Raw genomic sequence first — 230686 nt, 5'->3', positions numbered from 1 at the left:
ATTTCTATATGCTTGCCGATGGAGTTACAGCACAGCAGGCTTTTGTACAAAGAGCGGCAGGTGAGGCGTCTGGAATTGGAGTACGCTCAGGGTGGCTGGAGCAGTCAAATGTCGATATGACCACAGAAATGACAGAAATGATGCAGATTCAACGTACGTATCAACTCGCAGCTCGGGCGCTTTCTTCCAGTGATCAGATGCTAGGTCTGGCCAATAACATGCGCGGGTAGAGGTGAAGGAATGGAACGTCAGAAAAAGGTGAAGTCGGAAGACAAACCAGAAGACAAGAAAGAGCCGAAGCGGCGAGGATTATCAAAATGGACACTTATCCAGTGGATTCTTATTCCTTTGCTTCTCATAGCTGCACTTGGAGGCGGACTGGTTGTCGGTTACGTTGTCCTTGGCAAAAAAGAGTTTAGCGATGTTCTACAATGGAGCACATGGAAACATGTCTATGATTTGGTTTTTGCTCCATAATTTAAGATGATAACGACTCCCTTCTTGCTTAAGGGAGTTTTCTTTTTTATACGGATAAATGTATAATGGTGGGGGGCCTCGGGCAGCAAAAAGGGCCCTCTCCGCCATGCTATCGCATCCGGTGGAGAAAGCCCCTTATCTCAACCTCCACTTCTGCAGGTGGTGAAGGATATATATAGTTTTTACCGAAGCTGCCTAAATTTATGCAGTTCGGCGAAGAATAAATGAAGTAACATCCGAAAGGAGTTTTGTTAATAATGCTGGATATCAACCAAATTCAAGAAATCATCCCCCATCGGCCTCCATTTCTGCTGGTGGACAAGATCACTGAGATTGAAATGGGTAAACGGGCTGTTGGCATTAAAAATGTAACGATCAACGAACCTTTCTTCGTAGGTCATTTTCCAGGTTATCCGGTAATGCCGGGCGTACTGATTACAGAAGCTCTTGCACAAGTTGGTGCGGTTGCTATTTTAGGGGTAGAAGCGAATCGCGGTCGGATTGGCTTTTTAGCCGGGCTCGATGGATTCCGTTTCCGTGGTCAAGTCGTACCGGGAGATACGCTCACTCTTGAAGTGGAGATTACTCGCCTTAAGGGCAGTATTGGAAAAGGACAAGCTACTGCGTCGGTTGAGGGGAAAGTTGTTGCCTCTGGGGAAATTATGTTTGCGCTCAGCTAATATTAATTAGCGAATATATATTATACATGGAGAAGGAGAGATTCTAAATGACTCAATTAAGCCCAAAAGCGGCAGAAATCTTATCTCGCTGGCTGGAGAACGCATCTGTTGATGAGTCTACGAAGGCGGAGCTGCGCGCTCTGGAGAACGAGCCACAGGAGCTCGAGGAACGATTTTATAGAGATCTAGAATTCGGTACAGGTGGTCTACGCGGTGTAATTGGCGCAGGTAGTAATCGTATCAATCGTTATACGGTAGGTAGAGCTACACAAGGTTTCGCTAAATATATTCTGGAGACGCATACTGGAGAGGGAAGACCTTCTGTTGTTATCGCTCATGACTCCCGTCGTTTCTCGCCTGAATTCACACTTGAGGCTGCTCTTGTATTGGCTGCTAATGGCATTGAGGCTCATTTATTTACTTCTCTGCGCTCAACACCCCAATTGTCGTTCAGCGTGCGCCATTTGAAGGCAACGGGCGGGATTGTTATTACTGCAAGTCATAATCCGCCTGAATATAACGGGTATAAGGTTTATAATTCTGAAGGTGGACAGCTTGTCCCTGACGAAGCCGAAAAGGTCATTTCTTACATATTAGGGGTTGACACTTTTGATGGTGTGAAGCGGATTTCCCAAGAAGAAGCGGAGCGTCAAGGTCTGCTGCACTGGCTTGGTGAGAAGGATGACGAAGCGTTTACCGATACTGTCGCTGCGGTTAGTCTTGCAAGTGAAGAGATCGCCTCTACGCTTGGAAAAGACTTCAAAATCGTATACACCCCGCTACATGGTACTGGTAACCTGCCAGTCCGCCATGTGCTTGAGAAAATTGGTTTTACACAGGTGCATGTTGTACCTGAGCAGGAACAACCAGATTCCGAATTTTCCACTGTAAAATCACCGAACCCAGAAGAACGCGAAGCCTTTACACTGGCTATGAAGCTGGGCGAAGAGTTGAATGCAGACCTCTTAATTGGCACGGATCCCGATGCAGACCGTATGGGGGCAGTGGTTCGTGACAATGAAGGTAAATTTGTTGTTTTGTCGGGCAATCAATCTGGAGCTTTGATGATTCATTATTATTTGAGCCGTTTACAGGAACAAGGTAAGTTGCCTAGCAATGGTGCAGTTGTGAAGACTATCGTGACGAGCGAGATGGGGGCAGCTGTAGCCTCTCATTATGGTGCAACTGTATTTAATACGCTAACGGGATTCAAATATATTGGGGAAAAAATGACTCAATTCGAACAATCCGGAGATTACACATATCTTTTCGGTTATGAAGAAAGCTATGGTTATCTTGCAGGTAACTATGCTCGTGATAAGGACGCCGTTCTTGCGGCTATGTTGATCGCTGAAGCAGGTGCTTATTACAAAGCTCAAGGCAAAACATTATATGATGTTCTTCAGGAATTGTATGAGCAGTTCGGATACTTCTTGGAAAGCCTGGAGTCCCGTACACTGAAGGGTAAGGATGGCGTTGCGCAAATTCAAGGTATCATGAATGATTGGCGTACGAATGCTCCACAAGAAATTGCGGGATCTGCCGTTACAGAGGTGCTGGATTATTCGCTAGGCTTGAATGGTCTGCCGAAGGAAAATGTACTAAAGTATTTGCTGGCTGACGGTTCATGGTTCTGCCTGCGTCCTTCAGGTACCGAGCCAAAGATTAAAGTTTATTTTGCGGTTGTGGGTGAATCCTTGCAGAATGCTAAGGATAAGGTAGCTACACTATCCAAGCAGGTTATGGCTCGTGTTGACGGGGAACAATAAAATAAGAATATAGATCGCGCTCTATATTGTGAAATTATATTTTTTACGTAGAAACGGGTACCGTCTCTAAAAGGATGACGATCCGTTTCTACTTTTGTAAAAAGAGTTTTGAAGTGAAAGAGGAGGTACTTTTGGTGCAGCAAAAATGGCAACGTTGGAATATTTCTTCCCGAAAGTGGCTGTGGATCATAGTTGTGGTTGGCGTTTTAGCTGCCTTGCCAGTTGTCTATGACCGTCTGCAGACGGAGAAGTCTTCCAAGACAGTGGAATTTGTATTTGATTACCGTGATTTAGTTGAAGTAGCAAGCTATCGTGCAAATCCGCAGGATTATATTTCCGAACAGTTAGATCGTCTAAACGATGCTGGTGTTCAGAGTATGGCGATTTACGAAAGCACGCTGGAAGATTATCGGAAGGCGCGTCGTCTAATGATGTGGGGTGCGGCTGATATCGCTAATCTTACGGATACAATCATTCCGGTGAATGAGAACTATACTTATGTTCTTTTTACTAATCCTGATTACTACCAGGCCCTGGCGCCTGTCATTAAAGAGGCATTCGGTAATCTTGGGATTACTTCGAAGGAATGGAGTTTCCGCGGACAACAAGGTCTTATTATTGAGACTCCAATAGAAGATGCTACACTGAAGCCACTTCAGCCGGATCCATTTACACTGGAGATGCTGCATGACAAAGGGTTCACCATTGTACCGCGTCTTGTGGATTCTTTGACTTATAATAACGCGACAGTTAAGAAGCTGTTAGATCGTTATGAAGAATTGGGTGTAAAACGAATCCTATTCGAGGGAGAGTCCGTTAAAGGGTTTAATGATGATGCCGATACGGCTAGTATCACTGACTTTGCAAATCTCCTTAAGGAACGTGGAATCGGAATTGCAGCAATTGAAAATATTAAGAAGCAGCAGAAGGGCTTTAACAAGCTTGCTTATTTGCTGGACTATAACGTAACACGGTTATACTCCCTTAGCGAAGGGGACTCTGCCTTAGATCCAAAAGTGATCTCAGATCGTTTCGCGCTGGCAACAAAGGATCGCAATATCCGCATGATTTATTTAAATACGATTCCTTCACGGAATACAGCTAAGGCACAGATTACAGATACGCTAGACAACCTTGTCACGAGTCTGAGTGATCCTGGTGGTGCCGTTGAGCAGATCAAAGACAATGGGTTTAAGTTAGGACAAGCTACGGCTTTTGAGGTTGTAGATTCGTCTTATCAGCGTTACTTCAAGTTAGTTGCGGTAGTTGGCGCAGTCTCTTTAGTAGCGCTGCTGATTTCTTACTTTATTCCTTGGCTTACGATCCCAGCGTGGGTGCTAGGATTATTGGGAAGTGCAGGCCTGCTGGTCTTGAAACCAGAGCTGTTTGAGCAGGCACTGGCGCTAGCGGCTGCGATAAGTGCACCGACCCTTGCGGTTGTACTTGCCATTCGTAAGGTCAATGAAATGGGACCTCCTCTACGGAGCAATTCCCTTACCTATAAGGCTATGAGCCCGAAACGTCGGTTCACGCATAGTCTGGTGCTTTATTTGAAAACTTCATTAATTTCTTTGAGCGCTGTGCCATTCGTAATCGCACTGCTCAACAACATAACCTACAGTCTAGTGCTGGACCAGTTCCGCGGTGTCAGTCTGCTCCATATGGCACCTATCGGCCTTGTAGCGCTTTATGTACTCCTCTATCGTGGAGAGTTTGTCTTTAACAAGACAGGTAAGCTGCTGCGTACACCAATCACATTAGCTATGGTTCTTGCCGCTATGGTTCTTGGGGTCGTAGGTATGTATTATTTAAGCCGTACTGGAAATAGCGGTAACGTAACACCTCTGGAAATGGCCTTCCGTACATTCCTAGAAAATACGGTTGGTGTCCGGCCGCGTAATAAAGAGTTTTTGCTCGCACATCCGTTATTAATTCTTGGTGCATTCCTGGCCTTTAGATATCGGAATGCAGCGTTTATCATGATCATTGCCGTAATTGGTCAGCTCTCCATGGTGGATACCTTTGCACATATTCATTCACCTGTTCTAATCTCGCTGGTTCGCGGATTGCTCGGTCTTGGTCTCGGACTGATCATTGGTGTAATTGCTGTACTCGTATGGCAGATTGCAGAAGGGTGTTGGAAGCGATGGTCACCACTCCTAAAAAGATAGTTATCTCTGGTTACTATGGTTTCCGTAACAGTGGAGATGAGGCGGTGTTGCAGTCCATTCTAAATGCACTGCAGAAACAGTCTCAAGCTTTGGGTATATCCATTGAACCTATCGTGTTATCCATTGATCCTGAGTGGACCAGCGCCACATACGGAGTGAAATCCGTGCACCGGATGAAGCTTGTTGAAGTCCGTCAAGCGATTTATGAGAGCGCTGGTCTGATCAGCGGTGGGGGTAGCTTGCTGCAGGATGTAACAGGTAGCAAGACTATTCCTTACTATTTAGGTATTATCAAACTTGCGCAGTGGATGGGTAGACCAACCTTTATCTATGCTCAAGGCATTGGGCCAGTGAATCGTAAACTTTTTCACCCTTTAATCAAATCCGTGTTTCGTAAATGTACCTATATATCTGTGCGGGATGAACAATCCCGCGAGCTTCTTCTATCTATGGGGCTAGAACAGAAGAACGTAGAAGTTGTTCCCGATCCGGTAATGGGCTTGTCTTTGCCAGAGGACACGGATGTTGCTACACAATCTTCAGAGTTATCTGATTCACTTCCGGTGATTGGGATATCGGTACGTTTTTGGGAGCAAGACCGCAGAGAACTGGAGGCTCTTGCACAAGGCTTGATTAAGGCCAACCGTGAGGTTCCGTTACATTTGCGATTCCTCCCTTTTCACACCCCTTCGGACAATGAGGCTTCACGTTATCTGATGGATAAGCTGAAGGGAAGTATAACCGAGCATGGTGGGCAGGTCAGTATTTGTGAGGATGCCATTCACCCGCAGCATATGCTACGGGAAGTGGGACAATGCGATGTTCTGATTGGTATGCGACTTCATAGCTTGATCTACGCAGCTGGAAGACGTGTTCCACTGATTGGTATTTCTTATGATCCGAAGATCGATCATTTTCTGGACAGAATTCAGACCCATCCTGTTGGAGCAACGAACACACTTGATGCTGAACATGTTGCTGCCGAGATTGTTCATCTTTTGAACACAGGACAGGAATGGAGAGCGGCACGGGAAGATGTCATTTCCAAGTTGATTCAAGAAGCAGAGGCACCAGCTCGGCAAATCGTAGAATATTTTTACCATAAAGGATGATCTAAAGTGAAAGCAGAAAGCGCGGTACCTACAGTTCCTATTTTTGGAATTAGAGTCTCGAAAGTTGATATGGCAGCAACAGTTGCCTATTTGACGGAGGCTGTTCATACACGTATCCCGCATCAAGTGATTACAGCTAATCCAATTATGGTTATGGCTGCACTGGAAGATCCAGCTTATATGGATATTATGAAATCGGCTGAATTGGTTGTCCCCGATGGGACAGGCGTTGTATGGGCTGCTAATTATTGTAATGAGCCGGTATCAGAACGGGTAGCAGGTTATGATCTGTTACATGAATTGATGCGGCAGGGTGAAAGATATAGTTGGAAGGTATATCTCCTAGGTTCTACGCCTGAAGTGATTCGGGAAACCGCTGAAAGGTTACAATTGCAATATCCGGGTGTTATCATTGCAGGATATCACGACGGTTATTTTGGCCCGGATGCAGATGAAGAAATTGTTGCTGGAATTGTTAAAGCTAATCCTGACTTATTATTTGTTGCCAGAGGTGCAGATAGTCAGGAACCTTGGATTGCTAAATATAAGTCCAAACTGGGCGTTCCGATCATGATGGGGGTCGGCGGCAGCTTTGACGTGATCTCTGGGAAGAGCAAAAGAGCGCCAATAGCCTTCCAAAAAATGAGAATTGAATGGTTGTACCGTCTCCTAAAAGAACCTACACGGTACAAACGAATGCTTGCACTGCCGAAATTCGCATTAAAAGTGGTGCGTGAGAAAGATAAAGTAACAAAAGTCTAGCAAAATGCCGATATTCACCTAGAAAATGAGATAAATAGCCTAAATAAAGGATTGGAATTTGTTTTTGTAACAGCGTATAATTCAATGCGGTAGAGAAATGGGGGTCGACTGATCAAATGTTAATCATATACATCGCTGGATTTATCGTATGCATGGGACTCGCACTTGGCCTCACACCTTTGGTGAAGAAATTCGCCATTAAGATTGGTGCAACAGATGTGCCGAATGCTCGTAAAGTGCACACGAAAATTATGCCCCGCCTTGGCGGATTAGCTATTTTTCTAGCGTTTGTGTTAGGCCTGCTTGCCGTATTGCCGATTATTCCATACGAGTTCACTCCGCGGGAGGTCAACTTCATCAAAGCGCTGCTGTGTGGTGGCGGACTGATTGTACTTATCGGTGCACTTGATGACCGATTCGAATTATCAGCAAAAGTGAAGCTACTGGGCCAAATTATCGCAGCCTGTATCGTTGTTTTCGGCTTTGGTATTACTGTAGATTTTGTGAATATTCCATTTAACAATACGTATTCCTCACTGGAGAGCTGGATTGCTATCCCGCTTACGATTTTCTGGATTGTCGGTGTTACCAATGCCGTTAATCTGATCGACGGGCTGGACGGGCTTGCGGCTGGTGTATCAGGAATTGCAATTGCTACGATTGCGGCAATGGCTTTCGTGATGGGAAACACCATGGTGGCAATGCTGTGTCTGTTGCTTCTGGGTAGCATCATCGGATTCCTGTTCTTTAACTTCCATCCTGCTAAGATTTTCATGGGTGATACAGGTTCGCTGTTCTTAGGCTTTTGCTTGGCATTACTTGCTTTGCTAGGATTTAAACAGATTGCAGTGGTTTCGTTTATTACACCTTTGCTTATTATCGGTGTACCATTGTCGGACACGTTCTTTGCGATCGTGCGCCGTAAGCTGCAAAAGAAACCAATCTTCGCACCAGATAAAGGTCACTTGCATCACTGTTTACGCGAGCTTGGCTTTAGCCATCGCCAGACTGTACTCATTATTTATGGTATTGCTGCATTTTTCGGTATTCTAGCTGTCATTCAATCATCCGCAGCTCTTTATGAAGCGAACTGGGTTACGTTCGTGGTTATCTGTATCATGCTATTCTTCCTGCAAATCGGTGCTGAAATCACTGGTTTGATCGGTAAGACTAAACGGCCGCTGATTGATTTCTTTTTAAGAATGCGTATGAAGGCTAATCCGGAAAGAGGCTCTAAGTCTTAAGCGACTAAGCAATTATTCTAAAATTTTCTAAACTTAACAAAACTCATCCGATTTCGGATGAGTTTTTTGTTGTTTTCCCTAAAAATATCACTACTTATGACCGATAAAGAACAAAGTGAAGGTTTACGAGAACTTATACTCAAAGGAGAGATATAACACATGCAACGCTTTAAGAGACCGTTCGTTTGGCTGATGCTGGCGGCTTTGATCGTTTCTATGTTCCCAGGTAAATACACGCCGATAGCGGCAGCGGCTACCACGACATACTTCAGTCCGGATGATCTCACGCTGCGAAATACAATTGAGCTGAAACAGGAGATTGTGCCGGATACCGATCCGAATGCCGTATATAATATTTCAAGACAAACCGTTTATAAGACAAGCAATCCGAATTTTTCGATTACAGGTACGTATGCACAGGTAACAACTTCTACAATGAAAGTCACAGTACAGCAATTGACTCAAAGTGGTAGTAAATGGGTTACAGATGCTACCCACTCGACTACCGGCGCAGTAACCACTGATACTACAAATCCTACTAACCGTTTTATTGCTAGTGGGCTCACATTGTTTACAGGATACAATAAGATTACTTTTTCTGGGATGCAAGGTACTTTAGAGCGCTCAGAATCATTTTATGTTCTTTATGATAAGGTTCCTTATATCTCCTCTCTACAAGTTCTTGGAGGTGGACCTTCCGCGATTAATTTGAATGAGGGAACTAAGGTTGTTGTTCCTAATCAACAGATTACGCTACAAGGTAATGTGACCAATGCAACTCGAGTGGGCGTTTCATTGAATGGAGGATCATCACTGCAAACCTCGCTACTTGAGGATGGTACATTTTTCACTCCAGCATTAACGCTTAAATCAGGGGAAAACACTTTGGAGATCGTTGTGCAGAATGCAGCGGACTCGATTACAATAAAACGCTCAATTTATTACTTTAATACAAACAGACCTTTTACTGACTTACAAATTTATCATGGTGATGGAACGAATTATAGAGCTCATAACATTCTTGAAAATATTCCTACACTAACTGCTTCAGATACTACTGCAAATATCATAGGACAAGTTCTTTTACCTTATAGCGCAAGTGATAAATCCTTTGAAGATGATCATACAGTCAAGATTAATGATCAGGTTGTTCCGGTTAAAGTGTTGAAATCATACACGATTTCGGCAGATGGTGTTTATACACCTGTGGAGGGGATCGTTGGAGATCAGAAGGAAATAGTTATTCCGGGTCCAGATGGTGTTACACCTCAATACCGACTGGTTTCTTTCATAACTACATCGCCGTTTACCCTTACTTCGGGATCAGGCAACGTGGTACTGTCCATTAAATATGGTTCTTACGAGACTTCAACCAAAGAAAGTTATAAATATCTGAAAGATGAGACTGTGATTACAGATATGTTTTATCTTTCAGGATATAAAGAAGCTGCAAGTGTTGATATTTCTTCCGTTTCCAAACTAGCGTTGAATGGATCTCAGGTTGAAAAACCCGATTTCTATGTTTTGGTGAAAACAAATGTTGCCCCAAAAGCAGGAGCGACATTGCAGGGTTCTTACCTACCACTGGGGGCTTCGCTAGTCCTTACGGAACAGCCTAATGTCACAGGTTTAAAAGCTAATGAAAAGGTGTATAAAGTTGAAGGGTTCTCAAATGGCCAGCAAAAAGTAAAATTTCAATTTTCGGGGTCTCAATCTTTTTATAATGCCGATATCGCCTATGTTTCTAAGAACTATATCTATGTAGCTAATTTGAATGATGGACAGACCTATACTTTTAATTCTGCTACTAGCTCTAATAGTATGACTATTTCTGGTGAGTATATTGGATTTGAAAGCATCGGTAATCCTCAATTCTTTATTAATGGGATTTCGAACGATAAAATAAAAACAACTGCAAAACCAAATGGCTATGAATTTAATGTAACACTGACGAATCCAAAGTTTTCCTTTGATTTACCTATATCCTCAGCAGGTCCACTAGTTTATGGTGAGAACAAGATTGTGTTTGTTGGAACCTCGATGGATAAGGCAAATAATAAAAGGGAAATTCGAAAAGAACTGCGAATTTATATTATCGATACGAATGTCTCTAATTTGTCACAGTTCCATCCGGCTATATCTAAGGGACGGGTCGATTTTACCCATGATTTAGTGAAGGATTACACTGATAAAGAGCTTAATGACATTCTTGGATTGACTTCTGAGTTCATTTATAAGGATGAAAAATTTGTTACCAGTCAAACTAAATATGATTTGGTGTTAAGAGGCGGGGCGGCTACTAAGCTTAACTTGTACCAAGGATCAGACCTGTTCCTTTCTTTTGGTAGTGAAGTTTTGACTGGAAATGCTTCTGGACACAGGAAGCTAAATGAATTCACCTATAATAATCAAAAATACTATTATGATTTCTCCGGTAACAGCACGGAATTTATGCTTCGAATTCGTGATATCCCAGCAGAAACTGCTGGAAGCATTGTATATAATCTTGAATTAATCAATGACACAGGTGCACGGACGAATCAGCGTCTGGAAGTTGTTCGTGAAGTTTCTCCCTATCGCGTACTGTCCCCGGTGGCAACCGTAGGTGAACAGATCGTCGTTAACAAAAACTTTGTTCGTTTTGATATTGAGGCTGAAGGTGCTACAAAAGTCATTATTGATAAATATGAGGCCGAAAAGCGAACTGATCTGCCGAATCGTTTCACACTGGATTATGTAGGTTTAAAAGCAGATAAAGCCACAACAATTAAAATTCAAATTGTTCGCGCTGATTCTACTCTCAGTGATACGATAAGCGTGTATTATGCGAGTGCCGTTCAAGTAGATACGCAGTATATGGCTGAGAAAGTTGCAACGAAGTATAGTGCGTTTAATAAGGGACTAGAGCTGAGCTTCCCTAAAGGTACACTTATGAAAGGCTATACTACCTCAGGTGCAGCTAAGTACTATCCAGATACAAAACTATTGTTCGGTATTGCTGATCCATTGGATGGTGTTGTTGAACGTAAGAATGATTATGGCAATACTATTAACGTCGATGCTGATGCACGGACTCCAGGTGGCTTGAGTACGTTGTTGATCCCTTCAGATCTTGTATTACGATTTAACTCAACAGTAGAAACTAATAACTTCTCACGTGTATCCGATATTTATTGGCTTAGCGGAGGTTTGGGAGAAAGAGGTACAAAAGGTACTGCTCTTTATAAACCTGCTACTAACGGGATTGCTCCATACTCAATAGAAGGTAATTTCACACAAATTGAAGCTGAACGCAAAATTGTACCATCCCAGCGAGGTGATCTTACACTAACCTTTAATCCAAATATTGTTGATGAGGTTGGTTCCACAATCACTGTATTCCGTTACACGGACTCAGGACAATGGGAGAATATTGGTGGAGAAGTGGACACAAAGAAACACACCATCACGGTGCCATTTGATCAATTTGGGTATTACACTGTAATGAAGCTTCGTCGTGGATATAACGATATTACCAATCACCCATGGGCAAGAAATATCTTGAATGGTCTTTATTCTAAAGGCATTATGAAGAATTTGCGTTTTGACCAATTTGGTGCTGATAATACAACAACACGTGGAGAATTCGCTACGTTGTTAGTGAAGGGCTTGAGCCTTCCATTGAATTATAATAATAATCAGCAGACGTTCTTCGATATTGTACCTGAAGCAGTTTCTACAACTTGGGACTTCAAGCATATTGAGACAGCAGCAAGAGCTGGTATTATTACTGGATTAAGCGATGGTTTCTTTGGTCCGGATCAACCTGTTACGCGAGAACAGGCGGCTGTGATGATCGCTCGGGCACTTAAGCTGAAAATGTCTACAAATGACAATAAGTTGTTAACCAGTCTATCTAAATCTTTTGTAGACACCGGTAATATGGATTTTTACTCTAGGCCAGCTATTGAGGCAGTTTCCAAGGCTAAGATCATGGAAGGCAGTGCAGTGACGATTACAGGGCAAAAGAAGCCAGTATATAATTTTAATCCAAAAGGTAAGCTTACACGTGCAGAGGCTGGTAAGATTGCTGTAGAACTGCTCAAAAAGAGCACAAGTATTTTCCCGAAAACTTTTAATTAATGCGTTAGAATTAAAAAAACGGCCAATTTCGCAAGAAATATCTGCGGATTGGTCGTTCTTCATTCCATTTAATTGTTTAATCTCAACCAATTTTACAGTTGTATAATAGTCAACTCAGAGAAAAGTGTAAACTTACCAGAGACATATATTTTGTATTCTGCTTCGATTTACGTTACAATAACTTAGAAAATATTATTTTCTGAAAGGTGAAAGCCAACCATGAAACCGATTTTAGCAAAAGCACAGTTGGATTACATGAAAGCCAAGAATATGTTTGAGAATAGAGCAAAAGTGTTGGAGAAGGAAATCGCGGCTAAACGGGCACTACAGGAAATTACACAAGAGGTCATGGAGGAACTTGTGCAGGCTACAGGATTCCATGATTCATACAACGAGCTTGTTGTGGCTGAGAATGCCCTGATCGAATGGTCTCATACTACAATCAAACATGAGAAGAGCTACCGTGAGAATCGCGCAGCTATTGATGCAATGTATGACAATGTAAACTCAAGTCCTGAAAAGCGTCAGGAATTGATCCAATTATCTATGAAGATTCGTTAGACCCTACTGTAATAGAAGCAAGCGCCGGCAACGGCGCTTTTTTGTTGCGTTCAACATGGATGCTATCTATAGGGCGGATCTCCGAATGGTGACGGTAAGTAGTAGCCATTAGCTTACGAATCATCGATGCAAGAATGAAATAGGAACTAACTAAGAAAGAGCATGTTAGCTATAACCTAGAAACGAAAGCTTCTAGGTTATAGTTATAGCTTTAATACGGACTAAGAACGAATCTCAGGAGGGCAACCCCCATAAGATCGGCTTACTGTGTTGTGAGATATAAGGGCTTTTGGCCCCCTGCATACTCAAATTTTGTAGGAATGTTTAAATAAATAGCACTAGTGTTAATGATACTTAGTAAATATTGCATAATGACGTTTAGAAAACGATTATGGTATACTATTTTCCGTAGCAACCCAAGATTAACAATAGTTAGTAGAACATACATATGTATCTTCTATTGGGATTGTACCGGAAAACAAAAAAAGAAAAGAATTTTTTTGAGAAACCGCAACTTTTCCAAATCTTCTGCGTTTAAGGTGTAGAGTCATTTACACAGGCAGTTGAAATTAACCGGTGGTAAAGCGAATTTAACAAAATGGAAAAATTAGCTTTACGTGACTTGAGGCACATTGTATAATACTTAGGTATAATTAGGAATCTAGTATTGTCATGTCCTGATCATTGTTTACCAGTTTCTGTGATACCCGTCACAGACATTATTTATACTTAATTTGCTCAACTCTGGAAAGGGGGTGCAACGGCTAATGAGTGACACGAGCTACTCAACTAAAGAAAAATCTCAGTTTATGAACGTCCAAGGAGGAGAAAAAAAGGTTATGAAGAAAATTTTATCCGTAGCATTATCTACAGCAATGGCATTCTCGATGTTTGCCTCTGTAGCGTTTGGTGACGCAGCAACAACTCCGCAACAAAAATTTGATGCTTTGGCAGCGAAGGGTATTCTTAATGGGTACCCAGATGGTCAAGCTCATCTTGAAAAAGATCTTACTCGCGCTGAATTCGCGAAGATCGTTACTAAATTGTTCGATCTTACTGAAGTAACTAACAAATTGTCTTACAAAGACAAAGGTTACAACGCTAAGAACTGGGCAGTTCCTTACATCGAAGCTGTTACTGCAGCTAACTTGATGCAAGGTAAAGATACTGTTAAAGGTATCTTCGACTACAACGGTAAAGTAACAGTTGAAGAAGTAGCGGCTGTATTGTTCCGCGCTTTGAAACTTGAAACACCAGCTACAACTGACAACACTGCATCTGCATGGGCTAAAGGTTATGCTCAAGCGGTGATCAATGCTGGTCTGATTGCTAAAGACACTAACTTCAAAGCTAACGCTAGCCGTTCTTTGGTAGTTGAAACAGCTTATGCAGTTGATCAATTGAAAGCAGCTCCTACTGTAGCTTCTGCTGAAGCGGTAAGCCCAACTAAAGTAGTTGTAACTTTCTCTGACAAAACTACTACAACTGTTGAATTGACTACTGCTCTTGTAGCGGGCGTTGAAACTTCAATCAACTTCAAACACAACAACCATGACTACACTACGAAAGTAACTTTGCAAGCACCTAAAGTTGTTTCTGTAGAAGCTCCAAACGCTAAACAATTGGTTGTTAAATTTAATCGTGCTGTTGACGCAGATACTATTGCTGAAGATGGTAAATTGATCAATGGCGTGGTTCAAGTAACTGCATTGAGCGGTGCTCCAACTGTAACTGCAGCAGGTGCAGAAGTATCTTTCAATACTGATAATACTGAAGCAACTATTACTTTCCCAGGTCTTGAGTATTTGAAAGGCCAATACACTGTTGTTGTAGCTAATAAAGTGAAAACAACTAGTGCTGAAGCGATTCCGGCCTTTACTAACATTCTTTCTGTAGCTGATACTACAGCTCCTACAGTAGCTACTGTAAATGCTGTTGCTAAAGCGACTACTAACAAAGTCTATGTTAAATTTAGTGAGCCAGTTAAACCAGCGGGTATCATCGCTTATGTTAACGGTGCAGCTGCAACTGTACAAAGAGATACTTATGACACATTTGTGTTGACTACTGGAAACCTTAACAGCGGTACTACTTATGATGTATCTCTGACTAACGTTTCTGACTTCGCTGGCAATGTTGCTAACCCTAACCCAATCAAAACTAGTGTTACTGTAGTTTCCGATGTAGCAGCTCCTGTAGTTAAGAGTGTGACTCCTGTCGGCGACCGTTATGTTGAAGTTAAATTCGACAAGAAAGTAAACAGAGATTCCTTGGTTGGTAACGTTCGTTTGCTTGATGCTAACGGAGAAAGCAAAGGCGTGTTCTATGTAAGTACTTCTTCTGATAGCGACACAATCAAATTGAGATCCCCACTTAGTGCTTTGCCTACATCTGGCACATTCACAGGATCTATCGTATTTGGTCAATCTGTTCGTGATACTCTTGGTAATACTTTGAGTGCAGCTGCAACTCAAGCAATTACTTTCACTAAGGATACAAGCGCTCCTGGTGTAACTTCTGCTACTTATTCCAACAAAGGTTTGGTAATTAAGTTTAATGAAGAAGTAATTCTTGATAAAACTGCAACTAATAACAGAGAAATTCTTATCATTAACAACAAAACAGGCCAACAAGCTGGAGCATCACTCAAAGTTAAAGATGGTTCCTTGTCTTCTGACAAGAAAACATTGACTTATGCTGTTTCGTTGTCTGGTGCTGATTATACTGTGCGCTTGCCACAAGGTTTGGTTACAGATGATTCGTTCTCAACTAATCCTTTCGCATCCACAACAGTTGCTCTGACTATTGAAGCTGCAAATACTAGTGATACTACAAGACCAGAAGTAGTTAGCATTACTCCGCATGACAAAGATGCGGCTGGTACTGTAACTGCTGATGTGTACTATGATGTAGTTGTTAAAGATCCTGGTACTGATGCAAGTGGTCTGAATGTAGCTACTCTAACTGATGTTAACAGCTACACTTTGAATAGCAAAGCATTGCCACTTGGGTCTTATCCAGTAATTACTTCAATTGGTAAAGATAATGATGCAGCTGCTCCTAAAGAAGCAACTGTAAGAATCTACATCCCTGGAAGCACAATTACCAAAACAGAAGACCACACTTTCCAAGTGTTCGGTATTGCGGATAAGGCTGGAAACGGAATTCTTCCTGTTGAGAAGAAATCCGAACTTACAGACCGCGTGAAACCAACATTGACAACTGCAGCTGTTTCCTCTGGTGACAACACTGTATTGGTTATTGGATTCAGTGAAGATGTTAAGGCTTCTACAGTTAACCTAGCTGATTTCGAATTCTCAATTAACGGTGTTAGCCAAACTGCAAGTGGTTCCAATGTTAAACCTAGCAGTATCCTTCCTGGTGCTGGATCTGACGCTGGTAAGTTCTATGTAACATTCGACAAATTGGATGGAACTACTGGTAAGCAAAACCTCAATGCTAACGATGTGAACTCCATCGAAGTTAAGGTTGTTGCTGGTGCAAACATCACTGATACTTCCGGAAACTTGATTACAACTGGAACAGTAGTTACTGGTAAATAATCATTGCTTTTGGATTACCGAAGCACAGAATAGCCTCTTCGGAGGCTATTCTTTTTTTATAGGCATTTATCCCCACTCATGAGGAGGAACTTCATTGAAATCGGTATGGAAAATAACAACAGCTGCTGTATTGCTGGCTGGTGGTGTATGGGCTGGATCACTGTTGAATGTTACTGCTGAAGGTGCAGGTGTGGGTTCACAGCCTGGAACAGCAGATGACCCAGTGGTTACCAAAAGCTATGTTGATCAGCAAATTCAGAAAGCACTTACAGGTGGTACAGGTACAGCTCCAGTAGCTACAGCTACTCCGAGTCCAAGCTCAGCTCCAACAGCTACAACAAACCCGACTACTAGCAGTAATGAATCCGTAATTGTCGATGTTAAACCAGGTCAAACTCTAATTGCTTCCGCAGGTGCTGAATTTATTGTTCGTGCGGGTAAAGCGGTTATCTACTCTCAGGATGCAAATGGTGTTGCTGATTTAACGGATGGTAAAGATCTTGCCAATGGAGTAGCTGCACCGACTAACCATTTATTATCATTCCCTCGTGATGGTCGTGGTATTACTGTGCAATCAGGACAAACTCTTGGCCTTGTTGTCATGGTTCGTGGTGGATATACACTAAAATAATTTGTAATAACATATATTCATAATGCCCGTAAAAGTACTTAATCATACCTTCAAACTGATTTCCAAAGTTACAAATCATTGGCGCGATTGAAGAGTAGATGTTGGACGCACAATATTCCTGTAATCTTACAAATTCACAGGAGGTGCTGAAACATGGCACGTAACAATCGTACAGTGGTACCGGAAAGTCGGGCAATGCTGAAGCAAATGCAATATGAAATTGCAGCTGAATTCGGTTTATATGGAGCGCATTATGGAGGCGGAGCAGACACAGAGTTTGCTTCTGAATTAGGAGCAATCGGAGGTAGTGGTTCTGGCCGTAGCCAGTATCTTGGACATCTTAGCTCAAGAGATAATGGCTCTGTTGGCGGAGAAATCACGAAGAGACTCATTAAGCAAGCCGAACAGTCTCTTCTTTAATAATATCAGGGGTGAAAAAAATCTTATTAATCCTATCTGATATTACTTTTTAATACTGCGGAATCAATATTTATACTGTGATGGAGGGGCTTCGGAGTAATTGACACCACCTCCCAAATAAGATAATATGACTTTTGAGGAAAGCCTTAGACCTTTTCCATATGGGAAAGGTTCATTTTTTTGAAGAGTTTAGTGAATATAAACATGAAATACTGCAATCATCCTTCATAAAAAGAACAGGCCCCTGAGTTTCTTTGTTTATAGTTTTTATTGATTTGGCCTGTGATTATTAAGGAACTCCTTATACAGTGTCAGACTAACCATAAGGGAGGTTGTTATACTTGTCTATTAAAGGGCGTCATTTGTTTACTTCCGAGTCCGTGACGGAAGGGCATCCGGATAAAATCTGTGACCAGATTTCCGATGCGGTACTCGATGCATTTTTAGCTAATGATCCAAATGCTCGTGTAGCCTGCGAAGTAGCAGTAGCAACTGGTCTTGTTTTGGTGATCGGGGAAATCAGTACCAAATCTGAGTATGTAGATATTCCTGCCATCGTACGCAATACCATTAAAGAAATTGGCTACACACGTGCAAAATATGGTTTCGATTATAATACCTGTGCAGTGTTGAGCTCACTTAATGAGCAGTCAGCTGATATTGCTCAAGGCGTAAACTCTGCTCTCGAGCACCGTGATCCAGCACAATTGGCTGAAGAAACAGCAAATATTGGTGCGGGTGATCAAGGCTTAATGTTCGGTTTTGCTACGAATGAGACACCAGAACTGATGCCGTTGCCGATCGCTTTATCTCACCGTATTGCTCGTCGCTTATCTGAAGTTCGTAAGAACGGAACCTTGGAATATTTGCGTCCTGACGGGAAGACACAAGTTACGATCGAATATCAAGATGAGAAGCCTGTACGCGTGGATGCTATCGTAGTATCTACACAGCATGCAGAAGAAATTTCTCTTGAACAAATTCAAGCAGATATTAAAGAGCATGTAATTATGCCGGTTGTTCCTGCGGAACTGCTCGATGCTGAAACTAAATATTTTATTAACCCAACAGGACGATTTGTGATTGGTGGTCCTCAAGGGGATGCCGGTCTGACTGGACGGAAGATTATCGTTGATACGTATGGCGGATATGCTCGTCACGGCGGCGGTGCATTCTCTGGCAAGGATCCAACTAAAGTGGACCGTTCGGCGGCTTATGCTGCTCGTTATGTGGCGAAGAATCTTGTAGCTGCGGGTCTAGCTGATAAATGTGAGATCCAGCTTGCTTATGCCATTGGTGTGGCTACTCCTGTCTCGATTAATGTGGATACATACGGAACAGGTAAAATCAGTGAGGAAAAGATGGTTCAACTGATCAGCAACAACTTTGATCTTCGTCCTGCAGGCATTATCTCTATGCTTGATTTGCGTAAACCAATCTATAGACAGACTGCAGCATACGGCCATTTTGGACGGACTGATGTTGATCTTCCTTGGGAACGCGTAGATAAAGCGGAATTACTCAGAGGTCAAGCAGGATTGTAGTTAAGTATATGTTCTTATAATTCGTTAAGCCCGCAAGTTGGCACTTAGTGTCAGCTCTGCGGGCTATTTTTATGTAATGGACAGAATTAGGATTGATTCTAATCATAGAGAAGTAGACTACTAAACTTTGTAAGCCCTTTAACCGAAATATAAGAATATACATAAAGACGTTAGTATGGTTTGAGAGGAGTCTATCACGGCATGAAAAGAAAAATTTCAATATGGACGGCAATTTTTCTAGCAGGAGAACTGGTACTTGGAGCAGGGTATCCTTCTATCGGAATTGGAATATCGGCAGTACATGCTGCAGCGGAATTTGGCATTAGTGTGTCGCCAGCACCTGGAGCAACCTATGTAAATATCGGGTCATCTCTTAAATTAAGCTTTGATCGTCAAGTAAACCCACAGGCTGGTGAAATTACCATCACGGGTCAGGGTGATAGTACACCTTTTGTGACGATTCCTATTGGTAGTTATGGTTTAATTGGTAGTTCAAAAGACTACGAGCTTAAGTTAGGGCCAAACCAACAATTCACTCCGAATAAGGCATACACGGTCACAATTCCCAAAGGATTGTTCAAAGATAATGAGGGTAATGAATCAGGACTTACTTCATGGGCATTTACCACCGCTCCAGAGAGTAATACGGCTATCACGGCAGGCAACTTTTCACCGGCTAGTAATGCAAGAGTAGATGCCGGGAGTTTAAAGGAGCTTAGTCTGACACTAAATAAGCAGCTGTTAAAAGGTGGGGGCTCTATCCGAATCCTCTCCTCAGCAGATAATACAACAGTGCAAGAGTTCAGAATAAAGGATGATGACACTAGAGTTAACGTTCTGACTGATGCTAACTCTACTACAGTTAAATTAACGCTAGAGAAAGCATTGGCGGCCGGAGGGAATTACTATGTTCTTATTGATGCCTACGCTTTTAAGGATGTTGATAATAGAACGTTCTCTGGTATTTCTAGCGGCAATGTATGGAGTTTCTCTACAAAAGGTGTAGCTGAAATTTCAATGACTCCATCCCCGGCTAACGGTGCAGGCGGTGTATCTACCACAGGAGCGCTACAGCTCACTTTTGACCGTCCTATGATGCCTGCATCAGGTGTAATTACGGTGTCCCCAGGGGCAGCTAACGATGCTAGAACAAGATGGCTTAATGTGAACTCCCCAGCCGTTACTGGAGGAAGCAGCAGAACTATAACATTGAATCCAGCATCCACAGCCTCACCGCTGCTAAACGGCACACAATATACAGTTACGATCCCCCAGGGTGCTTTTTATGATCAAGATGGAAATGTATTTCCTGCCTCGGGCCCGTACACTTGGACCTTCACAACGGTATCTTTGACTGGACTTGGCGTAAGTGCTTTGAATCCATCTGATCGAAGTGAATCTATTGCTAACAACAGATTCTTTTCGATCGCGTTTAATCGGGATGTGAATTACAACAGTGCAGTGGCCAATGGTGTGGCTCTATATAAAAGCGGAGGATCTCAGGTGCCGGTTAACGTTACCCGGAGTACCACTACAGCTAAAGAATTTATAATCACACCTTCTGTAGCGTTAGATAGTGATTCAACTTATTACATTGATATCGCTAAAGGGGCTTTTGTAGACGCAAGTGATGCTAACGTTCTATATGACGGGTTAAGTGGTAAAAATTCATGGAGCTTCAAGACCTTGTCTCTGGATAAAACAGCTCCACAGCTCACATCAGCACAGCTTGAGAATAATCGAACCATTCGTCTGAAATATAATGAGTCTCTCAATTCATCCATAGCGCTGTTAACCTCAAGCTTTGGAGTTACGGTGAACGATGAGAATCGAGCGATTGAAAGTGTTTATATTCAGGGAGACAGTGCCTACTTGGTGCTGAGTACAGGAGTAGCCGTTGGGCAGATTGTAAAGGTCAGCTATAATGGCGGACTGCGGACGATTCAGGATCCAAGCGGAAATGCAGCGAGCACTTTTAGCTCTAAACAGATCACAAACTCTATTGAGTCCTCCATGCCGACACCTAAAGATGGGCGAATCACGGGGAGATCTGTAGTATTAAATTTTAACGACACACTAAAATCGGTTTCCTATTACGCTCATAACCAGTTCTCAGTGACTGCAGATGGAAGCTCACTTGGGGTCAACTCGATCAGTTCCAGTGGCAATACAGTATATTTAACATTGGGCAGTGAAGCATCGAATGGACAGAACGTTCGGGTGTCCTACTATGCAGGTTCGTATCCTTTGCTGAATTCTTATGGACAAAATATTGCGGACTTTACTGATTTTAATATCCGTAACAGTAACGATACGATTGCGCCAGTGTTTCAAAGTGCAACCGGAGGCGGCACTAAAATCATTTTGAATTATAATGAAGGCTTATCTACAACCAATCTCCCACTGAATAGCCAATTCTCTGTGTTAGTGGGCAGCACGCCTAATTATGTGACTAATGTATCGGTCAGCGGCACTCAGGTCACTTTGACGCTTCAGACAGCGCTCGCGGTTAATCAGAATGTGACTATATCTTATGTGCCGGGTTCTGCCGGGATAAGTGATTTGAATGGGAATCGGGCAGCGTATATTAACCTACAGCCTGTATCCATTTCAGAGAACAGTGGCACTACTATTCCAGAGATTAATTCAGCGACCGTTTCAGGTGACGAGTTAACAGTTACTTTTGCAAAGAATATGCAGGCATCCGGTTCCCTCTACGCGAATCAGTTTGGAGTTCGAGCAGATGGAAGCAGCTTGGGAGTGCAATCCTACTATATCTCAGGCAATATTCTGAAAATAACGTTATCCTCGGTTGTGAAGACCGGTCAAACAGTGGACCTGTCCTATATGTCTGGTACCGGAACGATTAAGGATTTGAGTGGGAATACACTATCCTCATTCTCAGCTTTATCAGTTCAGAATCTAACTGGCGTGACCACTGGATCTGGAAATCGTCCATCCTACCTAGGAACACTTGCAACGAGTGAGTTTGGAAAAGAGTATGCACTATTAAAGAGCGATTCCTCGCAAATTGTGGATGACCGTTCTGTATATAATCAATCTGTAAAAAGATATACTTTAAACGCAGATCGAATAGCTGCCAGTTATGAATATCTGTATAAGATGAATAATGATGTATTGGCTTTTGAGGTTCCTTCCACGGAGCAAGCAGCTTTTGTAACTGCTCCGCTAAAACCATTACTAGACGCGGTGAATCGTAATAAAAATACTAAGTTCATGATTCGTCATGGAGACAACCTATTTAGCGTAGGGCTCGATGATATTGATATGAATGGGCTGGCGAGCAGCCTAATCTCGGACAGTAAAAATATCTCGCTCGTGTTCCGCTTGGATAAAGTTCCAGCAGGTACATTTACACCTTTTGAGCAAAAGCTACAGACGATGGGTATGCGAACTATTACTAGTCTTATGGATGTCCGGGTGACGGCGATCGTTAGCGGTAATTATTCGAATGCCAAGGCACTGACTGTACCAGGAGAATATACCGTACGTACTACTTCTTCATTAAATAGTGCGCAGACATCTGCGGCCAGATTGGACCTTTCCTACTACGATGCGGCTTATCTACCTACAAAGGTCAGTACGGTCGGTAACTATACGGTTATCCGTGCTCGTACCGCTGGTAATCAGATTTTAGGGACTTTCTTGTCCACCAGAGCCTTCACGGATATGGGTAAGCATTGGAGTAATGCAATCGTAGCTGAGCTTAACGCAAAGAATATTATTGATAGCAGCTACGGTAGTGCGTTTAATCCGGAGAAAAAAATTACCCGTGCTGAGTTTGCTATAATGCTCAGTCGAGGTCTAGGCTTGCTAGGAGATCGTGAGACCGCACAACGTTTCCGGGATGTGCAGCCTTCTACACAAACTGGAGACTACATTGGCGCAGCGGCTAAAGCTGGAATTATTACAGGGAACACGGATGGTACTTTCCGTCCGAATGATAATATAACACGCGAGCAGATGGCGATCATGATGATCCGTGCGATGGAATATACCAATCATCCTATTACACTAAGCGGTACTTCTGCCTCAACACTTGCAAAATTCAAGGATAAGGCAAAGATTCAGAATCAAAGTGCGGAGTTCGTCGCAAAGGCAGTGCAATCAGGGATTATTTTGGGCATGACAGTAAGTGAATTTGGGCCCCAAGGCAATGCCACCCGTGCTCAAGCTGCCGTGATGTTACAACGGATGCTGAAACAGGCTGATTACTTGTAAACAACTCTTATAGATAACCAAACAATTGGTAAAGCCCGGCAATTATGCCGGGCTTTTTTTGTCGTCTAATTATGACAGTTTTGACTCTATAAAGCTTGAAATCTCTCAATTTCGCAACTTTTTGGCTTATTTTCAGTCTATTAAAAGAGTACTAGAAAAATAGGAACCAGTTTCCAGACATTGATATGGACTGATAGAGTACAAAAGAGATGGGAGAGTTACGTTGAAATGAATGAAGTTTTCATGGAGAAGAAGAGTAGCGAGGTTGTACGGGGAATAAGATTATCTTCCACTAAAAAGTGGATTGCTGCTTCATTGGCTGGTGTGTTATGGATTATGCCGGTAATCGGCAGTGAAGGTATGATGCTTTTTGGTCAGGGATCTGCACCAATTGCGGCTGCAGCTACAGCTCCTTTTAAGGTGAGTAAGCTGGGAGAAGAAGTAATTACTTCGGGCGCCATTATGATGAAATATAAATATACTACTACACGTTCTGGAGCGAGTGCTTCTGGGCTTGCTGATGTCATTCGTGTAGATCTTAACAATCCATATGTTTCTTTAGATGTAATGACTGGTAAAGGTGGAAACCTGACTACGCGGCAAAGTACTGGCGGGATGGCCAAGGAAACAGGAGCCGTGGCCGCAGTAAATGGCGATTATTTTAATACAGGTGGAGAGGGTGCTCCGATCGGTGGACAAGTATCAGGTGGAGTACTGGTGTCTACCCCTTCACAATTGGATGGAATGTATGCCTTTGCAGTGACAAAAGATCGCAAACCTATTATTGACGAGTACAGCTTTGAAGGGATGGTAACCGCGCCAGATGGCGCACAGTTTGAGATCTCCGGTATCAATAAAGGCGCTTATAGCCCTGAAGGCGGCAGCTCGACTTATAGTCATGCTAATGCTATGTATATCTACACAGATGTATGGACTGCACTCGACCGCCCTAAAAATAGCTCTACCACTCCAACAGAGGTACTTGTTGAGAATGGTGTAGTTACTCAAATCTCAGAAAATGCTGCACTCCCTATGGCGGTTCCAAAGGGAGCTTATATTTTGCGGGCACATGGCTTAGCCGCACGATATGTTACTGCCCATTTGACGGTAGGACAACCTGTAACAAGTGTGTATTCCCTGAAATCTAAGACTACACAGCAATCGCTAGATCCTGCGAGTCTACAAACAATGATTGGCGGACATACGATTCTAGTAAATAACGGAAAAGCAGCAACGTTCTCTCGTTCTACTAGCAGCATTGGAGGCTATCGTGCACGCACGGCTTTAGGATATTCTCAAGACGGACGTTATGTATATATCATAGCTACTGAGAAAAATGGCAATAGTTCAGGGATGTCTCTAACCGAATTGCAATCATTCATGACCAATATTGGAGTCTGGAAAGGTCTTAATCTCGATGGAGGCGGCTCTACAACGATGGTAGACCGGCCCCTCGGTGAAACCTCTACTACACTCACTTTTAATACAGAGTATGGCACAGAGCAACGCAGTATCGTTAACGGGCTTGGTGTCTACACTAACGCACCGCAAGGTGAAGTCAAAGGAATCAAAATTAGCGGAAGTTCCGCACTGCTGGTTGGACAAAAGGCAACATATTCTTTAAAGGGTTATGACACGTACTACAACCCTATTGATGTAGCAGCAGGTAATCCTACATGGGTATCAAGCGGCGGAAGCGCAACGGTAAGTGCAGGTGAAGTAACGGCAGTGAAGCCAGGTACCGTTACCTTAACGGCTAAAAGCGGTTCTGCAAGCGCCTCTACAACTGTTACAGTTCTGGGTGGTAATGATCTATCCAGTATGAGTGTAGGTACAGCTACAGCGCCACTGACAGCCGGAACTACTGTGTCTGTCCCTGTTACAGCGGCAACGAAGAGTGGAACAACTATCAATGTTCCGGATTCAGCACTGAAGTGGGAGTTTGTAGGCTTTAAGGGAGCCGTGAAAGATGGCAAGCTTACTGTAAACGCCGTTGATGCAGGGGTTACTACAGGTTATGCTATTGCCCGTTATGATGGATTTAGTGCAGTGGTTGTATTATCAACAGCAGCAGCTACAACATGGGAAGATTTCGAGAAGGTAAGCTATCCAATCGACTTTACTACCAATGTTCCAGCGGTACAGGGTACTGCAACGATAGTGGATGGAACGGCTGAAAGAGTAGGCTCCAAGGTGCTGTCACTCAGTTATGATATGACGGCTGGCAGCGGCAAAATGTATGCTTATGCTCAGCTTAATGGTACAAGCGGCAAAACAGTTCCAGCGCTTGCAACTTCGATGTCGGTTGATGTGATGGGCGATATGAGCTTGAATTGGCTGCGTGCTGAATTTGTAGACAACAGTGGAGCTACAGCTTATGTGGATCTTGCGAAGATCATCGATTGGAATGGTTGGAAGAACATTAACATTGACTTGTCAGGCTCAGGCATTAAATTCCCAGCAACGCTGAAGAGACTCTATGTTGTCAACGTAGAGGAAGGCCAAGATGAACGGGCGAAGACGGGTACAGTTGCCGTTGATAATATCAAGTTTACAATGCCATCGCTTTCTAGTGATGCAGGCTTACCGAAAGGTACGGCTTCCATGAGCATTGGTTCAAAAGCAATGACCGTAAACGGAACAAAGAAAGCTATTGATGTAGCTCCAATTGTAAAAGACGGCAGTACTTATGTGCCAATTCGGTATGTCCTTGATGCTTTCGGAGGCAGCGCTACTTGGGATCAGGTGAATAAGAAGATCATGGTATTACGCGGAGCCAAGGCACTGGATCTTACCGTAAATAAAAAAGAATATCTGCTGAACGGCAAACGTCAAAGTGCTGAAGTAGCACCAATCATTTTACAAGGTAGGACTTTAGTACCGTTAAGACTAGTTTCTGAACAGCTAGGATTAACTGTAAAATGGGAACAGAAAACGAAGACCGTAACTATCGAATCGTGATATGTTAATATAAAGGAAAACCTTTAAAACGATTCGATAGAAAAGGGGCAAGCATCCGTGGAATTTCAAGCCGATGCGATTGATCGCGTCATTAAAAATACCATCGACGTGATGGAGAGCAGCAAGTATCAGATTTTTGAAATATTGCAGGTTGCGCGTGATGAACTTGCTGCACTCAACAAAGAACTGCAGCGGGTCATGGACGAAACGGATGAGACATTGAAAAAAGTAGACAAGCTGGAGCTGCAGTATCATCGCTCCAGAATCCGGCTGACAGAGGTCAGCCGGGACTTTGTCCGCTACTCGGAGAAGGATATCCGTATTGCCTATGAGAAGGCTACGGAGCTACAGCTCGAACTCATGATGACGCGTGAGCGAGAGGTCTATCTTCGATCAAGACGTGATGAATTACAAATGCGAGTGCGCAGTGTCGAAAATTCTGTAGAGCGCGCAGAGTCAATTGGTTCGCAAATGAGCGTAGTGCTCGAATATTTGTCGGGAGAACTAGGTCAGGTGACGAGAATTGTCGAATCTGCGAAGAACAGACAAATGATAGGACTCAAGATAATCCTGGCTCAAGAGGAAGAACGGAAGAGAATTGCCCGGGAAATTCATGATGGTCCTGCTCAAATGCTGGCGAATCTAGTCCTTAGGACGGAAATTGTAGAAAGAATGCTGGTAAAGCAGGAATTTGGGTTGGTGCAGGACGAAGTAATAGATTTGAAAGGACAGGTTCGATACAGCCTGGAAGAAATGCGTAAGGTCATCTTTAATTTACGACCGATGGCTCTCGATGATTTGGGATTAATTCCGACTTTGCGGAAATATGTGCATGATTTTGAGGAGAAGACGAAGCTGAGGACGACCTTGGAAACCAGAGGTCAGGAACATCGACTATCTTCAGCCATGGAGGCAGCGGTATACCGATTGGTTCAGGAAGCTTTGTCTAATGCAGCTAAACATGCCTATCCAAGTTTCGTATTGGTAGAGATTACTTACCAAGCGCAGTTAATTAAGATTGTGATTAAGGATAATGGATTAGGTTTTAATGTGCAGAAATTAAAAAATCCGCAGGGCAATCGTGAAAGCTTCGGGCTAGTAGGTATGCGGGAACGTGTAGAGCTGCTTGAAGGCAGAATGGAAATCATATCAGCCGAGAATCAGGGGACAACAATCGTGATCCACATTCCGACGAACGTGGAGAAAGGGAAGGAGTAATGTGATGGAGAACTTAAACTCTACTAAAACGCCCATTAAAGTTCTTTTGGCGGATGATCATCAGCTTTTTCGTGAAGGGCTGAAACGTATTTTGAATATGGAGGAGGATATCGAAGTCATCGGTGAATGTGGTGACGGTATCCAGGTATTAGAGTTCTGTAACGGAACTAAACCAGACATCGTACTGATGGATATTAATATGCCTATTGAGAATGGCGTGGAGGCCACTCAAAAACTGCGGGAAATGTTCCCGGAGGTTAAGGTAATTATTTTATCGATTCATGATGATGAGAGTTATGTGTTTGAAACCCTTCGTAAGGGTGCCAATGGTTATTTATTAAAGGATATGGAGGCTGAATCCCTTATTAATGCGATCCGTTCGGTCTGTGAGGGACACGCTTTTATTCATCCAAAGGTTACCGGAAAGCTAATCAATCAATTGCGGCGCATGACTTACCTTAATGAGACTGGAGTAGCTGCTGATACGGTAGTGAAGGAAGCCGGTGTTAAGTTTGTGGCCGGTGACAACAATCCTCTAACACGTCGTGAAGCAGAAGTACTGCGGCTGATGGCGGAAGGTAAGAGTAACAAAATGATCGGTGAGTATTTGTTTATTAGTGAAAAAACGGTCAAAAACCATGTTAGCAGTATTTTGCAAAAAATGGAAGTGGATGATCGTACGCAAGCAGTAATCAACTCGATCAAGTATGGTTGGGTAACTTTATAAAAATTTTTACGGGTTTACGGTACATATAGGAATGGAATCAAGGAGAGCACAGCTTGTTCCTTTAAAATATAAGAAAGTATAAGTTTCACACCATACTTATGTCTTATATTTCTCACTTAAACGCTTACCGTCCTTGCAAGGACGCCGAAGGCGTTTATGCTTGATAGGAACTCTGGGCAGTCACCGACCTTTTAAAGCCGGCATATAGTGTTGGTATACAGAGGAGGTGCATCTCCATGGTAGCCCAGTTGATATGGATTGCGGCTGTTTATGTATCCGCTGCAGTGATTATTCATATGCTGCATAATCGGCAGAAGGTGCGGCAGACACCGCAGTCCGTGAAATGGATTCATTATATTTTGATTACTCGCAATCATGCATCTGTTGTGGAATGGTACATTCGGGCGCTGACATTTCAAGCATTTTTAACCGGAAAACGATTTCGAGTAACGTTCATGGATGATGGCTCGAGCGATGGAACCCTTGGAATTGTTTCCAGGCTGGCTGATAGTGGCTGCTCTATCGATCTTGCAACATCTATGTACACTTTTCAGGTGAGTGAAGAAGAGTTGCAGCAACAAGGGATTGTGGTAGACTTGCGGTTGTCAGGGCAGTCTGTTTCGTTGCCTTTTATGGGGATGGCAGGAAGTAGGGGATGCGAATCAAAGCGCGACAGATTTTAAGTAAATATGTGAGTAACGGGTGAAGCACACTCTCCAAGAAATGGAGGAGTGTGCTTTTTGCGTTTGGTGGTAAGGGGAGTGTTGCGGGGAAGAGTGATTAATGGTGAAAGTTAAGGAGGCGGATTTATGCGAGCGGCTGTGTATGCCTTGGAATGTAGAGGGATCTGGAGTATTTGGATTTCTTTAGATCTTACAGTAGATAGATGGTGGTGGTCTGGCGCTGGACCGGAGCGTCAAGGCAGAGGCTTAGTAACGGTGGACAAACTGGTCTTATTATCTCCTGTACTGCCGCTGGGGTGGGCGGTGAAGCTCCGCGATTATTTTAAACAAAGGGACGGAATGAGGAACTGGGGGGCTAAGGAGTGGGGGCAATACGTAAGCAGTGTTCTTGAGCCTGAGTTGAAGGAGGAAAGGGAAACAGGAGGAATGGGAAAGGAAGGGTGGCTTAGTGATGGGGTATCTCTATGGCAGGCTTCTGAAATAAGTGGGCGATTTATAGAACAGTCTAGAAAGAACAATGAATGCAGAGGAAATGACCTCGATTATGCTTTGCTTGAATCGGAGGTAGAACAATTCGTACATGCGGTGGCCGGCCGCTCTTTACTGCAGCCGGAAATAGAAGCGCTGCTGGCAGAGGGCTTTCCAGAGCTGACGGGTCGTTGGCGCCAGGCGGCACAACTGGCGCATTTGCAGGGGCGGCTGCAACTGACAGCTGCCGTTGGTAGTCACGCCCCGGCTGCGCTTGGGGCGTGGGCCCGCCAGCTCCCTGCGGGCGCTGGCGCTCTGGCGCGTGCGGCGGCTAAGTTGCCGCACGTATTGTGGCGCGGCGCTGTCGCCCGCCGCGCGGTCTCGCGCTGCCTGCGTTGCGGCAGTGCTCCCACCGGCCGCACGGCATGCGCCGCGTGCGGCCTTATGGGCTGCGCCTATTGCGAGGCCTGCCTCGCACTTGGGCGCAGCCGGGCTTGCGCGCTGCTCCTGCGCAGCGCAGCGCTTCCGGCCGTGCGGTGCACGGCCGCCCTTGACCCCACCGCGGCCGCAGGCCGGTGGGGGTTAAGCCCAGCGCAGGCGGGAGCCGCTGGCGCTGCGCTGGTTTTTTTGGCGGAACGGCGTGAGCGCTCCGCCAAACCGTGCCCAGAGCGGTTCCTGCTCTGGGCGGTGACGGGAGCCGGGAAGACAGAAATGATCTTCCCGCTCCTAGAGGCCGTGCTCGCCGCCGGTGGGCGGGCGCTCGTAGCGACGCCGCGACGCGACGTCGTACTCGAGCTCGCTCCGCGGCTCGCGAGGGCTTTCCCGGCGGAGATTCTCGCCGTGCTTTATGGCGGCAGCGCAGAACGCTGGGTGAGTGGTCGCTTAACGCTCGCGACTACCCATCAGCTGCTGCGCTTCCATCGAGCCTTTGATCTCGTTATCATAGACGAGCTGGACGCGTACCCCTATCACAATGATCCTATGTTGGCTTATGCCGCAGAACAAGCTTGTAAGGTAGAGGGTTCTTTTATCTACTTATCAGCCACTCCACCACAAGAAATGCAGCGGTTGGTCCGGTCAGGCAGACTTCCACATGCCAGAGTACCTGTCCGCTTCCATGGTCATCCTTTGCCTGTGCCGCAGCATCTGTCTATGACATCTGTTCAAACATGCCTAAAACGTGGGAACTTACCTAGATCGATCATACATACGCTTCGTAAGTCGCTCGAGCGCGAGGCGCAAATCTTTTGTTTTGTGTCGCGTATTGCACATATTGAAGGATTACTGGTTCTGCTTCGTCGGAGCTTTCCCCGCGTAGTTATCGAGGGTACTTCCTCCAAAGATTCCTTCCGGGCAGAGAAGGTAACTGCTTTTCGCGACCGGGCTATCTCCCTATTAGTAACGACTACGATTCTGGAACGAGGAGTTACAGTCCCACGCAGCGATGTATTTATTTTGGATGCGGATAGCGATCTTTTTGACGAAGCCTCCTTGGTTCAGATGGCTGGACGTGCCGGGCGATCTAAGGATGATCCTGCTGGGCGTGTTGTATTTGCCTCTCCCCAATGGACCCGATCACAGCGAGGAGCGATCTCCCAAATCCGTACTATGAACATCATCGCTCGCCGCAAAGGATACATTAGCAAGGAGGCGCCGAGATGAGCTCTCTGTTCTCATGGTTAACCAAATCTCGGGCACTCTTGTCCCCTTCCGTAAATCCATGCTTAACCTGCGGCAAGCGTAAACCTGGATCCTCACAATTTCCTGGAGTTTGCAGGAATTGCGTAGAATCCATTCCTTGGATACGTTCCCCACGCTGCTTGAAATGTGGTCGGCATGTGGGCTGTCCTGACTGTACCCGCAGTAGTGAACCGTCTCCAATTATTTGTAATCGAAGTGCAGTGGCTTACACTAGTGTTATGCGAGAATGGTTGGGTCAGTATAAATATCGCGGGAATGAACGGTATGCCCCTTTACTTGGCCTCATGCTGGATAGAGCCTATCTAACACTGAAAAAAGAGAAGCAGAGCGCTCTTTTATCCCGAAAACCATCCATCATCCATCGTTCTTGGTCTGCTGATTTGTTAGTGCCAGTGCCTGTCAGTGATTCCCGGCTTATGGAGCGAGGATTTAATCAAGCGGAAAGATTGGCTGATGTACTATCTAGATGTAGGAAGATTCCACAGCTTCCGCTGCTGATCCGTACACACCATACGGGAAAACAGAGCTTTAAGAGCCGAGCGGAACGACTGGCGGATATGAAGCACGCTTTTGCAGAAAATCCGGCAGTAACAACACAATTTGCGGATTGGTTAAATAGGGAGGTACCTCTAAATCGTCCTGTTCGGATTATTATTGTTGATGATATTTATACGACGGGCAGTACCATTCGTGCGTGCGCTGAGATCATACAACAAGTGGGTTCAGATTATGGTTATACGGTAGAGGTGTATAGCCTAACTTGGGCACGTTCCTGAGGAGAGCGAAATGCATGATTGTGAACAGCCCATTCACTTTTTGAAGAGATCCATGCCCGTAATAGCGTTTCTTCCGTCCCATAGACGAATTCTTTGCAATCATGTAATCTAGGAGCATAAGGATATTATGCGTTGTACAGAATGTACGGAGAGGAGCGGCTGCTTGTTATGAATCTAGACAATTGTCCAAGGTGCGGCCGGTTGTTTGTTAAGAATCTTATGGGGTTGTGCCAGCCCTGCATCAAAGAGCTGGAGCATGAATATGAGATCTGCGTGGATTATTTGCGGGAGAACAAAGGAACCAACATTCAAGAGTTGTCCGATGCTACAGGAATTTCGATTAAGGAGATCACCCGCTTTATTCGAGAGGGCCGGATATCTATAGCTAATGCTCCTAATATGATGTATCCCTGCGAGGTGTGTGGAACGCTGATTCGCGATGGGCATATGTGTGATAGCTGCCGTTCTCGGCTAAGGAAGGATCTCTCCAATGCCGCCAAGGAAAGTGCTGCTGAGGATTCTACCAAAAAGACAACAGACGGTGCATATCGTGCCATAGACAAGTTGCGTGACCTATAAAATCTGCAAAAAAACGTTTGCAGCTATAAAGAATGTTTCAGTCTACGCCGATAAACTTAGTAAAGATTATCGGCTTTTTTATATTAGAAGGAAGGTGAAGTTATGAAAATTAACGAGACCGGACGAATTAACGCGATGAATCCGTATCAACGCAGCGCGGATGCGCAAAGGCAGGAACAAATGAAGAAAAGTTCACGCAAGGATGAGGTTTCGATCTCTGATGAAGCGATTCAGCTCTTGCAAGCACAGAATTCTGGTAATGATGCTGAACGTGCACTTAAGATCGACAGTTTGAAGCAACAGGTCTCCGCAGGTACCTATCAAGTAGATGCAGCTAAGCTAGCAGAGAAACTCGCCCCTTACTTTAAGCAATCCTCCGAGAATTAGGTGAAACCATCCATGGCATTGACGACATTAATAGAACTATTGGAGCGGCTGGACGAAGTGCATAATCAAATGCTGGAGCTGGCCGCTGAGAAAAAACAGACAATTATGGACAACAAGGTGGATGCATTAATCGACATCCTGAACCGTGAGTCCAAGTTAATGAAACTGATTGGACAGCTCGAGGAACAGCGAATCGCGGCGGCATATACCGTTCTGCAAGGCGTAGGTATTCGTTCCAACCTGAACCTGAACCTAACTGAGCTGTCCAGACTTATATTTGACCCTGAAGACAAGGCACGACTGCTGCATATTCAGCAGAAGCTTTCTGGCACTTTGCACCGCTTGAAAGAAGCAAATGAGCTTAATCAGAAGCTGATAGAGCAGTCGCTTACTTTTATAGATTATTCTTTGGATTTGCTGGTCGGAAGACCGAATCAGGATATCACATATCATCGTCCGTCCGACAAAGGCAATGGCGTAAATCGGTCGGGGATTTTTGATGCACGAGGCTAGAATTGTACTGATGAAGTGTTCTGTCAGAGCAGAACATAAGGAGGAGTAAGCAGCATGACATCCACTTTTCACTCGATAGAGACGGCGAGACGCAGCCTTTTTACTCAGACCGCAGCTCTTAATACGACTGGACACAATATCGCAAATGCGAATACCGAGGGTTATACTCGTCAACGTGTAAATATGAAAGCTGCTTTACCTATTGAAGCGTACGGATTTAATAAATCTACCGTTCCTGGTCAAATGGGTACAGGGGTGGAATTCTCATCTATCGATCGGATTCGGGAAATGTTTCTGGATGATCAGTACCGTGGTGAGAATTCTGCATTTGGTAACTGGAAACTTCAAGCAGATACCCTCTCTAAACTAGAAGCGATTGTTAACGAACCATCGGATACAGGTATTCGTACCGTTCTAGATAACTTCTGGAAATCATGGTCTGACCTTAGTAAAAACCCTGAGGATCCTACTGCTCGTAAGATTGTAGTGCAAACTGCACAATCTCTGACCGATGCCATGAATTATATGAGCACGCAATTAGATAATCTTGATCGGGATCTAACTACTAATATTGACGTTAAAGCAAAAGAGGCTCAGGGTTACCTGACCGCTATCGCAGACTTGAATAAATCGATCTATAAGATCGAAGGTATGGGCGATCAAGCGAATGATTTACGCGATCAACGTGATCTGATGGCAGACAAGCTATCCAAAATTGCTAATATTACCGTTGTAGAGACGGAAGCTGGTTATAACGTTTCTCTGGGTGGACAGCCATTGGTAGAGGGTGGAGAAGTTACTGCAACCGTAGATAGTGCATTTCTTAATAATGCTTATGCCGCTGGAACTTTGAAGGGCGGCGAGGCCTACGGAATGATTTTCTCCAAAAATACTTATGTTACCGACTACAAGAAACAACTAAACGATATGGCTAGTACGATTGCTACTGGTGACGTTGAAATTACAATACCGGCAGGTTCTAATCTTCCTGAGGGTACGATGTTGACTAATGATGCTAAGATTACGCAAGCGGATGGCACCGTAGTTACTTTGGCCGCTGGTCAGGCAATGCCTAAGGGAGCAACGATGTATGAGGACGCTAAAACCATTGTCAAAGGCTTGAACGGACTCCACAAGTTAGGTTATGCGATGGATGGAAGCGCTGGTCGTGACTTCTTTGTAACCTCTGGTGATGCTGGAACGATCAAGTTGAATCCGGAAATTGCTGCAGATGTTAGCTTATTCGCAACCTCGCTACGTACAACTGTTGATGCTGATGGCAACACGCAGGTTGTTAAAGGAAATAACACCTTGGCTCTTTTATTGACGAACCTCAAGGATAGTAAATTCACTACGCCGGACGGTAAAGTTAGCAATACTGTGGGCGGGCTTCTAGGCTCCATGGTCGGCCAATTGGGTATTCAATCGCAGGAGGCAGCGCGTCAAACGGACAACTCAGATTATCTGGTAGAGCAGGTTAACTCCCGTCGGCAATCTGTTAGCGGAGTATCGCTAGATGAAGAAATGTCGAATATGCTCGTATTCCAGCATGCTTATAGTGCCGCAGCGCGTTTTATGACTACTTTTGATGAACTGCTCGACAAATTGATTAATTCCACCGGCACAGTCGGCAGATAAAAGGAGATATAGCGTATGTTGAGAGTAACCTCTAACATGATGAATTCACAGCTTTTGCTTAACCTAAACCGTAATGCACGTACAATGAACGACACACAGTTACAGCTTTCAAGCGGACAAAAAATCAACAAGCCTTCCGATGATCCGGTGGGGATTACGTATTCCCTGCGATATCGTGCGGAGCTTTCATCTAACGAGCAATATACCAAGAATGTAGATAGCGCTCTTTCATGGCTGGATTATAATGATACCGTCCTAGGTCAAGCGGGGGATGTTGTTCAAAAGATTCGAGAATTGACCGTACAAGCCTCAACAGGTAGTAATCCACAATCCGCACTCGATAGTATCAATTCAGAGGTTATGCAGCTGAAGGAACAGCTTGTGGATATTGCTAACAGTACGCTGAACGGTAAATATATTTTTAATGGTGAGCAATACAACACGAAACCTTATGATTTCGTTAAAGGTGCAGGTGGTACATACGATGTCTCTAAGCCGATTACTACGGATACTGGGCAGATTCAGTTTATCGTAGGTGAAGACGTGCGTATGCCTATCAGTACGACTGGTAATCAGATATTCGGTAATACGGGCGATACTGACAATCTGTTTGCAATTATTAATAATCTTTCTGCTGGGTTAAAGGCTGGTGATCTGAAGGTTGTATCGGGTCAACTGGATGTACTCGATACGCGCATGGAGACGATTTTGTCTGCACGTTCCGAGATAGGGGCAAAGACTAACCGCGTTGAACTGATGCAGGATCGGCTTAGTGATTTGAATGTAAACTTAACGGATCTCCAAGCGAAGACGGAAGATGCAGACTACGAAGGTTTGATTATGCAGTCGAAGATCCAAGAAAATATCTATAATGCCTCCTTGTCTGTGGGTGCAAAAATTATTTCCACAACACTCGTAGACTTTATCAGATAAACGGAGGTGGTTCTCGTTGATTCAGCCGATATTGCAAATCCGTCAGACACCTGCTGTAATTGGAATTGATGCTGATCCGGGCACATACTCAATAACCCAGCCAAAGGCTGAGGTCAATGTTACAACCACTCCGGGGCAATTAACGGTTCAATCCACTCGGCCTGAGCTTACTGTAGATCAATCTCGAGCATGGGAAGCTTATAATGGCGGGAAGATGCTCGATATGAATAGACGGATTTACTCTGGAATTCAGCAGTTGTATCTTCAGGGCATTGCTAGAAAGGTCGAGCAAGGGAATCGTATGGCTCAGTTTTTCAGACCTGGCAATACAATTGCAGAAGTTTACGGCACGGATACCCAGCCCAACTCGTTTCCTGAGATTCGCGGTCCAGCATCATATGACAATGTAGATATTCATATCGAAACGAGAGCCCCGCAAATCGAATTTCGAGCCGCGAAGGTGGATATTCAGGTGGAGAGACGTAATCCGCAAATTGAATATACCCGTGGAAAGTTAAACATATATATGCAGCAATACGCTTCGATTCAGTTTATTCCACCAGAATTGAATGTTCAATTGTAGCTTCATAAGCTATAGATGTGCCGGAAAGCGCCTCTATAGCTTTTGTGCTATATATAGTAGTAGAATTTCGTAAGAAGCTAGTTTTGCACAGCAAAACTTTTGAGGAGTGAACAACTTGATTATAGAAACACTATCTTGGGGCAAACTGGAAGTAGATAAGGAGCAGTTATATCATTTTCCTAAAGGAATCCCTGGCTTTGATGAAGAAACTGATTTTGCTTTGATCATGATGGCGGAGACACCTTTTTGGTATTTACAGTCAGTAAAAAGTAAGGGACTGTCCTTTCTTTTGGGTGATCCGTTTGCTTTTTATCCAACTTATGAATTTGAACTGCCGGACGATGAGGCTGAAGAGTTAGAGATTAAATCGGATGTGGTCGTCCGTTGTATTATTACTTTGAAAGAAAATGTTGAGCAGTCTACGATTAACCTCCTTGCTCCTATTGTATTGAATCCGGTAGGGAACTTTGGTAAACAAATCGTGCTGCATAAAGCGCCTTATCATACGAAACATAGCCTACTGCAAGAGCAGTCGGTTATCGATGGAAAGGATGGTGGGTGATATGCTCGTACTTTCCCGCAAAAAAGGGGAGTCCATCGTCATCCAAGATCAGATAGAGCTGACGATCTTAAGTGTGGATGGTGATACGGTAAAGGTTGGTATTTCCGCGCCGAAGCATGTCGATATTTTTCGAAAAGAGGTTTATCTATCGATTCAAGAAGCCAACCGTGAGTCCGTTGCTCCACAGCAGACAGATCTGAATGCATTGATCCATCGTCTTCGTGGTGTAAATAAGAGTGATTAATTGACATATCATGTATACAGAATCCAGAACCTGGGACTGCTTAACCGCGGACTCGGGTTTTTATTTGTGTTTTGGAGAATTTCTCCAAGAAATTTCAAAAAAAATTCGAAATGCTCTAAACAGTTGGGTGCATGCCGTCGATATATGTAGTAGACGCTGACCCGGCAGGGCGGCCGACCTTAATGGATCGGCGTTTACCACATGGATGTGGAACTAACTTAATTTCAGGGAGGAAATATCAAATGATTATCAACCACAATATCGCGGCGTTGAACACTCACCGCCAACTGACTACTAACACTGCAAACACTAACAAAAATATTGAGAAATTGTCTTCCGGTCTTCGCATCAACCGTGCAGGTGATGACGCAGCTGGTCTGGCTATCTCCGAAAAAATGCGCGGTCAAATCCGCGGTTTGGATCAAGCTTCCCGTAACGCTCAAGACGGTATCTCTTTGATTCAAACAGCTGAAGGTGCATTGAACGAAACTCACAGCATCCTTCAACGTCAACGCGAATTGGCTAACCAATCCGCAAACGGAACTAACACTGATTCTGACCGTCAAGCTCTGCAAGACGAAATGAACCAACTGACTTCCGAAATCAACCGTATCGGTAACACTACTGAGTTCAATACTCAAAAATTGCTTAAAGGTGACGGACAAACTAACCTTGCTGGTACTGGTGTAGCTAAAGATGGATTCGTTAGTAATGGTACTTCAACAAATGTTCAAGCAACTCAGACACTAACTCTAATCGAAGGTAAAACAAACGATGAAATCTCACTAACAATTAACGGTCAAGAAGTTAGTTATAAGCTTACTGCTGATGACCAAGCAGCTATCACAGCTGCTACTGGTAAAGCAGATGCAACTGCTGCAGCATTTAGAGCTGGACTGCAAAAAGCAATTGATTCTAACGATGTACTCAAAGGAAGCTTTACAGTTGGTGGAGCTACCGATAAAGTTAAGATTGATGCTGTTGCAGTTGGAAGCGGTGGGAAATTTGATGGTGCACAAGGCAATATGTCCGCAGCGAAATTTACTGGTACAGCATCTCTTATTGGTGCAGGTGCTGTAGCTTCGGTTGGAGCAACAAACCACGTTCAAGCTACGGGTTCACTTGACTTTTCAGGCATTACTACTCAGGCAGGTGTAGATAAGCTAGCTGGAACTGGAATTACGATTAATGGTGAGCAAATTGAGTTCTATGATGCAACTAAAGGTGAATATAAAGGTACTGCAAAAGGTGTGAACATTAGCGGTGCTGTTGATGGTGATGGTGTTGTACAAGCACTCGTTGATACTCTGGGAAGCAAAATCGATGGAGTTACATTAACAGCTGGTGCTACTGGCGTACTTACTGTAACTGCAACAGCTAAAGGCGTAGCTGGCAACGGCATCACTTTGAAAGACGGCGGAGTTCAAAAAGACTTTGAAACTTCTTTCCAAATCGGTGCTAACACTGGTCAATCTATGAGCTTGGCTATTGGCGACATGCGCGCTTCTGCTCTGGGTATCACTGGTAAAGCTGGCGATGCTGGCTTCACTAAGACTAGCACTGTAACTGATGGAACTAACAATGTGAACGCTGAAGCGGCTCTGAACATCTCTACTAAAGAAGATGCTTCTGCTGCTATCGCAATTCTGGATAAAGCTACTGCAACTGTATCCAGCTCCCGTTCTAAACTTGGTGCTGTTCAAAACCGTTTGGAGCACACAATCAACAACTTGGGAACAGCTTCTGAGAACTTGACTGCTGCTGAATCCCGTATCCGTGACGTTGACATGGCTAAAGAAATGATGCAACAAACTAAGAACAATATCCTTGCACAAGCTGCACAAGCTATGTTGGCTCAAGCTAACCAACAACCACAAGGCGTTCTTCAATTGCTTCGTTAATTTTAAAGCCAAACTCTATAGTTTCATAAAAAATGACCTTGGATTTTTTCCAAGGTCATTTTTTTATGGATATTTGTGATTCTTAAAAAAACTTCTGACTTCCGGGATTTTTTCGGGTTTATCTTTCTTAAGTCCTAAATTATCCCTAAATATAACCGATATAAAGAGTATAAAATGAGCGTTGGTGGAGGTCGGGGTTTATGAATGTACAGTTTTCTCTTTCTGCTAGTTCTATTAGTTCCGTAACAAATGCACAGGGTGTATCTGAGGTACCGTCCAGTACTGCTTCGGTGTCATCCACAATTCAAGAAACGCCTATCCGAAATGCAAAGGATATGAGCTTGAGAGAGAAGCAGGGTGTAAACGTGTCAGTTGCGGAGGGACAGCTCATTCGTACCATTGAACGGGCAGTGAAATCTTTACAGGGACCCCAGACTACGCTGGAGATCAGCATCCATGAGAAGACGCATGATATTATGGTCAAAGTGCTTAATAAGGATACCGGTGAGCTTATTCGCGAAGTCCCTCCAGAGAAGACTCTGGATCTCGTAGCTAGTATGATGGAAATTGCCGGAATACTTGTAGACGAGAAAATTTAGTATAGGAGGTGTTGTTTTGGTTACACGTGTAAATGGATTTTCAGGGATGGATATCGATAGTATGGTTAAGAGCATGATGGCCGCCAAGAGGGTGCCGCTGGACAAACTTAATCAAGACAAGCAGCTCCTGCAATGGCAAAGGGAAGGATACCGGGAATTGAACAGCAAGCTGTACGATTTCCGGACAAATAAATTAATCACCAAGTACGGAGGGAATGCTGCGCTCAACGCTCAGAAAGCTGTGGTTACTGGAAATACAACAGCTATTAAAGCTGAAGCTTTGGCAACAGCAAACGGAGTGGATATGAAGGTCAGTGTTACCCAACTGGCAACAAGAACGACGTACGAAACTCCTGGCTTGGGACAGGGGAAACCCGCTACAATGTCTCTGGCTTCACTAGATGGTGTTGATCTCTCCAATATGTCTGAAACTGATAGAACTGAATATTTGAAAAAGGGCTTTGATATCAGCATTAACGGTGAAACGTTCAAAGATAAGGATGGAAAGTCCATCTTTAACGGTCTGACCTCAATCTCAACTCTTGTGGCGACGATTAACTCCACTTCTAAAGCCAATGCCATTGCCAGCTATGATGAAATTACAGGCAAGCTGACAATTGCCTCCAAGACCAGCGGTAAAGATGGTATTGTAACGATGGGGACGCCTGCAAGCAGTAATACATTGCTGGGTCTGTTCTCGAAGAGTAATCTTAATGTGGTGGAATCCAATAAACTTACGGGCGTTACTACTGCAACTACAGTAACTGAGTTAATAAATAAAAGAGACGGTACCTCCCTAGTTGATGCTGATGTGAAAGACATCAAGTTTACTATCAATGGCAAGGAGTTAGTAGTTAAAGGTTCAGATTCTATTGCTACCATTATGAGTACAATTAATGGTGCGGGTGCCAAAGTAAACGCAAGCTTTACTACAGATGGAACCTTGAAGCTTGTTGGCGATTCTGGGGGCGACGTTAATCTCGGTGGAGATTCATATGGATTTATGAAGCTCTTTAATGGAAGGCAGTCAACTCCTGCAGATGATAATTCCATTAAAAAGACCATAGATGGGGTAAATGCTAAAGTATCTATCAACGATGTAGAAATTGATAATGTTAACAGTAATACGTTTACTATTAATGGTGTTCAGTTGACGTTGCAAGAGTTGACAAAAAAAGATGCAGCTTCTGCTGATATTCCAGTTATTATCAAGACGCAGACAGATCCCGATAAAGCTGTGGAGACCATCAAAGGGTTTATTGAGGATTACAACAGCTTGGTCGTATCTTTGAACGCGAAAATCGATGAAGCTAAATATCGCGATTTTAGACCTTTGACAGATGAACAAAAGTCTGCATTGAAAGATGATGATATTAAGACTTGGACAGAAAAGGCTAAGAGCGGTCTGCTTAAGAATGATGATATTATTAAATCTGTATTGTCCGAAATGCGCGCTATTATCACTGAGAAGCTGGGACCACTCAGTACACTAGGAATTACAACCGGAAATTATATGGAGAACGGTAAGCTTATAATAAAAGATGAGGCTAAGCTGAAGAGCGCAATCAGTGCTAATCCGCAGCTAGCCATGGATTTATTGCAAGGGCCAGCCAGTGCCCCTAAAGAAGGAATATTGGATAAAATGGCTGATAAAATATCGGTTGCTATTGATAAGATTTCTGAGCGAGCTGGCACAAATAGATTCTCTATGGACCTTACCAGTACCTTCAAAGAAGAAAGTGTAATGGGTAAGAAGATGAAGCTCTACAACACTCGTATAACTTCAATGCTGACTATGTTAAATAATGCCGAAACACGCTATTACAAGCAGTTCTCAGCCATGGAAACGGCAATGAACAAGTTACAGTCACAGTCTAACAGTCTTTTCTCCACATCCAGCTAAGATAATTATAAAATAGAGGGTGACATTATTGATAACATCTCCTTATGACAAGTATCGCCAATCTTCTGTCAAAACCTCAACGCCTGCACAGTTGGTAGTCATGCTTTACGATGGAGCCATTCGTTTTGTAAGAACAGCGATGGATGGTCTTAGCAAACAGGACTACGAGAAGACCAGTCTTAATTTTGGCAAAGCTCAAACGATTATAAGTGAATTAATGAGTACATTGGACTACTCTTATGAGGTCTCTAATAATCTTTATTCACTTTATGAATATACAAATTTCTTGTTAGTGGAAGCCAACATCCGCAAAAGCCCAGAAAAAGCGGAAGAGGCTATCGGCTACCTTACTGAACTTCGGGAAACTTGGCTCCAAGCATCCAAAATCGCTGCAGGCCAGGGACAGGCTGAAAGTGCTCATGGATGAGTTAATTCAGCACTTGAAGGAACTAACCTTGGACATTACGGACAGACTCGATGAGACTACCTATGAGGAGTTAGAGCTTTTTGTCGAGGATCGTCAGGAGCTTGTCGACTCCATTGCAGAACAAGCCGAAATTTGTAAGTCGACGTCCGCACAAAAACAAGAAATTAATCGAATTCTGGAATACGATAATGTGATTTTAGATAGAATGAACGCTCTTCGTTTGGAAGCCCAAGACTGGTTGCAGAAGCGCAATCAGGCCAAGGTACAGCGCAGCGCCTACGAGGCCGCTTATACCCCAGATAGTTTTCTAATGGATCGTAGAAAATAATTTATTTCGGTGTTTCACTATAGGAGTAGACGGGTATTAAATACCGTCTGCTCTTTTTTTTGATCCTTACGCCGCAGCTATTTCTTGATTATGGTAAATTAAACGTCCTATTTTACGTGGTAAATTATTGCATGTAAACATTTACTTTTCCAATTGACAATGAAGAAGTTACGGTGGTATAGTCGATTTGTGAGCAAGACTCACGTTCATCTGATGACGAAGGGAATGTTTAATCAATGGAAGGTAAAGTAAAATGGTTTAACGCAGAAAAAGGTTATGGTTTTATCGAGACTGCAGACGGTGGCGACGTATTCGTACACTTTTCCGCGATTCAAACAGATGGTTTCAAAACTTTGGATGAAGGCCAATCCGTAGAGTTCGATATCGTTGAAGGTGCACGCGGACCACAAGCAGCTAACGTAATCAAATTATAATCATACGGCTAAGCCGACCTACATATAAGTAGATGGTTAGCAATTTAGACAGCGCTAGCAAGGATCTTGGGATTTCTCCCAAGGTCCTTTTTTTGTGCTCTCATAAACCTCTATCAAGGCTGTTAATAGAAAGAAAATAGCGTACTTTGTAAATTTATAATATGGAAAATGTTAGAACTCTTCGAAATGTGGGTAATAGCTTTACGTTGAGCTGTTTATCTTACCTCGACGCACACTATGTTAGCCTAGGCCAATACTTCCAAGAAGAGATTCATATAGCCTACGCTATCAAAACTTTTAGGAGGATGATTAGCAGGATGAAAAAGAAGTTGCGCGGTCTTATGACCGGAGTTTTAGGAGTTAGTATGTTATTAGGATCTCTTGGCAGCGTATCCGCCGCCTCCGTACCTAAGGATATTCAAGGTCACTGGGCCCAAGCTCAGCTACAGGAATGGTTAGATAGTGGATACCTTGGAGGATACCCAGACGGTACAGTTAAACCAAACAAGGCAATTACACGTGGAGAGTATGTGACTCTGGTAAATCGCCTGTTCGGTTTTAAAGAAAAAGCAACTGTAAGCTTTAAAGATATGAAAAGTACAAACTGGAACTACAGTGAAGTGGCTAAAGCCGTGGAAGCTGGTTATATCGGAGGATACGAGGACAATACGTTCCGTCCTAATAGTCCGCTCACAAGACAAGAGGCAGCTGTAATGGCTGCGAAATTACTTAAATTGAGCACTAATACCACTACTAGCAAATTTAAAGACAATGCACAAATTGCAGCATGGGCAAAAGGTGCAGTAGCCGCTGCAGCAGATAAAAAGATTATTAACGGTTATCCGGATGGAACCTTCGGTCCTAAGAGATCGTTAACACGTGCAGAGGCTGTAGGTATCATCAATACCTCAGTCATCTATTATCCAGGTAGCGGTACAGGTGGTGGAGTAGTTCCTACCCCAACGCCAACGGCTACTCCGACTCCAACAGCTACTCCAACGCCAACAGCTACTCCAGGTGGTAGTACTGGCGGCGGAAGTGGTGGTGGATCTGGCGGCGGTAACGGTGATGGCGGAACTGTCACTACACCAACAGTAAGTGGAGCAACTTATGGTAACGTTGGTTCGGTAACAGCCGATGTATACCTGACATCTTCCGTAACGGGCTCAGTGTACTATGTTGTAGCTCCTTATACTGCTAACGTAAGTGCACCGAGTGCATTGCAGGTAGAAAAAGGACAGATCAGCGATGGAACTGCAAGCGAAATTCATGGTAGTGTTGCAACTGTGACCAACACAACGGTTACATTCTCGGTTTACGGATTGAATCCTGGAACAGAATATGCAACATATATCGTAGCAGCGGATGCATCTGGAAATCTGTCTACTGTAACAACAGTTCGATTAACTACTGCTCAAGCAACTGAAAAGTCGATTACGCTTTTTGAACCAGGACAAGTAGGTACTGTTACAGCAGATGTATATGTTAAATATGGTGTGACAGGTGACACTCCAACCCCAGTAAGATATGTAGTATTACCTGCTAATGAAAAAGCACCTAGCGCAGCACAAATTTCTTTAGGTCAGAATAGTGCGGGTACAGCATTGACTGCTCCATGGACGGACACGCTTACGTTCGCTCCTGGTGTAAAACATACGCATACTTTGACTGGATTAACAGCCAATACTGCCTATAAGGTATATGTTATTACAGGATCAGGTACGCAATTGTCACCTGTAGAAATCATCCAAATTCATACCAAGTAACATAATCTTATACTGTCTCAGTTTGGGAATATAAGAATGGAATTCGTACTATAATAACGACAGGTTTACAATTGGTCCGGTGAGGCGAATAGTTGCTCTTACCGGACTTGTTTTATTTGTGAACACAAGGACAATATTTGTTATCTAATTGTAAGGGCTGTAAGGAATTACTTTTTACTTAGCCTTAACAATTTGGTATAATGAAGGTGTAACTAAAGGAGGAGTGGCCATGCAATTCACCATTCGAGGTCAACAAATTGACGTGACCGACGCTTTGAGAGAGTATGTTGATAAGAAGCTCAGCAAACTTGAGAAGTATTTCGAAGCACCCCCTACCTCTGAAGGGTCTGTGACGCTTGGCGTAGTTCGCGGCCTTCATACGGTGGAAGTAACCATTCCGCTTGCTGGCGTGACGCTTCGTGCGGAAGACCGCAGCGATGACATGTATGCTTCCATAGATGCCGTTGTGGACAAGCTGGAACGTCAAATTCGCAAACACAAAACGAAGATCAATCGTAAGTTCCGTCAAGAGGGACTGAAGACGCTGTTTGTGGATGGAGCTAGTACCGCTGTTGCTGTAGAAGAACAAGATTATGATGATTTAGAAGTTGTGCGGAACAAACGCTTTACAATGAAACCGATGGATGTGGAAGAAGCGATTCTTCAAATGAACATGGTAGGACATAATTTCTTTGTTTTTTCCAATATCGACACCTCGGAAGTAAGCGTAGTTTACAAACGTGATGATGGTAAATATGGACTGATTGAACAGGGCTAAGATACAATGATGCCAGTTATGCTCTAAGTATAAAGGGCCTCGAGAGTTAGTCAGAACCTAAGAAATTTAAACCGAGCCCCTATTCGCTTGCAGCGAATAGGGCTCTTGTGCGTATAAGCGACTATATTTGAAAAATGTGGCTGATACACCTTGTATTGCGGCATCTCTTACAAACTGTTACAATTTATGAAGCAGCGGAATCGAATTTATAAATGGCCCTTTCAATTTTGTGAGGATGGGCTCGGTTCCACCATCTGTGTTGCATGAAAGGGGTTAACCATGCTAGGACTTGTAAAGAAAATATTCGGAGACACCAACGATCGTGACGTTAAACGTCTCATGAAGACAGTCGATGTAATTAATGGATTGGAACCGGAATTTGTAAAGCTATCTGATGAACAGTTACAAGCTAAGACAGCAGAATTCCGTGCCCGTATTGAGAAAGGCGAAACTCTGGAAGAAATTCTTCCTGAGGCATTTGCAACCGTACGTGAAGCTTCCAAGCGGACACTTGGTATGCGGCATTTTGATGTGCAGTTAATTGGTGGTATGGCTCTGCATGAAGGCCGAATCTCCGAGATGAAGACTGGTGAAGGTAAGACACTAGTAGGTACATTGCCAGTGTATTTGAATGCTTTGCTAGGTAAAGGCGTACACGTAGTAACGGTCAATGACTATTTGGCTCAGCGCGACAGCGCACAAATGGCACAAATCTATAACTTCCTGGGCATGACGGTTGGGGTTAACCTGAGCGGTATGGACCATGCTGATAAACAAGCTGCTTATGCCTGCGATATTACGTATGGCACAAACAACGAATTTGGTTTTGATTATTTGCGTGACAACATGGTGCTTTATAAAGAGCAAATGGTTCAGCGCCCTCTGTATTTCTGTATTATTGATGAAGTGGACTCTATTCTTATTGATGAAGCACGTACACCTCTTATTATTTCCGGACAAGCTGAGAAGTCTACAGAATTGTATTTTTCAGCAGACCGTTTCGTGAAAAAGCTTAAGGCTGAAGAAGACTACACAGTTGATATTAAGGTGAAGTCTGTAGCCTTGACTGAAAAAGGTGTGGCTACTGCTGAGCGCGCTTTTGGTATTGAGAACTTGTATGATCACAGTCATGTAACTTTGAATCACCATATCGTCCAAGCCCTAAAAGCAAATGTAATTATGCGTCGTGACGTAGATTACGTTGTAAACGAGGGTGAGGTCGTTATTGTTGATGAATTTACAGGACGTCTAATGTCAGGTCGTCGTTATAGCGATGGGCTGCACCAAGCGATTGAAGCGAAGGAAGAAATCGAAGTACAGAATGAGAGTATGACTCTTGCAACAATCACATTCCAGAACTACTTCCGTATGTATCGCAAACTGGGTGGTATGACAGGTACAGCGAAGACTGAGGAAGAGGAGTTCAAGAAGATTTATGGTCTTGAAGTTCTTCAAGTACCTACGAACAAACCAAATCAGCGCGTAGATATGCCAGATGTGGTCTACAAGAGTGAGAACGGTAAGTTCAAGGCTGTTGTGGAAGAAATTGTAGAACGTCACAAAAAGAACCAGCCGGTACTGGTTGGTACAGTTTCGATCGAGAATTCAGAGCTCGTATCTGAAATGCTGAAGCGCAAAGGCGTTAGACACCAAGTGCTTAACGCGAAGCATCACGCTGCGGAAGCAGAAATCATTACCCATGCAGGTCAGCCAGGTACAGTTACGATTGCTACCAACATGGCTGGACGTGGTACGGACATCGTTCTGGGTGAAGGTGTGACAGATCTTGGAGGTCTGCATATCATTGGTACAGAGCGTCATGAATCGCGCCGGATTGATAACCAGCTGCGCGGTCGTGCGGGTCGTCAAGGTGACCCTGGTTCTACACAATTCTACTTGTCGCTTGGCGATGAGCTTATGAAGCGTTTTGGCGCTGACAACGTTCTGACTATGATGGATCGTCTCGGATTCGAGGAAGATCAGCCGATTGAGAGCCGCATGATCACACGTGCGGTTGAATCTGCTCAGAAACGTGTTGAAGGTAATAACTTTGATATCCGTAAAGTCGTATTGCAATATGATGACGTGATGAATCAGCAGCGTGAAATTATTTATAAACAACGCCGTGAGATTCTGGAGTCTGATAATATTAAAGATGTCGTGCTTGAAATGATCAAGCCAGTAATTGAGCGTATCGTTCTAGCACACTGCAGCGATGATATTCCTGAGAACTGGGAACTGCAAGAAGTTGCTGATTACGTAAACAGCAAGCTGCTTGAAGAAGGTGCTTTGACCCGTGATATTCTATGGGGTAAGGAAGCTGAGGAGATCATCGAGTTTATTTTCGAACGTGTGCTTGAGAAATATGCTGCACGTGAAGAACGTCTGGGTTCAGAACTCGTACGTGAATTCGAGAAGGTAATCGTGCTTCGTTCCGTAGATAGCAAATGGATGGATCATATTGATGCAATGGATCAATTACGTCAAGGGATTCACTTGCGTGCTTACGGTGGTACGGATCCACTTCGTGAATATCAATTCGAAGGCTTTGAGATGTTTAATACTATGACTGCTACGATTCAAGAAGAAGTAGCTACTTATATTATGAAGGCTCACATCGAGGCGAATCAGGAACGTCAATCCGTTATTGATGAAGACAAGATCTCTACAAACAGCGAACCTGTTGAGAAACGTCCGGTTCATGTTGAGGCTGTGACTGGCCGTAATGATCTTTGCCCTTGCGGAAGCGGTAAGAAGTACAAGAATTGCCACGGTCAAAACGCATAAGACAAACGTTTAGTAGCGCTCATATTCAGGTGTTGAAGATGTAAGTCTTTAACCCTGATCTCTATGGGTATACTAACCATAAAGAGCGGCTGGGCCCGGGGGTATCCCCCGTTTACGGCCCAGTCGCTTTTTTGGATCTTTAGCACTTGAGTGAATTTGGAATGGAGAGAAGGTTTGGAACTGGAGAAGCGTAGCGCTCGCCTTTATCTTCAGATTCCAACCGCAAGTGCGGTTATCTAATCAAGGAATCTGAGGATAACAGCGATCGGAAGTCCAATCCTTCTCGGAATGGCTGAACATTCACTCATTACTAACTTTCCAATAGTGAAGACCGTAACAACCAATTTTGAAAGGTGAAGTGACCTATGATAGAACCAAATGTAAAGCAGGATCTGCGTGAAATAGGCAAGAAACTAACTGACCTTAGGGGGTCTCTTTGACTTAGATCTTAAGCAAGAGATGATTTCTAACTTTGAAGAGAAAATGGCGGCTCCAGGATTCTGGGATAATAGTGAGCAAGCGCAGAGTGTAATCGCTGAGATGAACGCTGTGAAATCTTCCGTAGATCAATACGAGAAGCTTCAACAGGAATACGATGATGCTGCGATGATGGCAGAGCTTGCGGATGAAGAGGGCGATGAGGATCTGGCAACAGAAATCGGAGAGACAATTCGCAGCCTAGGCAGTAAAGTGGATGAATTCGAGCTGCAATTGCTGCTTAACCAACCGTATGACAAGCTGAATGCGATCCTTGAGCTTCATCCGGGTGCAGGCGGAACGGAATCTCAAGACTGGGGTCAAATGTTGCTTCGTATGTACACGCGTTGGGCTGAAAAACGTGGATTTAAGGTTGAAGTGCTCGATTATTTACCGGGTGATGAAGCAGGAATTAAGAGTGTTACACTGCTTATCAAGGGCTTCAACGTGTATGGATATTTAAAAGCTGAGAAGGGTGTACACCGACTTGTGCGGATTTCTCCGTTTGACTCTTCTGGCAGACGGCACACCTCTTTTGTGTCCTGTGATGTTGTTCCGGAAATTACGGATGATGTAGAAGTTGAGATTCGGACTGAGGATCTTAAGATCGATACGTATCGAGCGAGTGGCGCCGGTGGACAGCATATTAATACCACGGACTCTGCGGTACGGATTACTCACTTGCCGTCGGGTGTGGTGGTAACCTGTCAGAACGAACGTTCACAGATCAAGAACCGGGAACAAGCGATGAAGATGCTGCGTTCCAAGCTGTATGAGCGTAAGCTGCAAGAGCAGCAGCAGCAATTGGATGAGATTCGCGGCGAGCAATCCGAAATCGCTTGGGGCAGTCAGATTCGTTCCTACGTATTCCATCCGTATAACATGGTCAAGGATCATCGTACATCCGTGGAAACAGGTAATGTGGGTGCAGTAATGGACGGAGACCTGGACGCATTCATTGATGGGTACTTGCGTAGCCAGATCAAGGTTGAGGCGGATTAAGGGATTTTTTCGGGAATATAGGAAAGTATAAGCTTACTCCATACTTTATCTTTATATTTTTTTAGGGGAAACGGATACCATTCTTTGATATGGATGGAATAGCCGTTTCTTCTTACGTAGAGCAAGATGACACTTTAAGGAGCGCCATGAAATGCAAAAAATCAATTCTCGCAATAAACCCCCGCTGATTCCACTGAATGGACCCATCCGTCATGTGGTGGATACAACGCTTATTCTGATCGGTTCGCTAATCACGGCACTGGGGTTTAATCTTTTTTTTCTGCCTAATCATATAGCTTCTGGTGGTGTATCGGGTCTTTCTGTATTGGCTGAAGCTTGGTTTGGGGCTGAACCGGCATTTACGCAATGGGCACTTAATATCCCGCTGTTTGTGCTCGGAGTAATCTTCCTGGGGAAACAATACGGCGTTCGCTCGTTGCTTGGGAGCTTTGTGTTGCCGCTATTTATCTTGTTGACAAAAGATTTGCCTACACCGACAACCAATCCACTTTTAGCCTCCATTTATGGCGGTATCTGTGTGGGGGTGGGACTTGGCGTTGTATTCCGCGGACGGGGCTCAACAGGTGGACTTACGATTTTGGCGCAAATCATTCAAAAGATATCTGGTCTCAGCTTCTCGGTTTCCGTTGTGTTGCTGGACGGGACGGTTATTGTGCTTGCTGCATTTATACTCGGCATGGAGCAGGCGCTGTATGCGCTGATCGGATTGTTTGTTACAGGTAAGGCCATTAATGCAATAGAGGTAGGCTTCCGTTATACGAAGGTTGCTTATATTATCTCGGACAAAACAGATGAAATATCTGCGGCGATATTAAATGATCTGGATCGTGGTCTGACAAAGCTGGACGCACATGGCGGGTACACTGGCGATGCACGTACCGTTCTGATGGTAGTGGTAGGTCAGAATGAAGTATCAAGGCTAAAGGCGATTGTCCAATCCGTAGATACAAGTGCATTTGTTATAATTACCGAAGCACATGAAGTGTTAGGCGAAGGATTTAAAAGAGAAGCGTAATCTCTCCTACAGGGGAGGTGACGCTTCTCTTTTTTTCTAAATGAGGTTATATTTAGGATGAATAAAGTTCACATATTATGTTGTATTTATATTAATAGGGATGTATAATAATACATATTTCTAAGACGGTATGCATTATATTAAATAATATATTCAGGATAAGCAGGAAGTGGGGATGACAGTGGAAGGCAAGCTGAGGGCGGCGATTGTTGGATCAACGGGTTATGGAGGCGTAGAGCTGATTCGGTTACTACAAAGTCATCCTAAAGTAGAGATTACTTCGGTAATTTCCTCATCTAGTGCAGGGGATGCGATAGAGGAAGGGTTTCCTCATTTGACGGGCATTATTGACCGAAGGCTGGATGGCGTTGATCCGGCGCAGATGGCTGAGCGGGCGGATGTGGTTTTTACGGCTACGCCGTCTGGTGTAAGTGCAAAGCTGGTGCCGCAGCTGCTGGAAGTTGGACTTAAGGTCGTAGATCTATCCGGTGATTTCCGATTGAAGGATGGCGCAGAGTATGAGCACTGGTACAAACATACAGCTCCTGCTGATGAGTACCTGGAACAAGCTGTGTACGGACTTTGCGAGGTGTTCGGAGAGCGTGTGGCTGGGGTTGATTTTATATCTAATCCAGGTTGTTATCCTACGGCTACACTTCTTGGACTAATTCCTGTGATTCAGGCAGGCTGGATTAAGCATGACAGTATTATTATTGATGCCAAATCCGGGGTTACCGGAGCAGGACGCGGAACGAGCCTGATGGTGCATTATGCAGAGATAAACGAGAACTTAAAAACTTATAAAATAAATAAACATCAACATATACCAGAAATCGAGCAGACGCTCACGGAGATTGCTGGAGAAAAGGTAACCGTAACGTTCACCACACATCTCGTGCCTATGAGCCGAGGTATTATGAGTACGATGTATGCAGGAATGACGGGCAATTATACGGAGCAGGATTTTGTGAATTTATATCGTGAATATTATGCGGGCAGACCTTATGTGCGGGTGCGCGATGTAGGTGTGATTCCAGCGACAAAAGAAGTTAGCGGCTCTAATTATTGTGATATCGGATTTGCGACAGATGCTCGTACAGGGCGGGTGACCATAGTCTCCGTCATTGATAACGTTGTAAAAGGTGCGGCAGGTCAGGCAATACAGAACCTTAATTTGATGATGGGATGGGAGGAAACCCTTGGCCTCGGCTACACACCTGTGTATCCATAAGGATCAGCGGTACAAATAACATGAGCGAGATTGAATTATTTACTACCTTGGAAGGTGGAAGCATTACTTCACCTAAAGGATTTAAGTCCGGAGGACTGCACTGTGGATTGAAAAAAACAGACCGCAACGATCTCGGAGTGATTCTTTGTGAGGTTCCAGCTACGGCTGCTGCCGTATATACGACAAATGTTTTTCAGGCGGCTCCTCTGAAGGTGACGCGAGAAAGTCTTGTGAACGGAACGTTGCGGGCGGTAGTCGTGAACAGCGGGAATGCTAATGCCTGCACAGGTGAACAAGGCGAGGCCGATGCTTATGAGATGCGCGCTGCAGCGGCTCAACATTTGGGTGTGGAGGTTAATGATGTTGCTGTCGCTTCGACTGGTGTGATCGGTGAGCTGCTGAAGATGGATTGCGTACGTAGCGGTATTGCTGCAATACCAGAAAAGCTGGACGGTGGGGCTGCTGGAGCGGAGGAATTCTGTCAGTCCATACTTACAACTGATTTAGTTAAAAAAGAGGTTGCCGTGAAGGTGCTTGTTGGCGGTGTAGAAGTTATTATTGCTGGAGCTGCGAAGGGCTCCGGGATGATTCATCCTAACATGGCTACCATGCTCGGTTTTATGACTACAGATGCTGATATTTCAGCGGAAGATTTACACAGTCTACTTCGTTCTGCTACGAACGTTACTTTTAATATGATTACAGTTGATGGAGATACAAGCACGAATGATATGCTAGTCTCGATGGCTAGTGGGCTTTCAGGTAATGAGAAGCTGACCCGATTGCATCCGGATTGGGACGCTTTTGCCGCTGGATTCACGTATGTCTGCCAGACGCTTGCCAAGGCGATTGCACGTGATGGAGAAGGTGCGACTCACCTGATTGAGGTTCAAGTGAATGGTGCTGTTCATGACGAAGCTGCTGCAGTGATTGCCAAGACAGTGGTGGGTTCTAGCCTAGTGAAATCTGCTATTTTTGGAGCGGATGCGAACTGGGGACGGATCATTGCTGCGGTTGGACGCGCGGGTGTTCCAGTATCTCCGGAGCGTGTGAACATTTCGTTAGGTGATATTGAGGTGCTACTGCACTCGAAGCCGGTTGCTTTTGATGAGGAGAAGGCTTTGGCCTATTTGCAAAAAAGTGAAACTGTGCTGATCACTGTAGATTTGCATGATGGAACCGGAAAGGCTACAGCTTGGGGCTGTGACCTAACTTACGATTATGTGCGTATTAACGCTGCATACCGTACCTAATTTGTGGCGGCTTAAGCCCACAAGGGAAGGATACCGAACTTATGACGCTAAATAGCGAGCTTGAACTTATAGATGCATTAGATGGTAGTGGATTGTTTGTGATGAAATGCGGCGGCAGTACGCTGGCTGCTCTTCCTGATTCTTTTTTCGAAGATTTACGAGATTTGCAGCAGGAAGGCATTCAGCCTGTAATTGTTCATGGCGGAGGGCCAGCCATTTCAGAGAATCTAGCAAAGCTGGGCATTGAAAGCAGCTTCGTGAACGGTCTGCGAGTAACCACCGAGGCAGTACTAGATGTCGTAGAGATGACGCTGGCAGGGAGTATCAACAAGGCGATTGTAAGGCGAATTCAAGGAAGTGGCGGTCTAGCTCTAGGGCTATCCGGCATCGATGGAAATATGATTACTGCTAGACCCGTAGCTAATAGCGCTGAAGTAGGTTTGGTAGGCGAAGTAACGGAAGTGAAAGCTGATATCGTAACAGGGATTATAGGTATGGGATATATTCCTGTCATTGCACCTATTGGTGTAGATGCTGAAGGTCAGCGCTACAATATTAACGCAGATACAGCAGCAGGGGCAGTCGCTTCTTATGTAGAGTCTCCCCAAATGATCGTAGTCACTGATGTGCCTGGCATTATGAGTACGGTGGAGGGTCGAAAGGTTGTGCTTCCATCCGTTACCGTACAGGAAATCGAAGCTTTAATTGAAAGTGGAGAAATCTACGGCGGCATGATCCCAAAAGTACGGGCAGCTATCGATTGCATTCAAGGCAGCGTTTCAGAGGTTATTATTGTGGATGGAAAAGAACCGCGGGTGCTTAGCCGAGTACTACAAGGTGAAGCGATAGGCACACGTATTATTCGTTCGTAGAATCATAGATGAATATCATTTAGAGGTGCAGCCTGGTACACAGGAGCACAAGGTGGGAGAGTGACTTAGAATGAGCAAGCTTACACAAGCGGAATTGGATTCGCAAGCAGGGGCACAGCAGACCGATACAGTAGGATCAGGTACACCGGATGTTGCAGCAGGCAAGCTTAGCGCGGTATTCCCTTCTTACGCCAGATATGATCTCAGCTTAGTTAAAGGCAAAGGCACCTGGGTATGGGATGATAAGGGCAATAAGTATCTTGATTTCACAAGTGGATTAGCTGTGACCAGTCTAGGTCATGCTCCTGAAAAAGTCGGTGCGAAGCTGAAGGATCAGATTGATACGCTCTGGCATGTCTCGAACCTGTTCCATATTCCTGGACAGGACAAAGTTGCAAACCTTTTGACAGAGAATAGCTGCGCTGATCAAGTGTTTTTCTGCAATAGTGGGGCAGAAGCGAATGAGGCTGCTATTAAGCTGGCTCGTCGTTACCACCAGAAGATTAAAGGTGTGGATCGTTATGAGGTCATCACATTTGAACAATCATTCCATGGACGTACATTAGCCACACTAACAGCTACAGGTCAGCAAAAGGTAAAAGAAGGATTCCTGCCGCTTCCAGCAGGCTTCAAGACTGTACCTTTGCATGATCTCCCAGCGTTAGAGACTGCTATCGGGGATCATACAGCTGCTATCATGCTGGAGATGGTACTTGCAGAGGGTGGCGTGCTTGAGGTAGAGCCTGAGTTCTTGAACGCTGTAGTGGCACTGTGTAAGAAACACGGATTGCTTCTGATTGTAGATGAGGTACAGACAGGTATGGGACGTACAGGCAAGTTGTTTGCTCATCAGCATTATGGAATTGAACCAGATATTTTCACTTTGGCTAAAGGGATTGCTAGTGGGTTCCCAGCGGGCTTAATGCTTGGCAAAGGGTATTTGCGTGAAGCGTTCTCACCTGGCAGCCATGCGTCCACCTTCGGAGGAACACCGCTTGCAACAGCGGTTATGGCAGCGACGATTGAAACGATGCTGGAGGATGAGCTTCCACAACGCGCTGAAGAAATGGGTAAGTACCTGACAGGTCTTTTGAAAGAGAAGCTGGCGGACTGTTCTTTTGTGAAGGATATCCGTGGTAAAGGACTGTTGATCGGGATTGAATGTCAATCACCAGTGGGTGATATTGTTTTGGCTGGACAAAAGAAAGGCCTGTTGTTCGTGACAGCGGGTCCTAATGTCCTTCGCTTACTGCCTAATCTATATGTAAGTAAAGAGGAGATCGACCAAGCGGTAGACATCGTCTCCGAACTCATTCATACTTATGCTAAACAAGCAAACGGGGAGGTAAGCTCATGAGTCAGGGCGTACAGAGTAACAAGCACACCATTGCGCAGCAACTGAAAGGCCGTGATTTACTGGAGCTGAACGATTACAGCCCGGAGGAAATTACGTATCTGATTGATTCGGCGATTGAACTGAAGAAGAAGCAGAACAATGGCGAAGAATTTCAGCCGCTGAAGGGGAAGACGATTGGTCTTATTTTTGAAAAATCCTCTACTCGTACGCGCGTGTCGTTTGAAGTTGGAATGTATCAGCTGGGAGGGCATGCCCTTTTCTTGAGCAAAAATGACATTCAGCTTGGACGCGGTGAAACGGTTGGCGATACAGCACAAGTAATGTCACGTTACCTCGACGGAATTATGATCCGTACCTTCGGTCATGACAAAGTAGAGGATCTGGCTCGTTATGCTTCTATTCCAGTAATCAACGGTCTGAGCGACCTGGCACATCCTTGCCAAGTGCTGGCGGATTACCAAACGATTTATGAGTACAAAGGAAAGCTCAAAGGCCTGAAGCTGGCTTACATCGGCGATGGCAACAATATGGCTCATTCCTTAATGATTGGCGGAGCTAAGCTGGGCGTGGACGTATCTATTGCCGGACCGGAAGGTTATGAGCCGGATGCAGCAGTTGTCGCAGAAGCTCGTGAGATCGCTAAAGAAACCGGAGCAAAGATTGTGGTCACTCGCAGCCCGCAAGAAGCTGTACAAGACGCTGACGTCATCTACACCGATGTGTGGGCGAGCATGGGCTTCGAAGAGGAGCAAAAGGCGCGTGAAGCGGCATTCAAGGACTATCAGGTCAATGAGGAGCTTGTAAAAGGCGCGAAGAGCGATTATCTCTTCCTGCACTGCCTGCCAGCCCACCGTGAGGAAGAGGTCAGCACAGGCGTGATTGACGGCCCTAACTCGGTGATCTTTGATCAGGCTGAGAACCGCCTGCATGCACAAAAAGCTTTGATGGCCGCCCTAATGAGTTAAGCAATCATAGATAATTAGGATTGAACTTATATTGGTCTAAGATTATATAAAATACTATATAAGATGAACTTAATAAGTAGCGTTGGAATTCCGGTGCGGAGCAATGAAGTGAAAGTTTGGAACTGTAGGAGCGTTAGCGTTCGCCTTTATAATCAGATTTCATCTGCGAAGGCAGACTACAATCATAGAAATCTGATTATAACAGCGACCGGAAGTCCAAACATTTCACGCAGTTGCGCCTTATCACCGGAGTTCTATAGGCGCATTTAAGCGAATCTTATACCCCCCACACGAAAGGAAGTTGCCACACCATGGCTAAAGAAAAAATTGTACTCGCCTATTCCGGCGGACTAGATACATCCGTTATTTTGAAATGGCTTAAAGAAACTTATGATGCTGAGATCATCGCCTTCACAGCCGATATCGGCCAAAAAGAAGAGCTCGACGGTTTGGAGGAAAAAGCACTAGCAACCGGCGCTTCGAAAGTATACATCGATGACCTGCGTGATGAGTTCGCTAGCGACTTCATCTACCCTATGTTCCAATCCGGCGCGCTTTACGAAGGCCAATACTTGCTCGGAACTAGTATTGCTCGTCCGCTAATCGCTAAGCGTATGGTGGATATCGCCATCGCTGAAGGCGCTACGGCTATCGCGCATGGCGCGACAGGTAAAGGTAACGACCAAGTGCGTTTTGAACTTGGCGTAGCTGCTCTTGCACCAAACATTAAGGTGATTGCACCTTGGCGTTTGGAAGAGTTCCGCAATCAATTCCCGGGTCGTGCGGAAATGATCGCTTATGCGGAAGCTAATGATATTCCGGTACAAGCCTCTGCGGCGAAGCCGTATTCGATGGACCGTAATCTGCTGCACATCAGCTATGAGAGCGGCGTATTGGAAGATCCTTGGTTCGATCCAAGTGCACCTGAGAACAAAGGAATGTTCCTACTGAGCAACGCTCCAGAGGATGCTCCGGATGAAGCGGAATATTTGGAACTCGATTTCGTTAAGGGAGACTGCGTAGCGCTGAATGGTGAGTCCTTAAACCCACTTCAAGTGATGGAGAAATTGAACGAGCTGGGCGGTAAACACGGTATCGGACGTGTGGATATGGTTGAGAACCGTTTTGTCGGCATGAAGAGCCGTGGTGTGTATGAGACTCCGGGTGGAACAATCCTGTTCGTCGCTCATCGCAAAATGGAGTCCATCACGATGGACCGTGAAGTGATGAACCTGCGTGACAGCCTGATCACTCGTTACAGCACTTTGGTGTATAACGGTTTCTGGTTCGCACCAGAGCGTATTGCACTGCAAGCTCTTGTAACACAGAGCCAGCAAAATGTAACGGGTACTGTTCGTCTTAAACTGTACAAAGGCAACATCATCGGCGCTGGAGTGAAGAGCCCAGTCAGCCTGTACAACCCTGAAATTGCAACGATGGAAGCTGATCCTACACAAGCTTATGATCAAGGGGATGCAACTGGTTTTATCCACTTGAACGCATTGCGCCTTAAAGTTTCTACAGGTGTAAATGGAGCTTCGAAATAGAAGGATAACATAAACTTAAACGGGCATTCCGAAGGCCGTTCCTCCCGTCAGGATAGGAGCGGCCCTCTGGCGTCCAAGAGGAGGAAACTACAGGTGAGCAAGCTTTGGGGCGGACGGTTTACTAAAGGAACAAACAAGCTGGTGGAGGAATATACGGCTTCCATTGGATTTGATAAGGCTTTGGCCAAAGAGGATGTGCAAGGCAGTCTGGCACATGTCACAATGCTGGGCAAATGCGGAATCCTTCCACAAGAAGATGTGGAGACGATTAAGCAAGGTCTGAACAAAGTATTGGACAAGGTTAACGCTGGAGAGGTTGTTTTCTCCGTAGCGGATGAAGATATCCATATGAATATTGAAAAACATCTGATTGAGGAAATTGGTCCGGTTGGTGGTAAACTGCACACAGGACGTAGTCGTAACGATCAGGTGGCAACGGACATGCACCTTTACTTACGTGGCCGTGTAGTTGAGCTAGTTAGCTTGCTGCATGAATTGCAGGAAGCTTTGATCGAGCAGGCCAAAGATAATGTGGAGACGATCATCCCTGGGTATACGCATTTGCAACGGGCACAACCGATCCTGTTTGCTCACCACTTGTTGGCTTACGTCTCCATGTTCCGCCGCGATGCAGAACGTCTGACGGACAGCTACAAACGGATCAACGTTCTGCCACTCGGAGCAGGAGCGCTTGCGGGAACGACCTTCCCGATCGATCGCCATTTTGTGGCCGAGCAATTGGGCTTTGACAGTGTTTACGAGAACAGTCTGGATGCTGTCAGCGACCGTGATTTCATCGTGGAGTTCTTGGCGAATGCAGCGCTTGTTATGACACATCTATCCAGACTCAGTGAGGAATTGGTACTGTGGAGTAGTACAGAGTTTAGTTTCGTGGAACTGGATGATGCTTTCTGCACAGGCAGCAGCATTATGCCACAGAAGAAGAACCCGGACGTACCAGAACTGGTACGGGGTAAAACTGGTCGCGTATACGGCAACCTGATTGGCTTGCTGACCGTGCTCAAATCTTTGCCACTCGCGTACAACAAGGATATGCAGGAAGACAAAGAAGGCATGTTCGATACCGTTACTACACTGACTGGTGCACTGCAATTGTTCGCGCCGATGATCTCCACCATGAAGGTGAACAAGGGACGTATGCGTGAAGCCGTGAACACGGACTTCTCAAATGCAACGGATATCGCCGACTTCTTGGTAGGTAAAGGTCTTCCTTTCCGCCAAGCACATGAAGTAATCGGAAAAACAGTGCTCTACTGCATTAACGAAGGCAAGTTCCTGCTGGATCTGACGCTGGAAGAGTTCAAGCAATTCTCACCGCTGTTTGACGAGAATATCTATGCTGTTCTTCAACCGGAAGCTGTGGTTAACGCACGTAACGTTTATGGCGGCACAGCCACCGTTCAGGTGAAAGCTGCAATCGAACGCGCGGAGCAGGCACTGCACGAAGCTAATGAATGGGTTGTAAAACACGGTGACGCTATATTGTAAACCGTATCAATACCGAATCTCGCCTCAGACTTTTATAGGTCGCAGGCGGGATTTTTTTTATCTAAAAGGGCTCTAAGTACAACATAACTGGATTCGCAGTGTTCTTTACGGTTATCCTTAGAGTAGGGATAGGAGGGTGCGTAAGTATGAGTAGAGAGCAAATCCTAGACGAGCTTAGATCCCAATTAGAGCTGGGGAATCATATTATTGGTGTAGCCACAGGTGCTGGAATTACTGCAAAGTATGCGAAGCAGGGTGGAGCTGACTTCCTTCTGATGTTAAACTCGGGTAAATTCCGTCAGATGGGGAGGAGCTCTCTCGCTGGTATTTTACCATTTTGTAATAGCAATGATATGGTGATGGACTTTGCATCTAGAGAGATCATACCGTTGGTCAGAGATATCCCTATTATTTTTGGCCTCAATGCAACCGATCCGACAAAAGATATGGAGACCTATATCAGTGAAATAAAGAATAAGGGATTTTCCGGAATTAATAACTACCCCACGGTTGGATTAATAGATGGTCAATTTGGAGAAGCGCTCGAAGAAGAAGGGAATGGTTATCTACTCGAAGTAGAAGCTATAAGAATAGCTCACGAAAAAGATTTGTTTACCATAGCCTTTGTATTTGACGAAATTCAAGCTGCTCAGATGATCGAGGCAGGAGCAGATATTATTTGTGCACATTTAGGCTTAACCGAAGGGGGATTATTAGGAGCCAAAAAAGTATTCTCTCTGGAAGCTGCCAAGGCTAAGGCAGACAAAATTTTTAATACATGCAATGCGCTAAAGCCAGATTTAATTAAATTGGTGTATGGTGGTCCCGTGAAAACGCCAATTGATGTGCAGTATATGTACAGTAATAATCAAAACTTGATGGGGTATATCGGGGGCTCTGCTTTTGAAAGAATTCCATCGGAGAAGTCCATTACGAATATAACCAAAGCTTTTAAAGTGTCGGGGACACTGGATGAAGATGATTTTATGGTCAAAATGTTAGACGGCATCACAAAGCACTATGATTATGTTGAATTTGTAAAAGAATACGTAGCTCAAAATTATATGAATGAGATCTTGTTTGCAGATTTAGCTAAGGTGGCCCATGTATCCCGAAGTTACTTAAGTAGCTTGTTTACCAAAAAAGTAGGCTGCAGCTTTCAAACGTATCTCGTACAATTTCGGATGGATAAGGCAGCGGAAATATTACATAGAGACCCTATCCAGTTATCTGAGCTAGCACCATTAGTTGGGTACCAAGACTATGCGCAGTTTAGCAAAATGTTTAAGAAGTATAAAGGGTTCTCTCCAAAACAATATAAATCTAACATAAACACAAAAACATAAGACATAAAAGCGTTTTCATTCATAAACCAAAGAAGTATGATTAACTCATAAGTTGATCATGCTTTTTTTTGTTGCAGATATTTGAAGAGGAGGTTGAAGAAATGAAGACGATTGCCATTGCCGGAACTTTTGACACCAAGGGTGAAGAATATCTCTACATTAAAAGTTTGCTGGAAAGCTTGGAACTGGGTACGTTCACGATTCATACGGGTGTGTTTGAACCCACCTTTACACCGGATATCTCTAACCGAGAAGTAGCAGCAGCCGCGGGTGTAAGTATAGATGAGCTCGTTGCCAAGAAAGATAGGGCACTAGCAACAGAATTATTAGCCAAAGGTATGGAAAAATTAGTACCTGAATTATATAAGCAAGGCAAATTTGATGGAATTATCTCCTTTGGGGGCACTGGAGGTACTTCACTTGTAACCCCTGGTATGCGGGCATTGCCTATTGGTGTACCAAAAGTGATGGTTTCGACCGTAGCTTCAGGGAATACTGCTCCATATGTAGGCACTAGTGATATTGTCATGATGCCATCCGTAGTGGATGTTGCTGGACTCAACTCCATTTCAACAAAGATTTTTACCAATGCGGCCTTCGCCATCGCCGGTATGCTTAAATTTGAGAATAAACAAGTGATAGAGAAAAAACCATTAGTAGCTACAACAATGTTTGGGGTAACAACCCCCTGTGTGACGGCAGCCCGTAACTATCTTGAAGCTAGAGGATATGAAGTGCTTGTATTCCATGCAACAGGTGTAGGTGGCCAGTCCATGGAAGCGCTAATCGAGGCTGGTTTTATTGAAGGTGTATTGGATCTGACCACAACAGAATGGGCGGACGAAATTATTGGTGGTGTGCTAAATGCCGGACCTCATCGGTTAGAAGCTGCTGGAAAACATCATATTCCACAGGTTGTATCGGTAGGCGCGCTTGATATGTGCAACTTTGGCCCTTATGATACGGTACCAGAGAAATTTGCTGGACATAAGTTCTATAAGCATAACCCTACAGTTACTTTGATGAGAACAACAGTAGAAGAGAATGCAGCCATCGGTAAAAAGCTTGTCGAGAAATTAAATATGGCCAAAGAAAAAACGGTATTAATGTTGCCTCTTAAAGGGATATCCGGCATTGATGTTGCAGGGGAAGCTTTTTATGGCGTAGAGGAAGATCAAATGTTATTTGATACCTTAAGAAATGGTGTGAACAGAAATGTTGTCGAGGTTATCGAGATGGATTGTGCCATTAATGATTTAGAGTTTGCAGAAGCAGCAGCTCAGAAGCTTATAGATCTCATGAGCAAATAAGGCTTTTATAAGATAAATAAATATTTAAATGGAGGCGTTACACATGAACAAAAATACAAGAACTGAAATCATGGCGAAGTTTAGAGAAGAAGTGGCAAATGGAAAGATTCTTTTAGGCGTGGGAGCCGGCACAGGAATTACTGCAAAAAGCAGTGAAGCTGGCGGAGCAGATATGCTGATTGTTTATAATTCAGGAAGATACAGAATGGCAGGTCGTGGATCACTGGCAGGGTTATTATCTTATGGCGATGCCAACCAAATCGTAGTCGAAATGGGTTCTGAGGTATTGCCAGTTGTGAAAAATACTCCCGTATTAGCAGGCGTATGTGGAACGGATCCTTTTAGAGTGATGGAGGTTTATTTAAAACAACTTAAGGAACAAGGTTTCAGTGGCGTGCAAAACTTCCCAACCGTTGGTTTGATAGATGGCGTATTCAGACAGAACCTGGAAGAGACAGGAATGGGATATGGTTTAGAAGTAGATATGATTAGAGCAGCACATGAATTGGATATGCTCACAACGCCTTATGTGTTTGATCCTGAACAAGCTAAAGCTATGGCAGAAGCAGGTGCAGATATTCTGGTGGCGCATATGGGCTTGACTACCAAAGGTACAATTGGAGCTAAGACCGCTCTGACATTGGATGATTGTGTAGAAAGAATTGAAGCGATTATTAAAGCAGGGAAAGCAGTAAATCCAGATATCATGGTAATTTGTCACGGTGGACCGATTGCAGAGCCAGAAGATGCGGCGTACGTAATTGAACGGACAGAAGGTATAGACGGATTCTTTGGTGCATCCAGTATTGAAAGATTTGCTGCTGAAAAAGGAATCACAGAACAGACTGGATTATTTAAAAAAATCACCAAATAAGCATAATTGCCTTCGGCATCCTTATAAGGACGGTAAGCAATTAAGCGAGAAATAAAATAACCCTCCGGAGAGGGCAATCTGAGTAGTATAGAATAAGGTGTAGCTTATAGCTGCACCTTTTTTGTTGTCTATTAGAAGAAGCTAATTATTACTCAACGGCAGCCAAGCCAATATATCGCGTATTTTGGCATCCCAATAGCCCCATTCATGTGTGCCTGGACCTTCTTCATAGGTTAAAGAAAGTGAGGTTGCTCGGCAGGCATCGCGGAAGCTCAAGTTATCGGTGTATAGGAAATCTTCTGTGCCACAGCATTGATACAACGCTGGTTTTGGTCCTGTAGAGCGGTTCACTTCCTCAAGCAGCCATAGCAGGTCTTCGGGCGTTCCGGCGATGTCGTCTGTTCCGAAAATCATTTCGTATTCTTTGCTTTTGACGGTAGGATTTTCCCCGTTCATAAAATTATGCGCCATATCAAGTGCTCCTGATAGACTTGCTGCAGCCGCAAAAGCTTCCGGTTTCCGTAGTCCTAGCTTGATGGCTCCGTAACCACCCATCGACAACCCGGCTACAAAGTTATCCTCGCGTTTATCTGACAATGGGAAGAATGAGCGCGCAAGCATAGGCAACTCCTCACTAATAAAGGTCCAATAACGACCGCCAACAGCCATATCCGTATAGAAACTGCGATGTACATTCGGCATAACTACAGCTATTCCCATCTCTGCTACATATCGTTCTATCGAAGTCCGGCGAAGCCAGATCGAATCATCGTCGGACAAACCATGTAGCAAATACAACGTAGGGTGTAGTTCTCCCCTGGTTACGTTGCTCATACCGATTTGTGTGGTTGTTTTTTGCGGCAAAATTACAGTCATTGAGGTATTCAATCCTAGTACTTCCGAATAAAATTTACACTCTATTAAAGCCATTTCATCCATCCCCTCTCTTTTCAAATGATAGCACAGAGCAAAAGTGAGAGATATTGTAGAAATATCTGAATTATAAGGGTTTTGAGGATTGCTGTAGCTGGATATGAGAGAATATAATGGAAGTAGAAAATTAAGGAAAAAACGTGCAAATATGAAAGCATTCTCGTAGGCGGGAGGAAGAAAGTAGGATGAAATCAGGCCTAAAGCAGGAAAAAGGATTTACATTGATCGAAGTGCTGGCCGCTATTGTGATCTTATCGATAGTTTCACTGGTACTTACGTCTTACTTTACAAACGCCATGAGTTACTCTAAATCGAACCAAAACAAGACGATTATGGTCAATCTGGCGCGAAACGCGCTGTTTTATGTGGAGAAGCAGGATTTTGACAAGATGAAGGAATACTTTAAATCAGAAGAGAACAATTCGCTAGAAGCATCCAAATGTCAAAAGGTTATCGATGCAGACGATTCTGTGGAATGTGACGACTATAGACAACTCGTTGAAGATACTACCATCTTAAATCAGGTTTTAAACCCTTCAATTAATGGGGTGAACTATCGAATCGATATTGAGTACCAGCGTGAGTTACATAAAGAAATTTTAAGTGATTTGGATAAAAAGGATATGGCAGCATATCTATTGCCGGTATTGGTAAAAGTCAGCAGAGTGGATTCTTCTAATGGACCTCAGACCCAATCTGTTGTGGAGGGATATATTACTGATGAGAAAATTCGTTAAGCTTTTCCGCAGAGAAGGTGGCTTTTCATTAGTAGAGTTGATTGTGGCGTTATCATTATTTACGGTGGCTGCTGGAATTATTTCAGGGATCACGATGTTAGGCTTACGCAGCTATCATAAAATATCAATTGAAAACTCTCTACGGGATGAAGGCGATTTGTTGATGTCATCCATTATTACGGAGTTATATACATTTGCACCCGAGAAAGTTACCTCGGCGATCACCCAAAATGGCGAAGAGACGGATAGCTACATTACATTAGAACGGCAAGACGGTATGAAGTCGCGAATTCAGATTGCCAATGGAGTTCTTACGATAGCTAACCCCGATGTAATTAATCCTCCAGAGGACGAAAGAACTACAATTCATTCCAAGTTAGCAGAAGGATCCAAAATTATTTTAGAGTGTCAGAACGCCGTTCCGTGTAAAAGTGGTCTGATTTCGATAGATTTATCTCTGGTACAGAGCTATGCGGGAAAAGATTACCCATTAGAATTAAAAAGTACATTCGGATTCTAGGAGGAGTAGAAGAGATGAGAAAACCTAATGAAAGAGGGTCGGCTCTGGTACTGGTTATGTTTGTTGCTCTTCTACTTACCATACTTGGACTAGCTGTACTTGGGGCAACGGTGGGTGGTGCACAGCGAACGGAGACAAGAGAGAATGATGTACAAAGCTTACACTTAGCGCAGAAAGGCTTGGATGAAACGGCTGCATATATACAGACGAAGCTGGATGGTCGGAAGGATATTGATCCTGATCATATGGAAGATGAGATTAAAGATATTGTCTTAGAGATCAAAAACAAAATGGTTGTGGATAGTTATGATGTAAGCACAGATTTATCAGGGGCAGGTGGAACGATCAAGAGTATTGCCTATGAGAAAAAAGATGGGCAAAAATATTATATTAATATAGCTGCCGAAGCCACCGTGAATGGTGTGACAAGACAATTAAAACAACAAGTTGTTATTGATACCTATCCTGATTTTCTGAAGTATGCTTTTGGTTCGGAGGGAACTTTGACGCTAAACGGAGCACCCGCAATTCATGGGAATATTTATGCGGGTGAGAAGCTAGTTATTAGTGATATAGCTAACTATAAATATAAGGGACTAGATTGGCTGTATAAACAGACTCAATACCCGAGAGTAGAGAAAAATCGCACTAGCGCTGCATCTACGGAACCTCTGCCTGAAGTGCATGTACAGTCGCTAGAAAGGATAGAGTATTCGGGGAACGGAGTAGTAAATGCGGCAGTAAATAAAACTAATGCTTCAACCATTCTTCCGAGTATTCTGGGAATTACTAAAGACCAAGTGTTCTTCAAATCGCAGAAAAAGTTCATTCAGATTAATGTGCAGGAATCGTTCGCAGATAAAGTGGTGGAAGCGACAGGCTTGGTAGGATCAAAGGCTGAAATTATGCGGGCTATTGAAAACGGCAGCCTGGGTAACTTCTTGGAAAGATTACCGGATGCTAATCCACCTTTTATTAAACCTACATTAGAAAGCAATCCAACAAAAGAACAAACAGATGCTTACAATCTTGCAATAGCTGATTACGAGATGAAGGTAAGGGAGTATCAGAATAAACTTTTGCTTAATCGGACGGAGTCCGCAATCTATAATAGTGATTTGCTCATTGATGGAATCGAATACAAGCAATTGACGTTTAGTGATGAAGCCAAGATGGGTACCTCTTCTGGCAAACCGAAATGGCTCATTGTGAATGGTAATCTGGAGATAAACAACTATAACTCAGAGCGTTCTAACTTTCTGAATATTCAAGCTAATATTCTGGTTACAGGGAATGTTACGATTAGAGGTCAAGTGAAATTCAATTCCACTATGTTTGTGTTAGGGACAACTACAGTAGAGGATGCTGTCATTCAAGGTCTTGGTGCCAAGGAATTGGTTCTAATTTCTCAAGGGAATGTACTCATTAACCGAATTGATGCTTTTAGTAATCCGCCTGAGGCATCTAAACAGGACGAGTTTTATATGAAAGCTTTTTTTTACACGGATAGTAATGCTGATCTTTACGGAGTAGGGTCAATCTTTTGGCTGAATGGAGGCTTCTTCGCTAAAAAGGATTTAACTGTAAATGCTGCGCTTGGTGAAGTGAAGGAACCTTTAACTCCAGCGGAGGGCTTCGAGGATCAAGAATCAGAACGATATCAAATGGGTCATCGCTTTCAAATCCAATATAACAAGGATGTTTTTACGCATCAGCAGTCCAGTCTCCCGCGTGTACAGCAGGTCAATGTAACGGTTGGACCTTTGGAGCTTGTAAGTCATTAAGCTGTGCTGACAAGATAATAAGGAACCCTTAAGCGAATGCTTAAGGGTTCCTTATTTTAGTATCGATCACCACTATTAGTAGAGTCCGTTACTTTGACTATAATTGTAGCAGTTATTGCTGCTTTACCGGGAATACCAGAATCATAGGTCACTGTAATGGTGGCTGATCCCTTTTTGACACCTGTAACAGTTCCACGGGTATCCTTTTTGGCTCCATTATCGACACTGGCGATTGCAGAATTGTCACTGTCCCAATTTAAGTTATCTTTGATCTGGCCGATCGAGATGGAGGTTGGGAATGCCCATAAAATATCGGTTAGCTGAAAATGATGACCTACCTCAATAGTAATGAACTCATCCCTGAAGCTTAATCCTGTCAGATCAACGATGTTAATAGTATGTGTTGTACTAATGTTACCGGAGTAGACCTTAATTTCCACACCTGCTCTAGCGGTATTCCCAGCCTTTACCGTAACTTTAAAACCATCCGCAGAAGGCGTGAGAGTAGCCAAATTGCGATCAATATCTTGTACAAAATCCCAGGTTAGCGTTGATTCATCTGCATTGGAAGGAGTCCTAATTGTTGCTTCTAAATCAATCTGTCCCCCTACCACAACCGTCGTTGGACCCGTAATCGACAGATCAACTAGTGGGTTAGTGATTGTGATTCGCTTCGTCGCAGTGATTGAATCACGATTACTAGAAGTAACCGTAAGGCTTACTTCGTAGATTCCTGATTGTGGAACACTGAAAATCTGCTTGCTAGGATCATTCGAATACTTTGGGTCGATTGTCATTGCATTAGCAACAATGTCTCCGGTATCAACTTTAGTGACGGTCCAGGCATACTGTGAAATTGCAGATTCTTGATTGTTAAGATTTCCTTGTGAATAGACTCCACTAAAGGGAATATCCTTATTTACTCTACCTGAGTCAGCTCCATCAATTATTAATGAACGATCACTTCGTTTGTCTTTTACAGTTATAGTTGCTGTAGCTGAAGCACTGCTGTTGCCCTCAGCCCTCACAGTAATTTTAGCAGTTCCAACGGCTAAGCCCACAATATCACCGCTGCTAGGATCTACAGACACAGTAGATGCGTTATCTGTTGTCCAAGAGAATGCAGAATTACTTAAATCAGAAGGCGTAACGATTGGGATTAGACGGTGGCTCTCATCTAAATAAATTGTTTTGTCATGCAATTCCAGAGACGTAATCCAATAGTCAGCTGTAAAGGTTAAGTTCTCAAATGAAAGCGTAGTACGCGCAACAGTAGGTGGTGATGGGACTGTTGGGACTGGAACAGCTAATGGATAGATTTCCGCTGGTAAATTGCCCGCAAACGGAAAATGGAATAAAGTCGCACTTCTCATAGTCATTGATGCGCTTATGATTGTCCCATATACTTGTCCTCCATCAAAGTTTATAGCAGATCTTGGTGCTAGAATGGTTCCGTATACATTGGCTTGTGAAATCCGTATAGGTTTAGAGCCTTGGAAATTAAATATTACACGAGTTCCGTCACTTCCAAGAGGGAAACGAAGGAATGGCTTTTCTGTACCGTCATCTATAACATTAACAATTATAGTTGATCCTTGCGGTACAGTAAGGTTTGAACTCGTAAGCTTACTTAACTTTGATGCAGTGATTTTAACAATATTGATTGGTGAGTTCCCTGACACAGTGAATGTTCCTGAATTTTCATCTGCATTTGATGAAGTATTAGGAACTAGTTTAGCGATGGCATCAGAGAGTCCACGGAGATAGCTTTCTTGCTTACTGAAATTGATCAGTTCACCGTATGAGATGGTACCATTTTGAATAGAGCCATTTCTTTGATCTCTGACTGCGCCCTTAACTAGTATGTTTCCATATACCGTACCTTCTGGGAGATGAACATCTCCGCCTGAGACTACACCATAGGGTACTGCATTTTTATATTGGCTATTTACATCAATACCAGCGTTGTTAAAGTTGATTGTCTCCCCCGAAGCAATTGGTCCCATAATACTTCCTCCATTAAGTGAAGTGCCCTGAAGGGCAAAAGAGTTATATTGATTTGTAATTGCTAGTGGTGATATCGCGTGGATATCGACATAACTAAGTTTGGAATTATTTAAGATGTAGGTTTGGGTCCTGATCGGTTTAACTGTGATTTGGAACGTTATAGGTTGCTCAGGCTCTGGTTTATAGACCTTAGCTCCGTTCTCTGTTTTTAATGAATAAGTAATATTATTTAGATTATGTGTCAGTGTATACCCGCTCGTAACATTCCCTGTGACAACCATGCCGGCAGGGAGTTCTTCTTTAACGATCTCTAGGTTAGGTGGAAGCGTCTCGGCAAATACAATATCTGATATAACCTGTGTGGTAGAGCTTTGGTTGGCCGTGCTTATTTTATCAAAAGGTATTCTCTTTGGAGTAATAGAGTAGCTTATCTTGAGCGGTTCTCCTTTTTTCACGATCCCAGTTGCATGGTCCCCTGTTGCATCATTTTTGGGAAGTGATCGTGTTACGCTCAAGTTAGGTTCCACTTTTTGGACATTTACTCTGATTGTTTTGCTTGAGAGCGCACCACTTGGGTCCCAAGCTTTAATTTCGATGTCGAGTATGCCCCCTTCTGGAAGCGGGTTGTTAACCTCTCTATACATTTTTTGTCCAGATTTGATGTTTGTTCTGCTTATTTCAATATTGGAGATGTAATTGCCTCCCGATTTGAATCGGACTTCGGTTGTCAGGTCACGATCATTAAAGTCCAAGTCAGTAACGGAATAGTCTACAAGTATTGTATTTTGATAAGAAGGAATGATTGATTCATTAGTTGGCGTATGCACAGTAATCTCAGGAGCATGATTGGCACCGATAAAAGCTCGATACATAGTATTAACGAATAGCTTTTGCTCCCATTCAGGGAATTTCTTTAGATTGCTCGGGATATCCGAAACTCCAAAAAAGTGACCGGTACCTGAGTACGTTATATTACCCTTGGAGTATGTGTAATATTGATTCCAGCTATCTTCGATATCACGTTGGTATTGATTGTATTCTCCATTCGGCTTAATTTTGGTGCCTTCAGGCATGCTCTCAATGTTATACCAGGAGACTACCTCAGAGTCTTCTAGATTAAGAGTAAAGTACTGGTTATGTGTGGGTGCAATTTGTGGTTGAATGATATCGATTTGCTTGTTATTTTCATCTCTCTTACTCAGATAAAAAGGGTATTGCATCAGAAGTCCGTCATTCACTGGTTTTACCTTGGTAGATAGGTTGATAGCATTATGACCTAAGTTGGTTTCAGGATCCATTTGGTCTGTGATGCTTTTGAAATTATTGACCCAATCCTTTTTCCCAGAATCTAGATTGATTACAGTATCATGTGTGAACAGAATGCTCTGTTTGAAGGTATCAGTAAATTGTTTTATGGCGTTGATCGCATTAGTGTTTAAATTAGATTTCTTGTAGTATTCGTCAACAAAACCAAAGATGAGCATGTCGTAGGTACCGTTAAGTCCGTAGCTTTGTTTGTTTGATGAATTATATTGAGCATTTACATATTCGTTGAATTCCTTCATTGTTTTGTACTTAATATCGAGCTTGTAATCAGGCTTATCCAAAAATGACTGATCCATATTGTTAGCATATGTGAGATTGCTTTCCGTTAAAGTATCAGGCATGACTTGAAGAATATTTACGATGGTCTTCTCGCCACGGTAACGAATGACGCCGCTGTCGAAGTCTTTTAGTTGCGTATTGTGATAATCATTGACCTCTAGCTTCCAGTACAGTAATCCAGAGTACGTTTTTGGCAAAGTATATTCTATACTCCCACTGGAGGCACTAATCTCAGTTTCAGCAACGAGCTGTTTGTCTCCCATTTTGATAGATTTATCGAGGCCAATATACAGCTTGACGGACAGCGGAGCGCTTTGTTGTGGAGTGGCTGTGAGATTAAAGTTAAAAGAAAGCTTTTCTCCAGGAACATAGATATGGCTATTAGCTGTATTAGAATCGTAGTTAGGAATTCTGTTTGTAATTTGCAGACGGGGGCGTTTTTTGAAGTCGTTTATGTAAGTAGAATTTTGTTTTTTTAAGTCGGCGAAAATATTCGAAAGTCCAGTATCATCAACGAATTTAACCTTTGGGTTAGAGGAGGAAGTACGGTAACTGTTAAAAGCTTGGTACAGAATGCCTTGTTCTGGCTGTGGTCTATTGCTCTTGTCTATAAAGGGCTGGCTATGAAAAATTACATAAAGACCCTTATTGATAAACTCCTTCGTAATTTCATCCGCTTTAAGCTGAGTGATATCATTCTTTACGCTCTTGGTATCCAGTGCCCTTGCTCGATTTTCTTCTGAGGCGGGTTGCTGATTACTCACTTGTGTTGGGCTATAGGTCCCCTTCCCAATATAAATCGCATCATATCTTCCATCCAAATCATCCCGCAGCGCCACAAAGCGCTTCATACTCATGGTATCCACTGTGAAGTTAGATAATCCTGCTTTTAGAGATGTTAACTCGCTGCTTCCACTATCCGTAATTTCAAGCATCCGTATTTGGTAATCATTTGAACTAGCTTCTACATTCGTGAAGTGGTTTTTGAGTGGCAGAACAAGCAGAAGGAGAAGCAAGATCGTTACTGTAAAAAGATAGATCCGTTTGTTACTGGCAAATTTCATGGTCATCTCTCCCTGATTGTTAACTATTGGTAGATATGGTCGAATTGTATGTTGTATATGCTAGATTCCGACAGCTTTCTCAGCTGAATTTGTTGTAAAATTATCCAATCTATGTTATATACATTCTAGGACATTTAGCATTGATAGACAACATAAATCTATTGAAATATACCTATAAATTTATTACTAAAGTCCCAATTCTATTGAAAATACGCTAGTTTGACAAAATTGATGAATCCGTAATTATGGAAAAAATAATTTTCATATTTTGCAGAAATAGAACTGGTAATTCATCTTTGGTTATTTCTAGTATTATCCATTATTCAGGTCAGTGCAAAAGTATAACCAATAACGGCATACGGAGCTGAACGGACATGGCCATCGCCAAAAAGAGACTTGGAGATTTGCTGGTAGAAAATAATATTATTTCGCAGGAACAGCTGCTTGAAGCACTTGCGGAACAGCGTAAAAGCAAGCGTAAGCTTGGCGATCTGCTAATCTCTCAAGGCTATATCACGGAGCAGCAGCTGATAGAAGTGCTTGAATTCCAGCTCGGCATTCCGCATGTCAGTTTATTTAAATACCAGATTGATCCTGCGATCACGCAGATTATTCCTGAAAGTATGGCTAAGCGTTATCAAGTACTTCCCTTCTTAAAAGAAGGCGGTAAGCTGATGGTTGCGATGGCCGATCCGCTGGATTATTTTGCGATAGAAGATTTACGAATGAGTACAGGATTCCGGATCGAACCCGCTATTTCCACTAGGGATGAGCTGCAGCGGGCGATTGCACGTCATTATGGCATGCGTGATTCTATGAATCAGATGCTAGTAGAGCTTCCGACACAGGAAGAAATAGAAGAAACGGAGATTACAGACGAGGACTCTCCAATTGTTCGTTTGGTCAATCAGATGATTCAGCAGGCTGTTGCTCTGCGGGCATCTGATATACATATGGATCCAGGTGAGAATAATCTAACGATCCGCTACCGTATTGACGGAACCTTACGAACAGAGCGGATTATTCCTAAGCAGATGCAGGGCTTTATCACCGCTCGTCTGAAAATAATGGCCCGACTGAATATCGCAGAACGGCGTTTGCCACAAGACGGCCGAATCAAAATGCAGTTTGATTACAAAATGGTAGATATTCGTGTGTCCTCATTACCTACGATGCACGGAGAGAAAATTGTACTGCGGTTGCTAGACTTAAGCACAGGTGTCAAATCTGTAGATGCTCTGGGATTCAGTGAGGGGAATGCGGAAGCTTTTAAGGAAATGATCGCTCGTCCTTATGGAATTCTACTAATCACTGGACCTACAGGTAGTGGAAAAACAACGACTTTATATTCAGCGCTGAATCAACTCAATGTAGAAAGTGCAAATATTATCACGGTTGAAGATCCAGTGGAATACCAGCTTGAGGGTGTAAACCAGGTACACGTAAACTCGGCTATTGGGTTAACCTTTGCGGCGGGATTACGTTCGATTCTCCGACAAGATCCGAATATTGTAATGGTCGGTGAGATACGCGATGCAGAAACTGCTGAAATTGCGGTTCGCGCCTCATTAACGGGTCATCTAGTGTTGTCTACTTTACATACAAACGATGCGATTAGCTCCGTCTCTCGATTGCGAGATATGGGAGTAGAGCCTTATTTAATTGCCTCCTCATTAATTGGTGTGGTAGCGCAGCGGCTCGTTCGCAAAATCTGCACCGACTGCAAAGAAACCTACAAACCGTCTGAGCAGGAAGCGATTATGCTACGTAGCTTAGGGTTGCCAGCGGATGAACTACATCGTGGTCGAGGTTGCGGTAGCTGTAGCAGTTCTGGTTATCGTGGTCGAATAGCGATTCATGAGGTACTCAGCATTGACGATCATTTGCGGCAGCTTATTACAAACACTGCTTCTGTAGAGGAAATGCGTGTCGCAGGTAAGGCGCGTGGACTTGTTCAACTGATGGATGATGGCTTACTCAAAGTTAGTCAAGGGATTACAACGCTTCAAGAAGTAATGCGCGAGACGGTCTCACATTAGGGTCTATTAGGTTCTTTTCATTTTAAAAATAGGGGGAGCAGCCGATGCCAACGTATACGCGGGATATTAGACAGCTTTTGCAGACGGCTTACTCCTCCAAAGCTTCCGACTTACATATCTCTGTAGGCTCGCCTCCGGTGATACGTATGGATGGAACGCTTCACCCACTTGAGGGTGCACCAGTAACAGCTGATGAAGCTGCAGAAATGGCAGAAGCGCTGCTTGGCAGTGAACGAAACGTAGCGTTTCGGAATGCAGGTGAGGTGGATTTCTCTTATCCGCTGGGTGGCGGCGTAAGATTTCGGGTGAATGTCTATCGTCAGCGGGGTGAGACTAGTATCGCTGCCCGGGCCATTCCTGCAGAGATTCCGAGTCTAGAACAGCTGTCGATGCCTCCGATTTTGTCTACTTTGTCACTCAAACCACAAGGTTTGATTCTAGTTACAGGGCCTACGGGCAGCGGTAAATCCTCTACGTTAGCAGCTATGCTGAATTACATTAACAAGACCGAAAGCAAGCATATTGTGACACTTGAAGATCCTATAGAATTTCTGCATAGTCATGGAACCTGTCTAGTGGATCAACGTGAAGTGGGCAGCGACACAGCTAGCTTTGCGAGCGGACTACGTGCCGCGTTACGTCAGGATCCGGATGTTATTCTCGTTGGAGAGATGCGGGATCTGGAGACCATTACAGCAGCAGTTACTGCCGCGGAGACAGGTCATCTTGTGATGGCAACCTTACATACAACAGACGCACCACAGACAATTGATCGAATTATTGACGCTTTTCCGGGTCATCAGCAGGGGCAGATCCGTTCACAGCTAGCCTCAGTATTACTGGCAGTTGTTAGTCAGCGGTTGTTTGCAAGAGCAGGGGGACGTGGGCGGATATGTGCAACAGAGATCTTAGTGAATACACCTGCCGTAGCTAACCTCATTCGTACCGAAAAGACACATCAAATTAAAAATGTGATGCAAACGGGACGCTCGCAAGGCATGCATACGTTGGACATGAGTATCCGCGACTATTTATCCCAGGGTTTAATTGAACCAGCAGCAGCTAAGTCGTTTATGGCGGAGGTGAGTAGCTGATGCCTCTTTTTGAATATCAAGTAAAGACAACCGCAGGCAAGTCCATTAAAGGAAAGCTAACCGCAACAGATAAGCCTACGGCAATGGAGGAGCTACGCAAGCGGGGCCTTACGGTATTCTCGCTGATCGAACGCAAAACAACGATTCTCTCGATGGATATTTATATCGGTAATCCGGTCAAACCGCTTCATTTCATCATTTATTGCAGGCAGTTTGCCACGCTAATGCGTGCTGGGGTGTCGATTGTGGATGCAACACGTATTTTGGCCGAGCAGACTGAGAGCAAACCGCTCCGTAAAGCACTTGTGGAAGTGAATTCAAGCCTGATGCGCGGGATCTCGTTCTCACAAGCTGTTCAGGATCATAAAAAAATCTTCCCGCAGCTATTCGTCAGCATGATCCGTGCCGGAGAGGAATCCGGTGATCTTGAGGGGACGCTCGACAGACTGGCCATGTTTTTTGAGAAGCAGCATTCCACGACGGAGAAAATCAAATCTGCGCTCACTTACCCGATTACTGTCGGGGTTATGGCGATTGGAGCGGTTGTATATCTTCTCTGGGCGATAGTTCCACAGTTTGTAACGATGTTCGAATCGATGAATGCAGAGCTTCCGGCGATTACAAAGATGGTATTGGCACTTAGTAAAAGCATTCAAGGTCAATGGTATTTCTGGATACTCGGAGTTCTCCTCCTAGTGATAGTTTTTCAGATTACAAAACGAACAGAAAAGGGTGCTTACGCACTTGATTATGCCAAGCTGAAAATTCCGGTGTTCGGCAAGTTGAATCAAAAAGGCTCGATTGCTCAGTTTACGCGTACTTTTTCATCTCTATATGCCAGTTCAGTTCCGATCCTGCAATCCTTGGTGATTGTAGAAGAGGTAGCAGGAAATAAGGTCATTGGGGGATTTATCCGTAGTGCAGGAGACTCGTTGAGACAAGGAAATCCACTATCCGAACCTCTGAAAAAAGCCTGGGTTTTCCCACCGCTTGTAACACAGATGATTGCGATTGGTGAAGAGACGGGAGCACTCGATACGATGTTATCTAAGGTTGCTGATTTTTATGAGATGGACGTAGAAAATACCGTTGATCGTTTGAAGTCACTGCTTGAACCATTGTTGATTGCTTTCCTAGCAGGTGTTGTAGGTGTGATTGTGGCCGCTATTATGCTGCCGATGTTCAGTCTGTATGGCAATATGTGAACCTTGCGGTTCCTTGAAGATATTGAGAGGGGTGACGCTGGGGAGGCGGGGCAGGGTTGCAGATCCTTTGCTAGCGTTAGACATGGTAGGATCAGTACTGTAGCGGGATTCATGGAAATAAAAGATATAGGCTGTACCATCACATACCACTTAGAGGGGGAAAAAAAATGTTAGCACAAGCCATTAAGAAAAGATTGAGTAAAGAAGAAAGCCAAAAGGGGTTTACGCTGATCGAGTTATTGGCGGTTATCGTTATTTTGGGAATTATTGCGGTTATTGCTATACCTTTGATTGGAAATGTAATTTCCGGTGCAAAAAAGGATTCTGATGTGGCAACGGCTCGTCAAGTCTATGATGCTGCTAGGTTATATGTAATGGGTGAGAATAATGGGGATTTTAAGACTGCAGGATCGGTAAAAGTTGAAGATATCATAACTAAAGGTTATTTAGATAAAATTTATCTTCCTAGTACCAAAGCTGAGATTATTAAGGGAACTGTTAATTTTAGTACTACTACAGGTCAGTTGGTGGATACTACAACTTCAAATGGTGACGCTGTTACGTTAGACGTTGGAACTAATACAACACCGGATCTAAAAAAATTCCCAGCTGTCAGTGTCTTAAGCGCTAAAAAATAAGAATTATTTCTATCCATAGAATATATTTTCCATCTTGGAATCGGACTTCCCGATTCCTTTTTTAAAATCCAGAAGTTAATAGAGGACATCCATGACGATATTCATCGCAAGTTACATCACATTACTTGGCCTGACTCTAGGCTCCTTCTATAACGTAGTGGCACTGCGGGTGCCAGCTAAGGAATCCTTGGTTAATCCACCGTCACATTGCCCGAACTGCAATACGCGGCTAAAGGGGCGGGATTTGTTTCCGGTGATAAGCTACATGCTGTCAGGTGGCAAGTGTCGTTATTGCGGTACAAGGGTGTCGGCTTTATACCCGCTAGGAGAAGCGGCGACCGGTTTGCTTTTTCTATGGGTGTACTTGCAATTTGGGCTGACGGGGAAGGGGATTCTCGGATTCATTCTGGTGAGTCTGGCGGTTATTGTGACGGTTGCAGATTTGAAGTACATGCTGATTCCGAACAAGGTGTTGCTGTTCTTTTTGCCGATCCTGCTCATTCTTGTATTGCTCTTTCCAGAGGGGCCGTTATGGCATCACTTGCTGGGAGCTTTACTTGGGGGAGGGGTTCTTATCCCCTTTGTTCTGTTAGGTGGAATGGGAGCTGGAGATGTGAAGTTATTTGCGCTGCTGGGCTTGGTGATTGGATTTCCGAATGTTATTTTGACTTTTCTGATGTCTTGTCTGCTTGGGAGCGTGGTCGGAGGACTGCTAATGCTGCTCGGAATCATCAAACGCAAACAACCGGTTCCCTTTGGTCCGTGGTTAGCAATAGGTGCTTTAATTAGTTACGGATATGGTTCAGACATCATTGGCGCGTATCTCTCGCTCATCGGATAGGAGGACATCGACATATGCTTGGATTAGGCCCTAAAGTGGCCGGGCTTTCAATTGAAGCTACCGGAATCCGTTATATTAGTTTTAAGAATAAACAGTCATGGGAAGTCCGCAAAAAACGATATCTCCCGCTCCTTCCAGGCATGATCATTGAGAATCAGGTGGCGGATAGCGAGGCGCTTTATGACCGGGTCAGGCAGTGGGTGAGGAAGGAAGGGTTAAGGGGCAGCAAGGTTTCCTTGTCGATTCCACCTTCGCAGATCATTATCCGCAAAATGAGTATCCCAAGTACCAACGATAAGCAGGTTGAACAGCTCGTAAAGCTCGAAGTGGAGACGGGGCTGCATTTGCCATTTGAAAATCCTGTTTACGACTATGTAACGCTCGAAGTGGATGAGGAGCATAGTCATTTACTCGTATTTGCCGCTCCGCGGAAATCGATACAGGATTATGTAGAGATTTTGGAGCGTGCGGGTCTTCGAATAAGCAGTGTTGAAATTTCGGCTACCGCCTTGGCGCGAAGTATAGCAACTGGACATGGGGAAAGCTTTGCGGAAACGATGCTGATTAATCTAGAGCCATCCGTCATGGACGTTTATATGTTCAGAAATGGTAATCCGGTGTTCATTCGTACGATTAACTTGCTTGATTTGCACAAGGATAGAAATGTTACGGCATTGGAGTTTATGGCAGACAGTGAAGTTTTGGCAGAAACAGCAGTTGCTGTGGAAGAGCAATTATCACCGGAGCAAATGGTGGAGATTACTGCGGAAATCTCGCGGATGCTCAGCTTCTACCAATATAGCTTGCACGATGGCTCGACTCGTATCAAAAACTTAGTTATAACAGGTGTCCCTTCCATTCGTAAACAGCTAGATCTAGAGCTTCAGCAGTCGCTGGCAGAACTCGACATTACACCGATAAGCCTAGACCAGATGGGTAAAGATGCTGTATCTGATCTTGAGTTAAATGATTACCGAGTAGCGGCCGGGACAGCTCTAAAAAGCACGATCAGCGTAGACACGATTGACCTACTGCCAAGAGAAGATCGGGAGACGTTATTATTCCCCTATGTGACCATGGGTCTTGTGGCGATCTGGCTGGTGGGAACGATTGGGACGGGGATTTATTTTTCGGCTAATAAGGGTCAAATCTCTAATGGTAAAGAGGAGCTGCAAGGCTTGCAGGATCGCAGTTTAATGCTGCAGGTAGAGCTTGGGAAGCTTAAAAACAGTGGACCTGGGCAGTTAGATCGGAAGACGGCAATCGCAGAGATTCAGAACAATAAGGTGATTGCTGTTCCCATACTAGATGAATTAGTCGAAGGGTTGCCACCGGGTTCTCTGCTCCGTGACATTAACTACACCTACCTGACATCGATTGACCTGACTGTAAATGTACCTACTATGGTAGATGCCTCTAATTATTTAAGACAACTGCGTCAGATGTCCTTTACAGTGGATGCTTCTATTTCGAAGCTGAACGAAGGAACTGTGGATCAGAGTGCGGGGCCAACGAATGCAGCCACTTCCTTAAATATGTATACAGCCATTTATAAAGTAAACTTATTAGCAAATAATCAACAGACAAATGGAACGGATGCAAGCCAAGAGGAGGTGAACAGCGATGGAACAGTTCAATAAGTATCGCTCTCCAATCGTACTGGGTGTATTGATTTTGTTCTTGATGCTGTTTGCCTTTTATATGCTGGGTGTTCAACCGACAAATAAAGAAATATCTGCACAGAACGCCGAGATCAGACAGCTGGAAAAAGAAGCAGAGATTCTTCAAACTAAAATTAATGAACTAAAAAGCAGCGCTACTTCTTTAGATTCCGAACAACAGGAACTTCTGGCAGCGCTCCCGAAAGGCGATGACAGCGAAGGCTTGATTGATGATCTACGAGCGGTTGGGATGTCCTCACAGGCACGCTTAAAGGATGTCAGCTTTATTTTGGATGAGGCTAATCCGATTCAGCAAATGACAGGGTCAGCAGAAGTATTGTTCCCTACCGTCAAACAGATCAAAATGACCGCAGTCATAGAAGGTACGTATACGGGGATACGACAATGGATGGAGGAGTTGCAGAAGCTGCCGCGTATCGTGAATATTGACTCGTTTAATTTCCAACAGTCCTATGAAGAGCGATCTAAGGATAGTCCTGAAAGTATCTTGACAGCTAACGTAGCGTTCACAGCTTATTATGAGGTTGTTACTCCTTCTTCGAATTAGATCTCTAACCGTTGTAATAACACTATTTCACGACTCCACTTTTCCTGTAAATCAGGAGGGTGGATTTTTTTCGTTACTATAAAATATAAATGCGTTTTCATTCCTCTGTTTATTGGGTATTTTAGCTTGCGGGGTGCATAAGCTGGAACAGTGGCTATCGCCTGTATTTTTCAGATAAAAAAGGAGGAATTCCGAATGAACAAAAAGTGGATGATTGGTTCGTTGGCCCTTTCCATAGGCCTGATCTCAGTAAGTGGGGGAGCTATGGCAGCTTCACCGTCAGCAGGAAGTACGGCAGTCAAGAAGGTGGCTGTGTCTGCGCCTGGGAAAGAGGGCCCTGCTACCATCAATAATTTGACGGTGAAGAGCATCATACCGCTCGTAGTCCATGCAAGAGCTCTTTATTTCTATAGTAATCGAGGCGGAAACATCTTCCCGATAGAAACCTTCACCTATAAAGCGCAGGAGTACCGTTATCTTTCCAGTGACATTGGCACAAAGACGAAGCTGATGAATTACATAAAAAAAGCCTACACTCACAATGCAGCGGCATATTATGTGCAGACTCAATTTTTGGAGTATAACGGAAGAATGTCGCAGGTTAATGCAGATGTGGGCAATTTATTAATGTATGAAAAAGCCACCGCCCGCATGCTCTCTAAAACTGCGACAACTGCTGAATTTGAACTGACCGTTCCTTATCCAGATGCGCAGGAAAGCAGTGAGTCGGTGTATGTGAAGCTGAAGAAAGTGGAGGGATACTGGAGAATCGACACGTCACCGGATATTCTTTTCTGAGGAAAGAGGAAGGTGTTAGAGGAAAGATGATGGTAGGGGCTATGAATTAACTGCGCTTCAGGTCAGAGATATAAACAACACCTGCGAATTTGCCTTTACGGGTAATAATGACACAATCATTCTTCATAGGATCTGGGCGGCTCATAGCATTAGCTAATACAGCTTCAAGTGGAGTGGAGATATCATAGATAAGTGGAGTTTTGTTCATAAGCTTCATGGCAGGTTCTCTGTAGAACAGATCTACCCCTGATCTTCCTGTGGCTTTTAAAAAGAATCGTTCGCTCATTAACAATCCAAGCGGCTCATTCGTGGCGTTACAGACGACGATACATTTAGATTCTGGATGCTGGAACATTACGCGAAGGGCTTCTCTGCAAGTACGTGAGGCAAAAATAGCAGGTGCACTGCGGACAATATTAGAGAGATCATTTACAAGAGCTGTTGACATGGTATTCATCCTTTCTGATTATAGGTCTATTTCTAATGTACCCCCGAATCGTAAATTTTAAAGGCGAGAAAGGTCATCTACAGGTAAAATAGATGCACAAGCAAAAACGGTCAGAACCTCACGAGGTTCTGACCGTTTTTTGTAGGTAATCTATTCACTTCGAACGCCATCCTCTACCAACTGCTTTCTAGGTGCTTCTGGAATAACAGATTTGCTTACGCCTCCACGATTGATGGCGATTAATCGTTTTTGTGCGTAATACACGTCACGGGATAATTTCTTTACCTCAGTGGATTTACCGTCAACAATTCGGGTGCTGTAAGTCTCAACAACATATCCGGTCTTCCCATTTTGTATAATGCGTGAGCCTCCACGGGGGAGGGAAGGGTCGTTTACGTACTTGTCGACTGGAGGCAGCACCTCTACGATTTGTGAGTGGACCTTATATGTAACATTTTTCGGAAAAGTACCGAAGAGCTTGATCGTTAGTGATCGACCTTGCACAGCCGCTTTAATGACTAGATATTTGCCAGTCGTATTGCGAAAACGGAAGTTGATATAGCCTTCAGCAAAGGTGGCATCCTGGCCTTTGGGTAGATAGTTGACCGGCAAGGAGTGATTGCGGCGCTCCACAATCTCCAGTCCGGTGCGCAAAGCGGCATTGTACAGCGTACTGGAAACTTGGCAGATTCCGCCGCCGACGCCGGCTTGTAGCTTACCGTTCACAATGACTGGCGCTTCGCGGAAGCCGTAATCTATTTTTGCTTTTTCAATAGCTTTGCCATAGTCAAAAACGGCTCCAGGTGGGAGCACGGTTCCGTTCACAGCTTTGGCTGCTGATTCGACGTTGTAGATTCGTCCAGGTCCACTTGCTCCGAGAGAGGTGCTGAATTGCATGATTTTTCGCTCAATGCCTTGCTCCTTTAGAGCGTTTAGAGTGATGTCCGGTTGTAATATGGTTAATGGAACTTCCAAAGTAATCCCCTTCTCTTGCAGCGAGAGTAGACGACTAAAACGGGTGGGGGCAGCGGCCCATAGTGAGGTCACCATTCCTGTCCAGTCCACCTCAAGGGAAGTCTTCTCAGGCGTATATACTACACGATCATCCCCGGTAATTCGCCGCGTAGCATCTACTGGATCTCCGAAGGATTCTCTCTCCCAAGCGGGACTTAGGATGGTCTGTAATTGAGCAATATCCAGATGGGCTTCAAGACTCCAATTCTGGGGGAAGCTGTAGCGGGATTTTACACGATCCCATAGCCGCCCTTCCGTAAGATCTTGTAGACCTTGCTCAAAAGCAGTGGCTTCATAGGCCATTCCAGCTTGTTTAAGCTTGAGGGTAAGCTCAGAATTCCCTTCGACCTGCAACACAAGGGGGATAGATTCAAGGGCCTGTAGCTTTTTCTCTAGTTCGGAACGTACCTCTGAGATATTCAGCCCGCCCACCTCCCATCCGGCAAGGGTTGTACCTTTTGGAAGCGTGTTTTTATGGCCATATAGTTGAAGTCCCCCATAGATTAATGAGCCGATAAGAATGAGTGCAATGACTATTATGAGGGTAAGATGGATTTTTTTCATGAATAATCTCCTTCCTGGATGGCTTCTGCAAGCGGCACATTAGGTGCTTTTTATATGTATATGTACAGACATTACAAAACTTTCGAATAGTGGGGCAGTTACGGGGTACTCAATCGGTTACAGATTTGTTACAATAGATACATTGCGGAAATATTGAAGTTTATGGAAACTTAAGCTGTACCCTGTCGATTCACACAAGTGGAAAATGTCATAATTGGGAAGTGAGAAAATGATTGAAATGCAAGATGTATGGAAGACGTACCCTAACGGAACTCACGCACTGCAAGGAGTTTCAGTAAAAATTGACCGCAATGAATTTGTGTATGTTGTCGGTCCATCCGGCGCGGGTAAATCTACTTTTATGAAATTGATTTATAGAGAAGAAGTGCCAACTAAAGGTCAAATTTCTGTGGGAGGCTTTAACATAGGGAAGCTTAAACAACGTAAAATCCCATATGTGCGTCGTAATATCGGCGTTGTGTTTCAAGACTTTCGGTTATTACCAAGGATGACAGCGTATGAGAATATTGCTTTTGCCATGGAAGTTATTGAAGCCCCGAAGAAGGTCATCAAGAAACGTGTGAATGAAGTTCTCGATCTGGTTGGACTCAAAAATAAAGCAAATCGTGAGCCCTCACAGCTCTCAGGTGGAGAACAGCAGCGTATTGCAATTGCTCGGGCTATCGTTAATAACCCATCTGTTATTATTGCGGACGAGCCTACAGGTAACTTGGACCCTGAGACTTCATGGGGCATTATGCAGCTGCTGGATGAAATTAATTTTCGTGGAACAACAATTGTAATGGCTACCCATAATAGAGATATCGTGAATAAAATGCGCAAGCGGGTGCTTGCGATAGAGAACGGAAACATTGTGAGAGACCAAGCGAGAGGGGAATATGGCTATGAGTTTTAAGACCTTCTTGCGACACTTGCGGGAAGGCTTCAAAAGCGTATTCCGTAATGGCTGGATGTCGATTGCTTCGATCACTTCCATCGTCGTCTCTCTTTTTGTTCTAGGTGTATTTATTCTTCTTGTTCTTAATGTGAATGCTGTAGCGGATGAGGCAGACAGCCAGGTACAGATTAATGTGCATTTGGCACTAAATGTAGATCAGAAGTTGCGTGAGACTTTGCAGACTGAAATTGGCAATATGCCGGAGGTCAGCAAGATTACGTTCATCTCCAAGGATCAAGGACTTAAAGATCTCCGTGCAGATATGGGTGAGGACGCGGCTGAGCTTCTGGAAGGGTTCGATGAAGACAATAACCCTCTCCCAGATACGCTTAAGGTAGAAGTTGTCGAACCTACTACAGTATCATTTGTGGCTGAGAAGATTGAAGCACTCAACAAGACACATACTGATCAGCCCATTTACAAAGTAAAATATGGCAAGGGCTCGATAGAAACCTTGTTCAAAATAACACGCGCTGTAAGAAACATTGGTTTTATTTTTGTAGCAGGTCTGGGGCTCATGTCTATGTTCCTCATCTCTAATACGATTCGGGTTACGATACTTGCTCGTCGTAAGGAGATTGGCATTATGAAGCTCGTAGGCGCGACAAATTATTTTATTCGCTGGCCTTTCTTTATAGAAGGGGCATTGATCGGTCTGATCGGATCGCTCATTACCTCCGTTGTCTTGTATTTGGGTTACAGCACTTTGGAATCAACCGTACAGGGAGATCCTATGCTCCAATTGCAGCTAATTCCGTTCGATAATATTTGGATGCTGGTCGTCGGTGTACTAGTTGGACTAGGCGTGCTGATCGGCGTCTGGGGAAGTACGGTTTCTATTCGTAGGTTCTTGAAAGTTTAATATTAAAAAGTGAAGGATGGGGAGTGCAAGTTGAAGAAGATTGCTGCCGGACTAGCCGTAATGTTACTAGCTGTCACTATATTCCAGCCCTCTGATGGATATGCCAAAAAAACAAGTGTTGCCGAAATCGATAAGCAGCTAAAGCAGCTGCAAAAAGAGGTGCAGGAAGCTAAGGCGCAGCAGGAGAAAGCGGCGTCCCAAACGCAGGAAGCACAGCATTATAAGAATAAGACGAATCTCAATCTGCAGTATGTCTTACAGCAAGTGGATCAAGTTAAGGGCAAAATGACCGAAATCTCTACCCAAATTTCCGATACAGAACAATCTCTGAATGTTACGGCAACGGAATTGGATAAAGCAGAAGCACGAGTCGCCTCTAGAGAGGAAGTCTTAGGATCCCGTGTTCGATTAATGTATACCGATGGAGCGGTTTCTTACTTGGATGTTTTGCTCTCCTCGACAAGCTTTGCTGATTTTCTGGATCGCGCGGATTCACTTAAGATGATTGTGGATCAGGATCAGGAGCTGTTAGTTCAACATAAGCTGGACAAGCAGACGGTGATAGAGAAGAAACAAGAGCTTGAAGGGCAATATGCCCAAGCCAAGCAGCTGTATACTTCTTTGGAACAACAGAGAAGTTTGCTGAAGGAGAAAGAAGCTGAGAAACAGGAGCTTATCGCATTCTATGATAAGCAAATTCAAGAAAGTGATGATTTAAGTGAAGAGCAGAATGAAAAGCTAGTCAAACTGGCAAGCGAACGCTCTGCGCTGGAAACGCAAAAGGATAAGATTAAGGCGGAGGAAGCCGCTCGCAGAGCAGCAGCGGCTAAGGCGGAAGCGGCTCGTAGAGCTGCGGCGGCTGCCAAGAAGGCTGCAGCTGCAGCTGCAGCTAGTAAGGGAAGCAGTAGTTCTAGCTCCAGTTCTAGTGATACGGGATATTCAGGTGGAGATGGACCGTTTCTACTTCCTGTAGGATCCGCAAGAATCTCATCCCCTTATGGACCACGGACACATCCAATCACGGGTGAGAAGGGGAAAGTACACACCGGCGTCGATTTTGCGGTTCCACAAGGAACCAATATTCATGCGGCGGATTCCGGAACGGTTATCTTGGCTGAATGGTGGAGCGGCTATGGATATTGTGTAATTATTGATCATGGAGGCGGAGTTTGGACGCTCTACGGACATATACGTAAAGGCGGTCTTAGAGTTAGTGCCGGGGATAAAGTCAATCGCGGAGATGTGGTTGCTGAATCAGGTTCCACAGGTAATTCAACGGGTCCCCACCTTCACTTCGAAGTACGGATTGACGGTAAGATTGTAAATCCTATGCCTTATCTCTAATTTTTAACGAACTTATAACTCATATTATTTGATTGTACGGCATATACTGGAAGAGATACCGTACCTTTCAGGACGGACTTAGGATGTTGGTTACAAGATGGACAAGAAGGGACGGTGGGAACATCATGTTAAAAAAAAGCACCGCGGCGTTTATGATTATCGCCGCCCTGCTATGCGGTAGTTTAGTAACCTTGGGCGTGACGGGTTATACTCATGTCTTTGGACAAGCTGCAGGACAAGGATTAGCCTCTGCGTTGCAGGTTGCAGGTCTACAGCAGAAGGAATCCCAGAAGCTTGGGACTGCGCTCAGTTTGATTGAGAGCAATTACTACGAGACGGTAGATCGGGAGAAGCTGATAGATGGTGCTGTCAACGGTATGATGGAAGCGCTAGGCGATCCCTATTCCAACTATATGGGTAAAGAAACTGCTGAGAAATTTGAAGAGAGCATTGAGGGTTCCTTTTCAGGTATCGGTGCAGAAGTCTCTTCGGATAACGGTAAAGTAGTCGTGGTCTCCCCAATCAAGGGTTCACCTGCTGAAAAAGCAGGAATTCAGGCTAAAGATGTCATTTTGTCCGTTAACGGAGAATCGCTAGAAGGCATGGATCTAAATGCTGCTGTTGCGAAGATACGCGGACCTAAAGGCAGTAAGGCTACTTTGAAAATACAACGTTCCGGCTCTGTAGAGCCTCTAGAGTTCGCTCTTACTCGGGATGATGTGAAGCTTGAGACGGTATACTCAACTATGGAAAAAGACGGTGTAGGGGTAATCGAGGTCACTCAGTTCTCCCTAAATACTGCAGAACGATTCAAGGAAGAGCTTGGAAAGCTAGAGAAGCAAGGCATGAAGGGATTGGTCATTGATGTCCGTAATGATCCAGGCGGTGTCCTCCCGATTGTTATTGAGATGGCTGAAGAGTTCATTCCAGCTGGTAAAAACATAGTTCAAATAGAATACAAAGATAAAAAACGCGAAGTTAGCACCTCCAAGGGATCTAGCAAGGCTTATCCAGTGGTAGTGCTAATGAATAAAGGTAGCGCGAGCGCCTCGGAAATATTGGCGGGTGCCTTGCAGCAGTCAGCGGGAGCCAAGCTAATAGGTGATAATTCATTTGGTAAAGGCACGGTGCAGACAAGCTTTGACAAACAGCTTGGAGATGGCAGCTTGCTGAAGGTTACCATTGCTAAATGGCTTACACCGGACGGCACATGGATCCACGGCAAGGGAATTAAACCGGATATCGCGGTAGCGCAGCCGGATTACTTCTCAGTGGCTCCGATTAACAAGAGCGTGACGCTGCAATATAACATGAACAACGGTGATGTAAAGAGTGCACAGACTATGCTGGATGGCTTAGGCTACAAGCCTGGTCGCAAAGATGGCTATTTCGATACTGGCACTAAGAATGCAGTGAAGAAATTCCAGAGTGAAGCGAAACTTCAAGTCACAGGCATGATTGATGCCAAGACTGCGGAGGCGCTGGAGGTGGCACTGATCAAAGTGATCCAGGACCCTGCCAACGACAACCAACGGAATAGAGGGATTGCTGAGATTCAGAAGGAAATTAAGGCGGCAGCGTCGAAAAAGTAAGAAGGCTGAATTCAGCCTTCTTTTTTTCTGTTAAGATTAGAAAAGGTAAACACTTAGGGCAGAAGGGTACAGTTCAATGCGCAGCAGAATCTTTTGTCGTCTCTAAAGGACGCCGAAGACGTCTCTGCTTGTTATAAACTTATCATTAACCGGAAGAAAAGGAGTGTGACGAACAGTTTGAATGTGATTCAGGAATGGTTAGGAAGCTTGGGCACTGCGTTCTTACACTTATTGATCCAGCCATATTACTATATTGCTATTATATTTATTGCGTTGTATTACCGTCGGCAGGTGGCATTAGAACGTAAGCTAATTCATGTGAAGTTACATAGCTGGGGTCAAGAAACGTGGCGAACGGTGTGGAGCGGGCTGGTGATGGGACTAGTAGTTTCTATTGCAGCCATATTGTTAGGGGTATCCTTATCAGGTACAGCTGTGGCCTGCATTTGGGTAGTTAGTATTCTGTTGTCGCTATTGCGAGTGCGGTATTTGTGCTTCGCTTATTCTATAGGTCTGCTAGGTGTGATTCAATTTATACTGTCTTTCTTTCCGGATGCCTTACATGGCGGAACGGTCGGGAATATTACAACAGCCATACGGGAGATGGATATTCCCGCTTTGCTAGTTCTAGCTGCGCTATTGCACATGGCAGAGGCGCTGCTGGCCCGCTGGCAAGGGGCGAAGCTTGCGACGCCCCTTTTCTTGAAGGGCAAGCGCGGCATGGTTGTCGGCGGCTATCAGCTGCAGGCTTTCTGGCCGCTGCCGCTGTTCCTGCTGATCCCTTCGGGCGCAGGAACGGAGCTGCCATGGCAGCCGCTGCTGGGCGGCGGGCTTGGCATTGTCTCTTTGCCCGTCATCATCGGCTTCAGCGAGATGACGCAGGGCATGCTGCCCGGGCGCAAGGCGGCCCGCACTTCAGGACGGCTGCTGATGTACAGCATCGTCCTGCTCGGCTTAAGCCTGCTTGCCGCTTGGTGGAGCCCGCTGACCCTGCTCGCGGCGCTCGCAGCGATGGCGCTGCACGAAGGGTTAAGCTGGTACAGCGCTCTGGAAGAGCGCAGCATCAGCCCCATCTTCGTGCATCCACCGCGCGGCCGCAAGGTGCTGGCCGTGCTGCCGGGCAGTCCCGGGCAGGAGCTGGGCATCCTGCCCGGCGAGATTTTACTGAAGGTCAACGGGGTCCTGTTGACCGATGCCGCGCAGCTACATGAGGCGCTGCGCATGAATCCAGCGTTCTGCAAGCTGGAGGTGCAGAACCGTGAAGGGGAGAGCAAATACCTTCAGAGCCCGATCTACGACGGGGACCATCATCAGCTCGGCATCATTCTGGTACCGGAGACAGATGGAGCGGTTACTGCGGAGGCGAAGCCATCCAGCATCTTTAGCATCATCGCAATGAAGACAGGTACTCGCAGCCGGCATCTTCCGAACGGCCGACTCAAACGGAACAAAGCTACTGAAGCCAAGAAGGAATCAGCGGAAGGATAACTAAAGTTAAGCCCGGACTCTGGAAATGGAGTCCGGGCTTTTTTAGTGAAACAGGAAGTTATCCCCGTCCACCCTTCAAATAGAAAATAGCGATTTGCGTACGATCTCGCAGCTCTAATTTACTTAGAATATCCGTTATGTAATTTTTGACCGTACCCTCGCTAAGAAATAGCTGTCCGGCGATTTCTTTGTTGGTATGCCCCTCAGCGATAGAAGCGACAACGGCCAATTCCATTTTGGTCAGTCCGAAAGATTCCAGTGGCTGTACCTGTGGAGATTCAGGACGGGCCGCGGGCTGTAGAAAGGTGGTTAGTTTACGCGCGATATCAGGGTGGATTAGCATGTTGCCTTCATTAACTGTTTTGACACCTTGTATGATACGGTCAGGCGGTATGTTTTTGAGCAAATATCCACTGGCTCCGTTCCGCAGCGCCTCAATGATATACTCATCGTCATCGAAGGTAGTTAGCATCAGTATCGAAACCTGAGGAAAAGCCTGCTTAATTTTTTCTGTCCCTTCAACACCACCGCAGCCTGTCATCCGAATATCCATCAGAATCACATCCGCCATATTTCCCGCTTGGAGCAAATTCAAGGCCTCATTTCCGTCACTGGCAGCTCCGATCACTTCAATATCGGGGTCCATCCCTATCAGTACTTGCAGACTTTGACGAATAAAAGGATCGTCATCTACAATCATCACCTTAATCATTAGCGTGGCTCCTTCTTCATAATATAGATTTCTTTTTTGCTTCAAGTCCTACGTTGCCTATACAATCTCTCCCTGCTTATAAATGGGCAACCGCGTAACAATGGTGAATTGAGGCTCCTGCCGCCATTCCAAGGTTCCGCCGATCAGATGTGTTCGTTCGAACATTCCTTTCATCCCGACCCCTCCACTTTCCGGCAGTTTGGTTAGTTTATTGCCTTCGGGAAGCGTCCCGTTGTTGCTGACCTCCATCGTAACTCCAGTATCACTAAAGTCGACTTTAATCGAAATCGCAGTTGCATTTCCGTGACGTAGGGCATTGGTTATGGCTTCTCGGGCGTTCTTATACAAGATCACCTGAATACTAGGATATAGCGGGTAAGGTATCCCATGCACTTGGTATGAGGTCTCAATTCCCGTATCGCGGCCGATCTCTTCTAGCAGACGGTCTAACGCATAAGCTCCCTCTAATTGTGGCGTATAGTTGATACGCTTCACTGCAGAGCGCATATCGTCCATGCTGGCTGACAATTGATCTCGAATGAGCTCCATCATCTGCATTCCGCTTTCAGGGGAGGTGGGTAAGGTGAGTAGCGCGGCTTCCATCATCATTTTAATGCGGATGAGGCGGTGGCCGATATCATCATGGAGCTGGCGGGAGATGCGAACCCGTTCTTTGGACTGGGCTGCATCTTCTATTTGGGCGTTAAACTCCAGCAGTCGGTTGCGGGCTTCATCCAGCTCGAAATGCTTTTTTCGCAGCTCATCGTAAAGATTGAGGGTGTTCTCACGGCCCCGACCCGCCCTCTGTAACAATTCGTTGAGATAGGCGATGAGCAGAAAAGTAATATTGATGAATGTGATTATAAGCTTTGGAGAATCCCAGAGCGCTATGTTCAAGGTAATCAGATGCACAACCGTAAACACGAGAGGTACTGCTTGGGGCTGAAGTCTAGAATAATAAAGTAATGCTGAAATGGCCGGGAAAATCATTATGCTGCCGTACTGGTAACATAACCAGGCAGTGAACAGTATTTCCACAATGCTTATTAAGGCATGAAAGGAACGGGGTAGCTTTGGCACCATGACCACAAGGAATAGAAGCATCAGAATATGCAGCGTGAAGATTCCATAGTCGGCATATGGGTAGATGTAAATGCTAATACAAGCAGGAATTATGATGAGTAGGTATCGCAATAGGGTCAGTTCTCTAGTCACACCTAAGACATCCTTTATAGAGTTTCTTCTAATCTTAGCATATTCGCCTACTTCTTCAGGAGATGACTTAAGTCACCTTCAAAAGATGACTTTTCGTACCTCCGTGGTCAATCCCTTTAAGCTAAAATTGTAAATATAGAAGCGCAAAGACAGGAGCGATGAAAAGATGGCAATCGCCGTATTGACCGATGTGGTGAAACGATATGAAGGTAAATTAACAGTAGATCATGTGAACATGACGATAGAAGAAGGAGAAATCTTTGGCTTGCTAGGCCCGAACGGAGCGGGTAAAAGTACAACGATCAGTATGATCTGCGGCTTGCTTAAGATTGACGGGGGAGACATTGTTATCGACGGTCTGCCCGTGTCCTCGAAATCACTTGAGGTGAAGAAAAGAATTGGTTTGGTTCCACAGGAATTAGCCTTATACGACACGATGACAGCGGCGGATAACGTTACCTTTTTCGGAAGATTGTATGGTTTGCGTGGCAAGCTCTTGAAGGAACGGGTAGATGAGGCTCTTGCGTTCACAGGCCTTAGCGATCGTGCAAAAGAGAAACCCTCAACCTTTTCCGGAGGGATGAAAAGACGTCTGAATATTGCCTGTGCTATTATGCATCGTCCCAAGCTGATTATTATGGATGAACCTACGGTGGGGATTGATCCGCAATCTCGTAATCATATTCTTGAATCGGTTAAGGAGCTCAATCGACTCGGTTCAACGATTATTTATACCAGTCACTATATGGAGGAGGTTGCGGCCATTTGCGATCGAGTAGCCATTATGGATAAAGGGCATATCATTGCTTGCGGCACGGAAAAAGAACTGCGAGAACGCGTTGCCAAGGAAGAAAAAATCGTCATTAAAGCTGCTAATATCACATCGGAGCTTGTTCAGGAGCTGACGCTTCACCCTAGAATTAGACGCGTAGAAGCAAAGGATGAAGTAGTCGAGCTATATCTGCCTTCTTCACAAGGGGAGCTACAGGACATCCTTTTTATTTTTGCCAAGCATAAGGGGATTATCGGCTCGCTAAATATTGAAGAACCTGATCTGGAGACGTTGTTTCTAAACTTGACCGGAAGGACCTTAAGAGATTAAAGGGGGGATTATTCTGATGAATACTTGGACGATTATGATCTATGAGCTGCGAAGACTATTTAGCTCACGTTCTATGATATTAAATATGTTTTTGCTGCCCCTGTTATTGATCTTTCTCTTAGGTGCTTCGCTCTCCGGTGTCGTTGGTGACAAAGGCTCCACTACTATTGATGTTGTGCGAGTGGCTGTTGTTAATCTTTCTGGTGAGGGCTATGAGAGCTCGGCGATGATGGATAGCTTTTTGAAGTCAACAGAGCTTAAGGATATCATTACTCCGGTTATGGTGGGTAGTCGAGAGGCGGCAGAAAGCGGTCTGCGAACAGGAAAATATGGTTATGCGGTTGTTGTTCCTCCAGGCTTTGATAGTAAGGTACAGAGCGGTGAAGCCGCACAGCTGGAATTTATACTGGGCCAAAAAAGTACAGATAACAGGGTGGCAGGGACGGTCTTCGATAATTTTCTGAGGAATCTTAATTATAAACAGTCTGTGGCGATGACACTGGGTCCAGAAGCTTTGAACGTTATGGCACCTAGTTCCACCAGTAATGAGCCTTCCGTAAAGCTTGGAGAACTGAGCGAGGGAGGATATTCATATACTTCTTCCCAGTTCTATGCGGTATCCATGATGCTGATGTTTTTGCTGTATAGCGGCTTGACGGTATGTACTTCTCTTTTTAATGAAAAAGAAAATCATACCCTTTTCCGGATAAATTCAATGCCAGTCAAAGGCTCAGAACTGTTTATTGGCAAAATGCTTGGTGTGGGTGTTGTAAGTATAGTACAGTGCGCAGCGATTATTATTCTGACGAATGTGCTGTTCGGTGTGAATTGGGGAAATCGCCCGGGCTTGTTACTCCTATTTTGCTTGCTGATGATTGTGGCTTCGATGACCTTATCTATCGTTATTTCTATGTTCAGCAAGACTGGAGCAAGCGCAAGAAGTGTGGTTACGGTACTCACTGTAAGCATGACCTTCATTAGCGGGGGAATGGCACCACTTCCAGAATCGTGGGTGAACTCTATAGGGGCGTTTACGATTAATCATTGGGCAATGCAGGCTATTCTGAAAATGATGTTACATGCCGATGTATCGCAAATTATGCCGAATTTGGGAGTGTTATCGCTGATCTGCCTAGTGTTGTTCAGTGCAGCGGCTATTTCGTACCGGAAGGTGGGTTATCATGGATAAAATCTTAACGATTGCCTGGAACATGGTGAAACGAACCATTGGTACTAGGAAGGGGGTGCTCATCTATATTCTGCTTCCTTGTATTGTACTTGCAGGTATTGTTTCCGTTACTGGAACGATGGGAGAGAACCCAGCTGTTGTGCTGTATTCGAATATGGATAACGGGGCAGCAGGTAAGCATTTGCTCACTGAACTAAAGAATTCCGGAGAATATAAATTTGTAGAAAAGACTGACGAGACTGCTTTAAGAGAAGGCGTAGTCGATCAGAATGGAGAAGCGGGGATTCTAATTCCAGCAGGCTTCACTTCGGCACTACTTGCTGGAGAAGAGCCACAAATTAGTGTGTATGAGCTGAAGACGAATGAAACTTCCGTTATGATTAAATTAAAAGCGAGCACAATTGCTGATGAAATGAGGAGTACGGCCGCGATCATAGGGGCAGTTAATAACGGATCTAAGGACGTTGACGCACAATTTACTACGGTTATGCAAAGAGCGGAACAGCACAGTATTGGCAGCATTCGAACTGATTATAATTTATATCCTCGGGAGGGACTGGGAGTCGTTACGGGCTTAACACTAATGTTTCTCATGAGCCTGGTCACGAGCTCTGTGTCTCTGATTATGGATGATCGGAAAGGCCGGACGATGATGCGAATGTTCAGTGCTCCGGTTCGTTCTTACGAGATTGCTATTGGTAATTTTCTGGGTAGCTTCATGGTCGGACTGATTCAGATCGTCGTAGTGCTCGCCTTAGGTCGCTGGGTGCTGCACTATGATTATGAAGTTCCAATCTATCTATATTTCCTTGTTCTTGCGGCATTTATGCTGGTGTCTATGGGGATCGCGAGTACAGTGGCAGGATTAATTCGTAATCCTAATAATGCTGGTATGCTGAATTCCCTTATTATCACACCGACTTGTATGCTTGGCGGCTGCTTTTGGCCTTTATCCATTATGCCGGACTATATGCAGAAGGCGGCTAACTTTGTTCCGCAAAAATGGGCCATCCAAGCGGTCGACATCGCTGCAACCGGTGGGGGCTGGAATGAGTTGTGGTTACCCTTTGCCATCTTAGGTCTTATGGCTGCTGTGCTACTGGCGATTGGTTCTGCCATTCTCCGCCCAAGTGAAGCGGGAATTAATGCTTAGAAAGCATAAGGCTAGATATTCATAGCTTGGGCTGTTACCTTCAGGTACAATAATAGGTATCAAATGTATTTGATTCTTATTATGTACAATAGAGGACATTTCTAGGAGGATGAACAGATGAGCAGCAATAAATTGGCTTGGACATGGCGGGTGAAGGAAGAATGTCTGGAAGAGTATGTAGCGATGCATTTAAATCCTTGGCCAGAAGTTTTGGAGGAGCACAGTAAAGCTGGTATTTCTAACTACTCCATCTTTCAGAAAGGTAATCAATTTTTTTATTGCTTTGAATGTGAGGATACGGAAGCGGCTTTCGATTACATTGCTAAAAGTGACGCCTGCAACCGATGGAATGCCATTACTTCAAAGATGGTTGAAGGGTCATTTGATTTCAATGATGAGGTGCCAATGTTGCCTTTACGTGAAGTGTTCTATCTAAAATAGTGAAGCTGATTCTTTATTAACTAAAATTTGCATAAGGTAAAATATCGGCGTATCTTGTTTACAGTCTTTTATATTACGGTTATAATATATTTAATATTGTTTAATTGAATAATTTTTTGTTTTTTGGAGGAGCCTGTCAACAAGGGCTCCTCTTTGTCTTTTTTTGGCTTGGAGATGTCCCTGGTTGGCAGTTCTTATATACAACAAGGGAGTGGATGAAACATGGAGTTTGTTCTATATCTTATGCTGATTATACTATTCACCAAGCTAGCTGGTGATTTATCTGTACGACTGGGACAACCGTCGGTACTGGGTAAGCTAATTGTCGGTATCATACTGGGTCCTGCGGTACTGGGTTGGATTCAAAATGGAGAGTTTATTCATTATTTTTCGGAGATCGGTGTTCTATTGTTAATGTTTATAGCAGGGCTTGAGACTGATCTGGATCAACTGCGCAAGAACTGGAAGTCAGCTTTCGCAGTAGCCGTCGGAGGTATTATTTTACCTTTTCTAGGTGGATTCGCCATCGGAGAAATGTTTGGTTTTGCTTATCATAATGCTATGTTTATGGGTGTCATTCTTAGTGCAACTTCAGTCAGCATATCGGTTCAGGTACTGAAGGATATGAATAAGTTGAATACACGTGAAGGTTCTACCATTCTGGGAGCCGCTGTAGTCGATGATATTCTGGTTGTTATTTTGCTCGCTGTATTAATGAGCTTTTTCGGCACAGGAGAATCAGTGTCCATTGGTCTTTTAATTACGAAAAAAGTGTTGTTCTTCGCTGTAGCGCTTGTTGTGGGTTGGTTCGTTGTGCCGCGGGTTATGAAATGGATGGCTCCGTTAAAGGTGACAGAGGCTGTTATCGCAGCGGCGCTAATGATTTGCTTTGCGTTCGCGTATTTTGCTGAAATTATGGGGATGGCAGGCATCATCGGTGCTTTTGCAGCTGGGATTGCTATTTCACAAACCTCCTTTAAGCACACTGTGGAATCTAAGCTTGAGCCTATCGCCTATTCGATTTTTGTTCCGGTCTTCTTTGTCAGTATCGGACTTAATGTTTCCTTTGAAGGGGTTGGCAGTCAACTAGGATTCGTCCTCTTGTTGACGGTGATTGCCATTCTGACCAAGTTGTTTGGTGGCGGTCTGGGGGCGCGTCTTACAGGATTTAATAACCATTCATCGCTTATTATTGGTTCAGGGATGATTTCGCGGGGTGAGGTTGCATTGATCATCGCGGCAACAGGTCTGCAAAGCGGATTGTTGCAGCAGCAGTATTTTACTTCCGTAATTATTGTTGTCATTGTAACTACACTTGTAACACCACCACTCTTAAAATATATGTTCCGCGATCCAGTGCGCGCTAAACAAAAATAATAATCATAGCAAAAGGGTGTCTCAAAAGCCATTTTACATGGCTTTTGGGGTGCTCTTTTTTTGTTTGCTCTAATTCCCTATCCTTCGGAAGGAGAAAGCCCCCCGTCTTAAGACTGAGTATAAAACCAGCCGTAGGGCTGTTTTGACTTCGACCAAAAATGTCTAAACTAAATCTCGGGATGGAAAATAATACATAATGGGGCAGTCATAAGAGGAGTACCAGAAATATACGGGGTGGAAGGGGAAACGATAATGAAATGGTTAACCAAATGGTCGTTCGGTAACAAGGCGGCGGTAGGGCTTTTAGTGGTAATGGCGCTTGTAGTGGGAGGGCTGAGCTACACTTCGCTACCGATGGAATTTATGCCAGAGGCAGATAATCCGCAAGTGACTGTAACGGTGCTCGGTCCGGGTCAGGATGCCCATGCGATGGAGACGAAGGTTACGAAGCCGATTGAGGCTGGGGCCGCATTTGTTAAGGGAAAGAAAGAAATACTGTCCACTTCCGGAGACGGATACGCACAGGTGAATATTTTTTATGACTCAAAAACAAATATGAAGGATGCAGCTGGGGAGGTGCAAAAGGTTGTAGATTCGTTGCAGTTCCCTGAAGGTGTGATGGCCCCTTTTGTACTTCAACTGAATACTTCCATGATTCCTGTGTCGCAGGTCACCCTTTCGTTTGACGAAGGTCTGACTAAAGAAAACCTTAAGCTTGCGGAAGAAACGATCATTCCAGAGATGCAACAAGCAGAAGGTGTAGCCAACGTCGCCTTATATGGGAAAGTAACTCCGCAAGTGCGGGTGAAGCTAGATCCAAAATTAATGGCTGAGAAAGGAATTACGACACCTCAAGTACTAGGGTTACTTCAGGGACGTAATGTATCGGCATCCCTTGGAGAGCAGACGATTGGTGGTCAGACAGGTAACGTAAATGTGGTTTCTACAATTGATAGTATCGATACTCTAAAAAAGCTACCCGTATCCTCGGGTGTTAAGCTACAGGATATTGCTGTCATCGAATTGAAGGAAGATCAAGAGAGCGTTAGCCGCTCGAATGGGAAAGATGTTCTTTTCGCCATAGTAACCAAAGAAGCTAATGCGAATGCAGTAAGTGTCGGAGATCATATACAGGATACCGTAGCACATATTAACAAAACCATTCCAAATGCAGAGGCAGCGGTCGTATTCAGCACATCAGATATGGTGGTTACCTCGGTCAATAGTATGATGCGTGAAGTATTGCTGGGCGCATTGTTCGCGACGATCGTAATTTTACTGTTCCTACGCAACCTGCGGGCAACCCTGATTACGGCGGTTTCTATCCCGCTTTCTCTAGCAGTTACCTTATATCTGCTTGATATATCCGGCATAAGTCTGAATATTATTACGCTCGGTGGCGTGGCTGTTGCGGTCGGTCGCTTGGTTGATGATAGTATCGTAGTGATTGAGAACATTTACCGTAGGCTGCAAAAAGAATCCTTCTCCCGTGAAATGATTATAAGCGCAACTGGGGAAGTGGCTAGAGCGATTACTTCATCTACGATTGCAACGGTAGCGGTATTTCTGCCGATGGGTCTTCTGCGTGGTAGTTTACAGGCGTTCCTACTTCCGTTTGCCTTAACGGTCACGTATTCACTGTTAACTTCACTCGTTGTAGCTTTGACGGTGGTTCCGCTGTTAAGCTCATGGCTGCTGAGAAGAACTTCAATGAAAGAACACGAGCCGTCTAAATGGTTCACCCGATTCCTCGATTGGAATTTGCGCCGGAAATGGATAACTTTATCGCTAGGTCTTCTCCTTCTGATTGGCTCCATCGCTGCTTACGTGACTATGCCAAAAGGCGCGCTTGATGCTTCAGATGCCAGCTATGTCTCTGTTCAGTTGAATTATCCGAAGGATGTTCCTGTCAAAGAGATTTTAGAAAAAGGAAAGCAGTTAGAGCAAGATTTGATGAAACAGCCTGAAGCGGAAACGGTGATCATGCAATCAGGGAACAGTGCAGATGCGGCCCAGTGGGGGTCTGTCAGCTCGGAGACCTTAGTGGACTATACCGTTGTGATGAAAAAAGGTGCGGATGCACAAGGCTTCATCGATCATGTCCGTGATGTGAAGGATTCCTACGCTGGGGCAACACTTGTTGCTAATCAAATGAGTATGATGGGTTCAAGCTCCACTAGCGAATATATTGATATCGTGGGTGATAATCTTACAGATATTACTGCTGTTGCAGCAGAAGTTACGAATAAGTTGAAGACTGTGGAGGGTATTCAGAAGGTCAGTAGCAATATGGAGGATACCAAGCCTGTCTTTACATTTAAGGTAGATCCAGCACAGACGAATGCACAAGAAATTACCATGCAATTGTCAGCTATGCTGAATCCGATCCCTATGGGGCAAATCGAATTGGATGGTACACCTGCAGGAGTAGTGTTAGATCCTATGGCTGAGCCGAAGTCGGAGCAAGATTTAAAAGCAATGACGCTCATGACTGCTGAAGGTCCAAAGCCGTTGTCTCAACTAGCAACCTATGAGGTTCGGAATGAACCAGCACTGTTGTTCCATAAAGATGGGAAGCCATATGCGAGAATTACAGCGGAAGTCGATCCGAAGAAGGTGTCTGAAATCGGAGCGGATATTAAAAAGCAAACCGATAGTCTTACCCTTCCAAAGGGTGTGACTCTATTTGCAGGCGGAGCCTCGGTTGATCAGTCAGAGGATTTCGCTGACCTTGGTATGACAGCGCTGATCTCCATCGGGTTGGTGTATCTGATCATGGTCCTCACCTTCAAAACCCTTCGTGCTCCGCTGGCAATCATGTTCTCCTTGCCTTTGGCTGCGATTGGGGCAATTGTTGGACTGATCGTATCCGGCGTAACACCTGATTTCACTGCCCTGTTCGGGGCTCTGATGCTAATTGGAATCGTCGTTACGAATGCGATTGTGCTTATCGACCGTATTAAGCAGAATGAAACGCATATGGGTATTCGCGAAGCCATTCTGGAAGCGGCCGGAACACGGATGCGCCCGATTCTGATGACGGCTATTGCTACCATTTGTGCCATGACTCCACTACTGTTCGGCCATGCCGAGATGGGCAGCATCGTCTCGCAAAGCTTGGCGATTGTGGTCATCGGTGGCTTGACCGCGGCAACGCTGCTTACGCTGGTTGTGGTTCCAGCGATTTACGAGCTGTTCTACTTCCGTAAATCGGCTAAGGAGCGCAAAGGCGTGGCGAAAGTAGAAACTCCGACGCATGGTGCGTAATATCAAAAAGTTATAGTGATAAACAACTGAAACAGGCCCTTCTCAGACATTTTTAATGATGCTGGGAAGGGCCTGATGATTTAGAGGATGAGAACTTTTCGTGTAGTTGGACAGTGCGAAAAGCAGGCCGACGATACTTGGTATCGTGGCCTGCTTTTTTAATACTACTCATTAGCTGTTAACCGCAAGAACAATTCAATACCGGCTTACGTGCGGCTTGGGTCTCATCCAAACGGCTAATCTCTGTGGTATGAGGTGCGTTGATTACGATTTCCGGTGTCTCCTGAGCTTCTTTTACGATCTGGATCATCGTATTAATGAAGCCGTCGAGCGTTTCTTTACTTTCCGTTTCCGTCGGCTCGATCATCATACATTCCTCAACAGTCAGAGGGAAGTACACGGTTGGCGGATGGTAGCCGAAGTCGAGTAATCGTTTAGCAACGTCTAAGGTGCGCACACCATACTGCTTGAGGTTTTTGCCGGACATTACGAATTCATGTTTACATACGCCCGGATATGGGATTTCAAAATACGGCGCCAGACGGTGCATCATATAGTTCGCATTCAGCACGGCATTTTCGGATACCTCACGCAGTCCGTCTGGACCATAGGTGCGGATATAGGCGTAGGCACGAACGAGAATACCAAAGTTGCCGTAAAAAGCTTTCACGCGTCCAATCGATTCAGGTCCGCCGAAGTCGAGTGAGAAGCTGCTATCTTCGTTTTTCACCACAGTTGGTTGTGGTAGGAACGGAATCAAGATGGATTTTACACCGACAGGTCCGGCTCCAGGGCCACCTCCGCCATGCGGGGTGCTCATTGTCTTATGCAAGTTCAGATGCACAACGTCAAAGCCCATGTCGCCAGGGCGGGTAATACCCATAATGGCATTGGAGTTGGCTCCATCGTAATAGAGTAAGCCGCCTGCTTCGTGCACGATCTCAGCAATTTCGACGATTTGGGTCTCAAACAAGCCGAGTGTGCTTGGATTGGTCAGCATCAATGCGGCTGTGTCACTGCCAACAGCTGCTTTGAGTGCTTCAAGATCAACCATCCCTTTATCTGTGGAAGGGATCGTAATCGTTTCAAGTCCTGCTGCTGAAGCACTAGCAGGATTGGTGCCGTGTGAGGAATCCGGCACGATAACCTTCGTGCGGGTCTCGCCGCGGCTTTCATGGTAGGCGCGGATCATCATGAGGCCGGTCCATTCACCATGAGCACCTGCGGCAGGCTGTAAAGATACAGCATCCATGCCGGTTAGTGCGGATAAGTCATTTTGCAGGGTATACATTAATTCCAGTGCACCTTGAATGCTTTCTTCTGGCTGGTAAGGGTGAATCTTAGCTAGGCCTACGATGCGGGCAACATCTTCGTTAATCTTCGGATTGTATTTCATCGTGCATGAACCGAGTGGATAGAAGCCGTTATCTACACCAAAGTTACGGCGTGACAAGGAAGTGTAGTGGCGAATGACATCCACTTCCGATACTTCTGGAAGCACGACGGGTTCGCTACGGAGTAAACCTGATGGAATCAGAGATTCTAAGCTTTCTTCCTGCGGCACATCGCATAGTGGCAAAGAATAGGCCGAACGGCCGGGACGGCTTAATTCAAAAATTAGACTTTGCTCCGGTTTCATAAACAGCCCTCCAGTGCGCTAGCGAATTGGTCGATTTCGTTTTTGCTTCTTTTTTCCGTAACGGCTACCAGCATATGTCCAGCAAGTTCAGGATAATCACGGCCCAGATCATAACCGCCTAGATAACCTTCCTTCAGCAGCTTCGAATTAATAGCGCTCACGCTGCTTCCTTCAGGAAGCTTCAAGACAAACTCGTTAAAGAAGGGGGAGGAAAAGGCAAGTTCAGCACCTGTTAGTTCGCTTAGTTTATTAGCGGCGTAATGGCTTTTACGAATGTTCAGCTCGCCTACTTCACGCATCCCTTCTTTACCCATTACGGACAGGTAGACGGATGCGCAGAGTGCGAGCAGCGCCTGATTGGAGCAAATATTCGATGTCGCTTTTTCACGACGAATATGCTGCTCACGAGCTTGGAGTGTCAGAACGAAGCCGCGTTTACCGTTACGGTCAACAGTTTGACCAACGATACGACCTGGCATGCGGCGCATTAAATGCTCTGCTACAGCGAAGAAGCCACAGGTTGGACCGCCGAGGGAAGCTGGAATACCGAGTGGCTGAGCGTCACCGACTACGATGTCGGCTCCGAGCTTACCTGGTGTTTCTAGAATGCCAAGAGCGATCGGATTTGCACTGACGACGAACAATCCTTTAACGGCATGGATCAGCGGCTCAACGGAGCTAAGATCTTCGATGCTGCCAAAGAAGTTAGGCGATTGCATCAGTACTGCAGCCGTATCACCATCAATGGCCTCAGCAAGCTTAGCCTGATCGGTAACACCGTCTCTATAGTCAATCTCCACTACCTCAAGACCCCAAGCATTAGCCGATGTGCGTAATACTTGGCGCGCTTCAGGATGAACGGTGCGGGAGACAATTAATTTTTTGCGTTTGGTGGCACCAGCTGCGAGGACTGCTGCTTCGGATAATGCGGTTGCGCCATCATACATACTGGCATTGGCAACTTTCATACCGGTTAGTTCGCAAATGTAGGATTGGAATTCGAAGATTGCTTGCAGTTCGCCTTGGCTGATCTCTGGTTGGTAAGGAGTATAAGCAGTGTAGAATTCCGAACGGGAAATGACATGGTTGATCACCACGGGGATGTGATGGTCGTATAATCCGGCGCCGAGGAAGCTGGCATGCGAATCGAAGTCAGCATTTCGGTCAGCGAGACCTTTCATGTGACGTAGCAGGGCGTACTCATCGAGCGGTTCAGACATCGGCATAGTGCCTTGATAACGGACGGCTTCAGGGATATCGGAGAACAGCTCATCTATGGACTGAATCCCGACGGTTTCCATCATCTCTACGCGGTCCTGTGCTGTCATGGGCAGATAACGGTGCTTCATTAAGGTTTCACTCCTTGGCTTTTCTAAAATATAAGAAAGTACAATTTTCACGTTATACTTTATCCTTTTATTTCTCGCTTAAAAGTTCACCGTCCTAATATGGATGCTAAAGGCGTTTATACTTGTAAAAAGGGGCCTTAATCACGACAGCTTTAAGCTGCTTGCCACGTATCTCTACGAAAACCTCTGTGCCTATTTCACTGTAAGCTGTATCAAGCAAAGCTAATCCCAGGTTGCGTTTCAGCGTTGGAGATTGGGTTCCGGTTGTGACCTCTCCGATTTTGATGCCGTCCGCATAGACTGGGTAATGGGAGCGTGGAATGCCTCGATCAATCATTTCTAGACCGACAAGACGGCGGGGAAGACCGGCTTCTTTTTGCTGTATCAACGCATCGCGTCCGATGAAGTCCGCTTTGTCCAGCTTCACGAAGAACTGTACTCCAGCTTCAAGAGGCGTGATGTCAGCCGACAGCTCCTGACCGTACAATGGCAATTTTGCCTCGAAACGAAGCGTATCCCGTGCGCCCAGTCCAGCAGGTGTTAATCCGTGAGGAGAGCCAGCTGCGAGAAGGCCGTTCCATAACGTTGCTGCCCCATCCAGCGGAGCGTAAATTTCGAAGCCATCTTCACCGGTATAACCCGTACGGGAGATCAGTACTTCTACACCGCAGACGGTTGCGCGTTCGATGAAGTGGAAAGGCTTGAGCGTTGAGATCGGTGCATCAGTAACTTCTGCGAGTATGGTCTCTGCCAGCGGACCTTGCAAGGCGAGCAAAAGCGTCTCGTCAGAGACATTAGTGAGTGTGACTTCACCGAATTCAGAGGTCAGATGTTCTTGCAGCCACTGGAAGTCCTTATCGATGTTGGAGGCATTTACGACAAGCATATAACGGCCTTCACTTAGTCGATACACGAGTAAATCGTCGACCACCCCGCCGTTTGGATAACAGAGCAGCGTATATTGTGCCGCACCATCGGTAAGGCGGCTGACATCGTTGGTCGTCATTTTTTGTAAGAAGGCTTCAGCGCCGCTTCCGATCACCATAAATTCACCCATATGCGATACATCGAACAGTCCAGCCTGCTGGCGAACAGCCTCATGCTCCTTCACGATACCTGTAAACTGTACTGGCAGCTCCCAGCCGCCAAAATCAATGCACCTGGACTCCGCATATGCGGAATAGAGATCATAAAAAGGCGTTCTTTTCAAAGCATCCATGTCGTCACTCCCCTAGTCTGATTACATACGAAAAAAAGGACAGGCAGAAGCAATCATGCATAAATGCACTAATCGCTTTCTGCTCTGTCCTTTGTACCTGAGAGTTACCCTGCGTAACTAACATGCAAGTTTCCCCGTTGGTGACCTGACGCACTCAGCCTCGCGTCTGATGCTCTCCAGAGGTACGTCCGACAAAGGTCCTTTTGCCTGAGAGATTCACCCCTGTTAGGGCTTACTCCTTCGGCGCCGTCTTCAAGTGAGACAGTCTCTCCCTATGCCATCATCCGCAACTGTATTTGTTTCTTATGTCTCCATTAAACGGGTATAGGAGGGCGCTGTCAACAAGAAAAAGTCAAAAAAACGACAAATTTATTTTACTTTTAGTAATATTGACATTATGCTCCGGGATCACTTAGGCTATAACTAAATTTAGAATTCCAATTTGGAAATGAGGCGGCTTGAAATGAGTGAAGTTTTAGATAACCTTCTTTACAGCGAAGAGCATGAGTGGGCACAGCAAGTGGAAGGACGCGTAGTACGTGTTGGGATTACGGATCATGCTCAGCATTTGTTAGGCGATATCGTATTTGTGGAATTTCCAGAAGTGGGTTCGGCCATTTCAGCTGGCGACAGCGTAGGTAGTATCGAATCCGTTAAGACCGTATCGGAACTCTATTCACCCGTCTCTGGGAAGGTTACCAAGATTAATGATGGTTTAGAAGCTAGTCCAGAGCTAATTAATGATAAGCCGTATGGTGAAGGTTGGATTTTTGAAATTGAAGTGGACGGAGAGTATGCTGATGCTGTAAAAGGACTGCTAGATGCAGCTGGATATCGTGCATTGGTAGGGGAGTAATTCTAATTTTTTTCTGAATATTAATTTCACCGAATGTGATATTTATAGCAGCAAGTTTCCGTTTTTGGGGACTTGCTGTTTGGTGTTTTTATATAGATAGTGGTGGTGATTTTCGAGTTAAATCCTGGGACTGTTTGGAATTATGGGATTTTATTTAAAATCGAATCTACTGATTGTGGAATTAGGGAAAACCTCCCTTATTTTAGACGAATATAGCGTGACACTAAGGGTTTTAGGGAATTCCTCCCTAAAATTTCAGTGAAAAGCGCTATTTCTGACTAAATAGGGTATTAATCAGGGAGGAATTCCCTAATTCTACGCCTGGACAAGGGAATAGGCAGATAATCAGGGAGTATTTCCGTAATAAATAGTGGCGAGCCCATTTTGGTATGTTGATAAGCAGATTCGCTCCCGCACAGGCCTAGCTATTGTAACTAGCTCTGAGTAAAACATTTTTTATGCACCCTCTTGAAGCTGCCGCAGCACAATGATCTCTACACGGCGGTTCTTTTGCTTACCTGCAGCTGATGTGTTCTCCGCGGTGGGCTGGGTATCAGCATACCCTGCATATTGAAAATTGTCGGGGTTCAACCCTTCATGATCTAAGAAAAAGCGAAGCACTGACAGCGCACGAGCACCAGATAGCTCCCAGTTGTCGTTATAGTGAGAAGCCGAAGATACTGGAGTATTGTCGGTATGTCCTTCAATGCTGATCTTTGCGCCGATATCGCTGAATAAGCCAGATAACTGCTGAAGAGCAGGAAAGGCTGGTGATTTCAGGTCTGCCTTACCTATATCGAAGAGAAAACGGTCACTGAGTGTGATTTCTATCCCCTGCGGTTTGTCGGCAACAAAAATTTGTTCTCCGAGATTATTTTCCTCTACATAGTTCGTAATCACACCCATTAATTCAGCAAGTTTAGCCTCTTGTTCTCGAAAAGCAAGTTCACGTGCCGAAGGTGCTTCATTAACGGCCTTATCGTCTGTGTTAGGACTTGGTTCCGCTGCTGGATTTGAGTTATTAACTGTACTTCCCGGTTTGCTCTCAGGGGTCTTCCCAGCATCTAATATGCCGTTCCCACCCTCAAGGACAGTGCTGCCAGATTTGAAGGTCTCGGATAACGAGCCTGTCACGATGTTATATTTGTCAGTATCCAGGCTGCTCATCGCATACAATATAACGAAAAAAATAAGTAAAAGTGTAATTAGATCAGCATAAGTAATCATCCAACGGTCGCGGCTTTCCCGAGTCTCTACACGCCGCTTGCGCCGGTCTCTTTGTCTCATAGAAGACCTCTAGTTTCCGCACGGTCATTCGTGTCCGTGTCTGAGATGAATGAGTTCAGTTTTTTACGCACCAGCAAGGGGTGATCCCCGTTCTGCAAAGAAAGAATGCCGACGAGCAGCATTTCCATACTATGTAGCTGGCTTTGACTGCGGGATTTGATTTTGGAAGCGATGGGTAAAAAAATTAAATTAGCGATGGCAACACCGTACAATGTTGCGGTAAATGCCACTGCGATAGATGTGCCCAGATTTGACGGATCTGTAAGGTTGCCAAGTACACGGATGAGCCCCATCACCGTCCCGATAATTCCCATCGTTGGTGCATATCCACCTGCAGCTTCAAAAATCTTAGCATAGTTCTCATGCTTCAATTCTTTAGCGTCCATTTCTAATTCAAGAATCTGTCTTACCTGCTCAGGATCAGTGCCGTCGACAATAAGAAGTAGACCTTCACGTGTAAAAGGGTCCGGATGTTCTTCAGCTTGTTTTTCTAACATTAGAACGCCGCCGCGACGGGCCACAGTTGCCATTGCAATGAGTTCTTCTGCTTTTTCTACATCACGATCAGGGTTGCTACCGAAAGCCATGCGTAATGCTGTTGGAATGGAGCGCAGCTTAGATGCCGGGAAACTGATCATAACGGCGGCAAACGTACCCCCGAACACAATCAAAGCTGCATTAAGCTGCAGCAGTCCTGAGAGGCTTCCGCCTTCCCAGAGATAGCCGCCGATTAACGCAGCCAGTCCAGCCAATAGGCCGATTATTGAGGTAATATCCATGCTTCAAGCTCCTAACATTTCTATGTATTATGGTTTGCAACGATCTAGGCAACACTGTATAATGAACGGGAACACATATTCTTATCTTCCATATTTTTTAATTATAAGAAAGTATAAGTTTCACGTTATACTTTAATCCTTATAATTCTCGCACAAACGCTTAACGTCTTTTAGAGACGCCAAAGGCGTTTTAGCTTGCCATCGTATGGAGAGAGAACATTCAGACAACAATTATAATATATTAATCTAGTTTAGACGATAGAGGGGAGACGGGCAAATGAGTGATATTGTCGTCAGTACAAAGACTTTTGAATTGGAGTCCGAGTATACACCCCAGGGCGATCAGCCTCATGCCATAGAGGAATTACTACAAGGCATCCGGCAGGGCAAGAAGCACCAGACGCTGCTGGGCGCGACGGGTACGGGTAAGACGTTTACCGTTGCACAAGTTATTTCCAAATTAAACCGCCCGACGTTAGTTATTGCGCACAACAAGACTTTGGCTGCCCAACTGGCGAGTGAGTTTAAGGAGTTTTTTCCGCATAATTCGGTAGACTATTTCGTCAGCTACTACGACTATTACCAACCAGAGGCGTATATTCCCTCCTCCGATACTTATATCGAGAAAGACTCCAGTATTAATGAAGAGATTGATAAATTGCGCCACTCCGCAACGAGCTCCTTGTTCGAACGGCGTGACGTTATTATTGTGGCGAGTGTGTCTTGTATTTACGGCCTCGGTTCGCCGATGGAATACGGAAGCTTGCTTTTGTCATTGCGGGTAGGGATGGAGAAGCCTCGAAATGAGATTTTGAGCAGGCTAGTGGATATCCAGTACCAGCGTAATGATATCAATTTTGTACGCGGAACCTTCCGTGTACGTGGTGATGTGGTTGAGATTTTCCCGGCATCTCAAGGAGAACATGCCATTCGGGTCGAATTGTTCGGTGACGAAATTGAGCGAATCACTGAGATTGATGTACTGACGGGTGAACTGATCGGGGAACGCGATCATGTCGCTATTTTTCCGGCGTCTCACTTTGTTACCAAGGAAGAAACGATGCGGGTGGCACTGGTCAACATTGAAAAAGAGCTGGAAGACCGCTTAACGGTTCTTCGTGACGCAGGAAAGCTTCTTGAAGCTCAGCGTTTGGAACAACGGACACGTTATGATATTGAGATGATGAAAGAAGTGGGCTTCTGTTCTGGGATTGAGAACTATTCCGGTCCGCTCACCTTCCGTGAACCAGGGGCAACTCCGTATACATTAATGGATTATTTTCCAGATGATATGTTGATCATTATTGACGAGTCCCATGTAACACTTCCACAGATTCGGGCGATGTATAATGGTGACCGGGCGCGTAAGACGGTACTGGTAGAGCATGGTTTCCGTTTGCCGTCTGCGCTGGATAACCGTCCACTCCAGTTCGAGGAATTCGAAGAAAAAGTGAAGCAGATCGTATATGTTTCAGCGACACCAGGACCCTATGAAATGGAGCACTGCGACACCATGGTGCAGCAGATTATCCGGCCTACAGGTCTTTTGGATCCGATCATTGAGGTTCGTCCTACAGAGGGACAAATCGATGACTTGATTAGTGAAATTCGTGATCGGGTGGAACGAGACGAACGCGTACTCGTCACAACGTTGACGAAGAAGATGTCAGAGGATCTGACGGATTACTTTAAGGAAATTGGGATTAAGGTTCGTTATATGCACTCTGATATCAAAACGCTGGAGCGGATGGCGATCTTACGTGATCTTCGACTTGGTACATTCCATGTTTTGGTAGGGATTAACCTGCTAAGAGAAGGTCTCGACCTCCCGGAAGTATCGCTGGTCGCTATTCTCGATGCGGATAAAGAGGGCTTCCTTCGTTCCGAACGCTCCCTAATTCAGACGATTGGTCGTGCGGCCCGTAACTCCGAGGGTCGTGTAATCATGTACGGTGATCGAATCACTGATTCGATGGAGAAGGCGATGAGCGAAACGTCGCGTCGTCGCGCCATCCAGATCGCCCATAATGAGAAACACGGCATTACCCCAACCACCATTAATAAAAAGGTGCGTGACATCATCGAGGCTACGAAGGTTGCCGAGTCCAAAGCGGATTACCTCACGGGTGTTGGTGGCAAGATGAATAAGAAAGAGAAACAAAGCCTAATCCAGCGTCTGGAAGCGGAGATGAAGGACGCTGCGAAGAACCTGCAATTCGAACGCGCGGCAGAACTGCGTGACGCATTGTTGGAGCTCCGGGCCGAGTAATAAACCTTAAATGCATCACCGATATTTAAAATAAGTAATTGAACGGTGCTGTCCTGGCCGTTCTTTTTGAATAAATAGATGGACGCGTATCCCATAGGGACAGCGCTCCACAACGCTTTTGGCGCTTACACGCATCCTGTAGGGACAGCGTTCCGCAACGCTATAGTAGTTGCGATAATCTCGCACTTCCCGCTCTTAGCTAGTATGCGCCTAACGTCCAAGCGGTCCCGTAGGGATAAGCGTTCCAAGCACCACTGTCACTAAGTCCCGTCCCACCAGCCTCCTTCGCCAAAAAATGCGGGTGTCCAGAGGGTGCAACCCTTGGGGCCCTCCCTTGGAAGGGAGGGTTTGGGAGGGATCGAAAACGCTTTTAATAAAGCTCTGAAATCGTTAAAGCTTTGATATTTGATTCATTAAGGAGAGGTTCCGTTGGCGAACGATAATATTGTAATTAAAGGCGCGAGAGCGCACAATCTCAAAAACATCGATGTGACGATTCCACGTGACCGTTTCGTCGTGCTGACGGGGCTGAGCGGCTCGGGTAAGTCTTCGCTTGCATTTGATACGATTTATGCTGAAGGACAGCGGCGTTATGTTGAATCTTTGTCAGCTTATGCTCGTCAGTTCTTGGGACAAATGGAGAAGCCGGATGTGGATTCGATAGACGGATTATCCCCGGCAATCTCTATTGATCAGAAGACAACAAGTCGCAACCCGCGTTCCACAGTTGGTACGGTTACTGAGATCTATGACTATCTCCGGTTGCTTTTTGCTCGGATCGGTCACCCTCATTGTCCAGAGCATGGAATTGAGATTACTTCCCAGACCGTTGAACAAATGGTAGACCGGATTATGCAGTATCCAGAGAAGACTCGTTTGCAAATCCTAGCGCCTATTATTTCAGGACGTAAAGGTGAACACAAAGGACTCTTCACAGATATTTCTAAGCAAGGGTTCGTACGTGTGCGTGTGGACGGTGAGCTAAGAGATCTGTCTGAGGATATTGAACTTGAGAAGAATAAAAAGCACACCATAGAAGTTGTTGTAGACCGGATCGTCGTTAAAGACGATGTGGAGACCCGGCTGACGGATTCACTGGAGACGGCACTTAAACTTTCGGGCGGTAAAATCCTTGTGGATATCATCGGTCAGGAAGAGCTTCTGTTCAGCTCTAATTTTGCTTGTCCGATTTGTGGTTTTAGTATTGAAGAGCTGGCACCACGTATGTTCTCCTTCAACAGTCCGTTTGGAGCCTGCACAGAGTGCGATGGACTTGGAATGAAGATGGTGGTCGATCCAGATCTGCTTATTCCTGATGCTGAGAAATCCATTGAAGAAGGTGCTTTTTTAGCTTGGACTGGAAGTACTTCTAATTACTATCCGCAATTTCTAAAGTCCGTGTGTGAGCATTTTAATATTCCACAGAACGTTCCAGTGAGCAGCTTAACACCTGATCATATGAATAAACTACTGCATGGTACAGGTAGTGAGAAGGTTCGCTTCAAATATGAGAATGATTTTGGACAAAAGAAAGATGCGATGGTTGCTTTTGAAGGGATTATTCCGAATCTGGAGCGTCGTTACCGGGAGACCGCATCTGACGGTATCCGTGAATTTATTGAAGGATTTATGAGTGCTAAGCCTTGTCATGTCTGTAAGGGCAAACGTCTGAAGAAAGAAATTTTGGCGGTGACGATCAACGAACAAAATATTTCGGATATTACCGATCTCTCGATTGGTGACTGTCAGCATTGGTTTGAAGAAATAAAGTTAAGTGAGAAAGAGACAGCTATCGCCAATCTCATTCTTAAGGAAATCTGCAATCGTCTGGGATTCCTGGTGAATGTCGGATTGGACTATTTGACACTTAGCCGCGCAGCAGGCTCGCTATCTGGTGGTGAAGCACAGCGTATCCGGTTGGCCACTCAGATCGGTTCCAGTTTGATGGGTGTACTGTACATTCTGGATGAGCCAAGTATTGGTCTGCATCAACGGGATAATGATCGCCTGATCTCTACGCTTGCTCATATGCGTGACCTAGGCAATACGTTGATTGTTGTAGAGCATGACGAAGATACGATGATGGCAGCGGACTATATTATTGATATCGGACCGGGTGCGGGTATTCATGGTGGACAAGTTATGGCGCAAGGAACACCGGAAGAGATTATGAAAGATCCGAATTCCTTAACCGGTGAATATTTAAGCGGTCGTAAGTTTATTCCAGTTACCGCTAAGCGTCGTGCTACCGATGATCGTTGGATAGAAATTCGTGGCGCTAAAGAGAATAACCTGAAAAATGTGAATGTGAAGATTCCATTGGGTGTATTTACGGCGGTGACTGGTGTGTCGGGCTCCGGTAAATCTTCACTTATTAACGAAATTCTGTACAAGAGCTTGGCACGGCAGCTGAATAAGGCTGTGAAGGTGCGTCCGGGTCAGCACAAAGAAATTCGTGGCTTGGAAAATCTCGATAAGGTTATTGAAATCGACCAATCGCCAATTGGGCGTACACCACGCTCTAACCCAGCAACCTATACTGGCGTATTTGACGACATTCGTGATCTGTTCTCGAAGACGAATGAGGCAAAGGTAAGGGGGTTCCAAAAGGGACGCTTTAGCTTTAACGTAAAAGGCGGACGCTGTGAAGCTTGCCGTGGGGACGGAATTATCAAGATTGAGATGCACTTCTTGCCTGACGTATACGTTCCTTGCGAGGTATGTAAAGGTAAACGTTATAACCGGGAAACACTAGAAGTGAAATATAAAGGGAAAAACATTTCCGACGTGCTGGAGATGACAGTAGAGGATGCTACAGAGTTCTTCGTGAATATCCCTCGTATTCATCGTAAAATGCAAACGCTGATGGATGTGGGTCTTGGCTACATTAAAATTGGTCAGCCAGGTACAACATTATCCGGTGGTGAAGCGCAGCGTGTGAAGTTGGCTTCTGAGCTATACCGTCGTAGTACAGGCAAGACACTCTATATTTTGGATGAGCCTACAACAGGTCTGCATGTGGACGACATTGGTCGTTTACTAGAAGTATTGCACCGCTTGGTGGATTCCGGAGAATCGGTTCTTGTCATTGAGCATAATCTGGACGTTATTAAGACTGCGGATTATATCATTGATATGGGACCAGAAGGCGGCAGTGGCGGCGGAACCGTACTGGCAACAGGAACACCAGAGAAGATCATTACTGTTACGGAGTCTTACACAGGTAAGTATCTGAAGCCAGTTCTGATTCGTGATACGGAGCGTACTGAAGCGCTTATGCTTGAGACGGCGGAAACTACCTAAGCTAATAATGCTGGATAGTATAACTAATAAATAATAAAGGTCGCGGCAATTTGCCGTGGCCTTTATTGTTTGTTGTCCAAAATTATTATTTTGGGAAAACAATTGATCGGTACAATTGCTGGTAGTCACCAGTAAATTATAGAAATTATCCGTTCTGATGTGAGTTTTCTAGTAAACGTTATATGACTCCTATAAAAAGAATACTAAATAATAGACGGGATAGGCATATGTAGGGCATGTCCGTCGTAAGATTTAATGAGGAACATGCTGTTGCTGTAAGTATACTTAATGGGTAATAGAATAACTGTAGGCTCGATGGTTCCTTGAAAAATAAATAACTAATTGTAATATACATTTTGTTCTATTAAAGGCTTCAGCTACTAGATTGGGGAAGCAGCCTTAGAACTAAAATCAAACCGATAATCGGCTAATTTGAGGGGGCTTAATCCATAACTGATACTTCATTCATCACCTTCAAAAAATAGAGCATTACTCGTTAGGTTGTATCGCTTTTGCCGGAAAACACCAAACGTCAATGAACAAAATCATTAATTTATCCGATTTTGCAGCAATAAAATATTTTTTTTGCGACAAATACATAATTTTTCTACAAAACCTATTGCATCGCCCAAATGGTAGCGATAACATAGAAGAGGATATGGGGAATACTGGATCTTGCTTGACAACATTTTTGAGGAGGTAAGGTAATGCTACTTGCAGAAGTTGCCGCGCAAGGACCGTCTAAATTTCATACCTTTGATGTTTTTATGATTTTATTCACTATCCTAATTTTGGTTGGAGTCGTTCGGTTACTGAGAGCTCCCCAAAAGAACAAGTTCGCCATTGCTTTCGGAGCGGTTAGTTTGTTGGTTTTTATAATCTCTGACTATGCCATGGTGATGCATTGGTTAAGTTAACGGAAGAATTAAATTGAACAGCTTTGCACCAAAAGACTCCTTTAACGCCGTGGGCGCATTGAAGGTGTCTTTTTTTCAAATTATATAATGTAAAATTAATCCATTCGCAGAGAGAGGGTCTGGTGAAGGTTGATGAGGATTGGGGAGAAGCTGGTGAAGAAAGGAATGGGCTTGCTGCTGTGCGGTGTGTTGCTGTCAGGAGTATGGAGTGAGTCGGTTTATGCGTTGGGTGATACGACTAAGACGGTTAGCGCGGCGACCACAACCCAGAGAGACAAAATCAAAAATTCAACAGCAGCGGAAGACCCCGTACCAGGGATTATTAAAAGTATCACCCCCTCCGTAGTGGGCATTATCGGCAAAGACGATAGTGGAGGCAATAGCGGACCGGATGATCGATACAATCTGACGCATGGTTCTGGGATTATTGTGAAATCGAATGGATGGATTGTAACCAATGCACATGTCATCAAGGATCTGCAGAATGCTTTGGTAGTGACGTCGGACTCCAAAACCTACAGCATTAAAGAAACATATCTAGATGAAGTTAGTGATCTGGCCCTGATCAAAATCAATGCAACCTCCCTTAAACCTGCAAAGTTTATTCCATCGACCGGCAAAACCGTTGTTGGCGAGAAGGTAGTGGCCGTCGGAACACCGATTAGCTTTTCTCTAAGGAATTCAGCGACCGTAGGGGTTATAAGTGGCCTTAACCGTGAAGTAGCTGCGGCTTATCGTCTGATCCAAAGTGACACAGCGATTAATCCCGGGAATAGCGGGGGCCCGCTAGTGAATATGAAGGGCGAAGTGCTTGGAATAAACAGCCTGAAATACTCAGCGGTGGGCGTGGAGAATATGGGCTTCTCAATACCGTCGGATACCGTGCAGTATATTATGAACCAGCTTTTTAAGTACGGTGAAGTAAAACACCCGAGTCTTGGACTAGAGCTAGAGCCGAGTTGGTCCTCGATTGTGGGCTTGCCAACGCTTGATCCCCTGACTGTAACCAAAGTGATTTCTGCTGAAGCACGCAAGGCAGGTGTTGCCGAAGACGACGTCTTGTACAGCATTGACGGCCACCGTGTGGTCTCACTTGTTGATATTAATGAATTGTTTAAAAGCTATTCTCCAGGTACAACGGTACGACTGGTTATGCAAAGTGATGGGGATATCATCATCCGTAAGCTGGTGCTCACTCAGGGTGATCCCCTATTAAGTGAAGAGGGTTCAGGAGCAGACGGAGACGAGCATACGGAAGAGTGATCAGGAAACTCGAGAGGGGGACGGTAAATGGGCTTTAAAGTTTTAAAACAAGGATTGTGTGCGATGCTGGCCTTATTATTGCTATTTTCTATATTACCGATACCAACCGTACGGGCAGCAGAAACAGACAAGCTGCAGCTGAGTCTTAAAGTGGGCAGTACTTCTGCTACGGTGAATGGCAAGAAGGTGACTATCGAGCGGCCTTATATGGAGAACGGAACGGTTATGGTACCGCTCGGGGTTTTTAAAAAGACATTTGGCAGCACGGTTTCCTTAGAAGGAAATGATGTAGTGAAAGTAACGTACGGCTCTCATACAGGGTTAATGACGATTGGTAGTATTAGTGCCTGGAAGGATGCGACTAAAGTTAAACTCACCTCCGCGCCTCGGATGGTATCAGATGTGTTGATGGTGCCGCTGCGTTTTGTGGCGAGTGTACTGGGTGCAACCCTCTCCCAGGGTAACGGTGGTGAGCTGATCATTACCTTAGCTCCAGCTGACAATGAAGGCGATGTGCCAGTGGATACTGGTATTGATAGCGATGTGGGGAAGACGCAAATTGGGAACAGCTATTATCGCTGGACACTAAATTATCCGTCTGGACTGATTGCTGGAAATAGCGGTGGTGATGAGAGTGTGGCTACCTTCTCCAGTGCGGACAATCTTTATTATTTGGAGATTCATGCAAGTGATCAGGCAGTTGCTGTTGATGCAGATGGGCTATTAGAACAACTAGTCCGGGAAGTCGAGTTAGGCAGTGAACTGATATTAGACCGGGAGTCGTTCCCGAAAGCCTCTGTACCCTATGCACGATTGGTCAGTAAAGATTCTAGCGGAGCACTCTGGGAAAACAGGCTGATCTATGCTGAAGGTAGACTTTACGAGATTTATTTGACGGATGAGAAAGCCACTAATTATAAGGATTTAGGCAAATATGCGGGGTTACTGAGCTCTTTTCAGCCCTCTTTTGACACTAAGGATAACAAAATCCGTGATCTCTCTACGGTAAAGAATGGCTTAAGTGAAGCCTATAATCAGGACTATGGTATCTCACTACAGGTTCCTGCCGCTTGGACTAAGGATGACCAGCATTTTTATTATGAAAGCAAACAAGGAAGTCATTTGAGTGTGGCGATTACATCGGCACCTGCTGGTTCTACACTAGAGAGCTGGGCTGAAGAGTTGAAGACAAAAACGCAGGAGAACTTTGTAGCGGACGCATATGTTGTTAAAGGTAGCATGAAGTCTGAAATCTCCGGCGTACATGCACAAATAAGTGAGACACAGCTGAATTTCGGCAACGGTTGGACGACAGAATATCAGGCAATCGTGCTCAAGAATGGGTACCGTTACTATTTTGAATATGTGACACCTCCTGGACAAGAAGACGATAAGGCCAAATTCAAAGCTATTATATCCTCTATTGATATTGATTTTGATCTGTTGAAGGAGAACTTCGGGCGACTCGCTAGCGATGACTATAAGACAATCAAGAATAAAACGATAACCAAAGTATCTAAAAGATACGGCTATGCCATCGACATTCCACGTTTATGGACACCCAATCAAGATGTATTCGAGACACAGTTGGTAGAGTATCGGTTCATCGGAGGACGTTTCCAGATTAACTCGAAACCTGAAAGCTCAGTCGATTATGCGGTGAATATGCTCAAAGATTCTTATCAGAATAAAAATAATGATCCTAAGGGTCCTCGCATTGAAAGTATAGTGGAGTCTACCTTTGCCGGTGTTCCTGCTACGATCCTTACTGTGCATCAAATCAAGAATGGTGTTCCTGTCCGCAGTAAGCACGTTGTTTTTGGTAAAAATGAGGTGGTCTACACGATTACTGTTACGCTGAATGATGCCAATGCTACTGCAGAACAGCAAGCTTTGTTGGATAAAACGCTGCAGTCGTTTCGGTTTACAGGGAATGAGTAGTTTAGAGGTGTTTGGAGTTCATGACTAACTAATAGTAGAGTGTAATTCAATTAGATGAGAACGTCCCTGTAGCCAAAATGGCGTGGGGCGTTCTTTTCTTTATATAAATGTTGGTAAACACATGGCGCTGAGATGTGATATTTGATACAATTATCAAGTTAATCAACTAGAAATGACCCGCCACATGGCGGTTTGGGAGGATATAAATGAAAGAGCAACAAATACGCAGAGAAGACGTGGAGCTATTGGCACCTGCAGGTGACTGGGATTGCATGCGTGCGGCGGTAGCGAACGGAGCGGATGCTATCTTTTTTGGCGTAGAGAAGTTTAATGCACGGGCGAGAGCGAATAACTTTCGCATGGACGAGCTGACGGAAATTATGGCGTTTTTGCATAGCTATGGTGTGAAGGGTTTCCTGACCTTTAATATACTGGTTTTTGAAAATGAATTGTCTGATGCGAAAGAACTGATTGACGCTTGTGTAGATGCTGGCGTGGACGCAGTGATTGTACAGGATTTAGGTTTGGTCAAAATGATTCGTGAAATCTCACCAGACTTCCCGATTCATGGATCGACACAGATGACGATTACTTCCCCGGAGGCGGTTGAGTTCACTAAGCCTTTCAGTTTGGAGCGTGTGGTACTCGGTCGTGAGAACAATCTGAAGCAAATTAAGACGATAGGGGAACAAGCCCGTCTGCCGATGGAAGTATTCGTGCACGGAGCCTTATGTGTCTCTTATTCGGGTCAATGTCTAACTTCGGAAATGTGGGGTGGACGCTCCGCCAACCGCGGAGAATGTGCTCAAGCTTGCCGTCTGCCTTATGATCTGATGGTGGATGGAGAAGTTAAACCAATGGGTGATGTGACTTATTTGCTCTCCCCTAAGGATTTGGCAGCTATTGATCTTATGCCTGAGCTGATCGAGGCGGGTGTAACTTCTTTCAAAATCGAAGGGCGCCTCAAGAGCCCGGAATACGTTGCGAATGTAGTTAGTAAGTACCGTAAGGCAATTGATCGGTATTTTGATGGCGATATGTCCAAACCATCGAAGGAAGAAGTTCGTGAACTGCAACAAAGCTTCTCCCGCGGTTTCACGCATGGTTTCCTAGATGGAACGAACAATAAAAAGCTCGTAGACGGCACTTTCCCGAAAAGCCGTGGTGTATATCTCGGAACGGTTGAACAAATTCTTCGTGATGGAGTTGTCTGCCGTATTCATGCACCGCTTAAGCGGGGAGACGGAATCGTGTTTGATGCAGGGGATCCGACGAAAAAAGAAGAAGGCGGACGCGTTTACGACCTTCGTCGTAAAGGTGTGAAGCTCGAAGGTGAAGCCGGAGAAGGCTGGATCATCGACATCGTAGCCGGTCGTAATGATGTGGATCTGCGTCGTCTAAATGTCGGTGACCGCATTTGGAAGACAAATGACCCTGCGTTAGACAAGGCGCTGCGCCAGACTTATGAGACAGAGAAGCCGTACCGGGTATTCCCGGTACATGTGCGAGTGCAGGGCTGCGTCGGCGAGAAGCTGACCACCTGGTGGACGGACGTTCAGAAGAACGTTACCGTCCGTGTGGACTCGGAGCTCGCGCTGGAAACAGCGCAAAAGCGTCCGATGGATGCCGCGCTGCTGGAAGAACAATTCGGCCGCCTGGGCGGAACCGTGTTCCAGCTTGACGCGCTAGAGTCGCATCTGCAAGGCGACGTCATCGTCCCTATGCGCGAGCTGAACAGCATCCGCCGCCAAGCGGTGGAGCTGCTTGCGGGCGAGCGCCCGAAACCGCCCGTGTACGTGAAACGGGCGATCGAGGTCTACGTCGACGCTACCCGCAGGGACGTCGCTCCGCAACGCGCCGGTGAAGCGGAGCTCACCGCGCTGTGCCGCAGCCTGCCGCAGGTGCAGGCTGCGCTCGAGGCCGGTGTGAGAAACATCTACGCCGACTTCGAGTTTATCAAGCAGTTCCCGGCAGCGGTAGATGCGGTACGGGCTGCAGGGGCCAGCATTGCGCTGGCCACGCCGCGCATTCATATGCCGGGTGAGAATGGCTACCACGCCAATATCTTGCGCTTGCAGCCGGATGCCGTGTTAGTACGCAACACCGGCGCGCTGTATTATTACCTGCGCCGCCGCCAAGAGCAGCCGGATGCCGTGCATCCACGCCTGATCGGCGATTTCTCATTGAATATCGCCAATCATAAGGCAGTGGACCTGTTCCTTGAGGCAGGCTGTGATATGGTAACACCATCCTATGACTTGAACATTCAGCAGATGGTTGACCTGCTTGAACACAGCGATACTTCTCGTATGGAGATCGTTATTCATCAGCATTTGCCGATGTTCCACACAGAGCATTGCGTATATTGTACCTTCATGAGTGAAGGCACAGACTTTACGAACTGTGGTCGTCCATGTGAAGAACATCGCGCTTCTTTGCAAGACCGTATTGGAATGTCACATCCAGTTCGTGTGGATGAAGGCTGCCGTAATACCGTCTATAATGCAGTTGAGCAGTCCGGTGCGGAGTATTTGAATAATTTCCGTGATCTAGGCGTATCCTCGTACCGCGTGGAGTTCCTGGAAGAGACACCAGAGCAAGTGGCTGAGGTAATTAGCCTATACAGCCGCGCACTGCGTGGTGAGATCTCTGGTACGCAGGTATGGAAGAGCTTGAAGGCTACCAACCAGTTGGGGGTTACACGGGGACAATTGGTTAACGCGAAGTAATAATGGATAAATGAATAGGGCTAGGTGACGCCGGGGGGATTCTGGTGTTGCTTGGCCCTTTTTTATAGATATTATCTCGTCCTCTTCGTAACTTGCATATACTAGATAGTATATAGCGAGGGTTAGAAATAGGTTCAACCTTGTATAAGGTTAATACTAAATCCTCACTCTCTGGTTTGATTGGAATAGATATACAAATATAACAAACGCTCTGACATAAATCTGCTATAACTGCTATAATTGAAGTAAATATGCCATTTTACTATACAGAGTATTTAAGTTGGAAGAGTAACCGACAGAAGGAGTTAATGTGATGAAGATCCGTAAAGCCATTATTCCCGCAGCAGGTCTGGGTACACGCTTTTTGCCTGCGACCAAAGCAATGCCTAAAGAAATGTTACCGATTGTAGATAAACCGACGATCCAATATATTGTCGAAGAAGCAGTTGCTTCCGGAATCGAGGATATTATTATCGTGACGGGGAAAGGTAAGCGGGCGATTGAAGACCACTTTGATAATTCTTTTGAACTGGAATTTAACTTAGCTGAGAAGCAGAAGTGGGAACTTCTTGAATCTGTTCGCAAATCCTCCGAAATGGCTGATATCCATTACATTCGCCAAAAAGAACCAAGAGGTCTCGGTCACGCGATTTGGTGTGCGCGTAAATTCATTGGGAATGAGCCGTTTGCTGTTCTGCTAGGTGATGATATTGTGGAAGCAAACAAACCATGTCTCAAACAAATGATAGATGTTTATGATGAATATAAATCTTCCATTGTCGGTGTCCAGCCTGTTCCTTGGGAAGAAGTGTCACGGTATGGTGTTGTGGATGCTTCGCCTTTGGCTGAGCGGGTCTATAAGGCTAACCGGCTAGTAGAGAAGCCGAAGAGAGAAGATGCTCCTTCTAATCTAGCGATTCTGGGACGGTACATCTTAACTCCACGTATCTTTGATATGCTCGGTGAGCAACAGGTGGGTGTAGGTGGAGAAATACAGCTTACCGATGCGATCTCCCGCTTAAGTGAAGTGGAGCGAATCATCGCTTATGACTTTGAAGGCAAACGCCATGATGTAGGAGAAAAGATGGGATTCATCCAGACCACTATACATTATGCACTTCAGCATGATGAACTTAAAGGTGATTTACTTCGTTATATGAAAGAACTTGTTGATAATGAAGTTGCTAAGGCTGGGCTTTAAGGGAACTCATATCGTCGAAGAATAGCATGCCACAGTATATGCTCAAGACGCGAATTTAAAGACACTGAAAAAAAGTTCTAGCCAATAAGCTACTTCCGGTACTGAGCGGGGGGTAGCTTTTTTAGTTCTTGTTGTGTCTATGTTGGTTATAAAATCGAGTGAAATCTTCAAGGCTCCTTATACAGTTGGAGGTGGATGTTCTAAACAAGGGTTGTAAATATTGAATCGGAAGGGCTGCAGGATAGATATGCCGTCATCGACAAACTGAAGTATAAGCAGAGCATAAAGGAGCTATTTTGTCATCAAGTTTTATCTGACTCACAAATAAAAACACGCCCCACGCTACTGGAGGTAGCGTAGGACGTATTTATAAGGTTAGTAAACAAAATTATGTGAAGAGTCCTTGAGCAGAGGTGCTTTTTCATCCTTTGGCGAAAGAACTGGTTGAATATACACCATAGGCCATTCAACGCCAATCTCGGGATCATTCCAGAGGATGCCACCATCGCATTCCGGCGAGTACAGCTCATCGCATTTATACTGAACCTCTACGCCATCCGTCAGGGTCATAAATCCATGTGCAAAGCCCTTCGGAATTAGTAATTGCTTCTTGTTGTCGGCGGTCAGTTCGATGCCAAACCATTTGCCGTACGACGGACTACCTCGGCGAATATCTACTGCCACATCGAAGATCGCTCCCATAGTGCAGCGAACGAGTTTGGTTTGTGATTTTGGATGAATTTGATAATGAAGCCCCCGCAGCGTACCCTTGTTAGCAGAAAAAGATTGATTATCCTGCACAAATTGCAGCTGTAGACCTTGTTCATGGAACTTAGATTCATTGTAGGTTTCCATAAACCAACCTCGGTGATCGCCGAAGATAGCCGGTTCTACAATAAGAACGCCTTCCAGCTTTGTTTGTGTAAATTTCATTGTTCACTCTCCGCTCTTTAATATTGAATTTTACCAGTGGCGACTTTGATTAGATATTGTCCATATTCGGTCTTACTTAGCTTTTGCCCACACTCCAGTAAATGCTCTTTCGTAATCCATCCATTAATATATGCAATTTCTTCCGGAGCGGAGATTTTTATGCCTTGATGGTCCTCGATCGTTCTAACGAAATTAGTCGCATCGACCAGACTCTGATGTGTACCGGTATCGAGCCAAGTGAAGCCTCGGCCCAGTAAGGCAACGTCCAATTTCCCCATTTTCAAGTAAGCCTCATTAATTGAAGTGATCTCAAGTTCCCCACGGCTGGAAGGCTTCACTTCTTTGGCCAGAGATATGACCTGATTATCATAAAAGTATAAACCAGTAACCGCATAGTTAGATTTGGGATGTTCAGGTTTTTCTTCTACGCTGAGAACTTTACCGGTATTATCGAATTCAAGTACGCCAAAACGCTCTGGATCAGGTACATGATATCCAAACACGGTTGCACCGTGTTCTTTTTCAGCTGCCTGCTTAAGGAGTTTGGTCATTCCGTTTCCATAATAAATATTATCCCCAAGTATCATAGCCACGGAATCATTTTTGATGAATTCTTCTCCTAGAATAAATGCCTGTGCTAACCCGTCGGGGTTAGGTTGAACAATGTACTGTAGCGAAATTCCAAATTGAGAACCATCGCCGAACAAACTTTGAAAACGTGGGGTATCTTCAATTGTAGAAATAATCAAAATATCCTTGATGCCAGCCAGCATCAGAGTGGATAAGGGATAGTAGATCATCGGTTTATCATAAATTGGCAACAACTGTTTACTTGTTACCATTGTGAGAGGATAGAGGCGCGTGCCGCTTCCACCCGCTAGAATAATGCCTTTCATAAATAGATTTAGATCCCCTTTACTATATAAATTGAAAATTATAGGATTTTTGAATGATTGTTATTTCCATTATATTTTACGCTTGATTACATTGCTTTGTCTATTGGAGCCATAAGAGAAGAAGATGAGACTCATCCAGATGGTAATTCATTATGCACTACTGCATGGGAAGCTTAAGGAAGAACTTCTGGAATGTTTGCGAAAAGTAATAAATATGGAACTAGAGTTGACCCAAAAGTAGACTTTTACACGTAATTCAAAAGGACCTCGCGCTTCACTATTAAGTGAAACGCGAGGTCCTTTTTTAACACTTCTAGAACTGTGTATTTACCAAAGTTTCAATCTGTGTTGCTTCTAAAGAATCAGCTGCGATCAGTGAGTCGTATATCGCCTGATCTTCGCCACCAGTTTTCATCAAAGCAGCAAGGTACCAACGAGCAATCTCGCGATTCGTTGCATCTGCGAAATCTTGGCTTAAGGCCGGTTTTAAGATGGAGATTGCTTTTTGAATCTGTCCAGACATATATTGCATTTTTCCTACCTTTAGTGTCACATCCGGAGCAAGGGTCTTAGAAGGATCATTATCCGTAAGTACATGATTATAAGCCAAAAGCCCAACGGCAAAGCCAGCTTTCATATTTTCTATTCTATCTTCATTATCTTGTTGTGCGTAAGCCGCTTGTCCTAAATCAAAAGAACGGCTGATGATTGAACTGTACCAATCAATATTCCACGGCGTTTCACTATTCATTATATCCGTGTAATTAGCATCTGAACTAAGCTTCAAAGTTGTCTTTGCTGCATCCTCTTGCCCAGATAAGAGCTGCATTTTTCCAACGTTCAAAGCTATTGCTGGTGTAACTGAGAAAGGACGTCCTTGCATTTGTTCTGGTGGAAGAGTTTTCAAATGTTCTACACCAGTGAGAACGTGATTATATGCTTCAAGCTCTTCTGTGAAGTACTTTTCTTTTTTCGCTTCATCTTTTTGATTAAGTGCTTGTTGACCTAATGCAAAGGAGCGGCTGATGAGAGTTTCATACCAATTAATATCCCAGTTGAACTTATCAGCATTGTCAAGGTAAACATTATAAGCAAGGTCACTTTGCCCCTTTAAATCGTAGTAGCTGACCATCTGAACCAATAGATATTTATTATAAGGCTCATCTTCTAGTGCTCGAGTCAATACATTATAAGCTTCGTTAAGAAATTGTTCATCTTGTGTTTGGTTGAAAACCGTCATATCCAAAGCAGATAAAGAGAGAGCCGATTCAGGGTGATTTGGGCGGGCTTTTAAGGCTTCACTTAATGGCGTTTTAATTTCTTCATATGAAGTACTCACTCTAATTAGATTTTTACCTTTTAGGGCAGCATTACTGGAACCAATATAGCTAATGGAGAGGAACAATAGGAATACAGTGCCTACTGTGAGTACAGCCAAATATCCAAGCCGTAAACCAGCTTTGTTCCAATTTCCCCGCATCTTCTTACTATCCATAACAACCGTCATACCAGCTAAACCAAGGAAGACGAGTATCCCCATGAAGGCATAACTCATATTGAAATCTAGCAGGCTGTGCACAAGAATAGATAGAGCAATGATTAGATAGAAGAAACCATTCTCAAAATCATTTTTATCCCGTTTCACATACCCACGAATATATTTATAGAAAATATACAAAATGAATCCCATAAATACGATGAAACCAAGGATCCCAACCTCGATCAAGAATTGTAAAAAGAAGTTATGCACTTGACGGCTAACATAAGGGTTGTTCTGATAGTGCTCATACAATGAGGACCATCCACCACCACCAGCACCAAGAATCGGATAATCCTTAACTACCTTCATGGCATCTTTATAAAAAGTAATCCGCTCAAGAACGCTATGTTGCTGAAAATTGATGTTTTCAAGACGAGTGGCCATATTGCTAGGTAAGATATTTTTTGCGCTTGTACCTATCAGTAAGAAAGCTACAATTCCGACGAGTGCAACAGAACCAAGTGGAATCCATAGACCTGTTAGTTTACGTGACGACCAATTGCTGAGCTTTTTCTCCAGCCAAGGAGCGACAAAACGCTGAATGACCCAAGATAGACCTGCCACAACTACCGAAGCTCCGAGCAGGTATCCCCAGCCTTTCAAGGCGCCGGATGAAGTGAAATTTGTATTTAGCTCTAGTCCAAGGTTAGTCACTGGAGTCGTAATGAGCAACGAAGCAATACCAGCAACACCAAGATGAAGAATCCAGAGAATTTGCTGTGCAGGTTTCAGGAATAGCAGCAGCAATATAAATACGACAGGTAGCAATACTAGACCACCACGAGATAATGTTAATAATATTGATACAATGATAGGAACTAACATAAAGCTGTGTGTTAACGTTCCATACCATTTTTTAGAGCGAATAAGCGCGAATATTGCTACAAAGAGAAAAGCCATTAAGAATGCAGCGTATGTATTCGCATACTGAAAGATCGAAGTCAGACGAAGTCCGTTAGAGTCAGTCATAACTGCATCTAAATAGATATCATTCCGTACGGTGTTTGAGAACCAACCCACAAGAGCGCCGGCTAATTTATTGCTGCCTAACCAATTTAAGAGCCCGAAACCAACTATGAAATAAGCGATTGCTAGTATGGCGTTTTGAATGACAACATTTACTTGCTTTTGCTTCAAGAGATAAAAGGCTATAATGAAGACTGCAACATACATGCTCTGAATAAACAGCATATTCATTGCCATATAATGCGAAACTGCGACAAACAATGATAGAGCGTAAGTCAGAGGAAGTAATATAGATGCTAGAGCTACTAAGTCCCTCTGTTCATCTAGTTTGAATTTTTTGAAGTATAAGCCAAGGCAGACTAGCAGCAAAAGGCCACTTAATAGTGCAGATACATAGATTGGCTTTTCGAAATCTAACTGCTGTCCGTTAAATAATCCCACTTGAAATGGGGCCCAACACAAAAATAGAATAAAACCAACAACTAATGCCCATATCGGACTTGCTATCTTTTCAACATTTCTCGACTGAGCGGCGTTTTTACCGTATACTGGTTTCGACACGTTATAATCTCCTTTTCCTGTAGGTACGACAATATTTTAGCATATTAGATAATCATTGAGCTACTTTAATCAGATTCTATGATGTTAAACTACTATAAGTAAATGAATTATATTATTCAGACAATGTATGGAGGACTCATTAAATGAAACGAAACGGGAAGATAGATTGAATATGACTAATGCCAAATCTTTTATTTATAAAAAAATTTATAAATTAGCTGTAAAATTAAAGCCTATGGCAGTCAAATTGCTTTCTTTTGAAACTAGACAGAAGATAAAAAAAAGGCTACTTAAAACGGCTTTCCCAATCCATAAAAATGGCACCTCTGAGAATAATAAGGGTGTATTAACAGGTGTGAATTTAGTTGGATATTCTAGAGCGGAGATGGGGATTGGGGAATCTTGCAGAATAGCTGCTAAAAGCATGAGCGCTGTAGAGATTCCATTTGGAATTATCAATTTTACAGGTACTAATTCTGCAAGAATGAATGATAATACCTGGGTACATAAGGAAATGTCAGGCCCTGAGTATAATTTAAATGTGTTTCATATTAATGCTGAGCAAATGATTGAAATCTATGCGCATTACGGAAACTCTATTTTTAAAGATCGTTATAATATTGGATTCTGGCACTGGGAACTGCCTGATTTCCCAGATGATTGGAAAGAAAGCTTTAATTTAGTAGATGAGATTTGGGCGCCTTCTACGTTTGTAGTTGACTCTATTGGTATGAAAAGTCCGGTTCCTGTTGTTAAGATTCCTCATAGTATTGAAGTTAGTATTACTGATGTTAGGGATAGGTCGTATTTTAATTTACCTGAACAAACATTTCTCTTTCTTTCTATGTATGATCTGAAAAGTTATCAGGCAAGAAAAAATCCACAAGCATCGATCAAAGCATTTCAGTTAGCTTTCCAGCCTGATGATGATGCCGTTGGTTTGGTTATTAAGGTGAACAGTGTAGAGAAAGAATCGAAAGAGTTGGATGAACTGCATGAGCTTATTGGAAATTATAACAATATTTTCTTGATAGATAGAACTCTGTCTAGGAATGATACCAATGCATTAATTTCTGTAACTGATAGTTACGTATCTCTTCATCGAAGCGAAGGTTTCGGTCTTGGATTAGCAGAGGCTATGTATCTAGGTAAACCGGTTATTGGGACAAACTGGTCATCTAATGTGGATTTTATGGACTTTAACAATTCGTGCTTAGTGGATTATAGATTAGTACAGCTAGATCATGATCATGGACCTTATAAGTCATATCAATTCTGGGCCGATCCTGATATAAAGCATGCGAGCCAGTATATGCGTAAACTTTGTGACGATAAGAACTTTTATGAAGTAATTTCGTCTAAAGGTGAGGAACATATAAAAAAGAACTACTCTCCACAAGCTGTAGGCGAATTGATTAAAAAAAGATTAGAATATATCTCTTTTTGGAAATTTGGAGGATGAAATGACAATTACTTGTGTGATCATGGCGGGTGGAAAGGGAGAACGTTTCTGGCCTAAAAGTCGAACGAATCTCCCAAAACAATTTTTAAACATCTCAGGGAACAAATCAATGATTCAACAGTCGATAGCTAGATTAGAAAAGTTAATTGATATCAGTCAAATTTTTATTGTAACCAATGAACTTTATGCTGAATTAATTAAAGCTCAAATACCGCATTTGCCTCATGCAAATATTATTATTGAGCCAGTCGGAAGAAACACAGCACCTTGTATTGGGTTGGCATCCATCATTATTGAAGACAGATTTCCAGATAGCACAATGATAGTTATACCTTCAGATCATATTATTGAGAATGAAGAAGGATTTGTGCAAATCTTGAAAACTGCTGTTGAAGTAGCTCAGGATAATAGTAATCTTGTTACTCTCGGTATTCAACCTACGTATCCAGAGACCGGATATGGATACATTGAAAGTAGTGACCAATTCAAGGAAATTAATGAATTGAATGTTCATAAAGTAAATAAGTTTGTTGAGAAACCTGATTTCGAGACGGCTCAATCTTATCTAGAATCCGGTAATTTCTTCTGGAACAGTGGTATTTTTGTTTGGAAAATTGAGACTATCAGAGGTTATATTAAAGAACTTATGCCAGAGATGCACGATATATTAGAGACTATGAAAACAGTCTTTGATTCTGAAGATCGTGACGCAATTATTCGTTCTGAGTTTCTAAAAATGCCAGATCAATCTATTGACTATGGGATTATGGAGAAGGTAAATAATATCTATGTTATTCCTTGTGTTTTTGGATGGGATGACGTGGGCAGTTGGACTGCTTTAGAAAGAATAAGTGATCTGGATGAGAATGGGAATGTCATTAAGGGCAACATATTAAACCTAGATACAAAGCGCTGTATTATTGAAAGCAACGGGAAACTAATTGCTACACTTGGTGTTGAGGATTTGATAATCGTTGATACTGAAGATGTAACCTTAATTTGTACAAAAGACAAGGCTCAAGAGGTTAAGCTACTGCTTAAAGAATTACGTATGCAGAAGCTTGAACAATATTTATAATTAACAATTAATTAATATTAAAGGGGAATTTATTACAATGACTAAACACGCACTCATTACTGGTATTACAGGACAAGACGGTTCATATTTGGCAGAACTCTTACTTTCTAAAGGATATAAAGTATTCGGTTTACGCCGTAGAACAAGTGTGCCAATTCTTGAGAATATCGAACATTTGCAGAATGAAATAGAATTTATTGATGGAGATTTGCTTGATATGGGCTCCCTGATTAATGCAGTACGCATCTCTAACCCAGATGAAGTATATAACTTAGCGGCTCAATCGTTTGTAGCAACTTCTTGGATTCAACCGGTTGCTACAGGACAAGCAACGGGGATTGGTGTAACCAACATGCTTGAGGCTGTGCGTTTAGTAAAACCGGATGCTAGGTTCTATCAAGCTTCTAGCAGTGAAATGTTCGGTAAAGTTGTAGAAACTCCACAAAAAGAAACTACGCCGTTTTATCCTCGTAGTCCTTACGGAGTTGCTAAAGTATACGGTCACTGGATTACAGTAAACTATAGAGAAAGCTACAATATGTATGCTTGCTCCGGTATTTTATTTAATCATGAATCTCCGCGTCGGGGAATTGAATTTGTAACTCGTAAAGTTACTGATGCGGTTGCAAGAATTAAGTTGGGAATGCAAAGCGAACTTCGTTTAGGTAACCTGGATGCAAAAAGAGACTGGGGTTTTGCTGGCGATTACGTGAGAGCTATGTGGTTGATGCTGCAACAGGATAAAGCAGATGATTTCGTGATTTCGACTGGCGAAACACATACTATTGAAGAATTGGTGGAAATCGCATTTAGCCATGTTGGGTTAAATTGGAGAGACTACGTTGTAATTGATCAGAAGTTTGTAAGACCTGCTGAAGTTGATCTGTTACTTGGTGACTGCACCAAGGCTAAAGAAAAACTGGGCTGGGAACTTGAGGTTGGGTTTGAACAGCTAGTGAAAATGATGGTGGATAGTGATCTTGAAAAATTGTCTAAATAGGACTTATTTTCATAATTAAGGAGGCTTACTAATGAGGGCTTTGATAACAGGTTCTACTGGTTTTGTTGGTCAACATTTGGCAAGCTACTTAATGAATTATGGAATTGAGGTTTGGGGAACCACCAGGGATAATTTTAATGGAATTATCCCTGGTATGAAAATTGTTCCTGTTGATTTTGAAAATGTCGGTAGTCTTGTGAAGGTACTAGATGATGTCCAACCGGATTTTATTTATCATTTAGCGGGTCAAAGCTCGGTCAAGGATTCTTGGACAGACAAATCAACTACTTTTCAAAGCAACGTGAACCTCACTATACATTTATTAGAGGCTGTTATTAACAGTACAATCAAGGGGAAAGTTAAAGTCTTAACTGTTGGTTCTTCAGAGGAATATGGCGGTCCTGATGAGCAGTATAAGCCTATTTCTGAAGATGCCTGTTTGAAACCTACATCTCCTTACGGTATTTCTAAAGCTACAGTGGGGATGCTGGCAAGACATTACTTTGTTGCCTATGGATTAAAAATAATTCACGCAAGGCCGTTTAATCACATAGGACCTGGTCAACGTGTAGGGTTTGTTGTGTCTGATTTTTCAAATCAAATTGTACAAATTGAAAGAAGACAACAGAACAACGTAATATCAGTGGGGAATTTAAGTGCACAAAGAGACTTTACTGACGTTCGAGATATTGTTCATGCGTATTATCTTTTACTAAATCAAGATGAAAATGCTGATTGGGGGGGGAGTGTTAATGTATGTTCTGGTAAGGCAACGTCCATCCAGAGCATATTAGATACACTGCTCTCACTTTCTCATTCCTTCATTGATGTCGTTGTTGATAGTGATAAGCTGAGACCCGTAGATGTCCCAGTATTCATCGGGGATAACACTAAGCTTAAAAGTTTAACCGATTGGGAACCAACCATTAGCTTAACGCAAACACTTAGTGATGTTTTGAAAAAATTGAGAGATCAAAGTTAAGGTGAGAAACTGGATGATAAATGACTGGATTGATGTTTATAAATATAGAGAGTTCCTGAAAAATTCAGTTTCTAAGGACCTAAGAACAAGGTATAGAGGTTCTGTGTTTGGATTTTTGTGGACGTTTCTCAATCCCTTGTTAATGCTTGTGGTATATTCTGTTCTTTTTTCAATTGTTGTTAGAATGGAAGTTGATAATTACCCCCTATTTTTATTTAGTACATTACTTTCGTGGAATTTTTTCTCGAATTCAATTTTAAGTGGTTCCTCTGTTATTGTAGGATCGGGTAACTTGATCAAAAAAATCTATTTCCCACATGAAATTTTGCCTATATCTGTAGTTATGGGTGGTTTAGTAAATTATATCTACGGTTTGGTGATTTTGATTCCTGCGCTTTCTTTGTATGGTTATTATCCGAATGTGTATTATATTTATCTACCTTTAATTTTGTTAATACAAGTAATATTAACTTTAGCAATCACTTTTTTGGTATCATCGCTGACTGTTTTTTTTAGAGATTTAGAACATATGCTTGTAATCATAGTGAACGCTTTGTTTTATTTATCAGGGGTGTTGTTCCCATTATCAAATGTACCAGAAAAGGTTCGGTGGCTTTTTTATTACAATCCAATTGCCATGATAATGGCCGCTTATCGAGATGTTTTCTATTATAACAAGATGCCTGATATAATTTCTCTTTTAGTGATTGGTCTTTTCTCCTTAGTACTTCTTGTTATTTCACAACGAATATTTGCAAAATTAAAGTTTAGATTTATTGAAGAAATCTAGAGGGTGGATATGATGTCTAACATTGCGATTAGGGTTTCAGATGTCTCAAAAAAATTCAAAATATTTGAGGACAAACCGGCTACTTTAAAAGATCGTATTATTTATAGAAGTAAAGGTGTCTTCCAAGAAAAATGGGTCCTAAGGGATATTTCGTTTGATGTACCCAAAGGTAAAATGATTGGACTAATAGGGCGGAATGGATCAGGTAAAAGTACCTTGTTGAAGATACTTACTCGTATATTGCAACCAGATACGGGGAAAGTGGAAATTGTAGGACGTGTTTCTAGCCTGCTTGAATTAGGAGCAGGCTTTCATATGGATTTCACAGGACGTGAGAATATTTATATGAATGCGTCCATTTTTGGTTTGTCACGGAAAGAGATTGATGGAAAAATTGACGAAATCATTCGCTTTGCTGAATTGGGCCCATTTATTGAAAACCCTGTAAGAACCTATTCCTCTGGTATGTATATGAGATTGGCTTTTTCTATTGCGGTTCACGTTGACCCAGATATTCTTTTAATTGATGAAATATTGGCAGTTGGTGACAATGCCTTTCAAAAGAAGTGCATCAGCAGGATTGAAAGCTTTAAGAGTCAAGGGAAGACCATCGTTTTTGTATCGCATGACAACGGAGTAATGGAAAGACTATGTGACGAGTTGTATTGGATACACGAATCGCGATTAGTTGATCATGGTGAACCTCGGAAGGTAGTCAGAAACTATATGGACTTCTTAAACGAGAGTGAAGAAAAACGACTAACGGCTGAGTCTGAAATTGTAACAGCTCCCGTGAAAAATGTGGAAGCGTTAGAAGTTGTAGAACAGGGTGAACGATGGGGGAATAAACTGGCTGAGATCAGAAATGTGAAAATGGTTGATGCTGCTGGCGAAGAAAAGCACTTTTTCGAAAAAGGGAAATCGGCAAAGGTACTTATTAGTTATGAGGCTGCAAAACTCAAAATAGATAAACCTGTATTTGGAATTGGTGTTTATAAAATGGATGGATATTGTTGCTACGGAACTAATACACATATTGACGGTGAAAAATTGATTTTACATGATACCGGTGTTATAGAAGTATCTATTGAGCATCTGAATTTGGTTGCTGGTGAATATTATTTGGATGTTGCCTGTCATCATGAAAATGGAACTCCGTATGACTATATAACAAGAGCACTTACGTTTAACATTAAGTCTTACGAAGAGGAAATAGGAGTAGCCTACTTGCCGCATCAATGGATTCATAAAGGAGGTCAGAAAGAGAATGAGTAACAAGTTTAAGTCAACAGAAGAACTAATGGAACATTTAAAAAAACAGATTGTGCAGTATTCCAATGGCGAAGAAGTAGCTTTGGATTATAGTTCCAATCAAGAATTGCCTACTATGGCTGGTCAAATTGACATAGCCCGTTTAAAACAAGAGGTTGAAAGAAATAATTTGTTATGGAATGTGAGTGCCGACCAACCTATCACATCTCACCGTAAAGTCTCCGGCAAATTAATAGTCTTTGGGAAAAAGTTTGTGCGCAAATTTCTAAGATGGTATGTTGCTACTCCCTTTAAATCTCAAACAGAGTTTAATGGATCGATAACACGTTCTTTTAATGAAACGACTAATTTGTTATTAATTGCGAAAACGAAAATTGAGGAGTTGACTTCCTCACAACATGAATTAATGAATCGAATAAACCTAATGGAAGAAAGATTGTCTAGACAAGATAACATCATCGGAAAATATGAAAATGAAACTCATACTAAATTTGAACATCTGAAGAGTGATTTAGATCGTTTGACTGATAATGAGGAAGTCTTTCATAATATCGGGCAAAGAATAAATGTAGTTCAAGAGGATATAAAGCTTATAGATAAATTAACAAATGAGCAGAAAAATACTATGAATAATTTTATTTTCCCAAAATTAGATGAGATGAATGGTAGGATTCATTTTAACGAGCAGCAATTAAGAGCGGAACTCAACTTTCTAAACTATAGAATCAGAAAGTCTAAAAATACTCACTTGAAAATTGCAGATGCTACTTCTTTGCATGTGAATATTGATAAGGACAAAACGGAATCTGCAACTGAGGAATCACAGTTTGACTATCTCCTTTTTGAAAATAGATTTAGAGGATCAAATGAGGATATTCGAAACAGACAGATGAAGTACCTTCCTTATTTTGAGAGTAAGCAAAACGTATTAGATATAGGTTGTGGGCGAGGAGAGTTTATTGAACTTCTTCTAAATTCTAACATTTCTGCTAAAGGGATTGACATGACAGATGAAATGGTTGAATATTGCCAAGATCTAGGATTGCCTGTTGTGAAACAAGATGCAATTAACTATTTAGAACAACAGGAGGATAACTCTATTGGAGGGATTTTCCTAGGGCAGGTGATAGAACATATTCCCTTTGATAGTATTATCAAACTAGTTGAGCTGGCATGGAATAAATTGATGCCTGGATGTTACTTGATTATGGAAACTCCAAATCCACAGACACTTGCTATCTTTAATCGTTCTTTCTATATGGACCCTACACATGTGAAACCGGTGCATCCTCTTACGGTTCAATTTTTGACAGAGTCAGTAGGTTTTAGAGAATCTAAGGTCATTTACTCAGGGAGAGTCGAGAAAGAATCTGCATTGCCTCATGTCCAGGCTTCATTGGACAGTATTCAAAATATAGAGGAAATCAACAACTCAATTGACAGATTAAATGATCTCTTGTTTGGAGATCAAGACTACGCTCTAATAGCGCGCAAGTAGAGGGCAGGAGACTATGAAAATTGGAATAATTAAACCTGATTATAAGATTAACGGTGGTTTCGAAGTAGTTATCAATCATATTAAAGAAGAATTAGAGAGAATCGGACACCAAGTAGATATCGTTTATGTGGATGCGACGGAGAGAAGTATTAATAATATTCCGTTCCCTGTAAGCAACGATGAGTATGAACAGAATGTTGAATTTTTCAATTATATTAATTACTTTTGGAAATATATGAGAATGGATTTATCGCTATATGATACAGTCATAAGCACTCAACCTCCGTCCTTTGCTATACAGCATCCTAAGCATATAGCCCTCTTTTATCATCATAGTAAGGTTCATTATGACTTATCAGAACTTATTCAAGAAGTCGGGCTAAATAAACCATTTCATCTGAAGGCTCAAGAAGTGATAAGGGAAATTGACTCTATTAGTCTGTCGAAAGTGTCTACTATTTTAGCGGGAAGTAAAACCATAAAGCAAAGGATTGCCAAATACAATAACCTAAGTATAAATGTAGACCTTTTTTATGCCGGGATCGATAACGACATATATAATTATAATGGACCAGTCTCATATCAGTCTCCAATAATAGTTGGAAGGCATGAGTTTCCCAAACGACCTGAACTATTTGTAAAGGCTATGAAAAAAATACCAGAAGTTCAAGGGCGAATTATTGGTGAAGGTGGACGAACCGGAGATCTTAGAAAAATAGATCAGTTGCTGACGTATGCGGCTAAGCAAGAAATGGAGATATCAGATGAAGTTGTTTGGAAGAAAATGTCCAATGGAGCGTTCACAAAAGAGCATTTAGACATACTTCATAAATCCCAGAAGACACATTTGAAATCAAATGTTATTTTTACAGGTAGAGTATCGAAAGACGAATTATTTAAAGAATATGCCAACGCGTTGTGTGTAGTTTGTCCTGCTTATGAGGAAGACTACGGACTAACGGCTATTGAAGCAATGTCATTCAAAAAGCCTGTAATTGCTTGTACAGACGGTGGTGGATATGCGGAATTGATTAAAGATGGCGTGAATGGTTTTCTAGTAGAGCCTAATTCTACTGCTCTTGCTGAAGCAATATATAAATTAGCGACTAATCCAGATCTGGCTAAACAGATGGGGGGGAATGCTTATGAAACAAGCAGATTATACTCCTGGAATAATGCAATGAGAACAATATCGGAAACGATTATAAAGTAGGAGGCGCTCATGAATGAATATAGCCATTATCTCTCCTAGTCCTAAACCATTCGCAGTAGGTGGCATCGAAAAGTTGATGTTGGGGCTATATTATAATATAGATAAATTGACGGATCATAGGGTTGAACTTTTTAAAATCCCTACAGAGGAAAATGGGTTTTGGCAGCTTATTGATAGTTATAGAAATTTTTATAAACTGGATTTGAGTCATTTTGACATGGTAATAAGTTTTAAATACCCTGCATGGATGGTTAGTCATCATAATCATGTCGTTTATATGGCGCATCATCTTAGAGGATTGTTTGATACGTACCACTTTATGAATATGCCTGAGAATATGTCCAAAACAAAATATAGCCTCATAAATGAGATAGTTGATTATACGAACAATAAGGCGAATTTAAATAGCGATTTGGACTCATTTTTTGAAAGGATTGATCAATTATACAAGGATAGGAATTCATATCCAGAATCTTTGTTTTCATTTCCAGGCCCCTTTATTAGGGCTATTATTCATTTTTTGGATGCTTGGGCTCTTCATCCTTCCAGAATTAATAGATATACTTCGATTTCCAACACTGTGAAAGTTAGAAAAGACTATTTTCCGCACAATGTAAATGTTGATGTAATCCATCCTCCAACCTCGCTTGAAGGACTGGGAACAGGCGCATATGATTACTTTCTGATCGTGGGGAGATTGGACGGGGCTAAACGAGTTGAGATGGTTGTTAAAGCAATGAAGTTGATAAAGAACCCTGATGCTAAATTACTGATTGCTGGAACAGGCCCAGAAGAATATAAGTTGAAAGAACTCGCTGGAGATGCCTCCAATATAGAGTTTGTGGGTTACATTAACAATGAAAAATTAACAACCCTATATAAAAATGCGTTGGCAGTAATATATATTCCTTATGATGAGGATTATGGACTAGCGACTATTGAGGCGATGCATTGTAAGAAGCCGGTAATTACATGTAGAGATTCTGGCGGCACGACGGAGTTCGTAAGACACGAAATCACTGGATTAATTGCTGAAAGTAATCCAGAAAGTCTAGCACACCAACTAGAACGACTTATTAATGATATTCCTTTTGCAATGGAACTAGGAGAAAAAGGTTATGAAACAGTAAAGGGAATAACTTGGTTGAACACAATTCATAGTTTACTTAATAATAAGGGGATATCCGTCTCACCACCTGTCACTGCAATACAAAAGAAAAAGATTGTTATCTTATCTACTTATCCAGTTTTCCCAAAACAACATGGAGGACAACTGAGAACATATAATTTGTATTATAATTTGAAAGATGAATTCGATGTAACTGTTATTAGTCTCAATGATAAAGGACAGTATTACAAGCTTGATAAAGCTGGTTTTGCAGAAATAAGTATACCAAAGACCCAAAAACATCAAGATCAAGAGTGGCAGATTGAACGTGAGGTAGGAATACCAATCACTGATATTGCAATGGAGAGGTTATCTCACTATACTCCTGAATATCATGAAATTTCTAAGAAGTATTTGGACGATGGTGATATTTTAATTGCATCTCAGCCTTATTTATTTCATCTCATTGAACCATATTGTGGTGTGAAAAAGGTTGTATATGATGCTCAAAATGTAGAATATGAACTGAAGAAGAATATGCTTCCTGATGGTAAGATGACAAAGGATCTTTTGAAGGATTTATTTAAGCTTGAGCAAAGAGCTGTACGACTTAGTGATTATATATTGGCATGTTCATCAGAGGATATATCCAAGTTCAAAGAATTATTTGAAGTTGAAGATGCGGGAAATGATAAATTCGTACTTGTCCCAAATGGAGTTGATTTGGCGAGTAATAAATATACAAGACCAGAAGAGAAGAAGATCCTAAAAGAAAAACTTGGCTTGATAAATGAAAACATAATAGTATTTATTGGTAGTTGGCATAAGCCTAATCTTGAAGCTGTAGAACAAATACTGAAGTTAGCTCCAAGTTTACCCGATTGCCACTTTATAGTTATGGGTGGTCAATGCGAAGCTTTTAAGGGGATAACCCCACCTTTAAATGTAGCATTTGCTGGAATTGTAAGCGAGGAAATGAAAAGCTTGATCTACTCTATTGCGGATATTGCTATAAACCCGATGTTGAATGGTTCGGGAACAAACCTAAAGATTGCTGAGTATATGGCGAATGGCGTGCCTGTAATTTCGACGAAGGTTGGGGCTAGAGGGTATGATTTTGAAAATGAACACTTGGTCATTAGCGAGTTAAACGGATTTGTCAAGATGATTGATATCTTGTCTAAAGATGGACAATTAAAAAATGATTACATTAGAAACGCATATAAATATATTGTTGAAAACTTTTCATGGGATTTGATTTCTCTGAAAATAATAGATTTATTTAATGATCAAAACTGAGCTTATTTCTCAGAGTTTAGCATTAGAGTGCAGAATAACATAATTAATATGGAGATAAGATGGAAAGGGATACAGATAGGGATTACCTTTGAGGATTTGCAATCATAACATTTTCATTAGTATGTTGCATATATTGGGTAGAACTATTAACCAGTAATGGAGCGACAATTGCAAAATCATATCACACGTGTCTCAGAACGATGCCTACCGAATCTCATGACTGTGTCTGTCCTGAAAAATTAGGAGACGATGTCTTTTCTGGGAACGACATTGAAGCGTTCCCAGAAGGCAGGTCATATCTCGGACTAGGGGAGATTGGCCGATTTTCCATCAGTAAGGTTGTTGATCAATTCGTTTAATCCTTCCATAAGCAAGAACCTTAACAAGGATGTACATATTATCGGCGATTTTTTTCCTACAGGACCATCATGTCGCGACTCTTCTGTCTTTATGATGTTTAACGGATGGACGTTGGGAGAACGAAACACTACGTGCAATTAATTCCAGCCGGTTGGCCATAAAAAGGGACTTATGGCAGACGGTCTAGCCCATGGGCATGTTGTCGAATCAATAAGTAGTAATTCTTTTGAAAGTTTCAATTGTCGGTGTGCCTGTCGATTGCACTTCTGAAGCACCCAACTAAACTACTCGAAAGGAACCGTCTTTGCTTTTTAGAAAAGTAGAGTAATCGGCTTTGAACCATCCACCGACTACATCATCGGCAGTGCTTTCGCGGACCATCCCTTTGTTCTAGGGCTGCTTGTGTCCAATCCTGTCGCTAAAGGAACAAGCTGTACCGTGTAACCGAGTAGTTCTTAAACAGATGATACCTCTTCTTCGGTAAGTACGTACGGATTGAAGTATGGACTGGAGCATGGTAGACTTTTTCATGAGTCCGTCTCGTTTCGGAATTTAGTATGAGTACAAGCAGTCTACCGAATGAGCGGTCTTTTTTAGTGTTTATATGATCCTATATATGTAATATTGGGTTGGCAGAGTCTCGATTTATATGCCTCGGGGTATGCCGAGAGGTTACTGAAATTTAGGGAGGAACACATGGTTACGGAAAAAATCAGGGATCTTAAAAATATATATGTCTTGTTAGCTATTTTTCTTGTTAACTTCATAGTTAGATTATACTTGGCAATTAAATTCGTGATTCCAGATACGTTTTACGATGAAGTTCTTTGGTATAATTTAGGTGGTAGTATAAATAAATCCTTTGAAATGATTTTTAGAGGATTTAATATGGATATCAAAACAATTCTGTATTCAATGTTCATTGCTCCGGCGTTTAATTTGCCTAATAATTATCAGTATGTAGGTGTAATATCAATAAATGTATTCCTGATGAGTTTAACCGTATTTTTTATCTATAAAATTATCATAACGATTACAAGTAGTAGAAAGATTGCATATTTTGGTGTTATATTAAATTGCTTAATGCCTGAGATGGCGTATTCATCCAAAATATTGCAAGATAATTTGTTTTATCCTTTAACACTACTTACTTTATTGGTACTTATTAGATTAATTAAAAGCGATAAAAATAAATTGGCTACCTCAATCTTGTTAGGATTCTTAGTGTTTCTATTAACGATTTGTAAGGATTTTGGGTTAGCTTTATTGGTTTCATTAGTTATCTTTTTTGTGTGGGATATATTCAGTAGTAAAAATGTAAAGAAATCTCTTGTTACTTTAGGGAGCTTCGGATGTACATTTGTTGTTTTTAACTATGCCTACACTAAGTGGTTTTACTTTGTTAATAATGACATAAATAATGATTTTGCTTCATCATCACTCGTTCATGTATTATTACAAAAATTATTTGATATTGAAGAACTAATCAGATATTTTTATGCGATAAATATATACTTACTTTTATTGTTGCTTTGTACTGGAATAATACCGATTATATTAATAATTCTTAATTTCAGAAAACTTACAGATTATCAACAAAAATTTGCTCTAATAGTATTAACAACGTGTTTTATTACATTAAGTGTTGCAATATTCTTAACAATTGGTTCTGAAACACCGAATGACACTAGTATAAGGGTGCATTTTAGATACATTTACAGCTATTTCGTAATTTTAATTACCTTAGGATTATATTCATGGGAAATTGGTTTGAATAGTGATCAGTATAAAAAATTAATTAATGTACTGTATATTACGTCTGCTTTTATAATCATTGCAACATTACGTATTAATCCTGGCTCATCAATTGATTCCCCCATCATTATAAGTTTTCGTTATTTTGATAGATATGCATACGGAGAGTATTTAATAAAGAGTTTTTTTCTTTTTATAATAATTTTAATGTTGTATGCAATTCGTAAAAATAAAAAGTTGATTTCAATAGGTTTATTCGTCGGCATCCTCAGTTCATTTATATTGAATACAATTATTTGGTATGATTGGCAGAATGACAATAAAATAGTGCAAGAAAGTTTGATTCAGGACATAACTGCAATTAATCATATTGTTGGAAATAAGGATGTATTGCTTATAGGGCAAACAGTTGCAAGTGAAAGTAATTTAGAAATGAACCTTCAGGATACAGATTATAGATATATGCTCTTTGATGACTTTGTTAATAAGTTAGAAGATGAAGGTGAATTTAGTATTAAAGATATTCGCTTGTCGGGGTTCCAAATCAATGAACAAGTTGATCTGACTAATTATCCACAATATATTATTACCCGTATAAACACACTTCAAAATATTGAGATTGATGGTTATAAGAAAATGGATACGAATTTGGCTCAATATGATATTTATAATTTGGAATCGATGGATATGAATCTTCAGTATTTAATTAACAACAGGTATTCTGACAATTGGACTGAGAAAAATTTTAGTATAGAAACATATGGTTTAAGAGGGAAAGACAAATTTAATCTATACTTGAATATTTCCAAAGGATCCAATCCCAATAGAGTAATTGACATGAAATTTAGTACAGAACAAGGGAATAATCAAATAAAAATAGATAAGGAAAATAGTGAAGTATATAAAGTTGAGCTGAAAAAGGATATAAACGAAGATAAAGTTGTTGTTAATGTGTCTTCTGAAAATTCATTTATTCCTAATAATGTTCTTATGAATGGAGATAGTAGAGAGTTACTAATTCAACTAGAAAGCTTGGAGGTAGAATGAATTAAGAATCATAGTAGAATTTATTTCACAATCACTTAGGTTAAGTAGTTGTTGTGTGTTAAAGCTAGCTAATGAAAATAGGTGGTTGAGAGGTATTAGAGAATAGTTTGATTCATTAACATTTCAAATATCCACTATGTTCAATATCTATACATTTAAAGGTTGCTAAGAACATTAGATTATTATTAAGAGGTGGGTAACATTGAAAAAAAGAGTCCTTCTAATCATTCCGGCTTATAATGAGCAAAGCAATATTTTAACTCTATTGAGTCAAGTAAATAGTCTAAATATTACTAATGTTGAGATGGAGTATTTGGTTATTAATGATTGTTCCCAGGACAGTACAAGTTTGTTATGTAAGGAGGCTAATGCTACAATTGTAAATCTTCCTTGTAATTTGGGAATTGGAGGAGCCGTTCAGACCGGGTATATCTACGCGTACAATAATAATTTTGATATTGCAATCCAGGTTGATGGTGATGGACAACACGATCCATATTATGTAAAAGATTTGATAGCGCCTATTGTTAAGGGGCAAGCTGATTTTGTCATAGGATCAAGATATATAGAGAAAAAAGGGTTTCAGTCTACTGTTTTTAGACGAATGGGTATAAGTTATTTTAGTTTTCTGATAGGGGTTTTGTATCGTGAGAAAGTAACTGATCCAACATCTGGGTTTAGAGCATGTAATAAAGATATTATTAAATTGTTTGCTTTAAATTATCCAACTGATTATCCAGAGCCAGAGTCAATAGTATATTTATTAAGAAATCGATATAGGGTAATGGAAGTAGCTGTAACGATGAAAGAGAGGGTAGGAGGGGTATCTTCAATCCAATCTTTTAAGGCTGTTTACTATATGTTTAAAGTTACCCTCGCCGTATTAATTGACACCTTAAGAAAAAGAACAATAATTGAGGTGGAAAAATGATTTCATTAAAACTCCAACTGACTCTGATTATTAGTTCTCTAATAGTATTCTTTGTATTATTAAATATGATAAGGAAATATCGTCTTGAGTTAAAGTATGCATTAATTTGGTTAGCTATGAGTCTCTTAATTATTATATTAGCTATTTTCCCTAAAATTTCTGTATATACTGCTCATTCAATTGGTATTGAAACTCCTGTAAATGTATTATTTCTGTTGTTCATACTTTCAAACTTTACGATATCTTTTAGTATGACGATAGTAATATCTAAAAATGCATCTAAAATTACTAAGCTAACGCAAGAGTTAGGCTTGATTAAAATGGATATAGAACAGTTGAAATCTTACCAAATACCAATTAGTAAAGAACAGGTGGAAAAAATATAGTATTTATATGAAAGGTAAGAGGGAGATATTTAGTTTATTCACTTTACTTTCAGAATAAAATACATCTGTTTTATTGGGTAGCTATAGTTTTCACCGCATTTATTAAACATCAGTTTATATAAAAAATAAAGTTTAAAACACGTCATAATCTTTTTAGCTTTGCGGAAGTGAAACGCATTTTTATAATCATTATTATTGAAAGAAGCAGCTAACCATTAATATATCTAAGGCTAAAGTGCAGTAACCTATTTCTCCTTGGCTTAGCGATAACCAACTATCAGTGATTTTTTGATGGGAGATGAATTTGGTGAGTTGAAAATTGTTATAATAATCTGTTGTTTATTTTAGGAGTGTTTATACTTTGAAAAAAATATGCATATTTGCTGCCCATTTCTATCCACATTTAGGGGGGATAGAAACTTATACTTTACAATTGGCGAAAAAAATGATTTTAAATGGCTACGAAGTAATAGTTGTAACGTCTAATACTGAAGATTCACCAGAATATGAACTTTATCAAGGGATTAAGGTGTATCGACTTCCTGTTATAAAGTTTATTAATGGGAGACTACCATTTCCGAAACTTAATATGAGTTTTTTTAAGATGCTAAAGAAAATAAAAGAAGAAAGATTAGATTATTATATTCTTAATGCTCGATTTTATATTCACTCTATTATCGGTTCATTAATTGCCAAGAGAGAGAAAAAACCGGTTATTTTAATAGAACATGGTACTGGTCATTTTACTCTAAATAATAAATTTTTGGACTTTATTGGACATATATATGAACATACGATTACATTCTTTCTAAAACGTTTAGTGAAAGAGTTTTATGGTGTATCCCATGCTTGCAATAAGTGGCTACAGCACTTTAATATTTCAGCTTCAGGTGTTTTATATAATGGTATTGATATTGATTACAAAATAAAAAGTTATAAAGACTATAGAAAGTTGTTAGATTTAGATGATAATGAAGTGGTAATTACTTATGCTGGGAGATTGATAAAAGAAAAAGGAATCATCTTGCTAGTTGAGGCTTTTAATAAATTGTGCTTGAAGTATAACAATATAAGTCTTGTTGTAGCAGGAGATGGTCCTTTATACTCTGAAGTTACAAATATGAAAACAAATAAAATATATCTGTTGGGTAGAATGGAACATGATGAGGTTATGAAAATAATGATCACGTCAGATATTTTTGTTTTAGCGACGGATTTTCCAGAAGGGTTGCCTACTTCTATTCTAGAGGCTGCGTTATATAAATGTGCAATATTGGCTTCTCCAAGAGGTGGCACTCCGGAAGTAATTATAGATGAATCATACGGACTTCTGGTCAATCCCGTGGACAGTGATGAAATTTATAATGGATTAGATTACCTGATTTCAGATAAAAGAATTAGAGAACAGCTATCGAAGAATGTGCATCAGAAAGTATTGAGTGAGTTTGACTGGTCGGTAACTGCAAAAAGCCTAATCAATAATTTAAATCGAATAGATCAAAAAGATAATATTCTCTAGGAGGACTTTTATTGAAATCACATAATATTTGTATAATTGGAGCTGGCAATATATCTAATACCCGACATATACCAGCTATAAAATCAATGAAAAATCTAAAGATAGCTGGAGTTGTTGGCGTTTCTGAAAAAAATGTAAGAAATACTTCAAATAAAAATAAAATAACTAATTCATATGTGTTAGAAAAAGGGGTAGGTATCTTTGAACAATTAGAGAGTTTGAGTTGGTTTAAAGATATTGATTCCGTAGTAATTGGAATACCGCCACAAGATCACTTCGAAGTTGCGAAAGCATGTTTATTATTAAATAAACATGTTCTCATTGAAAAACCAATGGTAATGAATACAACTGAAGCTAAAGAACTTACAAATATTTCGAAGTCTAGAAAGTTGATATTGAATGTAATGCACAACTTTCAATTTGCTAATAATTTCATGAAACTTGAAAAAAGAATCAATAAGGGTGAGTTTGGTAAGATTGTTTCTTTTTTTGAGGTTCAATATACCAATAGAAACCGTAGATTACCTGTTTGGTATAATGATCTTCCCCTTGGTTTATTTTATGATGAGGCGGCACATTTCCTTTATCTTCTTGACAGATTAGGTGGGAAAGTGGAAATTGTTGATGCGAATGCTTTTTATGGTAATGATGAGAAAGAGAATACTCCTATGATATTAAATACTGATATGATAGCTGGAGAGAAACCAGTGAATTTATTAATAAACTTTAATTCCCCCATTTGCGAATGGGCACTGATTATATCATGTGAAAAAAAATTACTTATTTATGACTTTTTTAGAGATATTGTTATTACAATACCGAACGATGAGGAACATAGAGCTATGAATGTAATTACTACTTCTTGGATGTTTACTTTCCATCATTGGAAAGGTACCATTTTGAATGGGTTTAAAATGCTTACCGGAAAATTGCTTTATGGTCATGATGTTGTTATAAGTAAGTTTATTAATGCAATTGAAACTGGTCAGAGTGACCCGAGCATAGATAGTGAGAGTGGATACAGAAATGTTGAAGCTATGAATGAAATTGTCAATCGTATTCATAAAAAGTATAATATTAGCTAGTACGTCTCGTGGTTTATATTTCCCTTTGAGGAGTTTTATATGAATTATATTTTAGTAATTCTCTATCTTTTATTGTCCGCATTTGGAATGGTTCTTATTAAATTAGGTGGATCGAACACAAAAATTAATTTTACTAATAGAGCTTTTGGTCTGCATATTGATTTATGGTTAGTAGGCGGCATAATGTTTTATTTATTAAGTTTTTTTCTGTGGATAATCATACTGCAAAAATTTAAACTTAGTTACATTTCCCCCCTAGTGTCTGGGATTTCATACATTCTAATAATTACATTGTCTTTGGTCATCTTAAATGAAAAAATCACCAATTTTCAATGGATTGGAATAAGTATAATTTTTGTAGGAGTTATTTTCATGAATATCAAATGACATTATCTATAATGTATTCATCTTTATGATATTTGTATTGAATATGATTTGAAATCATATTTATGTATAAATTATATTGAAAATGGGGACATGAATATGAAAAAAGTGTTAACTCTTAAGGACTCAGTATTACCTGAACCGGTTGTCATGGTGACAACCGGGTTTTTTTATGGAAAGCTACACAGAAGAAATCATACACAAGCTTGGCCTTAACTATCAGCTAGATCCTAAAGCCCAAACAAAGTTAATCCGCGTCTTATCCGGTGTTATTTATGATGTTATCGTTGATATCCGCCGTAATTCCCCTACATTTGGTCAATGGGTCGGAGTAATTCTTAGTGAATATAATAAACGTCAACTACTGGTGCCTAAAGGCTTCGCGCAAGGTTTTTGTACGTTGGTTCCGAACACCCAAGTGTTATATAAGGTGGACGAATATTATTCCCCCGAAAATGATCGCGGCATATTATGGAATGATCCAGCCTTAGGTATTGATTGGCCGACTTCGAGTCCAGTATTGTCGGATAAAGATCAACGCCACCCATTGCTGAAGGACGCGGAACTGAACTTCGAAATATAAACATATCTAATGAAATAAAGGTGGTCTACACATGAAACTCCTCATCACCGGCGGAGCCGGTTTTATCGGCAGCAACTTTGTATTATACGTGCTGCAACAACATCCTGATTATCAAATCATTAACGTAGATGCGTTGACGTACGCAGGTAATCTGGAGAATTTGAAGTCAATTGAAAATCATCCGAACCACAAGTTCGTAAAAGCAGACATTACAGATGTACAGGCAATGGATGCTTTGTTTAGCCGAGGTGTTGATGTAGTGGTGAATTTTGCTGCTGAATCGCATGTGGATCGGAGTATTTTGGAGCCTGAAGTGTTTGTAAAGACGAACGTGCTTGGAACACAAGTGCTTTTGGATGCGGCGAAAAAGTACGATGTCACTAAGTTCGTTCAGGTTTCTACGGATGAGGTATACGGATCATTGGGAGCAACCGGGTTATTCACCGAAGAAACTCCACTTACTCCTAACAGTCCGTATTCGGCAAGTAAAGCAGGTGGAGACTTGCTTGTACGTGCATATCATGAAACGTTCGGGCTGCCAGTGAACATTACCCGCTGCTCGAACAATTATGGCCCTTACCAATTCCCTGAGAAGCTTATTCCGCTTATGATCTCCCGCGCACTTGCGGATCAAGCGTTGCCTGTATATGGCGATGGGATGAATATCCGTGACTGGTTGTATGTTGAAGATCACTGCAGTGCGATTGATTTGGTTATCCACAAGGGCGTGAACGGTGAAGTATACAACATTGGTGGCAATAACGAGCGTACGAATGTGCATATTGTAAATACGGTACTGCAGGAATTAGGTAAGCCGGATTCTCTAATTACCTATGTTCAAGACCGTCCGGGTCATGATCGTCGGTACGGTATAGATCCAACTAAGATTATGAACGAACTGGGATGGAAGCCGAAACATACGTTTGAAACAGGTATTAAAGAAACCATCCAATGGTATCTCAATAACCGCGAATGGTGGACTCGCATTCAATCTGGGGAATACCAGAAGTATGCTGAATTACAATATGGCGATCGTTTGGGAGAATCTCTATAATGGCTCCACTGAAGGTACTTGTTACAGGCGCGGCTGGACAATTGGGTCAGGACGTAGTTTTACTACTCCAGCATCAAGGTCACCAAGTGATGGGCTGCGACCGTCAAGAGATGGATATTACCGATCTGGATCAGTGTATTCGGGTTATTGGTGAGTTCGGACCGGATGCTGTAATTCATTGTGCTGCGCATACAGCAGTAGATGCGGCAGAAAGTGACATCGATGCTGCTTATTTAATCAATGCAACGGGCAGTCGAAACGTAGCGCTAGCTTCTGAAAAAGCTGGAGCTAAGCTGGTGTACATTAGTACGGATTACGTATTTGATGGTTTGGGAGTACAGCCTTACCATGAGTATGATAATACAGATCCTAAGAGTATATATGGTAAATCGAAACGTGCGGGTGAAGTGTTAGTTCAATCCCTTTCCTCTAAGTATTTCATCGTACGCACATCATGGGTGTACGGTAAATACGGGAATAACTTTGTCAAAACAATGTTGAAGCTTGGTCAAGAAAAGCCACTGCTTCAAGTCGTAGATGACCAAAAAGGTTCGCCTACCTATACAGTCGATTTAGCTCGATTTTTGTTAGAGCTTATCCAAACTGAGAAGTATGGTGTATACCATGCGTCAAATAGCGACTCATGTACTTGGTTTGAATTTACACAGGCAATTTTTGCAGAGGCTGAGGAAGTTTTAGGTTTGAAATTTACCGCTAAGCTTGAACCGTGTGCTACAGAACAGTTCCCGAGACCTGCACCACGTCCTCGGAATTCGGTGATGGAGCATCTGTCGATACGTACGAATGGATTTGAGGATATTCGACCTTGGCGTGAGGGCCTGAGAGATTTCCTCTTAGAGCTAAAAGAATAAGATAGTAGCAATTGAAACTCCCAAATCGTTTATAACGATACGGGAGTTTTTTGTATTCTTTCGTTATAATAAGAGGAGAGTGTGTAGTTAACAAGAAATTACAAAGTCGAGGATACTCATGAATAACAAAACAGTAAGTGTACATATCGTCACCTACAACAGTGCTGACGACATCATAGATTGTATAGAGGCAGTAATGGCACAGGATTATTTGGTCAAAAAAATTGTCGTAGTGGACAACGCTTCAACTGATGGTTCGGCGGATAAGGTCAGGACGTTCTATCACCAGTTTAACTCGGACTCACCCGCTGCATTCTTGGTGGGGCATGAAGCTATGAACTCCGCAAGGGAGATAAAGCAATATCCAACAATTGACCTTCTGGAGAATGAGCTTAACACAGGCTTCGCCCCAGCCCACAACCAGGCCATTTCGGCCACGAATACAGATTACGTGCTCGTCCTTAACCCTGACCTTACGCTGGCTCCAGACTATATCTCCAGACTAATCACACAGATGGAGAATAATCCACAGATCGGCAGCGCCACAGGCAAGCTTTTGCTGAAGGCGGATCATGGGCTGGTAGACAGCACAGGTCTCCGAATGAACAGAGCACGCCGTGCATTTGATCGCGGTGCGGGTGAGCCAGCTGACCAATGGACGCAATCGGGTCCTGTATTCGGTGTATCTGGAGCGGCTGCGATGTATTCTCGACGGATGATCAACGACATAAGTGTTGATGGTGAGTTTTTTGATGCTGATTTTTTTGCCTATAAGGAAGATGTGGATGTGGCTTGGAGGGCGGAGTTATTTGGCTGGCAGGGATATTATGATGCTGAGGCGATCGGGTATCACGAACGTGGCTGGAAAACGTCTGGTCGTAACACTAAGCCGTTGTTCATCCGACGAATATCTTACATTAACCGCTACAAAATGATCTACAAGAATGAACCGACTCGAACTATGCTGAAGACAATCTTCGTTTCTCTCCCCTATGAAATTGCAGCTCATGGTTATATGCTTCTGAGAGAGCCACAGTTAATTACAGCGTGGAAGTCCTTTTTTACTCAGCTCCCTGCGTTAAAAAAGAAGCGGGAGTATATACAAGCCGCGATAAAAGAGAGAAAGAAACACAAAAGCTAAATCGCATCTGGAAAAACCTCCCTGAAACGTCACCTCCTCTCAGGGAGGTTTTATGTTATAATTATTGTCGGTAGATTACTATATTTGTCAGGAGCGTTACGCAGTGAATGTAGATGTAAGTATACTTATTGTTAATTACAACACGTGTCGCCTGACGATGGATTGTCTCAGGTCGGTGTATGACTCGGAAACGAACTATTCCTATGAGATTATTTTAATAGACAACAATTCCAATGATGATTCGGTAGAGAAGATTAGTAGAGAGTTTCCAGGTGTAATGTTGATCGCAAATAACGACAATGTCGGTTTTGCCCGTGCTAATAATCAGGGGATGGAAGCTTCATCCGGACGGTATGTGCTGCTGCTGAATTCAGATACGGTGGTACGTAAGGATACGCTAGAGACGATGATCTCCTTTATGGATAGTCGGCCTGATGTAGGAGCGTCAGGGTGCAAGATTATTTTACCGGATGGCTCGCTGGATAAAGCTTGCAAGCGGGGGTTTCCTACACCGTCTGCTTCGTTCTATTATGCTTTTGGATTTAGTAAGCTATTTCCGGATCGTCCGAGGTTTAACGGTTACCAGTTAGGTTATCTGGACCCTGATCTTGATTACCCGATAGATTGTCTGGTTGGTGCGTTTATGCTGCTGCGGCGGGAGACGATTAACCAGGTGGGTGGATTGGATGAAGAGTTTTTTATGTACGGTGAGGATTTAGATTGGTGTTATCGTATTAAAGAGGCTGGTTGGGAGATTTATTATTATCCGAAGACTGCTATCGTGCATCTTAAAGGCGGCAGCGCCAGACGCAGACCGTTTAAGATCGTCTATGAATTCCACCGGGCAATGATTTTATTTCATCGTAAGCATTATAGTAAGAAGTACAACAGTATGATAAATGGAACAGTATATGCCGGCGTAGGTGTGAAGTTCGCACTTTCGCTTTTGCGGAATGCCTTAACTTCGCCTAAAACAGTCCCATCACCTGCTCAGAGTCTTAACTCCGCTAATGAAACAGGTGCACGTAACGAAAAGAATACTGAGGTGAATTTATGATTCGGCGTAATCAAAAATTTTTGACACAGCTCTATATGGTGGCTGACTTTCTTGTCATCCAGCTGTCCTTCCTTATAGCCTGGTGGCTAAAGTTTAGAAGTGGTTGGATGGAGTATGAAAACCCGTTGCCTGTAGAGTCGTACGCTTACTGGAGTATGATTTATGGCGGAATTGCAGTGTTAGTCGGTATACTGCTGTCGCTGTATTTGCCGAAGCGTAAGAAACGGTTTGTCGATGAATTCATTAAGATTTTCCAAGTGCATATTATGGGCATTTTCATTCTGCTCGGTCTGATGTTTTTCGTGAAAGAAATAAATATCTCCCGAACATATCTAGCTCTTTACATGGGATTGAACATTCTTTCTATTATGCTGTACCGTTATGTACTGAAGAAGATGCTTAAATCTTTTCGCGAAAAAGGCTTCAACCAACAGTTTGTACTTATCATCGGTGCAGGTACGCTAGGCAAAAGATTCTACAATAATCTAGAGCAATACCCTGAGCTTGGATATGAAGCGATTGGCTTCTTGGATGACTATCATACTTGGGATGGAATTGAAGAACAACGATATAAACCGATTCTTGGAACAGTTGACCAGTTGTCTGGAATGCTAGAGATGCTGCCTGTGGATGAGGTTATACTTGCGCTGCCACTTGATGCCCATTCGAAGTATCCTTCAATTATTGCGGCCTGTGAAAAAGCAGGTGTACGCACATTGATTATCCCTGACTTTTTCGACTACTTACCAGCGCGCCCTTACTTTGATAACTTTGCAGGCATGCCAATGATTAATGTTCGTGATATTCCACTAGATATGACGGGTAATAAGATGGCAAAACGATTGTTTGATATTGTGTTCTCTTTGTTCGCAATTATTATGATCTCACCAGTGATGCTAATCGTGGCTCTTGGTGTCCGACTGACCTCTCCGGGACCGATTATATTCCGGCAGGAACGTGTGGGATTGAACCGTCGTAATTTTATGATGTATAAGTTCCGCTCCATGAAGATGCAGCAGGATGGTGAAGAGGATACAGGCTGGAGTACGCGGGAAGATCCTCGTAGAACCAGATTTGGGACCTTTATCCGTAAGACAAGTCTGGATGAGCTTCCGCAATTTTTTAATGTGTTGCTGGGACATATGAGTGTGGTGGGACCTCGACCAGAACGCCCATATTATGTGGAACAGTTCCGTGATGAAATTCCAAAGTATATGGTAAAACACCATGTACGACCTGGAATCACAGGTTGGGCACAGAGCAATGGACTTCGCGGTGATACTTCCATCGAGGAGCGGATCAAACACGATATTTTCTATATAGAGAACTGGTCTTTACTGTTCGACATTCGAATTATTTTCAAAACGATTCGCAACGGCTTCGTCAACAAAAATGCTTATTGATTCCTGCACTTATTTTGGATTTATTAAACTTTTATACGATCCCCGTTTCTACCTATGGTAGAGCGGGGTATTGTTTATCTATTATTTTATAATCTAAACTTCGCAAAGGAAACTCTCAACTATGGATAAGAAAAAGATTGTTGCAACCGTGATTGTAATTGGAGCTCTTATCATGTTACTTGTAATCGCTTTTAGTAATGAAGACAAGCAGCCTGCAAGTGGCTTTGAAGCTCACAAGGTCGTAGCACATGCCATGGGTGGCATTAACGGCCATACGTACACCAATGCTTTTGAAGCATTTGTTGCTAATTATGCACAGGGAACTCGCGTATTTGAAGTAGACTTGTTATTATCGGCTGATGATCAGCTAGTAGGTAGGCATGAGTGGTCAGGCAACATGAGTAAGCTTTTAGGTCAGTTGGATGTTCTCCCTGCTAATAAACAAGGGGTGGTACTAGATTTTAAGGAATTCATGGATAGTCCCATCCTGAATATATACACCCCAATCGATGTCAAGAAGTTGCTTGATCTGATGCAGCATTATCCAGATGCCTATATCGTGACCGATACGAAAGAAATCAAACCTGAACTTATAAATAAACAATTTACATTGTTGGTAGAAGCGGCGCAGCGCCGGGATCCAGCCATATTAGATCGGATTGTTCCACAAATATATAATCAGTCGATGCTTGATGAGATCAATAAGGTGTATTCTTTTCCAGAAGTGCTTTACACTCTGTACCAATCCAAGGATACGGATGAACAAGTTATTGAGTTTGTTAATAAAACAGGTGTGGATATTAACATGCCAGTTGGCCGAGCCACCAAGAGCTTTGTTAAAAAGCTGAAGAAGGCTGGCGCTCGTGTATATGTTCATACAGTAAATGAAGAAGCTGAAATTAGGGAACTGGCCCGTATGGGCGTGGATGGTTTTTATACTGATTTTGTACCCGAAGAGGATTTGATTAACATCTCAGGTGTACGTTGAAATCTTAGACTACTTATTACCATTAAAAAATACGAAAAAATGTTCGCATTTTTGTTCGCTTTAAATTGACACACCTGCTGTGCTGGCATAGACTAGATCTATATCTTTTGCGGCGGCAGGAGTGTCTTTGTCTTGCCCAAATGACTATTAAGGATGATTCTCATGAAATCAGTGCAGCAAATGATCAAACCTTGGCGGCATGTATTTAAGCTAGACCCTGACCGGATGATTTCGGATGAGGATTTGGAGGCCGTTTGCTTATCTGGCACGGATGCCATACTGATAGGGGGCTCAACAGGAGTAACCTATGAGAATACAGTGGATCTCCTAGCAAGAGTAAAACAGTTTGAGTTACCTTGTGCACTTGAGGTATCCGAACTTGAAGCTGCTGTTCCCGGATTTGATCTTTATATGATCCCTATGGTGCTTAATACGCCCGATCCAGCTTGGATTGTAGGCCATCATCGCCGAGCTATTGAACGCTATGGATTTATGATTCCATGGGATTCGCTTCTAACGGAAGGTTATATTGTGCTGAATAGTGCCTCTTCAGTTGCACGGATTACAGGGGCTGAGACGGCCATTGATGCTGAAGAAGCGGCTGCTTATGCTCAGGTTGCGGACAGGCTGATGTCACTGCCGATTGTTTATCTTGAATACAGCGGTAGGTTCGGGGATATGGAGACTGTGCGGACAGTACGCGAAATGGTGGAACACGCCCAACTTTTTTATGGTGGGGGCATTACTTGTGAGGCGGAAGCCGAGCAGGCAGCAGCTCTATGTGATACAGTAGTGGTCGGCAATATTATTTATAGTGATGTACAGCAGGCACTGCTAACAGTTGCGGCTGTAAAAAAGACAGTACAAGAGCAATTCGATTAAAATATAAGAGAGTATAAGTTTCACGTGATACATTATCCTTATATTTTCGCATAAACACTTACCGTCCTTATGACGCCAAAGGCGTTTATGCTTAGTGGTTATTTTTAGGACTACTTATGATTTGTGATTTTATATTTAGAAAGGAGCATGTTACACATGCAACTTATTAGCATACAAGACGCAGTAAGTCGACTGAATCCTCCACAAAGACAGGCTGTCGAAACTACTGAAGGACCACTTTTGATTATGGCTGGTGCGGGCAGTGGGAAGACGAGAGTGTTGACTCATAGAATTGCCTGGCTGATTGCCAATCGAAAGGCGCCGCCTTGGGCGATTTTGGCGATTACGTTTACGAATAAAGCCGCGCGGGAAATGCAGGAACGTGTATCTAAGCTTGTCGGACCTGAGGGAAGAGATATCTGGGTATCCACCTTTCACTCTATGTGTGTTCGGATTTTGCGGAAGGATATCGAGCGGATTGGTTTTACCTCCAACTTCTCCATTCTGGACTCTACAGATCAGTTATCCGTAATACGTAACTGTATGAAGGAACTGAATATTGATACGAAGAAATTCGAACCAAAAGCTGTGCAGGCTATCATTAGCGCATCCAAGAATGAACTGATCACTCCGGCGCAGTATGAGCAGAAGGTTGGCGATTATTTTGAAGGCTTAGTTGCAAAGGTATATAAGATGTATCAAAGACGTCTAAGAAGCAATAACTCGCTTGATTTTGATGATTTGATTATGAAGACCATCGAACTGTTTAAGGAAGTTCCCGAGGTACTTGATTTCTACCAAAAGAAATTCAAATACATCCACGTGGATGAGTATCAGGATACGAACAGAGCGCAGTATATGTTGTGCCGTATGCTCGCTGACAGCCACCACCGGATTTGTGTGGTAGGCGATAGTGACCAGTCGATTTATCGCTGGCGCGGAGCGGATATTACGAACATTCTTAATTTTGAAGAGGACTATCCAGAAGCGAAAACCATTCTTCTAGAGCAGAACTACCGTTCAACTGCTAATATCCTGAATGCAGCCAATGGTGTGATTGCACTCAATAGTGGACGTAAGCCGAAGAAGCTGTGGACCGATTCCGAGGAAGGTGCCAAGATTAAGGTGTACCGGGCGGACTCTGAGCATGATGAAGGTTACTTTGTAACCGGAGAAATCAGCAAAAATGTGAAACAGGGTCAAGCCTACCAGAATCATGCGATACTGTATCGTACGAATGCCCAGTCACGGGTAATCGAGGAAATTCTAATTAAATCTGATATTCCGTATCAAATCGTAGGCGGGATTAAGTTCTATGATCGTAAAGAAATCAAAGATCTGCTCGCTTATTTACGCCTGTTGTCTAACCCTGATGATGATATCAGCCTGACGCGTATTATTAATGTACCTAAGCGGGGATTAGGGGATACAACGGTTGGCAAGCTGGCAGCTGCGGCTGGTGAGCGTGGTGTTTCTATTTTCCGCGTACTGCAAACTGTAGATGATTTGGGCTTTGCCGGACGGACGCGGAATATGCTAGTAGAGTTCTACGATATGATTGAAGCTCTGCACCGTATGGTGGAGTTCTTGTCCGTAACAGAACTGACGGAAAAAATACTGGAGATGTCGCAGTACCGTTTGGAGCTGCAAAATGAAAACACTCTCGAATCTCGCTCGCGACTAGAGAATATCGATGAGTTCTTGTCCGTGACGATGGAGTTTGAAAAGAATAACGAGGACAAGTCGCTTGTCTCCTTCCTCACGGATCTTGCACTTATCGCAGATATTGATAGTGTGAATGATGATGAAGAGGACCGTAGTGACGCTGTAGTCCTGATGACGATGCACAGCGCCAAGGGTCTGGAGTTCCCAACAGTATTTATCGTCGGGATGGAAGAAGGCGTGTTCCCGCACAGCCGAGCCTTCCAAGACAACGATGAGCTCGAAGAGGAACGCCGGCTTGCATATGTAGGGATCACCCGCGCCGAGAAACAATTGTTTCTCTCTTGCGCGCGGATGCGTACGCTCTTTGGGCGGACGACGGCGAATCAGCCGTCCCGCTTCATTGAAGAGATTCCGGAGGAGTTGAAGGAAGATACCGCGAAGACACAGGATCGCTTCCAACGTGGAGGCTCGGAGGTAGGCGGTGCTTATGGCGGACGCGGCTTCAGTGGCGGCAGTCGTGGGAACTTCGGCGGCCGAAGTGGAGCTGCTGGTGCGGCGCCGATTGGCAGCGGAAGCACAGCGTCCGCAGCGACAAGCAAGAGCAGCGTGACCGTAACCTCCGGAGGCGCACAGCGCGCTACTGGAGCAGGGGCTGCAGCAGCTGGCGAATACAAAGCGGGTGATAAGGTTTCGCATGGCAAATGGGGTACTGGCACCGTTGTAGCTGTGAAGGGCACCGGGAATGATACGGAGCTGCAAATTGCTTTTCCGGCACCAGTGGGTGTAAAACGACTGCTTGCAGGGTTTGCACCGATTACCAGGGTGGAATAATAGTAGGAAACGATTAACGAACGGATATTTAGACCACGCTAATCATTAGGAAACTTATTGACGGAGGGATGTACCTGCATGGATGCTATGCATGTGATGGAAGAGCTTGTTGCGGAGTTAAATAATTATAATTACCACTATTACACGCTGGATGCTCCGCTAGTCAGCGATAAGGAATATGATGTTTTATACGACAAGCTTGTAGCACTGGAGGCTGAGAGTGGCTTCGTACTACCAGATTCACCTACACAACGTGTAGGTGGAGAGCTGCTTAAGGGCTTCACGCCGCATCGGCATCTGGCTCCGCTTTGGAGTCTCGATAAAGCACAGAATATTGAACAGCTGCGGAGCTGGAATACGCGGGTACTTCGCTTAGTGAATGAGTACAATCTTAAGAACCCAGGCAACCCTCTACCTGATCCTTGTTATGCAGTAGAACTGAAGTTTGATGGCTTGACGCTGAATCTAACCTATCGGAATGGTGTTCTCGAACAGGCATCGACGCGTGGTAATGGTGTCATTGGGGAAGGAATACTTGCTCAGGTGAAGACCATTAAGTCTGTTCCATTAACGATTCCTTTTAAAGAAGGGGTCATTGAAGTACAGGGCGAAGGGATTATGAATCTATCTGTGCTCGCTGATTATAATACCCGGGCTGCAGAGCCACTTAAGAATGCGCGTAATGCGGCGGCAGGAGCACTGCGCAATCTAAACCCGAAGACTACTGCAGAACGTCGTTTGAATGCATATTTCTATAATGTAGGTTTTGGCGAAGGTGTAGAGTTCGCCGATCATCAGGAGATGATGGATTTTCTACGGAATAATAAATTCAAAGTTAATCCTTATCTGACTTACTGTAATGATTTCGATGATGTGACTGAGCAGCTTGCTGGAATCGAGGAGAGTCGTTCAAGTCTTGATTACCTCATTGATGGAGCGGTGATCAAGGTAACGGATTTCCGTATTCGTGAAGTTCTTGGTTACACTGACAAGTTCCCTCGCTGGGCAGTGGCTTATAAATTTGAAGCTGAAGAAACAACGACCGTGCTTGAGTCTGTTAGCTGGAATGTAGGACGTACAGGTAAAGTGACTCCTTTAGCTCGTGTTGAAGCCGTAGAGCTTGCTGGAGTTACCGTGCAGAATTGCACATTAAATAATGTGGGCGATATTGAGCGCAAAAACTTGAAATTCGCCTTAGGCTCACGAGTGTTTATTCGGCGTTCTAATGATGTTATCCCGGAAATTCTCGGCAAGGTAACAGAAGAGAATGACGGAGGAGAAATTATTTTCCCTGAGGATTGCCCGGCTTGTGGATTTCCGCTAGAAATGCGTGGTGCGCATCTTTTCTGTAATAATAAGCTGAACTGTAGACCGCAAATTATTAGTCGGATCACTCATTTCGCTTCGCGTGATGCGATGGATATTGAGACGTTTAGTGAGAAGACGGCAGGTCAGCTCTACGACGAGCTTAATGTTCATGATTCTGCGGATCTGTATGAATTGTCCTTTGAGCAGCTTGTACAGCTGAACCGTTTCGGGGAGAAAAAAGCACAGAATTTGCTGCAAGCATTAGAGGATAGCAAAGGTCGCGATCTCGCCTCATTCCTCTTTGCGTTAGGAATCCCTAACACAGGTAAAGCAACAACTAAGATGCTGGCTGATCATTTCCGCGATCTGGATGCTGTGATGCAGGCTAAAGCTGAGGAACTTGCCGAGTTACCGGACATTGGCGGGATTGTCGCCGAGAGCATTGTTAACTTCTTCGCAGATCCTGTAGTCGTGGCGAATGTTGCTCGGTTGCGCGCGCTTGGGGTTGAAGCAAAAGCTCCTGAGGCCCCACGTCCTGTTAGCACGGATTCCTTCTTTAGCGGAAAAACGGTAGTGTTGACCGGTTCATTACAAAAGCTTACACGTGACGAAGCCGCCGAACGTCTGGAAGCACTCGGAGCGAAGGTGTCTGGAAGTGTATCTAAGAAGACGGATTTGGTTATTGCCGGCGAGAAGGCAGGTAGTAAACTGGCCAAAGCACAGCAGTTAGGCATTCAGGTCATCGAGGATGAGGATGAGCTAATTCGACTGCTGGAGATGTAAGCATATTTTTACTAAATTCTAAAAGGGTACCAGTTCCATTTCGTTTAAGTACGAGTGGAGCGGGTACCCTTTTTTTGCGTAACCTACTTATTGTCGTTTGATTTTAAGTACATGTTTCTATTTTCGAGGAAAAACGTTCAATGGATCTGCTAATATAGAAACTAAAGATAATTATTACTATATTTGAAAGGAACCCCCTCCTGTGAAGAGAGAAACGATATTGTTAGTAGATGATGAGAAGGAAATTGTAGAGCTGTTATCGATATACCTCTGTAATGAGGGCTATCGCCTGCTTAAAGCTTATGATGGGATGGAGGCACTGGCGTGTCTGCAGAAGGAAGAAGTAGATCTGATTATTCTTGATGTCATGATGCCTAAGATGGATGGATTAGCTGCATGTATGAAGATCCGTGAAGAGCGGAAGATGCCAATTATCATCCTTTCAGCCAAAAATACGGATATGGACAAAATCTCAGGACTTAGCATAGGAGCGGACGACTACGTGGGCAAGCCGTTTAATCCTTTGGAGATTGTGGCACGAGTTAAGTCACAGCTGCGTCGTTATCACGCTTTCAATAAAGATAGTAATAGCCTAGGGAATGACAGCAAACTGAGCTTTGAAGATTTAACTATAGATACGTCTAAGCATGAGGTACATATAGACCAGCAGAAGATTAAGCTGACCCCCCGGGAATTTTCTATTTTAGAGCTTTTGGCAAGGCACCAAGGTCAAGTGCTTAGCTTAGAGCAGATATACGATAAGGTGTGGAACGAACCATTTTTAGATGGGGGCAATACTGTTATGGTACATATTCGTAACCTCCGCGATAAAATCGAAGTGGATTCGAAGCGCCCCCGTTATATACAAACCGTCTGGGGAGTTGGCTATAAATTAGATGGACCTTCCTGAAAGGATTAGGTGAGGCTTCTTGAATTCAAAATATATAACTACGATTCGTTGGAAGTTTATATACGCCTTTTTACTCAGTGTGCTTTCCGGTGGATTACTGCTGTTTGCAGGTTACCAGCTCGTTAATTTCATGATCTATCTGAATCCAGTGTCAGAGTCGGCTCCCTATTCACGTATCTTACGCTGGATCATTAATCATATTGGCTCTATGCCACTGCTGACCGCAGCTGGTATTATCAGCTTTTTGCTGTTCTTTTTTATCTATACTCGTAAAATAGTACTGTATCTGGAGGAGATCACCAAAGGAATTCGGGAAATCACAAGCTCCGGGATGTCGCACCGAATTGAAGTCAGAACCACGGACGAGCTGGGAGTGCTGGCTGAGAATATTAATGAAATGGCTGAACGTTTGCAGCACTCCGTGGAAGAGGAACGTAAAGCAGTGAATGCAAAAAATGACTTGATCACAGGTGTCTCCCACGATTTACGAACCCCCCTTACCTCTGTCCTCGGTTTTCTGGAATATATCGAGCAAGATCGATGCCAGGAAGAAGTAGAAATACGATATTACGTGAGCATAGCCTACAACAAATCCCTTGTGCTGCGTAAACTGATCGACGATCTTTTTGAATATACACGCGTAAATAGTGGGGAATACCCTCTGGTTATGGAGCGATTAGATTTAAAAGCATTTATACGGCAGTTAGCGGAAGAGTCAGTTCCAGAACTAACAAAGGCTGAAATGATCTATGAGATCGATGACCAAGCTGGTGAGTTGTGGATAGAGGCTTCCCCTAAAGAATTAGTTCGTGCTTATGAGAATTTGATTACGAACGCGATCCGTTACGGTAGAAGCGGCGGGAAAGTGGAGATTGGTTTCAGTAAAAGGGGAGATGAAGCGGTTGTCCGCATTAGCAATTTTGGAGAAATGATTGCAGAGAGCGATATTCCGTTTATTTTCGAACGATTCTATCGGGCAGAGAAGTCTCGTTCACAGCATACAGGCGGTTCAGGCCTAGGTCTTGCCATTTCCAAAAGTATCATCGAACGCCACAATGGCGTTATTTATGTAGAAAGCTCCCCGCTTCGGACGGATTTTATCACCTATTTCCCATTCTTCATAGAATCTTAAGAAAACTCTTGGCGGGTTCTTAAGATTTGGAAGATATCCTTGTGAGCACAAGGAGGGAATGACTATGCACAAACTTCGGACGGTTCGCATCCATTATCTTTATATTTTTATAGGGAGTGCTCTTTTGAGTGCTGCCTTTCTTTTTGCTGTCCAGCGGGCTGTTGCTTTGCTGTATTCTCATTATTCAGGGCAATCAGGCGTCTTTTTTGTTCGTCTTATCCACTGGGTTATTAATCATATTGGAACAATCCCCAGCGCCATAATTCTATTTGTTCTATTCTTCAGCGGGTTGTTTATTCTCCGTTCACAGAAAATTGCTGATGATTTGCACGCGGTATTGATTGGGACCTTAGAGCTGGCAGACAAGGGAGTAACAAAAGAAATCAAGGTCCTCTCTGGAGGAGAATTAGGCCAAATCGCCGCTAACCTGAATCGCATGCAAAGAATTGAAGTTCCGAATAGAGGCGTAGCAACAGAAACGATGCAGGACACACCAGCTGTAGCTTTATTGATAAGAACTCGGGCAATTCTCCGTGCTCTCCGTGAGGTAGAGGAGGCTGACAACACGGATGATGGGATGGAAGCCCAAGCACTTCTTGAAGCAGCGAGTGTTGAAGCCCGTAGTATGGAGCGGTTCTTAGAGAACCTGATTATAGAATCATGAATGCCGTTACCGAAAAAAAACAAAGTGTAGCCCATTCAGGCAAGGATGGCAGATGGATCGTGCGTACCCGGATACTCCGTCTGGGGTATTTATTATTTGATGGGAGTATCATTGGAATAATAATAGCGCTCGTGGGTTTGCTTTACGTATTTCAATACGGCGGGCAAGTGGTTAAACAGCAAGAGGATAAACTTCAGCTGCCGGAATCGAGCATCATTAAGACCTCGGACGGGACGACATTAAGAATGATCCCTTTACCGGGCTCGGGGTATAGACATTCAGTGGAGCTGGAGGAAATGCCTGCATTATTGATAAATACGTTTTTAGCGGTGGAGGACCGGCGCTTTTATAGCCACCAGGGATTAGATTATAAAGGGATTTCTCGCGCTTTTCTAAATAATATTGTGGATATGGATCTCTCTGAGGGCGGAAGTAGTATTACTCAGCAGCTAGCTCGCAATCTTTATTTGAACAGGAACAAGAATGTCATACGTAAGCTAAACGAAGCATCCATTGCTCTTGCATTGGAGAGGCAGTTATCAAAACGAGAGATTCTAGGGCTTTACCTTAATCAGATTTATATGGGGCGTGGACAATATGGAGTAAAGGCAGCTGCGGAGCGTTACTTCGGCGTATCCGATTTAAAAAAACTAGAAATATGGCAAATCGCCACCTTGGCGGGAATCCCTAAAGGACCGTCTATTTATAATCCGGTAGACAATAGTACATTATCCAAAACAAGAAGGAATCTCGTTCTACAGATTATGTTAGATCAAGGACTGATTACTAAAGAACAAATGCTTGAGGCTAGAGATAAACAGTATCAACCTCCCGCTGCGAACAAAGTAGAAGTCATTGGTGTGCATTATGTGGACGCTACGCTTAAGGAAGCGGCTAAGATCACTGGGAAGTCTGTGGAGGAGCTTCGAACGGGTGGCTACACTATCGTTACAGGGTTGAACATTAAAGCACAGCAGGCGCTAGAGCAGGCATTTCTAAAGGGTTCTTCTTTTCCGCCTGACGGAAAAGATCAGCAGGTAGAAGCAGCTATGACCATAATGGATCATCGTACAGGTGAAGTGGTGGCACTGATTGGTGGGCGTGAACAAAATGAGGGGAGCTTGAGCAGAGCTACAATTGATGCGCGGCAGCCAGGCTCCAGCTTCAAGCCGATCATTGATTATGGACCCGCGCTAGAGAGCGGGAAGTTTAGCCCGAATAGCATACTTTCTGATCGCAAATACGCTTATGGAAACTATGTACCTGAGAATTTGAACGGTGTGTATCAAGGTCAAATCACAATGAGTAGAGCGCTGCAAAAATCCGTAAATGCGCCAGCTGTTTGGCTTTTGAAGCAGGTTGGAATCTCCTCTGCACGGCAATTTGCAGCCAAATTAGGAATTGTACTGTCAGAGGAGGATAACCATTTATCAATAGCTTTAGGAGGGCTTCATAATGGGGTATCGCCACTTAAAATGACACAAGCCTATGGTGTCTTTGCTAATGGAGGTAAATTCAATGAGGCTCATATGGTACGCACGATAATGGATTCAAAAGGGAAGGTTGTGTATTCACATCTCTCCGAATCACGGCAGGTAATATCGCAACGAACCGCAGAGGCAATGACGATGATGCTACGTAATGTTGTCAATGAAGGAACGGGCAAAAAAGCGCAAATGAACAGGCCTGTAGCGGGGAAAACCGGAACAACCCAATTGGATCTGCCAGGCGTAAGCAAGAAAGCTAACCGGGATTTGTGGTTTGTTGGTTATACTTCGGAATGGACAGCTGCAGTGTGGATGGGGTTTGATCGTACAAATAAGGATAATTATATGACAGAGGGCAGCGGGAAGGCTGCCGCTCTATTTTCTACAGTCATGAGTAAGGCGTTAAGTGGTTACTGATGTTACTGATGTTTATTGAGCGGCCCATTCTTCTAGTTTCTCGTCTCTAGGAAGCAGGAGAGCAAGGAAACCCAAAAGAGGTAGGAATCCACAAGCTATAAACACTTTTGAAATTCCAATGCTGTCAATCAGATTGCCGAGTACCAAGGAGCCAATTCCTCCGAGCCCAAAAGCAAGACCAGTGATTAACCCTGAAACTGTTCCGATATTGCCTGGATAAAGCATCTGAGCATAGATTACAGTAACAGAGAAGCTGGACAAAAGGATGAAGCCGCCAATCAGTAAGAGTATAGCTGCCCACATTTGGTTCACGAAGGGTAGAGCCAGTGCGAAGGGCACTGTTCCGACCATAGAGAGAAGAATGAGATTACGCCGTCCGAAGCGGTCTGCCAGTGGGCCTCCAAAGAATGTACCGACAGCTCCAGCTGCCAGATACATAAAAATATAGATTTGGGCCTTATCAAGCGTCATTTGATATTTGTCCATTAAATAGAAAGCGTAGTAACTGCCGATAGAAGCGCCGTACCAAGATCTTACAAAGACTAGGAAAACGAGGATGATTGTTGCCGTTCGAATACTTTTGCGTCGGGCAGGATCGATTGCACGAGCTGTTGATTTTTTATGAAACGTATATCCCGCATCCAGCATCTCTCGATACCAGCGAGCGACATAGGTCTGGACGGCAATTCCGGCAGCCGCAACGATAGTGAAGCCAAGAGCGCCGATCTGCCCAAAGGGAATGAATATCCATTTCGTGAGCATTGGTCCTAAAGATTGTCCAGCATTGCCGCCGACTTGAAAAATAGATTGCGAAAGACCTTTCCGCTGACCGGCGGCCATATGAGCAACACGCATGCCTTCGGGATGAAAGGTAGCAGATCCGAAACCGATCAGCATGACGGAAAACAATACAAGAATATAGTTGTTGGCATAAGCCAATAAAAGTACGCCTAGAAATGTGCTGCACATACCCAGTGGTAACAATATAGGACGAGGCTTACGATCTGCCGCATACCCAATGACTGGTTGGATAACAGAGGACGTCATGTTTAAGGCAAAGGAGATCCACCCAATCTGAGCGAAGGAGAGCATCAAGTTATCTTTGAGAATAGGAAAGATTGCAGGGATGACTGCCTGAATAGAATCGTTAAATAAATGAACAAAGCTGACAGCCAGCAAAATCTTATAGATTGTTGCTTGCTGCAGATTACGCTGCTCCTTGTCCTTGGTGTTTGTTTGGGTCGCAGCACTAGATGGATTGTTTTTCATTTAGACTCCTCTCGTACGTATCATTAGAAGTTAATATATGGGATTACGATAAATTCTATTTAGCCATAAATTAAGGATTATTGGAAACAATTTGTGTTGGTTTGTGCTAGTTTGAAAGTATTTATTCGTAGATTATTTTTATTTCAAAAAAAGCTTGCAAACATAAGAACAGCATGGTATATTATCTCTTGTGCTTATGACGCATCGAACAAATGAAACACAAACGATGAAAAAATAAGTTGACAAGAAATACGACAACATGATATACTCTAATTCCTGTGCAAGAGACAGTTGATGTCGAAATGCCGGGAGCAAGTTCTTTGAAAACTGAACAAATGGAACGCGTTAATTTTTAAAAGATTCATTTAATGAATCGTCAGTTTCAAAATGAGCATATCGCTCTTTTCAATACTAATTGGAGAGTTTGATCCTGGCTCAGGACGAACGCTGGCGGCGTGCCTAATACATGCAAGTCGAGCGGAGTTAGTTTGAAAGCTTGCTTTCAAACTAACTTAGCGGCGGACGGGTGAGTAACACGTAGGCAACCTGCCCCTTAGACTGGGATAACTACCGGAAACGGTAGCTAATACCGGATAATTTCTTTTTTCTCCTGAAGGAAGAATGAAAGACGGAGCAATCTGTCACTGAGGGATGGGCCTGCGGCGCATTAGCTAGTTGGTGGGGTAACGGCCCACCAAGGCGACGATGCGTAGCCGACCTGAGAGGGTGAACGGCCACACTGGGACTGAGACACGGCCCAGACTCCTACGGGAGGCAGCAGTAGGGAATCTTCCGCAATGGACGAAAGTCTGACGGAGCAACGCCGCGTGAGTGATGAAGGTTTTCGGATCGTAAAGCTCTGTTGCCAGGGAAGAACGTCCGGTAGAGTAACTGCTATCGGAGTGACGGTACCTGAGAAGAAAGCCCCGGCTAACTACGTGCCAGCAGCCGCGGTAATACGTAGGGGGCAAGCGTTGTCCGGAATTATTGGGCGTAAAGCGCGCGCAGGCGGTCATTTAAGTCTGGTGTTTAAACCTTGGGCTCAACCTGAGGTCGCACTGGAAACTGGGTGACTTGAGTACAGAAGAGGAAAGTGGAATTCCACGTGTAGCGGTGAAATGCGTAGATATGTGGAGGAACACCAGTGGCGAAGGCGACTTTCTGGGCTGTAACTGACGCTGAGGCGCGAAAGCGTGGGGAGCAAACAGGATTAGATACCCTGGTAGTCCACGCCGTAAACGATGAGTGCTAGGTGTTAGGGGTTTCGATACCCTTGGTGCCGAAGTTAACACAGTAAGCACTCCGCCTGGGGAGTACGGTCGCAAGACTGAAACTCAAAGGAATTGACGGGGACCCGCACAAGCAGTGGAGTATGTGGTTTAATTCGAAGCAACGCGAAGAACCTTACCAGGTCTTGACATCCCTCTGAATCCACTAGAGATAGTGGCGGCCTTCGGGACAGAGGAGACAGGTGGTGCATGGTTGTCGTCAGCTCGTGTCGTGAGATGTTGGGTTAAGTCCCGCAACGAGCGCAACCCTTAACTTTAGTTGCCAGCAAGTAATGTTGGGCACTCTAGAGTGACTGCCGGTGACAAACCGGAGGAAGGTGGGGATGACGTCAAATCATCATGCCCCTTATGACCTGGGCTACACACGTACTACAATGGCCGGTACAACGGGAAGCGAAACCGCGAGGTGAAGCCAATCCCATCAAAGCCGGTCTCAGTTCGGATTGCAGGCTGCAACTCGCCTGCATGAAGTCGGAATTGCTAGTAATCGCGGATCAGCATGCCGCGGTGAATACGTTCCCGGGTCTTGTACACACCGCCCGTCACACCACGAGAGTTTACAACACCCGAAGTCGGTGGGGTAACCCGCAAGGGAGCCAGCCGCCGAAGGTGGGGTAGATGATTGGGGTGAAGTCGTAACAAGGTAGCCGTATCGGAAGGTGCGGCTGGATCACCTCCTTTCTATGGAGAATCGTCTTCTGCAATGAAGACATTCAAATCGGAAGTTAAACTTCCAAAATCATTTAACGCGTATCCATTTGTTCGGTTTTGATGGAATTTGCGGGGCCATAGCTCAGCTGGGAGAGCGCCTGCCTTGCAAGCAGGAGGTCAGCGGTTCGATCCCGCTTGGCTCCACCAACAAACTTCATCTATTTGTTATGTCTAGAATATTTTTAAACTTGATCCTTGAAAACTGGATACCGAAACGAATTTGCGTTTTAGAACATCTTTTAGCTAAAACTTGTGTAAACAAGTACGTTAGTTATTAGCTGGAAGCGAAGATTTTCAATTGTGCGAACAAGCGAAACATCGGAGCGAAGGTTAAGCTAATAAGAGCACACGGAGGATGCCTAGGCGCCAGGAGCCGACGAAGGACGTGGCGAACAACGAAACTGCCTCGGGGAGCTGTAAGCAAGCTTTGATCCGGGGGTGTCCGAATGGGGAAACCCAGCTGTGGTAATTCGCAGTTACTCATCTCTGAACACATAGGAGATGTAGAGGCAGACCAGGGGAACTGAAACATCTAAGTACCCTGAGGAAGAGAAAACAATAGTGATTCCGTCAGTAGCGGCGAGCGAACGCGGAACAGCCTAAACCTAAGAGCTTGCTCTTAGGGGTTGTGGGACGTCTCACATGGAGTTACAAAGGAATATGGTAGGCGAAGAGGTCTGGAAAGGCCCGCGATAGAGGTAAAAGCCCTGTAACCTAAACTGTGTTCTCTCCGAGACGGATCCCGAGTAGTGCGGGGCACGTGAAACCCCGTATGAATCCAGCAGGACCATCTGCTAAGGCTAAATACTACCTGGCGACCGATAGTGAAACAGTACCGTGAGGGAAAGGTGAAAAGCACCCCGGAAGGGGAGTGAAATAGAACCTGAAACCGTGTGCTTACAAAAAGTCAGAGCCCTATCTATGGGTGATGGCGTGCCTTTTGTAGAATGAACCGGCGAGTTACGTTTAACATGCAAGGTTAAGTCGAGAAGACGGAGCCGCAGCGAAAGCGAGTCTGAATAGGGCGATTTAGTATGTGGACGTAGACCCGAAACCGTGTGATCTACCCCTGTCCAGGGTGAAGGTGCGGTAACACGCACTGGAGGCCCGAACCCACGCATGTTGAAAAATGCGGGGATGAGGTGGGGGTAGCGGAGAAATTCCAATCGAACTCGGAGATAGCTGGTTCTCCCCGAAATAGCTTTAGGGCTAGCCTCGGTATAAGAGTAGTGGAGGTAGAGCACTGATTGGGTGCGGGGTCCGCAAGGATTACCAAGCTCAGTCAAACTCCGAATGCCATATACTTATTGCCGGGAGTCAGACAGTGAGTGCTAAGATCCATTGTCAAAAGGGAAACAGCCCAGACCATCAGCTAAGGTCCCCAAGTGTGTGTTAAGTGGGAAAGGATGTGGAGTTGCACAGACAACCAGGATGTTGGCTTAGAAGCAGCCACCATTGAAAGAGTGCGTAATAGCTCACTGGTCGAGTGACTCTGCGCCGAAAATGTAACGGGGCTAAACACACCACCGAAGCTATGGCTAGATACGTATGTATCTGGGGTAGGGGAGCGTTGTATGTGGGTTGAAGGTGTACCGTAAGGAGCGCTGGACAGCATACAAGTGAGAATGCCGGTATGAGTAACGAAAAGATCAGTGAGAATCTGATCCGCCGAAAGCCCAAGGTTTCCTGAGGAAGGCTCGTCCGCTCAGGGTAAGTCGGGACCTAAGGCGAGGCCGAAAGGCGTAGTCGAAGGACAACAGTTTGAAATTACTGTACCACCGTAATCCGCTATGAGCGATGGGGTGACGCAGGAGGGTAGTGACGCGGACTGATGGATATGTCCGTCTAAGCAGTGAGGCTGATGTGTAGGCAAATCCGCACATCATTAAGGCTGGGCTGTGATGGGGAGCGAAAATTACAGTAGCGAAGGTCATGATCTCACACTGCCAAGAAAAGCCTCTAGCCAGGAGAAGGTGCCCGTACCGCAAACCGACACAGGTAGGCGAGAAGAGAATTCTAAGGCGCGCGGAAGAACTCTCGTTAAGGAACTCGGCAAAATGACCCCGTAACTTCGGGAGAAGGGGTGCCCCGGTAGTGTGAATAGCACGAGGGGGCCGCAGTGAAAAGGCCCAAGCGACTGTTTAGCAAAAACACAGGTCTGTGCGAAGCCGCAAGGCGAAGTATACGGGCTGACGCCTGCCCGGTGCTGGAAGGTTAAGGGGAGTGGTTAGGGGTAACCCGAAGCTATGAACCGAAGCCCCAGTAAACGGCGGCCGTAACTATAACGGTCCTAAGGTAGCGAAATTCCTTGTCAGGTAAATTCTGACCCGCACGAATGGCGTAACGACTTGGGCGCTGTCTCAACGAGAGATCCGGTGAAATTTTAATACCTGTGAAGATGCAGGTTACCCGCGACAAGACGGAAAGACCCCATGGAGCTTTACTGCAGCTTGATATTGAATTTGGGTACGATCTGTACAGGATAGGTGGGAGCCGTAGAAATCGGAGCGCAAGCTTCGGTGGAGGCGCCGTTGGGATACCACCCTGATCGTATCTAGGTTCTAACCTAGTACCCTAATCGGGTACGGGGACCGTGTCAGGCGGGCAGTTTGACTGGGGCGGTCGCCTCCTAAAGAGTAACGGAGGCGTTCCAAGGTTCCCTCAGAATGGTTGGAAATCATTCGAAGAGTGCAAAGGCATAAGGGAGCTTGACTGCGAGACCTACAAGTCGAGCAGGGACGAAAGTCGGACTTAGTGATCCGGTGGTACCGCATGGAAGGGCCATCGCTCAACGGATAAAAGCTACCCTGGGGATAACAGGCTTATCTCCCCCAAGAGTCCACATCGACGGGGAGGTTTGGCACCTCGATGTCGGCTCATCGCATCCTGGGGCTGAAGTAGGTCCCAAGGGTTGGGCTGTTCGCCCATTAAAGCGGTACGCGAGCTGGGTTCAGAACGTCGTGAGACAGTTCGGTCCCTATCTGTCGTGGGCGCAGGAAATTTGAGAGGAGCTGTCCTTAGTACGAGAGGACCGGGATGGACGTACCGCTGGTGCACCAGTTGTTTCGCCAGAAGCATGGCTGGGTAGCTACGTACGGACGGGATAAGCGCTGAAAGCATCTAAGCGTGAAGCCCCCCTCAAGATGAGATTTCCCAATTAGTAAGACCCCTTGAAGACGACGAGGTAGATAGGTTGGAGGTGGAAGTGCAGTAATGCATGGAGCTGACCAATACTAATCGGTCGAGGGCTTATCCTATACTTAAAACGCAAATTCAATTCGGATTCAGTTTTCAGGCATCAAGCCTGTAACACGCTGAGAAATTTATTCTCACTTCTGGTGATGAACGAAATTTCACGCGGCAGCGTCTGTTTCACAGACGCATGTTTGGTGGCGATAGCGGAGGGGTTCCACGCGTACCCATCCCGAACACGACCGTTAAGCCCTCCAGCGCCGATGGTACTTGGACCGAAGGGTCCTGGGAGAGTAGGACGTTGCCAAGCACAATTAGACCACTGTTGAGTAATCGACAGTGGCTTTTTTGCGTTTATTATAGGCTGTGGAAAACTTGTGGATAAACATTTGGATTTGCAGAAGAGTTACGCACATGTGGATAGATGATTGAAAGAGAAATAATCTCTAAATAGTGTGGATTAAATACATATTTATATGGATCTGTCAACAGAAAACCTAAGTAATACACGGGTTGCTGTGGATATAACCGGGATTATGTGGATAGAGCTATTGATAAGTGGATAACTATTTTAACTTGGATGTGACAAGATTTCAAGACTATTTTTAAAACTGCATAGAGCTGTGGATAACTAAAATAAAGTTATAAATAATGTAATAGATTAGCGCACAATTGAAGCTCTTGTTATACTTATCCTAAAAGTAATTTTATAAAGGATGAGGTGAGTTTGTGGTAATAAGACAGTTACGTTCAGAAGAATTCGATGCAAGCATGAACTTGTCAGAATATGCTTTTCAGTACAAGCTTCCTAGTGAAAAAAGGGCAAGTGCTAAGGAAAGATTCAAGGCTGAACAGGTATGGGGTGCTTTTGAGGACGGAACATTGGAAGCTAAATTGACGATTATTCCTTTCCAAGTCTACATACAGGGCAGAGTGGTACCTATGGGTGGTATAGCAGGAGTGGCTACATGGCCAGAGAACCGCAGACAAGGACATGTGGCAAATCTATTGTCTCATGCGCTGCATACGATGAATGAGGCAGGTCAAATGCTCTCTTTTCTACACCCGTTCTTGATTCCGTTTTATCGTAAATTTGGCTGGGAGGTTTATTGTGAATATAAGAAATACTCTATTCCAGTAGCGAAGTTTCCCAAAAAGGTCGAAGTTGAGGGCAAGGTTAGACGGGATATAAAAGATATCGAAGTATTAGATAGCCTATACAATCGATTCGCTGTCAGATATAACGGGACACTTAAGCGCGATTTGGACTGGTGGGAGAACTCTGTTCTAGATGATGAAGGAAAGAGTGCAGTATTTTACTCCAAGAGTGGTGAACCAGAGGGATATGTGCTGTATAAGGTAGAGAACAGAGAACTGGTTATTGATGAATTTGTTTTTTTGAATGAACAAGCTCGGCAGGGGCTGTGGACATTTCTTGCGAACCATGATTCGATGGTGACCGGTGCATCCTTAAAGCTGGTGCCTTCGGATGACATATTACCTTTCTTGCTGCCAGATCCACGTATAGGACAAGAGAATTATCCTTATTTTATGGGGCGGATTGTTAATGCCAAGTCATTCATTGAAACTTACGCCTTCAGAGGAAACAGTAGTCAAAAGAAGCAGCTTATATATATCGAAGATAAGTATGCACCTTGGAATGATGGGTTATGGGCATGGAATATCTCTAATGAGGGCTCGGCTACTTTGATTCGAGTGGAAGGGGAACGGGCGGAAGCAGACTTGAGATGTGATATAGGCACTTTGACGGCCTTGATGCTTGGATACAAACGACCAACAGAGATGGCACGTTATGGAAGTGTCTCTGGCCACGCAGCAGCACTGGAATGGTTTGAAGAAATTATTCCACAAGCACAGACAGCTTTATTTGATCATTTTTAAAAATATAAGAAAATATAAGTTTCATGCTATACATTATCCTTATATTTCTCGCATAAACGCTTATCGCCCTAATAAGGATACCGAAGGCGTTTATACTTGACAAAAATTAGGCTCTCCCCTTCGAAAGAAGTTGGGAGAGTTCTTTATTTCCGAATACATTCGCTGAAAAAAGTGAAAAATAAGAGAATCCACTTGGAATTAGCACAGAATATGTTATAATATTAAAAAGTCAAAGAAAGTCAAAGTCAACGAAGCATAATGACATCTATCCGATCTTCTGAACACGTGGGATTATCCACAAATGTTTAAGTTCAATTAAAGACCATTGTCATTATGAATGCAAGTTGCAATCGGTATTATAAAGATTTAAGCACTGGAGGATGAGTGATGCGCAATATCTCTGATATTATCGAACAATATCTGAAGAATATTTTGCATGAAAGTCCCGAAGGTACGGTGGAAATCCAGCGAAATGACCTGGCGGACCAGTTCTCATGCGTACCGTCACAGATCAACTATGTCATCAGTACACGCTTTACTCTGGAAAAAGGTTATGTGGTGGAAAGTAAGCGTGGTGGCGGGGGATATATTCGTATTCAACGTTTTGAATTACCACCTAACGTAGCACTGCATGCCCATTTAAACCATACTATAGGTGGCGGGATTGATCAGAACGCTGCTGAAGGGCTGATTTATCAGCTGGAGGAAGCTGGTTTTCTAAGTAAGCGTGAAGCGTGCCTTATGCGCGCTGCTGTTTCTCGGGAATGCCTAACGGTTAAGATTCCATACCGGGATGAGATTCGTGCCAAGATTATGAAGGCGATGTTAATCTCTTTGTTAGGCAAATAATTGTCAACCATAAGGGAGGGGCTTTCGCTTATGCAATGCCAGGAATGTGGCGTCAAGCCGGCAACACTCCACTTCACTAAGATCGTGAATGGAGAGAAGACGGAGTTTCATATCTGCGAGAGCTGTGCACGGGAGAAGGGTGAACTCATTCCCGGAACGGCTGGAGGATTCTCTATCCACAGTCTGCTCTCAGGTCTGCTTGATCTTGAAGGTGCCGGCAAGGAGAAGTCGGCTGCAACGAAGACTACGCAGAGTCTGCAATGTGAGAATTGTGGGATGACGTACTCCCAGTTTAGCAAATTAGGCCGTTTTGGCTGTAGCTCCTGTTATGAATATTTTAACAGTGCACTGGACCCGCTTTTTAAGCGAGTGCATGGCAGTACTTCACATGTAGGTAAGATTCCGAAACGTGCAGGAGCTCAGATTGTGTTTAGACGCCAAATTGATGAACTCAAGCAGGAATTACAGCAAAGTATTACACAAGAAGAATTCGAGAAAGCAGCGGAGCTGCGAGATCAGATTCGTAAACTTGAAAAAGAAATAGCACAAGAGTAAAGTCTTTGATATATAGGGGGGATATGACATGTCAAGTCTCCGATTTACTGAACAAGCGCTTAGTGATTGGATGCGTTCTGGAGGTAGTCACTCCGAGATTGTAATTAGCAGTCGTATGCGTATTGCCCGTAATCTAGAGCATCTTCCGTTCCCAATGCTGGCTTCCTTAGAGCAATCGGAAGAAGTATTAGAGCTACTGGCTCCTGTGTTTCATGAGGAAGCAGCTGCAGATTTCGGATCTTTTCAACTCCTAAAGCTTGATGAAGTGAATGAACTGGACAAAAAGGTACTGGTTGAGAAGCATCTAATCAGTCCTAACTTGGCTAATGATTCGCGCAGTGCGGCTGTCTTATTAAATGAAGATGAGTCGGTCAGCATCATGATTAACGAAGAGGACCATCTGCGAATCCAGTGTCTGTTTCCTGGTCTTCAGGTTAGAGAAGCATGGGATCGTGCGACGGCGATCGATGATATATTCGAGGCAGCAGTCAATTACGCTTTTGATGATAAAAGAGGATATTTGACTAGTTGTCCCACCAATGTTGGTACTGGGCTTCGTGCCTCGGTAATGCTGCATCTACCAGCGCTTGTAATGACTCATCAGATCAATCGCATATTGTCTGCAGTGAACCAAGTGGGATTGACTGTAAGAGGAATTTACGGTGAGGGTAGCGAAGCAGTAGGGAACATCTTTCAAATTTCTAACCAGATCACTCTCGGTCAAACGGAAAGTGAAATTATAGAGAACCTTCACAGTGTAGTTACCCAGATTATTGAGCATGAGCGAAATGCACGTGAACGGTTGCTTGTTGATTCCGCCCTGAGAATAACAGACCGAGTGAAGCGTTCTTACGGAATTTTATGTTATGCAGCTCTTATGGAGCTTAAAGAATCTGCTCAACGCCTGTCTGATGTGAGACTTGGGGTTGACCTTGGCATTCTGGAAGGTCTTTCGATCTCAGTGCTTAATGAACTTAACGTTAAGACACAGCCAGGATTTCTACAAAAGATGTTCGGCGATGAGCTGAACGCTACTGAACGAGATATGTATCGGGCAAAACTGCTCCGAGAGACACTGGGAACACAACATTAATATAGATATTTATTATTCATGGAGGTGCAGGAGATATGATGTTTGGAAGATTTACGGAACGCGCACAAAAAGTGCTAGCGCTGGCGCAGGAAGAAGCTGTTCGTTTAGGACACAACAATATTGGTACAGAACATATTTTGCTCGGACTTATTCGTGAAGGAGACGGCATTGCTGCTAAGGCATTAATAGCTTTAGGGCTAGGTCTTGAAAAAATCCAGGACGAAGTGGAGACACTGATTGGCAGAGGTCAAGAACAGCCTACGAACATTGCTTATACTCCTCGCGCTAAAAAAGTGATTGAGCTGTCGATGGACGAAGCCCGCAAATTGGGTCATACGTATGTTGGCACTGAGCATATTTTGCTTGGACTTATCCGTGAAGGGGAAGGTGTCGCGGCTCGTGTGCTTAATAACCTCGGCATCAGCTTGAACAAAGCTCGTCAACAAGTTCTTCAGCTCCTGGGAAGCAGCGAGGCTGCCTCTAGTCATAGCGGGACTCCGGCTAATGTCAGCACACCGACCCTAGATGGTCTTGCGCGCGATTTGACCGCTTATGCTAAGGAAGGTAATCTAGACCCAGTTATCGGCCGTAGTAAGGAAATTGAACGTGTTATTCAGGTACTGAGTCGCCGGACTAAGAATAACCCGGTACTGATCGGTGAACCTGGTGTTGGTAAAACAGCTATCGCTGAAGGACTTGCACAAAAGATTATCAATAATGAAATCCCAGAAACACTTCGCGACAAACGCGTCATGACGCTCGACATGGGCTCAGTAGTGGCTGGAACAAAATATCGCGGTGAGTTTGAAGACCGCCTCAAGAAAATTATGGATGAGATTCGCCAAGCAGGTAATATCGTGCTCTTTATCGATGAGCTTCATACGCTAATCGGTGCTGGTGGCGCAGAAGGTGCGATTGACGCATCTAACATTCTTAAGCCGGCTTTAGCCCGTGGGGAACTTCAGTGCATTGGTGCGACTACGCTTGACGAATATCGTAAATATATTGAAAAAGATGCAGCATTGGAGCGTCGTTTCCAACCGATTACGGTGGATCAGCCTTCTCCAGAGGAAGCGGTCCAAATTCTTTTCGGACTTCGCGATCGTTATGAAGCGCATCACCGTGTGAAGATTACGGATGAAGCTATTGTGGAAGCAGTGAAGTTGTCCGATCGTTACATCCCGGACCGTTTCCTGCCAGATAAAGCGATTGACCTTATCGATGAAGCAGGGTCTAAAGTAAGGCTTCACTCTTACACCATCCCGCCAAATCTGAAGGAACTTGAAATGCGCTTGGATGATATCCGCAAGGAGAAGGATTCCGCAGTGCAGAGTCAAGAGTTTGAAAAAGCGGCGGCCTTGCGTGATACAGAGCAAAAAATCCGTGAAGAGCTTGATACGACAAAGAATCAATGGAAAGAAAAACAGGGGCGCACGGATTCAGAGGTTACACCTGAAGACATCGCACAGGTTGTAGCTAGCTGGACGGGTATACCTGTAAGCAAGCTGAAGGAAGAGGAGACCGACCGTCTACTTAACATGGAGGCTTTACTGCATGAACGAGTGATCGGTCAGGACGAAGCTGTTAAGGCAGTTAGCCGGGCACTACGCCGTGCGCGTGCGGGTCTTAAAGATCCGAAACGTCCAATGGGTTCCTTTATCTTCCTCGGTCCTACAGGTGTAGGTAAAACTGAGTTGGCTCGTGCATTGGCTGAAGCCATGTTCGGCGATGAGAATGCGGTCATCCGTATTGATATGTCGGAATACATGGAGAAACACTCCACGTCCCGCTTAGTCGGAGCCCCTCCTGGATATGTTGGCTATGAAGAAGGCGGCCAATTAACCGAGAAAGTACGCCGTAAACCTTATTCTGTAGTGCTGCTTGATGAAATTGAAAAAGCGCACCCAGAAGTATTCAATATTCTGCTGCAAGTTCTTGAAGACGGTCGTTTGACTGACTCTAAAGGACGGGTAGTCGATTTCCGTAATACATTAATTATTCTGACTTCTAACGTAGGCGCACAAGCGATCAAGAAGAATTCGACACTTGGATTCACAGCTGTGCAAGATGCTGGAGCAGAATACGGTAATATGAAGGGCAAGGTTATGGAAGAGCTTAAGAAGAGCTTCCGTCCTGAGTTCTTGAACCGGATTGACGAAATCATCGTCTTCCATTCCCTCGATGAGAAGCATATTGCTGAAATCGTTACGTTGATGTCTGATGAGCTGCGCAAGCGGCTGCGTGAATATGATGTTGATTTCGTACTCACGGATGCGGCGAAGGCTTTCCTGGCTAAGGAAGGTTACGACCCAGCCTTTGGTGCACGTCCATTACGTCGTGCGATTCAGAAGCATATTGAAGACCGTCTTTCCGAGGAATTGTTGAGAGGAAATATCCAAAAGGGTGATTCGCTCAACATTGATGAAGTTGGCGGAGAACTTGTAGTGAATAAAGTGGATGCTCCTGTAGCGCCATTGCTTGAAAAAGAAGTAGAATCCGAATAAAAAAACGGAATAAAAAAAGCTTCCGCTCCTCAGTTTATAGAGGGGCGGAAGCTTTTTTAATATAAATTTATCACTTAAAAATATACATTTAGTACAAATTCCGAATGACCTTTCGTTAAAGGGGCAGAAATGGTAAACTTTCATTAGAAGAAAATATCCGCAATTTAAAAGTTCGGACCGTAAGGAGAACAAATGGCTAAACCAAAAACTAAATTTTTTTGCACCGATTGTGGATACGAATCGCCAAAATGGTTCGGAAAATGTCCCGGGTGCCAAGCTTGGAACTCCATGGTGGAGGAAACGGAAAGCGTAGTCAAAACACAGGGAATGAATGCCCCTATTTTTCATAGTAAAGAAAAGGCACAATCGATCATAAGTATAGAAAGTGACAAGGAACCGCGCATACTGACAGGTATAGGTGAGCTTAACCGTGTTCTCGGTGGGGGGATCGTGCCAGGATCGCTGGTACTAGTAGGGGGAGACCCAGGAATCGGTAAATCTACGCTCTTATTACAGACGTCGCATGCTCTGACAACTCAGGGATTGCGAGTGCTGTACATTTCGGGCGAAGAATCGGTAAGGCAAACAAAACTACGTGCGGATCGCCTCGGTGCGTTGTCAGCTGAGCTATATGTACTATGTGAGACGAATATGGAAAGCATAGAAGAAGCGATTGAACAAATTCAGCCGCAATTTCTTGTTATCGATTCGATTCAGACTGTATTTATGCCAGAAGTAACTAGTGCGCCAGGCAGTGTGACCCAGGTTCGGGAATGTACGACAAGATTTATGCGTATCGCTAAGATTCGGGGAATTGCTACAGTTCTCGTTGGGCATGTCACCAAGGAAGGCGCTATTGCAGGCCCACGGATGCTTGAACATATGGTGGATTGTGTGCTGTATTTTGAGGGAGAGCGGCATCATACGTATAGACTCCTGCGGGCTGTAAAGAACCGCTTCGGTTCAACGAATGAAATCGGCATTTTCGAAATGGGTGAAGTGGGTCTAACAGAAGTAGAAAATCCATCGGAGCTCTTCTTATCTGAGCGTCCACTCGGCGTAGCCGGATCTACAGTCGTGGCTAGTATGGAAGGGACTAGACCGGTGCTTGTTGAGCTTCAGGCTCTTATCGCTGCCACTCATTTCCCCTCCCCACGCCGGGTGTGCACAGGTATGGATCACCAGCGGATGGCACTCATTATCGCTGTACTTGAGAAGCGGATGGGCATGTTCCTGCAAAATCAGGATGCATACCTTAATGTTGCTGGAGGAGTGAAGCTGGATGAACCGGCGATTGATTTAGCAGTAGCTGTTAGTATCGCTTCCAGCTTTCGTGATATTTCAACAAAACCTTACGATGTTTTCTTCGGTGAAGTAGGACTTACAGGTGAAGTAAGAGGTGTTTCACGCGCGGAAATGCGTGTGAAGGAGGCCGCGAAGCTAGGCTTCCGGCGGGTGATCATGCCAGAGAAAAGTTTGAAGGGCTGGAAGCACCCGCAAGATATCCAGATTATTGGCGTCAGTACCGTAGCAGATGCACTATCGGTCGCGTTAGATTAGGGGGCACAGGGATTATGAAAGAATATAACCAATTAGAGAATATGAATGATCTGCTCAGACTGGCGGCACCGGGGACACCCTTTCGGGAAGGTCTTGAGAATGTGCTGCGCGCTAAGACGGGAGCACTAATCGTCGTTGGGTATAGTCCTGAGGTGATGGAGGTAGTGGATGGAGGATTCTCCATTAACTGCGATTTTTCGCCCAATTATTTATATGAGCTCGCCAAAATGGACGGTGCCATTATTCTTAGTGAGGATTTGAAACGAATTTTGTATGCAAATACACAGCTAATTCCGGATTCGTCCATCTCTTCAATCGAGACAGGCATTCGTCACCGGACCGCCGAGCGTGTAGCGAAGCAAACAGGTAAACTGGTTGTTTCTATTTCACAGCGCCGCAATATTATTACCCTGTATCAAGGTTCCATTCGGTATGCGTTAAAAGAAATCGGAGCTATTTTGGCTAAAGCTAATCAAGCGATTCAGACCCTAGAAAAGTACAAAGCGGTTCTTACACAAGGACTGACGAATTTGTCTGCTTCGGAGTATGAAGGAATCGTCACCGTAGCTGAAGTGGTCGGAGTGATTCAGCGGGTAGAGATGGTTCTACGCATAAAAATGGAGATCAAACGATATATAAATGAACTAGGCAATGAAGGACGTTTAATCAGCATGCAGATGGAAGAACTGGTTGGAAATACAGAGGAAGAAGCATGGCTCCTATACAGAGACTATGCTAAGGAAGAGCAAGAAGATAAAATTCGTGAAATTATTGCCGGTCTCAAACGTATTAGTGATGATGACCTAATGGATGACAACCATATTGCTCGATTGCTGGGCTACTCTTCTACGGCAATTTCTTCCGAAGAGGTGGTTACTCCACGTGGATATCGTCTGCTCAACAAGATTCCGCGGCTTCCAAATGTGATCATTCATAATCTGGTGGAGCGGTTTGAAATGCTGCCTAATTTGATGTCTGCAAGCATAGCTGAACTGGATGAAGTGGACGGAATTGGGGAGGTGCGGGCTCGTAATATTCAGGATGGGCTCAAACGTTTACAGAAGCAAGTTCTTATTGACAGGCAAATGTAAATAACATACAATCACGTAATATTGGAGCTGTTTAAGGCCAATGTGAGAAAATTGAGGTGAAGAAATGATACAAAAATCAATTCCGAGTCTTTTTACCATAGGTAACTTGATGCTCGGAATGTTTGGTATCATGATGGCGTTTGACGGTAAAGTTAGCATGGCCGCTATCATGGTTATTATTGCTATGCTGTTAGACGGATTGGATGGCCGAGTTGCTCGTGCACTTAAATGTGAGAGTGAATTTGGTAAGGAACTGGACTCTTTGTCTGATGTCGTTTCTTTTGGAGTAGCACCGGCTGTTATTATGTACGTCTCAAGCCTGCATGATTTAAATTCTGCATTAGCCTGGACAGTAACTGCAATTTTCCCGGTGTTTGGTGCATTGCGCCTAGCTCGCTTTAATGTTCATCCAGGAGTTCCTGGTTATTTCATCGGATTGCCAATTCCTGCTGCTGGTGGTGTACTTGCCACATTAGCTCTTTTTAATAAAGATGTTTCTGCTCCATTTATGATCGTGGCTACATTGCTCTTATCATATTTGATGGTCAGCACTGTTAAATATCCTAATTTTAAGAAGGTTGGATTACCTAAAAAAGTGGTTGTCGGAGCGCCAGTAGTCATTGTTGTTGCCGTGGCTGTTGCTGTTGTGTTCCCTGAACAAATTGCTAAGCTAATCTTCGTCTTACTTGGGATTTACGCGTTATATGGTTTTAAACAAAACATCGATCGATTGACAGCCAGACGCCGTCACCGTCGTAGAAGACGTTCTGAAGATAAAGTGTATCACTCGAAGAACGGTTAAAGCAGTCTTGTAGTAAGGTTGAACTAATATAATTATAGCTAGAGGCTTTGTCGTCCTTAGGGGATGGCAAAGCCTTTTTGCAATTCCAGCGCTACCCCAAGTTTATCGTCTTGAAAATTGGAACATACTGGTGAGGTATAGATCATTCAAGGATGAATAAAAAGGAGGTGCGTTAGGTTATGTGGAAAAAAGTGATATTGTCTTTTGCTTTAATATGTGGTGCTTGGTCTGGTTTTTCGCTATACCATGCGCTTGAAAGAGGATTCCCCAAGGGAATGGAAAAGCTGAGTGAAAGTTTACCTGTAGAGGGAAGCATTTTATTTACGGTGCTGGGTGCCATTATTTTTTTGTTTGCGGGGTCTTTATGCGCGGAATGGGGAGGTTCAAAACTGCGGGAGGCGGTTCTGTACTGTTCGCGTATACCAATGAATGAATTGGCTGCAGGTGCAGCTGGGCTTACAGGAGGGCTTTTGCTATCTCTTCTGTTATATCCTGCTATGATTTGGCTTGGAAAAGCTGGGCAGTTGCTGCAGGTACCCGTTACGTTAGCTTTTGGATATATGGGGCTGCGGATCGGTCTGGAGAAAAAAGAGGAACTAGCTGCACTTTGGACAACTGGACGCTGGGGGCAAGCGGCTGAACCGGAAGGTCGTGGCCTGGAGGAGCATAAAATCCTCGATACAAGCGTTATTATTGATGGTCGGATCGCCGACATTTGCAAAACTGGATTTATTGAGGGAACGATTGTCATACCGGAATTCGTACTTGAGGAGCTCCAGCATATCGCAGATTCTTCCGATCTACTGAAACGTAATCGCGGACGGCGGGGACTTGATATTCTCAATAAAATCCAAAAAGAGCTCGATGTGAAGGTATTAATCTACGAGGGAGATTTTGAAGAAATCTCTGAGGTGGATAGTAAGCTGGTGAAGTTAGCGAAGGTACTGCGAGGTAAAGTAGTTACCAATGACTTTAACTTGAATAAGGTTTGCGAATTACAAGGAGTCTCAGTACTGAATATTAATGATCTTGCGAATGCCGTGAAGCCCGTAGTGTTGCCTGGTGAGGAAATCGTAGTTCAGGTCATTAAGGATGGCAAAGAGCATGGACAAGGCGTAGCCTATTTAGACGATGGAACAATGATCGTTGTGGAAGGCGGACGGGAATATATCGGAACTACGATGGAGGTTCTCGTCACGAGTGTGCTTCAAACTTCAGCTGGACGGATGATATTTGCGAAGCCAAAGCTCTTGGAAAAAGCACAATAAGCGTAGATAAAGTACACGGCAAATGTCCTATGGGTTGGAAATGCCCGCCAAACACGTTATGATGGGAATATACGTGAAAGACAGGAGCCAGAGTAATGTCAAACAGTGTGGGCGTCGTCATTGTGGCGGCAGGCAGAGGAACGCGAATGGGGACTGTAGAGAGCAAGCAATATCTGTTACTGCAGGGGAAACCAATCATCGTTCATACGCTGGAAGTATTTCAGCAGCACGAATTGATTTCTGAAATCGTGCTCGTAACCGGTAAGGAAGATATTGAGCGCTGCCGGGAATGGATACAGCTCTATAAGCTGGACAAGGTTAAGGCTATAGTACCTGGTGGATCTGAGCGTCAGCATTCCGTACATAAAGGATTGTTGAAACTTACGACACAGTGGGTAATGGTACATGATGGTGTTCGTCCGTTTGTGCAGCCAAATGAAATTGAGGCATGTTACGAGCGAGCGAAGCAGATCGGTGCTTCAGTTCTTGCTGTACCAGTCAAAGATACGATCAAACAGGTAGATAACGAAGGCAAAGTACTGTCTACGCCGGATCGGCGAAGTCTGTGGGCGATTCAAACCCCGCAGACTTTTCGTCTTTCTGAATTGCTGGATGCCTATGCGGCCGCGGAGCGGGATGCATTTCTAGGTACTGATGATTCCAGCTTGGCAGAGCGTGCTGGTATTCCGGTTTCTGTGGTAGAGGGAAGCTACAGAAATATTAAGATTACGACGCCAGATGATTTGGATTTTGCAGAATTCACAGAAAGAAACAGGGGAGAGGGACAATCATGATCGCTGTAGGACAAGGGTTTGATGTACATCAACTGGTTGAGGGAAGGCCTTGTATTATTGGAGGCGTTACGATTCCTTATGAAAAAGGATTAGTAGGACATTCCGATGCCGATGTGCTGCTGCACGCAGTAAGTGACGCGATTCTAGGCGCACTAGGACTTGGTGATATTGGCAGACATTTTCCGGACACAGATCCAGCGTTTAAGGACGCGGATAGCTTGAAATTATTAGAACAAGTGTGGGCACTTGCTAGCGAGCGAGGTTATAAGCTTGGAAATATCGATTCAACGATTATTGCCCAAAAACCAAAGATGGCGCCATACATTCCACAAATGACGGAGATTATCGCTCGTGCGCTTCACGCGGACCCGTCCAAGGTGAACGTTAAAGCTACGACTACTGAACAGCTTGGTTTTGCCGGTCGTGGTGAAGGAATTGCCGCACAATCTATTGTCTGTCTACTCCAAGATGTGATATCATCTTGAGATGGTCTAAGTAGCAAATCTAAGTTTTAACCATATGAAGCGGAGGGAATATAATGACGGATCAAGTCCGGGTGCGTTACGCACCGAGCCCTACGGGACATTTACATATAGGTAACGCCAGAACGGCGCTGTTTAACTATCTGTTCGCCCGTAATAAAGGCGGTAAATTCATTATCAGAATTGAAGATACAGACGTGAAGCGCAATGTCGCAGGTGGCGAAGAGAGCCAGCTTAAGTATTTGAAATGGCTAGGCATGGATTGGGATGAGAGTGTTGATGTTGGCGGAGAGTACGGACCTTACCGCCAGACTGAACGTCTTGACCTATATCGTGTATATTGGCAGGATTTGCTGGATAAAGGTTTGGCTTACCGCTGTTACTGCACAGAGGAAGAACTGGAAGCAGAACGTGAAGAACAGACTGCACGTGGAGAAACCCCTCGTTATTCCGGCAAACACCGTGATTTGACGGAAGAACAACGCCTTGCCTTTGAAGCTGAGGGACGAGTAGCTAGCATTCGCTTCCGTGTACCAGAAGATCGTACGTACACGTTCGATGATATCGTGAAAGGTACTATTTCTTTTGATACGAAAGAAATGGGTGATTTTGTTATCTTGAAGAAGGACGGAATTCCGACCTATAACTTTGCGGTAGCTGTTGATGATTATCTGATGGCTATCACCCATGTACTACGTGGAGAAGATCATATTTCCAACACACCACGTCAGCTAATGATCTATGAGGCTCTTGGTTGGAAACCCCCAATATTTGGTCATATGACACTGATTGTCGGTGACAACCATAAGAAGCTTAGCAAGCGGGATCAATCTGTAATTACATTTATTGAGCAATATGATGAATTGGGTTACTTGCCTGAGGCTTTGGTTAACTTCATTTCTCTACTGGGCTGGTCGCCAGAGGGAGAAGAGGAGATCTTCAGTAAAGAAGAACTTATTTCTATTTTTGATGCGGACCGTTTGTCCAAAAGTCCGGCTGTATTCGATAAGCACAAGCTGGCGCATCTAAATAATCACTATATTAAGCATGCTGATCCTAAACGGATCTCGGCATTAGCGATTCCACATCTGCAAAAAGCGGGGAAAATACCGGCTGAGCTGAATGATGAGCAGCAGGCATGGGCAGAAAGCCTTGTAGCACTGTATCAAGAGCAGATGAACTCTGCCTCCGATATCGTAGAGCTATCTGAACTATTCTTCCGCAGCCATCTGGAGTTAGAAACAGAAGCGGCGCAGGTTCTGGCGGAAAGCCAAGTGCCTGAAGTCTTGTCTGCTTTCCTAGCTAAGGTTGAAGCTTGTCAGGATTTCAGTGCTAGTAATATGGCTGTACTGATCAAGGAAGTGCAGAAAGAAACAGGGCACAAAGGCAAAGCGCTCTTTATGCCGATACGTGTGGCTTTGACCGGACAAACGCACGGACGTGATCTTAATATAACGATTGCTTTGCTCGGCCAAAACCGTGTCATCGAACGTTTGAAATCACAAATTAAAGGAGCTTAAGGTAGTATTACTTATCATTAAGCCTCTTGTCAGTCCCTTATCTTTTACGCTAAGATAGAACCATATGATAATAGCTGTGATCAGGAGAAGTACGTCCATAAAGGCAATTGCCAGAGAGAATAACCGAGAAAGGGATACCCTTTCGGGCTGGGAGTTATTCATTTGTCCGGGGCAGAACATGCGCCTGTGAGCTGCACGGTTGAACGATCCTAAAGGCTCGTTAGATCGCGCCGGGTACATCGCCGTTAATGATGCCAAGTGGAACGAAGGAACTCTGCCGATGGTAACAACAGCAGTCTGTTTGATTCGTTCAAGCAGAGTGGAACCGCGGTTAAACGTCTCTGCAGCTTTATGCTGCAGGGGCTTTTTTTGTTTCAGGGTATCTTTTCTAATATAACAAACCAAGCAAACACCCACAGCATATGTATGATAAGAATGATGGATTGGAGACAATACCTTCCTTGTGTACCTGTAAACAGGAGATGGGGGAGTCAAGAAGAGAGGAACCGTGATGTTTAAGCATATTAAGTCGGACATTCGGGCGGTATTTGATAACGATCCCGCTGCCCGCAGCTGGTTCGAGGTTGTCTTCACATATGCAGGGTTGCACGCCATTTGGGGTCACCGGATTGCCCATTCTTTTTTCAAACGTCGCTGGTATACAATGGCCCGTATGGTCTCACAGTTTAGTAGATTTATGACCGGTGTTGAAATCCATCCCGGAGCTGTCATCGGAAATAGGCTGTTTATCGACCATGGTATGGGGATTGTTATTGGGGAAACCTGTGAAATCGGTGATGATGTTATTATCTATCAAGGTGTTACACTTGGGGGGACAGGGAAAGAAAAAGGTAAGCGCCATCCCACAGTTGGCAACAATGTAGTTATTGGTTCTGGTGCGAAGGTATTAGGATCGTTTCGTATCGGCGACAATTCAAATATAGGTTCGAATGCGGTTGTGCTGCGTGAAGTTCCAAATAACAGTACAGTAGTAGGAAATCCGGGCCGTGTAGTAAAACGTAACGGTGAACGTGTATCCGATCGCTTGGATCATACCAAGATGCCAGACCCGCTTGTAGATTCACTTCGCTTTCTGCAAAAAGAGATCGAAGAGATCAGAGAGAAGCTTGGCGAAGAAGATAAGCAAAAGACCGCGCAGCGGCTAGTCGAAACTCAGCAGTACATTGGTGATTACGAAATTTAAGCATATCCGGTACTTAAGGAATCGGGACAACAGAAAGGGTTGGAATAGGATGGCTTTACAAATTTACAACACAATGACACGCAGCAAGGAGCAGTTTGTGCCCCAAGAGTCGGGCAAAGTGAAAATGTATGTATGTGGTCCAACCGTTTATGGATATATGCATATCGGAAATGCTAGACCTATTATTGTCTTTGATATGGTCCGGAATTATTTGGAGCAACTCGGCAATGAGGTACGGTATGTTACGAACTTCACAGATGTAGATGATAAACTGATACGCAAAGCAGAAGAAATGAACACTTCAGTAGCAGAGGTTGCTGAGATTTTTATTAATGCTTATCGTGAGGATCTTGAAGGGCTTGGAGTAAAACCGGCAACATTGAATCCGCGGGTAACAGAAAGCATGGAGCTGATCATTGAATTCATTAAAGAGCTCGAGGAAAAAGGGTATGCCTACGAGAGTGGTGGCGATGTATACTACCGTACTTCCAAATTTGAAGACTATGGTAAGCTGTCCCGTCAGAATCTAGATGAATTACAGTTTGGTATTCGCGTAGAGGTAGACTCACGGAAAGAGAAACCCGAGGACTTTGTGCTGTGGAAAGCAGCAAAACCAGGTGAAGTGTACTGGCAGAGCCCGTGGGGAAATGGACGCCCAGGCTGGCATATTGAATGCTCGGCCATGGCAAGAGAGTTCTTGGGGGATACGATGGACATCCACGGGGGTGGACAAGATTTGCAGTTCCCGCATCATGAATGCGAATGCGCTCAGACAGAAGCTCTGACGGGTAAGCCACTCTCTAATTACTGGATGCATAATGGATTTATCAACATCGGTGATGAAAAAATGTCGAAATCATTGGGTAACGGTTGGCTTGTGAAAGATATCCGTGGGCAATTTAAAGCTGGGACTATTCGTTATTTCATGCTATCGACCCATTATCGTAATCCGTTGAACTTCTCGGTGGATTCAATGACTTCAGCTGAAAAGAGCGTAGAACGTATCTCACTTGCAGAAAGTAACGTTAAGCATCGTCTTGAACTTGCTGCTGAAGGTGCTCAGGGTGAGGTCAGCTTAGAGATTAATGATAAGTTATCTGCTATTGTGGCCAATTTTCATGCTAGAATGCAGGATGACTTTAATACCCCTGATGCGATTACCGCTATGTTTGATTGGGTGAGTCTTGCAAACCATACCCTTGCGAATAGTGAAGCAGCCCCTGCTGATTTTGCTGCGTTGCTGCAAGCTTTTGGGGAAATGAATGCTGTGCTGCGTTTGACACCTGAGCATGAGGAAGAAGAGATCGCGAGTGAAGAAGTTGAACGATTGATCGCGGAGCGGGTTGAAGCGCGTAAGAATAAAAATTGGAGCCGGTCCGATGAGATTCGTGATGAATTAGGTCGCTTGGGCATATTGCTTGAGGATACTCCGCAAGGAATGCGGTGGCGGCGGAAATGAGTGAGGAACGCAAGTTTCAGAACGGGTGGTTTCCTTACGAGCCTTCCAAACCTGCGCGACTCCTCTCGCCAATTGTGCTTGCCTATGTAGGAGATGCCATTTACGAGGTGTCAGTTCGCCAGTATTTGGTATCTCTTCCGAATTTGCGCCCAAACCATTTGCATCGCTCCGCTACAGGACTTGTATCCGCTAAGGCGCAGAGTGCAATTCTTGGATTTTTGGAGCCAAGTCTCACAGAAGAGGAAAAAGATGTCGCCCGTCAGGGGAGAAATGCTAAATCGGGAAGTATTCCTAAGAATGCAGATGTGCTTGAATACCGTCATGCTACTGCTTTTGAGTGTCTGATAGGTTACTTATACTACACAGGTCAACAGGAGAGAATACAAGAAATTGTGAACAGTGGCATACAGTTTATGTTGAAACAGCCGTGATAAGGCTTTTGCGAAATAGAGAATAGGAGAAGTGAACATGGAAGAAGATTTGAAGACAGAAGAGGAAATATTGGCTGGGAAGCATTCAGTGCTTGAGGCGCTTCGTGCGGGTCGTACATTAAATAAAATATGGATTGCAGAAACGGCTCAGAAGCATCTGACCGCACCAATCGTCGCTGAAGCACGTAAAGCGGGGATTGTCATTCAGCATGTGGACAAGCGTAAGCTGGATCAGCTTGCTCCTGGAGTTCAACATCAGGGGGTAGTTGCTCAAGCCGCGCCTTTTGCCTATGTCGAGGTAGATGATCTGCTGGCTGCAGCTGAAGCCAAAGGAGAGCCTGCATTCTTGATTTTGCTGGATGAGATTGAAGATCCTCATAACCTTGGGTCCATTCTGCGGACAGCAGATTGTACTGGAGTGCATGGAGTAATCGTACCTAAACGTCGTTCGGCTCAGATTACTGCTACCGTCTCCAAAACATCGGCGGGTGCCGTGGAATATGTTCCGGTTGCGCGGGTCACTAACCTAGGTCAGACCATTGATCGTCTGAAAGAGCAGGGAGTCTGGGTAGTAGGTACGGATGTGGATACAGATCAGAATCTGTTTGGATCCAATATTTTCACAGGACCGGTAGCTGTTGTAATCGGTAATGAGAATAAAGGGATGGGACGCCTGATTCGTGAAAAATGTGATGTATTACTTAAGCTGCCGATGGCCGGAAAGATCAATTCATTAAATGCCTCTGTCGCCGCAGGAGTCATTATGTATGAAGTGGTACGCCTTCGGCAACAGCAGGGATAACTATGGCCGACTGGCGCGATGTGCTGCTTGTGGACGGGTACAATATGATCGGTGGCTGGCCGGAACTAGCGGCACTGTCCCAGATTGGTATGCAGGAAGCACGCGACCGCTTGATGGATTTGCTGGCTGATTACCAGGCTTACTCAGGACGACGAGTTATTGCTGTGTTTGATGCATATCGCGTTCCAGGATTGGGTCGGTCATTTGTCCAGGGCAAAGTCCAGGTGTTTTTCACCAAGGAAAAAGAAACCGCAGATGAATGCATTGAGCGATTGGTTGGAGAATTTAGCAACCGACGTCGGCAGATCTATGTTGCAACAAGTGACTTTGTGGAGCAACATATTATTTTCGCCCAAGGTGCACTGCGGATTTCTGCAAGAGAATTGCACCTAGAAATTGAAGAGAACCAGAAACAAGTGAAAAAAGCTATCGAACCGGGAAGTATCAGTTCTACACGTCATTCTTTGGAAGACAAACTGCCTCCTGATGTGCGGAGTAAACTGGAAAATTGGCGTAGGCAGTGACAATAGGAAAGATTTAGGCAATATTTTTATTCCATTTTATGCTATTCCAGATTGTTTTTGGACAAATCCGGTTGACGGTGTAAGGTAACATAATATATACTGATCCTATATTTCGCGAAGTAACGATGTGTCTTGCGTTGCAGCCGGGGGGATTCTTGGTGAGTGTCGACCTCAAGGAAATAATGCTATCCGAGTATGATTTCATAAGTGATGAAGATATTGTCGAGGCTTTCCGTGGTGGCGACAGTGGCGCATTGGAACACTTAATTAATAAATACCGTAATTTTGTACGTGCTAAAGCCCGCTCATATTTCTTGATCGGGGCAGATCGTGAAGATATTGTTCAAGAAGGAATGATTGGTCTCTATAAGGCTATTCGTGACTTTAAAGGTGACAAGCTCTCTTCATTCAAGGCTTTTGCTGAGCTCTGCATAACACGTCAGATTATAACTGCTATTAAGACGGCCACGCGTCAGAAGCATATTCCGCTCAATTCTTATGTTTCTTTGGATAAGCCCATTTATGATGAAGATTCCGACCGGACGCTTATGGATGTCATTTGTGGAACTCAGGTACTAGATCCAGAAGAGCTAATTATCAATCAAGAAGAATTCATTGGACTTGAAGATAAGATGGCGGAGATTTTAAGTGACCTAGAGCGTAAGGTTCTGATGTTGTATTTAGACGGACGATCTTATCAGGAAATTGCTGAAGATCTGAAGCGGCATGTGAAATCTATTGACAACGCTTTACAACGAGTAAAGCGGAAATTAGAAAGATATCTAGAAGTGCGTGACAATTAATGATATAATGAACACAAGAGGGCTCGTACATCGAGTTCTTTTTTTTAGTCTCATGAAATTGCTTAGATAGAATTAGGAGTTAACACCATAAATTTCTATTTGAGTCGATTTTAGTTGTTGCCGTTGAGGGTAGGTTTATACACAGTCGGAATGCCCCATAATGATAAGGAAGACAGCGAAGTGTGAGGAAGAGATAGACCCAAGGACAGGGTACGGCCATATGACTATAACACCCGAAATTACCCAGTGCAGAACGGAATTCTTTCGTTGACACAGACCTTGACATTATGCTAAAGTGTTTTAGGTAGGCCTAAATTCGCGGCTTTTTTTAGGATCAATATTTACGTCTTCTAATTGTATTGTTAGAAGGACGTCTCGGGAGGTGCACATCATGCGGGTAATTATCACTTTGGCTTGTACAAGTTGCAAACAAAGAAACTATGCGACTACCAAAAACAAGCGAAATCACCCCGACCGCATGGAGATGAAGAAATTTTGCAAGTATTGTAACTCGCAAACTCCTCATCGCGAAACCAGATAGTCTGTGGAGGTGTAGTCGGCATGAAACGTAGTTTCAAGTCTATGTTTTCCTTTTTCACTGAGAGCTGGAGTGAACTCAAAAAAGTTCGCTGGCCAAGTCGTAAAGAATTGACCAACTATACATTGATCGTTCTCGGTACAATTGTAGTTGTCGCTATTTACTTCTGGGTTCTGGACATCGGTATTTCCGCTGTGATTGAAGCGATTATTTAGAGAGGTCCCAGGTGGCTTGATATGGAAAAAAGATGGTATGTCGTTCATACCTATTCTGGGTATGAGAATAAGGTCAAAGCCAATTTGGAAAAGCGCGTTGAGTCCATGGGCATGGAAGACAAAATATTCCGCGTTCTTGTTCCTATGGAAGAAGAAATCGTAAACAAAGACGGTAAGAAAAAAACCGTTATGCGTAAAGTTTACCCGGGTTATGTTTTGGTGGAAATGGTTCAGACTGATGATTCCTGGTATGTTGTCCGCAATACTCCGGGCGTTACTGGATTTGTTGGTTCGACAGGCTCAGGGTCTAAACCAACAGCTTTGCTTCCGGAAGAGGTAGAACAAATTCTGAAGCATATGGGCATGGTTGAACCTAAAGCGAAGATTGATTTCGAAATCAAGGAATCCGTACGTATTATGGTTGGTCCGTTTGCGAATTTTGTGGGATCCGTGGAAGAAATTTTGGCTGACAAGAGCAAGATCAAAGTGCATGTGAACATGTTTGGACGGGAAACCCCGCTAGAGTTGGATTTCACTCAAGTGGAGAAAATATAACATAAGCTAAGGGTTTCTTGTGGGAGAGCGCCAATGGCGTTCGAAGACCACTATTTTTGCAAGGAGGTGTCACTCATGGCTAAAAAAGTTATTAAAATGGTGAAACTGCAGATTCCTGCAGGGAAAGCGAATCCAGCGCCTCCAGTAGGTCCGGCGTTAGGTCAAGCAGGTGTCAACATCATGGCATTCTGTAAGGAATTTAATGCTCGTACTGCCGACCAGGCTGGCTTGATCATTCCGGTTGAAATTACAGTATTTGAAGACCGTTCCTTTACGTTCATCACTAAAACTCCTCCGGCTGCTGTTCTGCTTCGCATCGCTGCTAAAGTAGAAAAAGGATCCGGCGAACCAAACAAGAAAAAAGTAGCAAAAATCGGCCGCGCTGCGGTTCGTGAAATTGCTGAAACAAAAATGCCAGACCTTAACGCTGCATCTGTAGAAGCTGCAATGCGTATGGTTGAAGGTACTGCTCGCAGTATGGGCATCACAATCGAAGACTAGTAGTTTTCGAAGAATCGGTCATTCGTGACCCGCAAGTATGTGGGAGGAATTTCCGCTAACACCACAAAGGAGGAACATTTTCATGGCTAAACATGGTAAGAAATACCAAGAAGCTGCTAAGCTGATCAACAGCGAAGCAACTTACGAGCCTTCAGAAGCTGTAGAGCTTGTGAAAAAGGCAGCGACTGCAAAATTCGACGAAACCGTTGAAGCAGCAGTTCGTCTGGGTGTAGACCCGCGTAAACAAGACCAAGCAGTTCGTGGTGTTGTTGTCCTGCCTCACGGCACTGGTAAAACACAACGCGTGCTTGTATTTGCAAAAGGTGAAAAAGCGAAAGAGGCAGAAGCTGCTGGCGCGGATTTTGTTGGTGATCAAGACATGATCAACAAAATTCAACAAGGCTGGTTTGAATTTGATGTCTGCGTAGCTACACCTGATATGATGAGTGAAGTCGGTAAACTGGGTCGTCTGCTTGGTGGTAAAGGTCTTATGCCTAACCCTAAAGCTGGCACAGTTACATTCGATGTTTCCAAGGCTGTGCAAGAAATCAAAGCCGGTAAAATCGAATATCGTCTTGACAAAGCAGGTCAAATTCACGCGCCAATCGGCAAAGTGTCCTTTGATGCTGCACAATTGAACGATAACCTTAAAGCTCTTATCGACGCTTTGAACCGTGCGAAACCAGCTGCTGCTAAAGGTGTATACCTTAAAGGCATCTCGATTTCTTCCACAATGGGTCCTAGCGCTCGTGTGAACACAACCGTCTTCAGATAAATAAGGGTTGACTCTTTGGGTCAATTTTGATAATCTATAACAGTTGTTAAACTTAAGGTATCAATCTTAACCTTGAATATGCTTACCGTAGACAGTAGGTGCCTTAGTGCTTAATTCCCTACCGAGGTGTTGTGATAGAAACAAGAAGTAACGAGCTCGCTCGTATAACTTTCGTTTTATCAAGCCTTCGTGATTCTGCGGAGGCTTTTCTAATGCCTGCGTAGGAGCGGTGATGCTTTCCTTGGAAAGGACGCCGACACATAAATTTTCAGGAGGTGTATACATTGGCAAATGCAAAAGTAATTCAAGCAAAACAGGATGCGGTTGACGTTGTTACTGCGAAACTGCAAAACAGTCTTTCGACTGTTGTAGCGGACTATCGTGGATTGAACGTTTCCCAAGTGACTGAACTGCGTAAGCAACTTCGTGAAGCTGGCGTTGAGTTTCAAGTCCTGAAGAACACATTGCTACGTCGCGCAACTGCTGCGGCTGAGTTGACTGAGTTGGATGAAGTTTTGACTGGTCCAACAGCTATCGCATTCAGCACAACTGATGCAGTAGCTCCAGCTAAAATTTTGAACGATTTCGCCAAGAAAAACGACGCTTTGAAATTGAAAGGCGGCGTAGTAGAAGGACGTGTCATCGACGCGGACCAATTGAAAGCACTGGCTGAGCTTCCATCCCGCGATGGTTTGCTGTCCATGCTGCTTAGCGTACTTCAAGCTCCAATGCGCAACTTTGCGCTTGCAGTTAAAGCTGTTGCTGAAAAAGAAGAACAAAGCGCGTAAGCCTTTGGCTCTTGCAGCATAAATCAATACCACAAACAAATTTAAATTATAAATGGAGGTTCAATCATGAGTAAAGAAGCAATCTTGGAAGCAATTAAAGGCATGAGCGTATTGGAACTGAACGACCTGGTTAAAGCAATTGAAGAAGAATTCGGCGTAACAGCAGCAGCTCCAGTAGCAGCTGGCGGTGCGGTAGCAGCAGTAGCTGAAGAGCAATCCGAATTTGACGTAATTTTGACAGGCGCTGGCGCTTCCAAAATCAACGTTATCAAAATCGTTCGCGAAATCACAGGCCTTGGTTTGAAAGAAGCTAAAGACCTTGTAGACAACGCACCAAAAGCAATCAAAGAAAAAGTAAGCAAAGACGAAGCCGAAGCTACTAAAGCAAAATTGGAAGAAGCAGGCGCAGCTGTAGAAGTGAAGTAATTCCTTCTATACTGAAAACCCCTTGAACTTGTTCAAGGGGTTTATTTTATAAAAATATAAGAAAGTATAAGTTTCACATTATACTTTATCTTTATATTTCTCGCTTGAACGCTTACCGTCCTTATAAGGACATCAGAGGCGTTTATGCTTGATAGAGTTAGTAGGGTTGTGTGAATACAAACTATTAACATAAAGGAAAGGGAGGATAGAGATGTCGCAACATTATTATTCGCAGCAACCGGAAGTGCGTCATGACAGACGCACCATCGACACCGTTCTAAGAGGCAAAAGCTTTCGCTTCACAAGTGATGCGGGTGTGTTCTCTAAAGGAGACATCGATTACGGTAGTCGAGTTCTCATTGAAGCTATGGATATTCCGGACGGTTCGGCAGTGCTTGATGTGGGCTGCGGATATGGACCGATAGGTATAAGTGCAGCATACCTAGCCCCCAAAGGGCAAGTTACGATGATTGATATTAATAGTCGTGCGGTAGAACTTGCGCGTGAAAATGCCCAGCACAATGGAATCCGGAATGTTACGGTAATGGAAAGCGATGTGCTCGGCGCATTGAATGAACAACAAAAGTTCGATGTGATTCTTACCAATCCTCCGATACGTGCAGGAAAAGCTGTAGTGCATCAGATTTTTGAAGAAGCTTATGAGCATTTAAATGAGGGTGGATTTCTGTGGATTGTTATTCAGAAGAAGCAGGGCGCTCCATCAGCGGTAGCTAAACTTGAAAGCTTGTTCTCAAATGTAGAAGAAGTGGGCAAAGATAAAGGTTATCGTATTATTAAAGCTCAAAAATAAAAATCAATAGGTTATTGACATGTGATAGTGATAATGGTATTATTATAAAATGTCAGTATTAAGATAGGCTCCATGTCTTTAGTTTGCTGAAAATGTCAAGCGATATATTGTCGCCGGCTAGCGCAAGCCGTACGGCAAGTTTTTTGCGAATTGGTTCTCTATGCTCTGGCGTAGCGAGTGTTACGCGGTAATAGATAATAGCGCATAAACTGTTGCTTGGTAACGTATAATATGTACGTTTTGGGCAAATCTACTGGATAAGGAGTATTTTGGTCATGGATAAGTGCGCTCTTTTTTCGAAGATTTCGATAAGGGCTTTTCTTTTATTTATGACTGAATCCTTGTAGTATGGTTCCATTATACGGTTCCAAACAAGGGTTCGCAATCAATTTTTAAGTGAGTAGACATGAGGGGTGAGTAAAGTTGGCAGGACATCTTGTTCAGTATGGTCGACGCACTCGGCGGAGCTATGCGAGAATTAACGAGGTACTCGAGGTCCCGAACCTGATCGAGATCCAACAAAAATCTTATGATTGGTTTTTGGAGGAAGGATTGCGGGAAATGTTTCAGGACATCTCGCCGATCCAGGATTTCACAGGTAATTTGGTACTAGAGTTCATTGATTACAGCCTGGGTGAACCAAAATATACGGTTGACGACGCTAAAGAGCGGGACGTGACGTATGCGGCTCCTCTGCGTGTAAAGGTGCGGCTCATTAATAAGGAGACCGGTGAGGTCAAAGAGCAGGAAGTGTTCATGGGAGATTTCCCGCTGATGACGGAGACCGGCACTTTTATTATTAACGGTGCGGAACGGGTTATTGTCAGCCAGTTGGTTCGCTCTCCAAGCGTCTATTTCAGCACAAAAGTGGATAAGAACGGCAAAAAAACCTACACCGCCACAGTAATCCCGAACCGCGGAGCCTGGTTGGAACTTGAGACCGACGCTAAGGATATTATGTATGTTCGTATCGATCGGACTCGTAAAATTCCTGTTACCGTACTTTTGCGTGCTCTCGGTTTCGGTAGTGATGCCGAAATTCTGGAATTGCTTGGCAATGATGAATATATTCGCAATACGCTGGATAAAGACAACACGGACTCCACGGAGAAGGCGCTTATTGAAATTTATGAGCGTTTGCGTCCGGGCGAACCGCCGACACTAGACAATGCCAAAAGTTTGCTGGTCGCGCGTTTCTTTGATCCAAAACGCTACGACCTAGCTAATGTAGGCCGTTACAAAATCAATAAAAAGCTACACATTAAGAACCGTCTTTTCAATCAACGTCTTGCTCAGCCTTTGGTTGACGAAGCTACAGGAGAAATCCTGGCTGAGTCCGGTCAAATGGTCGATCGCAGACTACTTGATGAATTGATTCCTTACTTCGAAAAGAATGTTGCCTTTAAGAACTACCGTGTTACTGGTGGAGTTATGGACAGCGAAGATATTCCTCTTCAAACGATTGACGTATTCTCGCCAATTGAAGAAGGTCGGGTTATTAAGCTGATCGCTAACGGCAACATCGACAAGTCTGTTAAGCACATTACTCAAGCTGATATTATATCCTCGATCAGCTACTTTATTAATTTGCTTCACGGAATTGGTAATACCGATGATATTGATCATCTGGGTAACCGTCGTCTACGTTCTGTGGGTGAACTTCTGCAGAATCAGTTCCGTATCGGTTTGTCCCGTATGGAGCGCGTTGTGCGTGAAAGAATGTCGATTCAGGATGCTAATGCAATTACGCCTCAAGCTCTGATCAATATTCGTCCGGTTATCGCGTCCATTAAAGAGTTCTTCGGTAGCTCCCAGCTGTCTCAGTTTATGGACCAGACGAACCCACTTGCGGAACTTACGCATAAACGTCGTCTGTCTGCACTCGGACCCGGTGGTTTGACACGTGAACGCGCGGGCTTTGAAGTTCGTGACGTCCATCACAGTCACTACGGCCGGATGTGTCCAATTGAAACACCGGAAGGTCCGAACATTGGATTGATCAACTCCTTGTCCACCTTTGCTCGTATCAACGAATACGGCTTTATCGAAGCTCCGTATCGTTGGGTAGATCCAAAGACAGGTAAGGTAACTGAACAAATCGATTATCTGACTGCTGATGAGGAAGATAATTATGTAGTTGCTCAGGCTAACGTATTGATCGATGAAGATGGCTCCTTTAAGGAAGACATGGTAATCGTTCGTTACAATAAAGACTCTGACAACATTACAACAATGCCAAGTAATCGTGTAGATTACATGGATGTTTCACCTAAACAGGTCGTATCCGTCGCTACGGCGCTCATTCCGTTCCTTGAGAACGATGACTCCAACCGCGCTCTGATGGGATCTAACATGCAGCGTCAAGCCGTTCCGCTTCTAATTCCTAAAGCTCCGCTCGTCGGAACAGGGATGGAACATAAATCCGCTAAGGATTCTGGCGTATGTGTTGTTTCTAAATATGACGGTATTATCGAACGCTCTTCAGCTAATGAAATTTGGCTGCGCCGGGTTGAAACTGTCGAAGGCAAAGAAGTTAAAGGCGATATCGTTAAATATAAATTACACAAATTTATGCGTTCTAACCAAGGTACCTGTATTAACCAACGTCCTCTAGCTAAAAGAGGGGATATTGTTAAGAAGGGTGACATCCTGGCGGACGGTCCTTCTACAGAAATGGGCGAACTTGCTCTTGGTCGTAACGTAGTCGTTGCGTTCATGACTTGGGAAGGTTACAACTACGAGGATGCGATCCTGTTAAGTGAAAAGCTAGTTAAGGAAGATGTATACACTTCGATTCATATCGAGGAATACGAATCCGAAGCTCGTGACACTAAACTGGGACCTGAAGAAATCACACGTGATATTCCAAACGTGGGCGAAGAAGCTCTGCGCAATCTTGATGAGCGTGGAATTATCCGCATCGGTGCGGAAATCAGTGCTGGTGACATTCTAGTTGGTAAGGTTACTCCTAAGGGTGTAACTGAATTGACTGCAGAAGAGCGTCTCCTACACGCTATCTTTGGTGAGAAGGCTCGTGAAGTACGGGATACCTCTTTACGCGTTCCTCACGGTAGTGATGGTATTATCGTTGACGTTAAAGTATTTACACGTGAGAACGGCGATGAGCTGCCTCCTGGCGTGAATCAATTGGTTCGTGTGTACATCGCTCAGAAACGTAAGATTTCTGAAGGTGACAAAATGGCCGGACGTCACGGTAACAAGGGTGTCGTTGCTCGTATCCTGCCAGAAGAAGATATGCCGTTCCTTCCGGACGGTACGCCAGTACAGGTTGTTCTTAACCCTCTAGGCGTTCCTTCTCGTATGAACATCGGACAGGTGCTTGAGGTCCATATTGGTATGGCCGCATTGCGTCTGGGAATTCACATTGCAACGCCGGTATTCGACGGAGCACGTGAGTACGACGTATTTGATACGATGGAAGAAGCTGGCATGCAGCGTAATGGTAAGACTGTATTGTACGATGGTCGTACAGGTGAACGCTTCGAACGTGAAGTTACTGTCGGCGTCATGCATATGATCAAACTGGCGCACATGGTTGATGATAAGATTCACGCCCGTTCAACAGGACCTTACTCACTAGTTACGCAACAGCCACTGGGTGGTAAAGCTCAGTTTGGTGGACAGCGTTTCGGGGAGATGGAAGTGTGGGCGCTTGAAGCTTACGGTGCTGCATATACATTGCAAGAAATTTTGACTGTAAAATCCGATGACGTGGTTGGTCGCGTGAAGACGTACGAATCCATTGTCAAAGGTGAAAATGTACCGGAACCAGGTGTTCCTGAGTCGTTCAAGGTATTGATCAAAGAACTGCAGTCCCTGGGTATGGATGTTAAAATTCTTAGCGGTGACGAGCAGGAAATTGAAATGAGAGAATTGGACGATGAGGACGAGACGTCAGGCGACAAGCTGAGCCTCAATTTAGAAGGCGCAGAAGTCGGAGTAGAATAATCACGTTGGAGCTTTTGAGTTCCATTTTATAAAGGACCGCGCCCTCTTTTGATGTAACAGTCAGAGGAGGGCAAAGCGGTACTAAATCAGGATTAGGTTAAGGAGGGTTGCTCCTTGTTGGACGTTAACAATTTTGAATTTATGAAAATCGGACTCGCTTCTCCGGAGAAGATTCGTTCATGGTCCCGCGGAGAAGTTAAGAAACCGGAAACCATTAACTATCGTACATTGAAACCGGAAAAAGAGGGTCTTTTCTGTGAGCGTATCTTTGGACCGCAAAAAGACTGGGAATGTCATTGCGGTAAATACAAACGTGTCCGTTATAAGGGCGTAGTCTGCGACCGTTGTGGCGTTGAAGTTACTCGTGCTAAAGTTCGTCGTGAACGTATGGGTCACATTGAATTGGCTGCTCCGGTATCTCATATCTGGTACTTCAAAGGTATCCCAAGCCGTATGGGTTTGGCACTAGATATGTCTCCAAGATCACTTGAAGAGATTATCTACTTCGCTTCGTATGTTGTAACTGACCCAGGTGAAACACCACTGGAAAAGAAACAACTTCTATCCGAGAAAGAATATCGTAGCTACCGTGAAAAATACGGTTACGGATTCCAAGCGGGCATGGGTGCTGAAGCTGTTAAGAAGCTTCTTCAAGACATCGACATCGAAAAAGAGCTGGAATTCCTCAAAGAAGAACTGCGTACGGCCCAAGGCCAACGTCGTAACCGGGCGATCAAACGTCTGGAAGTCATTGAAGCATTCCGTAACTCAGGCAACAAACCTGATTGGATGATCATGGATGTTCTTCCGGTTATTCCTCCGGAGCTTCGTCCGATGGTTCAATTGGATGGTGGCCGTTTTGCTACGTCTGATTTGAACGATCTTTATCGTCGTGTTATTAACCGGAACAACCGTCTGAAAAGACTGCTGGATCTTGGTGCACCTGACATTATCGTGCAGAACGAGAAACGGATGCTACAGGAAGCTGTCGATGCTCTCATCGATAACGGCCGTAGAGGACGTCCGGTAACGGGTCCTGGTAACCGTCCATTGAAATCTCTCAGCCACATGCTGAAAGGTAAACAAGGACGTTTCCGTCAGAACTTGCTCGGTAAACGGGTTGACTACTCTGGTCGTTCCGTTATCGTTGTAGGACCGTACCTCAAGATGTATCAGTGCGGACTTCCTAAGAAAATGGCGCTAGAATTGTTCAAGCCTTTTGTCATGAAGGAATTGGTTAATAAGGGCCTAGCCCACAACATAAAGAGCGCAAAACGTAAAGTTGAGCGTGTAAGTCCTGAAGTATGGGATGTACTTGAAGAAGTAATCAGAGAGCACCCAGTACTTCTAAACCGCGCACCAACACTTCACCGTCTCGGTATCCAAGCTTTTGAACCGATTTTGGTGGAAGGTCATGCTATTCGTCTTCACCCACTCGTATGTACGGCTTATAACGCCGACTTTGACGGTGACCAAATGGCGGTGCACGTTCCTCTGTCAGCAGAAGCTCAAGCGGAAGCACGTATTCTCATGCTTGCATCCGGTAATATCTTGAACCCTAAAGACGGAAAACCGGTTGTAACACCTTCCCAGGATATGGTCCTTGGTACTTTCTACCTGACCATGGACAACAAGGAAGAAAAAGGATCAGGTATGATTCTGCGTACCGTAAATGAAGCTGTATCAGCTTACCAACGCGGAACTGCAGGTCTTCATGCTCGTGTAGCTATTCCAGTTAAAGCACTAGGTAAGACTTGCTTTACGGAAAAACAACAAGGCGCAATGTTGATTACTACGATCGGTAAGATTATATTTAATGAAATTTACCCAAGTAGTTTCCCTTATATCAATGAAGCGACTAAGACTAACTTGCTGCATGGCACGCCAGAGAAATACTTTATCTATGAAAAAGGCGCAGATATTCGCGAGCTGATTGAATCCGCTCCTGAAGCCAGCGCTGTAGGTAAAGAATATCTGGGTCTGATTATCGCACGTTGTTTTGAAACTTATCATACAACCAAAACCTCTATGATTTTGGATAAAATTAAACAACTCGGCTTTACTTACTCCACACGTTCCGGTGTTACCGTTGCTGTGTCGGATGTTATCGTGCCTGAGGAGAAAGTTACGATCCTGAAAGAGTCCGAAGCTAAGGTAGATGTGGTTGCTAACCAATATCGCCGTGGTCTGATCACTAATGACGAACGGTACGACCGCGTTATTGAGATCTGGTCGAAGACGAAGGATGATCTTACGAACATCCTGCTTAAATCGATGGACCGTTTCAACTCAATCATGCTCATGGTTGACTCCAAAGCGCGGGGTAACAAATCGCAGATCACTCAGCTGGGTGGTATGCGTGGTCTGATGGCAACACCTTCGGGTCGGATTTTCGAATTGCCAATTAAAGCGAACTTCCGTGAAGGTCTTACGGTCTTGGAGTACTTTATCTCCACTCACGGAGCGCGTAAAGGTCTTGCCGATACCGCACTTCGTACTGCAGACTCCGGTTACTTGACTCGTCGTCTCGTTGACGTAGCTCAGGACGTTATCGTCCGTGAGGAAGATTGTGGAACGGATAAAGGATTTACAGTTAGTCGTATTCAGGATGGTAAAGAGGTTATTGAGGATCTGTATGACCGTATTGAAGGTCGTTACTGCTTCGAGACTGTTCGTCATCCAGAAACAGGCGAAATCATTGTTCACCGCAACGATTTGATTGACTCCGATAAAGCGGAAGCAATCGTAGACGCTGGTGTAACTAAGCTACAAATCCGCTCTGTACTAAGCTGCCGTGCTCGTCATGGTGTTTGTAAGAAATGTTACGGTCGTAACTTGGCAACTGGTAAACACGTTGAGATCGGTGAAGCGGTTGGTATTATCGCTGCACAATCTATCGGTGAACCAGGAACCCAGCTTACAATGCGTACGTTCCATACCGGCGGTGTTGCCGGTGATGACATCACGCAAGGTTTGCCGCGTATTCAAGAGTTGTTTGAGGCCCGTAACCCTAAAGGTCAGGCTACAATCAGTGAGATCGATGGTGTAATCAAGGAAATCCGTGAAACTAAGGATCGTCGTGAAATCGAAGTTCAAGGTGAAGCAGAATCCAAGACTTATTCCATTACTTATGGATCACGTCTACGTGTCAGCGAAGGCCAAGAAATTGAAGCCGGCGATGAGTTGACAGACGGTTCGATTGACCCTAAAGAAATGCTGCGAATCAAAGGGATCCGTGGGGTACAAAACTACATTCTGCAAGAAGTTCAGCGTGTATATCGTAACCAGGGCGTTGAGATCAATGATAAGCACATTGAAGTTATGATCAAACAAATGCTTCGGAAGATCCGTATCATTGATGCAGGTGACACAAGTCTGTTACCAGGCGCGTTTGCGGATATTCATGAATATGAAGCTGCTAATAAGGAAGCCATCTTGTCAGGTAAAGAGCCTGCAGTTGCTAAACCGGTCTTACTCGGTATTACCAAGGCATCTCTTGAGACAGATTCCTTCTTATCCGCTGCATCTTTCCAAGAAACTACTCGTGTCTTAACAGACGCTGCTATCAAAGGCAAAGTAGATAAGTTGCTTGGACTCAAAGAAAATGTTATTATCGGTAAGTTGATTCCTGCAGGTACTGGTATGAATCGTTACCGTAATGTTAAGCTAAGTGATCCAAATGCAGAAAGCGCGCTTGAATCTTTAGAGCCGGTTCCTGCTGAATAAATTAGCAAACATGGTAGTGAACTCGTGTCATACCTAATCATAGGTGTGACACGAATATCTGCTGTGTATAATATTCATAAAAATTATTGCTGAATTTCTTGACACCATCTATTGATAATGCTAAAATGTCTAAGGTGCGTGAGTAGCCATGTTATCCTTGTTCATTGGAGGTAATGATTATGACTGATGATAGAGGACTACAGGATGCTCAGGTCAAGATCGGTACCAAACAAACCGTCAAGGCGGTAGAGTTGGGCCAAGCTGCAGAAGTCTATGTGGCAGAGGACGGAGATCAAAGGCTTACTTCCAGGATAGTTATGCTTTGTAACAAACAAGGTGTTAAGATCACATACGTGGATACGATGCTGAATTTGGGCAAGGCCTGCGGAATAGAAGTTGGCGCTGCGATGGCAGCCGTCTTAAAACAATAGCTACGGAAATGTTTTTGTACTGGGGTGAACTCCAGCGGCAAGAACTTTTCATTTGTCTTTTTATGAACCGCCTGGGTCTGTGGGCTTAGAGTTCTTAAATCGGCTATCATTTCAGGAAGGGGGTGGCAACAACATGCCAACAATTAACCAATTGGTTCGTAAAGGCCGTCAAGCCAAAATCGAAAAATCTAAATCTCCCGCTCTTCAAAAAGGGTATAACGCCCTCAAGCGTGAGGCTACAAATTTGAGCGCTCCGCAAAAACGCGGTGTGTGCACTCGTGTTGGTACTATGACTCCACGTAAACCAAACTCAGCGCTTCGTAAATATGCCCGTGTTCGTTTGACGAACCGTCTCGAGGTAACAGCTTATATCCCGGGTATCGGACATAACTTACAAGAGCACAGTGTTGTATTACTTCGCGGAGGTAAAGTAAAGGACCTTGCAGGGGTTCGTTACCATATCGTTCGTGGTGCATTGGATACAGCAGGTGTAGCTAACCGGATGCAAGCTCGTTCTAAATACGGTGCTAAACGTCCTAAAGCTAAGAAATAAGAAAAAATTCTAGAATAATAAACATTTAAGAAAGGGGGATATCCATGCCACGCAAAGGTCCAGTTACTAAGAGAGACGTATTGCCAGATCCGTTGTATAATAGCAAGTTGGTTACTCGTTTGATTAACCGCATTATGCTGGGTGGTAAAAGAGGTGTCGCTCAAAGCATTCTGTACAATTCATTCAAGTTGATTGAAGAACGTACGGGTAAAGATCCGATGGAAGTTTTCGAAGCTGCCATCAAGAATATCATGCCGGTTTTGGAAGTCAAAGCTCGTCGTGTCGGTGGTGCTAACTATCAAGTACCTATCGAGGTTAAACCAGAGAGACGTACTGCTCTGGGATTACGTTGGCTCGTAAACTACTCTCGCAACCGCGGTGAGAAGACGATGGAAGAGCGTTTGGCGGCTGAGATCATCGACGCTTCCAACAACACAGGCGCTTCTGTTAAGAAACGCGAAGATACACACAAAATGGCTGAAGCAAACAAAGCGTTCGCTCACTACCGTTGGTAGGATTAAGGTCATTCAAATAACTTATATTTTGAAGGGAGATCCATTTCATGGCTAGAGAGTTCTCCTTAAAAAATACACGTAATATCGGGATCATGGCACATATTGATGCTGGTAAAACAACTACCACAGAGCGGATTCTTTTCTATACAGGCCGTACGCACAAAATCGGTGAAGTTCACGAGGGTGCTGCTACGATGGACTGGATGGAGCAAGAACAAGAGCGCGGAATTACGATTACGTCCGCTGCTACGACTGCTGCGTGGAAAGGTCACCGCATCAATATCATTGATACCCCAGGACACGTTGACTTCACTGTTGAAGTTGAACGTTCCCTGCGTGTATTGGATGGGGCAGTAGGTGTATTTAGTGCAAAAGAGGGCGTTGAGCCTCAGTCTGAAACCGTATGGAGACAGGCTGACCGTTATAACGTTCCACGTATTGCATATGTGAACAAAATGGACATTATCGGTGCGGATTTCCTTAACGTAATCGAAACTATGCGTGATCGCCTTCAAGCCAATGCAGTTGCTATTCAATTGCCAATTGGTGCAGAAAGTGATTTCACTGGTATTATCGACCTCGTTGAGCAAAAAGCACACATGTTCAGAGATGATCTAGGCCAAAACATCGAAGTAACGGATATTCCGGAAGAATATTTGGCCAAAGTTGAGGAGCTGCGTCTCGAGTTGATCGAGAAAGTTGCTGAACTTGATGAAGATCTGACTATGAAGTACCTGGAAGGCGAAGAAATTACAGTTCCGGAAATTAAAGCTGCACTGCGCAAAGGCGTAGTTGAAGTTAAATTGTTCCCTGTAATTGTTGGATCCTCCTACCGTAACAAAGGGATTCAGCTTATGCTGGATGCTGTTGTTGATTACTTGCCATCTCCTCTTGACGTTCCAGCTATCACTGGACATCTTGATGATGGAACTGAAGCAGTTCGTCATTCTTCGGATGAAGAACCGTTTGCAGCTTTGGCATTTAAAATCATGACTGACCCTTATGTAGGTAAACTTACGTTCTTCCGTGTATACTCTGGTATTCTAGAGTCCGGATCTTACGTAGTTAATGCTACTAAGAACAAGCGTGAACGTATTGGTCGTATCCTTCAAATGCATGCTAACAGCCGTCAAGAGATTTCCATCGTGTATTCTGGCGACATCGCTGCAGCAGTTGGTTTGAAAGACACCAGTACAGGTGATACACTGTGTGATGAGAAGCATCCAGTAATTCTGGAATCAATGAACTTCCCTGATCCAGTTATCGAAATCGCTGTTGAACCAAAAACAAAAGCTGACCAAGATAAATTGGGCGTTGCTCTCGGTAAGTTGACTGAAGAGGATCCAACTCTTCGTGCTCATACTGATGAAGAAACAGGCCAAACTATCCTGGCTGGTATGGGTGAACTTCACTTGGACATCATCATCGACCGTATGCGTCGTGAGTTCAAAGTAGAAACCAATGTGGGTAAACCACAGGTTGCTTACCGCGAAACGTTCAAGGCACCTGCTCGCGTCGAAGGTAAATTTGTACGCCAATCTGGTGGTCGTGGTCAATACGGTCACGTGTGGGTTGAATTTGAACCCCTCGAGCCAGGTACTGGTAGCAAATTCGAAAGTAAAGTTGTCGGTGGCTCGGTTCCTAGAGAGTACATCGCTCCTGCACTTGCGGGTATCGAAGAACAAATGAAAAACGGCGTACTTGCAGGCTTCCCGCTTGTAGACGTTAAAGCTACCATCGTTGATGGATCTTACCATGATGTCGATTCCAACGAAATGGCATTTAAAATTGCCGGATCGATGGCGCTTAAAGCAGCTAAAGACAAGTGTAAACCTGTCCTGCTTGAGCCAATCATGAAAGTAGAAGTAACTGTTCCTGAGGAATATATGGGTGATGTTATGGGTATGCTGAACTCCCGCCGTGGCCGTATCGAAGGTATGGATTCCCGTGGTGGAGCGCAAATTATCCGTGCTAAGGTGCCTCTTTCCGAAATGTTCGGATACTCTACAACTCTTCGTTCTGGTACTCAAGGACGTGGCGTATTCTCAATGGAGCTTTCTCACTATGAAGAAGTTCCTAAATCCATTGCGGAAGAGATCGCTGCTAAGAACAAAGGCGGAGAATAATTACTAGTTTTAACTTGCCGTCCGAGTATAATTACTCAGTCATCTAAGATAAACATATATGCGGGCGGCTCAAATATAAGGAACCCCACATTAAGGAGGAACTGTTCAAATGGCAAAGGCAAAGTTTGAACGTAACAAACCGCACGTTAACATCGGTACTATTGGTCACGTCGACCATGGTAAAACGACTCTGACTGCTGCAATCACTACTGTATTGTCCAAAACTTACGGTGGCGCAGCTATCGCATTCGATCAAATCGACAAAGCTCCTGAAGAGCGCGAACGTGGTATCACAATCTCCACTTCCCACGTTGAATATGAAACTCCTAACCGTCACTACGCTCACGTAGACTGCCCTGGTCACGCCGACTATGTTAAAAACATGATCACAGGCGCAGCGCAAATGGACGGAGCTATCCTGGTTGTATCCGCAGCTGATGGCCCTATGCCACAAACTCGCGAGCACATCCTGTTGTCCCGTCAAGTAGGTGTTCCATACATCGTTGTTTTCTTGAACAAATGCGACATGGTTGAAGACGAAGAGTTGTTGGAATTGGTTGAAATGGAAGTTCGTGACTTGCTGAGCGAGTATGACTTCCCAGGCGACGACACTCCAATCATTCGTGGTTCTGCTCGTGAAGCTCTTCAAAACCCAGAAGGCGAATATGCTAAGAAGATTGTTGAAATGTTCGAAACAATCGACGAGTACATTCCACTTCCAGAGCGTCAAACTGACAAACCATTCTTGATGCCTGTCGAAGATGTATTCTCCATCACTGGCCGCGGTACTGTGGCAACTGGTCGCGTAGAACGCGGAACAGTTAAAGTCGGAGAAGAAATCGAAATCGTTGGTATTCACGAAGAAACTAAGAAATCCGTAGTTACGGGCGTAGAAATGTTCCGTAAATTGCTGGATTCCGCTCAAGCGGGCGACAACATCGGAGCTTTGCTTCGTGGTGTAGACCGTACTATGATCGAGCGTGGCCAAGTATTGGCTAAACCGAACTCTGTTAAACCACACACTGAGTTCACTGCTCAAATCTACGTTTTGACTAAAGAAGAAGGCGGACGTCACAAACCATTCTTCACTGGTTACCGTCCACAGTTCTACTTCCGTACAACTGACGTAACTGGCATCATCAACTTGCCAGAAGGTACTGAAATGGTTATGCCTGGTGACAACATCACTGTAACTGTTGCTTTGATCTCCCCTATCGCTATTGAAGAAGGTACTAAATTCTCCATTCGCGAAGGTGGACGTACAGTTGGAGCAGGTAGCGTAGCTTCCATCCAAAAATAAATTCGTTTCTATCTGCGGGTAGACTCTGAATCATAGTGCCCCGGATTCTTCTTGCGGAGAATCCGGGGCTTTTTGTTATTTTATAGGATAAACCTTCTTTAATTCGACAATAAACGATAAAATAAGTATGAAATTTCGAATAATTCTACAAAATTCAACAAAATTCAACGATAAATTGTTTACAATTTTAATAATCATAGAGTAAAATGAAAGGAAGGTAATATTGTAAAAAAATAGTAATTAAGGGGAGAGTGATAACATGGGAAAATGTCCTTTTTCATTCATGCATGCTATAACATCACGTAATAATAATGAGGATTCTCACACCCCTAATTTAATAGAAAATAAACACCAGATTAAGCGTACTGAAGATTTTTTTCATACTCTTGAGGGTTATGACGAACTCAATGAGCAAATGAGAATGATTGATCTATCTGAATCAGATTTGAACTTATTACGTAGGGTGAAGCCTAGCGTTGAAAAGAATATAGACTATATAATTGATCAATTTTATAATTCGGTATTAGGTGTGGATAAACTCGAAGCCATTATATTGGAGCATAGTAGTATCGAGAGGTTGAAAACAACACTCCGCGAGCATATCATTGAAATTTTTGATGGCAAAGTAGATGAAGAATACATAGCAAAGCGAATGAAGATTGCTAATATTCATAAAAGAGTAGGACTTGAGCCTAAATGGTACTTATCCGCTTTTCAAAATCTTCAGAACGTTTTTATACAAGTTATCTACAATGAGACACATGATGACAATACACGTCTACATGTAGTTAAGACCGTAACTAAGCTGCTTAACCTTGAACAACAACTTGTCCTGGAGGAATACGAGAAGGAGAACGTCAAAGAGAAGGAACAGCAATACCTTTTGGTTAAAAATGAATTAAAGCAGAAAATTGCTGAATTCAGCAGCGAGTTAATAGATTTTAGTATCGACACAAATGCCGCTGTGAAGCAGCTAGTAGCAAGTAGCAATGAAGTGAGTAGAACATTCCAACGTACAGCTACATCCGCTGTAGAGTCGCAGGGGTTGGCTACAGATGGACATGAGCATTTGGATAACTTAACAGGACAGATTAATCTTATTTATCAAAGTACTAGTGAAATGGAACATTCAGTCCACGAATTAAGCAATTCCTCTAAACAAATTCAAAAAATCGTAAACTCAGTTAAAGATATTGCAGATCAAACTAAAATTCTTTCACTTAATGCAACGATAGAAGCCGCTAGAGCCGGAGTGCATGGTAGAGGGTTTAGTGTAGTTGCTCAAGAAGTTAGTCGGTTGGCAGAGGATACGAAGAATACTGTATTTCAGATCGTAGAGCTGACTTATAAATCGGGAAGTCTCACACAACAAGTCGTTGAGGAGATACGTAAGGTACAAGAGCTAACCAAAAGTGGGAAACATCAATCCGTTGAGACTAGTCTTTTGTTTTCCGAAATTGTAGAGGCGATGAAGAGTAGCACACAAGAAATTGTTATAGTAGAAGAAGAAATAAGAACATTGATTCAGACAATAGAGGGAATTGGGTCAGCAACAGCACAGACTGCGGAGTCAGCTGAGATTTTTAAGTCTGCCACTGAGAATCTTTAACCTATATAATAGTAATAAAGCAACGCATGAAAAAAATATGCGTTGTTTTGTTATTTTAGCTTGCAATACTGCTGCCTATTATATATAATAATAAATGTTGTTCTGAGACGTTGCGATGATGTGAGAGGTTACTGACACACCCGGCCCCTTTGCCATGAGGTCGACGTCAGAAAATTTTCACGGAGTATGTCCGATAATAAATTGGGCGATAGAAGGAGGGACTAAAATGGCAAAGCAAAAAATTCGTATTCGCTTGAAAGCATACGACCACAGAATTCTTGATCAATCCGCAGAGAAAATCGTTGAAACTGCAAAACGTTCGGGTGCTGGTGTATCTGGACCGATTCCGTTGCCAACTGAGAAGCAAATCATTACTATTCTCCGTGCGGTACACAAGTACAAGGATTCCCGTGAACAGTTTGAACAACGGACTCACAAACGTTTGATCGATATTGTGAACCCAACACCACAAACTGTGGATGCCTTGATGCGCTTGGATCTACCGTCCGGTGTAGATATCGAAATCAAATTGTAATTCTATTTTTAACAACTTAGGAAAAGAAAAGAGGTGTCAACATTGAAAGGTATCTTAGGAAAAAAACTCGGTATGACTCAAGTGTTTACTCCAGAAGGTAACGTAATTCCTGTTACTGTTATCGAAGCAGGACCTTGTGTAGTACTGCAAAAGAAAGACCTGAATATCGACGGATATGAAGCAGTGCAATTGGGCTTTTCTGATAAAAAAGAAAGTCGCTCCAATAAGCCTGAACAAGGTCACGCCAAAAAGGCAAATGCAACACCTAAGCGCTACGTTCGTGAAATTCGCGGTGTTGACCTCGGGTCTCTCGAGGTTGGACAAGAACTGAAGGCTGATATTTTTGCTGAGGGCGAATTTGTTGACGTAACTGGCACATCTAAAGGTAAAGGTTTCCAAGGTAACATCAAACGTTGGGGACAAAGCCGCGGACCAATGGCACACGGATCGCGTTACCACAGAAGACCGGGTTCCATGGGTTCTATCCAAGCTAACCGTGTTCCGAAGGGCAAACGCCTCCCAGGACATATGGGTCACACGACTATCACGGTTCAAAAGCTTGAAATCATCAAGGTTGACGTTGAGCGTAACGTATTGCTGGTTAAAGGCGCTATCCCAGGTCCTAAAAACAGCTTCGTGAAAGTTAAACAAACCGTTAAGAAATAATTACCTAAGAAAGGAGGAACATGAAATGCCAAAAGTAACACTTTTTAATATTAGTGGCAACGAAGTTGGTGAAGTAGAACTTAGCGATACAGTATTCGGTATTGAACCGAATGAGCACGTTCTACACGAAGCTGCGCTTATGCAAAGAGCTTCCCTTCGTCGTGGTACACACAAAGTAAAAGGACGTTCTGAAGTTCGTGGCGGTGGACGTAAGCCTTGGAAACAAAAAGGTACAGGTCGCGCTCGTCAAGGATCCATTCGTTCTCCACAATGGAAAGGCGGCGGCGTTGTCTTCGGACCAACACCACGTAGCTATTCCTGGAAATTGCCTAAGAAGGTTCGTCGTTTGGCGATCAAATCCGCTTTGTCCTCGAAAGTACTCGAGAATGACATTATCGTATTGGATAGCTTGACAATGAATGCTCCGAAGACGAAAGAATTCGCAGCAATCTTGAACAACCTGAAAGTGGAACGCAAAGCTTTGATCGTAGCTACTAGCTATGATGATAACGTAGCACTTTCCGCTCGTAACATCCCTGGGGTGAAATTCGTAGCGGCTGACGGCATTAATGTTCTTGACGTACTGACGTACGACAAACTGATCATCACTAAAGAAGCAGTTCTGAAGGTAGAGGAGGTGTTCGCGTAATGAAAGATCCTCGTGATATTATCAAACGTCCGGTGATTACGGAACGTACTTCCGACTACATGAGCGAAATGAAATACGCTTTTGAAGTGGATATCCGTGCTAACAAAACCGAAATCAAAAAAGCTGTCGAGGCTATTTTCAAAGTAAAAGTAACTAATGTGAACACAATGCGCGTGCCTGGCAAACTGAAACGTTATGGTAAATATTCTGGTTACACTCCAGAGTGGAAAAAAGCCATCGTTAAGCTTAGCCCGGACAGCAAACCGCTTGAATTTTTTGAAGCGGTAGAATAATACTCTTAAAGTAAGGAGGAAACTATAGTGCCAATCAAAAAGTACAAACCGACCTCTCCGGCAAGACGCCATATGTCTGTGTCTACGTTTGAAGAAATCACAACAAACCAGCCAGAGAAATCGTTGCTTTCTCCGCTGTTCAAACATGCGGGACGCAACAACCAAGGTAAAATTACGGTTCGTCACCATGGCGGCGGACACAAACGTAAATACCGTATTATCGACTTCAAACGGACTAAAGACGGCATACCAGGTAGCGTTGCTACAATCGAGTATGACCCGAACCGTACATCTAATATTGCTTTGATCCACTATGCTGATGGAGAGAAACGTTATATCATCGCTCCTAAAGGCCTAAAAGTTGGGGATAAAGTAGAGTCCGGCCCAACAGCCGACATCAAAATTGGTAACAGTCTTGCGCTGGAGAACATCCCAGTGGGTACAGTTATCCACAACATTGAGTTGAAACCAGGTAAAGGCGGACAATTGGTTCGTGCTGCTGGTACAGAAGCTCAATTGCTTGGTAAAGAAGAAAAATACTGTTCCGTTCGTTTGTCATCCGGTGAGGTTCGTAAGATCCTTAGCGTATGCCGTGCAACTATCGGTTCCGTAGGTAACGAAGATCATGAATTGATCAAAATCGGTAAAGCTGGACGTAGTCGCTGGCTGGGCCGTCGCCCTGAAGTACGCGGTGTAGTAATGAACCCGAACGATCACCCACACGGTGGTGGTGAAGGCCGCGCTCCAATCGGACGTAAATCGCCTATGTCTCCATGGGGTAAACCAACCCTTGGTTACAAAACGCGTAAGAAAAACAAGGCATCTGATAAATATATCGTTCGCCGCCGCACAAAATAAGACGCTTCTGGCAAGTTAATAAAGCGCGAAGCGTCGATTCGCGGTTTGAAGAACCGGATGAAGGGAGGATTCACACATGGGTCGCAGTTTAAAGAAGGGGCCGTTTATCGATGGCTACCTGCTTAAAAAAGTTGAGGAACTGAACGAGGCTGAAAAAAAGGTTGTAGTTAAAACTTGGTCCCGTCGCTCAACCATTTTCCCTCAGTTTATCGGACATACGTTTGGTGTATATGACGGCCGTAAACACGTGCCTGTATACGTAACAGAAGATATGGTAGGTCACAAGTTGGGCGAGTTCGCGCCAACACGTACTTACAAAGGCCACGCGGGTGACGATAAGAAAACAAGAAGATAATAATAAGGTCTCTGTTTGAAAGGAGGTTAAACAATGGAAGCAAAAGCACATGCAAGATCGGTGCGGATTTCCGCTCGTAAAGCGAAACTGGTTGTTGACTTGATTCGTGGTAAGCAAGTGGGGGAAGCAATTGCTATTCTTCGCCACACTCCGAAATCCGCTTCTCCGGTCGTTGAGAAGTTGCTTAATTCGGCAATTGCGAATGCTGAGCATAACTATTCTTTGGACGTGAACAGTTTGTTCGTTAGCGAGGTTTTCGTTAACCAAGGACCTACTATGAAACGTTTCCGTCCGCGCGCCATGGGCCGCGCAAGTCGGATCAATAAACGCACGAGCCACATTACACTGGTGGTATCTGAGAAATAAGGAGGGATAATACGTGGGTCAAAAGGTAAATCCAATCGGACTCCGGATCGGGATCATTCGCGATTGGGAATCTAAATGGTATGCAGGAAAAGATTTCGGTACTCTTCTGATGGAAGACGTCAAAATCCGGGAATACCTTAAAGGTAAGTTGAAGGATTCCGCTGTTTCCCATATCGAGATCGAAAGAGCGGCTAACCGCGTGAACGTTACAATTCACACTGCTAAACCAGGTATGGTTATTGGTAAGGGCGGAGCAGAAGTAGAAGTACTTCGCAGCGCAGTTACAGCAATCGCTGGTGGCAAAAAAGTACACATCAACATCAATGAAATCAAGCACCCTGAATTGGATGCAATTCTTGTAGCTGAGAGCATTGCTCAACAATTGGAACGTCGTGTATCGTTCCGTCGTGCACTCAAACAAGCGATTCAAAGAACAATGCGTTCTGGCGCAAAAGGGATTAAAACTCAAGTAGGCGGACGTCTTGGCGGAGCTGAGATTGCTCGTTCAGAAGGTTATAGCGAAGGAACAGTTCCACTTCATACGCTTCGTGCCGATATCGATTACGGAACGGCTGAAGCACATACAACTTACGGTCTTATCGGCGTAAAAGTATGGATTTACCGTGGAGAAGTTCTTCCCCCAGCTAAGAAACAAGCTGCTCAGGAAGGAGGCAACTAATCATGTTGGTACCAAAACGCGTAAAACACCGCAAGCAACAACGCGGACACATGAAGGGTATGGCAAAGGGTGGTACTGAATTGAACTTCGGCGAATTCGGCCTGGTTGCAATGGAACCATCTTGGATCACTAACCGTCAGATCGAAGCTGCTCGTATCGCAATGACACGTTATATCAAACGTGGCGGTCAAGTTTGGATCAAGATTTTCCCAGATAAGCCTATTACTCAAAAGCCTCTCGAGGTTCGTATGGGTAGTGGTAAAGGTAACGTTGAGAAATGGGTAGCCGTAGTTAAACCGGGCAAGATTATGTTCGAACTCGGAGGCGTGTCGGAAGAAATCGCTCGTGAAGCGATGCGTCTTGCCGCTCACAAGCTGCCTGTTAAGACTAAGTTTGTGAAACGTGAAGAATTGGGTGGTGAAGCAAATGAAAGCTAATGAACTTCGCAACTTAACCACTGCTGAGATTGAACAAAAGATCGCTGGATTCAAAGAGGAACTTTTTAATCTCCGTTTCCAATTGGCAACTGGCCAACTGGACAACCCGACTCGGATTCGTGACGTGCGTAAGGAAATAGCTCGTGCTAAAACCGTAATCCATCAAAGAGTGCTTGGGATTAGTTAAGTGAGACGGATCTCAGATCCGTATTCAGGAAGGAGGCTAACTAATGAGCGAAGAACGTAATGCACGTAAAGTGCTAATCGGTAAAGTGGTCAGTGATAAAATGGATAAAACCATCGTAGTCGCTGTTGAAACCTATAAGAAACATAACTTGTACCACAAACGCATCAAGTCTACGAAGAAATTCAAAGCACATGATGAGGAAAACGTTGCGAAAATTGGCGATACCGTAAAAGTCATGGAAACTCGTCCGTTGTCCAAGGACAAACGTTGGAGACTAGTTGAAGTGGTTGAAAAAGCGGTTATCATCTAAGATAATCAAAAGAGTTTTTCCGGAAGGAGGAAATTATAATGATTCAACCATTTACACGCTTGCATGTGGCTGACAACTCTGGTGCGAAGGAACTGATGTGTATCCGCGTACTGGGTGGTACTGGACGCCGTACAGCAGCAATCGGTGATTTGATCGTTTGTTCCGTTAAACAAGCAACACCAGGCGGCGTTGTCAAAAAAGGTGATGTTGTTAGAGCGGTAGTTGTTCGTACGAAACGTTCCGTTCGTCGTAAAGATGGATCTTACATCGCATTCGACGAAAATGCAGCTGTTGTTGTTAAAGACGACAGAAGCCCTCGTGGAACACGTATCTTTGGACCAGTTGCTCGCGAACTTCGCGATAAAGACTACATGAAGATCGTTTCCTTGGCACCGGAAGTAATCTAATAAACACGAGCACCAATAAGTTGAAGGTTAGTTATAGGAGGTGTAATAAATGCCTAGAGTGAAAAAAGTTCTGGAATCCCATAACAATAAACTGCACGTGAAGAAAGATGATGTGGTGCTTGTGATTAGTGGTAAAGACAAAGGCAAAAAAGGCCGTGTCATCGCTGCTTATCCTCGTGAAAACCGCGTTCTGGTAGAAGGCGTCAATATGGTGAAAAAACACCAAAAGCCGAACCAGCTGAATCCACAGGGTGGAATTATTGAGCAGGAAGCTTCGATTCATGTGTCCAACGTAATGCACATCGATCCGAAGTCCGGCAAAGTAACACGTATCGGTTACAAAGTATTGGACAACGGTAAAAAAGTTCGGATTGCTAAAAGATCCGGAGAGATTATCGACTAATCTAGCCCTTAAGAAAGGAGGTTAAATCTTCATGGCAGCAAGAATGAAAGAACGTTATCTCAACGAAATAACACCTGCTTTGATGCAGAAGTTTAACTATACAACTGTTATGCAAGTGCCTAAGATCGAGAAGGTTGTCATCAACATGGGTGTGGGTGACGCTGTTCAAAACTCCAAAGTACTTGATGCTGCAGTTAATGACATGCAGTTGATCGCTGGTCAAAAACCAGTAATCACTAAAGCTAAAAAATCCATCGCTGGTTTCAAACTACGCGAAAATATGCCGATTGGGGTTAAAGTAACACTGCGCGGCGAGCGTATGTATTACTTCTTGGACAAATTGTTCAACGTAACGCTTCCACGCGTACGTGACTTCCGTGGTGTTTCCACTAAAGCCTTTGACGGCCGTGGTAACTACACACTTGGTCTTAAAGAACAATTGATCTTCCCCGAGATCGAATATGACAAAGTGGATAAAGTCCGCGGTATGGACATCGTTATTGTAACGACTGCTAAGACGGACGAGGAATCCCGCGAGCTGCTGGGTCAGCTGGGAATGCCTTTCGCAAAATAAAGTCGGTTAATCCATTTTCTCCGAAAATGTTTAGGAGGTGTCAGGCTAAGTGGCAAAAACTTCGATGAAAGTTAAACAACAACGTACGCCTAAGTTTAAAGTACGTGCATATACACGTTGCGAACGTTGTGGTCGTCCACATTCGGTACTGCAAAAGTTCAAAATTTGCAGAATTTGTTTCCGTGAATTAGCTTATAAAGGCCAGATCCCTGGCGTGAAAAAAGCAAGTTGGTAAGAAGTTTATAAACGGGAAGGAGGTTTACACACATGACTATGTCTGATCCTATTGCAGATATGCTTACTCGTATTCGTAACGCTAACATTGTGCGTCACGAAACGGTAGAAATGCCTGCTTCTACTATGAAGAAACAAATCGCTGACATTTTGAAGCGTGAAGGTTTCATCCGCGATGCGGAATTCGTTGAAGATAGCAAACAAGGGATTATCCGTATCTTCTTGAAATACGGCCCTAACCAAGAGCGTGTTATTTCTGGTTTGAAAAGAATCAGTAAACCAGGCCTTCGCGTATACACGAAGAGCAATGAAGTGCCTCGTGTACTCGGTGGTCTAGGAATCGCGATTATCTCCACATCTAAGGGAGTTATGACCGACAAAGAAGCTCGTCAATCAAAATCTGGCGGAGAAGTTGTCTGCTACATTTGGTAATAAACGTCACAAGATAAGGAGGTGCAACACATGTCTCGTATTGGTCGTAAACCAATCGCAGTACCTAGCGGTGTAGATGTCACTTTGGACAACGCCGTTATTACAGTAAAAGGTCCAAAAGGTTCTTTGACTCGTGAGCTTCATAAAGACATGAAGGTTACAGTTGAAAATAACGAAATTACCGTTGTTCGTCCGTCGGATAACAAATTGCATCGTTCACTTCACGGCACAACCCGCTCCGTTGTCAACAACATGGTAGCAGGCGTGACTGAAGGTTTCTCGAAATCTCTGGAATTGGTTGGGGTCGGATATCGTGCAAGCAAATCCGGAGATAAAGTCGTTCTGAACGTTGGTTACTCCCACCCGGTTGAAATTACACCGGAAGCAGGTATTGAGTTTGAAGTTCCTGCGAACACGAAGATCATCGTTAAAGGTATCGATAAAGAACGCGTTGGCGCATATGCTGCTAAAATTCGTTCCGTTCGTGAGCCAGAACCGTATAAAGGTAAAGGTATCAAATATGAAGGCGAGCGTATCATCCGCAAAGAAGGTAAAGCTGGTAAGAAGAAATAACCAGTTTGAACTTAATTGTAAGATACCCCGTGCATCTTAAAGTGAAGCTGTTTACGGCAAACTGAAGGGAGTGAAAGGGAAGTCATGATTACAAAAGAAGATAAAAACAAGGCTCGTCTCAAAAGACACCTGCGTGTTCGTAAGAAGATCCAGGGAACTACTGAGCGTCCACGTTTGAACGTATTCCGTTCTTCAAAACACATCTACGCTCAACTGATCGATGATGTTAAAGGGGTTACTATCGTATCCGCTTCTACACTTGATAAAGAACTGAGCGCTAACATCGGTAATGGCGGCAGCGTTGAAGCTGCAGCGAAAGTTGGCCAATTGGTCGCTGAGCGTGCTAAAGAAAAAGGCTATGCAGTGGTCGTTTTCGACCGCGGAGGTTACTTGTACCATGGACGAATTCAAGCATTGGCTGACGCAGCTCGTGAAGCTGGTCTTGAATTCTAGAATAATTCTTAAAAGGAGGTTAACGACTTGCGTGTAGATCCGAACAGTTTAGAACTGACAGAAAGAGTTGTACACATTAACCGTGTAGCAAAAGTTGTAAAAGGCGGACGCCGTTTCAGCTTTAGTGCACTCGTTGTTGTGGGCGATGGCAATGGCTACGTCGGTGCTGGTATCGGTAAAGCCGGCGAAGTTCCGGATGCCATCCGTAAAGGCATTGAAGACGCCAAGAAAAACCTGATTCACATTCCAATCGTAGGAACTTCGATTCCCCATCTCGTTACTGGCCACTTCGGCGCAGGACGCGTGTTGCTGAAACCAGCATCAGAGGGTACTGGCGTTATCGCTGGCGGTCCAGTTCGTGCGGTATTGGAATTGGCAGGCGTTGGCGACATTTTGACAAAATCACTGGGTTCTTCGAATTCCATGAACATGGTCAATGCAACTTTGGAGGGACTTTCCCGTCTGAAACGCATTGAAGAGGTCGCGAAACTTCGCGGCAAATCTGTCGAAGAATTGCGCGGTTAAGGAGGGGAACGTCAATGGCAAAATTGCAAATTACCCTCGTACGTAGTGTAATCGGACGTCCAGAAACACAACGTGTTACTGTTAAGACGCTCGGCCTACGTAAACTCAACACGACAGTGGTTCACAATGACAGTCCTGCAATTCGCGGAATGATCAACAAAGTGAGTCACTTGCTATCTGTAACTGAAATTGAAGGCTAATCGCCTCGTATAAATTAACAAACATAAGGAGGTGCAAACGATGAAGTTACATGAACTTGCTCCAGCTCCTGGTTCCCGCAAAGAACGCAATCGCGTTGGTCGTGGACCAAGTAGCGGAAATGGTAAAACTTCCGGTCGCGGTCACAAAGGTCAAAACTCACGTTCTGGCGGTGGTGTTCGTCCGGGCTTCGAGGGTGGACAAAATCCGCTCTATCGTCGTCTGCCTAAACGTGGTTTCGTCAATCCTACCCGTAAAGAGTATGCGATTGTGAACCTTGAAGATCTGAATAGCTTTGCAGAAGGAACAGAAGTGACTCCGCAGTTGTTGCTTGAAACTGGTGTTGTCAAGAATTCCAAAAGCGGCATTAAGATTCTCGGCAATGGTGAGTTAACCGTTAAATTGACTGTACAAGCAAATAAGTTCTCTCAATCTGCGGTAGAGAAAATCGAGGCTGCCGGCGGTAAAACCGAGGTGATCTAATGTTCAAGACGCTTAAGAATATCTGGCATGTGGAAGATTTGCGCAAAAAGATCCTGTTTACCTTGTTCATTCTGATTATCTACCGTATCGGTTCGTTTGTACCGGTTCCTGGTGTGAACAAAGATGTACTGGAAACAGCAAATCAAAGCGGTGACGCTTTGATGGGACTTTTGAACACCTTCTCGGGCGGAGCGCTCAAAAACTTCTCGATATTTGCGATAAGTATTTATCCGTACATTACAGCATCCATCATCGTGCAATTGCTGTCGATGGATGTTGTTCCTAAGTTTGCTGAATGGGCTAAACAAGGGGAGCACGGTAAAAAACAACTAGCGCAAATCACTCGTTATGGTACTGTGATTTTGGCCCTGATCCAAGGTTTTGCTACGTCGATAGGGTTTAACCGGATTTATGGAACTCAAATGATGCCGAATGCGACATTTGCTGACTACTTACTGGTTGCCATTATCTTGACGGCTGGTACTTCTTTCCTGATGTGGCTTGGTGAACAGATTACCGAAAAGGGAATCGGGAACGGGATTTCGATCCTGATTTTTGCGGGAATCGTCGCCGCCATCCCGGGATATATCACGAGTACGGCTAACTCAAGCTTTATTCAGCCGGATCAAGTGTTCCTGAATATTCTTAAAGTCGTTATTGTGCTGATTGTGATTGTAGCGATTATTACAGCAGTTATCTTCGTACAGCAAGGTATTCGGAAGATTCCTGTTCAATACGCTAAACGCGTAGTCGGCAACAAAATGTACGGTGGACAGAATACGCACATTCCGCTGAAAATTAATGCGGCTGGTGTAATTCCGGTTATCTTCGCCGTATCACTGCTTCAGTTCCCAGTTGTTCTCTCCAGTTTCTGGTCAACACATGCCTGGGCTCAATGGATTGCCAAGTATTTGGCAACTGATGCACCACTTGGTATGCTTCTGTATGTAGTGATGATCATCGGGTTCACGTTCTTCTATACGTTCGTGCAGATGAATCCTCAGCAGATGGCTGATAACATGAAGAAGAATGGTGGTTACATTCCAGGTATCCGTCCTGGTAAAGCTACTGAGAAATATTTGACTAGAGTAATGTCTCGTCTGACTATGTCCGGCGCATTGTTCCTGGCTTTGATCTCTGTATTGCCGATGTTCTTCGGTGCTTTATCTGGATTGCCTAAAGAAGTTCGAATTGGTGGTACTTCACTGCTAATCGTAATCGGTGTGGCATTGGATACTATGAAGCAGATCGAGAGCCAATTGATCAAACGCCATTACAAAGGCTTCATCAATAAATAGGCGATAGGTTCCGGTGAAGCGTAATTTTTTATTCTTCCCGGCACCTATTGTGCTGTTTCTTGCTTGGTGGCGAACTTTTGGGGGGAGAGAGAAATCGTGAACATTTTATTCATGGGCCCTCCTGGGGCAGGCAAGGGAACACAAGCGGCTGAGATCATAAAAGAGTTTGGCATTCCGCATATTTCGACAGGAGATGCTTTCCGTTTGGCAATCAAACAAGAGACTCCAGTAGGATTGAAGGCTAAATCATTTATTGATCAAGGTTTGCTTGTACCAGATGATGTGACCATTGGGATAGTTGAAGAACGGCTGCAGCAGTCCGATTGCGAAAAAGGATTTCTATTGGATGGTTTTCCAAGAACTCTTTCGCAAGCGGAAGCGCTGGATGAAATTCTAAGCCGTTTGAATACTTCTTTGGATCATGTCATCAACTTGAATGTTGACCGTGGACTGTTGATGGCGCGTCTTACTGGACGTCGTATCTGCACAGTTTGCGGAGCATCCTACCATTTAATCTTCAACCCGCCGAAGCAAGATGGCATTTGCGACATTGATGGCGGTGAATTGTATCAACGTCCGGATGACAACGAAGAAAGTGTAGGCAAGCGTCTGGATGAGTATGATAATAAGACAGCGCCGCTGCTTGCGTTTTATGATAATAAAGGTCTTTTGCGTCAGGTAAATGGGGAAAACGAAATCAATGTCGTTTCTTCTGAAATCGTATCTTTATTGCGGGGTTAATGTAATGATCATTTGTAAATCCGAACAGGAACTTGCCTTTATGAGGGAAGCTGGTCGAATTGTTGCCGAGAGTCACCGTCTTATTGCTGAGGCCATTGAGCCTGGCATTACAACGGGCGATCTCGACAGAATCGCCGATCAATACATTCGCAGTCAAGGTGCTGTGCCGTCTTTCAAAGGCTACAACGGTTTTCCTGCCAGCATTTGCGCTTCAGTCAACGAACAATTAGTGCATGGATTTCCAGGTAAACGCAAACTGATCGAAGGCGATATTGTAACGCTGGATATCGGTGCAGAGTACCGCGGTTATCACGGTGATTCCGCCTGGACCTACGGTGTGGGCAGCATTTCCGAAGAGGCTCAGCGTTTGCTGGACGTTACGGAAGGCTCCTTGTACGCGGGACTGGCGTTAGTTAAGCCGGATGTGCGCTTGTTTACAATCTCCCATGCTATCCAGCAATATATCGAAGAGGCTGGTTTCTCAGTCGTACGTGAGTATGTTGGTCATGGTATTGGGGCAAAACTGCATGAAGAACCGCAAATTCCGAATTATGGCATAGCGGACCGCGGACCACGTCTGAAACCGGGTATGGTACTCGCGATTGAGCCGATGGTAAACGTAGGAAAGAGACATGTCAGAACGCTGGAAGATAACTGGACTGTCGTTACGGTGGATGGCTCCCTATGTGCTCACTTTGAGCATACAGTAGCAGTTACTCCGGACGGCATGGAAATTTTCACAAAACTGAATGCGTAGGTGATCTCCACTTGAATACTGTGAGCAGCCCGCAGGTTGGTCAATTAGTGAGAATTCTCAAAGGCAAAGATGCCGGAGAGGCAGCCGTTGTTATCGCAGTTGTTGATAGCAGATTTGTATACATTGCAGATGGAGACAAACGTAAGTTTGATGGGCCAAAGAAGAAGAATATTCTTCATCTTGAGCTCATACCCTTCATCAGCAGTGAGGTTGTGAACAGTTTGGAAGAAACTGGGCGGGTAACAAACGGAAAGCTGCGTTACGCAGTGACGAAGTATGCTGGCCCAACCGGAATAAGTGCTTATGAGAAAGGAGACTAACTGTGGCTAAGGAAGATGTCATTGAAGTAGAAGGTACTGTCCTTGAACCGTTGCCAAATGCAACGTTTAAGGTTGAGCTTGAGAACGGTCATCAAATACTTGCCCATGTATCCGGTAAATTGCGGATGCACTTTATCCGTATTTTGACCGGAGACAAAGTGGTCGTGCAGTTATCGCCTTATGATTTATCAAAAGGTCGTATAACTTACCGTAAATAGATGGGAACTACGAAAAAAGTTTTGCTTCGCAAAACTTTGAGGAGGTAATTAACATGAAGGTAAGACCTTCTGTAAAGCCCATTTGCGAGAAATGTAAAGTAATCCGCCGCAAAGGGACTGTTATGGTGATTTGCGAAAATCCGAAACACAAACAAAAACAAGGTTAAGAAGGGGGTGTAGCGTAAAATGGCTCGTATAGCTGGAGTGGATTTGCCACGTGACAAACGCGTTGAGATCGCCTTGACTTATATTTTCGGAATCGGTAAAACGACTTCTCAGAAAATTCTTAATGAAACAGGCATTAGCGCTAATACACGTGTCCGTGATTTGACGGAAGATGAAGTCAGCAAACTGCGTGAAACGATCGACAAAACGGTTAAGGTTGAAGGTGACCTGCGTCGTGAAATTTCCTTGAATATTAAACGTCTTACTGAGATCGGCTGTTACCGCGGTGTTCGTCACCGTCGTGGATTGCCTGTTCGCGGTCAACGTACTAAAACCAATGCCCGTACCCGGAAAGGCCCGCGTCGTACGGTAGCAAACAAGAAGAAATAATAAGGGGGGATAAGAGACAATGGCTAAACCGAAAAAAGTCGTACGTACCAAACGTCGCGACCGTAAAAATATCGAATCCGGCGTGGCACATATTCGTTCCACGTTCAATAACACCATCGTTACCATCACAGATCCTCACGGAAATGCAATTTCCTGGGCAAGCTCCGGCGGCCAAGGATTTAAAGGTTCCCGTAAGTCGACTCCATTCGCAGCACAAATGGCAGCTGAATCAGCAGCTAAAGCAGCTATGGAGCACGGCATGAAGTCGGTTGAGGTTATGGTTAAAGGACCGGGCGCGGGCCGCGAAGCAGCCATCCGTTCCCTTCAAGCTGCAGGGCTTGAAGTTAACCTTATTAAAGACGTAACTCCGGTTCCTCACAATGGATGCCGTCCGCCGAAACGTCGTCGCGTATAGTGAAATCAGTATTGTAAATGTGGTATAATTCTGACGCATCTGCTAATAATAGGTGTTTAGGCATACTACATGATGCACCTGATGGGGTGACAGTTTCATATAGGAGCGACGTTGAAGGAGGGGTAAACTCGTGATAGAAATCGAAAAGCCGAAGATTGAGACCGTAGAAGCTAATGATGAAGGTACCTATGGGAAATTCGTAGTTGAACCGTTGGAACGTGGGTATGGCACGACTCTGGGGAATTCACTTCGCCGGATATTGCTTTCTTCGCTTCCAGGAGCCGCAGTGACTTCGGTCCAAATTGACGGCGTTCTGCATGAGTTCTCGACCGTTCCAGGCGTAATGGAAGATGTGACGGAGATCATTCTGAACCTTAAAGCCTTGTCCCTGAAGATTCATTCAGACGAGGAAAAAGTGTTTGAGATTGATGCCGAAGGGGAAGGCATCGTTACCGCAGGTGATATCCGTGCGGACAGCGATGTTGAGATCCTCAACCCGGATCTTCACATTGCAACGCTGGGACCTGGTGCGAGACTTCACATGCGTATTTTTGCAGGCCGTGGTCGCGGCTACGTCCAAGCGGACCGGAACAAACGCGACGATCAGCCAATTGGCGTTATCCCGGTTGACTCCATCTACACTCCTATTTCACGCGTTAACTACGGCATAGACAATACACGTGTTGGTCAAGTGACCAACTACGACAAATTGACGCTTGAAATTTGGACAGATGGCAGTATTAGACCGGAAGAGGCTGTAAGCCTCGGAGCCAAAATTTTGAACGAGCACCTCGTATTGTTCGTAGGTCTTACGGACGAAGCGAAAGACGCCGAAATTATGGTTGAAAAAGAAGAAGACAAAAAAGAAAAAGTGCTAGAGATGACAATCGAAGAGCTTGATCTTTCTGTCCGCTCCTACAACTGCCTCAAACGTGCTGGTATTAATACCGTACAAGAGCTTACCACGAAGACTGAAGAAGATATGATGAAGGTGCGTAACCTTGGTCGTAAATCTTTGGAAGAAGTTCAGGAGAAGCTTGAGGAACTTGGTTTGGGACTACGTACAGAAGAATAACTACAGATTGTTACAGTAAAGGAGGGAAAACACATGGCATACCAAAAATTGGGCCGTGATTCCAGTGCGCGTAAAGCGTTATTTCGCGACATGGTAACGGATCTATTTTTATACGAGCGCATCCAAACAACGGAAGCTAAAGCGAAAGAAGTTCGTTCTATCGCTGAAAAGTTGATCACTAAAGCTAAAAAAGGCGATCTTCATGCTCGTCGTCAAGTAGCTGCATTTGTTCGCCGCGAGACTGTTGATGGTGAACAAGATGCAATTCAAAAATTGTTCTCTGACATTGCTCCTCGTTACACAGAGCGTCCAGGTGGATACACTCGTATCCTGAAACTCGGACCTCGTCGTGGGGACGCTGCGCCTATGGTTTATCTTGAATTGGTAGACCGCGCGTAGTATCACAAGTATTGATTTCCGATGCTTCCCTTTCATCCGGCCCTCTTTGGAGTAAAGATGGGGGAAATATCAGCGTTATTGTGCTGCAGAGGCGCAAGACTCTGCTGTACTAATAACCGTGGGAATCACCTTGGTTCAATTGAAGGAGCTCCCGCAGGGGCTCTTTTTTTTGAAGTAATGGAGTGAAGTGTTAATGGATGCCGTCCTTCTAGGGACGGCAAAGCCATTTCTTCCTCTTGAATAAGATCAGACAGTGCTTCGATCGACGTTTCTGCTGAACGGTTTAAAAAGGAGAACGGAATGCGTAATCTATTGATGAAGGTCAATTATGACGGAACAAATTATGATGGCTTTCAGACCCAGCCTCAGGGCAATACGATTCAAGATCGGCTGGAGCAAGCGATACTCCATCTGACAGGTGAGGAGCTTAAGATTACTGCTTCTGGTCGCACAGATGCCGGAGTACACGCCTACGGTCAGCCTTTTAACTTTACGACCTCCTCTCGAATCCCACTTGAACGTTGGTGTCTGGCGCTTAATGCCCGGCTGCCACAAGATATCGTGGTTACTGAGGCTAGGGAAGTACCGCTGACGTTTCACTCTCGTAGAGGAGCTAAGCGTAAAACTTACCGATACACGATTAACGGCAACAGGTTTCCAGACCCGTTTCAACGGCGCTGGCAGCTTCATCATCCGGTGAGGTTGGACATTCCTGCGATGCAGCAAGGCTTAACGCATATTTTAGGGACACATGACTTCACTTCGTTTGCTTCACGGAGGTCTACTAAGGCCTCTCATGTACGAACGATCTTTGAAGCTCATATGGAAGTAGACCGCAGCATGTGCCGACCCTCTTCATTAGATCAGGGAGTGATCCAAACTTATATAACGGGTAGTGGATTTCTTCAGCATATGGTTCGCATTATTATGGGGACTTTGATCCATGTGGGGGAAGGTAAAATAGATGCTGATCATGTTGCTGAGATATTGGCGGCATGTGATCGTTCTGCTGCTGGTCCAACAGCTATGGCCAAGGGGTTGGCTTTGTGGAGTGTAGAATATGACGAGACTGAAAGTGAATCTTTTTTTCTATAAATTTCTTCCTGAATAATAGGCTGAATGTTTAAAAATCACTTGCACTTGTTATGTTTATACTGTAATATAAAAGTTGTGTTTTCTTGATGGCTATCCCACAGCCCCGATCAAGGAAATGCCAAAAAAATGCTTTGCTTAACTCACATAATTGTAATTCAATGAGAAACAAGATATACGAAACAGAAGATTTTCGTACGAGAACAAGGAGGAAACATTCATGCGTACCACCTATATGGCGAAGCCGAACGAAGTTGAACGCAATTGGCACATTATTGATGCCGAAGGCAAGACACTCGGTCGTTTGGCCAGCGAAGCCGCTGCTTTGATCCGTGGCAAACACAAACCGCAATTCACTCCACACGTTGATACAGGAGATTTCGTTATCGTAATCAACGCTGAGAAGATTCACTTGACCGGTAAGAAATTGCAAAACAAGAAATACTACCGTCACTCGATGCACCCAGGTGGCTTGAAAGTTACTAATGCTGAAACTTTGCTGAATACTAAACCAGAACGCGTAATTGAATTCGCTGTTCATGGTATGATTCCTAAGACTCGTCAAGGGGACCACATGAAGCTGAGATTGAAAGTATATGCAGGCGCCGAGCATCCACATGCAGCACAAAAACCTGAAGTTTACGAACTTCGCGGATAAGAATAGAGGAGGACAGTTTCATGGCACAAGTACAATACTATGGGACAGGTCGTCGTAAACATTCGGTAGCACGTGTTCGCCTTGTACCGGGTGAAGGACGCATTGTCATTAACAAACGTGAGATGGACGAATATTTCGGTGTGGAAACACTGAAAATGATCGTAAAACAACCTTTGAACCTGACTGAAACACTAGGCAACTACGATGTAATCGTTCTTGCACATGGTGGCGGCATTTCCGGTCAAGCTGGAGCAATTCGTCACGGTATCTCCCGTGCATTGCTTAAAGTTGACCCTGAATATCGCGGTGCGCTTAAGAAAGCCGGCTTCCTGACTCGTGACCCACGTATGAAGGAACGTAAGAAATACGGCTTGAAGGCTGCACGTCGTGCGCCTCAGTTCTCGAAACGTTAATATTTATCAAGAATTCAACCCTTGGCCTTTACGGTCGAGGGTTTTATTTTTTTTAGCAGCCCCTTTCGAACAAGAAATGGGCTTTTTTTGCATTCATTTACTAATTCTGAGGGTTGAAACTCATTGACTTCCTCAGTAAAAGTTATATACTATTTCATATAGAAATAGTTGGTTTTATTACTTCTTTTACCTCATTTATTCATACGATTAATATTTTGGATGGAGGAATACCTTAATGAACCTGCTCGAGAAAGAAGATTTGATCAGAATAAAGGCCGAAGAATTAGAGAGTGCTTCACCCGAGGATATTATCCGCTGGGCTGTAGAAACATTTCCTAACATTACTTTTGCCTGCAGCTTTGGTGCCGAAGATGTAGTGCTTGTTGATATGCTTCACAAAGTTAGTCCATCTACTGATGTCTTTTATCTCGATACAGATTATCATTTTAAGGAAACCTACGAAACCAGAGATTTGATGGCAGACAAATACGGATTAGAGTTTGTACGAGTGTCTCCGCAACTCACCACGCAGGAGCAAGCACTTCAATACGGTGATGCGTTATGGACGGTTGACCCAAATCAATGCTGTGGTATTCGTAAAGTTGAACCATTGACTCGTATATTATCTCAATATGAGGCATGGATTACTGGAATTCGTCGCGATCAAGCGCCTACCCGTGCAAATGCTAAAAAGGTCGAGTATGATTATAAATTTGGTTTAGTGAAGTTTAATCCTATTGCGGATTGGACGTCAGAAGATGTATGGAACTATATTCGTGAAAATGACGTAATCTATAACCCTCTACATGACCGTAACTATCCAAGTATCGGCTGTGAGCAATGTACACGTCAGGTTATGCCAGGTGAAGATCCGCGTGCTGGCCGTTGGTCTGGATCAGAGAAGACAGAGTGCGGATTGCACAAGTAAGACATATTCCTGTGGGAACATAGAAGGAGAGACTAAGATGACTTCAATACGTCCGCATGGCGGAGCTTTGGTAAACCGTGTAGTAGAGGGTACTGAAAGAGAAGAATTGCTAAATCTCGCACGTGACAGCAAGGCGATTGCCTTGAATACCTGGACTTTATCTGATTTGGATCTTATAGCTGTAGGTGCATTTTCGCCATTAACTGGCTTTTTAAATGAGCAAGACTATCATTCAGTAGTAAAAAGCATGCGTTTAGCAGATGGAACAGTGTGGAGCATTCCAATAACACTGGCTGTAGAAGATGATGTGGCTGCCAGTTTATCAATTGGGGATAAAGTTTCTTTAATCGGTGAAGACGATGGCGAGATTTACGGTTTATTGGATATTGAGAGTATTTATACTGTAGATCAAACGATTGAAGCACAAAATGTCTTCAAGACAACAGATCCTGAACATCCTGGTGTGAGTAAGCTGTTGGCTCGTCCTACAACTTATGTTGGAGGGCCGATTACAGTCTTGAACCGCCCACAGCCAGAGAAGTTCGGTGAATTTTATTTTGATCCTGCGGATACGCGGAAGATATTTGCTGAAAAGGGCTGGAGAACGGTTGTAGGCTTCCAAACACGCAATCCGGTCCACCGAGCTCACGAGTACATTCAAAAGTGCGCTATGGAGGTTGTAGACGCTCTATTCCTAAATCCGCTTGTTGGTGAGACGAAGTCAGACGATGTACCGGCAAATGTACGGATGAAGAGCTATCTGGCGCTTTTGGAGAACTATTATCCTGAGGATCGTACCTTCCTTGGTGTTTTTCCGGCGGCAATGCGTTATGCAGGCCCTAGAGAGGCAATTTTCCATGCAATGGTTCGCAAAAATTACGGCTGTACCCATTTCATCGTCGGTCGTGACCATGCTGGGGTAGGTGATTATTATGGCACTTATGAAGCACAGGAAATTTTCTCGAATTTTAGTGCTGAAGAACTTGATATTACTCCATTATTTTTTGAACATAGCTTCTTCTGTAAAAAATGCGGGAATATGGCATCCAGTAAAACTTGCCCTCATCCTAGTGATGATCACATGACATTGTCGGGTACGAAGGTACGTGCTTTGCTCCGTGATGGCCAATGTCCTCCGCCAGAATTTACACGGCCTGAGGTTGCGCAGATTCTGATTGAAGGTATGACACAAGAAGTTACAGCTTAATCATTAACAGCTAGTACTATTTGACCTTCTTGTCCCATATAGATGAGTATTATCTATCGGGACGAGGGGGTCTTTGTTATGTCTGGCCGAAAGCAGAGTAAAGTCTCGGTCTGGATTTCATGGAGCAGTATCAAAAAAAGTATGCTTGGCGTGATACTGCTAGCTATAATGATCGGAATTATTGCGTATGACATGCCTACCGCTAAAACACTAAATTATTGGAGTCTGCCCTTGTCAGGAAAAGTTATTGCTCTCGATGCGGGGCATGGTGGAGCTGATGGAGGAGCGGTTAGCCGGGAAGGGCTAATTGAGAAAGATATTAATCTCGCGGTATCGCTTTATTTGCGTGATTATCTGCAGCAGGCAGGGGCTATTGTAGTAATGACTCGTGAAGGTGATTATGATTTGGCTCAGGAAGGTACTAAGGGCTATTCTAAGCGTAAGACAGAAGATCTTAAACAAAGAGTAAGAAGTATCGAAGAAAAAGGCGCAGACCTTTTTATAAGCGTTCACATGAACAGTGTCCCTTCCAATCGTTGGAGTGGAGCACAGACCTTTTACTACCCCAATCACAAGGATAATAAAGCTATAGCGGAGTTTGTGCAGAGTGAGCTGAAGACTACACTGGAGAATACGGATCGTGTGGCTAAGACAGTGAATACTGTTTATCTGTTAAAAGCATTGAAAATACCAGCGGTACTTGTAGAAGTTGGCTTCTTATCACATCCTCAGGAATCTGCTCTACTTGGAAATGATGTCTATCAGCGTAAGGTTGCGACTAGCATTTATCGGGGGATTCTTCGGTACGCCTCCGAGTAGTCAGGACTACTCATGGGGAGACAGGTAATGCTATAATAGACAAAAACTCCGGAGAATTTCTCAACCGGAAAGGAAACAGAGGTGCTTCCCATGCTGACTAAGGAACAAATTCAGGAAATACTGCAGCCATTAACAGACTCTGAAACTGGAAAAAGCCTTGTGGAACTACAGCTGATCCGTGACATTATGATTAAAGAAGACCGTATTTCTTTATCTATCATATGTCTGAATCCTGAAGAGCAAAGTCGCATGGATCTAGAACAACAGGTTCGTGAATTGCTTGAAGCGGGTGGGGTTTCTAATGTACATATCCGGCTTCGTGATGCAACCGATTATGAACGTGCTATACTTCGCGGAGAGAGCGTAGAGGATTTCGATGAACCTGGGAAACTTAAAGGACATGCAGCAGGCCTTGATGACCATGAATTAATTAGCGAGAGCTCTGGCGTGAACTTTATCGCCGTGGCCAGCGGAAAAGGTGGAGTTGGTAAGTCAACCGTAACGGTGAATTTGGCCGTAGCCCTTGCAAGAAAAGGGAAAAAAGTTGGTCTTATCGATGCTGATATTTATGGTTTCAGTATTCCCGATATGATGGGGATCGAAGAGGGACCAGTTGTAGAAGAAGGAACGATTATTCCTGTGGAACGTTTTGGAGTGAAGGTCATGTCTATGGGCTTCTTTATTCGTGAGAATAGTCCAGTTATTTGGCGGGGACCTATGCTGGGTAAAATGCTTCGCCAGTTCTTCAATGATGTTGGTTGGGGTGAACTTGATTATATGCTGCTTGATCTTCCCCCAGGTACTGGTGATGTGGCACTTGACGTGCATCAGATGCTGCCTCACAGCAAAGAGATTATAGTAACGACACCTCACGCTACGGCAGCGTTTGTGGCGGCTAGAGCGGGCTCTATGGCTCTACAGACAGATCATGAGATTATTGGAGTCATTGAGAATATGGCTTATTATGAGTGCACTGACTGTGGTAAGAAAGATTATATCTTTGGCAGAGGCGGAGGAGCGAGGCTTGCCGAGACGCTTCATACGGAGCTGCTTGCACAAATACCGCTAGGTGCACCGGACAACCATATTTCCGAACCGGATTTCTCACCTTCTGTATACAAAGAAGAGACACCATCAGGACAATTATTTGCAGAAATTGCTGATAAACTTATTGCCAAATATGAGCACTAACTCTTGTGCATAAAAAAGAGGCCTTCCCACACGTATTAGTGGGATAAGGCCTTTTTCTTATGAACTTGAATCATCGCCGCTGCCGCCGCCACTGCTTTCCTGTTTGTCGCCACCTTCGCTACCCTTTTCTTTTTTCTCTTTTGGTTCAAGTTCTTCTTGTACGACTTTTTTAAGTAAATTCAATACTTCCATGCGAAATAATGGAGTTTGCATGGATTCCTGCATGGTCTTCATGGATTGTTTACGGTAATCAGGTGTTTTAGTGAGATTTAAAAACATTGTCATCATTTCTGGAGACTTCATAATTTCTTCGACTGATTTCTGATAAGTGGGATCTTTAATTAGCTGTAGGTGTAGTTCCTTGCTTTGTGATTGAATGGCTTTAGCAAAATCGCCTGCGAATTTGGGATCAGTCATTATCTTCTCGATTTCCTTCTGATATTCCGGTGCAGTGAGAGTATTTTTAACAGCGAGCTTGATCTCCTCTGTTGTTTGAAGTGGCATCATCTTCATGCTCATTCCACTGGTACCGCTAGAGCTGGAGCTTGATAATGATTCCTCAACCGCTTTTTTACCCTCATCGCTTTTCAATATATCTAAAACCATGGTCTTCGTTTCTTTATAACTGCCTTGTCCGGAAGAAGAACTGCTCTGCTCACTTCCGCAAGCCGTTAAGGCCATAACAAAGCTCAATGCCAAACCCACAGATCCGATAAATCTCCATTTCATTGGCGCTGCCCTCCTTTATAGGATTCTCTAGATGTATTATGCCGAATTAGATCACATTTATGTTGTGGGTGTAATGGTGTTTTGTCGGTATCCTTGGTAAAATAAATCTGACAAGAGGAGGTGAATTGGCTGAGTATAAAAAAATGGTTTCATTTATTTTGGACTACCCTCCTTATAGGAGCGGGTGGGGCTGTAATCGCTGGTCTGGCACTGCAATTCGTAAATGGTAAGATTGATTTCAAAAGTGTCGGGGATTTCTTTTTATACCCGCTGATTCTGCTTGGCTACGGTATGCTTGTAAGCGTTTATTCGCAACTTGGTTTTTTTGCCTATTTGATTTTGAATTATATGGGCAACGGCGTTTTTCCACAAAAGGTTTGGAAATACATACAACTAGTGCTTTCTGTGCTCGCATTGCTTGAACTGATTTTTTTGCGTACCGTCGTTGGTGGGGAAAGAAATGTTATGTCTGATCTAATATTAGGAATCGTTATTTTGCTAGCAGCTATTATTGTGTCTTATTTCAAAGTAAAAAGTACAAACATCTCAGCTTTGATTCCAACCCTCTTTTTTATGACAGCTATTTCAATTGTGGAAGTTATTGGCGTGCTCCGTATAGGTGTTGATAGTGCAACGGTATTTATTGTTGTTCCGCTTATCGCTTGTAATGCATTCCAAATTTTGATGCTACACCGTATTCTGAAGCCGGCAGCCGGATAATGAATGGGGAAGGCACTAAACAAAGAACCCCGTTCTCTGTTCTCAGAAGACGGGGTTTTTTGCTCTAACTGTATCTTAACGATTAAAATCTGATTGTAGAGGTTAATCTTAAAGAACGATACGCTCACAGAACTAAGCGTATGCTTCCGATGCGAGTTTTGTACGAGGCTCATCAATGATTCATATGCTTTACAAAACTTAGTAGATGCTTCCGAAGTAAGTTTTGTACGAAGCGTCCCGATGATGTATATGCTTTACAAAACTTTTAGGAGGGGAATATATGGACATCAAGCGCTATATGATAAAAGACACAAAAGAAATCCGGCTTAACAAGCTGGATCCGGACGACACAGGTGTTTTTAAATCCAAAAAAGAAGTAGAAGCCAAAACAGAAGAGCTTAAAGCACGTTTGGCAGAGCTCCAAGATATTTTGTTTGCTCAGAAAAAGCATTCGCTGCTTGTTATTCTGCAAGGAATGGATTCCAGCGGTAAGGATGGCACGGTTAAGCATATTTTTTCAGGCATTAATCCACAAGGGTTTATAGTGACCAGCTTCAAGAAACCATCTCTAGAGGAAGAGGCTCATGATTTTCTATGGAGGGTTCATCAGAAGACACCCCCTAAGGGATATATCTCTGCATTTAACCGCTCGCATTATGAAGATGTATTGGTACCACGGGTACACGGAGGGTTAAAAAAGGATGACTTGAAGCGTCGCTTTCGTTACATACGGCAGTTCGAGGAAATGCTGGTGGAAGAGGGGACGACAATTATCAAGCTTTTTCTGCATATTTCTAAAGAGAAGCAGCTGAAGAAGATTAAGGAACGCCTTGAAGATCCCAAAAAACATTGGAAATTCGATGCAAGTGATCTCCAGGAGCGGGAGTATTGGGATGATTACCAAGAAGCATATGAAGATGTTTTCAAGGAATCTAGCATAGATAAAGCACCCTGGTACTGGATACCCGCCAATCATCAATGGTACCGCAACTATTTGACCTTATCCATCGTTGTAAAGACACTGGAGAGTCTGGATCTGAGCTATCCGAAGCTGAATACCCCCACACCTGACATATCGGAACTCATTTCTCCACGTCATTAATCCTTTGGACAGATCAACATTCATTACGGCACCAGAGATTGTATGTGTTTTTACAGCCCAGCTGCGTCCTCAATGGCATTACTCAGTGAAGCTGAGTCGCGGACTTCTTTACCTTCGGTGTTGCTTTGACTAATCAGCTCAGAGACGGTAACGAATTCATAACCTTGTCTGCGGAGCTCGTCGATAATGAGTGGAAGTGCTTCATGTGTTTGTTTACAGGAATCACTGGCATGTAGAAGGACGATATCACCTGGATGCGCTTTTGTCGTTACACGCTTCACGATATTGTCTACGCCGATGTTT

At 43.9% G+C, this 230686-nt stretch carries 198 protein-coding genes, 1 tRNA gene, 3 rRNA genes, 1 pseudogene, 1 riboswitch and 1 other annotated feature (2 of these 205 cut by a window edge); of the genes and pseudogenes, 186 read left to right on the top strand and 17 right to left on the bottom strand.

What is annotated here, in order from left to right:
- The 50 genes from NSS87_RS28885 to NSS87_RS28640 all read left to right on the top strand — a co-directional run.
- Nucleotides 1-230, top strand: the 3' end of a protein-coding gene (locus NSS87_RS28885; protein WP_339243781.1) for a flagellar hook-basal body protein. Its footprint begins 592 nt before the window's first position; the window shows 230 of its 822 coding nt (coding positions 593-822); its start codon lies beyond the left edge, outside the window; it ends in the stop codon at nucleotides 228-230.
- Nucleotides 231-240: 10 nt separating this feature from the next.
- Nucleotides 241-477: a DNA-directed RNA polymerase subunit beta gene (locus NSS87_RS28880; protein ID WP_042192450.1), complete on the top strand. Its 237-nt coding sequence runs from the start codon at nucleotides 241-243 to the stop codon at nucleotides 475-477.
- A gap of 257 nt (nucleotides 478-734) precedes the next feature.
- Entirely contained in the window at nucleotides 735-1157 is a 423-nt protein-coding gene (gene fabZ, locus NSS87_RS28875) for a 3-hydroxyacyl-ACP dehydratase FabZ (RefSeq protein ID WP_076285655.1), read from the top strand.
- 47 nt (nucleotides 1158-1204) lie between these two features.
- Complete coding sequence (locus NSS87_RS28870; RefSeq protein WP_339243779.1) at nucleotides 1205-2926, top strand: phospho-sugar mutase; 1722 nt, start codon at nucleotides 1205-1207, stop codon at nucleotides 2924-2926.
- 134 nt (nucleotides 2927-3060) lie between these two features.
- On the top strand, nucleotides 3061-5097 hold the full coding sequence (locus NSS87_RS28865) for a DUF5693 family protein (RefSeq protein ID WP_339243776.1): 2037 nt from the start codon (nucleotides 3061-3063) through the stop codon (nucleotides 5095-5097).
- On the top strand, nucleotides 5073-6209 hold the full coding sequence (csaB, locus tag NSS87_RS28860; RefSeq protein ID WP_042192441.1) for a polysaccharide pyruvyl transferase CsaB: 1137 nt from the start codon (nucleotides 5073-5075) through the stop codon (nucleotides 6207-6209). Before NSS87_RS28865 ends, csaB begins: the two co-directional genes overlap by 25 nt.
- Before the next feature lie 6 nt (nucleotides 6210-6215).
- On the top strand, nucleotides 6216-6971 hold the full coding sequence (locus tag NSS87_RS28855; protein ID WP_042192439.1) for a WecB/TagA/CpsF family glycosyltransferase: 756 nt from the start codon (nucleotides 6216-6218) through the stop codon (nucleotides 6969-6971).
- Between the two features lie 116 nt (nucleotides 6972-7087).
- The gene (locus tag NSS87_RS28850) at nucleotides 7088-8215 is read left to right on the top strand and encodes an MraY family glycosyltransferase (protein WP_339243775.1); all 1128 of its coding nucleotides are present in this window, start codon (nucleotides 7088-7090) and stop codon (nucleotides 8213-8215) included.
- Between the two features lie 159 nt (nucleotides 8216-8374).
- Entirely contained in the window at nucleotides 8375-12337 is a 3963-nt protein-coding gene (locus NSS87_RS28845) for an S-layer homology domain-containing protein (RefSeq protein WP_339243773.1), read from the top strand.
- A 219-nt stretch (nucleotides 12338-12556) separates the two neighbouring features.
- Entirely contained in the window at nucleotides 12557-12898 is a 342-nt protein-coding gene (locus tag NSS87_RS28840) for a hypothetical protein (protein ID WP_042131350.1), read from the top strand.
- Nucleotides 12899-13737: 839 nt separating this feature from the next.
- The gene (locus tag NSS87_RS28835) at nucleotides 13738-16461 is read left to right on the top strand and encodes an Ig-like domain-containing protein (protein ID WP_339243771.1); all 2724 of its coding nucleotides are present in this window, start codon (nucleotides 13738-13740) and stop codon (nucleotides 16459-16461) included.
- A gap of 94 nt (nucleotides 16462-16555) precedes the next feature.
- Nucleotides 16556-17092 (top strand): hypothetical protein, encoded by a 537-nt coding sequence (locus NSS87_RS28830; RefSeq protein ID WP_339243769.1) that lies wholly within the window; start codon nucleotides 16556-16558, stop codon nucleotides 17090-17092.
- A 153-nt stretch (nucleotides 17093-17245) separates the two neighbouring features.
- Nucleotides 17246-17512, top strand: coding sequence for an alpha/beta-type small acid-soluble spore protein (locus tag NSS87_RS28825; RefSeq protein WP_076285662.1), 267 nt, complete (start codon nucleotides 17246-17248; stop codon nucleotides 17510-17512).
- A 341-nt stretch (nucleotides 17513-17853) separates the two neighbouring features.
- A complete protein-coding gene (gene metK / locus NSS87_RS28820; RefSeq protein ID WP_042192431.1) occupies nucleotides 17854-19056 on the top strand; it encodes a methionine adenosyltransferase in 1203 nt (400 codons plus the stop codon).
- 201 nt (nucleotides 19057-19257) lie between these two features.
- Nucleotides 19258-23298: an Ig-like domain-containing protein gene (locus tag NSS87_RS28815; RefSeq protein ID WP_339243766.1), complete on the top strand. Its 4041-nt coding sequence runs from the start codon at nucleotides 19258-19260 to the stop codon at nucleotides 23296-23298.
- Between the two features lie 228 nt (nucleotides 23299-23526).
- On the top strand, nucleotides 23527-26259 hold the full coding sequence (locus NSS87_RS28810) for a stalk domain-containing protein (protein ID WP_339243765.1): 2733 nt from the start codon (nucleotides 23527-23529) through the stop codon (nucleotides 26257-26259).
- A 57-nt stretch (nucleotides 26260-26316) separates the two neighbouring features.
- The gene (locus NSS87_RS28805; RefSeq protein ID WP_042131343.1) at nucleotides 26317-27477 is read left to right on the top strand and encodes a sensor histidine kinase; all 1161 of its coding nucleotides are present in this window, start codon (nucleotides 26317-26319) and stop codon (nucleotides 27475-27477) included.
- A gap of 4 nt (nucleotides 27478-27481) precedes the next feature.
- Complete coding sequence (locus NSS87_RS28800) at nucleotides 27482-28204, top strand: response regulator transcription factor (RefSeq protein ID WP_042131342.1); 723 nt, start codon at nucleotides 27482-27484, stop codon at nucleotides 28202-28204.
- Between the two features lie 236 nt (nucleotides 28205-28440).
- Nucleotides 28441-28887, top strand: a complete 447-nt coding sequence (locus tag NSS87_RS28795) for a glycosyltransferase family A protein (protein WP_076285666.1) — start codon at nucleotides 28441-28443, stop codon at nucleotides 28885-28887.
- Between the two features lie 126 nt (nucleotides 28888-29013).
- Nucleotides 29014-31017 carry a helicase-related protein gene (locus tag NSS87_RS28790; RefSeq protein WP_339243762.1) on the top strand — a complete coding sequence of 668 codons (2004 nt, stop codon included), beginning with the start codon at nucleotides 29014-29016 and terminating at the stop codon, nucleotides 31015-31017.
- Nucleotides 31014-31832 (top strand): ComF family protein, encoded by an 819-nt coding sequence (locus NSS87_RS28785; RefSeq protein ID WP_339243761.1) that lies wholly within the window; start codon nucleotides 31014-31016, stop codon nucleotides 31830-31832. Before NSS87_RS28790 ends, NSS87_RS28785 begins: the two co-directional genes overlap by 4 nt.
- Before the next feature lie 168 nt (nucleotides 31833-32000).
- A complete protein-coding gene (locus NSS87_RS28780) occupies nucleotides 32001-32411 on the top strand; it encodes a TIGR03826 family flagellar region protein (protein ID WP_076285720.1) in 411 nt (136 codons plus the stop codon).
- Nucleotides 32412-32513: 102 nt separating this feature from the next.
- Nucleotides 32514-32798 (top strand): flagellar biosynthesis anti-sigma factor FlgM, encoded by a 285-nt coding sequence (flgM, locus tag NSS87_RS28775; protein ID WP_042192418.1) that lies wholly within the window; start codon nucleotides 32514-32516, stop codon nucleotides 32796-32798.
- Between the two features lie 12 nt (nucleotides 32799-32810).
- Nucleotides 32811-33311 (top strand): flagellar protein FlgN, encoded by a 501-nt coding sequence (locus tag NSS87_RS28770; RefSeq protein ID WP_042192416.1) that lies wholly within the window; start codon nucleotides 32811-32813, stop codon nucleotides 33309-33311.
- Between the two features lie 54 nt (nucleotides 33312-33365).
- Nucleotides 33366-34949: a flagellar hook-associated protein FlgK gene (gene flgK / locus NSS87_RS28765; RefSeq protein ID WP_339243759.1), complete on the top strand. Its 1584-nt coding sequence runs from the start codon at nucleotides 33366-33368 to the stop codon at nucleotides 34947-34949.
- A gap of 15 nt (nucleotides 34950-34964) precedes the next feature.
- Nucleotides 34965-35882: a flagellar hook-associated protein FlgL gene (flgL, locus tag NSS87_RS28760; RefSeq protein WP_339243757.1), complete on the top strand. Its 918-nt coding sequence runs from the start codon at nucleotides 34965-34967 to the stop codon at nucleotides 35880-35882.
- Between the two features lie 16 nt (nucleotides 35883-35898).
- Nucleotides 35899-36465, top strand: a complete 567-nt coding sequence (locus NSS87_RS28755; protein ID WP_339243755.1) for a DUF6470 family protein — start codon at nucleotides 35899-35901, stop codon at nucleotides 36463-36465.
- Nucleotides 36466-36580: 115 nt separating this feature from the next.
- Entirely contained in the window at nucleotides 36581-37027 is a 447-nt protein-coding gene (locus tag NSS87_RS28750; RefSeq protein ID WP_339243752.1) for a flagellar assembly protein FliW, read from the top strand.
- Nucleotide 37028: 1 nt separating this feature from the next.
- Nucleotides 37029-37271 (top strand): carbon storage regulator CsrA, encoded by a 243-nt coding sequence (gene csrA / locus NSS87_RS28745; RefSeq protein WP_339248693.1) that lies wholly within the window; start codon nucleotides 37029-37031, stop codon nucleotides 37269-37271.
- A gap of 242 nt (nucleotides 37272-37513) precedes the next feature.
- On the top strand, nucleotides 37514-39172 hold the full coding sequence (locus tag NSS87_RS28740) for a flagellin (protein ID WP_339243749.1): 1659 nt from the start codon (nucleotides 37514-37516) through the stop codon (nucleotides 39170-39172).
- 200 nt (nucleotides 39173-39372) lie between these two features.
- Nucleotides 39373-39771, top strand: coding sequence for a flagellar protein FlaG (locus NSS87_RS28735; protein ID WP_339243746.1), 399 nt, complete (start codon nucleotides 39373-39375; stop codon nucleotides 39769-39771).
- Nucleotides 39772-39787: 16 nt separating this feature from the next.
- Nucleotides 39788-41674: a flagellar filament capping protein FliD gene (gene fliD, locus NSS87_RS28730; protein ID WP_339243745.1), complete on the top strand. Its 1887-nt coding sequence runs from the start codon at nucleotides 39788-39790 to the stop codon at nucleotides 41672-41674.
- 28 nt (nucleotides 41675-41702) lie between these two features.
- Nucleotides 41703-42101: a flagellar export chaperone FliS gene (gene fliS, locus NSS87_RS28725; protein WP_076285674.1), complete on the top strand. Its 399-nt coding sequence runs from the start codon at nucleotides 41703-41705 to the stop codon at nucleotides 42099-42101.
- A complete protein-coding gene (locus NSS87_RS28720; RefSeq protein ID WP_339243743.1) occupies nucleotides 42094-42429 on the top strand; it encodes a hypothetical protein in 336 nt (111 codons plus the stop codon). Before fliS ends, NSS87_RS28720 begins: the two co-directional genes overlap by 8 nt.
- A gap of 236 nt (nucleotides 42430-42665) precedes the next feature.
- Complete coding sequence (locus tag NSS87_RS28715) at nucleotides 42666-42863, top strand: cold shock domain-containing protein (protein WP_019915069.1); 198 nt, start codon at nucleotides 42666-42668, stop codon at nucleotides 42861-42863.
- Nucleotides 42864-43180: 317 nt separating this feature from the next.
- Entirely contained in the window at nucleotides 43181-44629 is a 1449-nt protein-coding gene (locus tag NSS87_RS28710; protein ID WP_339243742.1) for an S-layer homology domain-containing protein, read from the top strand.
- Nucleotides 44630-44858: 229 nt separating this feature from the next.
- Nucleotides 44859-45407, top strand: coding sequence for a ribosome-associated translation inhibitor RaiA (gene raiA / locus NSS87_RS28705; RefSeq protein WP_042131328.1), 549 nt, complete (start codon nucleotides 44859-44861; stop codon nucleotides 45405-45407).
- Nucleotides 45408-45686: 279 nt separating this feature from the next.
- Complete coding sequence (secA, locus tag NSS87_RS28700) at nucleotides 45687-48194, top strand: preprotein translocase subunit SecA (RefSeq protein ID WP_042192370.1); 2508 nt, start codon at nucleotides 45687-45689, stop codon at nucleotides 48192-48194.
- Nucleotides 48195-48559: 365 nt separating this feature from the next.
- Nucleotides 48560-49673 (top strand): peptide chain release factor 2 gene (prfB, locus tag NSS87_RS28695; protein WP_143759238.1). Its coding sequence is split into 2 segments (ribosomal slippage): nucleotides 48560-48631 and nucleotides 48633-49673, totalling 1113 coding nucleotides; the frame shifts between segments, so codons are not numbered across the junction.
- A 151-nt stretch (nucleotides 49674-49824) separates the two neighbouring features.
- Entirely contained in the window at nucleotides 49825-50709 is an 885-nt protein-coding gene (locus tag NSS87_RS28690) for a YitT family protein (protein WP_339243739.1), read from the top strand.
- Between the two features lie 181 nt (nucleotides 50710-50890).
- A complete protein-coding gene (gene argC, locus NSS87_RS28685; protein ID WP_339248691.1) occupies nucleotides 50891-51940 on the top strand; it encodes an N-acetyl-gamma-glutamyl-phosphate reductase in 1050 nt (349 codons plus the stop codon).
- Nucleotides 51941-51960: 20 nt separating this feature from the next.
- Nucleotides 51961-53193 carry a bifunctional ornithine acetyltransferase/N-acetylglutamate synthase gene (argJ, locus tag NSS87_RS28680; protein ID WP_339243737.1) on the top strand — a complete coding sequence of 411 codons (1233 nt, stop codon included), beginning with the start codon at nucleotides 51961-51963 and terminating at the stop codon, nucleotides 53191-53193.
- Between the two features lie 41 nt (nucleotides 53194-53234).
- The gene (argB, locus tag NSS87_RS28675) at nucleotides 53235-54065 is read left to right on the top strand and encodes an acetylglutamate kinase (RefSeq protein ID WP_339243736.1); all 831 of its coding nucleotides are present in this window, start codon (nucleotides 53235-53237) and stop codon (nucleotides 54063-54065) included.
- Nucleotides 54066-54135: 70 nt separating this feature from the next.
- Nucleotides 54136-55422, top strand: a complete 1287-nt coding sequence (locus NSS87_RS28670; RefSeq protein ID WP_339243735.1) for an acetylornithine transaminase — start codon at nucleotides 54136-54138, stop codon at nucleotides 55420-55422.
- Nucleotides 55419-56387: an ornithine carbamoyltransferase gene (gene argF / locus NSS87_RS28665; protein WP_339243734.1), complete on the top strand. Its 969-nt coding sequence runs from the start codon at nucleotides 55419-55421 to the stop codon at nucleotides 56385-56387. The genes NSS87_RS28670 and argF overlap by 4 nt, the downstream gene beginning before the upstream one ends.
- A 311-nt stretch (nucleotides 56388-56698) precedes the next feature.
- The gene (locus tag NSS87_RS28660) at nucleotides 56699-57934 is read left to right on the top strand and encodes an argininosuccinate synthase (protein WP_042192353.1); all 1236 of its coding nucleotides are present in this window, start codon (nucleotides 56699-56701) and stop codon (nucleotides 57932-57934) included.
- A 93-nt stretch (nucleotides 57935-58027) separates the two neighbouring features.
- Nucleotides 58028-59443 carry an argininosuccinate lyase gene (gene argH / locus NSS87_RS28655; RefSeq protein ID WP_060625918.1) on the top strand — a complete coding sequence of 472 codons (1416 nt, stop codon included), beginning with the start codon at nucleotides 58028-58030 and terminating at the stop codon, nucleotides 59441-59443.
- A gap of 146 nt (nucleotides 59444-59589) precedes the next feature.
- Complete coding sequence (locus NSS87_RS28650) at nucleotides 59590-60789, top strand: phosphoenolpyruvate hydrolase family protein (RefSeq protein ID WP_339243732.1); 1200 nt, start codon at nucleotides 59590-59592, stop codon at nucleotides 60787-60789.
- 101 nt (nucleotides 60790-60890) lie between these two features.
- Complete coding sequence (locus NSS87_RS28645; RefSeq protein WP_339243731.1) at nucleotides 60891-62099, top strand: Tm-1-like ATP-binding domain-containing protein; 1209 nt, start codon at nucleotides 60891-60893, stop codon at nucleotides 62097-62099.
- 43 nt (nucleotides 62100-62142) lie between these two features.
- The gene (locus NSS87_RS28640; RefSeq protein WP_076297888.1) at nucleotides 62143-62973 is read left to right on the top strand and encodes a phosphoenolpyruvate hydrolase family protein; all 831 of its coding nucleotides are present in this window, start codon (nucleotides 62143-62145) and stop codon (nucleotides 62971-62973) included.
- Between the two features lie 141 nt (nucleotides 62974-63114).
- Here NSS87_RS28640 and NSS87_RS28635 read toward each other — a convergent pair whose 3' ends face one another.
- Complete coding sequence (locus NSS87_RS28635) at nucleotides 63115-63903, bottom strand: alpha/beta hydrolase family protein (protein WP_076298113.1); 789 nt, start codon at nucleotides 63901-63903, stop codon at nucleotides 63115-63117.
- A 188-nt stretch (nucleotides 63904-64091) separates the two neighbouring features.
- Between NSS87_RS28635 and NSS87_RS28630 the strand changes: the two genes are divergently transcribed.
- From NSS87_RS28630 to NSS87_RS28620, 3 genes are read left to right on the top strand one after another with little or no spacing between them, the layout of a single operon-like run.
- Nucleotides 64092-64643 (top strand): type II secretion system protein, encoded by a 552-nt coding sequence (locus NSS87_RS28630; RefSeq protein WP_339243729.1) that lies wholly within the window; start codon nucleotides 64092-64094, stop codon nucleotides 64641-64643.
- Nucleotides 64627-65163, top strand: coding sequence for a prepilin-type N-terminal cleavage/methylation domain-containing protein (locus tag NSS87_RS28625; protein ID WP_339243728.1), 537 nt, complete (start codon nucleotides 64627-64629; stop codon nucleotides 65161-65163). Before NSS87_RS28630 ends, NSS87_RS28625 begins: the two co-directional genes overlap by 17 nt.
- 14 nt (nucleotides 65164-65177) lie before the next feature.
- Nucleotides 65178-66947, top strand: a complete 1770-nt coding sequence (locus NSS87_RS28620) for a hypothetical protein (protein ID WP_339243726.1) — start codon at nucleotides 65178-65180, stop codon at nucleotides 66945-66947.
- Between the two features lie 56 nt (nucleotides 66948-67003).
- Here the strand turns inward: NSS87_RS28620 and NSS87_RS28615 are convergent, their stop codons facing one another.
- The gene (locus tag NSS87_RS28615; protein WP_339243724.1) at nucleotides 67004-71623 is read right to left on the bottom strand and encodes a DUF5057 domain-containing protein; all 4620 of its coding nucleotides are present in this window, start codon (nucleotides 71621-71623) and stop codon (nucleotides 67004-67006) included.
- A 374-nt stretch (nucleotides 71624-71997) separates the two neighbouring features.
- Between NSS87_RS28615 and NSS87_RS28610 the strand changes: the two genes are divergently transcribed.
- From NSS87_RS28610 to NSS87_RS28575, 8 genes are all read left to right on the top strand, one after another.
- Nucleotides 71998-73662, top strand: a complete 1665-nt coding sequence (locus NSS87_RS28610; RefSeq protein ID WP_149645302.1) for an ATPase, T2SS/T4P/T4SS family — start codon at nucleotides 71998-72000, stop codon at nucleotides 73660-73662.
- Between the two features lie 44 nt (nucleotides 73663-73706).
- Nucleotides 73707-74756: a type IV pilus twitching motility protein PilT gene (locus tag NSS87_RS28605; protein WP_339243723.1), complete on the top strand. Its 1050-nt coding sequence runs from the start codon at nucleotides 73707-73709 to the stop codon at nucleotides 74754-74756.
- Nucleotides 74756-75961 carry a type II secretion system F family protein gene (locus tag NSS87_RS28600; protein ID WP_339243722.1) on the top strand — a complete coding sequence of 402 codons (1206 nt, stop codon included), beginning with the start codon at nucleotides 74756-74758 and terminating at the stop codon, nucleotides 75959-75961. Before NSS87_RS28605 ends, NSS87_RS28600 begins: the two co-directional genes overlap by 1 nt.
- A 167-nt stretch (nucleotides 75962-76128) precedes the next feature.
- Nucleotides 76129-76599 carry a type II secretion system protein gene (locus NSS87_RS28595; RefSeq protein ID WP_339243720.1) on the top strand — a complete coding sequence of 157 codons (471 nt, stop codon included), beginning with the start codon at nucleotides 76129-76131 and terminating at the stop codon, nucleotides 76597-76599.
- 91 nt (nucleotides 76600-76690) lie between these two features.
- Nucleotides 76691-77440: a prepilin peptidase gene (locus NSS87_RS28590; RefSeq protein WP_339243718.1), complete on the top strand. Its 750-nt coding sequence runs from the start codon at nucleotides 76691-76693 to the stop codon at nucleotides 77438-77440.
- Between the two features lie 14 nt (nucleotides 77441-77454).
- Nucleotides 77455-79080 (top strand): pilus assembly protein PilM, encoded by a 1626-nt coding sequence (gene pilM / locus NSS87_RS28585; RefSeq protein ID WP_339243716.1) that lies wholly within the window; start codon nucleotides 77455-77457, stop codon nucleotides 79078-79080.
- A complete protein-coding gene (gene pilO, locus NSS87_RS28580; RefSeq protein ID WP_339243715.1) occupies nucleotides 79064-79669 on the top strand; it encodes a type 4a pilus biogenesis protein PilO in 606 nt (201 codons plus the stop codon). Before pilM ends, pilO begins: the two co-directional genes overlap by 17 nt.
- Nucleotides 79670-79864: 195 nt before the next feature.
- Nucleotides 79865-80467 carry a DL-endopeptidase inhibitor IseA family protein gene (locus tag NSS87_RS28575; protein WP_339243713.1) on the top strand — a complete coding sequence of 201 codons (603 nt, stop codon included), beginning with the start codon at nucleotides 79865-79867 and terminating at the stop codon, nucleotides 80465-80467.
- A gap of 46 nt (nucleotides 80468-80513) precedes the next feature.
- Here NSS87_RS28575 and NSS87_RS28570 read toward each other — a convergent pair whose 3' ends face one another.
- Together NSS87_RS28570 and NSS87_RS28565 are read right to left on the bottom strand one after the other, a co-directional pair.
- On the bottom strand, nucleotides 80514-80915 hold the full coding sequence (locus NSS87_RS28570; protein ID WP_042192323.1) for a hypothetical protein: 402 nt from the start codon (nucleotides 80913-80915) through the stop codon (nucleotides 80514-80516).
- A gap of 150 nt (nucleotides 80916-81065) precedes the next feature.
- A complete protein-coding gene (locus tag NSS87_RS28565) occupies nucleotides 81066-82493 on the bottom strand; it encodes a VanW family protein (protein WP_339243711.1) in 1428 nt (475 codons plus the stop codon).
- Nucleotides 82494-82722: 229 nt separating this feature from the next.
- Between NSS87_RS28565 and ftsE the strand changes: the two genes are divergently transcribed.
- The 5 genes from ftsE to NSS87_RS28540 all read left to right on the top strand — a co-directional run bounded on the left by ftsE (nucleotide 82723) and on the right by NSS87_RS28540 (nucleotide 88737).
- Nucleotides 82723-83409 carry a cell division ATP-binding protein FtsE gene (gene ftsE / locus NSS87_RS28560; protein WP_042192319.1) on the top strand — a complete coding sequence of 229 codons (687 nt, stop codon included), beginning with the start codon at nucleotides 82723-82725 and terminating at the stop codon, nucleotides 83407-83409.
- Nucleotides 83399-84313 carry a permease-like cell division protein FtsX gene (gene ftsX, locus NSS87_RS28555; protein WP_042192317.1) on the top strand — a complete coding sequence of 305 codons (915 nt, stop codon included), beginning with the start codon at nucleotides 83399-83401 and terminating at the stop codon, nucleotides 84311-84313. Before ftsE ends, ftsX begins: the two co-directional genes overlap by 11 nt.
- Before the next feature lie 30 nt (nucleotides 84314-84343).
- Nucleotides 84344-85657 carry a peptidoglycan DD-metalloendopeptidase family protein gene (locus tag NSS87_RS28550; protein WP_339243708.1) on the top strand — a complete coding sequence of 438 codons (1314 nt, stop codon included), beginning with the start codon at nucleotides 84344-84346 and terminating at the stop codon, nucleotides 85655-85657.
- A 125-nt stretch (nucleotides 85658-85782) separates the two neighbouring features.
- Nucleotides 85783-87249, top strand: a complete 1467-nt coding sequence (locus NSS87_RS28545; RefSeq protein ID WP_042192313.1) for a S41 family peptidase — start codon at nucleotides 85783-85785, stop codon at nucleotides 87247-87249.
- Nucleotides 87250-87426: 177 nt separating this feature from the next.
- A complete protein-coding gene (locus NSS87_RS28540; RefSeq protein ID WP_339243706.1) occupies nucleotides 87427-88737 on the top strand; it encodes a PDZ domain-containing protein in 1311 nt (436 codons plus the stop codon).
- Between the two features lie 58 nt (nucleotides 88738-88795).
- Here NSS87_RS28540 and NSS87_RS28535 read toward each other — a convergent pair whose 3' ends face one another.
- Together NSS87_RS28535 and NSS87_RS28530 are read right to left on the bottom strand one after the other, a co-directional pair.
- On the bottom strand, nucleotides 88796-89449 hold the full coding sequence (locus NSS87_RS28535; RefSeq protein ID WP_339243704.1) for a response regulator transcription factor: 654 nt from the start codon (nucleotides 89447-89449) through the stop codon (nucleotides 88796-88798).
- Between the two features lie 57 nt (nucleotides 89450-89506).
- A complete protein-coding gene (locus NSS87_RS28530) occupies nucleotides 89507-90664 on the bottom strand; it encodes a sensor histidine kinase (protein ID WP_042192307.1) in 1158 nt (385 codons plus the stop codon).
- A gap of 166 nt (nucleotides 90665-90830) precedes the next feature.
- On the opposite strand from NSS87_RS28530, the gene NSS87_RS28525 reads away from it, so the two are divergent.
- The 6 genes from NSS87_RS28525 to NSS87_RS28500 all read left to right on the top strand — a co-directional run bounded on the left by NSS87_RS28525 (nucleotide 90831) and on the right by NSS87_RS28500 (nucleotide 99193).
- Entirely contained in the window at nucleotides 90831-91766 is a 936-nt protein-coding gene (locus NSS87_RS28525; protein WP_339243702.1) for an ABC transporter ATP-binding protein, read from the top strand.
- Between the two features lie 16 nt (nucleotides 91767-91782).
- Nucleotides 91783-92955 carry an ABC transporter permease gene (locus tag NSS87_RS28520; protein ID WP_339243701.1) on the top strand — a complete coding sequence of 391 codons (1173 nt, stop codon included), beginning with the start codon at nucleotides 91783-91785 and terminating at the stop codon, nucleotides 92953-92955.
- On the top strand, nucleotides 92948-94108 hold the full coding sequence (locus NSS87_RS28515; RefSeq protein WP_076285708.1) for an ABC transporter permease: 1161 nt from the start codon (nucleotides 92948-92950) through the stop codon (nucleotides 94106-94108). The genes NSS87_RS28520 and NSS87_RS28515 overlap by 8 nt, the downstream gene beginning before the upstream one ends.
- Before the next feature lie 117 nt (nucleotides 94109-94225).
- The gene (locus tag NSS87_RS28510; protein WP_339243698.1) at nucleotides 94226-94549 is read left to right on the top strand and encodes an L-rhamnose mutarotase; all 324 of its coding nucleotides are present in this window, start codon (nucleotides 94226-94228) and stop codon (nucleotides 94547-94549) included.
- A gap of 222 nt (nucleotides 94550-94771) precedes the next feature.
- Nucleotides 94772-95926 carry a cation:proton antiporter gene (locus tag NSS87_RS28505; protein ID WP_042192295.1) on the top strand — a complete coding sequence of 385 codons (1155 nt, stop codon included), beginning with the start codon at nucleotides 94772-94774 and terminating at the stop codon, nucleotides 95924-95926.
- A gap of 252 nt (nucleotides 95927-96178) precedes the next feature.
- Entirely contained in the window at nucleotides 96179-99193 is a 3015-nt protein-coding gene (locus NSS87_RS28500) for an efflux RND transporter permease subunit (protein WP_339243697.1), read from the top strand.
- Nucleotides 99194-99371: 178 nt separating this feature from the next.
- On the opposite strand, the gene gcvPB is transcribed toward NSS87_RS28500, so the two are convergent.
- The 3 genes from gcvPB to gcvT all read right to left on the bottom strand — a co-directional run bounded on the left by gcvPB (nucleotide 99372) and on the right by gcvT (nucleotide 103400).
- Nucleotides 99372-100832: an aminomethyl-transferring glycine dehydrogenase subunit GcvPB gene (gene gcvPB / locus NSS87_RS28495; RefSeq protein ID WP_076286983.1), complete on the bottom strand. Its 1461-nt coding sequence runs from the start codon at nucleotides 100830-100832 to the stop codon at nucleotides 99372-99374.
- Nucleotides 100829-102181: an aminomethyl-transferring glycine dehydrogenase subunit GcvPA gene (gene gcvPA / locus NSS87_RS28490; RefSeq protein WP_339243695.1), complete on the bottom strand. Its 1353-nt coding sequence runs from the start codon at nucleotides 102179-102181 to the stop codon at nucleotides 100829-100831. The genes gcvPB and gcvPA overlap by 4 nt, the downstream gene beginning before the upstream one ends.
- 106 nt (nucleotides 102182-102287) lie before the next feature.
- Nucleotides 102288-103400: a glycine cleavage system aminomethyltransferase GcvT gene (gene gcvT / locus NSS87_RS28485; RefSeq protein WP_042192287.1), complete on the bottom strand. Its 1113-nt coding sequence runs from the start codon at nucleotides 103398-103400 to the stop codon at nucleotides 102288-102290.
- Between the two features lie 185 nt (nucleotides 103401-103585).
- Nucleotides 103586-103684: riboswitch (glycine riboswitch) on the bottom strand.
- Nucleotides 103685-103863: 179 nt separating this feature from the next.
- Here gcvT and gcvH point away from each other — a divergent pair.
- Nucleotides 103864-104256, top strand: a complete 393-nt coding sequence (gcvH, locus tag NSS87_RS28480; protein ID WP_076286985.1) for a glycine cleavage system protein GcvH — start codon at nucleotides 103864-103866, stop codon at nucleotides 104254-104256.
- A gap of 456 nt (nucleotides 104257-104712) precedes the next feature.
- On the opposite strand, the gene NSS87_RS28475 is transcribed toward gcvH, so the two are convergent.
- On the bottom strand, nucleotides 104713-105543 hold the full coding sequence (locus tag NSS87_RS28475; protein WP_339243692.1) for a flagellar motor protein MotB: 831 nt from the start codon (nucleotides 105541-105543) through the stop codon (nucleotides 104713-104715).
- On the bottom strand, nucleotides 105540-106322 hold the full coding sequence (locus NSS87_RS28470; RefSeq protein ID WP_076286986.1) for a flagellar motor protein: 783 nt from the start codon (nucleotides 106320-106322) through the stop codon (nucleotides 105540-105542). Before NSS87_RS28470 ends, NSS87_RS28475 begins: the two co-directional genes overlap by 4 nt.
- A 277-nt stretch (nucleotides 106323-106599) precedes the next feature.
- Here NSS87_RS28470 and uvrB point away from each other — a divergent pair, with 277 nt between their 5' ends.
- The 7 genes from uvrB to galU all read left to right on the top strand — a co-directional run bounded on the left by uvrB (nucleotide 106600) and on the right by galU (nucleotide 119945).
- Nucleotides 106600-108591, top strand: a complete 1992-nt coding sequence (uvrB, locus tag NSS87_RS28465; protein WP_042192280.1) for an excinuclease ABC subunit UvrB — start codon at nucleotides 106600-106602, stop codon at nucleotides 108589-108591.
- Nucleotides 108592-109020: 429 nt separating this feature from the next.
- Entirely contained in the window at nucleotides 109021-111894 is a 2874-nt protein-coding gene (gene uvrA / locus NSS87_RS28460) for an excinuclease ABC subunit UvrA (RefSeq protein WP_042192277.1), read from the top strand.
- A 707-nt stretch (nucleotides 111895-112601) separates the two neighbouring features.
- Nucleotides 112602-112811 (top strand): hypothetical protein, encoded by a 210-nt coding sequence (locus NSS87_RS28455; protein WP_042192275.1) that lies wholly within the window; start codon nucleotides 112602-112604, stop codon nucleotides 112809-112811.
- Nucleotides 112812-112964: 153 nt separating this feature from the next.
- Nucleotides 112965-114074 carry a trypsin-like peptidase domain-containing protein gene (locus NSS87_RS28450; RefSeq protein ID WP_339243691.1) on the top strand — a complete coding sequence of 370 codons (1110 nt, stop codon included), beginning with the start codon at nucleotides 112965-112967 and terminating at the stop codon, nucleotides 114072-114074.
- A gap of 27 nt (nucleotides 114075-114101) precedes the next feature.
- Nucleotides 114102-116015: a stalk domain-containing protein gene (locus NSS87_RS28445; RefSeq protein ID WP_339243689.1), complete on the top strand. Its 1914-nt coding sequence runs from the start codon at nucleotides 114102-114104 to the stop codon at nucleotides 116013-116015.
- 206 nt (nucleotides 116016-116221) lie between these two features.
- Nucleotides 116222-118744, top strand: coding sequence for a U32 family peptidase (locus NSS87_RS28440; RefSeq protein ID WP_042192269.1), 2523 nt, complete (start codon nucleotides 116222-116224; stop codon nucleotides 118742-118744).
- A 313-nt stretch (nucleotides 118745-119057) separates the two neighbouring features.
- A complete protein-coding gene (gene galU / locus NSS87_RS28435; RefSeq protein ID WP_339243687.1) occupies nucleotides 119058-119945 on the top strand; it encodes a UTP--glucose-1-phosphate uridylyltransferase GalU in 888 nt (295 codons plus the stop codon).
- A gap of 375 nt (nucleotides 119946-120320) precedes the next feature.
- Here the strand turns inward: galU and rfbC (NSS87_RS28430) are convergent, their stop codons facing one another.
- From rfbC (NSS87_RS28430) to NSS87_RS28420, 3 genes are all read right to left on the bottom strand, one after another.
- The gene (gene rfbC, locus NSS87_RS28430) at nucleotides 120321-120878 is read right to left on the bottom strand and encodes a dTDP-4-dehydrorhamnose 3,5-epimerase (protein WP_339243686.1); all 558 of its coding nucleotides are present in this window, start codon (nucleotides 120876-120878) and stop codon (nucleotides 120321-120323) included.
- Between the two features lie 17 nt (nucleotides 120879-120895).
- Nucleotides 120896-121774, bottom strand: coding sequence for a glucose-1-phosphate thymidylyltransferase RfbA (rfbA, locus tag NSS87_RS28425; protein ID WP_339243685.1), 879 nt, complete (start codon nucleotides 121772-121774; stop codon nucleotides 120896-120898).
- Between the two features lie 313 nt (nucleotides 121775-122087).
- Nucleotides 122088-124841 (bottom strand): O-antigen ligase family protein, encoded by a 2754-nt coding sequence (locus NSS87_RS28420; protein WP_339243684.1) that lies wholly within the window; start codon nucleotides 124839-124841, stop codon nucleotides 122088-122090.
- A gap of 172 nt (nucleotides 124842-125013) precedes the next feature.
- Here NSS87_RS28420 and NSS87_RS28415 point away from each other — a divergent pair, with 172 nt between their 5' ends.
- The 28 genes and pseudogenes from NSS87_RS28415 (at nucleotide 125014) to NSS87_RS28280 (ending at nucleotide 161187) form a co-directional block, all read left to right on the top strand.
- A complete protein-coding gene (locus NSS87_RS28415; RefSeq protein WP_339243682.1) occupies nucleotides 125014-126303 on the top strand; it encodes a glycosyltransferase in 1290 nt (429 codons plus the stop codon).
- Between the two features lies 1 nt (nucleotide 126304).
- Nucleotides 126305-127381 (top strand): mannose-1-phosphate guanylyltransferase, encoded by a 1077-nt coding sequence (locus NSS87_RS28410; protein ID WP_339243681.1) that lies wholly within the window; start codon nucleotides 126305-126307, stop codon nucleotides 127379-127381.
- Between the two features lie 37 nt (nucleotides 127382-127418).
- Nucleotides 127419-128381: a GDP-mannose 4,6-dehydratase gene (gmd, locus tag NSS87_RS28405; RefSeq protein WP_339243679.1), complete on the top strand. Its 963-nt coding sequence runs from the start codon at nucleotides 127419-127421 to the stop codon at nucleotides 128379-128381.
- Nucleotides 128382-128412: 31 nt separating this feature from the next.
- On the top strand, nucleotides 128413-129363 hold the full coding sequence (locus tag NSS87_RS28400; protein WP_339243678.1) for a GDP-mannose 4,6-dehydratase: 951 nt from the start codon (nucleotides 128413-128415) through the stop codon (nucleotides 129361-129363).
- 13 nt (nucleotides 129364-129376) lie between these two features.
- On the top strand, nucleotides 129377-130153 hold the full coding sequence (locus NSS87_RS28395; RefSeq protein ID WP_339243676.1) for an ABC transporter permease: 777 nt from the start codon (nucleotides 129377-129379) through the stop codon (nucleotides 130151-130153).
- Nucleotides 130154-130162: 9 nt separating this feature from the next.
- Nucleotides 130163-131428, top strand: a complete 1266-nt coding sequence (locus NSS87_RS28390) for an ABC transporter ATP-binding protein (RefSeq protein WP_339243674.1) — start codon at nucleotides 130163-130165, stop codon at nucleotides 131426-131428.
- Nucleotides 131421-132923, top strand: coding sequence for a class I SAM-dependent methyltransferase (locus tag NSS87_RS28385; RefSeq protein WP_339243672.1), 1503 nt, complete (start codon nucleotides 131421-131423; stop codon nucleotides 132921-132923). The genes NSS87_RS28390 and NSS87_RS28385 overlap by 8 nt, the downstream gene beginning before the upstream one ends.
- Nucleotides 132924-132936: 13 nt before the next feature.
- Nucleotides 132937-134136: a glycosyltransferase family 4 protein gene (locus NSS87_RS28380; protein WP_339243670.1), complete on the top strand. Its 1200-nt coding sequence runs from the start codon at nucleotides 132937-132939 to the stop codon at nucleotides 134134-134136.
- Nucleotides 134137-134149: 13 nt separating this feature from the next.
- Nucleotides 134150-136543 (top strand): glycosyltransferase family 4 protein, encoded by a 2394-nt coding sequence (locus NSS87_RS28375; RefSeq protein WP_339243669.1) that lies wholly within the window; start codon nucleotides 134150-134152, stop codon nucleotides 136541-136543.
- A gap of 1056 nt (nucleotides 136544-137599) precedes the next feature.
- Entirely contained in the window at nucleotides 137600-139705 is a 2106-nt protein-coding gene (locus NSS87_RS28370) for a glycosyltransferase family 39 protein (protein ID WP_339243667.1), read from the top strand.
- Between the two features lie 202 nt (nucleotides 139706-139907).
- Complete coding sequence (locus NSS87_RS28365) at nucleotides 139908-140636, top strand: glycosyltransferase family 2 protein (protein ID WP_339243666.1); 729 nt, start codon at nucleotides 139908-139910, stop codon at nucleotides 140634-140636.
- Nucleotides 140633-141022 carry a DUF2304 domain-containing protein gene (locus NSS87_RS28360; RefSeq protein ID WP_339243665.1) on the top strand — a complete coding sequence of 130 codons (390 nt, stop codon included), beginning with the start codon at nucleotides 140633-140635 and terminating at the stop codon, nucleotides 141020-141022. The genes NSS87_RS28365 and NSS87_RS28360 overlap by 4 nt, the downstream gene beginning before the upstream one ends.
- A 361-nt stretch (nucleotides 141023-141383) precedes the next feature.
- Entirely contained in the window at nucleotides 141384-142541 is a 1158-nt protein-coding gene (locus NSS87_RS28355) for a glycosyltransferase family 4 protein (protein ID WP_339243664.1), read from the top strand.
- 11 nt (nucleotides 142542-142552) lie between these two features.
- The gene (locus NSS87_RS28350) at nucleotides 142553-143626 is read left to right on the top strand and encodes a Gfo/Idh/MocA family oxidoreductase (RefSeq protein WP_339243662.1); all 1074 of its coding nucleotides are present in this window, start codon (nucleotides 142553-142555) and stop codon (nucleotides 143624-143626) included.
- A 483-nt stretch (nucleotides 143627-144109) separates the two neighbouring features.
- A pseudogene (rfbC, locus tag NSS87_RS28345) lies at nucleotides 144110-144593 on the top strand (dTDP-4-dehydrorhamnose 3,5-epimerase).
- Between the two features lie 31 nt (nucleotides 144594-144624).
- A complete protein-coding gene (rfbB, locus tag NSS87_RS28340; RefSeq protein ID WP_339243660.1) occupies nucleotides 144625-145647 on the top strand; it encodes a dTDP-glucose 4,6-dehydratase in 1023 nt (340 codons plus the stop codon).
- Between the two features lie 8 nt (nucleotides 145648-145655).
- Nucleotides 145656-146519, top strand: a complete 864-nt coding sequence (gene rfbD, locus NSS87_RS28335; RefSeq protein WP_339248689.1) for a dTDP-4-dehydrorhamnose reductase — start codon at nucleotides 145656-145658, stop codon at nucleotides 146517-146519.
- 118 nt (nucleotides 146520-146637) lie between these two features.
- On the top strand, nucleotides 146638-147660 hold the full coding sequence (locus tag NSS87_RS28330; RefSeq protein WP_339243658.1) for a glycosyltransferase family 2 protein: 1023 nt from the start codon (nucleotides 146638-146640) through the stop codon (nucleotides 147658-147660).
- Between the two features lie 103 nt (nucleotides 147661-147763).
- Nucleotides 147764-148717 (top strand): glycosyltransferase family 2 protein, encoded by a 954-nt coding sequence (locus tag NSS87_RS28325; protein ID WP_339243657.1) that lies wholly within the window; start codon nucleotides 147764-147766, stop codon nucleotides 148715-148717.
- Entirely contained in the window at nucleotides 148714-150120 is a 1407-nt protein-coding gene (locus NSS87_RS28320) for an undecaprenyl-phosphate glucose phosphotransferase (RefSeq protein WP_339243655.1), read from the top strand. Before NSS87_RS28325 ends, NSS87_RS28320 begins: the two co-directional genes overlap by 4 nt.
- 121 nt (nucleotides 150121-150241) lie before the next feature.
- Nucleotides 150242-151108, top strand: a complete 867-nt coding sequence (locus NSS87_RS28315; protein WP_339243654.1) for a phosphatidylinositol-specific phospholipase C/glycerophosphodiester phosphodiesterase family protein — start codon at nucleotides 150242-150244, stop codon at nucleotides 151106-151108.
- A 162-nt stretch (nucleotides 151109-151270) separates the two neighbouring features.
- Complete coding sequence (locus NSS87_RS28310; RefSeq protein ID WP_179086618.1) at nucleotides 151271-151990, top strand: heptaprenylglyceryl phosphate synthase; 720 nt, start codon at nucleotides 151271-151273, stop codon at nucleotides 151988-151990.
- Between the two features lie 156 nt (nucleotides 151991-152146).
- Nucleotides 152147-154486, top strand: coding sequence for a DNA helicase PcrA (pcrA, locus tag NSS87_RS28305; protein WP_339243652.1), 2340 nt, complete (start codon nucleotides 152147-152149; stop codon nucleotides 154484-154486).
- A 78-nt stretch (nucleotides 154487-154564) separates the two neighbouring features.
- Nucleotides 154565-156577 carry an NAD-dependent DNA ligase LigA gene (ligA, locus tag NSS87_RS28300; protein WP_339243650.1) on the top strand — a complete coding sequence of 671 codons (2013 nt, stop codon included), beginning with the start codon at nucleotides 154565-154567 and terminating at the stop codon, nucleotides 156575-156577.
- A gap of 202 nt (nucleotides 156578-156779) precedes the next feature.
- Entirely contained in the window at nucleotides 156780-157487 is a 708-nt protein-coding gene (locus NSS87_RS28295) for a response regulator transcription factor (RefSeq protein WP_076297845.1), read from the top strand.
- 19 nt (nucleotides 157488-157506) lie between these two features.
- Nucleotides 157507-158619 carry a HAMP domain-containing sensor histidine kinase gene (locus NSS87_RS28290; protein ID WP_339243649.1) on the top strand — a complete coding sequence of 371 codons (1113 nt, stop codon included), beginning with the start codon at nucleotides 157507-157509 and terminating at the stop codon, nucleotides 158617-158619.
- 64 nt (nucleotides 158620-158683) lie between these two features.
- A complete protein-coding gene (locus NSS87_RS28285) occupies nucleotides 158684-159283 on the top strand; it encodes a hypothetical protein (RefSeq protein ID WP_339243647.1) in 600 nt (199 codons plus the stop codon).
- Nucleotides 159280-161187, top strand: a complete 1908-nt coding sequence (locus NSS87_RS28280) for a PBP1A family penicillin-binding protein (protein ID WP_339243646.1) — start codon at nucleotides 159280-159282, stop codon at nucleotides 161185-161187. The genes NSS87_RS28285 and NSS87_RS28280 overlap by 4 nt, the downstream gene beginning before the upstream one ends.
- A 12-nt stretch (nucleotides 161188-161199) precedes the next feature.
- On the opposite strand, the gene NSS87_RS28275 is transcribed toward NSS87_RS28280, so the two are convergent.
- A complete protein-coding gene (locus NSS87_RS28275; RefSeq protein WP_149645253.1) occupies nucleotides 161200-162456 on the bottom strand; it encodes an MFS transporter in 1257 nt (418 codons plus the stop codon).
- Nucleotides 162457-162868: 412 nt separating this feature from the next.
- Between NSS87_RS28275 and NSS87_RS28270 the strand changes: the two genes are divergently transcribed.
- The 76 genes from NSS87_RS28270 to NSS87_RS27895 all read left to right on the top strand — a co-directional run bounded on the left by NSS87_RS28270 (nucleotide 162869) and on the right by NSS87_RS27895 (nucleotide 227832).
- Nucleotides 162869-164426 (top strand): 16S ribosomal RNA (locus NSS87_RS28270).
- Nucleotides 164427-164527: 101 nt separating this feature from the next.
- Nucleotides 164528-164603, top strand: a tRNA-Ala gene (locus tag NSS87_RS28265).
- 181 nt (nucleotides 164604-164784) lie between these two features.
- Nucleotides 164785-167713 (top strand): 23S ribosomal RNA (locus NSS87_RS28260).
- 128 nt (nucleotides 167714-167841) lie between these two features.
- A 5S ribosomal RNA gene (gene rrf / locus NSS87_RS28255) occupies nucleotides 167842-167958 on the top strand.
- The 16S, 23S and 5S rRNA genes sit together here with 1 tRNA gene alongside, the layout of an rRNA operon.
- A 419-nt stretch (nucleotides 167959-168377) precedes the next feature.
- Nucleotides 168378-169550, top strand: coding sequence for a GNAT family N-acetyltransferase (locus tag NSS87_RS28250; RefSeq protein WP_339243644.1), 1173 nt, complete (start codon nucleotides 168378-168380; stop codon nucleotides 169548-169550).
- A 387-nt stretch (nucleotides 169551-169937) separates the two neighbouring features.
- Nucleotides 169938-170399: a CtsR family transcriptional regulator gene (locus NSS87_RS28245; RefSeq protein WP_042131251.1), complete on the top strand. Its 462-nt coding sequence runs from the start codon at nucleotides 169938-169940 to the stop codon at nucleotides 170397-170399.
- Between the two features lie 30 nt (nucleotides 170400-170429).
- Nucleotides 170430-170954 (top strand): UvrB/UvrC motif-containing protein, encoded by a 525-nt coding sequence (locus NSS87_RS28240; RefSeq protein ID WP_042192214.1) that lies wholly within the window; start codon nucleotides 170430-170432, stop codon nucleotides 170952-170954.
- 28 nt (nucleotides 170955-170982) lie between these two features.
- Nucleotides 170983-172047, top strand: coding sequence for a protein arginine kinase (locus NSS87_RS28235; RefSeq protein WP_042192210.1), 1065 nt, complete (start codon nucleotides 170983-170985; stop codon nucleotides 172045-172047).
- Between the two features lie 35 nt (nucleotides 172048-172082).
- Nucleotides 172083-174551: an ATP-dependent protease ATP-binding subunit ClpC gene (gene clpC, locus NSS87_RS28230; RefSeq protein ID WP_042131248.1), complete on the top strand. Its 2469-nt coding sequence runs from the start codon at nucleotides 172083-172085 to the stop codon at nucleotides 174549-174551.
- A gap of 192 nt (nucleotides 174552-174743) precedes the next feature.
- A complete protein-coding gene (gene radA / locus NSS87_RS28225) occupies nucleotides 174744-176111 on the top strand; it encodes a DNA repair protein RadA (protein WP_042131247.1) in 1368 nt (455 codons plus the stop codon).
- 14 nt (nucleotides 176112-176125) lie between these two features.
- A complete protein-coding gene (gene disA, locus NSS87_RS28220; protein ID WP_042131246.1) occupies nucleotides 176126-177202 on the top strand; it encodes a DNA integrity scanning diadenylate cyclase DisA in 1077 nt (358 codons plus the stop codon).
- A gap of 64 nt (nucleotides 177203-177266) precedes the next feature.
- Nucleotides 177267-178004: a CDP-diacylglycerol--serine O-phosphatidyltransferase gene (gene pssA, locus NSS87_RS28215; RefSeq protein WP_042192208.1), complete on the top strand. Its 738-nt coding sequence runs from the start codon at nucleotides 177267-177269 to the stop codon at nucleotides 178002-178004.
- Nucleotides 178005-178183: 179 nt separating this feature from the next.
- Nucleotides 178184-179272 carry a PIN/TRAM domain-containing protein gene (locus NSS87_RS28210; RefSeq protein WP_042131244.1) on the top strand — a complete coding sequence of 363 codons (1089 nt, stop codon included), beginning with the start codon at nucleotides 178184-178186 and terminating at the stop codon, nucleotides 179270-179272.
- Nucleotides 179273-179367: 95 nt separating this feature from the next.
- Nucleotides 179368-180066: a 2-C-methyl-D-erythritol 4-phosphate cytidylyltransferase gene (gene ispD, locus NSS87_RS28205; protein WP_339243642.1), complete on the top strand. Its 699-nt coding sequence runs from the start codon at nucleotides 179368-179370 to the stop codon at nucleotides 180064-180066.
- Nucleotides 180063-180551 carry a 2-C-methyl-D-erythritol 2,4-cyclodiphosphate synthase gene (gene ispF, locus NSS87_RS28200; RefSeq protein ID WP_042192203.1) on the top strand — a complete coding sequence of 163 codons (489 nt, stop codon included), beginning with the start codon at nucleotides 180063-180065 and terminating at the stop codon, nucleotides 180549-180551. Before ispD ends, ispF begins: the two co-directional genes overlap by 4 nt.
- Before the next feature lie 53 nt (nucleotides 180552-180604).
- A complete protein-coding gene (gltX, locus tag NSS87_RS28195) occupies nucleotides 180605-182068 on the top strand; it encodes a glutamate--tRNA ligase (RefSeq protein WP_339243640.1) in 1464 nt (487 codons plus the stop codon).
- 511 nt (nucleotides 182069-182579) lie between these two features.
- Nucleotides 182580-183272 carry a serine O-acetyltransferase gene (gene cysE / locus NSS87_RS28190; protein WP_042192199.1) on the top strand — a complete coding sequence of 231 codons (693 nt, stop codon included), beginning with the start codon at nucleotides 182580-182582 and terminating at the stop codon, nucleotides 183270-183272.
- A gap of 49 nt (nucleotides 183273-183321) precedes the next feature.
- Nucleotides 183322-184731 (top strand): cysteine--tRNA ligase, encoded by a 1410-nt coding sequence (gene cysS / locus NSS87_RS28185; protein ID WP_076286855.1) that lies wholly within the window; start codon nucleotides 183322-183324, stop codon nucleotides 184729-184731.
- On the top strand, nucleotides 184728-185162 hold the full coding sequence (locus NSS87_RS28180; RefSeq protein WP_042192194.1) for a Mini-ribonuclease 3: 435 nt from the start codon (nucleotides 184728-184730) through the stop codon (nucleotides 185160-185162). The genes cysS and NSS87_RS28180 overlap by 4 nt, the downstream gene beginning before the upstream one ends.
- A 37-nt stretch (nucleotides 185163-185199) precedes the next feature.
- Complete coding sequence (gene rlmB / locus NSS87_RS28175; RefSeq protein WP_042131237.1) at nucleotides 185200-185964, top strand: 23S rRNA (guanosine(2251)-2'-O)-methyltransferase RlmB; 765 nt, start codon at nucleotides 185200-185202, stop codon at nucleotides 185962-185964.
- A 2-nt stretch (nucleotides 185965-185966) separates the two neighbouring features.
- On the top strand, nucleotides 185967-186488 hold the full coding sequence (locus NSS87_RS28170) for an NYN domain-containing protein (protein WP_076286854.1): 522 nt from the start codon (nucleotides 185967-185969) through the stop codon (nucleotides 186486-186488).
- A gap of 158 nt (nucleotides 186489-186646) precedes the next feature.
- Entirely contained in the window at nucleotides 186647-187291 is a 645-nt protein-coding gene (gene sigH, locus NSS87_RS28165; protein ID WP_036680496.1) for an RNA polymerase sporulation sigma factor SigH, read from the top strand.
- 391 nt (nucleotides 187292-187682) lie between these two features.
- Complete coding sequence (gene rpmG / locus NSS87_RS28160; protein WP_076099620.1) at nucleotides 187683-187832, top strand: 50S ribosomal protein L33; 150 nt, start codon at nucleotides 187683-187685, stop codon at nucleotides 187830-187832.
- Between the two features lie 20 nt (nucleotides 187833-187852).
- On the top strand, nucleotides 187853-188044 hold the full coding sequence (gene secE, locus NSS87_RS28155; protein WP_036680497.1) for a preprotein translocase subunit SecE: 192 nt from the start codon (nucleotides 187853-187855) through the stop codon (nucleotides 188042-188044).
- Between the two features lie 21 nt (nucleotides 188045-188065).
- The gene (nusG, locus tag NSS87_RS28150; protein ID WP_036680499.1) at nucleotides 188066-188599 is read left to right on the top strand and encodes a transcription termination/antitermination protein NusG; all 534 of its coding nucleotides are present in this window, start codon (nucleotides 188066-188068) and stop codon (nucleotides 188597-188599) included.
- Nucleotides 188600-188674: 75 nt separating this feature from the next.
- Complete coding sequence (gene rplK / locus NSS87_RS28145; RefSeq protein ID WP_042131235.1) at nucleotides 188675-189100, top strand: 50S ribosomal protein L11; 426 nt, start codon at nucleotides 188675-188677, stop codon at nucleotides 189098-189100.
- A gap of 82 nt (nucleotides 189101-189182) precedes the next feature.
- Nucleotides 189183-189875 carry a 50S ribosomal protein L1 gene (gene rplA / locus NSS87_RS28140; RefSeq protein ID WP_036680504.1) on the top strand — a complete coding sequence of 231 codons (693 nt, stop codon included), beginning with the start codon at nucleotides 189183-189185 and terminating at the stop codon, nucleotides 189873-189875.
- A 67-nt stretch (nucleotides 189876-189942) separates the two neighbouring features.
- Nucleotides 189943-190095, top strand: a sequence feature (ribosomal protein L10 leader region).
- A gap of 64 nt (nucleotides 190096-190159) precedes the next feature.
- Nucleotides 190160-190663 carry a 50S ribosomal protein L10 gene (gene rplJ, locus NSS87_RS28135; protein WP_042192187.1) on the top strand — a complete coding sequence of 168 codons (504 nt, stop codon included), beginning with the start codon at nucleotides 190160-190162 and terminating at the stop codon, nucleotides 190661-190663.
- Between the two features lie 66 nt (nucleotides 190664-190729).
- Nucleotides 190730-191089, top strand: coding sequence for a 50S ribosomal protein L7/L12 (rplL, locus tag NSS87_RS28130; protein WP_036680508.1), 360 nt, complete (start codon nucleotides 190730-190732; stop codon nucleotides 191087-191089).
- 211 nt (nucleotides 191090-191300) lie between these two features.
- Nucleotides 191301-191900, top strand: coding sequence for a class I SAM-dependent methyltransferase (locus NSS87_RS28125; protein ID WP_042192184.1), 600 nt, complete (start codon nucleotides 191301-191303; stop codon nucleotides 191898-191900).
- A gap of 423 nt (nucleotides 191901-192323) precedes the next feature.
- Nucleotides 192324-195869, top strand: a complete 3546-nt coding sequence (gene rpoB / locus NSS87_RS28120; RefSeq protein WP_042131231.1) for a DNA-directed RNA polymerase subunit beta — start codon at nucleotides 192324-192326, stop codon at nucleotides 195867-195869.
- Nucleotides 195870-195983: 114 nt separating this feature from the next.
- Entirely contained in the window at nucleotides 195984-199595 is a 3612-nt protein-coding gene (rpoC, locus tag NSS87_RS28115; protein ID WP_042192182.1) for a DNA-directed RNA polymerase subunit beta', read from the top strand.
- A gap of 179 nt (nucleotides 199596-199774) precedes the next feature.
- Nucleotides 199775-200026 (top strand): ribosomal L7Ae/L30e/S12e/Gadd45 family protein, encoded by a 252-nt coding sequence (locus NSS87_RS28110; protein ID WP_042131229.1) that lies wholly within the window; start codon nucleotides 199775-199777, stop codon nucleotides 200024-200026.
- Nucleotides 200027-200159: 133 nt separating this feature from the next.
- Nucleotides 200160-200579, top strand: a complete 420-nt coding sequence (gene rpsL / locus NSS87_RS28105; RefSeq protein ID WP_036680518.1) for a 30S ribosomal protein S12 — start codon at nucleotides 200160-200162, stop codon at nucleotides 200577-200579.
- 44 nt (nucleotides 200580-200623) lie between these two features.
- Nucleotides 200624-201094 carry a 30S ribosomal protein S7 gene (gene rpsG / locus NSS87_RS28100; protein ID WP_036680520.1) on the top strand — a complete coding sequence of 157 codons (471 nt, stop codon included), beginning with the start codon at nucleotides 200624-200626 and terminating at the stop codon, nucleotides 201092-201094.
- Between the two features lie 47 nt (nucleotides 201095-201141).
- Nucleotides 201142-203220 carry an elongation factor G gene (gene fusA, locus NSS87_RS28095; protein WP_042192180.1) on the top strand — a complete coding sequence of 693 codons (2079 nt, stop codon included), beginning with the start codon at nucleotides 201142-201144 and terminating at the stop codon, nucleotides 203218-203220.
- A gap of 109 nt (nucleotides 203221-203329) precedes the next feature.
- Nucleotides 203330-204520 (top strand): elongation factor Tu, encoded by a 1191-nt coding sequence (gene tuf / locus NSS87_RS28090; RefSeq protein ID WP_042192178.1) that lies wholly within the window; start codon nucleotides 203330-203332, stop codon nucleotides 204518-204520.
- Nucleotides 204521-204779: 259 nt separating this feature from the next.
- The gene (locus tag NSS87_RS28085) at nucleotides 204780-206129 is read left to right on the top strand and encodes a globin-coupled sensor protein (RefSeq protein ID WP_339243636.1); all 1350 of its coding nucleotides are present in this window, start codon (nucleotides 204780-204782) and stop codon (nucleotides 206127-206129) included.
- 226 nt (nucleotides 206130-206355) lie between these two features.
- Nucleotides 206356-206664 (top strand): 30S ribosomal protein S10, encoded by a 309-nt coding sequence (rpsJ, locus tag NSS87_RS28080; protein ID WP_017692074.1) that lies wholly within the window; start codon nucleotides 206356-206358, stop codon nucleotides 206662-206664.
- Between the two features lie 42 nt (nucleotides 206665-206706).
- Nucleotides 206707-207330, top strand: a complete 624-nt coding sequence (gene rplC, locus NSS87_RS28075) for a 50S ribosomal protein L3 (protein WP_076286852.1) — start codon at nucleotides 206707-206709, stop codon at nucleotides 207328-207330.
- A 25-nt stretch (nucleotides 207331-207355) separates the two neighbouring features.
- The gene (gene rplD / locus NSS87_RS28070) at nucleotides 207356-207979 is read left to right on the top strand and encodes a 50S ribosomal protein L4 (protein ID WP_042192174.1); all 624 of its coding nucleotides are present in this window, start codon (nucleotides 207356-207358) and stop codon (nucleotides 207977-207979) included.
- Nucleotides 207979-208272, top strand: coding sequence for a 50S ribosomal protein L23 (gene rplW / locus NSS87_RS28065; protein WP_036680537.1), 294 nt, complete (start codon nucleotides 207979-207981; stop codon nucleotides 208270-208272). The genes rplD and rplW overlap by 1 nt, the downstream gene beginning before the upstream one ends.
- 27 nt (nucleotides 208273-208299) lie before the next feature.
- On the top strand, nucleotides 208300-209130 hold the full coding sequence (gene rplB, locus NSS87_RS28060; protein ID WP_042192171.1) for a 50S ribosomal protein L2: 831 nt from the start codon (nucleotides 208300-208302) through the stop codon (nucleotides 209128-209130).
- 76 nt (nucleotides 209131-209206) lie between these two features.
- Nucleotides 209207-209485, top strand: coding sequence for a 30S ribosomal protein S19 (gene rpsS, locus NSS87_RS28055; protein WP_036652940.1), 279 nt, complete (start codon nucleotides 209207-209209; stop codon nucleotides 209483-209485).
- Between the two features lie 33 nt (nucleotides 209486-209518).
- Complete coding sequence (gene rplV / locus NSS87_RS28050) at nucleotides 209519-209851, top strand: 50S ribosomal protein L22 (protein ID WP_036680546.1); 333 nt, start codon at nucleotides 209519-209521, stop codon at nucleotides 209849-209851.
- 13 nt (nucleotides 209852-209864) lie between these two features.
- Nucleotides 209865-210530, top strand: a complete 666-nt coding sequence (gene rpsC, locus NSS87_RS28045; RefSeq protein WP_042192169.1) for a 30S ribosomal protein S3 — start codon at nucleotides 209865-209867, stop codon at nucleotides 210528-210530.
- 2 nt (nucleotides 210531-210532) lie between these two features.
- Nucleotides 210533-210967 carry a 50S ribosomal protein L16 gene (gene rplP / locus NSS87_RS28040; protein WP_042131224.1) on the top strand — a complete coding sequence of 145 codons (435 nt, stop codon included), beginning with the start codon at nucleotides 210533-210535 and terminating at the stop codon, nucleotides 210965-210967.
- The gene (gene rpmC / locus NSS87_RS28035) at nucleotides 210957-211154 is read left to right on the top strand and encodes a 50S ribosomal protein L29 (RefSeq protein WP_019908232.1); all 198 of its coding nucleotides are present in this window, start codon (nucleotides 210957-210959) and stop codon (nucleotides 211152-211154) included. The genes rplP and rpmC overlap by 11 nt, the downstream gene beginning before the upstream one ends.
- 43 nt (nucleotides 211155-211197) lie before the next feature.
- Nucleotides 211198-211464: a 30S ribosomal protein S17 gene (gene rpsQ, locus NSS87_RS28030; RefSeq protein ID WP_042131223.1), complete on the top strand. Its 267-nt coding sequence runs from the start codon at nucleotides 211198-211200 to the stop codon at nucleotides 211462-211464.
- A gap of 38 nt (nucleotides 211465-211502) precedes the next feature.
- Complete coding sequence (gene rplN / locus NSS87_RS28025; protein ID WP_036680556.1) at nucleotides 211503-211871, top strand: 50S ribosomal protein L14; 369 nt, start codon at nucleotides 211503-211505, stop codon at nucleotides 211869-211871.
- A gap of 49 nt (nucleotides 211872-211920) precedes the next feature.
- Nucleotides 211921-212274 (top strand): 50S ribosomal protein L24, encoded by a 354-nt coding sequence (rplX, locus tag NSS87_RS28020; protein WP_076286851.1) that lies wholly within the window; start codon nucleotides 211921-211923, stop codon nucleotides 212272-212274.
- A gap of 31 nt (nucleotides 212275-212305) precedes the next feature.
- On the top strand, nucleotides 212306-212848 hold the full coding sequence (gene rplE, locus NSS87_RS28015) for a 50S ribosomal protein L5 (protein WP_042131222.1): 543 nt from the start codon (nucleotides 212306-212308) through the stop codon (nucleotides 212846-212848).
- Between the two features lie 49 nt (nucleotides 212849-212897).
- Complete coding sequence (locus tag NSS87_RS28010) at nucleotides 212898-213083, top strand: type Z 30S ribosomal protein S14 (RefSeq protein ID WP_013312154.1); 186 nt, start codon at nucleotides 212898-212900, stop codon at nucleotides 213081-213083.
- A 32-nt stretch (nucleotides 213084-213115) separates the two neighbouring features.
- Nucleotides 213116-213514 carry a 30S ribosomal protein S8 gene (gene rpsH / locus NSS87_RS28005; protein WP_036680560.1) on the top strand — a complete coding sequence of 133 codons (399 nt, stop codon included), beginning with the start codon at nucleotides 213116-213118 and terminating at the stop codon, nucleotides 213512-213514.
- Between the two features lie 30 nt (nucleotides 213515-213544).
- On the top strand, nucleotides 213545-214087 hold the full coding sequence (rplF, locus tag NSS87_RS28000; RefSeq protein ID WP_042192166.1) for a 50S ribosomal protein L6: 543 nt from the start codon (nucleotides 213545-213547) through the stop codon (nucleotides 214085-214087).
- An 84-nt stretch (nucleotides 214088-214171) separates the two neighbouring features.
- Nucleotides 214172-214540 carry a 50S ribosomal protein L18 gene (gene rplR, locus NSS87_RS27995; RefSeq protein ID WP_042131220.1) on the top strand — a complete coding sequence of 123 codons (369 nt, stop codon included), beginning with the start codon at nucleotides 214172-214174 and terminating at the stop codon, nucleotides 214538-214540.
- A gap of 27 nt (nucleotides 214541-214567) precedes the next feature.
- A complete protein-coding gene (gene rpsE, locus NSS87_RS27990) occupies nucleotides 214568-215065 on the top strand; it encodes a 30S ribosomal protein S5 (protein ID WP_036652980.1) in 498 nt (165 codons plus the stop codon).
- Nucleotides 215066-215079: 14 nt separating this feature from the next.
- Entirely contained in the window at nucleotides 215080-215265 is a 186-nt protein-coding gene (gene rpmD, locus NSS87_RS27985) for a 50S ribosomal protein L30 (RefSeq protein ID WP_036680567.1), read from the top strand.
- A gap of 40 nt (nucleotides 215266-215305) precedes the next feature.
- Nucleotides 215306-215746 (top strand): 50S ribosomal protein L15, encoded by a 441-nt coding sequence (gene rplO, locus NSS87_RS27980; protein ID WP_036680569.1) that lies wholly within the window; start codon nucleotides 215306-215308, stop codon nucleotides 215744-215746.
- Nucleotides 215746-217044: a preprotein translocase subunit SecY gene (secY, locus tag NSS87_RS27975; protein WP_042131218.1), complete on the top strand. Its 1299-nt coding sequence runs from the start codon at nucleotides 215746-215748 to the stop codon at nucleotides 217042-217044. The genes rplO and secY overlap by 1 nt, the downstream gene beginning before the upstream one ends.
- Before the next feature lie 96 nt (nucleotides 217045-217140).
- Entirely contained in the window at nucleotides 217141-217785 is a 645-nt protein-coding gene (locus NSS87_RS27970) for an adenylate kinase (protein WP_042131217.1), read from the top strand.
- A 4-nt stretch (nucleotides 217786-217789) separates the two neighbouring features.
- Nucleotides 217790-218542 carry a type I methionyl aminopeptidase gene (gene map, locus NSS87_RS27965; protein ID WP_042192159.1) on the top strand — a complete coding sequence of 251 codons (753 nt, stop codon included), beginning with the start codon at nucleotides 217790-217792 and terminating at the stop codon, nucleotides 218540-218542.
- A gap of 11 nt (nucleotides 218543-218553) precedes the next feature.
- Complete coding sequence (locus NSS87_RS27960) at nucleotides 218554-218862, top strand: KOW domain-containing RNA-binding protein (protein ID WP_339243631.1); 309 nt, start codon at nucleotides 218554-218556, stop codon at nucleotides 218860-218862.
- 2 nt (nucleotides 218863-218864) lie between these two features.
- On the top strand, nucleotides 218865-219080 hold the full coding sequence (gene infA, locus NSS87_RS27955) for a translation initiation factor IF-1 (RefSeq protein WP_036652996.1): 216 nt from the start codon (nucleotides 218865-218867) through the stop codon (nucleotides 219078-219080).
- A gap of 53 nt (nucleotides 219081-219133) precedes the next feature.
- Entirely contained in the window at nucleotides 219134-219247 is a 114-nt protein-coding gene (gene rpmJ, locus NSS87_RS27950) for a 50S ribosomal protein L36 (RefSeq protein WP_003322638.1), read from the top strand.
- Nucleotides 219248-219266: 19 nt separating this feature from the next.
- Nucleotides 219267-219635: a 30S ribosomal protein S13 gene (gene rpsM, locus NSS87_RS27945; RefSeq protein WP_036680583.1), complete on the top strand. Its 369-nt coding sequence runs from the start codon at nucleotides 219267-219269 to the stop codon at nucleotides 219633-219635.
- Nucleotides 219636-219654: 19 nt separating this feature from the next.
- Complete coding sequence (gene rpsK, locus NSS87_RS27940; RefSeq protein ID WP_019908251.1) at nucleotides 219655-220050, top strand: 30S ribosomal protein S11; 396 nt, start codon at nucleotides 219655-219657, stop codon at nucleotides 220048-220050.
- Between the two features lie 130 nt (nucleotides 220051-220180).
- Nucleotides 220181-221125 (top strand): DNA-directed RNA polymerase subunit alpha, encoded by a 945-nt coding sequence (locus NSS87_RS27935; protein ID WP_036680585.1) that lies wholly within the window; start codon nucleotides 220181-220183, stop codon nucleotides 221123-221125.
- 33 nt (nucleotides 221126-221158) lie between these two features.
- Nucleotides 221159-221524, top strand: a complete 366-nt coding sequence (gene rplQ / locus NSS87_RS27930; RefSeq protein ID WP_019908254.1) for a 50S ribosomal protein L17 — start codon at nucleotides 221159-221161, stop codon at nucleotides 221522-221524.
- A gap of 300 nt (nucleotides 221525-221824) precedes the next feature.
- Complete coding sequence (truA, locus tag NSS87_RS27925; protein WP_042192157.1) at nucleotides 221825-222619, top strand: tRNA pseudouridine(38-40) synthase TruA; 795 nt, start codon at nucleotides 221825-221827, stop codon at nucleotides 222617-222619.
- A 217-nt stretch (nucleotides 222620-222836) separates the two neighbouring features.
- Nucleotides 222837-223274, top strand: coding sequence for a 50S ribosomal protein L13 (rplM, locus tag NSS87_RS27920; protein ID WP_036680589.1), 438 nt, complete (start codon nucleotides 222837-222839; stop codon nucleotides 223272-223274).
- A gap of 20 nt (nucleotides 223275-223294) precedes the next feature.
- Complete coding sequence (gene rpsI / locus NSS87_RS27915; RefSeq protein ID WP_025706574.1) at nucleotides 223295-223687, top strand: 30S ribosomal protein S9; 393 nt, start codon at nucleotides 223295-223297, stop codon at nucleotides 223685-223687.
- A gap of 235 nt (nucleotides 223688-223922) precedes the next feature.
- The gene (locus tag NSS87_RS27910) at nucleotides 223923-224615 is read left to right on the top strand and encodes a phosphoadenylyl-sulfate reductase (RefSeq protein WP_042192155.1); all 693 of its coding nucleotides are present in this window, start codon (nucleotides 223923-223925) and stop codon (nucleotides 224613-224615) included.
- 37 nt (nucleotides 224616-224652) lie between these two features.
- On the top strand, nucleotides 224653-225822 hold the full coding sequence (gene sat, locus NSS87_RS27905) for a sulfate adenylyltransferase (protein ID WP_339243629.1): 1170 nt from the start codon (nucleotides 224653-224655) through the stop codon (nucleotides 225820-225822).
- A 78-nt stretch (nucleotides 225823-225900) separates the two neighbouring features.
- The gene (cwlD, locus tag NSS87_RS27900) at nucleotides 225901-226641 is read left to right on the top strand and encodes an N-acetylmuramoyl-L-alanine amidase CwlD (RefSeq protein WP_076286844.1); all 741 of its coding nucleotides are present in this window, start codon (nucleotides 225901-225903) and stop codon (nucleotides 226639-226641) included.
- Nucleotides 226642-226731: 90 nt separating this feature from the next.
- Nucleotides 226732-227832 carry an Mrp/NBP35 family ATP-binding protein gene (locus tag NSS87_RS27895; protein ID WP_076300967.1) on the top strand — a complete coding sequence of 367 codons (1101 nt, stop codon included), beginning with the start codon at nucleotides 226732-226734 and terminating at the stop codon, nucleotides 227830-227832.
- A gap of 57 nt (nucleotides 227833-227889) precedes the next feature.
- Here NSS87_RS27895 and gerD read toward each other — a convergent pair whose 3' ends face one another.
- Entirely contained in the window at nucleotides 227890-228561 is a 672-nt protein-coding gene (gerD, locus tag NSS87_RS27890) for a spore germination lipoprotein GerD (RefSeq protein WP_042192146.1), read from the bottom strand.
- A 129-nt stretch (nucleotides 228562-228690) separates the two neighbouring features.
- Between gerD and NSS87_RS27885 the strand changes: the two genes are divergently transcribed.
- Together NSS87_RS27885 and NSS87_RS27880 are read left to right on the top strand one after the other, a co-directional pair.
- On the top strand, nucleotides 228691-229281 hold the full coding sequence (locus tag NSS87_RS27885; protein WP_042132517.1) for a KinB-signaling pathway activation protein: 591 nt from the start codon (nucleotides 228691-228693) through the stop codon (nucleotides 229279-229281).
- A gap of 280 nt (nucleotides 229282-229561) precedes the next feature.
- Nucleotides 229562-230383 (top strand): PPK2 family polyphosphate kinase, encoded by an 822-nt coding sequence (locus tag NSS87_RS27880; RefSeq protein WP_042192144.1) that lies wholly within the window; start codon nucleotides 229562-229564, stop codon nucleotides 230381-230383.
- Nucleotides 230384-230433: 50 nt separating this feature from the next.
- Here the strand turns inward: NSS87_RS27880 and pdaB are convergent, their stop codons facing one another.
- On the bottom strand, nucleotides 230434-230686 hold the final stretch of the coding sequence (gene pdaB, locus NSS87_RS27875; RefSeq protein ID WP_042192142.1) for a polysaccharide deacetylase family sporulation protein PdaB. The gene runs 551 nt beyond the window's last position; 253 of the gene's 804 nt are visible here — the last part of the coding sequence; the start codon falls outside the window, past its right edge; it ends in the stop codon at nucleotides 230434-230436.

This window comes from Paenibacillus sp. FSL F4-0243 (genome assembly GCF_037963295.1).
Taxonomy (GTDB): domain Bacteria; phylum Bacillota; class Bacilli; order Paenibacillales; family Paenibacillaceae; genus Paenibacillus_AQ.
Note: the sequence above shows the minus strand (reverse complement) of the source record. Positions and strands in the feature narration are given on the sequence as shown.

Coding starts and splice junctions, on each gene's coding strand:
- NSS87_RS28635 (WP_076298113.1), bottom strand. CDS start 63,903: ATGGCTTTAATAGAGTGTAAATTTTATTCGGAAGTACTAGGATTGAAT.
- NSS87_RS28360 (WP_339243665.1), top strand. CDS start 140,633: ATGATTTCATTAAAACTCCAACTGACTCTGATTATTAGTTCTCTAATA.
- rplW (WP_036680537.1), top strand. CDS start 207,979: ATGAAAGATCCTCGTGATATTATCAAACGTCCGGTGATTACGGAACGT.
- NSS87_RS28400 (WP_339243678.1), top strand. CDS start 128,413: ATGAGGGCTTTGATAACAGGTTCTACTGGTTTTGTTGGTCAACATTTG.
- rplA (WP_036680504.1), top strand. CDS start 189,183: ATGGCTAAACATGGTAAGAAATACCAAGAAGCTGCTAAGCTGATCAAC.
- NSS87_RS28470 (WP_076286986.1), bottom strand. CDS start 106,322: ATGGATATTACCTCAATAATCGGCCTATTGGCTGGACTGGCTGCGTTA.
- NSS87_RS28640 (WP_076297888.1), top strand. CDS start 62,143: ATGAACAAAAATACAAGAACTGAAATCATGGCGAAGTTTAGAGAAGAA.
- rplO (WP_036680569.1), top strand. CDS start 215,306: ATGAAGTTACATGAACTTGCTCCAGCTCCTGGTTCCCGCAAAGAACGC.
- pssA (WP_042192208.1), top strand. CDS start 177,267: ATGATACAAAAATCAATTCCGAGTCTTTTTACCATAGGTAACTTGATG.
- NSS87_RS28800 (WP_042131342.1), top strand. CDS start 27,482: ATGGAGAACTTAAACTCTACTAAAACGCCCATTAAAGTTCTTTTGGCG.
- rplP (WP_042131224.1), top strand. CDS start 210,533: ATGTTGGTACCAAAACGCGTAAAACACCGCAAGCAACAACGCGGACAC.
- sat (WP_339243629.1), top strand. CDS start 224,653: ATGACTTCAATACGTCCGCATGGCGGAGCTTTGGTAAACCGTGTAGTA.
- NSS87_RS28240 (WP_042192214.1), top strand. CDS start 170,430: ATGCAATGCCAGGAATGTGGCGTCAAGCCGGCAACACTCCACTTCACT.
- NSS87_RS28385 (WP_339243672.1), top strand. CDS start 131,421: ATGAGTAACAAGTTTAAGTCAACAGAAGAACTAATGGAACATTTAAAA.
- rpsQ (WP_042131223.1), top strand. CDS start 211,198: ATGAGCGAAGAACGTAATGCACGTAAAGTGCTAATCGGTAAAGTGGTC.
- uvrB (WP_042192280.1), top strand. CDS start 106,600: ATGAGTGATATTGTCGTCAGTACAAAGACTTTTGAATTGGAGTCCGAG.
- NSS87_RS28815 (WP_339243766.1), top strand. CDS start 19,258: ATGAAAAGAAAAATTTCAATATGGACGGCAATTTTTCTAGCAGGAGAA.
- argJ (WP_339243737.1), top strand. CDS start 51,961: ATGAGCGAGATTGAATTATTTACTACCTTGGAAGGTGGAAGCATTACT.
- NSS87_RS28315 (WP_339243654.1), top strand. CDS start 150,242: ATGGATAAGAAAAAGATTGTTGCAACCGTGATTGTAATTGGAGCTCTT.
- NSS87_RS28630 (WP_339243729.1), top strand. CDS start 64,092: ATGAAATCAGGCCTAAAGCAGGAAAAAGGATTTACATTGATCGAAGTG.
- pilO (WP_339243715.1), top strand. CDS start 79,064: ATGGAACAGTTCAATAAGTATCGCTCTCCAATCGTACTGGGTGTATTG.
- NSS87_RS28785 (WP_339243761.1), top strand. CDS start 31,014: ATGAGCTCTCTGTTCTCATGGTTAACCAAATCTCGGGCACTCTTGTCC.
- NSS87_RS28285 (WP_339243647.1), top strand. CDS start 158,684: ATGCACAAACTTCGGACGGTTCGCATCCATTATCTTTATATTTTTATA.
- NSS87_RS28620 (WP_339243726.1), top strand. CDS start 65,178: ATGAGAAAACCTAATGAAAGAGGGTCGGCTCTGGTACTGGTTATGTTT.
- argB (WP_339243736.1), top strand. CDS start 53,235: ATGACGCTAAATAGCGAGCTTGAACTTATAGATGCATTAGATGGTAGT.
- nusG (WP_036680499.1), top strand. CDS start 188,066: ATGGAAAAAAGATGGTATGTCGTTCATACCTATTCTGGGTATGAGAAT.
- NSS87_RS28590 (WP_339243718.1), top strand. CDS start 76,691: ATGACGATATTCATCGCAAGTTACATCACATTACTTGGCCTGACTCTA.
- ispD (WP_339243642.1), top strand. CDS start 179,368: ATGTCAAACAGTGTGGGCGTCGTCATTGTGGCGGCAGGCAGAGGAACG.
- NSS87_RS28320 (WP_339243655.1), top strand. CDS start 148,714: ATGATTCGGCGTAATCAAAAATTTTTGACACAGCTCTATATGGTGGCT.
- NSS87_RS28370 (WP_339243667.1), top strand. CDS start 137,600: ATGGTTACGGAAAAAATCAGGGATCTTAAAAATATATATGTCTTGTTA.
- NSS87_RS28390 (WP_339243674.1), top strand. CDS start 130,163: ATGATGTCTAACATTGCGATTAGGGTTTCAGATGTCTCAAAAAAATTC.
- NSS87_RS28475 (WP_339243692.1), bottom strand. CDS start 105,543: ATGAGACAAAGAGACCGGCGCAAGCGGCGTGTAGAGACTCGGGAAAGC.
- flgL (WP_339243757.1), top strand. CDS start 34,965: ATGTTGAGAGTAACCTCTAACATGATGAATTCACAGCTTTTGCTTAAC.
- NSS87_RS28880 (WP_042192450.1), top strand. CDS start 241: ATGGAACGTCAGAAAAAGGTGAAGTCGGAAGACAAACCAGAAGACAAG.
- ftsE (WP_042192319.1), top strand. CDS start 82,723: ATGATTGAAATGCAAGATGTATGGAAGACGTACCCTAACGGAACTCAC.
- NSS87_RS28440 (WP_042192269.1), top strand. CDS start 116,222: ATGAAAGAGCAACAAATACGCAGAGAAGACGTGGAGCTATTGGCACCT.
- argF (WP_339243734.1), top strand. CDS start 55,419: ATGAGTCAGGGCGTACAGAGTAACAAGCACACCATTGCGCAGCAACTG.
- rplR (WP_042131220.1), top strand. CDS start 214,172: ATGATTACAAAAGAAGATAAAAACAAGGCTCGTCTCAAAAGACACCTG.
- rpsS (WP_036652940.1), top strand. CDS start 209,207: ATGGGTCGCAGTTTAAAGAAGGGGCCGTTTATCGATGGCTACCTGCTT.
- NSS87_RS28645 (WP_339243731.1), top strand. CDS start 60,891: ATGAAGACGATTGCCATTGCCGGAACTTTTGACACCAAGGGTGAAGAA.
- rplQ (WP_019908254.1), top strand. CDS start 221,159: ATGGCATACCAAAAATTGGGCCGTGATTCCAGTGCGCGTAAAGCGTTA.
- gcvT (WP_042192287.1), bottom strand. CDS start 103,400: ATGGATGCTTTGAAAAGAACGCCTTTTTATGATCTCTATTCCGCATAT.
- NSS87_RS28575 (WP_339243713.1), top strand. CDS start 79,865: ATGAACAAAAAGTGGATGATTGGTTCGTTGGCCCTTTCCATAGGCCTG.
- NSS87_RS28525 (WP_339243702.1), top strand. CDS start 90,831: ATGGCAATCGCCGTATTGACCGATGTGGTGAAACGATATGAAGGTAAA.
- rpmD (WP_036680567.1), top strand. CDS start 215,080: ATGGCAAAATTGCAAATTACCCTCGTACGTAGTGTAATCGGACGTCCA.
- NSS87_RS28595 (WP_339243720.1), top strand. CDS start 76,129: ATGTTAGCACAAGCCATTAAGAAAAGATTGAGTAAAGAAGAAAGCCAA.
- rfbB (WP_339243660.1), top strand. CDS start 144,625: ATGAAACTCCTCATCACCGGCGGAGCCGGTTTTATCGGCAGCAACTTT.
- rpsI (WP_025706574.1), top strand. CDS start 223,295: ATGGCACAAGTACAATACTATGGGACAGGTCGTCGTAAACATTCGGTA.
- NSS87_RS28280 (WP_339243646.1), top strand. CDS start 159,280: ATGAATGCCGTTACCGAAAAAAAACAAAGTGTAGCCCATTCAGGCAAG.
- NSS87_RS28570 (WP_042192323.1), bottom strand. CDS start 80,915: ATGTCAACAGCTCTTGTAAATGATCTCTCTAATATTGTCCGCAGTGCA.
- NSS87_RS28795 (WP_076285666.1), top strand. CDS start 28,441: ATGGTAGCCCAGTTGATATGGATTGCGGCTGTTTATGTATCCGCTGCA.
- rpsK (WP_019908251.1), top strand. CDS start 219,655: ATGGCTAAACCGAAAAAAGTCGTACGTACCAAACGTCGCGACCGTAAA.
- NSS87_RS27880 (WP_042192144.1), top strand. CDS start 229,562: ATGGACATCAAGCGCTATATGATAAAAGACACAAAAGAAATCCGGCTT.
- truA (WP_042192157.1), top strand. CDS start 221,825: ATGCGTAATCTATTGATGAAGGTCAATTATGACGGAACAAATTATGAT.
- fabZ (WP_076285655.1), top strand. CDS start 735: ATGCTGGATATCAACCAAATTCAAGAAATCATCCCCCATCGGCCTCCA.
- rplK (WP_042131235.1), top strand. CDS start 188,675: ATGGCTAAAAAAGTTATTAAAATGGTGAAACTGCAGATTCCTGCAGGG.
- NSS87_RS28415 (WP_339243682.1), top strand. CDS start 125,014: ATGACTAATGCCAAATCTTTTATTTATAAAAAAATTTATAAATTAGCT.
- NSS87_RS28810 (WP_339243765.1), top strand. CDS start 23,527: ATGAATGAAGTTTTCATGGAGAAGAAGAGTAGCGAGGTTGTACGGGGA.
- NSS87_RS28735 (WP_339243746.1), top strand. CDS start 39,373: ATGAATGTACAGTTTTCTCTTTCTGCTAGTTCTATTAGTTCCGTAACA.
- gltX (WP_339243640.1), top strand. CDS start 180,605: ATGACGGATCAAGTCCGGGTGCGTTACGCACCGAGCCCTACGGGACAT.
- NSS87_RS28825 (WP_076285662.1), top strand. CDS start 17,246: ATGGCACGTAACAATCGTACAGTGGTACCGGAAAGTCGGGCAATGCTG.
- NSS87_RS28330 (WP_339243658.1), top strand. CDS start 146,638: ATGAATAACAAAACAGTAAGTGTACATATCGTCACCTACAACAGTGCT.
- NSS87_RS28395 (WP_339243676.1), top strand. CDS start 129,377: ATGATAAATGACTGGATTGATGTTTATAAATATAGAGAGTTCCTGAAA.
- rplF (WP_042192166.1), top strand. CDS start 213,545: ATGTCTCGTATTGGTCGTAAACCAATCGCAGTACCTAGCGGTGTAGAT.
- csaB (WP_042192441.1), top strand. CDS start 5,073: ATGGTCACCACTCCTAAAAAGATAGTTATCTCTGGTTACTATGGTTTC.
- NSS87_RS28870 (WP_339243779.1), top strand. CDS start 1,205: ATGACTCAATTAAGCCCAAAAGCGGCAGAAATCTTATCTCGCTGGCTG.
- NSS87_RS28840 (WP_042131350.1), top strand. CDS start 12,557: ATGAAACCGATTTTAGCAAAAGCACAGTTGGATTACATGAAAGCCAAG.
- NSS87_RS28180 (WP_042192194.1), top strand. CDS start 184,728: ATGAGTGAGGAACGCAAGTTTCAGAACGGGTGGTTTCCTTACGAGCCT.
- rfbA (WP_339243685.1), bottom strand. CDS start 121,774: ATGAAAGGCATTATTCTAGCGGGTGGAAGCGGCACGCGCCTCTATCCT.
- secY (WP_042131218.1), top strand. CDS start 215,746: ATGTTCAAGACGCTTAAGAATATCTGGCATGTGGAAGATTTGCGCAAA.
- NSS87_RS28510 (WP_339243698.1), top strand. CDS start 94,226: ATGAGCAGCAATAAATTGGCTTGGACATGGCGGGTGAAGGAAGAATGT.
- radA (WP_042131247.1), top strand. CDS start 174,744: ATGGCTAAACCAAAAACTAAATTTTTTTGCACCGATTGTGGATACGAA.
- rpmJ (WP_003322638.1), top strand. CDS start 219,134: ATGAAGGTAAGACCTTCTGTAAAGCCCATTTGCGAGAAATGTAAAGTA.
- rpsJ (WP_017692074.1), top strand. CDS start 206,356: ATGGCAAAGCAAAAAATTCGTATTCGCTTGAAAGCATACGACCACAGA.
- map (WP_042192159.1), top strand. CDS start 217,790: ATGATCATTTGTAAATCCGAACAGGAACTTGCCTTTATGAGGGAAGCT.
- NSS87_RS27895 (WP_076300967.1), top strand. CDS start 226,732: ATGCTGACTAAGGAACAAATTCAGGAAATACTGCAGCCATTAACAGAC.
- gcvPA (WP_339243695.1), bottom strand. CDS start 102,181: ATGAAGCACCGTTATCTGCCCATGACAGCACAGGACCGCGTAGAGATG.
- NSS87_RS28545 (WP_042192313.1), top strand. CDS start 85,783: ATGTTAAAAAAAAGCACCGCGGCGTTTATGATTATCGCCGCCCTGCTA.
- tuf (WP_042192178.1), top strand. CDS start 203,330: ATGGCAAAGGCAAAGTTTGAACGTAACAAACCGCACGTTAACATCGGT.
- NSS87_RS28535 (WP_339243704.1), bottom strand. CDS start 89,449: ATGATTAAGGTGATGATTGTAGATGACGATCCTTTTATTCGTCAAAGT.
- rpmG (WP_076099620.1), top strand. CDS start 187,683: ATGCGGGTAATTATCACTTTGGCTTGTACAAGTTGCAAACAAAGAAAC.
- gcvH (WP_076286985.1), top strand. CDS start 103,864: ATGAGTGAAGTTTTAGATAACCTTCTTTACAGCGAAGAGCATGAGTGG.
- rplX (WP_076286851.1), top strand. CDS start 211,921: ATGCCTAGAGTGAAAAAAGTTCTGGAATCCCATAACAATAAACTGCAC.
- NSS87_RS28790 (WP_339243762.1), top strand. CDS start 29,014: ATGCGAGCGGCTGTGTATGCCTTGGAATGTAGAGGGATCTGGAGTATT.
- secA (WP_042192370.1), top strand. CDS start 45,687: ATGCTAGGACTTGTAAAGAAAATATTCGGAGACACCAACGATCGTGAC.
- NSS87_RS28375 (WP_339243669.1), top strand. CDS start 134,150: ATGAATATAGCCATTATCTCTCCTAGTCCTAAACCATTCGCAGTAGGT.
- NSS87_RS28845 (WP_339243773.1), top strand. CDS start 8,375: ATGCAACGCTTTAAGAGACCGTTCGTTTGGCTGATGCTGGCGGCTTTG.
- NSS87_RS28690 (WP_339243739.1), top strand. CDS start 49,825: ATGCAAAAAATCAATTCTCGCAATAAACCCCCGCTGATTCCACTGAAT.
- NSS87_RS28235 (WP_042192210.1), top strand. CDS start 170,983: ATGTCAAGTCTCCGATTTACTGAACAAGCGCTTAGTGATTGGATGCGT.
- NSS87_RS28710 (WP_339243742.1), top strand. CDS start 43,181: ATGAAAAAGAAGTTGCGCGGTCTTATGACCGGAGTTTTAGGAGTTAGT.
- rpsG (WP_036680520.1), top strand. CDS start 200,624: ATGCCACGCAAAGGTCCAGTTACTAAGAGAGACGTATTGCCAGATCCG.
- NSS87_RS28610 (WP_149645302.1), top strand. CDS start 71,998: ATGGCCATCGCCAAAAAGAGACTTGGAGATTTGCTGGTAGAAAATAAT.
- NSS87_RS28715 (WP_019915069.1), top strand. CDS start 42,666: ATGGAAGGTAAAGTAAAATGGTTTAACGCAGAAAAAGGTTATGGTTTT.
- secE (WP_036680497.1), top strand. CDS start 187,853: ATGAAACGTAGTTTCAAGTCTATGTTTTCCTTTTTCACTGAGAGCTGG.
- ligA (WP_339243650.1), top strand. CDS start 154,565: ATGGATGCTATGCATGTGATGGAAGAGCTTGTTGCGGAGTTAAATAAT.
- fusA (WP_042192180.1), top strand. CDS start 201,142: ATGGCTAGAGAGTTCTCCTTAAAAAATACACGTAATATCGGGATCATG.
- NSS87_RS28245 (WP_042131251.1), top strand. CDS start 169,938: ATGCGCAATATCTCTGATATTATCGAACAATATCTGAAGAATATTTTG.
- NSS87_RS28770 (WP_042192416.1), top strand. CDS start 32,811: ATGGCATTGACGACATTAATAGAACTATTGGAGCGGCTGGACGAAGTG.
- NSS87_RS28500 (WP_339243697.1), top strand. CDS start 96,179: ATGAAATGGTTAACCAAATGGTCGTTCGGTAACAAGGCGGCGGTAGGG.
- disA (WP_042131246.1), top strand. CDS start 176,126: ATGAAAGAATATAACCAATTAGAGAATATGAATGATCTGCTCAGACTG.
- NSS87_RS28835 (WP_339243771.1), top strand. CDS start 13,738: ATGAAGAAAATTTTATCCGTAGCATTATCTACAGCAATGGCATTCTCG.
- NSS87_RS28850 (WP_339243775.1), top strand. CDS start 7,088: ATGTTAATCATATACATCGCTGGATTTATCGTATGCATGGGACTCGCA.
- NSS87_RS28780 (WP_076285720.1), top strand. CDS start 32,001: ATGAATCTAGACAATTGTCCAAGGTGCGGCCGGTTGTTTGTTAAGAAT.
- NSS87_RS28650 (WP_339243732.1), top strand. CDS start 59,590: ATGAGTAGAGAGCAAATCCTAGACGAGCTTAGATCCCAATTAGAGCTG.
- NSS87_RS28110 (WP_042131229.1), top strand. CDS start 199,775: ATGACTGATGATAGAGGACTACAGGATGCTCAGGTCAAGATCGGTACC.
- rplE (WP_042131222.1), top strand. CDS start 212,306: ATGGCAGCAAGAATGAAAGAACGTTATCTCAACGAAATAACACCTGCT.
- NSS87_RS28445 (WP_339243689.1), top strand. CDS start 114,102: ATGGGCTTTAAAGTTTTAAAACAAGGATTGTGTGCGATGCTGGCCTTA.
- rfbC (WP_339243686.1), bottom strand. CDS start 120,878: ATGAAATTTACACAAACAAAGCTGGAAGGCGTTCTTATTGTAGAACCG.
- NSS87_RS28615 (WP_339243724.1), bottom strand. CDS start 71,623: ATGAAATTTGCCAGTAACAAACGGATCTATCTTTTTACAGTAACGATC.
- rpsL (WP_036680518.1), top strand. CDS start 200,160: ATGCCAACAATTAACCAATTGGTTCGTAAAGGCCGTCAAGCCAAAATC.
- rpsH (WP_036680560.1), top strand. CDS start 213,116: ATGACTATGTCTGATCCTATTGCAGATATGCTTACTCGTATTCGTAAC.
- NSS87_RS28605 (WP_339243723.1), top strand. CDS start 73,707: ATGCCAACGTATACGCGGGATATTAGACAGCTTTTGCAGACGGCTTAC.
- ispF (WP_042192203.1), top strand. CDS start 180,063: ATGATCGCTGTAGGACAAGGGTTTGATGTACATCAACTGGTTGAGGGA.
- cysS (WP_076286855.1), top strand. CDS start 183,322: ATGGCTTTACAAATTTACAACACAATGACACGCAGCAAGGAGCAGTTT.
- rpmC (WP_019908232.1), top strand. CDS start 210,957: ATGAAAGCTAATGAACTTCGCAACTTAACCACTGCTGAGATTGAACAA.
- csrA (WP_339248693.1), top strand. CDS start 37,029: ATGCTCGTACTTTCCCGCAAAAAAGGGGAGTCCATCGTCATCCAAGAT.
- NSS87_RS28380 (WP_339243670.1), top strand. CDS start 132,937: ATGAAAATTGGAATAATTAAACCTGATTATAAGATTAACGGTGGTTTC.
- NSS87_RS28520 (WP_339243701.1), top strand. CDS start 91,783: ATGAATACTTGGACGATTATGATCTATGAGCTGCGAAGACTATTTAGC.
- NSS87_RS28670 (WP_339243735.1), top strand. CDS start 54,136: ATGAGCAAGCTTACACAAGCGGAATTGGATTCGCAAGCAGGGGCACAG.
- NSS87_RS28170 (WP_076286854.1), top strand. CDS start 185,967: ATGGCCGACTGGCGCGATGTGCTGCTTGTGGACGGGTACAATATGATC.
- NSS87_RS28565 (WP_339243711.1), bottom strand. CDS start 82,493: ATGAAAAAAATCCATCTTACCCTCATAATAGTCATTGCACTCATTCTT.
- NSS87_RS28720 (WP_339243743.1), top strand. CDS start 42,094: ATGGATGAGTTAATTCAGCACTTGAAGGAACTAACCTTGGACATTACG.
- pilM (WP_339243716.1), top strand. CDS start 77,455: ATGCTTGGATTAGGCCCTAAAGTGGCCGGGCTTTCAATTGAAGCTACC.
- NSS87_RS28125 (WP_042192184.1), top strand. CDS start 191,301: ATGTCGCAACATTATTATTCGCAGCAACCGGAAGTGCGTCATGACAGA.
- NSS87_RS28210 (WP_042131244.1), top strand. CDS start 178,184: ATGTGGAAAAAAGTGATATTGTCTTTTGCTTTAATATGTGGTGCTTGG.
- clpC (WP_042131248.1), top strand. CDS start 172,083: ATGATGTTTGGAAGATTTACGGAACGCGCACAAAAAGTGCTAGCGCTG.
- gmd (WP_339243679.1), top strand. CDS start 127,419: ATGACTAAACACGCACTCATTACTGGTATTACAGGACAAGACGGTTCA.
- rplL (WP_036680508.1), top strand. CDS start 190,730: ATGAGTAAAGAAGCAATCTTGGAAGCAATTAAAGGCATGAGCGTATTG.
- rplM (WP_036680589.1), top strand. CDS start 222,837: ATGCGTACCACCTATATGGCGAAGCCGAACGAAGTTGAACGCAATTGG.
- NSS87_RS28660 (WP_042192353.1), top strand. CDS start 56,699: ATGGCTAAAGAAAAAATTGTACTCGCCTATTCCGGCGGACTAGATACA.
- rplN (WP_036680556.1), top strand. CDS start 211,503: ATGATTCAACCATTTACACGCTTGCATGTGGCTGACAACTCTGGTGCG.
- NSS87_RS28310 (WP_179086618.1), top strand. CDS start 151,271: ATGAAATCAGTGCAGCAAATGATCAAACCTTGGCGGCATGTATTTAAG.
- NSS87_RS27910 (WP_042192155.1), top strand. CDS start 223,923: ATGAACCTGCTCGAGAAAGAAGATTTGATCAGAATAAAGGCCGAAGAA.
- NSS87_RS28085 (WP_339243636.1), top strand. CDS start 204,780: ATGGGAAAATGTCCTTTTTCATTCATGCATGCTATAACATCACGTAAT.
- gerD (WP_042192146.1), bottom strand. CDS start 228,561: ATGAAATGGAGATTTATCGGATCTGTGGGTTTGGCATTGAGCTTTGTT.
- NSS87_RS28740 (WP_339243749.1), top strand. CDS start 37,514: ATGATTATCAACCACAATATCGCGGCGTTGAACACTCACCGCCAACTG.
- flgK (WP_339243759.1), top strand. CDS start 33,366: ATGACATCCACTTTTCACTCGATAGAGACGGCGAGACGCAGCCTTTTT.
- cwlD (WP_076286844.1), top strand. CDS start 225,901: ATGTCTGGCCGAAAGCAGAGTAAAGTCTCGGTCTGGATTTCATGGAGC.
- NSS87_RS28275 (WP_149645253.1), bottom strand. CDS start 162,456: ATGAAAAACAATCCATCTAGTGCTGCGACCCAAACAAACACCAAGGAC.
- rplD (WP_042192174.1), top strand. CDS start 207,356: ATGCCAAAAGTAACACTTTTTAATATTAGTGGCAACGAAGTTGGTGAA.
- rlmB (WP_042131237.1), top strand. CDS start 185,200: ATGGAAGAAGATTTGAAGACAGAAGAGGAAATATTGGCTGGGAAGCAT.
- pcrA (WP_339243652.1), top strand. CDS start 152,147: ATGCAACTTATTAGCATACAAGACGCAGTAAGTCGACTGAATCCTCCA.
- galU (WP_339243687.1), top strand. CDS start 119,058: ATGAAGATCCGTAAAGCCATTATTCCCGCAGCAGGTCTGGGTACACGC.
- NSS87_RS28600 (WP_339243722.1), top strand. CDS start 74,756: ATGCCTCTTTTTGAATATCAAGTAAAGACAACCGCAGGCAAGTCCATT.
- NSS87_RS28505 (WP_042192295.1), top strand. CDS start 94,772: ATGGAGTTTGTTCTATATCTTATGCTGATTATACTATTCACCAAGCTA.
- rplV (WP_036680546.1), top strand. CDS start 209,519: ATGGAAGCAAAAGCACATGCAAGATCGGTGCGGATTTCCGCTCGTAAA.
- rpsM (WP_036680583.1), top strand. CDS start 219,267: ATGGCTCGTATAGCTGGAGTGGATTTGCCACGTGACAAACGCGTTGAG.
- raiA (WP_042131328.1), top strand. CDS start 44,859: ATGCAATTCACCATTCGAGGTCAACAAATTGACGTGACCGACGCTTTG.
- gcvPB (WP_076286983.1), bottom strand. CDS start 100,832: ATGAAACCGGAGCAAAGTCTAATTTTTGAATTAAGCCGTCCCGGCCGT.
- cysE (WP_042192199.1), top strand. CDS start 182,580: ATGTTTAAGCATATTAAGTCGGACATTCGGGCGGTATTTGATAACGAT.
- flgM (WP_042192418.1), top strand. CDS start 32,514: ATGAAAATTAACGAGACCGGACGAATTAACGCGATGAATCCGTATCAA.
- NSS87_RS28625 (WP_339243728.1), top strand. CDS start 64,627: ATGAGAAAATTCGTTAAGCTTTTCCGCAGAGAAGGTGGCTTTTCATTA.
- ftsX (WP_042192317.1), top strand. CDS start 83,399: ATGAGTTTTAAGACCTTCTTGCGACACTTGCGGGAAGGCTTCAAAAGC.
- NSS87_RS28410 (WP_339243681.1), top strand. CDS start 126,305: ATGACAATTACTTGTGTGATCATGGCGGGTGGAAAGGGAGAACGTTTC.
- NSS87_RS28455 (WP_042192275.1), top strand. CDS start 112,602: ATGCTACTTGCAGAAGTTGCCGCGCAAGGACCGTCTAAATTTCATACC.
- NSS87_RS28515 (WP_076285708.1), top strand. CDS start 92,948: ATGGATAAAATCTTAACGATTGCCTGGAACATGGTGAAACGAACCATT.